This window comes from Limnobacter sp. 130, from assembly GCF_902506325.1.
Lineage (GTDB): Bacteria > Pseudomonadota > Gammaproteobacteria > Burkholderiales > Burkholderiaceae_B > Limnobacter.
Genome location: NZ_LR732328.1, coordinates 915830 through 1144266, shown reverse-complemented (window position 1 = coordinate 1144266; position 228437 = coordinate 915830). Strand labels below are relative to the sequence as shown.

The window sequence follows — 228437 nt, the reverse complement described above, 5'->3', positions numbered from 1 at the left end:
ATGAGTTCAACAGATACCGCACTGCGAGGTGGCTTGGGCCTGGGCGTTGGCACAAGCGCGGAAGTTTCAAAATGGCGTTTCAGTGGTCAGGTGTTGCTGGCCCTGGTCTTTTTAAATTCCACGCTTTGTTTTTCAGCCATTTGGCCCACGGTCTATGTATTGCCCGACCTTGGTGTGTCTTCCGAGTTCGTGTGTTTGCTCATGCTGTTGTCGGCATGGGTGGCCGTGTTTGGCAAGCCCACCCTTCGGGCGTTGAGCATTGTTTCGGCAATTTACTTGTTGATGGCGGTGGGGCATTACGCCGATGTCGTGGTGCCCAATTTGTTGGGGCGTCCCGTCAACCTTTACTGGGATGTACCCCAGCTTCCCCGTTTTGTTTGGGTCACTGTTCAAGGTTTGCCCGTGTGGCTTACCGCCTTGGTTGTGCTGTTGACCTGCGCAGTTGTGTGGGCTTATTACCGTTTGTTGGTAATGGCGATGAACACAGTGAGCAAAGCGGTTCAGCCTGTGGCAAAAACCCCGTGGCTGTGGAGTGCGCTGTTGTTGGCTGGCGTCATTGTGATCGCCAATTACTCGGAAAACCCGGACGAACCCACATTTGTTTCCAAAGCAGTGGTGCCCGTGTACTGGAAAGAAGCCTTAAAGCTGCGCGATATTTTGATACCTTCCCGGGCAGCACAACTTTTGCCCGCCAGCACGGTGATTGACGAGGCCTTGGCCAAAACAGATGCACCCGTGTTGGGTGCATTGAACAAGCGCGATGTGCACATGATATTTCTTGAAACGTATGGCGCCGTGTTGTATGACCAAAAGGACTCGTCGGCCGCAGTCGCTCAAACCCGAGCACAGCTTGAAAAGTCCATACTGGCCAGTGGCCGAAATGTGGTGTCCGCGTTTTATGTGTCGCCAACTATTGGCGGTGCCAGTGACCTGGCTCATTTGTCGGTGTTGTCTGGTATCGATCTGAAAGATTCGCGCAAGCACGACGTACTTCTGACCACCGAACGCCCAACCTTACTGGACGTGTTCGAACGTGAAGGTTATGAAACATTTGGTTTGTACCATTCAGTGGGGTGGGAATGGGTTGAGCGCGCCTTTTACAGCTTTGATCAATACATTGATGGCCCAGCCTTGAACTACGAAGGCCCTGCATTTGGTTTCTGGAAAATTCCTGACCAGTTTGCTGCAGCCCGGGTTGATCAGCTGTACCCGCGCAATGAATCGGCCAAGCCCCGTTTCACTTTCTTTCCGACTATTTCCAGTCATTTCCCGTTTCACCAAGTGCCGCCCTACCAGTCCGACTGGAAAAAATTACTGGGCCCACAACCGTTTGATGCCGCCGAAGCTGCACGCGCGCAAGCCGAGCCCGTGAACTGGGAGTACATGAAGCCGGATTACCTGCGCACGATTAACTACACCAACACGTGGCTGGCGGGTTACTTCAGTCAGCCCGAGCCCAGAGAAACCGTGTATGTCATGATCGGAGATCACCAGCCCACAGGCAGCGTGTCCCGAGAGCCCACGCCCTGGGATGTACCTGTTTTTATCGTGTCGAAAGACAGTCGCTTGCTGGATCGTTTCAGGGCGATGGGTTTCACCAATGGATTGACGCCTCAGAAACGAGTACCCTTGGGGACATTGAATGAGCTGACTGCCGTCTTGCTGAAAGGCTTCGGCAGTTGAATTCGTGAAATGCCTCAACAAGGAGAAAGCAATGGGATTAAGAATCAATGACGTGGTGCCTAACCTAAGCCTGGAAACAGATCAGGGAAAATTCATGCTGCACGATTTCATCGGCGACAGCTGGACCATTTTGTTTAGTCACCCCAAAGACTTCACGCCTGTGTGCACTACAGAATTTGGTGCAGTGGCCCAGTTGGCAGAGGAATGGAAAAAGCGCGGAACCAAAGTCATCGGTCTTTCGGTGGATGGCGTGGAGGAGCACACGCAGTGGAAAGGTGATATCGAGAAGTTTTCTGGCGCAAAAGCTTCATTTCCGATCATTGCGGACAAGTCGCTTGAAGTATCCAAAGCACTGGACATGCTGCCTGCCAATGCATATTTGCCCGATGGTCGCACTGCTGCAGACTCTGCCAGCGTGCGCGTGGTGTTTATTTTCAGCCCAGACAAGAAAATGCAGTTGTCCATGACTTACCCCATGTCGGTGGGCCGAAATTTTGCGGAAGTGTTGCGTGCACTGGATGCACTCCAGACTACTTATGGCAAGCCAATTGCCACACCGGCCAACTGGCTGCAAGGGCAAGATGTGATCGTGGCCTTGTCGCTGAACAACGAGCAGGCCACTGAGAAATTTGGCGAAATTGACATTAAGCTGCCGTACCTGCGCACCACGAAAATGCCGGCGCAGTGATCTAACCCTGCAGCGGCTGCGCCAGAATCCAAAGCCCCACGCTGGTGAACACCACCATCAAAACCAGCATGGGCAGTTGGCTTAATGTGGCGCGCCCGTTGCTGCGTTCAAGTTGCAACGCCTGCTGGTGTGCTAACCACACAGCGGCCACATGCCCCGCCAGAATCAGCGCCACCTGGCTGGTCCAGATGTTGGCCATGTCGGGCAACCAGGGCAGGCGGCCCGTTATGGCATTGCCGAAAATATTCCAGCCCCAACCGAATGGATCGGACACCAAACCCCGAATTTTCAAACCCTGACTAAACAGCAGGGTGTAGTAATGCGTGAAGTGGTACACCACTGCAATGGGTACCAGGCTGGGCAAGTAACGGCGCAACAGCAAGCCGATGGGTTGTTGCCCGCCAGTCAACACTCGCCCCAAGGCTAGAAATGCGATGAACAGCAGCAGGTAGAACAGCGGGGAAACCAACAACAAAATAATTTCCCAGGCCACAAACCACGGGCGCACTGTGGGGTAAATTTTCATGGGGTGATCGCCAAATGCAGCGGTCAACAGCCCCAGTGGGTCTTGCCAAAACAGGTTGAAGTACACCGCGGTTTCCCGCAGCCCGTCGTAGGCAGTGGAAGACAGCAGAAACAATACAAACAGGCATTGCGCGGGGTGCCACAGCCGTGCGTGGCGAAGGTCAGAGAAAGGCAGCGTGAATCGCCAGCGGTATTTTCCGTCGGTACCACGTGTTCTGCGCAGTGGTGCACAGGCGGCGAACAAGCGAAACAGTACGGCAAATAACTCGCCGCGCTGCAGCCAGCGCCGCGTTCCCCACAACAGCATGCCTGCATAGTTGAACGCGCCAAATGCGATCAGCAGCAAGGCCAATTTGCGTGGCGTGCTGTGAAAAAACAATTCGATCGACACCAGGGTGACCAACTGAACAAACGCGGGCCAGTGCCCAAGCCATTTTGGATAGTTGTAAAAACCTTTCCAGCGGGCGGGCAACAAAAAACGCCATGGGTGTTGGTACTTGTACCAGTCGCCAATCAACAGGGCTGCGTAGGAACCACCCAACACAAACAGGATCCAGAAGAAAGTCATGTTGATATTGCGGTGGCTGTCGTTGCTGCCCACAAGGCCGGTCACGATACAAAACGCCAACGCGCTCAACCAGAATAGTGAACCCGCTGCCCGCGCAGCGTGAACCCACTTCGCAGGCCACGCCACCAAGGCCAGTTGTACTTTGAATTGCCTGTTCGAGGAATAGCGACCGGCCAGGGCCAGTAACAGAAATGACAACACAAGCGCCAGCACCGAGCCCGCAATATAAAGCCCGTAGGGCATGGGCAACTGCACTGGTTCACCAAATGCATGTGCCCACACGCTACCCGGTGCTGCCAGCAGCACCGCAGTGAACCAGCGTGCAATCATTTCGGATTGTTGCGGTAGTACACGTTTTCCCACATGCGCACGTAAGTCTCGGCGCTGTTGTACAGCGCGTCGATGGCCTCGCCGCCACCTTCAAGTCGAACTTCTTCAACAAAGTCGGCCACCATGCCGTAGTGCGCCATGCCCACTTCGTCGATGTGCCAGAACTTGCCACTCTCAGGTATGGTCAGCAAATTGACTTTCATGGCAGGCAGTGACTGGTAACGTGAGCCCCAACCTTCACCACGGAACAGGGTGAAGGGGTATTGAACGGGCACACTGTTGCCACCGCGCGGACCAGGGTGTCCACCAAAGCCGTTGCCATCTGCGCCATAACCCAGGCCCAGCAAGGTGTTATTCAACCCTGCCTTGTTGCGCCAGAATTTCAGCTTTTCCAGAAACTCCACATGCTTGATGCCGTTGCCTTTATAGGGGTAAATCACACCGCCACTTTTCAGCATGCGCACTGCCTGGTCGCTGGTTAAACCACCATGGGCGTCGTGGGATGAGGCCATGGGGTAGGGCGGATTCATGGTTTCTGCCAAATCCAGCATTACATCTTTGCTGTGGTACGCAGCATGGTCAATGTCGATTACAAAGCCACGATTCATCAGGGCGGTCAGTGCATACTTGCCAAGGTCAGTTACCGTTCGGGCATTACAACGTTTGCCGTCTGGGTATAGCGGTGTAATACCGCCCACTGCCTCCAGCAGCATAGTGGTCAGTGCATTGCTGCCAGTACCAGGAACTGCAGTAGTCATATTGGTACCCGGTTCGCGCACCGAGGGCTCGTTCTTGGGGAAGTCGCGGCATTCGGTGGTTTTCCAGAAGGCGCCCGTGTCCAGGAAATTCAGAAAGTTGATGACGTCGCCACTGAAAATACCAGCGCCGCCCAGCGAACTGTCAATGTCATGGAAGGGGTACACGTGGCGCGCGCCCAGTGCCCACAGTTTTTCGATTTCCGCGTCAATTTGCGTTTGGTCGCACTTCCGGATTTCTGTGCCGCCCGGCAGCATGGTAACGCCACAGTTGAATACTTGCGCCACTTCGACACCCAGCACCACGGCCAGTTTGCCTTCGTTGGCCACTTGGCGGGCCTCGGCCGGTGTTTTTACAATTCGGTACCAGCCTTTGCCTGGCCCTCCAAACTGGGCGTCGATGTAGTCTTGCACGTCATACAGGTATTCCACCTGTTTTGTAGCTACGCCCATGTCGTCGCAATCCGCCTCGGGTTTGCCTGAGTAAGTTTGGCCGATACGGCACAGTGCCGCAATATTGGTGCCGTGGTTCACCATCACGCGCAAGCCTGCGCGCCATGCACGTTCAACCCAGGCGTGGTACATCACCTGGTGGGTCAGGAAATTGCGGCGGGGCCAGTCCACAAAGGTTGGCCAGCCTTGCGTATCGTGTTGTGCGCCCGGCGTGGTTTCCAGAATGTTGTTGGCATCCCGAATACCATTGGGACCATGGAATCCCTCGCAACTGCCCAGCGCATGGGGAATGCCAAAACGGTGCACCACTTCGCCGTACAGCACGCCACCTGCGGATGGGCCTACACTGCCATCCAATGACATTTCGCTGGACATGCCCATGTGGGTGTGGGTGTCGGCAAAACCAACAATGGGCTGATTTTCGCCGCGACCTTTGTAGGGCGTGCCTTCCATGGCGGTGGGCATTTCAGGGTAGGCGGCACAATCACTGGCTGGTGCCAGCTTGAAGGCGGTGCGCTCGCTGGCGGCATTGGCCAGGGTCAAGCCGGAAGTCTCGTCCAAGGCCAAAAACCGGCCTGTTGAATCGGTGAAGCTGAACTGGCTTTTAGCCCGGTCAAAACTGGCTTGCCACACCGCTGCGTTGGTGGGTTCTGCGCTGGCCACCAAGGTGTTGCCTTGCACGGTTACCATTTGACGGTCGCTACCGTAAATCAGGTATTTGCCCAATTCTGTGGGCCGCATGGTGAAGTTTTCCGCTTCTGTGGCGGGTCCCGCGGCGTAGCGGGCTGCGGCGGGTTGCACAAACTGGCGACTAAACGCCGATTGCAATCCAAAGCAGCCATTGGCCACCGAGAATTCAGACAGCTGCAGTGGGGTTTCACTGGGCATGACCGGCTGGCTAGCGCCGCTGGTGGTTGTGGTGGTTGATTCGCCGCTTGAAAGACAGGCGGAAAGGAGTGCTGCTGTTGCGCTCAAGGCGAGAAGTGACTTCACATTCATCAGGCAAACCCCGTTCAAAATTTGGTGGTGATTTACTCTTACTGAAGGTGCGGAAGTTTTAGATGTGTTTGTGGCATGAAGAATGCCAGTAATGTAAAAAGGGCGACACTTCGGTCACGGGGACAGGAATGAAAAAAGCCTGAGTTTTTACACTCAGGCTTTTTGTATTTTGTGGTGGGTCGTGCGAGATTCGAACTCACGACCAAAGGATTAAAAGTCCTCTGCTCTACCAGCTGAGCTAACGACCCACATTTCGCTTTGGGCGTTGGCCCTCAACCGAAGACCGCGATTATGGCCAAGTTTTTAAAAGTGGTCAAGCCCTATGGCGGCAAAAAGCTACTATTTTTTGCCTGATATCACGTAAGGGTTTGAAATCTTGAAACGTTTTAGAATTTCGATTTCGCGGTTTTCCATCAACTCAGCCTGATTATCGCTTTCATGCACATAGCCTTGGGCATGCAGGCAGCCGTGAACAATCAAATGGGCCAAGTGATCAATTGGGTTTTTACCCTGTTCAGCCGCCTCGCGTTCTACCACGGCAGGGCATATCACAATGTCTGCCATGAACACGGGCAGGCCCGAATCCGGGCCCAGGTCGGGCATGTCCATGGGAAAGGTCAGCACATTGGTGGCGTAGTCTTTGCCGCGAAAATCGTGGTTCAGTTGTCGACCTTCTTCTTCGCCCACCAGGCGAATGGTGATTTCAGCCCTGTCCATGAAGCAGGCTTTCGCCCAGCGGCGAATGCGGCTGTTGTCCAAGTCTGAAAATGGTGGGTGGTCTGCATGTACAGCCCATTGAATGGCTACGCCAACCGGTGTGGTGGTTTTACTCGTCATTGATTTCGTCAGTTGGGTTGGTTCGTTCGGGGTTGTGGAAACGTTCGTAGGCCTCAACAATGCGGGCCACCAGTGGGTGGCGCACCACATCCGCGCTGGTGAAGTAGGTCATTGCAATGCCTTTGACGTTGCGCAGCACGTGCTGGGTTTGAACCAGGCCACTTTGTTGGCCGCGTGGCAGGTCAATTTGGGTCACGTCGCCAGTAATCACTGCCTTGCTCCCAAAACCGATTCGGGTCAAAAACATTTTCATTTGCTCGGGCGTGGTGTTTTGGGCTTCGTCCAGAATCACGAAAGCATGGCTTAAAGTGCGGCCACGCATGTAGGCCAGCGGTGCAATTTCAATCACATTGCGTTCAAACCATTTTTGCACGCGGTCAAAGCCCGCCAAGTCGTACAGCGCATCGTACAAGGGGCGCAGGTAGGGGTCTACTTTCTGGTTCAGGTCACCTGGCAAAAAGCCCAGCCGTTCGCCAGCCTCCACCGCTGGGCGGGTCAAAATGATTCGTTTCACGCTGTCGCGCTCAAGTGCATCCACTGCGCAGGCCACAGCCAAATAAGTTTTGCCGGTACCGGCAGGGCCAATGCCAAAGGTCAGGTCGTGTTCAAGCACGGCCTTTAAATAATCCTTCTGGCGGGCGGTGCGGGGTTGCAGGTCACCCTTCTTGGTTTTAAGGATCACGGGTTCGTCTTCACCGGCAATCAGCGGAATTTCTTTTTTGGCGCTGGCCACGGCGTTGGTGTTCTTCAGTTCGACCAATGCCAATTGAATTTCATCGGCGGTCACTGGCTTGTCACTTTTCTCAAAAAAGTGATTGATCAGAATAAAAGCCTGTTTGGCATTTTCTTTGTCGCCTGCCACATTCAAGGTGCCGTTGCGGCGCGCAATTTTTACGTTCAATGCGGCCTCAATTTGACGAAGGTTGGCATCCACGGGGCCACACAGATTGGCCAGTTTGTGGTTGTCGTCTTCAGGGGCGTGCCATTCACTGCCTTTTGCTCTCATCGGGTGCTTCTAAAAAAGTTGAATTTGTATTTTAAGCAATCAATCTTCCATTTGCCGGTAGCGCGGCGGGAAACTGACACGCATTACGGTGCCCGATCGATCTGGGTGGTTTGATTTTGGATTGTCATGAATGGTTACATTGGCGTCGTGCTGGAATGCGGTTTCCTGCACAATGGCCAGCCCAAGGCCTGAGCCGTCCTCGCTGGTGCCCAGCACGCGGTAGAAACGGTCAAACACCAGGTTGCGTTCACTTTCAGGAATGCCGGGGCCGTCGTCCTCCACCTCGAGCACGATCGCTTCGCGCTGTGGGCTGTCATCGACACGCACAGTGACGCAACCTTCTTCGGGGGTGTAACGCAAGGCGTTTTCCACCAGGTTTTTCATCATCTCGGTCAGCATCAGGGTTTGGCCGTTCACGTACACGGGGTGATCGGGTACTTCCACACCCAGGTCGATGTGCTTGTTCATGGCTTCGGGCACAAAGTCCCTGGTCACCGTACGCGCAATGTGAGTTAAATCAAGTTTTTCAAATTGCAGCACCGATGGTGCTTCAGTGCGGGCCAGTGCCAGCAACTGGTTCACCAGGCGGGTGGACCGTTCAGTACCCACCTTCAGCCTGCGCAGGCTGCGCAGCCGGGCTGCCTCGTCAGTTTCATCGCTCAGCAATTCCACTTGCATTCGCAAGCCAGCCAGGGGTGTTTTCAACTGGTGGGCGGCATCGGCCACAAAGCGTTTTTGCGTGTCGATGGTTTGTTCCAATCGCTCCAGTTGTTCGTTCAACGCAGTAATAACAGGCAACAATTCCTCGGGTGTGTCTTTGGTTTGCAGCGCACTCAGGTCATCAGGTTTGCGGGCGCGAATAATATCCAGCAAGCTGTTCAATGGTGCAATTCCGCGCGACAGACCAAACCACACCAGCAACACGGCCAGGGGCAGAATGACAAACTGCGGCAGAATCACGCCCTTGATGATTTCGTTGGCCAAGCCGTCGCGTTTGCCCAGCGTTTCCGCAACCTGAATCAGCATGAAACGGTTTTCGCCCACGGTGGGCAGTTCAATCCAAAGGTGGCCTGCGCGGAAGTCTTCGCCATTGACCACAATGTCCCGAAAATTAACCACGCCAATTTGTCGGGCTTCGCGCTGTGGTATTGGCAAGGTGCGCTCATCGCCCAGCAAAAACTCGCCAGTTTTTCCCAATACTTGTGCACGCAGTTGGTCGGTACCATCGGCCAGTAAAATTTCCATGGCCTCTTTGGGAATACTGAATTGGTTGCTTGGTGCCTGAGCGGCCACCTCTTGGGCCAAGGCTGTTATTTTGTCGTCGAGAATGTGATCGAAGGGATCGTTGGCGATGGATTTGGCCACAAGGTAGGTGACCCCAATGCTCATTGGCCACAAAATCAACAGCGGGGCCAGCATCCAGTCCAGAATTTCACCGAACAGTGAGCGCCGTTGCTGTTGACCCGAGGCCAGCGGATTGCGTTTGTACCAGGCCAATCAGGCACCTGCTTTATGTATTGGCATCGGCATTCGGTGCTGCTTCTTTCTCGGTGTATTTTTCAAGGCAGTAACCCAAGCCGCGCACGGTGGCAATTCGCACACCGTTGACTTCAATTTTTTTGCGAAGACGGTGAATGTAAACCTCAATGGCGTTGTTGCTGACTTCTTCGCCCCATTCACACAGGTGGTCGACGAATTGTTCTTTGCTGACCAGGCGGCCTACCCGCTGAAGCAGAACTTCGAGCAGGCCCACCTCACGCGCTGACAAGTCGAGCATGTCGTCGTTGATGTAGGCAATGCGCCCCACCTGATCGAAGGTCAAAGGGCCATGTTTCCAAATGCTGGCTCCGCCACCGGTGCCACGGCGTGCCAGGGCTCGCACACGGGCTTCAAGTTCTTTCAGGTCGAAAGGTTTGGCCATGTAATCGTCGGCACCGGCATCGAGGCCTTGCACGCGTTGCTCCACGCTATCGGCAGCTGTCAGTATCAGTACTGGCATGTTGTTGCTGCGTGCCCGCAGGCGGCGCAACACTTCAAGACCACTCATCTTGGGCAAGCCCAAATCGAGTATCAAAATGTCGTAGTTCATGGTGGTTAGCGCCGTGTCGGCGTCGCTGCCTTTGAACATGCAATCCACGGCATAACCTGCCTGACGCAACGATTGCGACAAACCTTCAGACAACAAGCTGTCGTCTTCGGCCAGAAGTATTTTCATCCCTGTCTCCTCAGTGCAGGCCGGCCAGTGTGGCTCTTTTTACCTGAACTCGAATGGTGTGTGTTGTGTTGATTTTAGCCTGAAAGTGCCGCAGCTTTCGCGGCTTGTATGGCGTCACGGGTGTTTCGGGCTTCAAGTGCAGCGGCACTGGCGAAATCGGTCTTTTGACTGGCGTACAAGATGGCGCGAGAGGAATTGATCAACAAGCCCCAGCCTTGGCTGCACAAACCGTTTTTCACGGTGTTCAGCAAGTCGCCGCCCTGTGCGCCAATGCCAGGCACCAGCAGTGGTGCGTCGCCCACAATGCCGCGCACGGTTTTAATTTCTTCAGGGTAGGTGGCGCCCACAACCAGGCCCACTTGTTGGTGCGGGTTCCAGGTGGTGGTCGCCAGTTTGGCAACGGTTTGATAAAGCGGTTCGCTGTGTTCCGTGTTTAAAAATTGCAGGTCGTTGCCACCGGGGTTGGATGTGCGGCACAGCAGGAAAAGACCGCGATCAGCATAGGCATGGTAAGGCTCAACTGAATCGCTGCCCATGTAGGGGCTCAGGGTTACGCTGTCGGCTTTGTAGCGCTCGAACGCCTCAATGGCGTATTGCTTGGCGGTGGCCCCAATGTCGCCGCGTTTGGCGTCCAGAATGGTGGTGGCGTGCGGTGCAACTTCATTGGCGTAGGCCAGAATGTTTTCCAGCGCTACTTCGGCGCGGTTGGCCGCAAAGTAAGCAATTTGGGGTTTGAACGCGCAGGCAAATTCAGCCGTGGCCTTCACAATTTCCATGCAAAAGCGCTCGATTTCAGAAGGGCTTGTGCCGTAGCCCTGAGGCATGCGGGTTATGTCGGGGTCAAGGCCCACGCACAACATTGAATTGCTGTGCTGCCAACTGTGCGCAAGGCGTTCTGGAAAGGTGTTGAACTCGGAAAAACGATTGCTGGCCATTGCGCATGTGTACAGTTGAAAGATGTCACCATTGTACAGGATCAGGGCAAGCCCCTAGGGGCAAGCAAGGGCTGATGCACTACACTGGGGCACCTTACTGAATGATCGTTCACTTTCGTGCCTGCAGCAAAACTATCCCTACCGCAAATCCAGTTACTCCTTGGCATTACTGCCATTTGGGGAATGAACTGGCCCGTGATGAAATATGCGGTGACCCAGTATCCACCCTTGCATTTTCGTGCCCTGTGCATGGTGTTTGGCATGGTGGCCATGTGGTTTGTTGCCCGGCAAATGAAGGTGTCGCTGAAGGTACCGCGAGAAATGTGGGGCAGGCTGGCCTTGCTGTGCATTCCCAATATGATTGGTTGGCACCTGTTTTGTATTTTGGCCGTGAAGGAACTGAGCTCGGGGCGCGCTGCCATTTTGGGCTACACCATGCCGGTGTGGGTGGTGTTGACCGGTTTGATGTTTGCGCACCCCGTAGGAAGGCGAGGCTGGATCGGTTTAAGCCTGGCCATGGTGGCCGCCATGTTGCTGTTGTCGTCTGAATTTGCTGCAATTGCAGGCAGCCCGTTGGGCGTTGTTCTTATGTTGATTGCAGCCGCCAGTTGGGGCTTGGGTACCACCTTGATTCGGCATTACCCCACCGGTTTGCATGCACTTACCTTCACGCACGCCATGATGCCTCCCACCATTGTGGCCATGGGTTTGGCCGGGTTTTGGTTTGAGGGAACCGATGTGGGCGCGCCGCAGGGTTGGTCGCAGTGGTGGCCAATTTTCTACAACGCGTTTGGTGTATTCGCATTTTGCCAAGTGGCTTGGTTTAGCCTGGCCAAATCATTGCCGCCAATCGTGTCGAGCTTGTCCATCATGATCATTCCGGTGGTGGGTGTAATGGCTGGCAGCTTCTTTTTGGGCGAAGTGCCGCACTGGCCCGACTTCGTTGCGCTGGTGTTGATTCTTGGTGCGATGGCTGTGATTTTGGTGCCAGGGCGGAAGAAGGTGGTAGTCGGCTGAAGCGCGGGTTTATTGCCAACTCGGCGTGAGTTACTTGTGCAGCACTTGAATGGCGACTTTTGATCTGAACTTGAAGGGTCACCGCTGCCCGAAAACTTGGCATATCGGCTTGTCTGCTTGAGCCTGCACTAAGCCAAGTCCTCCAAAAGTAACGGTCGGGTCTTGGCTTTCGCGCCAGGGCGCGATCGTTTGTCTCGGCGCGCCAAGCCGGCAAGTTTTCTGACTGGTCATCGTGCGACCACTTGCAAGTTCAGCCCCCCGTCACCGGCGGCTGAATTTACAGCCCAATCGGCGGCGGTGTTTCGATCGCCTCGCCTTCAAGAAAACCTGCCCGTTTGAATTCACCCGCCACGGTCGGCCAAAGGTCGGCACCGAGACTCGGCCCGCCTTTTTGCCGAGCGAGGTGAGTCAGGGTGAATCTCAAAAAGGGAAGTACAGGTTTTCAGGCGAGAGCTCGGAACCCAAGCTGGTTGGGCTAAATAAACCAGCTGTCGAGCAAGCAAGAATTTGATCAGTTCCGGAAGTACTTCCTCGACCGATACACCAAGGCCTCACCTTCCCGGAAATCGCAACGCAACACCTCACCCACCATAATGAAATGGTCGCCTTCGTCATGGCGATTGCGTACCTTGCATTCAAAGTGAGCCAATGCATTGGGAATCAGCGGTGCGCCACCCAACCCCTCGATCACTTCAAGCCCGGCAAAGCGATCGCCTTTGAAGGTAGAAAAGTGATGCGACAGTTCTTCCTGATCTGCCGATAGCACGCTGACACCGTAGTGCGTGGCCACAGCAAATGCGTCGTGGCTGCTGGCCTTTTTGGACAAACTCCACAGCACCAGAGGTGGGTGCAAAGAAACGGAATTGAAAGAATTTGCAGTGACCCCCACGTATTTGCCTTCGGCATTTTTGGTGGTGATGATAGTGATGCCAGTGGCGAACTGGGCCAGCGCTTGCCGAAACAGATGCGCGTCCAGTTCGGCGTCGCCTTCGCGTTTCTCGGCGCGAATGAATTCGGGTTTTGCAGGTGATTGCATGGGGTACTTCTTTTGTATCGAATGGCCCCATTGTGCCAAACAAGTGCTTGAATTGCTGGAATCGGCACTCAAATCGTCGTTTTCAGACCCATGTGCTTGAAATGATTTAAAATACGGCCAATTCTAAAAAGGCATTTTCCTTGAGCGCACTGTCCTTCAAACTCAAAACCACCTCGGGCAAGGCCCGACGCGGTGAAATCACCACAGCCCATGGCGTCATTCAAACGCCGATCTTCATGCCAGTGGGTACCTATGGCACCGTGAAGGGCATGACCCCGCGCGACCTCACCGAGATCAATGCGCAAATTATTCTGGGTAACACCTTTCATTTGTGGATGCGGCCGGGCCTGGACATCATGGAAAAATTTGGAGGCCTTCACCAGTTCATGGGCTGGAAAGGCCCAATTTTGACCGATTCTGGCGGCTTTCAAGTGTTCAGCCTTGGTGCCATGCGCAAAATCAAGGAAGAGGGTGTTCATTTTCGCAGCCCCGTGAACGGCGACAAATTATTCCTTACGCCTGAAGAAAGCATGCGAATTCAAACGGTGTTGAATTCCGACATCGTCATGATTTTTGACGAATGCACGCCATACCCCGCCACCCACACCGAGGCAAGGCTGTCCATGGAAATGTCCATGCGCTGGGCGCGCCGTTCGCGCGATTCATTCGATGCACTGGATAACAACAACGGTTTGTTCGGTATTGTGCAGGGCGGTATGTACGAGGACTTGCGCGACATTTCGCTACAAGGTCTGGAAGAAATCGGCTTTGATGGTTATGCAATTGGTGGCTTGTCTGTTGGCGAACCCAAAGACGACATGCAGCGTATTTTGGCGCACACCGCGCCGAAGCTGCCCCAAAACAAGCCCCGTTATTTAATGGGTGTTGGCACACCAGAGGATTTGGTGAATGCCGTGGGGCAGGGCATTGACATGTTTGATTGCGTGATGCCCACCCGCAACGCGCGCAATGGTTGGCTATTTACACGCACGGGCGACATTCGTATTCGCAACGCAAAATTTCGCAACGATGACAACCCGCTCGATTCGACCTGTACTTGTTACACCTGCAAAAATTTCTCACGGGCGTACTTGCATCACCTCGATCGCAGCAAAGAAATTCTCGGTGCGCAGCTTAACACCATGCACAACCTGCACTACTACCTGGAATTGATGCGGGAAATGCGCGAAGCGATCGAGCAAGACCGCTTTGACGAGTTTGTACGTGAATTTAATGTGCTGCGTGCACAGAATGCCCAACAACTTCCACAGCCACTTCAGGCGGCACCGTAGGCGCCAGTCCAAACTGGTCGAGAATCAGTAACACCTGCTGGTGCAGGTCGATTACCTCGACCATTCGTTGATGATCGGTTTCACCAATTTGCGCAAGCCGCTGGGTGGTTTTCAATTGACCATGCATTAGTTGCCGTTGCTCACCCAACACCGGCACGTTGGGTTCCCACTGCGCATTTTCAATTGCTGTCAGCGACGTAACCGCAAAGCCCACGCTTGCGCCATGCACATTCACCACCAGAATACTTGATTCATGATTCAGGCTTTGACGTGCTGCACCCAGCCATTGAGCCAGGTCAAATACGGGAATGGATTCATCGCGGTGAGTCAGCATGCCGAGCATGGGGTTGCTTCGCTCAAAAATTTCGATGTCAGCCCGGTAGGGAAGTACTTCCCGCACTTGCTCAATTGGCGTAGAAAATTCGGTGTCCAAACGGTACACCATCAACCGGTCTAAACCGTGGGCAGGCCTGCCTTGCTGACTCGCTGCGTCTTGTTGGGCCGACGCGCTGGCCTTGGCCAAAATACCGGCCAGTTCAATCAGTTCCTGGTCTTCGCTGATTCGAGGGCAAGACAGCACAAAGTACTGCGGGCCACGTTGTGAATGCGGGTCTTCTTTTGAAAACACCGTACAGGGCAAGGCTCCCTCAAGTTGTGCCGCTTTGGGCAGGCCAAAGCCAGGCAATCCAATCACTGAATTGTGCGGCACATGAACAATGTCCAGAACTTTGTCGATCAGCAAGGCAAGCGGGTTACCCGCTACCCGAATCACAAACGCCTGTTGTGCCGGGCATTGCGTTTTACCGGCATTGCCCAAGCCCAAATAGCTTGCCAGGTTCACTGCGGGAATGGTTTGCTCCCGGTAATCCAGATTGCCTTTGTAAAATCCACCGGAGTATTCACTGGGCAGCAACACGGGGTTGACCACCGTGGTTTCGATGTCTTTGGGATTCACCGCAAACAGCGTTGACATGCTTTGCATCAACATCAGCGGTGTTCGCGTGTTCAACGCGGTGTCTTCATTCGATGTTTGCAGTTCAAGCGATTGACGATGCGGTTCAGGATCTTTGGCTTTGGGTAAACCTGGCAAGTCGAACAAGGCTTGCGTAGAAAGCACCTGAACCAGTTGATTCAATTCGCTGTTCATCAGGCTGCCAGCAAAAATGCTGCCAATACAATCGGCGGAATTGACCGTGTGCATATTGGCTGGGTTTGCAAAAAACAGGGCCTTGACCTCGTCGGCAATCAAACCGAGCAAATTGTTTTCGTGGGCGATCAGCAAAATACAGCCCGGTGCATAGGCATGGCCAGGGCGGTTCAAAAGGCATTCCAGATCGAGTACGGGAATGCTGACGCCGCGCAAGTTCAAGCCACCTTTGATCCAGGGCTGTGGGCAAGGCAAGGCCATGAGTGGGTGAAAGGGCACCACTTCCCTGACCGACTTCATGGGCAAGGCCAAGGTCATTTCACCAATTCGAAATGAACCAAAGCCCTGTTCGTATTGGCTCAAATCACTCATGCAGCTTTACTGCCAGTGTGTTTCTCAAGTCCGCCAGTCAGTTCTTCAATCAGCCGGTTCACGGCAATGGCCAACTCGCGTTGCTGTTCTGCTGAACTGGTAATTTGCTTCACGCTTTCACCGGTCTCGGTCACGCTGCTCAAAATGCCATCAAAGCTTTGTGCTGCGTTCTGGCTTACCTCTACGCCTTCCTCAACCTGCGCAACCGATTCTTCAATCAGCGTGGCGATTTCGCGTGCAGCGCTTGAGCTGCTTTCAGCCAGCTTGCGCACTTCGGCGGCCACCACTGAAAACCCAACGCCGTGTTGCCCGGCGCGTGCCGCTTCAATGGCTGCATTGAATGCGAGCAAGTTGGTTTGGTTCGCAATGTCGCCAATGACCCGCACAATTTCTGAAACCTTGCTGGAGCTGTTCTGAATGGCATGGATTGCAGCAATGGATCTTTTCAATTCCCTGCTGCCCAGGTTCGCCGCGTCAAGGCCCTTTTGTGCCAGTTGAGTGGCCGTGGCCGAGTTGCCGGAAATGTCGGTAATGCTGTCGACCAGTTTGGAAACCCGTTCCCGCATTTCGCCCGACTTTTTGTTGATACCCTGTTCCAACATCACTTCTTTCGTTACGTCGTAAGCGTACTTCACTACTTTGACCACGTTGCCATTCAAATCCAGAATGGGGTTGTAGGTGGCTTGAATCCACACATCCCGATTGAACTTGCCCACGCGGTGAAAGCGACCGCTGACGAATTTTCCTTCGTTCAGTTTCAACCAGAAGTCGCGGTACTCTTCGCTTTGTGTGTATTCCAGCGTACAGAAAATGCTGTGGTGCTGGCCTTGAATTTCTCGCGAGGTATAGCCCATCGCGTTCAGGAAGTTGCGGTTGGCATTGAGCACATGGCCGTCCAGGTCAAATTCAATCACGGCTTGACCCAAATTGATCGCTTCTACCTTGGCTTCAAATTCCGAGTTTTTCAGTTTGCTGTTGGTCACGTCGCTGGCAAACTTCACCACTTTTACCAGGTTGCCGCGTGGGTCGTAAATCGGGTTGTAGGTGGCTTGAATCCACACCTCACGCTCACCCTTGGCCACACGTTTGTATTCTCCCGATTCAAACTGACCGCGGCCCAGGCTTTCCCAAAAGGCCTGGTACTGCGGTGTGGCTGCATGGGCGGCATCCACAAACATGCGGTGGTGGCGGCCTGTGATTTCTTCAGCCGAGTAACCCATCAGATTCAGGAAGTTGGCATTGGCTGACAGCACCTTGCCCTGCATGTCGAATTCAATCACGGCCTGCGAACGATCAATTGCGCCCAGTTTGCCTTCTGCATCCAGTCGCGACAGTTTGGATTCGGTGATGTCGTGGAGCATCAGCACCACTTTGATCAATTGCCCGTCCAGGCCAATCACCGGGCTGCGGGTACCTGAAAGCCAAATCTCTTTTCCACCCACGCCCTTGTACCTGAATTCGCCAGCCAGGTTCTTGCCTTCCCGCAGGTCATTCCAGATCTTGAAGTGGCTACTGTCGTTGCGCTCTTCATCGAACATCAAAAAGCCTTCCGACTTGTCGGCCAGGTCTGTTTGGCTGTAACCCAGTGATTTCTGCATCAACTCATTGCTGCTAAGAATTTTCCCTTCGGCATTTAATTCAAGAATGCAACTGGTGCTGGACACAGAGTCCATGCGTGCCTGGGTTTCAATTGCGTGCAATTTGGATTCGGTGATGTCGCTGCAAAACTTGACGATTCTGACGGGGTTGCCTTCCAGGTCAAGAATCGGGTTGTAGCTGGCTTGAATCCAGATTCTTTTGCCATGGTTGCCCACGCGCAGGTATTCTCCCGAATCGAATTCGCCTTGCCCCAGCTTGCGCCAAAAAGCGCGGTAGGCGCCGCCACTGCTTTCTTCTTTGTCGACAAACATGCTGTGGTGTTGCCCCACAATGTCGTCTAGCGAATAGCCGGTCAAGCTCAGGAAATTCTCGTTGGCATTCAAAATGTTGCCACCCAGGTCAAATTCAATAATGCCTTGTGAACGGTTCATGGCGCTGACTTTGCCATCGTCTTCAATGGCCTTGATTTTTGCGGCCGTGATATCGCTTGCAAATTTAACCACTTTCACTGGCTTGCCATTCACACCCAGAATCGGGGTGTAGGTGGCTTGCAACCACACTGGGCGACCATGCCGGTTTACGCGCATGAATTCGCCAGACTTGAACTCGCCCGCAGCCAGGTCTTTCCAGAAATTGCTGTATTCCTCCGATTCTGCATAATTTTTTTCGCAAAACTGACGGTGGTGTTGCCCCACAATTTCCTGCATGCGATAGCCCATGGTGTTCAGGAAATTGTCGTTGGCCGCCAGAATGCGGCCGCTGGTGTCAAATTCGATCACCGCCTGGGTTTTGTCGATGGCAGCCACTTTTCCTTCATTTTCAAGTGACTTGCTCTTGGCTTCTGTAATGTTGCTTGCAATCTTGATCACCGACACCAAATTGCCGTCGTCGTCCCGTACCGGGTTGTAGCTGGCCTGGATATACACCTCCTGGCCCTGTGAATCCAGTCGCAAAAACTCGCCGCTTTGAAACTCGCCCTCGCGCAATTTATCCCAAAATTGTCGGTATTCGTCCGATTCTGCGGTGTCGGCAGTGCAAAACAGGCTGTGGTGCTTGCCCAGTACATCCTCTTGCGCGTAGCCAAAAACATTCAGAAAGTTCTCGTTGGCATACAGAACATTGCCGTCCAGGTCGAATTCAATGCAGGCTTGACTCTTGGCCAAAGCATTGAACAGATGAGTACGGTGATTGTGCGTCTGCTCTGTATTGTGGGTCATGGTTTGCCTTGCTGATCAGAATGGGTTGGCTCGATTGGGGTAAACACCATTGTGTGGGGCCTTGGCTGGGTCAATCACCCGATAAAACAGGTAATCACAGTTCAATTGAAGTTTTTCCGCTGTTGTGAATCGCACATTTGGGTAGGGGGGTAATGCAGGGGGATGGGTTTGATTGCCTATCTGACAGGCTTTCAGTTTGGCGTAAGTTTTCGCTTTGATACTCGTTCGCAAGCCTAGGCTCGGGAGGGATGTGACTTCGTATTCCGTGCCTGCGGTTAACAACAACCTTAAAAAGGAGACAAGCGATGAGCAACCCAAAGGGCGGTGATGCCTACTGGAAAGCGACAATCGGCCTGTTGACCAAAATCATGATCGTGTGGTTTTTGGTCTCTTACGGCGCCGGCATTCTGTTTGTTGAGCAACTCAATCAATTCAGCATTGGTGGTTACCCACTGGGCTTCTGGTTTGCACAACAAGGTTCTATCTACACGTTCATCATTCTCATTTTCTACTACGCGAAGAAAATGGGTCAGATTGACCGCGAACACGACGTTCACGAAAACTAAGGAGATTGCTAATGGATTTGCAAACAATCACCTACGTGATCGTGGGTTTGAGTTTTGCGCTGTACCTCGGTATTGCGTTTTGGGCCCGTGCTGGCAGCACGGGTGAATTTTATGTGGCCGGTGGTGGTGTACACCCCGTAGCCAACGGTATGGCGACTGCAGCGGACTGGATGTCAGCTGCTTCGTTCATTTCCATGGCCGGTTTGATTGCCAACATGGGTTACGGTGGTTCCGTATTCCTGATGGGCTGGACCGGTGGTTATGTGTTGCTGGCGATGTTGCTGGCTCCGTACCTGCGCAAGTTCGGCAAGTTCACGGTGCCTCAGTTCATCGGTGATCGTTACTACTCCAACACAGCACGCACAGTGGCTGTGATCTGTTTGCTGGTTGCTTCCATTACATACGTAATTGGACAGATGACCGGTGTGGGTGTGGCTTTCTCCCGATTCCTGGGTGTATCCGCTGAAGTGGGTATTTATGTAGGTATGGGTATTGTGTTCATGTACGCTGTGTTTGGCGGCATGAAGGGCATTACCTACACGCAGATCGCACAGTATTGCGTGTTGATCATGGCCTACACCATTCCCGCCATCTTCATTTCCTTGAACCTGACAGGCAATCCATTGCCTCAACTGGGTCTGGGTTCTGACATGTTGGCAAATGGTCAACCCATGCTGGCCACCCTGGACAAAGTAGTGACTGACCTTGGGTTTAACCAGTACACCACAACACCCGCAGGCGGCAGCTACCTGAACACGTTCTTCTACACAGTCAGCTTGATGATTGGTACCGCGGGTCTGCCCCACGTGATCATTCGCTTCTTCACTGTACCTACAGTGGCCGATGCGCGTTCATCTGCTGGTTGGGCATTGGTGTTCATCGCAATTTTGTACACCACTGCACCTGCTGTTGGCGCAATGGCCCGTTACAACTTGCATGCAACGGTCAACGCCAATGTGGCAACAGGCGGCGACTTGTTTGCACCTGAAGCAGCTTTGGAAAACGACAAGAAACCAGCCTGGATGGGCCGTTGGGAAACCACTGGCTTGTTGAAGTTCGAAGACAAAAACGGTGATGGTCGAGTTCAGTACTACAACGACAAGTCCAAAAACGAAGCATTCCTGGCCAAAGCAGAAGCTGCGGGTTGGAAAGGCAGTGAAATGACAGTGAACGCCGACATTATGGTGTTGGCCAACCCTGAAATTGCACTGTTGCCCAACTGGGTGATCGCCTTGGTGGCTGCCGGTGGTTTGGCTGCTGCGTTGTCGACTGCTGCTGGTTTGTTGCTGGCGATTGCGTCTGCTGTGTCTCACGACTTGATCAAGGGCGTGTTCAATCCAAGTATTTCTGAAAAGAACGAATTGCTGGCCGGTAAAATTTCCATGGCCTTCGCGATTGTTCTGGCCGGTTATTTGGGCTTGAACCCACCGGGCTTCGCGGCGGGTACTGTGGCTTTGGCCTTCGGTATTGCAGCATCAAGCTTGTTCCCTGTGATCATGATGGGTATTTTCTCCAAGACCATGAACTCCGCGGGCGCAATCGTGGGTATGTTGAGTGGCTTGGCGGTAACCCTGTTCTACGTGTTTGCACACAAGGGTATTTTGTTTGTCAACGGTACTGAGTACCTGCACTTGGTGGGCGGCGCCAACGGCTTCTTCGGCATTACGCCTGAAGCCTTCGGTACCGTGGGCGCGATTGTTAACTTTATCGTGGCCTACCTGGTCAGCAAGGTAACAGCACCACCCCCAGAGCACATTCAGCACTTGGTTGAAGACGTACGTACCCCGCGTGGTGCAGGCGTTGCAACTGGTCACTGATTGACTGTTCAACAATAATCACTGCCTTCATTGAAAGGCAGGGCTTGAGAAGCTTGAAAGCCCGGTGAGAAATCACCGGGCTTTTTTATTGTTCTAGAGTAAAACTGTTACTTCCACTCTCAAAAAAATGCTCCAATGCTTCCAAGCTGCGCATGTACCCAAGGGTGGCTGGCCAAAGCGGCAATGAGTAAACCCAGCAGCAGAATAATTCCGAAAGGCTTCAGTGGGCTTGTTTTAGCGGGTGTCGCAGGCAAATTAGTGGATGCTTTCGCGGTGTTTTGTTGCGTAGGCTGCGTCTTGCTTTGTTCTACAGGCATGCTGTTTTTGACCTTTTCCGGGACCACTTTGCCTAAAAACCACATGGCTGCGCTAATCACGATCAAATCGTCGGTGATGCCAAAGAGCACCAGAAAATCGGGAATCATGTCGATTGGACTGAACAGGTATACCACCACAGCCAGCATGAAACCCTTGATCCATTTGGGCGTGTCGGCATGCCGAAAAGCATGCCACAACATGCGGCTATGGGTCTTAAGCGCTTTGAGCTTGGTAAGAACTGGAAAAAAACGAGTAAAAAACATACACAGCACTCAACTATAAAAGAGGAAACATTGTGACCCAAGCACCCTTGATGATCCAGCGTTCATGCCGAATCCCTGTGCCTTTGGCGGACTGTTTTGCTTTGTACACCCGTTTGAAAGCGGATGAATATATTCACAGTGACGCATTAATTGCGCCCATTACCCGAATAGAAATGATTCTGGGCAAATCGTTCAATGAAGTGGGTGATATTCAGCGAATTACCTTCAAGGGTGGCGCTGTGATTGACGAAGAAGTGTTGGCCTTTGTTCCGAATCGGCAGTTTGTTTACAAAGGAACCGGTTTTAGCCAGCCTTTGCTGAACTGGCTCGACCATGCAAAAGGCTCATTTGAATTTGAGAAGGACGGCGACGGCACCCTGGTGACCTGGCGCTATCTGTTTTATTTAAAACCCGGCTTGGGCATTGGGCCCAAGCGACTCGTATTCAAGGCAGTGATAGTCGACTTGATTTGGCACCGGATGATGAGCAAAACACTGATCAATCTGACGCAAATCATTACGCTTCGCACCTTGCAGGCAGGAAAAAAATGATGAATCCATGTTTTAAGAACGGTCTGCGCATTGCGGCCGTTTTCAGTTTGATGATGCTGGTTTTTTTGGGCTTTCAAACCACTGCGCGCGCGCAAACAGTAAGTGGCCACGAACCCAGCATTTGCGTATTTGATCTGTTGGGTGCCAAAGGACCCATATTTAATTTGGCGCAAGAATATGCACTGGAAGGCCGAAAAAACGGCTACGGCTTCAAGCCCGTGGTGTACACGAATGAGTCGATTGCAACGAAAGATTTTGAAATTGGTGTGTGCGATGGCTTGGTAGCAACCGGAATTCGCACGCGCAAATACAACAGCTTCACAGGTAGCCTGGATGCCGTGGGTGGTTTGCCAAATTATGATGCCGTGCTGTTGGCCTTAAAGTCGATGGGTAGCCCACAGTTGCAACCCGTAATGCAGCAAAGTGATTTTGAAGTGGGCGGGGTATTGCCCTTTGGTACGGCGTATGTGTTTGTGCGCGACCGTGAAATTAATTCATTGGCCAAAGCGGCAGGCAAGCGTGTGGCGGCTTTGTCGCATGACGAATCGCAACGCCGGCTAATAGAGCAGGTGGGCGCGCAGCCCATTGCTGCGGATGTATCCAATTATGGGTCGATGTTCAACAACGGTGCCGTGGACATTATCGTGGCGCCTTCCATTGCCTATTCCCCCTTGGAGCTGTACAAAGGCCTGGGCAAGAAGGGTGCAATCATTCAGTTGCCCGTGGCCATGGTGACTTACCAAATCATTTTGCGTAAGTCCAAGTTTCAGCCGGGTTCAGGCCAAAAGTTACGTGCCTTTGTGGCCCAGGAAATGCCCAAGGCATTGAATGCTGTTAAAAAAATCGATCGGCAGATTCCTGACAAAGCCTGGTTGAAAATGACGGATGCCGACAAGCTGGAATACACCACCATGATGCGCGAAGCCCGCATCAGCTTGAGCAAAGACGGCGTGTACGATGGATGCGCCTTGCGTTTGCTCAAAAAAGTGCGTTGCGCACTGGATGGCAAGGCCTCGGAATGCAGTTTGCCTGAGGGCTACACCGTGCCCAAGAGTTGCCCCATACAGCCCATGTAATCGGGTGTTGTATTAGCCAATTACCACCGGGGTGTCGGGAAGCTCGTTCTTGCCACCCCCTTCGTGTGGAAAGTGTTCAATCAATTTCTCGCTCACGGCTTGAATGCCGCGCAGTGCGCCTTCCGCGTAATGCCCTTGGGCGAATTCAGATTGAATCGCGCGGCACAATTCTTCCCAGTACTGGGTACCCACTTGGGTATGAATACCCCGGTCCGCCACAATTTCAATGGCATGGTCCGCCAGCAACACGTATATCAGTACGCCGTTGTTGAGTTCCGTATCCCACACGTGCAATTCACTGAACACCTCGATTGCGCGTTGGCGAGGTGTTTGCCCTTGTAACAGTGGTTGAAGTTCTATCGAACTTTCCACTGCAAATCGAATTTCCCCAGAGTGCCGCGTTTCACTGGCCTTGATGGTTTGTGCAATGCGCTCCAGGTGCATGGGCGAGAAAATTTGCCGCACATGGCGCTCGGCTGTCATCAGGTGTTTCAGAATGCGTTGAATGCCCATGCTTACCACCTTCCCGAGGCACCACCGCCTCCAAAACCGCCGCCACCACCACCGAAGGATACACACGAACGGGACGTTTCGGGGTAGTTTGAAGTGCACTCATGGTGTCCACCAAGAAATGGAGTGGACACTATGGTCGCCGTTCAGAACCAGTCATTTCAAGATGGGTTTGCTGGGGGCTTACATCTCATCATCCCCATAGGCACAACCAGGGCACAACTTAGGCACATCCTAGTAATAGTCAAAATCCGTCCTGAAGGTCACGGATTTTCGAAAATCTCGCACAAAAATTCACTTCACAAACTCGAAAATCCACGACCTTCAGGTTGATTTCCCAAACGGTCATTGGACACAAAAATGTGAACCAGAAAATTCGAGAAATTTTTACAGATGTGCCCTGTTGACCGTTATTGGATTTGACTGAAGGTCATAAATGGGAAGACGGGCTAAATCGGGGTTGGGCACCAGTTGGGCACATTTTGGGCACACGCTGTGGGTGGCCCAGAAAACAAAAAAACCAACCACCGCTAAGTGATTGGTTTTAATGATAAAAATTTGGTTGCGGGGGCAGGATTTGAACCTACGACCGGTTATGAGTATTTTCTCGTTTAGCGATCATAAGCGGTGAAACTCGATAAGTAGCGGGATTAATTGGGGCGTTCGCTCGGCCAGTGCTGGCTTTCCAGTAATTCTCAGGGGTGCCCCTTTAAATCGCTTTAGATCTATCGCGTTGAAGTGCACCCTTGGGCACACGCACTCAATTTCTATGGCTTAGTAATTCCTATGCGATTGGGTTGACCTTCAGGCTCTGAAAATCCACTGCATCATCACCAATGAATTTCTGCAATTCTGGGGTGAACATTTGCCTATATTTGCTCGACTTTTTCAGGCCACGTTTTTGGGGCTGTTTTTTTCATCCAAATCAGATAAATTGGATCGAGCGTATACTCATCTTATGGAGTCACTGTTGCTCGAACCGTCGATTCAAACCGTTGGCTTTTCCAGTTATCTCAAGTCTGTTTATAAATCCACTCTGTTAGAGCGAGTGGGCTTTCCGTCCAAATGATGCCCTTGGTGGAGTGCGTCCGGCGGATTACTTCGACGCTTTAGTTGGTCAAGGGATTGTGGCGGATTTGTTAGCAGTAATTCGCTACGGTAGTTAACAGTAGCCAACGGTGAGTCAGTTCATCGGAATCCATAAAAAGTTCTGAATTTTCAACTCCATTGGTCCGGTTGGCGAGTTAGTGAGCTTTGATTCAACGTCGATGCGTCATAAAAGCTCCCACACGGATAACGTCGACCTGTTTTGTGAGCATAAAGAATTTCTCAGGAAAGCGGGACGGTTACCGGGCAGATCACCAGGGAGGTGGGTCTCGATTTCAGTTAGCCAGAAATTGGGATATCTATGGCTAAAAGCAGGTAACTACCGTCATTGCTTTGTCCAGCGTCACAAGTTTCGAAGCCTATTCTTTTGTAAAAGGCCAAAGCGCCATGATTGGAAACAAGGCACTTGAGTTTCATAGAGGGACCGTATTCTCCCTGTAAATATTTTAAAAATCGAGTGCCGACTTTATTGAGTCTCGAATCGGGTCGCACGTAAAAATGATGTAAAAAGTTATCGGGTGGGTAGTAAGAGACGAACCCAAGTATCTCATCAAGGTCGTCTATTGCAATCCATAATTCTTCATCTTTACTATCCTCAGAAAGTGTCTTGGTACTTTCCAGTTTCAGCTCATTTAAGAATGCCTTATACATTTCTTGAAGCTTTGAATTTGCAATAGATCGGCGTATTTCAATCATCTTTGTCTATCGGATAGGCTACTCTGTCGTTAACCAAGTTATCTGGCAGGAGCGAGTACAATGCCGCGTCATATGGCTTGCCTTTATATATCAATCGATTGCGGGCGTTACATTCAAACTGTGCTCCAATTTTTTCTGCCACACGCCGGCTAGCAAGGTTTTCCTGACGAACAACAATTTCTAGCCTAACAAGTTCTAAGTTCTCAATGGCGAATCGGGCAGCCAATCGGGCCATCGCAGATGCTAAACCTGCGTTTTTTCGAGTGGATCTTACCCAATAACCAAGGTTGGCGAATCGATTGACATGGTTGATTTGATTGATTCCTACGCAACCAACTAACCCGAAATCCGTCATGTCGAAAACTGCAAATTCACGGTCACCTTTTTCGAGCGCCCAGTTTTCTTGGCAACAACTGATCCATTCGTCTGCATCCTGAATGGAATAGTTGTCATGACACCAACTCATCCATGGACTAATGTCATTTTTAGATTCGGAAACTGCGCAGAATAGCCGATCCCGGTCATCTCGTCGTAGAGGGCGGATAATCAGATTTGATTGTTTGTCAGCAATTATCATGGATACGAATAAGTTGTGCTCAAAAAGGTGTACGGATCAGTAGCTGATTCGGCCAGACTGTCTCAATCGCCTAACCATTTGTACATCACCAAGGCGTCCAAGTAGCCTTTCTCCGGATGATCAAAAGCTTTGGGTAATCTGCCAACCGTAGAGAAGCCGAGCTTATGCCACAGTCGCACTGCGCCCTCATTGCTTGAAGCAACGAAGTTGAATTGCATTGCTTTGTATCCTAGCTGCATGGCTATTTCCTGAGAGTGCTCACACAAGAGAGTAGCGACACCACGACCTCTTGCTGCAGATGAGACCATGTAACCGCAATTACACACATGCGAGCCTGGGCCCGCCTGATTTGTTTTGATGTAGTAGGTGCCCAATATCTCGCCGTTTTCCTCAAGCACAAAGGTCTTCCTTGGGCTATCAAGCCAAATTACCTGAGCCTCAGCCTTGGTGATGTCTCGCGACAAGGCGTAGGTTTCCCCGGCAGCCGCTATTTCGCTAAATATGGGCCAAATTTTGTCAAAATCATTACGGGTCGCTTCACGTATTTTCATAACATTCATACGTTGGTTTATTCACACAAGTTTCTTCTGCCAGAAAAGAGCCTTGCCCATTTGTGGATCCAGCTCGTATCCCTCAAAGCCGAATGATCGATAGGCATTCCGGGCAACCATGTTTCCCTCCAGAACCTCCAACGTCAGTTTGCAACAATTGCGTTGTTTCGCAACTTCTTCGGCTTTAGCAAGTAGTTTTTGTGAGTATTTTTGACCCCGAAATTGGGGGAGAACTACCATGTCATGAATATTCAGCAGCGGTTTGCAGGCAAAGCTCGAAAAGCCTTCTATGCATATCGCGAGGCCCGCAGGCGATTCTTCGCAAAAAGCGAGGACTGCGAACGCGTAGGCGCGTTTCTTGAGTTCACTCACCAAATTGAGTTTGGTGTAGTCCGACAGTTCCTGGCCTCCGCCCATCTCATCCTTTGCATAGGCATTCAAAAGGGAGATGATCGCTTCGGCGTGAAGCGGATCATCAAGGTCTGCAATGACAATTTTCTCCATGCTCTTCTCACAATGATAGGTTTGACTGTCAGTCTCTGAGCGTTCGTGACCAGTTCGTTTTCCGAGGATTGCAGAAAACATTCCAGATTGTTATCATTATTGATAATAATTTAACCCTACAAGTAAATCAATGGCAAATTTGGAAGTGGCGCTGCATCCTGTGCGGATGAAAATCCTCTCGTATCTGTTCTCAGAGCCTTCGACCCCTCAGCAAATCCACAAGGACTTACCCGAAATTGCGCCGGCTACCTTGTATCGGCATATCAAAGCATTGTTGGACGCCGGTTTGATTGAAGTAGAACAGGAAAATCAGAAGCGTGGTGCCATCGAGGTGACGTACCGTTTATCTCGTGCAACTTCTCAACCGGAACCCTCTCCGGACGAACTCAAAAAGCTTTTCAATGTTTACCTGGCTGGGGTCTTGAACAGCTTTGACAGGTTTCTAGATTCGAACCGGGAAAAGGAGAGTTATCGACATGGGTTCAGCAAAGCGATTTTCTACGCCACCCCAAATCAACTGGATGAATTTCAGAAAAAGGTGCTGGAGGCCATTAAGCCACTTCTGAAGCCGTCAGGAGAGACACAACAAATGGCTTATGAGCTGTCCACAATTTTGCTACCGGTGGTTGAGGAATAATGGTGATCGTTCTCAATTTATTAGCGATGTTGGCACTGTGTGCAGTCGGTCTTTATTTGCTTGCTCAGCTCAATCGTCGGTCGCCGTCCGGATCCAAACCCTATTGGTTTGGTGCAATGGCCTTTGTTTTGTTTGCCAGGGTATTGGAGCCTGTTTTTCTCGGTTTTGCAGGGTTTGCTTTACCCGGGCAGTCCGCAAGTATCAAGGTGGCGGTATTGGGACTAATCATGGCTTGTCTCACTGCGGGGCTTTTTGATGAAACCGGAAAATATATCTGTCTAAAAGCTAAAAGCGTGAGTGGCCATTTGGACCTTCTGTGGTTGGCCAAGTTCGCTGTTGGCTATGCTCTGTGTGAGGCAGTGCTTCTGGGGGTGATCAGCCATGCTCAGCTGCTTTATTTTTACACCAGTCCGGACGTACTTCAGACACTGGAGCTTGATTCCTCCGCGCAGATTGTTATCAAGAAGCAAGTGGCAGGCTTGAGTGAGTGGACCGCCTTGTTTTTATTGGTTGAACGCAGTTTTGCCATCGTAGTGCAAGTTGGTTTGACTGTGCTGGGTGCTTTAGCCATCCCGAGAAGGCAGCTTGCCTGGCTTATGGCGGCCATATTGATTCACGCCTTGATCAACATTCCTGCTGCAAGTTATCAGTACGGATTCCTTGACTTACTACATGGCGAGGTGATTTATGCAATCCTGCTCGCTACTACGATCGTTCTGCTTCGGCTTAGAGCAGCGTCTCTATTGAAGTTCATCAAATTGAATTTCACAGATCAATGTTCTAGTGTTAGTGACAGAAAAATTGAATCGCTCCGAAATTGCTAGACACTGGTCACTCTCGCTAGGAGTACCCCTTTGGTAACTCAAATTCCACGTCATGCGCTTCGTTGGAACTGTCGATTAGAATTTAAATTTTGACTGGGTTCGAAAATGAAAATCAGCGCAAACAAATTACTCCAACAGATTCCTGGGGCTATCACTGAAAACTGGCCCATGGGAGAGCGTTTTGCAAGGGGCCTCAATCACGGAAGCATGAGCGTTGAGCTATATGCCCCACAAAATGAGGACCCTCAGAAGCCTCACGATCAAGACGAGCTGTATTTCATCATTGAGGGATCATCCCTGTTATTGATTGAGGACTCTGAGTTTGAGTGTGCACCAGGCGATGCATTCTTTGTTAAGGCCGGACAGGCGCATCACTTCTTTAAATTCTCAGAAGATTTCAAAACCTGGGTTGTATTTTGGGGGCCGATGGGTGGAGAAGCCGATCTTCCATGAATTAAATCGATTCATAGATTAATCAAATTCATAGCCTTTTAAGTCTCTACAGAGATCTTCGGCCTTACACTTTTCGTTGTGAACAATAGCAGCTTCTATTGAGTATGAGCACTAACCCTTTGATCGCTATTCGAGCAGCCGAAGCTCCTCTGCGTGCCAAACCTTCAGCGTATCCGTCTGAGCTGCAAGCGCGGGTTAAAGGTCGAGAAAAGCGTCCTTTGGGTGATCTGTTTGGCTTATCCAATTTCGGCGTAAATTTGACTCGACTGCCGCCCGGCGCGGCATCCTCATTTCGCCATGCGCATTCGAAACAAGATGAATTCATCTATATTCTTCAGGGGTATCCCAGCTTATACACCGATGAAGGGCGATCGCTGTTATCGCCAGGAATGTGTGCAGGTTTTAAGGCTGGTACCGGCAACGCGCACTCTTTGATCAACGAAAGCGAAGAGGATGTAGTCTATCTGGAGGTAGGTGACCGAACGGAGCACGATAATGTGACCTATCCTGATGATGATTTGTGTGCCAAATTTGTCAGTGGCAGCTGGGTCTTTACCAGAAAAGACGGCACTCCTTTATAGATTGCCTTTCGTGACGAATAGACAGAGAGTTGTGGATGAACGCACGTACACCCAAGTATTCGGCGAGTCAGGTTCCAAGTGTCCCAGAGCTGATTGCCTTTGAGGCAATCGCCAGGCATAAGAATTTTTCCAAAGCAGCCGATGAACTTTCGGTTACTCAAAGTGCAATCAGTCATCGAATTCAACAGCTTGAGGCAAGGCTTGGTACTACGCTTTTTCACCGACAAACATCACAAACGGAACTGACCGAGGCAGGCGAGGTGTTCTTGCCAAAAGTTCAAGAGATCCTGTCAGCACTGGAAAATGCGATCTCGGTGCTACAAGCAAAAGCTGTCAAACGGGTTCGTCTGAGTCTGCCACCACTGGTTGGTTCACATCTGGTCAGTCACTATTTGACCGCTTTTCAGCGCGATAATCCGGATATCGATCTTGAAATTACCATTTCCGCGACCTTCGCCAATTTGAAGGGTGGGGAAGCGGATATTGGTGTGCGCAGGGGGAGTGATGATGATTGGCCAAGCCTCGTGAAATCTAGATTATTTCAAATTGACTTGGTTTCAGTGTGCAGCCCCGCCTATTTGAAAGCGAATCCTTGGATTGTTTGTCCAGAGAGTATGTTGAAAGCGACACTACTTCGGCAAAGTATTTTTAGCTGGAAAGAGTGGTTTTCAGCCCAGGGCCTCGAGTGTGATGAACCACAACGAGGTCCCTTTTATAGCGATGTCAATCTGATGCTTCAGGCTTGCGAGTTGTCACAAGGAATAGCCCTTTTGCCCAAGGCCTTTGTTGAGCACAAAATTCATGATCGCAAGCTTATCTCGCCAATCAACTATGAGTTAAGAACTGGTCGAAGCATCTTCATTTGTTCTTCTCCTCACGCATTAGAACAAACCCAAGTAAGGCGCTTGTATGACTGGCTTGTTGCGCAGGCATCATGACGCTCCCGCAATTCAATGATTGGCCACGTAATAAATAGTGGATGTGGCATTCGCCAGTAGTGATTCTTTTGAGAACATCTCGGCCGACAGGTAAATCAGTCTTTCTGTTTTTCTAAGCAGGCTGACACGAATGCTTAGCGTGTCTCCCAAGAAAGCCGCTCGAATTAATGAGACGTTGAGGTTGACAGTGGCAATTTTTTTGATAGTGTCGATTGAATCAGTGGCGGTGCTGCCCATCGCAATGTCAAACACGGTGCAATAAAAGCCACCATGAAAGGTGCCTGCCTTGTTTAAGTGCTGTTCGGTCACGAGTAATTCATAATAGTCCTTGCCATCTCGGCTACTTTTTTGAATGGGTGAAAACAGCTTTACAACCGGGCTAAGATCCTCGCTAAGCACCACAGAGTTTTCCGCTACATTCCCCATCAAATTTCTCCTCTTAAATAGAATTCGATCGCATCTTCCAGTCGATCGTCCCCCCAAAAAAGTTGATCATGAACAATGAAAGATGGAGCACCAAAAATTTGAAGACCGTCAGCCTGCTCTGTAATCAGCTTGAGTCGATCCTTGGTTTCCTGGCTACTGGCATGGGGAAGAATCTCCTGAGGATCAAGGTCCATTTGCTTGAGAATTCGCTCGATCGTATCTGTGGTGGAGATGTCCTTGTTCAGCGCAAAGTAGGATCTAAATACATTGACGCAAAACGCATGAATCCACGGTGCATCAGAAAAGGCTGTTGCTATTCGAGCGGGCAAAATACTTCCAATTGGAAACTGGGTTGGTTGTTCAAACTCCAGTGAATATTTATTGGCTTGGCGTTTGACGTCTTGCCACATGTAAGCAAGTTTTCTGGGTTGGGCAAGAAAAGGACTTGATTGCCAGCCAAGGCGATTAAAAATTGCACCGAGTACTACAGGAACTAGTCGAATCTTGATTCCACGGGCTGCTGCCAACTTATCGATCCTCGCAACGGCCAAATACGAGTAAGGACTAGAGAAGTCGAAGTACAGATCAATTTGCTTGTTCAATGGACAGGCTCCGAAAAGTTAGCTATCAATATTTTGCCTTTCCTGATTGCCTCCACCAACAAATTATTTGATGGCCCTATTCAATAAATTCAACTGCTAATCAACTACCTCCCGCTAATGTTGGGTTGTTACATCAGCGAGGATAATCATGACAAATGCCATATATCGACCTACTTTTGCACGCCTGTTCATAATGTTCTTCGTGATGTCAATTACTCTTCTCGTGGGTGCTTGCGGTTCAGATAAAGTGACATCGGAATATGTTTACTCCACCAATGGCGTGAAACTTTCGTTGGGTGAATACGGAAACCCGAATGGTCAACCGGTGCTATTCATTCATGGTTGGTCTCAAAGCAAAGAGATGTGGAACCAGCAATTAACAGCACCTGAACTGCAGGGTTATCGCTTGATCGCCTATGATTTGAGGGGTCATGGCCAATCAACCAAGACCATGAATCCTGCAGAATACGTGTCGGCGAATAATTGGGCCGATGACCTGAATGCCGTGATTCGTAAATTGGGCCTGCGCAATGTCACCGTCGTTGCCCACTCCTACGGGGCAATTGCGTTGATGGATTATCTGAGCCTTTATGGTGACAATAATCTCATGGCGATCAACTTCGTAGGTGCTTTGGCCGGGATGGGTAATCAGTCTGTGACAGCCTACATTGGCCCCGACTTTGGGCGTATCAAGCTGGCAACCAGTGAACGCTTCAACGATCAAATCGACGGGGTTATGGCGCTTGCTAATGCGAATTTTGGCAACACAGTCGATCGTGATATCTATGCTCGTGGCCTCGCTGCAAGCATGTTGACGCCGTACTACGTCCGCCGCTATATCTTTGCTCGACAAGTTGATCACACTGACACGCTAAGATCTATCCGAGTGCCAGTGATTTTTAGCCATGGTCAACTGGACCAAGCCGTGTTAGCGCGTTCCTCAGTCGATATGGCTTCCAAAGTGCAAGGTTCAAAAGTGGCAATTTACGAGGCATCACATCATGCGCCTTTCGTTACAGAGGCGGTAAAGTTTAACGCTGATCTTTTAGCGTTGCTGAAGAATATTGAAACGGGGGCTAGTCGTGACCAATGACGTTACGGAGTGTAAGAGTCTTGAATTGTTCCAAATTTATGCATCCTACAATTCGGTGATGAATAGCCGACTTCTTGAGTGCTGCGAGACTCTTGAGGAGTCGGTGCTTCATGAAAACTTGGGAGCCTATTTCGGTTCAATACTTGGTACCTTGAATCATTTAATCAATGCTGACGAGTTGTGGTTGAGTCGCTTTACAGGTGAGCCGCATCAAATCAGGGCACTTGATCAGATCCGTTTTGACTATCTTGAGAAAGTTCGACATCGCCGAACAGAAATGGACAAGGCCATATCCCAATTTGTGGGTTCCTTAGACGCAGCAAAACTTCAACGCACGCTGAGTTACGTAAGTTTTGTCTCGCCTCAAAGGCGAGAAGTGGTGTTGGGTAAGGCTCTACTTCATTTCTTTAATCACCAGACTCATCATCGCGGACAAATCACCACGCTTCTTTTTCAAAAAGGTAGAGATCCTGGTCTCACGGATCTCATTTCCTTGGTTTGAGGTGTCAATTCAACTCGACGGCGCATCGCAACTCGATACTTTGGCGTAGAGGTTGATTTGGGTCTATTTCAGTCCAAAAGGCGCTGTGGGGCGTGCTAATCCAACTCGATTCACCTGGTGCACTGTCAAATGTTTTGAATATTAATGCCTCGTCAAGATTCAGCGCACTCACATAATTCCATTGAAGCGCAGATGAGTCTTTAACCAAGTTCATTAGACCTGTGCGTTCTGCATAAATCAGCTGACACTCGCCGATGTGGAAGTCATTCTGGTTAAACGGTACGCCGATTGCCAGTGGGGGGTTAGTCACGGCATGGGACAAAGGAATCCAGACATTCACAATCAAAAATCGCCTCTCGCCGAGATTCCAGTCAGTATTTCTCTCAAGGCATGCGCAGCCGGAGGAACTTGTGTAATCACAGTGCGCAAGCTGAACTGCTTGCGGCGTTTTCAAGGCGCTGTCTCTGCCAATGTCAGGTGTTTGATCAACTTTCTCCACACGCCTTACCGCTGAATCAAATACTTGAACCCGTTTGGCATGTGTCAAATATTGAACCATCTCCTCAATCGACTTCACACTTGAATGAGAAGGGCGATCATCACTCTCGAGCTTGATGGGTTCAATGTTATTCCAGGTCCATCCATTCGACTCAAAATTAGGCTTGTGGGAATCGGTTCTGCAGTCCCGGATATGCTCAACTGTGGAGACGAATGGGTTGACATTCTCATCTTCGAGCTTTCCGGTGATCATCGACACCCTCGCACCGTCTGCATCTGCTCTTAGATAGTTAATTCTTGCTTGAACTGTAGCGCTCATGAGGAAATCCTTTGCGTGGAAAACCTCATTCTCGATGCCCAACGATACGCGCTCAAATCGTCTTTTCTATGAAGCTATCACTTTTTCCGATGATTCATTTTGAACCCTCGTTTACAGGCCTCCCGCCACATTCATTACGCTTGCGGTGACGTAGCTCGACTCGTCAGAAAGCATCCATGCCACTGCATTGGCGATTTCCTCCGGTTGCCCAGGGCGTCCCAAGGGGATTCGAGACGCGACTCGCATGGCGCGACCTGGCTCACCAGCGCGAGCATGAATTGTTGTGTCAATCGTTCCCGGCGACACTGCGTTGACCAGTACGCCGACACTTGCAAGTTCTTTGGCAAGTCCGATACTCAATGTCTCCACAGCCGCTTTTGTTGCTGCATAGGCAACATATTCTCCTGGTGATCCGGTGCGGGCAGCCACTGAGGAAATGTTGACGATTGAACGTCTTATTCCGTTTGAGTTGTTGCTCCAACGAATTGCTGCTTCGCGGCAAAGTCGTATCGTAGATGTGAGGTTCACCTCGACTACATTGCTCAGATCTGCGTCCGTTAGCTGGGTCATGGGCCCAAGTTTTCCGGTGATGCCTGCGTTGTTGACCAGTCCAACCACCTCACCCAGTTTTTCAGCCTCGCAAAAGATTCGCGATGCGGCATCAAGGTCGGTCACGTTACAGTGAAGTCCTTTGATCCGCTTTGTCTTCGTCGTGTTCAAAGTATTCTGTAATTCTTGCGCATCATTTTCAGAGTTTGAGTGAGTAAAAAGCACATTGAAGCCGTCTTTGTGCAGGCGCTCTACGCACGAACGCCCAATGCCTCGAGTGCCTCCAGTTACTATCACCACAGATTTCTCTTTGACCACGATTCTCTCCTTATTTAGCTATTGAATTAAATTTCAGTTTCTTAGAGCCACAATTGCTGCAAAAAATGTCAATGCAGCAAATAACAGCGTTGCGTATTGATAGCTTCCCAGTGCCTTTGCGGTGATTTCGCCTAGAAATGGACTGCAGGCAATACCTGTAGCAATTGGCAAATTGAATTTGCCGTAGATGGTTGCGTAGGCTTCTGTGCCCCATCGCTCTGATACTGTCGATGCAATCGCAAGTGTTTGGGCGCCTCGCACTGATCCTGCTGCCAAGGCTCCGCACAGAATCCAGATCATCGATTCATTTGTGAGTCCGAGAACAAGGAGCGACAACATGCTGCAAAAGAGCAGGGCGCTTAACCTCTGCGTTGATGTTCCAAGGCTTCCCAATGGGATAAATGCGATTCTTCCTAGCAATTGCGCCGCTCCGACGAGCCCAAATATAAATGCGGCATCCTGGTAGTCCAGATTGAGCTCTTGAAGCAGGGGAATTAGATTCAGGGTTGTTCCGTAAAGGCCGATTGAGGCCACAGTGAGTGCAACTTGGGAGTAGGTGAACCCACGCTCACTGGTAATGGATCGCAAGTGATTTTTTGAATCATTCGCTGTCTTGTTTGACTTCCTCCACGGCATTTTTAATAGGAAGGCGATGCATAGCCAACCAAGAGCACCGTATGCGATGGCTAAAAGCATAAAGGTCATCTCGAATCCCCGGCTATCTATTAAATGCGCGGTGAGCGGAGCGAATCCAGTGGATGACAATCCACCTGCAAAAGTAATTGCCAGCAGTTGCCACTTGTTATTAGAGCCAAACCACTGACTAGCCGCTGCGAAAGCCGGGGGATAAAGAGTAGCGGCTTGTGAAACTCCTACTAACACCCAAGCGATTGTAAAGATCAGGACTGAGTTCGTTTGACTCGACAAGAAAATTGATATGGCTCCAAGGATTACCCCCCAAAGCATGACCTTCTGGGGGCCATGATTGTCTATTTGACGTCCCACCCACGGCCCGGCGAATGCGGCGCTAAGCAATGACAATGTATAGGCGGTGGGGACCACTGAAGTAGTCCATCCCATCGCAGTGCTCAGTCGAGTTGAGGCAATTGGCAGGGTGTAGAAGAGAATCCCCCAACTTAAGAATTCAAGCAAACACAGTCCCACCAGGGCTTTTGATTTTTGGGCACTCATGCGACTTCAGACCACTGTGGGTTGGCGTTCTGCTTGTTGAAATATTGCATGCAAGTGTGCTCTTGACACTTGTAATCACCTATTGGAAGTTTTGATAAGCCGATCAACTGAATTGATGTTCCAGATGTTGACTTTTTACACCTCTGGCTCATACAAAAGATCTCGTTGCCAGTTCAATCCCCAGCAGCATGAGAAACATCAAGAACAGGAATCGAAAGGTACTCGGTTTTAGCAAGGTTCTTATCCTCTGACCAATCCACATCCCCACTAGCGCTGGTACAAGCGCTGCCATTGATGTCCCCAATTGCTCTAACTCCATTGCGTCTTGAATCAGCAAACCCGCTGCTAGTGAAAGTGTTGAGACTGTGAATGAGAGTCCAAGGGCTTGCACTAGATCGTCCTTACTCAGGTTCAGTGCTTGAAAAAACGGGACTGCGGGAACTACAAATATTCCGGTGAGTCCCGTTATGGCGCCAGTAATTAACCCAACGATCAACGATATACGGTGTTCAAGTGATTTTGAGATTACCAAGGCTGGGCCGAGCAGGGCATACATCGAATAGACAACCAGTGTCATACCAATGAATGTTCGCGACCAGTCAGGGTTGATTCTTGACAGCAGCATTGTGAACAACACAGTTGCTAATACGATGCCTGTCATCATGGGCCAGAACCTGCGAATTGACCCCTGCAGTGAGGGCCCGGTTAATAGTTGCCAAAGATTGGTAACCAGCGAAGGGATGATCAGGATAGCGGCCGCGGTCACGGGTGACATGAAGCTTCCCAGTAAGCCCATGGCCACGGTAGGCAGTCCCATTCCGGTAACACCTTTGACCAGGCCAGCAGAAAGGAAAATGGCGATTAACGCCAAAGCGAGTGGAAGTGGTTCGTTCATGCCCATATTGAATCGCAGCTATTTCGCATGCACAATCAGGCTTTTATACCCTTAGCCTTCGGCTGAAACGAAGGCTTGGCAAAATGAACCTCGACCTTGTGGATTTAAATCTGTTTCTGAAAGTTGTTGAGTCCGGCAGCATTACCCAAGGGGCCTATCTTTCGAATTTGGCTTTGGCATCTGCCAGTGAGCGGATCAGAAAACTGGAGCAGGACCTGGGGGTCGTTCTGCTGATCAGAAAGGCGCGGGGTGTGGTACCAACGGAGGCAGGTGAAGCCCTGGCCCACCATGCCCGTCTAATATTGCAACAACGCAATTTAATGGAAGATGAGTTACAGGATTTTGCGACAGGCGCAAGAGGATCTATCACTTTGTATGCGAACACAGCGGCTTTGATGGAATTCTTACCCGCCAAATTGGCAATGTGGCTCGAAGGGTGGCCGAATTTAAAGGTGGTGCTCAAAGAGCGGACAAGCGAGGAAATTGTCAAGGCCGTTCAGCTTGGACTGGCGGAGGCGGGCATTGTTTCGAGTTCTGTGCCTGCCGCCGGATTGATCACACGCGCTTTAACGGACGACAACTTGGTGTTAATTGTTTCACCGAAGCACAAGTTTTGGACTGAAAAAGAAATCAGCTTTGAACGTGTTCTCTTTGAGCCGATGGTGGGTCTCACTCACGGAGATGCGCTTCAAGCGCATATCGAAGCGCACGCAAGAAATCTCAACCGGAACTTAAATGTACGCGTTCGGTTGAAAACATTTGAGTCAGTTTGTCAGTTCGTTGGTCACGGGGTTGGAGTTGCAATTATTCCCGAGCGTACCGCGAGAAGATTTCGTCGTAAGTTTGGTTTTGGTGTCGTTCGATTAAGCGATTCATGGGCCACGCGTCAGCTTATGGTTTGTTACAAAGAATTAACTAGGCTATCCCCGGTCATGAAAAGTTTTTTGGACTATTTGGAAGCAAATACAAATTTGAGTTTTGACTAAACTACATCTTGAATATTTTGCATTTCGCTTTGTACTTATTGTTCTGATAAAGAACAGCTGCAGCACACGGTACAGTGCAGTTTTATAAATGGTTTTGTTTTAATGCAGAGGGATTTCATGGATATTCTTTACCATTACTGTAATCCGGCGGCATTTTTATCAATTATCGGTAACCGCTGTATTTGGTTGTCATCCTTGTCGCTCTCCAATGACGCGATGGAGGGGAAATTGGTTGGCTCTACTTTTAGGACACTATTTGACCGCAATAAACTGAATGAAAAACAGGCGTCTATGGTGATTGATGCAATCAAGTCGCTTGAGGAAGTGATCGACGGCTTGGGTTTTTGTTTGTCAGAAAAAGGTGATCTACTCAGTCAGTGGCGTGGTTACTCAGGAGATGGACAAGGTTTTTCGATTGGATTCTCAAAGGAATACTTGGAGTCGCTAAATAATAGCCGGGATAAAAATACACCAGGCTTTAGCACTGAACGAGTAATTTATGAGTTGGCTGAGCACGAGAGTGCGTTGCAGCCGATTTTTGAGAGAATCTTACAAGACATATTGATAGGCAAGTTGAATCCACCTAGCCCTCCCTCAATGTTGATGGGGCTTGATCATGAAGCTGGCCAAAAAATATACGAATTAGCAAGAGAGGAATACGGTAAAGCGGTGCACAACATGATGAGCAAGGTCTTTATGGTTTTGTCTCATTTATTTAGATTGAAGAATCCTGCATTCAGGGAAGAGGCGGAATGGCGACTTATTTCTCATCTCTTCAACGAACTTGAAGATGAGTGTGAGTTCCGTATCTCAGCTGAACGCCTTATACCTTTCCGTTCAATTGCATTGAAGAACCTTGACATACCGGCGATAAGGGAGGTGATTTTAGGTCCTAAGAACATCACGCCAGAATTCGTAGTCAGCAAATTTCTTGAGAAGAATGGATTTGTCGGCGTCACTGTCAAAAGATCTAGTGCCACTTATCGTTAGGATGATTCGACTAGGGCAAATTTCCCACTTTTCTTGGTCAGTTTGTTACTTGATATCCGACACGCCTACGTTGCAATGTTATCGCAGGTAAATAGGTACTGAAAGTGCCATAAAATGGCCGTTTCGCTGAAAACTCTTTTTCATGACTTTGAAAAAATTACCTTATGGCGACTTTTGGGCTGTTGGGGATTCCCTGTTGCTATGGTGAATCGCTCAGCCTGTACTCGGCACTTTCCATCCTTCAAGAATCTCTTGATGGCTTACTGCTAACTAGACTTCACTACTGAAAGTGCCAAAAAAAGGCACTTTCAACCAAAACACGATTTCCAAATCTGTGAAAACATTTCCCCATGACCTTCGGGTAATCAGGGGATGCAAATGGAAAATTCAAGAGTTTTCACAGACGAATCAATCGAGCAAATCATAGCTGATCATGACCTCTCGAGGTTCATCAAAGTGTTTGGTTTGGCGCATTGCGCGGCAGATCTTCACTGCGCAGTTCAAAACTTAATCGATGCCCTCGAGCGAGTGGCGAAGGAACGTATCGACTTTCCAAAGCTGCTTGAGGCAAGCTTTGTTCTCACCAAAATCAAGCATCGTCTCGAATGCCTTCCGTCGAAGGACTGGGGAGTCAAACTGGTTCCAGAGCAAGGGCCGTTGTCATGCCTGATGGCATATCGCCGGGTAAATGATTCACAGAAGTTAGATCTCGCGCTGGTGTTAACAGCGATGTACCTTGGGGACTATCACCCTAGAACGCTGATTCAAATTCTAAGCAAACATGTAAAGCGCGACCCTCTCGAAGATCTTTCGTTTCGCCCTGATATTCAGGTTAAGCATGCATTAGAGCGAGCCAAGTCTCAATCTGAGAAGGTGTTGGACTGTTTGATTGAAGGCTCCGTGCGATCATCGCTCGATCGCTTGCAGGCTTATCACATGCGTTTACATGGCGAGCACGACTTGCAGAAAAAGAGAGTTTTACTCACCCACGCGCGCTTTTCGCAAGAGACCTTGATTGCAGCCAGTACGCAGATTCAGGAAGGTGCGAAGCAGGGCGATGGCCCATCAATTTGTGAGCTTCTATCGCTACATATCAATTGTCCTCCAAGTTTCACCGTGGCTTTACCTTGTTGGCCAGAGCCCGGCGCTTTTCATTGGCTGTCCGTTCGAGAGTCACGCATCTATACGAATCGGTCATTGTTCATGCCCAAAGGACGCGTGGATGGTGACTCAAATCAGCAAGCAGATCAGTGGTATTTGGCAAGGCCGATTGCACAAGCACTAAAGAATCCGCTTCAGTATGCTTTGACCCAAAACCCTGATGCAAAGAATCTGGGTGCGTTGATAGGGGTTTCTGAGAAAGACATCAATCGAGAGAACCCTGAAATTACAGATCTGCGCAATCGATTGTCGATTGAAGGTGTGAATCAGTGTGGTGATGATGTACTGGCTGCTTTCGCATTTTCTGATCCGCGCTTGCTGTCTCGTGGGCCTGCATATTATAGAAATATAAAACAGAAAGATGCCGCGAAATTATTTTGTTCGGTCTTAGAGTCGTTTGGAATACCAACAGTATCGATTGATATGAGCTCTGAGCGGGGGTTTGGCGCGCTTGCCCAAGTTCGGAAAGAGTACATAGCTAGAGCTTGGACTGAATTAAAAACACAAGTTGATTCGCTAAGACCTACGAAAAACAGCAAGTGGTCAGAGCTTGCGACGTTTCACAACGCATTTGCAATTGCGACTGCATTCATGTGTTCAATCGCATTGGCCTTGCGTCCCACGCAAAGTTTTCCCCTCAAGCGTTGCTCAATTGGAGCTGATTTCGTGGTGTTTAACGACAAAGACAGCCATCAGGTGACCGAGTTCGTCGAGGTCCCATTTGGTCAGATTGTAAAAGCCCAGCTGGATCTTTATATCGAACACCTTGAGCAACTTTGGGGGAAATCTCGAGAACTGGAATGCGCTGAGAAGATACCTAACAACATCACAAAAATTCTAGAGCTAGGCTCTTCTGAGCCACTGTTATTCCGCCTAACCCGAAATGGTCTGAGTCGACTGGGATCAGATCATTTGTCTGATGCGCTTAATCTGCACGGCTTTAATTTGCCACCGAACTTCGGTCGTCATTTCGTTCAGTCTCATCTTTGTGGTTTAAAGCGGGTGGAGATCAATCGAATTTCAAGACACGGATCGATCTTTCAATCAAGCAATAACATGGGAGTTGACCTTTCACCGGAAGAATCCGCAACGAATGTAGTTCGGAGCACTGAGGATCTATTGAAACAGATAGGCGTACTTCCATTGCCCGGTCTTCAAGGCTGAGGCCTGTGATGACGCAAGTGGCTCTTTTCAGCAAGCGCGACAACAGTACTAAGTTGGTTGACAGCTATTTTTACGCAGCTCAAAACGACTTTCGTGACGTAGTCGTAAGCATTAGGCCCAATAAAGCCTTTGTTGAAAAATTATTTATTGAAAGATGGAAACGCGTTCGGACCGAGGAACTTCAGCGCCTAGGGATTGCTGAGCGTTTGCTACTTAGCCTAATGATTAATGACCTGGTTTTGCGTCTAGATTTGCTCGAGGAGGTGGTTTGTACGATTTTGGCTAGTTCTCAGAAAGAACTCACTATCGAAAGCCGTGTGTCGGTAGTGCTGGAGAACGGGGCAGTGATTAACGTTTTGATAAGCGCTGCGACGATTCGTTTAATCACCAAACACCATGCTGACCTTGGCAATGTTGAACTCGATGTTAAGAAAACACTGACCCGGATTGATAAATGGTTCTGGGGTCAGGATCGAACTGAAAGTTTCGTGGGTGGGTTTGCGCTCGTGTTAAAGCAATATTTACTCCCGATTGTTTTTGCATCAGTTGCCGGGTTTTTGGAGTACGCATCCTTAGAAGAACGAGTGTTTAAACGGGCCAATGGTGTTCAATGTAGATCTAAAGCTGACGCAGATGAAATCAATGAATCCTTGGCTTTAGGAATTCAAAACCGTCAGGTGGAGGATTCTGACTGGTGGTTTGCCAAGCAGGTTCAAGATTGGCTTAAAAACCATGTGAAGGGTTCCATGTCTAGGAACTCAATTCTGATTCGAATCGACTCAGGTGTTACACGGCTTTTGGAACCAGACACTATTGGTTATATATATCTCGACTGGGTTCGCTACTTGATTGTCTGCGGTTCGCGATACAAATCAAAGCTAAAGCCAAGCACTATCGAACAGTATGCACGGCTTGTCTTTCGCCATTTGTTCGAAAGCCTAAACCCCCATTTATCTGTCTTCGACTTCATCACCCAGCACTTAAAGGCGTCCGAGCTCCAAGTCTCTTCGAGTGTTGCTGGTTCATCAGCCCCACAACTTAATGCCGGTTTAGATGTGTTCAAAGTGTACTTGGCGGATGTTTATTCTATTGAGACGGACATAGCCAAGATGCGAAGCCACAGAGGGATTATTGAGGCGGAACTCATTTGGCCAAGTGAAATTCTAGATGCGATCCAGGAAGCCCGAGCAATCCTTGATCGGACCCTTGCGGTGAACTGTTCAGTAGCCCTTATTTTAGCGACATTGGTGAGACTGCGTATCGGTGAGCTATTGCGACTCGAGATTGGGGATTTTCAGCTATCGAAACTTGAGCAATCATTGTTGGTGACCATCCGGCACAGTAAATCTGACGCTGGCGAGCGCACCGTGCGCATTCCCATAGATCGAGCACGCCTGCTGGAGCAGTTTCTGACCTATCGCATCACCATTGATCAGGCAGGCCCTAAATCATCTCTATGGGGAAACTACGAGACTGAAGACGTTTATCGTAGCGCAACGTTCCGAGCCACTCTGAACGGAATTCTGAAAGTGGTAACAGGTGAACCAGGCGCGCGTTTTCATTGGCTGTCCCACTCGAAAGTAACCTCCGAGTTTTGGCAACTCTTCAACGGCCATTCCCGATATTCTCAGCAACACAATCCAGTTTTCGCGATCGTGGCAGATCTGGGTCATTTGAGTTTTTCCACGTCATGGACCACTTACACACACTGTGTAGATTATTTGATCGCCTTGGCTGCGAGAAACCTCTGGAGTTCGATCCCGAGCGAATACCTGCCATCGTGGGACTTCAGGATTTGGTTAGGTTTTGGGAGCGCAAATACCTACAAATCGACTGTTAGACGGGGAAATTCTCGAGGTGTTTCCATCGGTCGATCGCATGCCAGGCTGATCTACGGGGATAGAGAAAAAGAAATATCTCCACCTTTTGACCAATCCTTGATCCAGTTTCCAAGTCTTGAGGAAATCTGGCCTGAGAGCAAAACAGCTACGGATTTGACCCCTTTGGATGTTTTTAAGCTGGTGAATCAGTTGACCAGCGCTGAAGGGATTGATAAAGCCAAGCTGATTCAGCAGTTTGGTATCGATCGAGAAATCTTTGATCGACTTTATTGGACGCTTGGACAGTACGGTCGATTCGAATCGGCATCTGTGTGGAACCCAGACGTTCTGCGTTATTGCTCGCAGTTGGAAAAAGCATTTAGTCATGGTTTTGCTCGCACGACTGAAGCCATGTTACTTGCTTTGATATCTGGTCCTTTTAACCAGGGGCAAGACTATTTCTATCTCCGTGAAATATTTACATCAAGACACCTTGTTGTTCCGCTAAATGATCCACGTTTCAAAAAGATCATCGCGCTTCTAAAAGCGTCAGGGGTTCAGGCCGAGCAATGCAGTTTTGAGGTCGGAGTACGTGTAAATCAAAGTGACAGTGATCAGCTAATCAATCTATTCAAATATTCATATCTTCATGCACCACTAGTGAGTTACTGCAGGGGCAATGGAAGAAAGCATGTGCGGCTGCATCTTTTCAAGCCGAATTCAGGATCAACTTCAAAAGCGTTCAACAGCGAAAAGAATGCGCTGATTAGCATTTTGACACCAAGAAGATCAAGACCTGGCAACAGGGCTTCGATTGGGGTTTGCTTGCAAGCGGCTCTTTTTTGTCAGGTAGTTATTTGGGATATTCACCAGAGGGGGAAGTTATGAAGCGCTCGATTGAAAAAGTGGCAATTCCGTTAGATTGGCTCTGGCCAATGAAGATAAGCAAGTTCATTCATGAGCTACATAGTCGTGATTTTGAGGAAATTGATCGAAAAGTCCGCGCTGTGCTATCGCCTGTTTTTGCACTCATACCTGAGCTTACAATTTCCGGTGCCCTGGAAAATCGAATAAATCCTAGTACGCATCGTGAGGAGGTTTTTTACCAACCAGTTCTTATTGCCTCTCGGCAGCTTCAGTTGCAATTCGACGTTGATCGAGCTGCAAAAATCGAGGTAATTTTAAAAAGCTGTCTTGAAGAATTCGCTAGGCTTCCGATGATGCTTGAAACGCTGCTACAGGCCCAGCAACTCAAGCCTCTCAAATCCCTATCGCCGCAAGAATATCAAGCGTTTTCTATTTTGCGCTCTTTGCTTGATTCACATTGGACGACGGAGTCCTGGGCAAATAATCACCACTTGAAAACCATTGAGCAAAATGGCCCAGATACAGAACATCGGTTGAGTTTTCAGGCCACAGTTAGATTCAAAGGACGTCAATCTGTAGTCCTTGAGTCGGTACGCTGGCACAAAACTAATCCGGTGATTGTGAATCAAAAGACATTTCCGGTGAGGTTTCGGCCATCATATCTTTTCGATGAAGAAAATAATTATCTGGATCGATTCGAAAAGCTGTTACGCAGCGGTCAGCCTGCGAACTTCATTTGTCGCATTAGTCTTAAGAAACGAAAAGGAATGCAAAGGGTAAACAGTGCAACCATTGAGCAGCTAATTGATGAATGAGACAGTTTAAGCATCCATCAACCGCTGGGTGTGATGCGTCGACATCTCTTCATTTCTCACGACATGCCAGGTTGAAGACACTTTCGATGGTGTCAATTTCCATTCTTGAACATAGGCTCGCCCCTCCACCGTTTCGAATCCGAGGAACACAATTTCATCAGCATTGAATTTCATCAATTTTGCTTCATAAAGGCCTGGTGCTCGACTCACCCCGCCGTAGTAGGAATTCACGCTTAAAGACATGAATTTGCCATCCTGGTTACTTTTGATGACCGCATCATCGTGGATTACGCTTGGAGCATCCAGGCGTTTGCCGCGTTCGCGAAGCAGAGTGAGGTTAAAGAGCATAATTAAGTGCTGTATATAAAAACAGTATTTATATTATGCGATCTGTTTCGCAGCGTCCATCAGAAAATTACTGAGCCCGCCCTAACGGTGCTTTTTTAACCTATCCCCAATTTCGTTTCCGCAAAGAAAAAATCCACACAGGAAAGTCTTTCCTGCATGGAAAATCAAGCGCTGATAACCTACTGTCTTGGCTGTTTAGCATTCCCTGTATCGCTCAAGAGCGGCCATTAGAAAGTACTTTTCATTGACTCTAATGAAATCCGGAGCCTTCTGAAAACCGTGCTCCTCGAGGATCTGTCCAACCGAGTGCAGCAGCTCCTGCGCGTTCGCTAACAATCTCTCATCGCCAGGCCGCAGGTTGCTGAACTGCCAAAACCCCGAAAATGAAACCCGCACGCCCTGAGGCCACCCGGTACAAAAGTTTCGGTTGGCTTTGCAAAACATCTGCAAAAAAGCCGCGATTGGTGCGAAGTGCATTGGCTGCGATTCCATTGAAACCTCGTCATCTTCCGATGCCATACGCAAGGGAACCCGTTTTGAGTGTTTTTCACTGGTTTCGCTGATTATCTGAAGCAGGCCTGGAGTTGCGAGAGACGATACAAAAAGATCCGGTCTTAATTGAATGACCCGTAGGACGACCTCTTTCAACTCGGCTTGAAGATGGGAGTAAGACCAAACCAACACTCCCTTGGACTTTTGCTGCTCCTTGGTCCTTGCTGGCAAGAAATCAAATGGATTGTGCTCGATACCAAAGCTGGTTTCATTGAAGATCGCTTCGGTGTCGAATATTGGATCAGCCTGTCGTTTCTTGCCCAAAGGATGAATCAGAACAAATCGTCCCACTTCTATCCTTTTTGCCGGTACCAAGGTGTACACATGAAAATAATGAACGTGCCAAGAATCGTAGACCTCGGTCTGTAAGCAATAGCTCACCTGGCCATCGTGTTCAAATTCACTGACCCATGATCCAGTGACAATCCCTTGCACTGCGGTGGTTGTTTCACCAAAAAAGCTGGACTTACCCATTTTTCACCTCCAGTTGCAAAGCGTTGCCCAGTTCACCAATGTTGGTGTTGGTGGCCAGCAATCGATCAAAAGCCGAGCCATCAAGGCGTGTCAGGTTGGGAACAAATCTGCCGTACACTTTGTAGAGCATCTCGGTTGAGCTGTGCCCCAGCTGTCTGGCAATCCAAAGTGGGTTTTCACCGGCAGCAAGCCACAAGGTGGCCGCTGTGTGGCGGGTTATGTAAGGGCGCCTGCGTGCAAGCCCAAGGTGGCGAAGTAGGGGATACCAAACCCTTTTGGTGACGTTGTTGTGGTCCAGAGGTTGGCCCACGCTGTTGCAAAACACATAGTCACTTTTGCGATAAGTCACAAGCCGCTGCCGTTTCAAGGCTTGGCAGACGACTTCTGAGATTTCAATGTCCCGTATGGAGTCGTAGGTCTTGCCGTCTTCTTCCTCGATCCCAGCGACAATGGTCGAGCGGATCAGAATTTGGCGGCGTTCCAAATCAACGTACTTCCATTTCAGCCCATCAATTTCGCCCGTCCGCATGCCCGTGAAAAACCGCACAATGTAGTAATTGCGCATGTCTTCACGAACCGTGTTCAGAATCAGGTTCACCTCTTGCAAGGTAAAAGGCTCCACATCGGGTTTACGTAAGCGAAGAGACTTGATGTTTTGGTACGGATTGGTAAAGTGGTACCGGTCGGAGGCTTCACTCATGACCTGACTTAACAGTGCCATGACGGCGTTCACTCGCTTGGGAGACATCGTTAAACCTTTACGCCCCGGTGCTTTGGCGAGGACTGAGCGAAAGGTTAAAAGGTCTTCCCGTCGAATGTCTCCGACCCTCGTATTCCCAAACTTGGGCACCAAGTGGGCCTTGAAGATGTCTTCTACAGTTCTTTGGTAACTCTTTCGAAACTGCACGAAGTTTTCATTTCGCCAGATATCCAAGAACTCCGAGAAAGTGGGTGTCTGCACCGCAGGGGCATTCACTTGACTGGCTACCTCTACGCCAGAGTTACGATGATGGCCACCAGGTCTCGGATACGCATCAGAGGCCTTTACGCGGGGTTCCTTGGCAGGTTTGCCAAAGAACTCGGCGTAGTTGAATTTGCCTCGGGCAATTTCCCGCTCAAGTTTGTCAGCAAGTTTACCGAGCTTGGTGCGGTTCTCTGGTGTGTCGGGCAGGGCGGTTTGCTCCCTGTAACGCGCGCCATCGAAGTAAAAGTCCAGGTACAGTTTTCCGGTCTGCTTCCGGGTGCGAATACTAGCCATGGAGAACACCTCCGTTGGCCATGGGCACGGAGAATTTTGGGCCCTTGCTCAAATCCTCTTCAATGGCTTGCCAGATGAAAAGAATCTTGCGACGCCCAAACGGACGCAGATAATGCACCCCTTCAAGCAACACTGAATCCATGAGTTTTTCACGGATGGTTCGCTCATCGTATTTGAGCCGCCCGGCGAGTTCGGCGGTGGTTAGATACTCTGTACTCATACTTTTCCTCTCTTGAAAAATCCCGCAAAAGATCAGCGGGGTAAATTCAAGTTAGCAAAAGTCTTCATTTGCGCAAGTGCCAAAATCGAAGAAATTTTGGACTTTTTGCAGGCTTTTTACTTGTTGATGAAAGTGAAACTGATCAGTCCTAAACGGACAGACAACTTTTGACAAGGGAGGGTGAGGGACTCAAGGCGGAATGCTTTGAACTTGAGATGATCAGAAATTCGAGGAATCATCCAGATCAAATCGCGCTGTAATTTATATTGCAGCAGCGATCTTAGGCTTTTAAATGTTCCGAACGTCTCGTTGGAAAAGAAATCTTATTTTCATAGCTAACCAGTTCAAAAGTTGCTTTGAAGATTGCGAGGTTAGATTTTCGATGTCCTTCATCAGCAGTGAATTAAGCTTCAGTATTCTTGGGAATAATGGATATTTATTGTTGATTGCTAATATTTCGGAATTCCTTCTGCGTTATCGTGATGCCAAAGGAGACTGTATGGAAACGCTTGGTGAGAATAAGTCACTGCGCTTGTTGTTCGTGGGTGCTGGGGGCGTGGGCGCTTACTATGCAGCACGCTTGATCGAGGGCGGAAACTCAGTGGTGTTAGTGGCAAGGGGGAATCACCTTGAAGCAATGCAAAGACACGGGTTACAGGTTGAGCACGATCAGTTTTCATTCAAGCAGCCAGTGTGTGCAGTCGATGAAATCACGATGCAGCGCCATTACCGATGCAGTGATTTCGATGTACTTGTACTGTGTGTGAAATCTCAGGATACGGCGAGTTGGCTCGATTCAAATTCAATTTGGCTGGCCGCAGGCGCTACACCAGTTCTGTCTTTGCAAAATGGTGTCGAGAATGAAGCAGTACTCAGCAAGGTGTTGGGTGTTGATCGTGTGGTTGGTGGATTGGCTGTAAGAATTGGCGCACATATAGTTTCGCCAGGATGTATCGAGGCGCAGGGTTTGGGACAAATTGTGTTGGGTGCATGGCCCAATTCGGTCGTAAATGAAGGCTCGCAAAGCGCAGTGGAAATGCTAGCGGATACATTCAATGCGTCAGGAATTCCCACCCGGACCGCTGTCGATATTCGACATGAGTTGTGGAAAAAACTGTTGGTGAACAATGGTGTGAATCCCCTGTCCGCTCTGATTCGAAAGGATACTGGTTTTCTAACAAATCACCCACATTACAGGCGGGTGATTTACGCAGCAATGCAAGAGGTTGCTGTAGTTGCGAAGGCTGACGAGGTTGTGTTAAGTCAGTCTGATGTGGATGAGATGTTCAAATTGATCTGTGAGTTTGATTCGATCAAAACCTCGATGTTGGTAGACCTTGAAAAGGGCCGTCCTTTAGAGCTAGATGCGATCAGTGGCAGTGTGCTTCGACGAGCTGAACGCTTGGGGATCGATACACCCGTAACAGCATTAATTCATTCAATGCTCAGCAGCTGATTACTTTCCAAATCGTTCTTTGGGTAGTTTCTGTACCGCTACCAATGATCGGTTGATGTGATCAGCCAAAATTTGCGTGGCCAGCTCGCTGTTTCGATTCAGTGTTGCCGTCAAAATTTCTTCGTGTTCGGAGTGCACATCGCGGGGAATGGGTTTTTCAGAAAGAATCAGCCTGCGATAACGCTCGGATTGCATGTACAGCAAATGTTGAAACTGTTTTAGCCAGCGAGAAGGACAGGCGGAAATGAGTGTGTCGTGAAACAGGCGGTTCTTCCGTTCCCACTCGCTGCGGGTTTCAACTGTTTCCTCGCCAAGACGTGATTCTGCCCGGCTTAGCATATGGAACGCACCCATCACTTCAGCTTCCCACTGGTCATCGCCCAGTGCAATGGCTTGCCGCAGTGCTTCAGTTTCAATCATGACGCGGGTGCGGGTAATGTCTTGAAAATCTTCCGCAGACATGGGGGCCACGGTAAAGCCTCGGTGTCCTTGCGCCACCACCAGTCCGTCGTTCAGCAGCAGTTGCAAGGCTTCCCGCAAGGTGCCCGCGCCCACTTCGTAATCGTCTTTAAGGTGTTCTACCCGTAGCTTGGTGCCCGGCTTGTGCACGCCTTCAATGATGTCATTGCGCAGTTTGCGGTAGGCAGTTTCTGCCAGGGTCAGGCTTTCCCCGCTGGTGACGCTGCCAGGCAATGAGACCACTTCATTCATACACACTCCAAAAAATTCTCTCTGTTTCGTCATTGTAGTCGAGTTGCGACGCTAATCAACATTATCGATTAAAAATAATATTCTCGAGAAAATATATTGACGTCGAGAAAAAATAGTTTTATCGTTTGTTCATGGTTTAATCGATTGGCAAGGAAGAGTGCAATGAAAGAAGTTTTAAACTTCATCAACGGGGAGTTTGTTGCGGCGGGAAACACATTTCCCAAATATTCACCCGTGAACAACGCCGTGATTGCGCAGGTGCATGAAGCAAGTCGCGCACAGGTAAATGATGCGGTGGCTGCAGCCAAGGCTGCCTTGAAAGGCCCGTGGGGCAAATTGACTGTGGCCGACCGGGTGCAAATGCTGTACGCCGTGGCTGATGAAATCAATCGCCGCTTCGACGACTTTTTGCAGGCTGAGGTCGCCGACACTGGCAAGCCAGTTAGCCTGGCCAGTCATATTGACATTCCCCGTGGTGCTGCCAACTTCAAAGTGTTTGCGGACACCATCAAGAACGTACCCACCGAATGCTTCGAGATGTCTACCCCCGATGGACGCGGTGCGCTGAACTATTCCATTCGTCGCCCGGTGGGTGTGGTAGGCGTGATTTGCCCCTGGAACCTGCCTTTGCTGTTAATGACATGGAAAGTCGGCCCTGCACTGGCCTGTGGCAACACCGTGGTGGTGAAGCCTTCCGAGGAAACGCCGCAGACTGCCGCCTTGTTGGGTGAGGTCATGAACAAAGTGGGTGTGCCACCGGGTGTGTACAACGTGGTGCACGGCTTTGGCCCTGATTCAGCGGGTGAATTTGTAACGACTCACCCCGATGTGAACGCAATTACCTTCACTGGCGAAACACGCACCGGTGCCGCCATCATGAAAGCAGCTGCGCAAGGCGCACGCCCCGTGAGCCTGGAAATGGGTGGCAAGAATGCAGCCATTGTGTTTGCAGACTGCGATTTTGAGGCGGCCATTGAGGGCACCATGCGCTCGGTGTTTGCCAATAGCGGACAGGTGTGTTTGGGCACCGAGCGGGTGTATGTAGAGCGCCCGATTTTCGACAAATTTGTGGCCGCCATGAAGAAGGGTGCAGAAAGCCTGAAACCTGGCTTGCCCGAAAACAAAGACACAGGCATTGGCCCTGTGATTTCTCAAGAACACCGTGAAAAAGTATTGGGCTATTACCGCAAGGCAGTAGAGCAGGGTGCCACCGTGGTGACGGGTGGCGGTGTAATCGAGATGCCTGGTGATTTGAATAATGGTGCCTGGGTGCAGCCCACCATCTGGACCGGTCTGGATGACGATGCAGCTGTGTGTGTGGAGGAAATTTTTGGACCTTGCTGCCACATCGCGCCATTTGATTCGGAAGACGAGGTAATTGCTCGCGTCAACAACAATGTGTATGGCCTTTCCACCGCTGTGTGGACACAAAGCCTTGCCAAAGCGCACCGCGTGGCCGCTTCAATCGAAGTGGGTTTGGCTTGGGTCAACAGCTGGTTCTTACGTGATTTGCGTACGCCGTTTGGTGGTGCCAAGCAATCGGGCATTGGCCGGGAAGGGGGTGTGCACTCGCTGGAGTTTTACACCGAACTGAAAAATATTTGCGTGAAGCTGTGAGGAAAACACGATGAATGCACCTGCTTCACCCGAAATTGGATTGAGTATCGAGGCCAATGGCCTTCACACGAATTATCACGATCAAGGCCAGGGCACGAACCTGATGTTGATTCATGGTTCTGGACCCGGCGTGTCGGCTTGGGCGAACTGGCGCTTGGTGATACCCGGTTTTGCAAAACAATTCCGCGTAGTGGCCCCAGACATGGTGGGCTTCGGTTTCACTGAGCGCCGCCAAGGCTACCAATACAACCTGGACAGCTGGGTGGCCCACGCTGTGGGCGTGATGGACGCATTGAACATTGAGCAAACAGACCTGATAGGTAACTCTTTTGGTGGTGCGGTTGCACTGGCATTGGCCATTCGCCACCCCGAGCGTGTGCGCAAACTGGTGCTGATGGGCAGTGTGGGCGTGCCATTCCCCATCACTGAAGGGTTGGATGCAGTGTGGGGTTATCAGCCTTCGTTTGAAAACATGCGCCGCATCATGGACTACTTTGCCTATGACCGCAGCCTGGTCAATGACGAGCTGGCCCAACTGCGTTATCAGGCCAGCGTTCGCCCCGGCTTTCAGGAGAGTTTCTCAGCCATGTTTCCCGCACCCCGCCAACGCTGGGTAGACGCCATGGCCAGCCATGAAACCGACATTCGTGCATTGAAGAAAAGCACCTTGATTGTGCATGGCCGAGATGACCAGGTGATCCCCTTGAGCACCTCGCTGTGCCTGCACGAAATGATTGTGGATTCGCAACTGCATGTGTATGGCAAGTGCGGCCACTGGACCCAGATTGAACACGCCGCGCGCTTTGAGCGTTTGGTGACCGACTTCCTGCAAGAGGCATAAAGCAAATGGACGCAACTCAAATTCGCGATTTGGGCGATGAACTTTACAACGCACTGACGCAACGCCACACCATTGCACCGCTGACCAGCCGTGGTTTCGATATCACGATTGAAGATGCGTACCACATTCAGCAACGCATGATTGCGCGGCGCCTGGACAATGGCGAGCATGTGATTGGTAAAAAAATTGGTGTCACTAGCGCAGCAGTGATGAACATGCTCAATGTGCACCAACCTGACTTTGGCTATTTGCTCAACGGCATGGTTTACAACGAGGGCGAGGCCATTGAAGCGGCCAGCCTGATTCAACCACGTGCCGAAGGCGAAATTGCTTTTTTGATGAAGCGCGACCTGATGGGACCCGGTGTAACGGCTGCGGATGTGCTGGCTGCAACCGAAGGCGTGATGGCCTGCTTCGAGATTGTGGACTCGCGCATTGCCGACTGGAAAATCAAGATTCAGGACACCGTGGCGGACAACGCCTCGTGTGGCGCCATTGTGTTGGGCGATCGTGTGGTCGACCCCCGCAAAGTAGACCTGTTTACCTGCGGCATGGTGTTGCAAAAGAATGGTGACATTGTGGGCACTGGTGCAGGCGCCGCTGCATTGGGTCACCCCGTCAATGCCATCGTGTGGCTGACCAACACACTGGGCCGTTTGGGCATTGGCCTGAAGACTGGCGAAATCATTCTGTCAGGTTCACTGGCAGCACTTATTCCCGTGAAGGCAGGCGATTCGCTGCAGATGTCGATTGGCGGGATTGGCAACTGCTCTGTTCGCTTCGCTTAAGTTACAAGGCAAAAGGAATTCGATCATGAAAAAAATCAAATGCGCATTGATTGGTCCCGGCAATATCGGCACTGATCTCTTGATGAAACTGAAACGCAGCAGAGTGCTGGAGCCGGTGTGGATGGTGGGCATTGACCCTGAATCCGATGGCTTGAAACGTGCGCGTGAAATGGGCATTAAAACCACCTCAGAAGGTGTGGATGGTTTACTGCCCCACGTTGAAGCCGACGGTGTGCAAATTGCATTCGATGCGACCAGTGCGTATGTGCATGCCGAGAACAGCCGCAAGCTGAATGAGCTGGGTGTGTTGATGATCGACTTGACGCCTGCGGCTGTTGGGCCTTTCTGCGTGCCCCCGGTGAATTTGAAAGAACACTTGGGCAAGCGTGAAATGAATGTGAACATGGTGACGTGCGGTGGCCAAGCCACCATTCCCATGGTGTATGCCGTGTCGCGCGTTCAGCCCGTGAGTTACGGTGAAATTGTGGCCACGGTGTCATCAAAATCCGTTGGTCCCGGTACCCGCAAAAACATTGATGAATTTACACGCACCACAGCCGGTGCTGTGGAAAAAGTGGGCGGTGCAAAAAAGGGCAAAGCCATCATCATCATCAACCCGGCCGAACCACCTTTGATCATGCGCGACACCGTGCATTGTCTGGTCGAAGGCACGCCCGATCAGGAAGCAATTACCAAGTCGGTTCAGGACATGATCAAGGAGGTGCAGAAGTATGTGCCTGGCTACACGCTGGTCAATGGCCCGGTGTTTGATGGAAACCGTGTTTCGGTGTTCATGCAGGTGGAAGGCCTGGGGGATTACCTGCCCAAGTACGCCGGCAACCTGGACATTATGACCGCTGCAGCGGCCCGCACTGCCGAGATGTTTGCCGAAGAAATTCTCAGCGGCAAGCTGACCCTTGAACCCACCGTGAGCGCCTAAGGAGAACCCCCATGAACTTGAAAGGAATTGAAATCAAAGTGCATGACATGACGCTTCGCGATGGCATGCACCCCAAGCGCCATTTGATGAGCTTGGAACAAATGCTGAGTATTTCCAAAGGTTTGGATGAAGCGGGTGTGCCACTGATTGAAGTAACCCATGGCGATGGCTTGGGTGGTTCATCGGTGAACTACGGCTTTCCTGCCCACAGTGATGAAGAATATTTGAGCACCGTGATTCCTGCGATGAAGCAGGCCAAGGTGTCAGCCTTGTTGTTGCCCGGCATTGGCACGGTGGACCATTTGAAAATGGCGAAAGATTTGGGCGTGCACACCATACGTGTTGCCACGCACTGTACCGAAGCCGATGTGAGTGAACAGCACATTACCCATGCCCGCAAACTGGATATGGACACGGTGGGTTTTTTGATGATGGCCCACATGGCCAGCGCCGAGAAGTTGATCGAGCAGGCCAGGTTGATGGAAGGCTATGGTGCGAATTGTATTTATGTGACGGATTCCGCAGGCTACATGTTGCCTGATGAGGTGTACGCAAAAATCAGCGCGGTGCGCAACGCACTAAAGCCTGAAACTGAAATTGGTTTTCATGGCCACCACAATTTGTCGATGGGTGTGTCCAACTCGATTGAGGCCATTCGTGGCGGTGCTCGCCGCATTGATGCAGCCGCCGCAGGTTTGGGCGCTGGCGCTGGCAACACCCCCATGGAAGTACTGGTAGCGGTGTGCGAGCGCATGGGCATCCAAACCGGTGTGGACGTATTCAAGATTTCCGATGTGGCCGAAGACCTGGTGGTGCCCATCATGGACCACCCCATTCGAATTGATCGCGACTCCATGACCCTGGGTTATGCCGGTGTGTATTCCAGCTTCCTGTTGTTCGCCAAACGCGCCGAGAAAAAGTACGGCATCAGCGCCCGTGAAATTCTGGTGGAGCTGGGCCGACGCGGCATGGTGGGTGGCCAGGAAGACATGATTGAAGACACCGCCATCACCATGGCCCGTGCAAGGAGCGCCGCATGAAACTGGACAAGAAAACAATTTCTGCACTGGCCGAGCATTTGGAAAGTGCCGAACTGAATGCACGCGATGTGGTGAAGATTACTGATGATCACCCCGACATGGACTGGGATGATGCCTATGCCATTCAGGATGAAATTCGTGCCCGCAAAGAACGCCGCGGTGTGCGCATTGTGGGTTTGAAAGCAGGTTTGACTTCGCACTCGAAGATGAAACAGATGGGTGTGGACACGCCGGTGTTTGGTTTTTTGGCCGATTACTTCAGCGTGCCTGAAGGGTCAGCCGTGAAAGTGAACGAGCTGATTCACCCCAAGGTTGAACCTGAAATTGCATTCGTGACCAAGGCTGATTTGCGCGGCCCGGGTTGCAACATTGCCACTGTGTTGGCGGCCACTGATTTTGTGATGCCCGCCATTGAAGTGATTGACTCGCGTTACCGCGATTTCAAATTCGATTTGAAAAGTGTGATTGCCGACAACACGTCTGCTTCACGTTTTGTAGTGGGCGGCACCATGAAACCAGTCGATGGGATGGACCTCAAAACCACCGGCATTGTGCTGGAAAAAAATGGTGTGCCTGTGGCTTTTGGCGCAGGCGCCGCCGTGGTGGGGCACCCTGCTGCAGCCATTGCCATGTTGGCCAACGAGCTGGCAAAGCGCGATCAGTTTGTGCCCGCAGGTTCGCTGATTTTGTCGGGTGGCATTACCGAGGCTGTTGCCGTGGAATCCGGCGATAACGTGACCTTGCATGTGCAGGGCCTGGGCCAGGTTGGCCTGCGTTTTGAGTAAGGGAGCAAACCATGCCATTTGCACAAATCAATTTGATTGAAGGCCGCACGGAAGACCAAAAACGCGCGGTGATTGAGAAGGTAACCCAGGCCCTTGTAGAGGCGGTGGGTGCACCCGTTGAAACAGTTCGGGTCCAGATCATTGAAGTGCCCAGCACCAACTGGGGAATTGCAGGCGTGTCGGCAAAAGACCGGGGACGCTAATTAAAAGCCGCACATAAAAACCAGGCGGCTTTCATTTGCCAAACAGAGAAGGCAGGAGACATTGTGAATATTCAGTATTCAGGGGCGCCTTTGCGCCTGAAAAAATCAACACTTGGCTTGGCACTGCTTGCAGTTACAGGTGCAGCGCTATTGAATGCCTGCGCCGAAAGTGCAGAGCAGGTCTCGGTTGATACCGTGCAGCAAGTCACCAAAACAGTTGAGCGTTACGAGGTCATTCAAACCCTGAGTGCTCAAGGCAGAACAGTGCTGGGTGGTACGCAAACAGGCGTGGTGACTGTGTCAACAGACGGGGGTAGTTCGTGGCTCCGCCAGCGGGTATCCAGCACGGCATCTTTCATTGATTCTGCATTCTGCCAGGATGGCAGTGCAGCCATGCTGGATGTTTACAACACCGTGTGGACATCCTCTGGTGATTTCAAAGACTGGTTACCCAGCAAGTTCGACAAACCTTCCAGCCCGGTTGCCATTGAATGCCACAGCAGTGGTCTGTGGGTTGTTGGCTCAGGCTCTAATTTGATCAATTCCACCGATCAGGGCAAAACCTGGCGCGTGGTCAGCTTTGACGAAGATGCGCAGTTCACCGCACTGGCTTTCACCAGCGACACAACCGGCATTGCCTTTGGCGAGTTCGGCATGTTGACCTTCACCAATGATGGCGGGCAAACCTGGCAACGTGGCGAACCGATTGCAGGTGACTTTTACACCTACGACGCTTTATTTACCAGTGCTGAAACAGGCTATGCAAGCGGGCTCGCTGGGCAAGTGTTGAAAACCACGGATAGTGGCATCAGCTGGGTTCGTATGGACAATACGACCGAGGCACCTTTGTACCGCCTGTTCATGCATGCCGGTGCTCCGCATGGTGTGGGTGCCAACGGTACGCTCGCCCGCCTTGAGGGCGATCAGTGGGTGCGCGTTGCTTACGACAGCCCGGTGTTGTCTTTCCTGGGTGCTGCGGTATCGGGTAGCCAATCTATTGTGGTGGGTGGCCCTGGTGGCTTGCTTCGCACCCTTCAAAGTTCCAATTTAAGTCAGGCGGACCCATCATGATCAAGTCATTCGCCGATCGTATGATCGCTCAAATTATTCGCGCTGAAGAGTGGTTGTTCGCGAATCCGAAAATTGTGCTCAGTATGATCATGCTGGTCACCGTGGGATTTGCTGCCGCCATTCCACAGCTCAAGGTGTATTCCGATTTCTCGGACCTGCTGCCACAAAACCACCCTTACATCAAAACCTACAACCAGCTGAAAGAAAATTTTGGTGGGGCCAATATGGTGGTGATGGCCGTGGAGGTGAAAGAGGGCACGATTTTCAACAACGACACATTGAAGTTGATTGAAAAAGCCACGCAAGGTGTGGACAACCTGCCCAGTGTGAATCACAACCTGGTGAGCAGCCTGACCCATCGTTCTTCTCGAAAAATTTACCTGGATGAAACGGGTGCCTTCCTGTCAGACACCTTCTACGACAGTAATAACGGCGAGCTGAGTGAAGCACAGTTAAAGCAGTTGCAAAAGGATGTGACTGCAAACCCTACGATTTACGGTTTGCTCGTGTCGCCAGACATGAAAGCCGCCTTGATCAAGGCGCAGTTGAACGAAGGCGACATTGATTACGAAAAAACATTCGGTGCGCTGATTCAATTGCGCGCTGAATTGACTGATGAAAAACACAACATTTACACCACTGGCAACCCGGTGTTGACAGGCTGGGTGTACACCTACCTTGATCAACTTGTGGCCATTATGGCTTACACGCTAGCTTTGCTCACCTTGTTGTTGATCGTGTACTTCCGCCGTTTCTATGGTGTTGCTTTGCCGCTGTTGGGCATTGCCTTGTCATCCATTTGGGGCTTGGGTTTCATGGCCATGGTGGGCATCAACCTTGAGCCTCTGTCATTGCCGATTCCTTTTCTGATTGCGGCGCGTGCCACCTCGCACGGTGTGCAGCTGGTGGTGCGTTATTACGAAGAACTGGCGATTGTAAAGAATGGCAAGAAGGCTGCGCGCAATGCGTTGGAGGCCTTGTTCCGCCCCGGTTCGCTGGCCATTATTGTGGACGCATTGGGTATTGCTGTATTGGTGTTGGGCGCTGCTCCATTCAATTACAAGTTGGGTATTGCAGCCGGTTTTTGGGGTTTCTCGGTAATCTTCACTGTGCACTTCATGGTGCCGCTGGCACTGACTGTGTTGCCACAGCCCAAGAATACCAAGAACGAAAATCAGGGGATTCGCGACGCACTGGGCGGCATCACCAGCAAAACCGTCGCGCGTTTTAATGGCGCACTCACGGTATTGGTTGCCACGGTGGCTCTGTCAGCTGTGGGGTTTTATTACGTGAAAGATGTGCAGATGGGTGAATCGGAACCCGGTTCGCCAATTCTGAACCGCGACCATGATTACAACCTGGGCACCAAAGCAATCAATGATCTGTTCCCAGGTTCTGAGGAATTGCATGTGCTGGCGCGTACGGCAGAGAAGGGCGGTATCAAGCGCCCTGAGGTGATGGCCGCCATTGAAAAGTTTCAGGCACATATGTTGAGTGACCCTGAGCTGGGTGGCACCAAGGCGATTCCCGGTGTAGTGCGTGTGGTAAACAGATTGCTGCACAACGACGATCCCCGTTGGGCACAGTTGCCCGACAACGAATCGGAGGTGGGTGGCTTGATGTTCGCCTACCAGGTGTCCAGCCCGATTCCTGGTGCGCTGAAAGAGTTTGTAACACCCGATGAAAACGAAGCCAACATGGTCTTTTATTACAAAGACCACAAGGCCAGCACCATTAACCGAGTGGTGGCTTTGGCTGAAGAAGGTAAGCGCATTGCCGAAGCTGAAGTACCCGGCCTGACCATTGAATTGGGTGGCGGCATCATCGGTGTAACAGCTGCGGCCAATCAGGCTTTGCACACCGATCACATGATCATTATTCCTGCAGTCATGTTGATGGCCTTCACTTTGGTGATGCTGTATTACCGCTCGGTGCATGCGGGTTGGTTGATGATCATGCCCATGTTGTTCGCCACCTTGATGACGTATGCCTACATGGGTGCATTCGGTATCGGTATCAGCGTGAACACCGTGCCTGTCATCGCAGTGGGTGTCGGCGTGGGCATCGACTACGCCGTGTATTTCATGGACCGCATTCGTGAAGAAATGCACACCGTCAAGAACATCAAGCAAGCCGTGATCAATGCGGTGGCCTCCACTGGATATGCCGTCAGTTTCACGGCCGCCACTTTGATTGCCGGTGTGGTGTTGTGGATTTTCATGTCCGATCTCCGATTCCAGTCGGATGCAGCCGTGTTGCTAAGTTTCATGCTGATTGTGAATGCCATTGCCGCCATGTTGATTGTGCCGGCGTGGTGTGTGGTGTTCAAACCGAAGTTTGTAATGGGTGAAGTGCTGGGAGATAAAGCACAAGCCCCTGATTTGAAACTGGCGAAAGCCGCCTGAAAAATTATCAAGCAGTACAACAGCAACAAAGGAGAAGGGGCAACATGAAAAAGATGAGACATAAACCCGTGCTGCATTCAGCGGTGTTGGCAGCTGCCTTGCTTGGTGCACTACCAGGCATTGCAGAGGCCGCAACGTTTGAAGGCGAGGATTACGAAGTCGATTTATTCTATGAAAACCACACCGCATTTCGAGGAAAAGACAACACCGATCAAACTGTTGGTATTGCGAAATTTCGTAACACGCTGATCGCTGAGGGGGAACGCACTGGAAAGAACGGCTGGCGTTTCAATGGCATTTTTCGCGGTACATATGACGGTGTTTACCACCTTAATCCAGATCAGTTTGGTAAAACTGCGGGTGGTCCAATCATGTTGGAGAGTACTGCGATTGGCGGATCAGTTCCCCAAGGAGGAGGCCTCGGTTTCACTGCTGTGAACGGCGCTTTTGGTTTACCAAACAACCAGTTTGTTGACAATTACCCCAATAATCCAAACGAAGGCCTGCGTGTCAGTGGCGACCGCTGGCACGGTACCAATGGCGGTGCGGCATTCGGTGTGCCTGTTCGTCCTTGCGATGTTGATCCCCGTGGTTGCGTCGACTTTGGCGGTTACGGTGATTTGACCTTCAACGAACTGGCTGCACCTGAATTTAACAGTCGCCTTGATTTTATTCGAGAGGCGTATGCCACCAATACCTTTGCACTGAAGGATGGCACTGATCTGTTTGTTAAAGTCGGTAAACAGCAAGTAGTGTGGGGTCGAACAGATTTATTCCGTGTACTGGATGTAATCAACCCGGTTGATTTTTCACGCAACAATATCTACGACGAGCTGGAAGATATTCGTATTCCAATGTGGATTGCTCAGGCTGAGTGGCGCCTGGGTCCTTCGGAGACCATGCAAGACCGTAACCTACAAGTGGTGTGGAACTTCGATCAGTTTCGCCCCAATAACCTTGGTCAGTGTGGTCAACCCAACGTAATTCTGGATGCTGGTTGTTTGTTCCGTGGTTTGAAAAATTTGTGGGACAACGGTGGTACGGTGGCTAACTTCGCATCCAATGGTACTGGTCAACACTTCGCAACCAACTTTGGTCCCAATCAGATTGGTATTCGAAATGTTGAGTTACCAGACTGGAAACTGGACAACACACAGCTTGGTTTGAAATATGAGGGCATTACCCAGGAAGGTTTGAGCTTCTCGGTGAATGCATTAACCTACCGTTCTCAGTTGCCGTCGCTTCGGGGTATTCAAACTGGCGCTGTGAACCCTTTCACAGGCACACCTCAAACCACTTCGAATACTCACCTAATCGCGTTTGATTTCGTATACCCACGGGTTAACCTGATTGGTGGCTCACTCGACTTCCAGCTGGAGTCAGCCGGAGCTGCTGTTCGCGTTGAAGCCGCAATGACAGAAGGCGAAGAATTTGCCAATACGCTGCGTCCCCAGTTGTATTCGGAGAACAATGTATTCCGAGCCGTGGTGGGCGTGGATCGTCCAACATTCATCGACTGGATCAACCCACGTCGTACTACTCTGATTTCCGGTCAGTTATTCTTGCAGCACATTCTCGACCATGAAGTAGAGCAAAAGCCGCTTGGTCTTGCCGGTATGCCTGATTGGGAAACCAATGCAATTGGTACGCTTCTGATCAAAGCTTTCCTAGCCAATGATCGAGTCAGCCCTACACTGATAATGGCGCACGACGTACGAGCCAAAGCCACTGCGATTGCGCCTTCGGTGGAATGGCTGGTGACTGACAACTTGAAGTTAGTATTCGGTGCAAATTTTAAGGTGGCAGACAATTCCAAGTACCAATTCGACGACTGTCGTTCTTGTAACCCGTATGCGCCATTTACCCAATACGCAGGTGATGGGCAAGGTGCAGCACCAGGCTCATTTGGTTTGGGTGGATTCGAACCCTTGGGTCGATTCCGCGCTGGACCAATTGGGGCTGCATTTAAAGAAGACGATCTGTTTGTTCAGATGCGTTACAACTTTTAATCATACAAAAACATAAGACACAACCTTCAAAGGAGAAGAAAGTGAAACCACGCTACCTCGCATTGGCGCTCTCGATTTTAGGAATGACAGGTACGGCATATGCTGCAACAGAAGCCGATTTGCAACGTTCGTTTTTTCCGTACAAAGACGGTGTTCCGAAATTCAACGGGCTTAATCCTGGGAGCGTGGTCTCCAAGGCAAACGTCGAACAATTCAAAGATGTGCTTGATCCCGGTATGTATATGGTGCTCAAGAATGGTTGGTACGACATTAAGGTTGGTGGAACCACCAGTTTTGATGTGGATAAGTATTATGTTGAAGCGAGCCGCAAGAATTTGGGTAAAACGAAGTTGGGTGCCAATAATGGCGACCTGACCGGGTTTGCTGGCGGCCGTCCTTTTTTGGAGGAACCGGACCTAAAGGATCCACGTGCAGGCGAAAAACTGGCGTGGAATTACAAATATGGTATTAACTGGGGTGATGGCGCGGCTATTTATCCCTTCTATTGGAAATTCAGAAACCTGGAAACCGGCCAGTTGGAGCGTACGATCAAGTACAACTTCCATTTTTTGAATTTGAAGCATCGTGTGCAGCATGCACCGACACCTGAAATTTCTCCTAACCCGTCCAATTTGTTTCGGGCCATTTATGTGAAAGTGCTCGAACCGCAAGACTTAAAAGACACTCAGTTGCTGATTCAACGTTATGACGATGATCAGAAGCTGGACGAGGCTAACCTGTACCTCGGTTTTCAGCGTCGTGTACGCCGCTTGGCCACTGGCCAAACCACAGATTCGTTCCTGGGCTCTGACCTGATGATCGAAGATTTCGAGGGGTACAACGGTCGTGTTTCAGATATGACCTGGACCTTCAAAGGTACTAAAAATATCTTGATGCCTTTCTACAATCACAATGAAATGAAGCTCACAGATGAATTCAAGGAATCTGACGGGTTCAAGTTCATTAATTTTGGCGGTCAGGGCCAGTGTTTTCCCGACATTACCTGGCAGCTACGTAAGGTACATGTTCTCGAGGCCAAGCCTGTAAGCTCGTCTCACCCGATTGGCAAACGTGTCATGCATGTGGATGCTCAAACCTTTGCCGTGTCGAGAACTCTGGTGTACGACCGCAAGAATGAGTTATGGAAAAGCTGGACAATTGGCAAGAGCCATCCTGATCATCATCATCCCATCAACAAGGGTACAGGTATTGCCATTGACGATAGTTTCAGCATGGTGGATGTGCAAAGTAAACACTGCACCACAGGTCAGTTCAAGGGCTTGGTAGATCCCAAACTGACTCCTCCAGAAATGATGCGTGTTCAGTACATGCGTGGAGGCAATTAATCACCCCAGTGCTATCCAGATTCCGGTAACGTCTCCCGGATAGACACCTCCACCCGGAGGTTTACAACCCCTGCTTCAGCAGGGGTTTTTTTAAGCCTTGATATAATTGAAGCTGTGATAAGCAACGGATATAAAAAAACCCTGACCTATTTGAATGGTCAGGGTAAAAGCGGATACAAACTTTGGTGTAACTCTTAACCTTAGTTTGTACCCCCTCGCATTTGCTGCACTGTAAATAGTCTTGGGTCGGGTTGTTTCACTTCCCCTCGGATCAAACCCACGGTGCAGTGCTTACTTTGCACGTCGACCATGCTGAACGAATCAAATAGGGGAACACCGGTACCCTTATTGACAGGGAGGTGTTGATCGGGGTGGCTCAAGCCGATTGTCCATATTTTCCACAATTCACCCTTACGGTCGTAAATGTTGGTCTGTGGAATTGTGAATGTTTGTGCGTCGATATAAAACACTCGCTTACTTACCGGATGATTGTCTTTCACGGGCGAACCCTCAACTACGTAAACCTTCCGGGGTTGCCATGTGACATCCACAAAACAGTTACCCTGCCCAGTGGAGGCTACGTATTTGTATCCGTCCGACTCCTTGCCTTCTTCAGCCAGAGGTAACTCATTGTGGTTGTACATAGGCAGCAGGATCGTGGTTGTCTCCTTATACTTCCAGTGGGTGTCTGAAACCCGTGCATTGTAGCCCTCGAAATCTTCGATCATCAGGTCTGTACCTAGGAAGGGATCGGTTGTTTGCCCTGTGGCCAGTCGGCGAACTCGACGCTGAAAACCTAAGTATAGGTAGGCATCATCCAGTTTTTTGTCATCGAGGTAGCGTTGAATCAGCAGCTGTGTGTCCTTGACGTCTTGAGGTTCTGATACCTTGATATAGAAGCTTCGAAAGAGTTCTGACGGGTTGGGCAGCATCTCGCCAATTGGTTCCTGGCGAACTCGGAACTTGTGTTTCTGCACGTTGTAGCTAAATTTGATTACACGTTCCAGTTTGCCATCATTCATGTTTCGGAACTGGTAGAAGAATGGATCGTATTTGCTGCCGTCACCTGCGCCAAAGTTATATTTAAAGTTCCAAGCCAGTTTCTCGCCAGCACGTGGATCGTTCGACTTTGGTTCTTCCGGAAAGGGCAGGCCACCTGCATAGCCTTCAATGTCGCCCAGTTTCGCTCCTAGCTTTGTTTTGTTCAGATTTTTCTTTGTTTCTGCAATATAGCTTGCGTGTGGTAGAAAGTTGCTGTGTTTTCCAACTTTAATTTCGTACCAGCCATTTTTGATAGCGAATGCATTACCCTTGTCGATATACTTTTCAAACTGGGCTAGGTTTGCTTTGTTGATGACTGTACCGGGTGTAAGCATTTGTATGCTTGGGGCCCCATTCTTGTAGGGATTGAACGCCTGATCTACATCAGCCTCGGTTGCTGCATGACTTACAAAAGTTGTTCCCATTAATGTGATGGCAATCGCGATTTTTCTTTGCTTCATTTCATCTCCTCCTTGGTGATATTGGTCTAGTTGTTCAGTGCTGCCTTTAGTTTTTCATTGACCAGTTTGAAAGCTGATCCACTCTTATTGATCACGCCCTTCATCCAGAAAAAGCCATGAACCATGCCGGGAAACATGTAATAGTTCACACCCACGCCAGCTTTGCGAAGTGCAGAGGCATAGGCCTCTCCCTCGTCAGTCAGTGGATCGTATTCGGCAGTGATGATGGTGGTCGAGGGTAGGTCTTTCAAGTTGGCCTTCAGCGGAGTCATGTAGGGGTGCTGTACTTCCTCACCTGGGTTGTTCAGGTAATGCCCAGCAAACCAGCCCAATGCCGCACTGGTCAGCAGGTATCCCTCGCTATATTTAGTTTTTGAGGGGTAATCGCCTGCCGGGTCAACGAGTGGATACACCAGAGCTTGATGTTTCAGTGCAGGTCCATGGTGGTCGCGAGCCATGTGTGCTACTGCAGTGGCGATGTTGCCTCCCGCACTGTCGCCCATCACAGCTATTCGGGATTGATCTACATTCAAATCAAAAGCGTTGTCATATACCCAGAGCAAAGCGGCATAGGCATCCTCGTGTGCAGTTGGAAACTTGTGTTCAGGCGCTTTCCTGTATCCCACCGAGACCACCGCTGCTCCTGTGTCTTTTGCAATACATCGAGCGACCTTGTCGACCACATCGAGATCACCGAAGACAAATCCGCCGCCATGGTAATAAACGACGACTGGAAGGTTGTTGGCCGCGGTGGGGTAGTAGACACGTACTGGAATCTGACCATTGTTGACGATGATTGAATAATCCTTAGTCCGATGTATTTCCTCGACAGGACCTTCCATTTCAATGAATACGGCTGCAACTGCACGGCATTCGTCGACGCTCATCTGTTCAAAGCTTTTAACACCTTGAGCAACCATGTTCGCGAGCAGTTGCTCGACCTGTGGATCGACTGGCATTGGTATCTCCTTTTCTTGTGGTCAGTTGTTAAGCGAGAATGCAACCTGTGTAGCCATTTGCGGCTTCTTGTTCACAGCGTTGGGAGTAGCCTTGAAATCCGCCCAAATAAAGCAGAATGACGCGAGGTTTTCCAGGAACATTGGCGCCGACATACCAAGAGTTCGCCTTTGGGAACAAAGTCTGGTTACCGACTTCGGTCACATGTGTGCTCCATTCGTCTTCAGACTCCACCTTGGCTTCAATCGTTAGGCTTCCTTTGGAACGGACATCGTCAATTGCGCGTGATATCCAGTTCACGTGATATTCATTGCCGAGTACCATGTTGAAAAGTACCGAGGGACTTCCCGGGCCGGTGGTCATGAACATATTTGGAAAGCCAGCAATCATGATTCCTAGGTAAGTACGAGGACCGTCTTTCCACTTATTCTTCAACACTTCACCATTACGGCCTGTGATCTCAATATTGTTCAGCGTGCCAGTCAGGGCATCGAATCCAGTCGCCGTAATCAGCACATCCAGTTCGTGAAACTCACTAGTGGTTTGCAAGCCAAGCGGTGTGAATTTTACAAATGGTGTTGCGTTGACATCCACCAGCTTCACGTGTGGAAGGTTGTAGGTTTCGTAATAATTGGTATCTGCGCAAAGGCGCTTTGCACCAAACGGATAACCCCTTGGTATTAGTATTTCAGCTAGTTTTGGGTCGTTGATTTTCTGACGGATCTTATTGCGAACAAATTCCGCAACCAGTTTGTTGGACTCTTCGTTCATCAGCAGGTCAGGAAATGACGAATAAAAGCTGATCCCACCAAAATTCCAGCGAGCTTCAAATTCTTTCAGGCGTTCTTCTTCGCTGACCTCTAATGCACTTTCTGTTCGGGGGGGCAAGCGAACAATGCCAATTTGAGATTTCCATTCGTTCTGGCGCAACTGTTTATAGTCCTTTTTTAATTTCTGACGCTCTTCGTCACTCAATTCATAGTTCCAGGCAGGAATACTGAAGTTAGGGGTACGCTGAAAAACGGTCAGGTGTTTCGCCTGTTTGGCGATAATTGGGATAGCTTGAATTGCCGTAGAGCCAGTACCGATGATGCCAACGCGTTTACCTGCAAAGTCATAGCCCTTTTCTGGCCAGTAGGCGGTGTGCAGTTGATCGCCTTTGAAGTTGTCAAGGCCCTCAATATCCAGCTTCTTGGGAGTGGACAGAGACCCTGTCGCCATGATGACGAACTGGCAGTTCACCTTATCGCCAGTGTTGGTCGTAATATCCCAGCGAGAAGTGGATTCATCGAATTTAGTGCTGACAACACGAGTTTCCAGTTGGATATTTTTTCTCAGATCGAATTTGTCGGCCACATGATTCATGTATGCAAGAATTTCAGGCTGTGTTGCGTAGCGCGCCGACCAATTCCATTCCTGTTGAAGTTCGTCTGAGAACGAGTAAGAGTACTCGATACTTTCGATGTCACAACGCGCTCCCGGGTACCTGTTCCAGTACCAAGTGCCGCCGATACCTGCTCCAGCCTCGTATACCTGTACGGAATAACCTTTGTTGCGCAGTGTGTGCAGGGCATACAAGCCCGCGAAACCTGCACCTACCACTACTACATCCACTTTGCGTTCATAACCTGTGTTCATTTGGTCTCCTCCAATTTGTTTGAGTTTCTTGAGCCATGTCCGGACTCTTGATGTTTTCGCCAAATTAAAGGTTGGCGAGGTGGCTTGTCCCCGTTCAAAAGGATGGTTTTTTATCCTGAAGGCTAGGTTGAAAAGTGTTAGTGGCTAGGTGTTATTTCCCCGCCCAGGGGCTAGAATCAATCAAAAGACCTAAAAATTGAGGAGACTGGTGTGATGGATTCAAGTCCGCGTAGCAGGTTGTTTGAATTAAAAATTGTCACGCCCAAGCCCAATCGCCTAGCGATTGAGCGCAGTGCATTATTAGGGCGAATTTTCCGTGATAACGACCCGGCATCCGTGGTTATTTTTCAGGCACCCGCTGGACATGGCAAAACAAGCTTGATGCTTCAAGTCGAGCAACTATGCCGAGAACAAGACTTTTTTACTTGCTGGATTTCGCTGGACGAAAGTGACAATGAAGTTCGACGCCTGATGAGTTACTTTCAGTCGCGTTTAAACTCACATTTCCAATCACTACCCAGAAATTCGCCAGATTCAAACGAGACCGATTTCTTGCGTGAAGCTGAGAACGGCACGGATTGGGTGATTGAGCAATTTCTGGCCGTGGGAAAGCCTGTGGGGGTTTTTTTAGATGACCTACACACCATTAACAACCCAGCTACGCTTCGGTTTATCAAGGATTTGATTCGCAGTTCCCCAGATCGCATCCGATGGTTCGTTTCAAGCCGTGTGTTACCAGATTTAAATTTGTCTAAGTTGTTGTTGGGCGAGCATATTCTTATCATCAATGCGGATGAATTGAGATTCTCAAAAGAGGAGACCCGCAAGGTATTTGAGGTGAATAACGATCTTGATATGTCGCATCAAGACGTGGAAGCAATTTACAGGGACACTGAAGGGTGGCCCGCCGTGGTTCAGTTTTATCGGCTTGCGCTTCAGTCCGAAACATTCAGAAGTTCATTCAGTCGGCAAAACAGATTTTATCCTCGGGGCGTAACAGACTACCTAGCAGAACACGTGTTATCCCAGCAAGATGAAATCTTACGCAGTTTCTTGTTGAGAACTTCCATTCTCTCAACTATGTGTTCTCATCTGTGCGACGCTGTACTTGAGCGTAATGACTCTTGTGATGTGCTGGCTAAGTTAGAGCGCGAAGGATTTTTCGTTAGAAGGCTGGAGTCTGCACAAGATTGGTTTAGCTACCATGCATTGTTCTCAGAATTCCTTAGAGGGCAATTTTATAGGTTTCCTCACGACGAAACCACCCGGATTCATTTGCGAGCCGCCAATTGGTATCGCGACAATGGTCACCTGGAAGAGGCTCTTCATCATTTCGTTGCGGCTCGGTCTTTTGAGGATGCTGTTGATGTATTCGACCAATGGACTGAAACATTGGTCCCCGATGGACACTTGATTACAGTGGACAACTGGTTCGACCGCTTGCCACTCGAGGAGATGTTGAAAAGACCAGGTGTGGTGGTGAAGCTTGCCTGGGTATTTATGTTTTTGAGTCGCCACGAAAAGCTTGCGAAAACGTTATCCAGCCTGCGGGCGAACCTGTTTCAGGATCTGAAAGTTGGTGACCCAGCGGTGGCACTTGCTTTGATTTCGATACTGCAGGATGAACCAGAGAATGCTATGGATTATTTAATGACGGTTGATTTACACGAGCCGTCGAACCATCGTTTCAGGATTTTCGAATTAAGCGCGGTTTACAACATACGTGGTTACATCTCCATGGCAAAAGGTCAGTTCGAAGCTGCACTTGCCTGTTTTGCCTACAGCCGAACGCTAAGCGAGCAAGCGGATGCAACGTTTACTCTGGCATATTCGTTGGCCAAGTCCGGGCTAAGCCTGATGTTTCAGGGATATTTGCAGGATGCATTGGTGCACCTCGAGTCATCGATGCGTGAACCGGTGTTACACCTAGAAGAATCGGTGTCCAAAGCTTGCCTGGCTTGTAGCTACATCGCAGTGCTTTACGAATATGATGAGCTTGATGAAGCGTTGGCGCAGTTCGAACAGTTTGAGGAAATTATCGAGAATGCGGCTATTCACGATTACCTGATCATTTGTTATAGGGCTGTGTCAAGAATCTATCAGCGCATGGGACAGTATGAAAAGGCCTTAAAAATATTGACCGATGGCGAACATCTTGCACTGTCGGGGCGTTGGCCAAGAGCTGCTGTGATGATGGGGCATGAACGGGTTCGGTTTGAGTTGCTGCATGGTAGTTTGACCAACGCGCAACTTATTTTTACCCGTCTAAACCACTCCAAGGTGAGCGATAAGGCGGGGTGGGTACGTTTTTCGGAAGAAATTGATGGGGCGAGAATCAGTCAGATTCGCTTGCGATATCACGAAGGAAAGCTAGAGGAGGCAATGGACTTGGCGGAGCAGGCTTTGTTGCAAGCCGAACAGGAGTCTCGCGTGCTACGCCAGATAAAGCTTCACACATTGGTGGCTTTGTGTCATGCAAGCTTGGGTCATTTTGAGCATGCGCATACAAGCTTGCACAATGCTCTGACTCTTGCTACGCCTGGCCAATTTATGGGTATTTTCCTCGACGAGGGCGAGCCATTGGATTCGCTGATTTGTGCCCATCTGCAGTGGGTGCAATCAAAACCTCACCTTGTTGCTCATCACCATTTGTTGAATTACCTCGAACGATTGATCTCGAAACTGCCTTCTTCTTTAAGTTTTGTTTTGACAAGGGACAAGAGCTTGCTGGATCGTAAGACGGCAAGCCAGCCGGGCCCCGAGATGCTGGATGCGCTAACGAGTCGCGAACAAGAGGTATTGAGGTTATTGTTAATGTACAAAACTAACGATCAAATTGCACAAGATCTTTACGTAAGCAGGGCGACGGTGAAATACCACTTGCGCAATATTTTCTCGAAAATGGGAGTTAAATCCCGCCTCGAAGCAATCAGGCTCGGACAGGATCACTCCAGCGGAATGCCTTCCTTTTTCAAACGATAGGCCAGTTGAGGGCGTGTAATGCCCAACACGCGTGCAGCCTGAGACAAGTTGCCCTTGGCCTGCTTTAAGGCGGTCTGCATCAGGCGGCGTTCAAGTTTGTCTAGCCCAACATTCTTGGTCAAGATTTCATGACACAGATCGTCGATAGGCCGGCTTTCGACTGGGGCCAATTCTCCTTGGGAGTTCAGCTGCGATTTTTCCTTGCAGGGCTCGATACGGTCATCAAACAGGTGGCAGGCTTCTACATAGCCGCTATCAGGCGCCAGCACCACGGCACGTTCAATCAGGTTTTCCAGCTCGCGAATGTTCCCGGGCCACTCGTAGCTCATCACCTCTTGCATGGCCTTGTCGGTTAGCCCCAAAAGCTTCTTGTTGTAGCTTGCGCTGTACTTGGTCATAAAGCGATTGATCAGGGGGGGAATGTCGGCCTGTCGTTCACGCAGTGGCGGAATTTTGATGGGGAAGGTATTCAAGCGATAATACAAATCGATACGGAACTTGTTGTCGCGAATTGCTTGTTGCAACTCCACATTGGTGGCCGCCACGATTCGCACATTCACTTTTTGAACCCGCTCGGAACCCAAGCGTTCAAACTCGCCAGTTTGTAGCACACGCAACAATTTGACCTGCGTGGACAGTGGCAGATCGCCCACTTCGTCTAGAAACAGGGTGCCGTGATCCGCGCGCTCGAATCGGCCTGCACGTGGCGTATGCGCACCGGTGTAGGCGCCTTTTTCCACACCAAACAATTCAGCTTCAATTAGTTCATGCGGAATGGCTGCGCAGTTCACTGCCAAGAAGGGGCCTTTGGCGCGTGGACTGTTGTCGTGCAGCCAGCGGGCAAACATTTCCTTGCCCACGCCGGTTTCGCCCAACAGCAGCACGGTGATGCTGCCCTGTGCTGCGCGTTGCAGCAATTCAAAAGCTTGCATAAAGGCAGGCGACACACCCACCAAGTCGTCGTTGCTGCGGCGGCGAATCAGCGCACTGTCGAGCTTCTCCGCAGCCATGTGATATTCAATCAATTCTTCTGCAAACGCCTGAGCCTTGAAATAATCCTCGTAGTCAGGGTCGTTCCAAGCTTCCGCGCTTTGTCCGATGATCAGGCACTGCGAATCTCCCTGGCTCATACATTCCATTTCACGGAACAGTACCAGCTTGCCCATGAAGGCACTGGTGTAACCCGAGGCATAGCCAATCATGGTCCAGCAAGCTGGTTCATCGCCTTGGCCGTAGTCGGCAACATGGGCTTCGTCTTCCCAGGAGTTCTTCCACACAAATTCACCGTAGAAGTGTTTGGTGGGCAGGTTGATTTCTATGCTGAGCTTTTCAACCTGCACCATGCCTTCAAGCGTATGCAGTTGGGGGCCCAGCATAAAGGCTTCTTCGATCGAACTTCCAGGGCGACGGTGTTTCTGTGCCAGTTGTCCATCCCGAATGCCAGATGCAAAGCCAAGGCGAACAAGAAGCCCCCTCGCACGTTTCAAGCCTAGGGTTTCAAACAGTTCTTTGCGCAGGGCGCCCAGTGCGCGTGCGTGCATGAGCAACATACGTTGCTCATCCAGCCAAATGTGACCAGATGGCAAGTTGAATTTCAACAGGGATTGCAGGTCGGTCACAGTATTCATGTCTCCAATGTGCCTTTTGGTATCTTTGTAATGGCCGATCTAGAGTCAACCTATGTCATTTAATTATGCCTTGTTTTTCCGAAAAATAAACTGTAAAAAGCCCAAGCAGATTTACTACCCGCTTGGGCTAAATAGGGCCTTTGAAAAAAAGGTTCGCGGGCTAAACGTTGCTGCTTAGGTGAATACGCCCAGAAAGTTCTCGTTGAGCTTTCTGTCGTGGTAGAAAATCGCCCGGCCCAGATCGTCGCTGGTCCAGGTAATTATTGGCTTGTCGGGGTAGTGAATATACCCGCCAGCAAACACCTCGTTGCGGTTGCCCGAGGGGTCAAAGAAGTAAATGGTTTCACCGCGGGTAATGCCGTGGCGTGTGGGGCCCAAATCCAGCGACACTTTCTTTTTGGAAATAATATCGGCTGCTTTCAGTACTTCACCCCAGTTGTCCAGAATAAAGGATGCGTGGTGGAACGCACCTTTCATGGGCTGTCGAATGAAGGCCACATCGTGCGGTTTTGTGGAGCAACTTAAAAACACACTAATGCGAAAGTCGTGGTTGTCCTCAGCCACCACTTGTTCAGTGATGTCGAAGCCAAGCACTTCGGTGAAAAGTTTCACCACGCCATCCAGATCATCGCCGTACAGCAGGCAATGGTCAAAGCGGGAGGGGCCCATGCCCTTCAGGCCATCGGGCCAGGGGTCTGGGTTCACCAGAGGAAGGCAGTTACCCACTTTGTTTTTCTCGGCCAGCAACTCCATCGTGTGGCCAGTGGTTGTGGTGAAGCGAAAGCGTTCACCAGTTTCCAGATGCTCGCCAGCAGGTATCCAGCAGCAATCGGTGGCAAGGCCACTTTCTTCAACCTTTCTGGACAAGTCTTTCATAGTTTGAATGCTGTCCACGCGCCAGCCCATGTAGTCCATACCTGCAGCGTCGGCCTCACGCAGCACCACACTGTGGTGATCGTGTTCATCCCATGCCTTCAGGTACACGCGACCTTGTTTGTCGCGCCCGGTTTCCAGCAGGCCCAGCACATCGGTGTAATGCTTCACGGCTGGTTCCAAATCCAGTACCCGAAGCGCCACGTGGCTTGGCCTTAATACGCCTGTCATTGCCATGTTGATCTCCTTATCCCTATGGTTTTATAGCTATGTGTGCATGGGTTGCTTGGCGAAATGCTTTGCAATGCACTTTTCCATTTTTCCGATTGCCGACAGTTCAAGGTCGGTTAGCGGAAAACATCTGCAGGCCAGCACCACACCCTGGGCTTGTTCTTCAGCAGTAACATGCTGTCGACTCATTTTCAGGGTGTAGTATTCGCCCGATTCAATCCGGATACGGCATACGCCGCATCCACCTCCACGGCACCCCACCGGGATGCCTTTGCGGTTCAGTTGCTCCATGCCTTTCAGCAGGTTGTCCTCTGAGCTGCAGGTGTACTCTTCCTTTGTGTTTTGAATGGCCACGCGGTGCATGTGTGCGGCCCTCCATTACACGTGTTTAAACAGCGGACTTTTCTTCGCCAATCCCTCTGCATCTGCTGAGGTCAGGAACCGTTCGGTGTAAATGTCTCGTTCAAATAATTGCCCTTGCATCAGCGTGGAAATACATGCTTCGATCATGGGTGGTGGTCCGCACATGTAAGCCTTGTGGCCCCGAAAATCATTATTGAAGTGCGTCTTCAATGCCTCGTGAACAAAACCTTTTGCGCCGGTCCAACTTGCACTCACGTCTGTATCCGAGAGGGCAGGAATGTAGGTGAAGTTGGCGTGTTTGGCTGCCAGTCCAGTGAAGTAGTTGTGGTAATAAAGCTCAGCCTCATTGCGAGCGCCTTGCACAAGAGTGATGGGCAGTGTGCAGCCTTCATTGAACAGTTCTTCAATCATGGCTTTGGGGCTTGATAGGCCTGAACCACCAGCCAGAAAGATCATGGGTAGATTTGCCGATTTACGCGTGAAGAACCGTCCCAATGGGGCTGTGAACTCAAGCGTATCGCCTAGGTTCAGCTCATCGTGCAGCCAGGTGGTTGCTGCGCCACCTGGTACTTTTCGAATGTGCAATTCAACCAGGTTTGTGCCTGGGGCATTGCCAATTGAAAACGCACGTTCGCCCTGTACGCCCGGTACTTTCAGCATGACGTATTGCCCAGCTTGAAAGTGAACTGGTTCGTCGACTTCAAGCCAGATGCCCCGAATGGTGGGGGTGAGCATGTCAGCTTTAACCACACGCCCGGAAAAATCCTGAAGTCCGATGAATTGCGCATCCGGATCTTCATCCACCTCAGCCTCAATTACGGTGTCGCATTCAACGGTTGCGCAGCACGCCAGAATTTTTCGTTCATCGCGTTCAAAGTCCATCAGCGCAAACGGTGAGGCTTCGCCATGTTCAAATTCACCTTCCACCACTTGTACCTTGCAAGTGGCGCACAGACCATGACCACAGGCGTGGGGCAGCCAGACACCCGCCCGCAAGCAGGCGTCCAGCACAGTTTGACCTTCTTCAATGTCCACCGTGGCGCCAATGGGCTCGATGGTGAGTTGATAGCTCATGCGGGATCTCCCTTCTACTTAAGCGCAAGAGCCGGAAAGGCCCGTCAAACCGGGGGTCGTGAAACGCAGCACTGACTTGTGGGCTAGGCCGTTTTCATCCAGCGATTTGCTCAGATCTGGTGTGAAATCGTCACAACCGTGTTGCCACTCAACTTTGCTCCATTCAATTTTTGCAAAGTCGGGGTGGCTGCTATACAGCGATGGCAGCACCTCGTTCACCAAAGCCTCGAAAGGCATGGTGGGTGGCAGCGGCAGGGCCATGGGTGCGCAGAACATGAGGTGGTGCTCCCAATTCACAAACAGCAAACGGTTGCCGTGAAAATTTTCCTCAAGATCGCGCACTTGCCCGGTGTAGCCTGGGTGCAATGAAACTAGTGCCATGTTGTTCTCCTCTTTACTTGTTGTTGTGGTGAGTCAGTTGGCGGGGGCGTCTTTGTGGTTGCGCCCCGTCCATTGCTCCCAGTTGCCCTGGTCCTGACTGCCCATGTATTCGCCGTTGTCCTGGCCGGGCACTAGGTTGTAGTACTTGAGAACGTTGTCCAAGCCTTCGCCACCGCAGTTGCCCTGGAAAATCTGGTGCACGGGCAACCAGCTTTGAACGTACTTCTCCGGCTCGTTGTCAAAAATGTCCTTGCAGCCATCGGAGCAGAAGTTGTACTTCATGCCGTGGTAGGTGGAATCTCGCAGACAGGTTTTTGTGGGGTCATCGGGTTCTGTGAAAATAGTGGGAACCTGACACACCTGGCACAGCATGGGCAGGCCGGGGTTACTCCAGCGGTTTCCTTCTTTTTGAAGGGCATCCCAGTGCTCAAAACGTGGGCGATAGTGCTTGTCGAATGTATCGGGGTACTTCTCGCTCAGCCACTTCAATTCGCTTTCTTCGGGCACCCAGGTGTGAAATGCGGCAGCGTGGCTGAAGTTGTAGAAGGTGGCCCACACTTCATGGCTCAGACGGCTTTTTTCTTTGCTGGCCACTTCGTGGTACTTGGGCATGCGAATGCCATAGCGGCTCAGGTCTTCAAACAGTGCGCCACCGTTTTTCTCGAAGTAGGTTTCCCAGGCTTCTTGCCAGCTCATCACGCGCTTGGGCAGCATGTAGTCCATCATCATCGACACCAGCGCCAGCAGGCGGTAACCGCGCCAGAACCATTTGTCGATCCACTTCTGGACAATCTCGCGGTTGCCCGGGTCTTGTTCCAGCATGAACTTAACCACTTCCAGGCCTAGCGTCATGTGGCGCGATTCATCCGACTGCGCCGAGAAACCAAAAGTAACGGTGGCCATGTCACCGTTGTAAGCCGCACCACTCATGAAGGGCATGAACAGCAGGTTGGTTAATACATACTCAAAAGAAAACGAGATCGCTGTAATGAATTCGAACGGGCCCGCTGATTGCGCGTCTTCAAAGTAGCTTTTCGGCACGCTGAGGTACCACACACGGTCGTGCATGTGACGGAAGTCGTGCAAGCCGTTGAAGAACTTGTTGTAGTGGCTGATGGTGTGCACTTGTGTTTGAGCGTGGCGCAATTCATCAATCGCCTGCATTTGTGATGCAATTCGTGCACTGACGCCTCGGAATGAACGGCCCACGTGGGCGTAACCACGGTGCGCTGCATATTCCAGTGGTGAAACACCTGTGAGGAATAGCTTCAGCGTGTTGATGTAACGGGCGTCTGTCACATTGAACTGGCCATTGTTTTGTGCAAATGCATCAATAATGGCGTACAGCTTTTTCTCTTTTTCGCCCTGGAATTTCCAGTAGGCATCCATGGTTAAGCGGAACGGGTCCTCCCACTTGTCCCAGTCATGAATTTTGATGCCTTCAAACTGATCGTACGGGAACACATCGTCCATGGCCTGGTAAGTGGTGTCCCATCCAAGGCCGCGTGTCATCATGCCGTATTTCTCTTTCAGGCCCAATTTTTTGTTGCCTGTGTTCTTGGGTACTGCGCTCATGTCTCTACTCCTTCAAGTTGAAAATTTCCAGGGTTGGCTTTAAGCCGCATGGCCCCAGTACAGTTCAAATTCATCCTCTGTTTCATTGATGCTGCCCGACAGTGAAATCAGGTTCAGGTGGATTTCCTGAAGATTCCAATCCCGTCCCATCAGGTCGGCAACACTTTGACGCTTCACCACCAAACGACCCGGTGACTCAATCTTCACCATGGCGGGGAATTCCTCCACGGTTGCCTGCGGGTTGTCTTCACGAATGGCCTCGACGATGCTTCGTGTGTCGTCATTGGTCACAAACGCGATAAACACGGGTGTTGAAGTTCTTTCAGTCATGCTGTGGCTCCGGGAGTTTTCAAACCAATTTTCTTGGCACGCACCAACAGCTCTTCCTTGATCTGCATGAAGGTGCTGGCGGCTTCTTCCGCAAACAACGCGGTCATGAGGGGTAGCAAGGCGCGGGTGGTTTCTACCATCCAGATTTCAAACCATCGGCTCAGAATTTCCTTGTTTTCTGGTGATTCATCGACAGCGGTTTTTACTGTTGAATCAACCCAGCGCTGGGTTTCTGTAAACCACTCCTGCATGAAGTTGGTGCACATGGAAAAGGTTTGACCCGCGATCGGATTCAGTCGTGTTTCCAAGTGCTTGTAGAACATGGGGTAAAGCAACCCATCCATCACCAGGTTCTGGGCGAGGAATACTTCGAACCAGTCTTTGGTGACAAACAGGTTTTCCATGCTTCGGCGCAATTCTTGCCATTCCGGGGTGTGCAGCCAGTGTTGCTTACCCACTTCCAGCGAGTCGCCAGTGTTGCCATCGAGTAGCAAACCGAGGCGGCTGACGTATTGCGCCAGGCCCAAGCGGTCCATGGTGTTGTACATGGTGGCTTGTGTAATTGCAGCGCCGTAACCGAAGCTGGTGCAGAAGCAGTTGTTCATGTTTGCGCCCCACTCGTAGTGGCGAAGCGGCAGCACGGCGAAGATCAGATGTTCCTTGTCTTTTTCCGAGAGGTTGAAAAACACACCACGCTTTTCTGCAAACTCAAACTGCTTTTCGGCTGCATCTTGTTGCTTGGCACGGTTCATGGTGTACACGCCGTAGTAATACTGGCGTGGATCTTTGAAGCTGTACCAATCGGCCATCTTGATGGCTGTGCGGGCAGTGTCGTACAGTTCGAACTGGGGGTCCCAAATAGGGCGGTAGTGGAAGTTGGTGTCCGACTGCATGTCGAATGTGGCTTCCTGATACCGCGATGCAGGTTTGTCTGCGCCTAGCCTGCGGGCCACATGTGAGAACGTGTTGCGCAGTTGTTTGATATTCGACGTTTTGATGTCGACTTGCATAATGTCTTCTCCTTCCTTTATTTAGTTTTTATTCACTGATGCCGGCTTGACCGAACTGCCATTTCAAGCGTTCGTAGTCCAGCCATGCGCATTGCTCGGCAGTTAATTCCACGGCTTTGTGCAGCTTGCAAAATTCCCGAAACTGGTCGAATTGCATGACCAGCTCTACACACAATTCGGGATCACCAATCGAAAATTCGAATTCGATAAAGCGATCATTCAAGGTGCCGGTAACGCGCACATAACGTGGAATCGATGCCTCCAGAATTCCGTTCATCTCCGGTGGCGGGGTGTCGCTTTTGGATAATTTGACTTCTTTGATCATTTGGAACCCTCTTGCTTGATTTCCTTGTAATAGGGGGCAAGGGGTGTGCCATGTAGGCTAAGTGATTGAAAGAATAAGGGTTTGAAAAAATAGAGGGACTATTCTAAGAAATTTACGGGTACTCAAAAGATGAATTGCTGCGGTGCAAGTTGATCAAATGGTGAAGTGGGAGATAGCCGTTTTGAAAAGGTGGTGTTGACGGGTGACTGTTAGTCGGCCGAAGCAGACATTAGGACTAAGCGCTTAAACGTCTGTGTTATTGGCGAAAGCAGACTCCGACATCGGGGGGTAGTTGATGATGGCGCTGACCTTCGGAATCGAGTTCCAGTCTCACTGTTTGGGGGCGAATAACCAGATTTTGTTTTTAATCCCGTTCATGCAATGCTTAGTTAGCATTTGAAATAAATAAGTTAAAGAAATAACTTACGCTGTTCGAATAAATGGATATCGCCGTTATTGTTCGTTAAGTCAAGTTAGGCCTCACAACACTCGTCATTTGGAGAATCTGTGCAAGAAGTTAAGAAGATTGACATGGCCCTTCAGCAGTTGGAGGATGCACTCGCAGCCTACTTCGGCGGTCGATACTACTCTGCACTAGTTCTGGCCGCTGCTGCGGAACAGTTGTTCGGTGGATACCTGCATCTGCATGGTATCAATCCAGCGTTCTCAAGACTACGGACTAGCATTGTCAAAATCGCGAATGCCCTCAAGGAAAAGTCAGGTTCCGACGCCAAGCCGACGACGGAGAGGGACATTGGCGACCTCCTCAACAACGCCTACAACCAATCTCATCACGCTGGCAAAACGGGACTTGAGCTATTAATGAACCCCAGGTTCGAAGCCAGAGAAACGCTTGATCGAGCTATTTCAAACTTCAACTCGCTTCTCTCGGGGTATGAGCTTCCCGATCTGCCGCTGGTGGAACGCTTTCTTGAGGAAGCGGCCGACGAAATTACAATTGAAAAAGAAGTTCAGGATGTCCTTTCGCCAGTCTGCAAAACAAGTGAGACCTAACCGGTCTGCTCAAACTTTAGCTTTCTCGGAGATCTCAACGTGTGGAAATTTTCAGGATCCATCCAATACACGTGCACCACTTGCGGTGACGGTGCAGAAATCCCTGTTGATGATTTTCACATCGAATGCATCGGTGGCTCCGAACGCTCGATGGGGTCTGAAAACATTTATGAAATAACCTACGAGTTCGACTGCCCAAAGTGCAACCGACCGATCTCATTAGCTTTTGAAGCCTCAGAATATCCTGTTGAGTTCCTAAATTTCGTCTTAAACAACTCTACAGGCGCGCAGACGGACGATGAGCCAGTATTTGAATTCTTGCGCGAAATTTACAGTGCAAAAGATGTATTCCAGCTTTACGAGTCAATCTCGGAACTGGTTTCTGCCCTAAAGGGCAATCCATGTCTACTCCGCGATATTTCCTCAAGGGAGTTTGAAGAGGTGGTCGCGGAGATATTTAGAGCAAAAGGATTCATAGTCGATTTAACGAAGAAAACCCGCGACGGCGGAAAAGATATCATCGCTGTTTACACCGATGGACTAGGCATTCGAAGTAAGTATTTTATTGAATGCAAGCACTACGCTGAGGATAATAAAGTGGGCGTTGATATTGTCCGAGCGCTACATGGAGTAATGAATACTAAGGATGGGCCAAACAAGACAATTTTGGCTACAACGTCAACTTTCACATCAGGAGCTAAGGAGTTTGTGGAAAACGAAGCCGCTAGCAAATGGGATATGGCGCTCGCCGATTACAACGAAATCGTAAGGTGGTTGGATGACTACCAAGAAAGCTAACCCATCTTTCAACTAAGAGGCCTAACGGCGCCCCTTAATTCAAACATTAGGTTTTTACAATGAACGATCTTCGATCTGATGCAGAAAAAGCTGAATATCTCCAGAATATGCTTATTGCTGTTTCGACCGGCGGAGCTGGGGAGGATCGTGACTACAAATCATTACGACAATATTTCAACGAAAATCCAACCACTTGCGAGTTTTTACCTAAATTCGTTCGTACAAACCGAGATCTCTCCCAGTTCTGGAGCTTCATAAAATATGAATATGCTAAATACCAAGAACGCCGCGACTTTATATATTCAGAGTTCTCGCTCCTACTAGATTTCCTTGAAGGGAAAAATAAAAAGCCCGCTGACCCTACGATATCAGAAGGACTAAAAAGCTTTGATGCGGAAGGCGTCCACTCCGTCTGGGCAAAAGCATTAGACCGCAGGAGCATTGATCCAGAAGGGGCAATTACAGCTAGTAGGACGCTACTGGAGTCTGTGTGCAAGCACATCCTGGACAGTAAACGCATTGAATACGATAAACAAAAGATTGAGCTTCCTGAACTATATAGGATCACTGCGAAAGAACTTAATATTTCTCCCAGCCAACACACAGAAGAAATTTTCAAACAAATTCTTGGCGGCGTTACCTCGGTGGTTATTGGGCTTGGCTCGTTGAGAAATAGGCTTGGCGACGCACACGGCCAAGGCAAAGCACCTGTAAAACCAGCCCCCAGGCATGCTCAATTAGCAGTTAACCTGGCTGGCGCCACAACGCTATTTCTTATCGAAACTTGGGAATCGCGCAATGATAAAATCTAAGCATGCGCTCAACGCTGCTCTCTTCGTTCGCCGGACTTCCCAAGGTTTGTATTTTTGGCGGCCGGTTAGCTTAATCGTAAGCAAGAAAAATCATGTTCGACTTAATCGAAAAAGCCTATATCAAACAGCGAACCAGTAATTATTAATATGTCTCTTCCGCGATTAGATGATAAACGGGGATTGATATGTTAACCTTTATAAAATGAATCGTTTTTCAGTTTTGGGAGTCTTCACACGACATCCGATTCCACTCAGCATGACACACCTTGTTCTACCCGCGTGAACTCGATGGGTTGGCAAGAAGATGTGCCCATTAAGTCAGATAGAGCAGCCCAAAACAACAAATGTCGACAAAGAGCCCAAAAGCCGGACCGAAACCTAATCAGTATGTTGTCAAGCGTGGAGCCGTACCACCTGCCGTCTATCTTTTGCACATCTCCGATAAGCAGTGGGAAGAATTTATTGAGGCTGCCTGCCGGCATCGTGAGGTTAATGGCGCAAAGTATGCTTCTGTAAAGGTGCTTGGCAACGCTGGAGACAAAGGGCGAGATGTGGAGGCTCGACTCGAGCCTGCGCTGGTGGCCGACCGGTGGGATCTATATCAGGCCAAGCACTACGAAAAGCGTCTTACGCCCGGAAATGCATATCCTGAGCTAGTGAAGCTTTTTGGCCACCTAATGGCCAACAGTTTTCCAGTTCCTCGTAAGTACTATTTCTGCGCGCCTCGGAATTTAGGACCGGACCTCCACGACTTGATTGCGAAACCTGAGGAGTTCCGCAAGGCATTTTTAGTAGCATGGAAGAGTGGCAGCCATGGTCTTAAGGATGACGTTTCTAAGCTTACTTCTACTATGGAGGCCTATGTAAAAGCCTTCGACTTTTCACGTTTCGAGGAATGCCAAGTCCATGATCTGCTTACTTGGCACGAGAAGGATACTAAGGCTCACTACAAGCTTTTTGGTATCGAACCCGAGCGAGGCGACGACCCTGTAGTTCCTCAACAAGCTGAGACTCTGGAACTTATATATATCGAAGAGCTTGTCAAAGCTTATGCTGAGCACTGCGGTTCAGAGATGTCTTTAGCAAACGTCGTTGCGTCTGAAGAGTACGGAGAGCACCTTGCCTCTGCACGAGAAGCCTTTTATTCGGCCGAGGGTCTTAAGCGGTTCAGCCGAGATATCTATACGGAAGATGAATTCGCTACCCTTTTGGGTATGGTGTTGAAGGGTGTGCGCCTCGTAGTAAGGAGTCCACTGCACAAGACGGGACTAGAACGACATGAGGCCGCGATAATGGCGGCTACTACCTTAAGTGTGACGGACAGCGTTCTATATACCCGACTCAGAGGGGGCGACCTACCTGGCGCATGCCATCACCTGGTGAACGAAAAGCAACTCAAATGGGTTCGATAAAAATACGCAAGCAACCGGAGCTGTTTAACACACCATTCGAGCTCGGACTGCGAATGGTCTACCTTCTTTTCGCGCTGCGACCTGGCGGCGCTGACCTACAGAAACTGGTTCTCCTCGACTATGCAATAGTCTATTCGCAAGACGTCGGTGGACCTGCGAGCTTGCATACCCCTGTTCCATACCGTAACGCTGAGTTGTTTAGTCGCCGGGAGCGCATCGAGCAAGGCCTGTATCTCATGAGTACGCGAGGTCTTGTTGATATTGTGCTTGACGACAGAGGCATGACATATTTGGCGGGACCAAGTAGCTTTACTATGGTCGGATCACTTTCGTCACGGTACTGGAGGGAACTAGAAAAGCGGTGCGCCTGGGCCGCTGAACGCTTTGGAGCTACAGATTCAACAGAACTCCTCAAGATATTCTCCGACGCAGGACACCTTTGGGGTGCTGAGGTCGAATCGGCAGATCAAAGGCGGCTTTTATGACGATTAAACTCATTTCACTCGTAGCAACTGGACCTGACAAGCCAGAGGCTCGGGTTAATTTCCGTATCCCTGCGACGTTAGTACGCGGGCCTAGTGAGACAGGAAAGTCATATATCCGAGATTGTCTTTGGTACTTGCTTGGTGGCGATAAACCGACAAAAAAGTTTCGAGAGTCTGCTGGTTATGATTCTCTCGCCCTAACAATTAAAGCAGAAGAGGACACATATGAGCTACGCCGTGCCCATGCTGGTGGTGACACCGAAGTGGCATGTCTCACTACCTCAGTTGATGGAGAGGTTGGACGTGAGGTTATAGACGAAGAAGTCAGTGCTCTTCTTGTCCGTAACGCGGGGGCCAAAGGCATGCAGCTATTGCGTTCTCGCTCCAAACGAGGAGGCGTAACAGGTGGTGACCTGCGCCACTGGTTCCTGCTGTCTCAGCCAAACATGATCAGCGAGGACCCTACCGCCGGGGTCGGTACCAATGCGACACAACGCGTTGCGGCCTTTCACATGTTTCTTACTGGCACAGACGATTCAGCTATCGCGCTCATCAAGACTAGCAAAGAACTTGATCATATTGCGGGGCAGATCACCGGGGCAGAACAATCTCTATCCCGGGTACGAGCAGACTTGCCGACCAATACGACCCGTGAAGAGGTCGCATCTGCACTGGAACGCGTCGATGAAGCTTTAAATGCGATGACTAGCCACTATGAGGCGCGAGCAAGTCTGCTTAAGTCAGTTCGGGACGAAATTCTGGTCGAGAGTGAACAACTCAAGAGAGCTGAAGGTGAGCTTACACATAGCTTGGCGATGGTTAAACGTTTCCAGCTTCTAGACGAGAAGTACAAGAGCGACAGCGAGCGGTTGGGGGCAACGTGGGAAGGGGTCTCGATGTTTCAGGCCTTGGAGGAAGTGTCTTGTCCTTTATGTGGAACAGCTTCGGATGTACAGCCCGATCCTCGTCAACTGAGACAGGGTGCGCAGGATAACTATCGTCGAGCGTTAAAGGCCGAAATAGAAAAGATCGTTGTTCTCCGAAAAGGTCTTGCAGAGGCGCTCGAGCACGAGCAATTCCGTGTTGCACGACTGAGGGTGGTTTCCCAGGGACATCGGCAGAAGCTTGCTGATTTGGAGCAGATCGAGAAAAGTAGGGTCAATACTGCGAAATATGAATTTTCGGGTGATCCTAAGTCGCTTGCTTTTCGCCGGAGTGAACTATCTGAGCAACTTGCCAGGTTTGATGATGAAGCTCGTCTCCTTGCCGAAATCGAGAAACTCAAACAGGGCAAAAAACGCCCAAAAACAATGTTGAGCCGCGATGTTGGAGATGCTTCTATCAAAGTGGCCGATTATGCTAAGGCGTACTTACATGCTTGGGGGTTCACTGGAATCCAATCTATTTTGTTGAATTCGGAAGCTTGCGATCTCATCATCGACGGTCAAGCTCGGCTAGATTTCGGTGCAGGGAAAAGAGCAATATTCTTGGCCGCGCTAACAATTGCTGTGATGGCACACGCTGTTAGTAATGGATATCCACACCTGGGCTTTGTGGTCATTGACTCGCCACTCAAGTCCTACGCTGATCCGAAAAGCAAAGAAAATAGAGACGTCGCATTATCCACTGTCACGGACCGTTTCTACAAATGGCTTGCGCAGTGGGAGGGGCCGGGGCAAATCATCATATTGGAGAATCAAGAAATCCAGGAAGAAGTGAAAGCACTTTTGGAGCCACTGGAGTTCGTAGGGGACGGAGGTGACGAAGGCAGAAGGGGCTTCTACCCGATTGACTAAAATTCGGCAGCTCAGACCTGACCTTTTCATTAATCTAATAGCCTTCCTCTACACCTTGAATTCGGCGTTGATATCCTAAGATCGCGAATTATTTGTTTAACTCAGCCATTGCAATTGATTGTTAAACATTGCTTGAACAGGATAAAAAATAATCCCTGGTTATTCGCCCCCAAACAGTGAGACTGGGACTCGATTCCGAAGGTCAACCTCATCATCGACTACTGCCTAAATATAGAAGTCTGCTTTCGCCAATAACTCTGACATTCCGGCAGTAAGTCCTAATGTCCGCTCCGGCCCAAGACCAGCCCGTTTGTCCATGTGCCTCGAATGTCAGGTAAGGCCGATTATCGGCCAGTGCGACAGCTATCTCTAACCCAAGGGCGCCCGCACAGCTTCCCGAAGGTCAGCACAGCACTTTTAGTCATCTCCAATAGTTACTGCCAAATAACGTATCTTTGTGCCCATAAAATACGATTTTAATTGAGCTAAACAAAAAAACTGCGCTCGTTATCCGGTCGTTCCCTCAATTCAGTTAATGATCTCGGCGTCCCATAGGGCACAACTAGGGCACAACTTAGGCACATCCTATTAATAGTCAAATTCCATCCTGAAGGTCACGAATTTTCGAAAATTCCGCACAAAAATTCTCTTCAAAAATACAAAAATTGGCGACCTTCGGGTTGATTTCCCAAACGGTCATTGGGCACAACAATGTGAACCGGAAAATTTAAGAAATGTTTACAGATGTGCCCTGTTGACCGTTATTGGGTTTGACCGAAGGTCATGAAAGTGAAGGCGGGCTAAATCGGGGTTGGGCACCAGTTGGGCACATTTTGGGCACACGCTGTGGGTGGCCCAGAAAACAAAAAAACCAACCACCGCTAAGTGATTGGTTTTAATGATAAAAATTTGGTTGCGGGGGCAGGATTTGAACCTACGACCTTCGGGTTATGAGCCCGACGAGCTGCCAGACTGCTCCACCCCGCGTCTGGTAAGAACGAAACTATAGCGGGTTTCCGCCTTGTGTGCAAGTGCACAAACGCAGTTCAACCCACAAACATCCCCTCAAAAACCTTTATCCTACTGAAACCACAAGAAAAATTCGCAGCAAAAAATGTTTAAAAAATTTCTGAGAAACCTTTCAAACAAGCCCGAGTTCATGCGCAGGGCCATGAATTTTTATGCACCACTGCGCGGTGCGGGCATTCATGTTCATCACATCAGCGCCAATTTCGACGAAGTTGAAGTGCACATGCCACTCACGCGCCGCAATAAAAACATCATGGGAACTCAGTTCGGCGGCTCACTGTATGCCATGGCCGATCCATTCTTCATGCTTGTGCTCATGAAGCGTTTGGGCAGTCACTACCATGTGTGGGACCAAGAGGCGAACATTCGTTTTATTGCGCCAGGCAATTCACTGGTCAAGGGCGTGTATCAAGTCAATGATCAAACGCTCAGTGAAATCAAGTCCAAAGCAGCCACGGGCGAAAAGGTATTGCACACATTCGAGGTCGACATTACCCACGCCGATGGCTCGGTTGTCGCACACGTCACCAAAGTGCTCTATATTCGCCTGAAGAAGCAACACCGTCCCAACTCCAATTAAAGTAGCAACATGTCAAAGCCTGAATACGCCAACCTGCCCGTGTGGCCCGAAGCCGATACCCCCTGTGTGGGATTTTGTTCAACCAACCTTGGCGACGACGTTTGCATGGGTTGCGGTCGTACGCTCGACGAGGTTGATGGGTGGTTGTTCAAAAGCGATGAGGAAAAAGAGGCCGTCTGGAAGCGCATCCGCCAAGCGGGTGTTGGCTATCGTTGGGAAAGCTGAAATAGCAAGCGCGGTTGCTCTCTAGAGCGCATGCTCAGTTTTTAATCAAACAACCAAAAACTGCACAAAATCAACGGGCTGAAAATTTTATCCACAGCGAATCGGGAAGGTTTTCCCCGCCCAGTGTGGATAAGTTCCACAAGCCTCGGGGTAAGCCACAGTGGGGATGTTCAGCGCACCGAATCGGGGCACACTGTAAACGTCTCCGACCCTCCATGGGTTACTTTCAGATACGGCTCGCCCAGGTGAGCCGTTTTTTTTGAAATTAATTGTGTGATCAAGTGGTTGCTGATCGGTGGATAACGTGGTTACAATGCGCCATCGGTTTATAAAATGCCCGTCGCGCAACTCGTTTCACGCTGCGCCCCTGCACCCCGCTGGCAACAGCCACCTCGGCCTGCAGGACCAATCGGCACTATTTCCCTATCAACACCTGAATTTCTTAAAGTGAGTCCGCCTGGATGGATCCCCAGCGCGCTAAAAACATATTAGAAGCAGCTCTGCTGTGTTCGGTTGAGCCCATTGCGGTCAAAGAATTGATGCGTCTGTTCGACGATGCCATCGACGCCTCAGTGGTTACAACGCTATTGGAAGACATCCGCCGCGACTGGACCCACAAGGGTTTGGAGCTGGTGCAGGTTAAAACCGGATGGCGCTTTCAAACCCGAGATGACGTCAAACGTTACCTTGAGCAAATGAATCCTGAAAAGCCCCCGAAATACTCAAGGGCTACCATGGAAACCTTGGCAATTATTGCCTACAAGCAGCCGGTTACCCGGGGCGACATCGAATCCATTCGTGGTGTCACTGTGTCTACCCAGGTCATGAAAGCACTTGAAGATCGCGGCTGGATCGAGTCAATCGGTCACCGCGATGCACCGGGGCGCCCAGCACTTTGGGCCACAACGCCCCAGTTTTTAGCCGACCTTAATTTGGTCAGCCTAAGCGATTTGCCTGCACTGGACGATGAAAAAGACCAGCAGCTGGCTGATGAGTTACAAAAAGTCATTCCATTTGATGTGGATGACAGTGATACAGCGGAAAACGATGAGAACCAACAAGCGCAAAGCAACTGAAACACTCGATACCAACCCGATTCCTGAGCAAGTCATTGTCAGTGTCGACAGCGAAAGCCACGACATGGAGTGGGGCGAAGTACTGAATCAGGTTGAAGGGCTGAAGTCTGAAGAAAATGGTGGCGCAGGCAAGAATCGCAGCAAATTGAATGTGCGGCTTGATCCCGAGTTGGCGCCCAAGTTGCACAAGGTGCTGGCCGATTCCGGCATGGGTTCCCGCCGTGAAATGGAAGAACTGATTGTTGCTGGCCGGGTTTCGGTCAATGCTGAGCCTGCCCATTTGGGTCAGCGGGTGTTGCCCACCGATCAGGTCCGTGTAAACGGCAAGCTGATCCAGCGTAAAAACAAATCCAAGCCTCCACGCGTGCTCATTTATCACAAGCCCGCAGGCGAAATTGTCTCAATGGACGATCCCCAGGGTCGAGCCACCGTATTTCAGAAGTTACCCAAAATATCCAATGGCAAGTGGATTGCGGTAGGCCGTCTCGACTTCAACACCGAAGGCCTGTTGTTGTTCACGTCCTCGGGCGAGTTGGCCAACCGTTTAATGCACCCCCGCTATGAAGTTCAGCGTGAATATGCAGTGCGTATTCTTGGCGAACTGACCGAAGAACAGCGCCAGCAATTGCTGACAGGTATTCAACTTGACGACGGCCCTGCCAAGTTTCTCTACGTCGATGCCGCAGGCGGCGAGGGCGCCAATCGCTGGTACAAGGTCGGTTTGAAAGAAGGGCGCAACCGAGAGGTTCGCCGAATGTTCGAGGCCTGCAAACTTACCGTGAGCCGTCTGATCCGAACCCGGTTTGGCGACATTTTGATGCCTTCCACGCTCAAGCGTGGTCGTCACATGGAAATGGAAGCGCTTGAAGCCATGTCGTACATGCAGTCCCTGGGCTTGAAGGTGGATGAGTCCGCCCAAGAAGGGGCCATTCGCCGTGACAAAAAGAACATTGGTTCGAAAAACAACAAACGCCGCAATGGTCAGCCATTGATTGATCCAGGCCTTGCCTTCACTACACCCACGCAAACCTACCTCACGGTTTCCGGTGCGACAGCGGCGGCGGCTTTGAGCAATCAGAACAATTTGTCATCTGCCGGCGGCTCTGCTCGCCGTGGAAATGGTGGTGACCGCAATGGCAACAGGGCGGGTGCCAATGGCAACGCCAGTGCGCCTGCCGGTAAATTTGCAGGTGCGGGAAAGCGACCCGCCGGGCCGCGTGGCGCAGGTGCCCGCACTGGTGGGCCTTCAGCAGGGCGTGGTCCAGGTCGAGGCAACGAAGCCGGAAACGGGGCGCCCCAGAAACCGCAGCAGCGCAGACGCAGGAAAGCCCCCACCATGTAGTTCCCCAAGCTGGAAATTACTTGAAAATAAAGGCGGTTTCGGTTATTCTCTGAGGCTGCCTGAGCGCCCACTCCAAAAAGGGTGTCTCAAATGAAGTGGGCTTACAGGCCCATTTTTTTTTGGTGAGGCGGTTTTGAAGCAAATTAAAAGACGAAGCAAGCGAATTAGTAAAGGCGAAGAAGCGAAGTGATCAATCCTGAAGAGTTTGTTGGCAATTCATGGTCTGGCGTGTGGTCAGAGTCCTGGGTAACGGAAGCCGACGCCGTGATTGTCTCGCTGGGTTTAGAGGTTGCGGATATCGAGCGTGAGGGCAATGGCCTGTTGCGTATCATGATTGATTCGCCAGCAGGTGTCACCGTTGAAGACTGCGAAAAAGTCAGTCACCAGCTCACCCACCTGTTTACCGTCGAAAATGTCAACTACGAGCGGCTCGAGATCTCCTCGCCGGGCGTGGATCGCGTGTTACGTCGCAAAAAAGATTTCGAACGGTTTTTGGATCAAGAGGTGTCCCTGAAGTTTAAGCGGGCCATCAACAATCAAAAACAGTTCAAAGGCGTATTGCAAAAAGGCAAAGAGCAAACCTGGGGAGTGTTGGTCACTCCCGACGGAAAAAATGCCGAGCCGTACTTGCTTGATTTTGAAATAACTGATTTGGCGGGTGCCCGTCTGGTCCCCCATCTAAAGTTTTAGGAGCCCTGGAATGAGCCGTGAGTTGCTTTTATTAGTTGATGCGTTGGCGCGCGAAAAAAATGTGGACAAAGACATCGTCTTTGGTGCGCTCGAATTGGCATTGGCTTCCGCAACCAAGAAGCGCTTCGATGAAGAAGTGGATGTTCGCGTGTCCATCGATCGCGACACAGGCGACTACGACACTTTCCGTCGCTGGGAAGTGGTCACAGAAGAAGACTTCTACGACCCCGCCTATCAAATGGTGTTAGACCAAGCCTTGAAGCATGACGAAGAAGCCGAAATGGGCGACTTCATCGAAGAAGAACTTGAGCCCGTTGAATTTGGTCGAATTGGCGCCCAGGCCGCCAAGCAGGTAATTCTGCAGCGCGTTCGCGACGCTGAGCGTGAGCAAATCCTGCAAGACTTCCTTGATCGTGGCGACAAAATTGTCATTGGTCAGGTCAAGCGCATGGAACGCGGCGATGCCATCGTTGAAAGCGGTCGTATCGAAGCCCGTTTGCCGCGCGATCAAATGATTCCCCGTGAAAGCCTGCGCCCAGGCGACCGTGTACGTGCCTACCTCTGGAAGGTAGATCGCTTGGCGCGCGGTCAACAAGTTATTTTGTCGCGCACATCACCTGAGTTCATCAAAGCATTGTTCGCCATGGAAGTCCCGGAAATCGAGCAAGGTCACCTGGAAATTAAAGGTGCTGCACGCGACCCCGGCATGCGAGCCAAAATTGCAGTATTGGCCCATGACCGCCGCATCGACCCGATTGGTACTTGCGTGGGTGTTCGTGGCTCTCGTGTTCAGGCTGTTACCCAAGAGTTGGGCGGTGAACGCGTAGACATCGTATTGTGGTCCGAAGACCCAGCCCAGTTCGTCATTGGTGCTTTGTCGCCAGCAACCGTTCAATCCATTGTTGTTGATGAAGACCAGCACGTGATGGAAGTGGTGGTTGACGAAGCCGAGCTGGCGCAAGCCATCGGCCGCAGCGGTCAAAACGTGCGTTTGGCCTCTGATCTCACCGGTTGGCAAATCAATATCATGACCCCCGAAGAATCGGCCAAGCGTTCCGAAGAAGAAATCGGCAAGTTGCGTGAGTTGTTCACCAGCAAGCTGGATGTGGACGAAGAAGTGGCCAACATTCTGATCGAGGAAGGTTTCACAGGCCTTGAAGAAGTAGCCTACGTGCCAATCGCTGAAATGCAGGAAATTGAAGCATTTGACGCCGATACTGTCGAAGCACTTCGCACCCGCGCCCGCAATGCTTTGTTGACCGAGGCCATTGCGCGCGAGGAAATAGTAGAAGGTGCAGGCGACCTGATGTCCATCGAAGGCGTTGATGGCGACCTGGTTGGCAAGCTGGCTACTGCTGATATTTCAGACCGCGAAGGTTTGGCCGAGTTGGCCGTCGATGAATTGGTTGAAATTGCAGGAATTGAAGAAGACCGTGCTCGCGACATCATTATGAAAGCGCGCGCACACTGGTTTGAGTAATCCAAACCGTATTGAGTAGAGTCGAATCGGGCCACTCGGTCCGGTCAGTAAGGGAATTTGAAGGAATAGTAGATGACCAGTACCACAGTCGCACAGTTTGCAGCAGAGTTGAAAATGCCCGCCGATGTTCTTTTGGAGCAGCTGAAGTCTGCTGGCGTAAGCAAAACTTCTGAGGCAGATGCAGTTACTGAAGCGGACAAGGGAAAGCTTTTGGAAAGCCTGAGAAAGGCGCACGGATCTGAAAGCGGTCAAAAGAAAATTACCCTCACCCGCAAGCAGACCAGTGAAATCAAGCAAGCAGGCCCTGGTGGCCGTGCACGCACAGTTCAGGTTGAAGTGCGTAAAAAGCGCGTATTCGTGCAGCGCGCTGAAAAAGCAGGTGAAAGCGAGCCCGTTATGGAAGCTCAACTGGATCCGGCTGAACAGGCCCGCCGTGATGCTGAAACACAACGCCAGGCTGAATTGAAAGCGCGTCAGGAAGCGGAGCTGAAAGAAAAACAAGCCAAGCTTGAGCAAGAGCGTGAGCGCGAACTGAAGCTTCAGGAAGAAGCACGCCAGCGCGCCGAAGAAGAGCGCCTTGCCCATGAAGCGGTTGAACAGGCCAAGGCTGAAAACGCCAAACCTGCCAAAGCCGAAGAAGAAACTGATACCAAAGACGAAGCAGCCCAGGCAGCGCGTGCCGAGGAAGCCAAGGCCCGCGAACAACGCGCAGCCGATGCGCTGAAAGCAGAGCAAAAAGCCAAGAAAGCAGCCGAAGATGCGGCCAAGGCCAGTGCGAACCAAGAACGCGCTCGCAAGGCCGCGGAAGCTGAAGTTGCAGCAATTAACCGCATGATGTCCCAGCCCGCCAAGGTCATGAAGGCTGAAGAGCCTGTTGAGCCTCCCAAGGCTGCGGCAACCATTAAAAAGCCTGAGAAGTTGGCCACTGCTGCAGAGGATGACTCTGCAGGGCGTGCTCGCAAAGGTGTTCGCGCACCGGGTGCCAAGGAAGAACCGGGCCGCCGTCGTGGTGGTTTGAAAACCCGAGGCGAAACTGGAGTTGGCCGCACTGGTGCGGGTGGCTGGAAAGGCCCGAAGGGCAAAAACAGTCGCCACAACCAGGAACAAAGCAACTTCAATCAACCCACCGAACCAGTGATCCGTGACGTTCATGTGCCGGAAACCATCACGGTGGCTGAACTTGCGCACAAAATGTCCGTGAAGGCCGCAGAGGTGATCAAGTGCCTGATGAAAATGGGCCAAATGGTCACCATTAACCAGGTGCTAGATCAAGACACGGCCATGATTGTGACCGAGGAATTGGGCCACAAGGCAATTGCTGCCAAGCTAGATGATCCAGAGGCCATGATCGAACAAGCTGGTGTGGCGCATTCTGAAGCGCCGTCAGTGGCTCGCGCACCGGTGGTTACCGTGATGGGTCACGTTGACCACGGTAAAACATCGCTGCTTGATTACATTCGTAGCGCAAAAGTGGCGTCTGGCGAAGCCGGCGGCATTACACAGCACATTGGTGCTTACCACGTAGAAACCGAACGCGGCATGATCACCTTCCTGGATACTCCGGGTCACGAGGCGTTTACTGCCATGCGTGCACGCGGTGCCAAGGCAACCGACATCGTTATTCTGGTGGTATCGGCCGATGACGGCGTGATGCCACAAACCATTGAAGCCATTCACCATGCCAAGGCAGCCAATGTGCCCCTTGTGGTTGCAATCAACAAGATTGACAAGCCTGATGCAAATCCTGAGCGAGTCAAGCAAGAATTGATTTCTCACTCGGTTGTACCAGAGGAATACGGCGGCGATTCGCCCATGGTTCCTGTGTCTGCGAAAACAGGCCTGGGCATTGACGACCTTCTGGAGCAAGTGCTGCTGCAGGCGGAAGTGCTCGAGCTGAAGGCTCAGATCGAAGCCCCAGCCAAAGGCCTGGTTGTTGAGTCCCGCCTGGACAAAGGCCGTGGCCCAGTGGCCACCGTGCTGGTACAAAGCGGTACCTTGAAGAAAGGCGATGTGGTGTTGGCTGGTTCTGCATTTGGTCGCGTACGCGCCATGGTGGACGAAAACGGTCGTTCAATCGAATCCGCTGGTCCTTCAATTCCTGTTGAAATTCAGGGTTTGAGCGATGTGCCGGCCGCTGGTGAAGAAGTGATTGTGTTGCCAGATGAGCGCAAAGCCCGTGAAATTGCCTTGTTCCGTCAAGGCAAGTTCCGCGACGTGAAGCTGGCCAAGCAACAGGCCGCCAAGCTGGAGAACATGTTTGAACAAATGGCTGAAGGCGAAGTTAAACACCTGCCAGTTATTCTGAAAGCCGACGTACAGGGTTCACAAGAAGCCTTGTCACATGCCTTGCAGAAGTTGTCTACCGACGAAGTGAAAGTGCAGGTTGTGCACGCTGCTGTGGGTGGTATCAGTGAATCTGATGTCAACCTGGCGGTGGCCTCCAAAGCGGTGATCATCGGCTTTAACGTGCGTGCTGACCAAGGCGCCCGTAAAACAGCCGAGAACAACGGCGTGGATATTCGCTACTACAACATCATTTACGATGCCGTAGACGAGATCAAAGCCGCGATGACCGGCATGCTGACGCCTGACAAGAAAGAGGAAATCATCGGCAACGTTGAAATCCGCGAAGTGTACAAGATCTCCAAAGTGGGTTCTGTTGCAGGTTGTATGGTGACCGACGGCTTGATTCGTCGTGGTGCAGGTGTACGCTTGCTGCGTGACAACGTGGTGGTGTGGACTGGCCAGCTGGCCTCGCTCAAGCGCTTCAAAGACGACGCCAAAGAAGTGCGCCAGAACTTTGAGTGTGGCTTGCAGCTGCACAACTACGACGACATCCAGGTTGGCGACATTCTGGAAGCATTTGAAGTGAAGGAAGTGGCCCGTACGCAGCTGTAATTGCTGCGTGGGTTTGAAAAGGAAAGTATGCGTTACAAGAAAAAAGCACCAGCCAGAGGAATTCGGGTTGCCGAGCAAATCCAGAAAGACCTGGCTGAGCTGATCCCCCGTGAGTTGAGAGACCCACGGCTTGGGTTTGTCACAATCACAGATGTGGAACTGACACCCGACTACGCCTATGCAACCGTGTATTTCTCGGTATTGACTGGTTCGGCGGAGACCACTGAAGAGGCATTGAATGACTCCTCAGGTTATTTGCGCAATTTGATTTTTAAAAAGTTGCACATTCACACTGTGCCTACCTTGCGTTTCAAACACGACCAATCGGTAGAGCGTGGGGCTGAAATGTCCCAGATCATTGACCGGGCGCTGAAAGGCGAGGGTGGTGGTGCCACAGATTCGGATGGTGGTGGCGACGGTGGCGGTGACTAAAAAGCAAAAACGTGCCTTGTCTGGTGTGTTGTTGTTCGACAAATCGACTGGTTATTCGTCCAATCAAGCCCTGCAAATCGTCAAGCGCCTGTACCGTGCTGAAAAAACCGGCCACACAGGTACGCTGGACCCATTGGCAAGCGGCTTGTTACCATTGATGTTCGGTGAGGCGACCAAGTTTGCGGCAGATTTGATCGACGCAAGCAAATCCTACAGAACCAAAGTGCGGCTGGGTTTTTCAAGCAACACCGGCGATGCCGAGGGTGAATTGACGAAAGTCAGCACCCGCGCGCTTGAAAGCATCACCGAGATTGAGGTAAAACAGGTGTGTGCGCAGTTTGTTGGGGAAATTCAACAGACGCCACCGATGTTTTCTGCATTAAAGAAAGACGGCAAGCCTTTGTACGAGTATGCTCGCGAAGGCATTGAATTGGACAGACCTGCTCGAACCCTTTTGATCCATCAATTGGATGTCATTAAAGTCGAGCACAATCAGCAAGATGGTGAACTTGGTTGCACCATTGAGCTGGAAGTAAATTGCAGCAAAGGCACCTACGTGCGCACCCTGGGCGAAGACATCGCCAAGGCATTGGGCACGGCAGGCTACCTCACCGAACTGCGGAGAACCGCGATTGGTGACTTGAAAGTGGAACGCGCGTACACCCTGGATGCACTCAAAGTGCTCGGTGAATCGGAAACCCCCTTTGACGCTTTGGATGCTGTGCTTTTCCCGGTGGATTCGCTTTTGGGCAGCCTGGGGAAAGTTGAATTGAACAATGAGTTTGCGCGGCGGTTTTCGCACGGGCAACGGTTGCCACTGGACTTGGTCAACGCCAAACCAGGGCGAGTGCGGGTGTACGGAGAAGCCCCCGCGCAGGATGTGAACACCGATGTAAGCAATACGGCCTTCAAAGGCAATTCCCTATTTATGGGAACAGGCATTTTAGAAACGGATGGGAAGGGCGCCTTGCTTCGACCCGACAGATTGATTCAGGTAAATTTATGACACGCGCATTACGTAACGTTGCAATTATCGCCCACGTGGACCACGGCAAAACCACGCTGGTTGACCAACTCCTTCGCCAGTCTGGCACCTTCCGCGAGAACGAAAAGCTCGAAGAACGTGTGATGGACAGCAACGACATTGAAAAAGAACGTGGTATCACGATTCTTTCCAAGAACTGCGCAGTTGAATATGAAGGCACCCACATCAACATCGTCGACACCCCAGGACACGCCGACTTTGGCGGTGAAGTGGAGCGCGTGTTGTCGATGGTTGATTCGGTTTTGTTGTTGGTAGATGCCGTAGAAGGCCCAATGCCACAAACACGTTTTGTAACCCGCAAGGCATTGGCCTTGGGTTTGAAGCCCATCGTGGTAGTGAACAAAGTAGACCGCCCTGGCGCCCGCATTGACTGGGTAATCGATCAAACCTTTGACTTGTTCGACAAGTTGGGTGCAACCGATGAACAGCTGGACTTCCCGATTGTTTACGCTTCTGGTTTGAACGGTTTTGCTGGCGATACACCCGATGTGCGCGAAGGCACCATGCGCCCCTTGTTCGAAGCCATTTTGAAGTATGTGCCTGTGCGTGATGATGACCCCAATGGTCCCCTGCAATTCCAGATCACATCGCTCGATTACAACAGCTACGTGGGCAAGATCGGTATTGGCCGTATCAAGCGCGGTACGGTACGGGTTGGCCAGCAGGTAACCTGTATCAACGGCCCAGACGGCACACCATTTAATGGTCGAATCAACCAGGTGCTGAAGTTCCGTGGTCTGGAGCGTATTCAGGAAGAAGAAGCCCAAGCTGGCGACATTTGCCTGATCAATGGTATTGAGGAAATCGGCATTGGAACCACCATCTGCTCACCTGAAGCAGTAGAAGGTCTGGAAATTCCAGCGATTGATGAGCCAACATTGACCATGAACTTCATGGTCAACACATCGCCACTGGCTGGCCGTGAAGGCAAGTTTGTAACCAGTCGCCAGTTGCGTGACCGTTTGCAGCGTGAATTGAAAGCCAACGTGGCCCTGCGCGTTAAAGACACCGACGACGACACCGTATTTGAAGTGTCAGGCCGTGGTGAATTGCACCTGACCATCTTGCTGGAAAACATGCGTCGTGAAGGCTATGAATTGGCCGTGTCACGCCCACGCGTGGTGTTCAAGGAAGTTGACGGCGTGAAGTGCGAGCCCTACGAAATGTTGACCGTGGATGTGGAAGACTCACACCAGGGTGGCGTGATGGAAGAATTGGGTCGCCGCAAAGGTGATTTGCTTGATATGTCACCCGATGGCAAAGGCCGTGTTCGTCTGGAATACAAAATTCCAGCACGTGGCTTGATTGGTTTCCAGGGTGATTTCATGACCCTGACACGCGGTACTGGCTTGATCAGTCACGTGTTTGATCAATACGCACCGATTCGCGAAGGTGGTTCTGCCGAGCGTCACAATGGCGTGCTGATTTCTCAAGACGATGGCGATGCAGTTGCTTACGCCTTGTGGAAGTTGCAAGACCGTGGTCGCATGTTTGTGTCACCCGGTGAAGCCTTGTACGAAGGCATGGTGATTGGTATTCACAGCCGTGACAACGACCTGGTCGTAAACCCCATCAAGGGCAAGCAACTGACCAACGTTCGTTCATCGGGCACTGACGAAGCTGTTCGCCTGGTTCCTCCAATTCAAATGAATCTGGAATACGCTGTTGAATTTATTGCTGAAGACGAATTGGTGGAAATTACGCCGAAGAATATTCGCATTCGCAAGCGTTTCCTGAAGGAACACGAGCGCAAGCGCGCCAGCCGCGACGCAGCGTAAGCCGCAAGGTTGAATCTTAAAGGGGGCGTGGCTTTGGCCTCGCCCTTTTTATTTGTAAAATTCAAACCATGACTTTCAAACCCAGAACACTTTCTGTTGCCCCAATGATCGACTGGACCGACCGGCATTGCCGCAGGTTCCATCGAGCCATTAGCCAGCACACCTGGTTGTATACCGAGATGATCACCACAGGTGCTCTGGTGTACGGCGACCGCAATCGTTTTTTGGCATTCAACGAGGAAGAGCATCCTGTCGCCTTTCAAATTGGGGGTAGCGACCCGGAACATCTGGCAGCGTGCGCAAAGTGGATCGAACAAGCGGGTTACGACGAATTGAACCTGAATGTGGGCTGTCCATCGGAGCGCGTGCAAAAGGGGTCTTTTGGTGCCTGCCTGATGGCTGAGCCTGATTTGGTAGCCGACTGCGTCAAAGCCATGCGGGATGCCTGCTCAATCGACGTAACGGTGAAGCATCGAATCGGGCTCGATTACGATGAAAGCGAAACCATGCTGTACGAATTTGTCGGCAAGGTGAGTGAAGCCGGTTGCAACACTTTCATTGTGCATGCACGCAATGCGGTGTTGAAGGGTTTGTCGCCAAAAGAAAACCGTGACATTCCACCCTTGCGTTATGAGGTTGTAAAGCGGTTGAAGCAGCATTTTCCGCATCTTCAAATTATCTTGAACGGCGGAATCACTACCGTGGACGCTATTAAAAGCCACTTGGATTGGGCAGACGGTTGCATGATTGGTCGAGAGGCGTATTCCAATCCCTGGCTACTGGCCCAGTTTGACGAAGTCATTGGCCAACCCACGGATACAAGAACTCGTTTCAACGTGATTGATGAATTACGCGCCTACGCTGACCAGGAATTGCGCAAAGGCGAGAGCATTCGGAATATTACGAAATCCTGGCTGGGCTTGTTTCACGGGCAGCCGGGCGGCAGGCTTTACCGCCAGGTGTTGTCCGATTCAACCTTGCTGAAAGCTAATAATTGGCAGGTGGTTGAAGACGCTTTGGCGAAAATGCTCAAGCATGCTGCTTGAGTAGGCACTAAAGCAACACCAACTTGCCAGGGTTCAGAAGATTCTTTGGATCCAAAGCCTGTTTAATTGTTTTGAATGCCGCGTAGTTGCTTTTGCTGGTAATGTCCCGCAACAGTTCAGCCTTGAGTTGACCAATGCCGTGTTCGGCCGATACGGTGCCACCGCACTGCAAAATCGCGTTATGCACCAAGGTGTTTAACAAGCTTTGGTGTTGCTTCAGAAATTCCGCAGAGTCACTGCCTTTGGGTGCTGACAAGTTGAAATGCAGGTTGCCATCGCCAAGGTGGCCAAACAACACCGGCCGAACATCAACCCCATGTTCTGCGATTTCATTTAATGCAATATCGTGAAATACAGGCAATTGTGACACCGCACACGCCACATCGTGTTTCACGTTCAAGCCCTCTTTGGCCTGTGCTTCGGATATGTTCTCTCTCAAGGCCCAAAAGGTGTCAATTTCCCGCCCGCTTTGCGCAATTGCAATGTTGCGCACGCCTGGGAGTTCCTCGAGCAAGGCTTCCAGCGTTTTGGTGACCTGCTCGCGCAATGCGGTTTCCGGGCCCAAAGAGGTAAATTCCGCCAGTACATGGTCCTCCGCGCCCGGGCCAGTGGGTGCACGGCCTGGAAAATGGGTTTGAACCACCTCAATTGCATTGGCGTTCATCCACTCGTAGCTGCTGAGTTCGCCAAACAGATGGCTTTGAACAAACCCCAGCGCATCGACTGCAACTTGAATGTTGTCCACATTCAGCCAGGCCACACAACGGCTTTTGGGGGCAGGGTACACCTTCATGCACGCCGTGGTCACTATGCCCAGTGTGCCCTCTGAGCCAATCAACAAATGGCGCAAGTCGTAGCCGGTGTTGTTTTTGCGAAGTCCTCGCAAGTCACCACACAACTCGCCCTGTGCATTCACATATTCAAGACCCAGGCACAATTCTCGGGTATTGCCATAGCGCAGCACAGCCACACCACCGGCGTTGCTGGCCAAGTTACCACCTAAGGTGCAAGTGCCTTCCGAGGCCAAACTCAAGGGGAACAGGAATCCGTGGGCACTTGCATATTCCTGAATTTCATACAAGGTGTAGCCCGCGCTGGCGGTCAGTGTCAGGTTGCTTTCATCCAGCTTCAACACATCGCGAATTCGACCAGTTTTAAGCACCACATGCGGGCGCTTTGATGCATCGCCCTCTGCTGTGGGTACGGCACCACCCACCAACCCCGTGTTGCCGCCCTGGGTGGAAATGGCGACGTCGAATTGGTCGCACACCTTCACAATGCCCTGAATCTGCGCAGCGTTCAGGGGTTCAAGCAGGGCCAGTGCGGTGGTTTGGTAGCGTTTGCGCCAATCGGTGCATGCGTGGGCAATGTCCGTGGTGTCGGTCTTGACCATCAAGCCCGGCACCTGTTTGCGCAACTGGTCAAGAAATTCGTTCATGCCCTCAGGCTACCTTGGTTTTTGGCACTTTGTAAGTGCGCGCAAACACGCTGACGCTGGCAAAAAGTGCGATGGTCAGAAACACCTCGAGCCCGGCCATTAACTGAGAGGCAAGGGCGGGGTCGGAACTGGCCCGTGTTGCGCCTTCTGCAAAGTACAACCACACCAACAGAGAAGTAGCCTGATAGGTGCGTACGCGTTGTTTGAATATGCCGGGCACCACCAATAGCAAGGGCAATACCTTCAGCACCAGCCAGCTGCCACCCGGGCGAATCGGCGCAATAAACAGTTCCCAGGCCACGCACAAGGCGATCAGGGCCAACAGGCTGGTTACGGTCGCCCAGTAGGCTTTGCTGCGGGTTGAATTCATGTCGGGGGTGCTGCTCATCAGGGTTTATCCATGTGTTGTAGTGCCAGTGCTGCTTTTGCCAAACGCACGCCTTGCGCTCTGGCCAGTGCTTTTTCGTGTTCGGAAAGCGGGTTGTGTCCTTTTGTCCCGGCCCAATGGGTCACGCCGTAGGGTGTGCCGCCGGTGGTGGTGTCGTGCAAGGCCTGTTCGGAATAGGGAATGCCCAGCCACAACATGCCATGGTGAATCAGGGGCAAGGCCATGCTGGTTAACGTGGTTTCCTGGCCGCCATGCAAACTGCTGGTGCTGGTGAATACGCAAAACGGTTTGTTGATCAGGTCGCCTGCAAGCCAGTTTCCCACTGTGCCATCGATAAAATACTTCATCGCGGCCGCCATATTGCCAAACCGGGTCGGGGAGCCAAGTGCCAGGCCTGCGCATTCTTTCAAGTCTGCCGGTTCTGCGTAAGGTGGGCCATCCGCGGGGATGTCTGGTTCTGTGGACTCGCTGTTGGCAGACACCCCGGGTACTGTGCGAAGCCGCGCTGAAACGCCCTTGACTGAATCGACGCCCAAAGCAATTTCACGTGCCAATTGTGCGGTGGTACCGTGGCGGGTGTAATACAAGACCAATACTTCAATCATGCTTAAGGGTTATCATGGGGGCTGTTGGAACCCCTATTGTATCGAAGCGCATGAGTTCAGCCGCACCTTCCGAAACAACTGAGACCAAGAGTTTCAAAACCGTCGGCAAACCCGTTGAGGAAAGCCAAACCCGCCGGGCCCGTTTTATGCGGGGTGCCCGTCGTGCATTCAGTGTGGCCGATGTGGAATTGTCCCCGCTGAATTTGCGCTGGTGGATTGCATTTACCCGCCTGGTCAGTCAGCGCATTAGCGAGCAACGTCTGCCCCAGGTGGCGGCCAGCTTAACCTTCACCACTGTGCTTTCGCTGGTACCCCTGGCCACTGTGGTATTGGCCATATTCACTGCATTTCCAATGTTTGACCGTTTGCAGTCTTCTTTGCAGGGTTATCTGATCGAGAGTTTTTTTCCGGAAACCTTGTCAGAAACCATTCTGACCTATGTCACACAGTTTTCTGACAAAGCCAAAGGGCTGACTGCCATTGGTATCGTGTTCTTGGTTATTACCGCATTGACCACCATGTTCACTGTGGATCGGGTGTTCAATCAGATCTGGAACGTGAAGCGTCAACGCTCGACTATCAACAAAGTGCTGTTGTACTGGGCTGTTCTGTCTTTGGCGCCAGTATTGATCGCTTTGAGTATCAGCGTATCGACTGCCTTGATTGGCGAGTCCATGAGTGGCATCAATCCAGTTCTTGGTGGTATGTTCCCGGCGCTGAATCTGATACCCCTTACCCTGACCGTGTTGGCGTTTGCATTCATCTATCGCGCAGTGCCCAATCGCGCAGTACATTGGAAAGATGCCTTGGTGGGCGGTGCGCTGGCAGCCATTCTGTTTGAAATTTCAAAGCGGGCCTTCGCGGCCTACATCACGCATTTCCCAAGTTACACCGCTTTATATGGCGCTTTGGCGGCGTTTCCAATCTTTTTGCTTTGGATTTACGTGAGCTGGATTATTGTGCTGCTGGGTGCTAGCACCGTGGCGGCGTTGCCAGTGGCCCGAACCGGCTACTGGAACCCCAGCAACCGCCCCGGTGAACGGTGGTTGCAAGGTTTGAGCGTGTTGGTTGAACTGGAAAAATCGCGCCAACAGGAAAAACCCGGCATGACCATGGAAGAGTTGAGGGTGTTTGCCAAAGTGCCACCTGATCAACTGGACGAGATCCTGAGCTTGCTGATAGACCATGGAGTGATTGGACTCTTGGCGATTGTAAGGGGTGATGATCGATTTGCCCTGATCTGCGACCCGGCCAATATCAGTGCAGAAGTGGTGGCAAAAGCATTGTGGTACGACCCTTCCTTGACGGCGGAATGGGCAGCCCGATTGCCACAATCTACGGCGAGACTTTCCGAGTTTCAGGAAGAATTTATTCGTCGGCCCCGCCTGTCTCAATGGCTTGAACTCGCGCCTTGCTAGGTGGGTGATGTCAACGTGAATCAATCTTCGGCGTTGGATTTGAACTTATTGTGAAAAAAGAGTGTCCATATCTACAAAAGAAGAGCTTACGTTTGGCACCCATAGGTGCTTTCTGTAAACTAAGCGTGACGAGCCAAAAGCTCTGACATTTAATAATATCAACACAGTCTGGAGCTGTTATGAGTAACAAAGGGCAATTACTACAAGACCCCTTCCTCAATTTGCTGCGCAAAGAGCATGTACCCGTGTCCATTTACCTGGTCAACGGTATCAAGCTTCAGGGCCAAATCGAGTCTTTTGATCAATACGTGGTTTTGCTACGTAATACGGTAACCCAAATGGTCTACAAGCACGCAATTTCAACGGTTGTGCCTGGCCGTTCAGTTACATTCACCCCCGAGGTGAAGGAGTAAACTTATCTTCACTTTCCAATTTTTCCGCGGTTTGCAATGACGCGTAGTTCCCTGGTTGCACTTGACCTTGGTCAACACGAGTTCCGCGAAAGTGTCGATGAGCTGGCTCTACTGGCCACCTCTGCTGGTGCAGAGGTGATCGGCGTTTTCGTGTCCAAACGGCGTTCCCCCGACTCCGCAACATTCATTGGCTCTGGCAAGGTGCAGGAAATACTTGCGCATTGCGATGCAGAAGAGGTCGAGCTGGTGATATTCAATCACAGCTTGAGTCCTGCCCAGCAACGAAATCTTGAAAATGCCCTAGGGCGCCGCGTGATCGACCGCACCGGGCTGATTCTCGATATTTTTGCCATTCGCGCGCGCAGTTTCGAAGGCAAGTTGCAGGTCGAACTGGCTCAACTGCAGTACATGGCTTCGCGACTGGTTCGCGGCAACGCCAATTTGTATGGTCAGCAAGGTGGTATCGGCATGCGCGGGCCGGGTGAAACCCAACTTGAAACAGACCGTCGCCTGATCGGGGTGAAGGTCAAACAGTTGAAAACCCGTCTTGAAAAGCTGCAGAAGCAGCGCCAAACCCAACGCAGGCAGCGTGAACGCAGAGGGCAGTTCACGGTCGCAATTGTGGGCTACACCAATGCGGGCAAAAGTACGCTGTTCAATTCAATTACAAGCGACAAAGCCTATGCCGCCGATCAGCTCTTTGCCACTTTGGACACCACCACACGTCGCGTTTGGCTGGCGCCCAAGATAGACATGGCACTTTCCGATACCGTCGGGTTTATTCGCGATCTGTCACATTCTCTTGTCGATGCGTTCAAGGCGACGCTTGAAAGTGCAGTACACGCCGATGTGCTGCTGCATGTTGTCGATGTGAGTTCGCAGGTTCGGCACAGTCAAATCGATGAAGTCAACAAAGTGTTGCACGAGATCGAAGCAGGAGATGTTCCGCAGGTGATCATCTGGAACAAAATAGACGCCTGCGAGCGTTCTGTGGAAGTCGAGCGCGACGGCAATGGTAAGATTTTGTCCGTGGCGGTGAGTGCACGCTATGGGCTTGGCATTCCTGAATTGAGGGAATGTTTGACTGAACTTGCAGGCAACTTCTATGCTCAAAGCAGGGGTGCAGACACGCAGTCAGATCAATTGCAGTGGGCCTGAACGTCAACAATTATTTTTTCAGCAGTAGGAACAAGCATGTCAATGAATGATCCGGATTGGGGCAGAAATTCATCGGGTAATCAAAATAACGATGAACCCACAAAGCCTCAAGATCAAGACAACCGCCGTCCCGGAGGCCGTCAAGACGGCCCACCTGACCTGGATGAGCTGTGGCGCGACTTCAACAGCAGGCTGAATCGCCTGTTCGGCAAGAAGGGTGGCAATGGTGGTGGCCCGCGTGGCCCGGTTGGTGGCGGCAACGGTGGCCCCAGCATGGAAAATGCCGGCAAAGGGTTCACAGCCGTTGTTGTGGTTGCTGTGCTCGTTTGGCTAGCCAGCGGCTTTTACATCGTGCAAGAAGGTCGCGAAGGCGTGGTGCTGCAGTTCGGCAAATATCACCACACCTCAATGCCCGGTTTTCAATGGCGTTTGCCCTATCCAATTCAGTCGCATGAGGTGGTGAACTCCTCTCAGGTGCGCATTGTTGAAGTCGGGTATCGCAACGACGTGAAAAGCAAGGTATTGCGTGAAGCCCTGATGCTGACTGAAGACGAAAACATTATCGACATTCAGTTCGCGGTTCAGTATCGCCTTAAGGATGCTGGCGATTATCTGTTCAACACCATTGATCCGGATGAGTCCGTGAAAATGGCTGCTGAAACAGCCATTCGCGAGGTGGTTGGCCGAAGCAAGATGGACTTTGTGTTGTACGAGGGCCGAGAGCAAATTGCCCTGAATACAGCCGAGGTAATACAGGAAATTCTCGACAAGTACGGCACGGGTATTTTGGTCTCTAGCGTGACCGTTCAGGGTGTTCAACCACCAGAGCAGGTTCAGGCGGCATTTGACGACGCAGTGAAAGCCGGGCAAGACCGTGAGCGCTTGAAAAACGACGGTGAAGCATATGCCAACGATGTCATTCCACGTGCGCGAGGCAATGCAGCCCGTCTGCGGGAAGAGGCCGATGGTTACCGTGCACGCGTGGTTGCTCAGTCCGAGGGTGATTCAGCTCGCTTTAAAGCCATTCTGACTGAGTACGAAAAAGCACCCAAAGTCACAAAAGACCGCCTGTACATTGATGCAATGCAAGAAATTTACACCAATGTAACGAAGGTCATTGTTGACTCCAAGGGGAACAGCCAGTTGCTGTACCTGCCTTTGGATAAATTGATCGAAAAAACTGGCGCATCAGGGTCGGAAGGCAATAGCGCAGCATCTGCTGCAGCTGCAGCCAAGGCCGCTGAGACCAGTCCATCCGCACCTCGTGGTGCAAACGATGGATTTGATACTAGTATTCGCGATGCCATGCGCAATCGTGACCGGGGAGCTCGCTAATCATGCCTAAAATATTTGTTGTTGTAGCGGCTGCGCTGGTTGGCTTTTTTGTGGCCAACACCTGCCTTTATGTTGTAGACCAGCGCCAGTACGCCATTGTGTTTGCTTTGGGTCAGGTCGAGGAAGTGCGCCAGGAGCCTGGCTTGTATTTCAAGCTGCCAGCCCCCTTCCAGAACGTGATTTTTCTCGACAAACGGCTTCAAACCATTGATACACCAGAGCCAGAGCGTTTTATTACGTCTGAAAAGAAAAATCTGTTGATCGACTCTTACATCAAGTGGCGTATTGTTGATCCCCGCTTGTACTTCGTTCGTTTGAGCGGAGATTCTCGTTTGGCACAAAGCCGCATGTCGCAGGTGGTCAAGTCGGCCTTGAACGAGGAAATCACCAAGCGCACAGTACCTCAAATGGTTTCTGGTGAGCGCACCACCGTGATGGACACCGTGGTGGAAAAAGTGAAAGACGAAGCCACCGAGATTGGTGTGGAAATCGTTGACGTGCGCTTAAAGCGGGTCGATCTGTTGCCGGAAGTCAGTGAATCTGTTTTCCGTCGTATGGAAGCTGAACGCAAGCGGGTTGCCAACGATCTGCGAGCGACTGGTGCTGCAGAAGCCGAGCAAATTCGTGCCGATGCCGATCGCCAGGTGGTCGTAATTTTGGCCGAAGCATACAGAGAAGCACAAACAATCAAGGGGGAGGGTGATGCAAAGGCCGGTTCGATTTATAATGCCGCTTTTGGTCGCAATCCCGAGTTCTATTCCTTTTACCGCAGCCTGGATGCCTACAAGCAGTCTTTGACGTCCAAGTCTGATGTAATGGTGGTTGATCCGCAGTCCGATTTCTTCAAGTTTTTGCAAAAAACGCAGTAACTTGGGCTTTCGTGCGCTTGCGTGGGTTAATCACCTTCGCTTGAAAGGTCTGGCTCAGGGAAAACTGATATGAGCGAGACCTTTTGGCTGGCTTTGGCCCTCGTGTTTATTCTCGAGGGTTTCATGCCTTTTCTTTTTCCGAAACAATGGAAAGAGACCTTTCTCAAGATTGCCTCGCTCACAGAAGGACAAATACGGTTTGTGGGGCTGGTGGCGATTCTCATCGGTATCACGCTTTTTTTGTTTTAAAACACTCGTTTAAGAGTTGGAATAGTCATGTCTGCTTGGCTTCTGCCAGAGTCTGTCGCCGATGTTTTGCCTTCCGAGGCTCGGCGTATTGAAGAATTGCGTCGGTCCTTGCTGGACCGTTTTCGCGTATACGGCTATGAGCTGGTGATGCCTCCCATGCTGGAGTACACCGAGTCTTTGCTCGGCAATGCGGATGCCTCGCTGAACCTGCAAACTTTCAAGTTGCTGGACCAGGCCAGTGGGCGCATGTTGGGCTTGCGGGCCGACACAACACCGCAAGTTGCCCGTATCGACGCTCATATTTTGAATCGCAAGGGCGTTACCCGCCTGTGCTACTGCGGACCCGTGTTGCACACGCAGGCTTTGGGCTTGCACAACACCCGTGAGCCGCTTCAATGCGGTGCTGAGCTCTATGGTTGCGGCGGCATTGAGGCCGACCTGGAAATATTGAATTTGGCTGTTGATACCCTGAATTTGTCCGGGTTGAAGGGTTATCGCCTTGCCTTGTCACACGCCGGCTTATTGGCCGCAGTGGTGGATGGAGAAGGTTTAAGCGACAACTTGATTCACAGTTTGCATGATTGCCTGGCTCAGAAAGATCGCCCGGCACTAGAGGCTTTGTTGAATGGCGTGTCCGCGACGTGTAAAGCCAATGTGCTGGCTTTGCTTAACCTGTATGGTTCGGTGGGTGGCGGCAATTGTGTATTGAATCGGGCTGCCGATAAGCTGCCACGGAACCCGAAAGTGGGTGCGGTATTGAATGAACTGCGCACCCTGATTGCCCGTTTGCAGGAAACTGTGTCGGCCATGCCTGCGTTAATTCTTGATCTGGCAGATTTGGCCAGTTTTGATTACCACAGCGGCCTTATTTTTTCTGCTTACGTAGAAGGGTGTCCCAACGCGATTTTGCGTGGTGGTCGTTATGACGATGTGGGTGCGGTGTACGGCCGTGCTCGTCCAGCCACTGGTTTTTCAGTGGATCTGCGTGAACTGGTGTCGTTGCAGGCAGTGCATTCCAAGCCCAAAACCGCCATTCGTGCGCCTTGGGTGTATGACACTGATTTGATGGCTGTCATTCGTGAATTGCGCAGTCAGGGTGAAGTAGTGCTGCAGTCGCTGCCCAACACCGCCCAAGAGGAAGAAGAGTTTGTATGTGATCGGCAGCTTGTACAGGCCAACGCCGTGTGGAAAGTGGTGCCGATTGGCATGAATCAGGAGAAATAGGAAATGAGTTTTCGAAACGTGGTTGTGATTGGTACCCAGTGGGGTGACGAAGGCAAGGGTAAGGTTGTGGACTGGTTGACAGACCATGCCCAAGGCGTTGTCCGTTTTCAGGGTGGCCACAATGCTGGCCACACGCTGGTGATTGGTGGCAAGAAAACCATTTTGCGCCTGATTCCTTCCGGCATTTTGCGCCCAGAAGTGCAGGTTTACATTGGTAACGGCGTTGTGCTGTCACCCGAGGCCTTGTTAAGCGAGATTGATGAGTTGCAAGCTGGTGGCATTTCAGTTGAAAGTCGCCTGAAAATCAGCGAAACCTGTCCCTTGATTCTGGATCACCACGTGGCGTTGGACAAAGCCCGCGAAGCCAAGCGTGGCGATGCGAAAATTGGCACCACCGGCCGCGGCATTGGCCCAGCTTATGAAGACAAGGCTGCCCGCCGTGCCCTGCGCGTTCAGGATTTGTTCAATCCCGAAAAATTCCGGGCCAAGCTGGATGAAGTGCTTCATTACCACAACTTTGTGCTGACGCAGTACCTGGGTGCTGAGCCCGTGGATGCCCAAGTGGTGTTCGACAAAGCGATGGCCCTGGCGCCCCGCATCAAGAACATGGTGGCTGATGTACCTACCTTGCTGCAAAAGGCCAATGACGAAGGTCAAAACCTGTTGTTTGAGGGCGCGCAAGGTGCATTGCTGGACATCGATCACGGTACTTTCCCGTTCGTAACCAGTTCCAACTGTATCGCCGGAGCAGCCTCTCCTGGCGCCGGGGTGGGTCCACAGCGCTTGCAGTATGTGTTGGGTATTACCAAGGCCTACGCCACGCGTGTGGGCTCAGGTCCGTTTCCCACCGAGCTGTTTTGCGACAAAGGCATGTACCTGGCCAAAAAAGGCAACGAATTTGGTTCAGTGACGGGTCGCCCGCGTCGCTGCGGCTGGTTCGATGCAGCAGCCTTGCGCCGTACCATTCAATTGAATGGTGTTTCTGGCCTGTGTATTACCAAGCTTGATGTGCTTGATGGCATGGAAACCATTCAAATGTGTGTGGGCTACGAATTGGCCGATGGCACCACAACCGATATTCTGCCGTTCGGCAGCGACAAGGTTGAAGGTTGCAAGCCGATATTCGAAACCTTCCCGGGTTGGAAGGGCACCACCTTTGGCGTGAAGAAGTTTGACGATTTGCCGGAAGAGGCAAAGGTTTACCTAAAGCGCATGGAAGCAGTGTGTGGTGTACCAGTCGATATGATTTCTACTGGCCCCGACCGCGACGAAACCATCGTGTTGCGCCACCCTTACAAAGCTTAAGCCGGCCACTCACGAGAATGAGCGGCAAGCTGCACATTGATTATGCGCAGTACCACCATCTGATTGATCAGGTGGTGAACGCTGTTCAAAATTCAGGCTTTCGCCCAGATTGTATTTTGGGTGTTTCCCGTGGGGGTCTGTTTCTGGCTGACGGCTTGTCCCGTTCACTGCGTAAACCCATGGCTGTGATTGCTGCATCCTCTTACCGTGATGAAGATGGAACCGCGCAGGGCGAGTTGCGTCTTTCAGCCAGTATTGCGTCCGTTTCACCAGTAAGTGGCAAGGTGCTTTTGGTCGACGATCTTGCTGACACCGGGCACACTTTGCAGGCCTTGTGTGGGCATTTGCGTACACATTGCCCCGGCATTGATGAGCTTAAAACCGCGGTGGTTTGGGTAAAGCCCGGGTCGGTTTTCAAGCCTGATTTTGCAGCCGAGTATCTCGATTCCGATATCTGGATCGTGCAGCCATTTGAAACTCGCGATTTCCACTGAATATCTGGTATTAACTCCCGTCAACAATGCCTTATTTATGGCCTAAAAAGACCTAAAATCCGATGTGTTATCCTATGGGTCCAATTACCTGCCAAGGAGATCTCGGGACAATGTCTGTTTTACAAGAAGTAGCCGTGAAAAATCCCCCCTGTTTTTTCAAATTAGCACCAGCTTGCGCACTCGCAATTTCCCTGTTCAGTAGTCCGGTTAATGCCGCAAATGTGGTGTTGACGAATGGTGATCGCCTGACCGGCGAAGTCATCAAGCTCAGCGACAACATTCTCACCTTCAAGTCGCCCATGATTGGCGTCGTTGAATTGCCCTGGAAGCAGGTGCAGGAGTTGCAGTCCGACGAAGGTGTCACTGTAAAGCTCAAAAATGGTAGCGCTGCGAAGGGCAAGGTGACCTTAAGCCAGCAAGGCGAGTTGATCATTGATCAAGGCGATTTGGGACGCTCCAAGCCGCTACAGAAGGCTGACGTTGCCATGTTTAACCCACCTGTGGTTGATAACTCTGTGAAATACAGTGGACGGGCCAATTTGGGGGGTGTTTTTAACCGAGGCAATTCCGAAGATGAGGCCTTGAACTTTGATGCGGAATTTATCGCCCGCACACCTGAGAACAGATACACCCTGGCTGCAGAAGTCAACGAGGCTGAGTCTGCCGGCGTGACCACGACGTCGAACCGTTATTTGTTGACCCAGTACGATGCATTTTTAAGCGAGAAAGATTACTTGTTTGTGAATGCAAAGGGAGAGCAAGACAAGCTGGCTGATTTGAATTTGAGAACCTCACTTGGTGCAGGTTATGGTTACCAGTTTTTTGAAACCGAACGTGCGAAGTTGTCCACTGAATATGGTTTGGCTTACATCAATGAAGATTACATTGTTGCACCCGATGAGTCTTTTCCCTCGCTAAGCCTCGGTTTGAATTACGAGCGCAAATTTTGGGACAAGCGCTTGGTGTTTTTCAACAACAATGATTTGTCGATCAGCCTGGAAGACACGGCTGATGCACTTTTCAAAACAAAAATCGGTTTGCGGGTTCCCATTGTTGAAAACGTGAACGTGGCCACGCAGCTGAATGTGGACTACGACAACATGCCGCCGCCTGGGGTTAAGAAAACCGACAGCAGCCTGATTTTCAGCGTGGGCTATGGTTTCTAAGTGAAATTATTAGCGAATTTGTGTTGCAGGCACCAGCGGCAATGCAAATTCGCAAAGCGCTTTGGAAATTCAGAATTAAAGCTGGGAAAGTGCTGTACACTGCGTTGAAACGCATAGGGAAGAAAATTGCTGGTGCCCAGGAGAGGACTCGAACCTCCACAGTGTTACCACCACTAGGACCTGAACCTAGCGCGTCTACCAATTCCGCCACCTGGGCACAGGTGCGAGCCGTGAATTCTAATGAAATAAATAAATTTGTCAATGCATAAAACAGAAATAAAAATCCCAAGTCGTGAAGACATCCTGGCTGTATTGCGCCAAGCGCAAGCCCCCTTAACCCGCGAACAGGTTTACGAGCACCTTAAACTCACCGAAGATCAAATCCCCATTATTGAAAAACGCCTGAATGCCATGGAGCGTGATGGCCAATTAATGCCCAACAGAAAAGGCATGTTGTTGCTTTCTACCAAACTGGATTTTGTGGCTGGCCGCGTGGCGGGGCATCGTGATGGTTTCGGTTTTCTGGTTCGGGACGATCGCGGGCCCGACGCATTCCTTTCCCCGCGTGAAATGCAAAAAGTGTTGCATGGCGACCGTGTGCTGGTGCGAATTACCGGCACTGATCACCGCGGCAAGCCCGAGGGCACCATTGTTGAAGTGACCGAACGCAAAACCAACCGCTTGGTTGGGCGCCTTGTTTCCGAGCGCGGTATTTTGCTGGTCATACCCGAAGACCAACGCATTAAACACGACATTCTGGTGTCGCCCAAAGACGTGGGCAATGCCACGCCTGGCAAGGTGGTCACGGTTGAAATCATCGAGCAGCCCACACGTCATTCACAGCCCATTGGCAAGGTGGCTGAAGTACTGGGTGAGTTAGACGACCCCGGCATGGAGATCGAGATTGCTGTGCGCAAATTCGACGTGCCGCATGAATTCAATTTGCTCACCATGAATCAGGCGGAAAGCATTCCGAATGAGGTGGAGCACAAAGACCTGAAAGGCCGCGTGGATTTGCGCGATGTGCCTTTTGTCACCATCGACGGCGAAGACGCACGAGATTTTGACGATGCAGTGTATTGCACCCCATCGAACGACACCAAGGGCGGCTGGCGTTTGCTGGTGGCCATCGCCGATGTAAGCCATTATGTGTTGCCCGGCACACCGATTGACCAAGAGGCCACCAAGCGCGGTACTTCCGTTTATTTTCCGCGGCGGGTTATTCCCATGCTGCCCGAAAAGCTCTCCAACGGACTGTGTTCGCTAAACCCTGGCGTGGACCGCCTGGTGCTGGTGTGCGACATGATCATTGGCCCCAAAGGTGCGATCAAGGCCTATCAGTTTTACAACGCCGTGATCCATTCCTCAGCCCGCTTAACCTACAACCAGGTTTGGGATGCACTAACCGATCCGCAAAGCATGGCTGCCAAGGCCATGGGCTCAGGGTATGGCGACATTGAAAACCTGTACACGCTTTTCAAGGTGCTGTTTGAATCGCGTCAGCGCCGTGGCGCAATGGAAATTGACACGGTTGAAACGCAGGTGATGCTCGATCCCGATGGCAAAATTGACAAGATTGTGCCCAAGCGTCGCAACGATGCGCACCGCTTGATTGAAGAATGCATGTTGGCGGCCAACGTGTGTGCGGCGGATTTCCTGGAACGCAGCAAACACCCCAGTTTGTACCGCGTGCACGAAGGGCCAACCGTTGAGAAATTGCAAAACCTGCGCGCCTTTTTGCGCTCGGTGGGTTTGACGCTGGACGGTGGCGACGACCCCACCAGCATGGACTATGCGAACCTGATGAAGAAAATTCAGGGTCGCCCCGATCAAGCTTTGTTGCAAACCATGATGTTGCGTTCCATGCAGCAGGCCATTTACACACCGCACAACAGTGGTCACTTTGGCCTGGCTTATCCGGCTTATGCGCACTTTACATCGCCCATTCGCCGCTATCCTGATTTAATGGTTCATCGAAGCATTAAAGCCCTGTTGGCTGGCAAGCGTTACGTGCCGCTGCCACTGGACGAGCGCGAGTTCGAAGATTTCGACCCCAAGCGCCGTGTGGACAAGGCCGAGGAACTGGCTCGCTGGGATCAATCCGGTAACTGGTTTTCCTCCACAGAACGACGCGCAGACGAAGCTTCTCGCGATGTGATGTCCTGGCTGAAGTGTTTCTTCATGAAAGAACGCGTGGGCGATACCTTCCAGGGCCATGTATCGGGCGTAACAAGCTTTGGCTTGTTTATTACGCTTGATGCCCTTTATGTTGAGGGCTTGGTGCACGTGTCTGAACTGGGTACCGAGTACTTTCAGTACAGCGACAGCCTGCATGAATTGCGCGGCGAGCGCAGTGGAATTCGTTATCGCCTGACCGACCCAATCAACGTTCAGGTTTCGCGGGTTGATCTGGATGCCCGCCGAATTGAATTCCGTCTGGTTCAGGGCGTGAAGTTCGAGAGCCTGATGCGAGATCCCGGTTCAGCCAAGCCGAATGGCAAGTCTGGCAACCGGCCCCAGCGGCAGCAGGGTCGCCGTACCAACCCGACTCAGCTACAGAATGCGGTGCAAGATGCGGGCAAAACAGCGCCTGTGCTGCCACCCGAGGAAAGCACCAGTTCACGGGGTGTTAATAAAAAACGCGCGGCCGATGAATCGCGCAGCAAAGCGGCTGCCGAGAAAAAACGCAAGGAAGAAATTCAAAAAGCCAAGCGTGTTGCTCGTCCCAAGCCCGCCACTGGGTCTAAAATGCGCACTGCAGCGAAAAAACCTAGATAAGCGGAGCGTATCAATTGGCCATTTTGTATGGTTTTCATGCCGTGTCGGCCCGGGTTAAAACAGCCCCGGCCAGCGTAGACGAGGTGTTGGTTGACCAACACCGCAAAGACAAGCGCATGCAGCAGTTCATCGACAAGGTGAAGGCCGCAGGCGTGAAGGTCAGTGCAGCTGATTCTGATCGTTTGGAAAAAGCAGCAGGTCACAAACAGCACCAAGGTGTGGTGGCATTTGCCAAAGAATTGGTGAAAAGCAACGACCTGTTTGAAATCATTGATACCCACGGCAAGAACACCTTGCTGCTGGTGCTTGATGGCGTGACCGACCCACACAACCTGGGTGCTTGCCTTCGCAGTGCCGATGCCGCCGGTGTGCATGCTGTGGTGTTGCCCAAAGACAAATCGGTGGGTATTACCCCGGTGGTCTCGAAGGTGGCTTGTGGCGCAGCAGAAACAATCCCTGTGATCACCGTGACCAACCTGGCTCGCACGCTGGAAGAAATTCAGGATGCGGGCGTTTGGTGTATCGGCACGGCGGGTGAGGCCACAGATACACTTTACGATGCGGACTTGAACGGCCCCATTGCCTGGGTGCTTGGTGCAGAAGGCGATGGCATGCGCCGCCTGACCCGTGAAAAATGCGATCAACTGGTGCAAATTCCGATGATCGGCAGTGTTGAAAGCCTGAATGTGTCAGTGGCCAGCTCGGTCTGCCTGTTTGAAACCCTTCGTCAACGTCAATTTTCAAAATAAGAAACCTCGAAGCACCGCATGGAACAACTAACCCTGGATGCAACGCCACCTTCTGGCGACGACTCTGAAACGATTACGCTGGGCCTTTACGCCGAACGTGCCTACCTGGACTATGCCATTTCCGTGGTCAAGGGCAGGGCGTTGCCCGAGTGTGCTGATGGCCAAAAACCCGTGCAGCGGCGAATTTTGTATGCCATGAATGAAATGGGTTTGGCCAACAATGCCAAGCCTGTGAAGTCGGCCCGCGTGGTCGGTGACGTATTGGGTAAATATCACCCGCATGGCGACCAGGCGGCCTACGATGCACTGGTGCGCATGGCGCAAAACTTCACCTTGCGCTACCCGTTAATCGATGGCCAGGGCAACTTTGGTAGCCGCGATGGCGACGGTGCTGCCGCCATGCGATACACCGAAGCCCGTTTGACACCCATCGCCAAGCTGCTGCTTGACGAAGTGGACATGGGCACTGTCGATTTCATACCGAACTACGATGGTAGTTTTCAGGAACCGAAGCTGTTGCCTGCGCGCCTGCCGTTTGTGTTGTTGAATGGCGCGTCTGGCATTGCAGTGGGTATGGCCACTGACATTCCACCGCATAACATTCGGGAAGTGGCCGCAGCCACGATCCACTTGATCAAGCACCCGAATGCCGACCTGGATACCATCATGGGCCATTTGCCTGCCCCCGACTTTCCGGGTGGTGCGCAAATTATTTCGCCTGCCAGTGCGATGAAAGAAATTTATGCGGGCGGCCGGGGTTCAATCAAGGTGCGTGCCCGTTGGGACATTGAAGAAATGGCCCGTGGCCAATGGCAGTTGGTGGTCAAGGAACTGCCACCGAACACCAGCACGGCCAAAGTGCTTGAAGAAATTGAAGAACTGACCAACCCCAAAGTGAAGGCTGGAAAAAAAGGCCTGAGTACCGAGCAGCAAAACCTGAAAGCACAGGTATTGGCCATGCTGGATGCTGTACGGGATGAATCAGGCAAGGAAAATGCGGTGCGTTTGGTGTTCGAGCCGAAAAGCCGGAATGTGTCTGTTGAAGAGTTTTCAAACCTGCTGTTGAGCCACACCAGCCTGGAAACCAATACATCGATCAACCTGGTGAGTATCGACAATGCCGGTCGTCCCGGTCAGCGCGGCTTGATCGCCATGCTGCTGGACTGGATTGAATTCCGAAAAGTGTGCGTGACTCGCCGCAGCCAGCACCGCTTGGCACAGGTAAATGACCGAATCCACGTGCTGGAAGGTCGCCTGATCGCGTGGCTGAACATTGATGCAGTGATCAAGGTGATTCGTGAAAGCGATGAACCCAAGCCCGCGCTGATCGAGGCGTTCAAGCTGAGCGATCGCCAGGCCGAAGACATTCTTGAAATTCGACTGCGCCAATTGGCTCGTCTTGAAAAAATCAAGATTGAGCAGGAACTGGCCAAGCTGGGCGAAGAAAAAGCCGACCTGGAAGCCTTGCTGGCCGATGATGGCAAACTGAAAACCCGAATTATTGGTGAAATTCGCAAAGACACGGACACCTATGGCGATGACCGCCGAACGTTGATTGAAGAGGCCACCAAAGCCAGCATTGAGGTGAAAGTGGTTGAAGAACCCACTACGGTGATTGTTTCCCAAAAATTCTGGATTCGAAACCGCCAGGGCCACGGTCACGACGCCGCCCAATTCACCTTCAAGGTGGGCGACGCCCTGTACGCAGCCTTTGAATGCAAAACCACCGACAATACCTACTTGTTTGGCGCAGGCAACGCGCTGGGCAAGGTGTTCAGTGTGCCGGTTGCAGCCTGGCCGGGTGGCAGGGGCGATGGCATACCGGCGCAAAGCCTTGTTGAGCTTAATGGCGGTACTCTCAGCCACGCGTTGGCTGCACAGGCTACCCAGCCAGTGTTTCTTGCTTGCAGTGCAGCCTACGGCTTCTTGGCCACTGCTGGCAACATGGAAAGCCGCATGAAGGCGGGAAAGCAGTTCATCAGCCTGAACCCTGGTGAAAAGCTGTTGCCACCTGTGTTGTTGATGCCTACAGACGACCGTGTGGCGGTGCTTTCTGAGGTCGGGCGTTTTCATGTGTTCATGCTGGAGGAGTTGAAGCAGCTTTCCGGTGGCGGGCGCGGTGTGCAGTTGTTGCCGCTTGATGACAAAGACTCCTTGGTGGCCGCAATTGCCTTTGGATCTGCGGATAGCCTGGTGGTTGCCGGTGTGGGCCGTGGCGGCAAAGATCGCGAGGAAGTGCTAAAGCCTGCTTTGCTGGCTGAACGCCTGGGTAAACGTGGGCGCAAGGGCAAAGAACTCGACATCAAGTTCAAAGCCGATACGCTGCGCAAAGCTGGTTAAAAAAAGCCCTTCGGGGCTTTTTTTTCGCCTTGAAATCTCTTGTGGAATCCCCATATATCGTCATCCGAAAATAGAACATGAAGGGAGCAAACAACATGGGTGCAATGAAGGAAACAATGGGTTTTCAAACAGAGGTCAAGCAACTTCTGCATTTGATGATTCATTCCCTGTATTCCAACAAGGAAATTTTTCTTCGCGAGCTGGTCTCCAACTCCTCCGACGCTTGCGACAAACTGCGCTTTGAAGCCATCAACAATGCCGGTCTGTTTGAAAATGACAGCGAGTTGAAAATTCGGGTGACCTTTGACAAAGAGGCCCGCACCATCTCGATCGACGACAACGGCATTGGCTTAAGTCGCGAGGACGCCATTGAACACTTGGGCACCATTGCAAAAAGCGGAACCAAAGAGTTTTTCGGGAAATTAAGTGGCGACCAGCAAAAAGACGCCGCCCTGATTGGCCAGTTTGGTGTGGGTTTTTATTCCGCGTTTATCGTGGCCGACAAAGTCACCGTGCGCTCCCGCAGGGCAGGTTTGCCGGCCGCTGAGGGCGTTGAATGGGAATCCAAAGGCGATGGCGAATTCAGCGTGGAAGCCATCGAAAAAGCGGATCGCGGCACACAAATCATTTTGCACTTGAAAGCGGATGAAGATGAATTGCTTTCCGGCTGGAAATTGAAGAGCATTCTGACCAAGTACTCAGACCACATTTCCTTGCCCATTCAAATGCTGAAAGAGGAATGGGACGAAGCAGCCGGAGGCATGAAAGCCACGGCTGAATGGGAAAATGTAAACAAGGCCAATGCCTTGTGGGCGCGGTCCAAATCAGATATTTCGGCTGAGCAGTACAACGAGTTTTACAAAACAATCAGCTTCGATTTTGCCGACCCCTTGGCGCACACGCACAACCGCGTGGAAGGTGGCCGTTCGGAATACACCTCGCTGTTGTACATTCCCGCCAAGGCGCCTTATGACTTGTGGGATCGCAATCAGCAAAAGGGCATCAAGTTGTACGTGAAGCGTGTGTTCATCATGGACGATGCTGAGCAACTGATGCCACCCTACATGCGTTTTGTAAAGGGTGTGATCGATTCTTCCGACTTGCCCTTGAACGTATCACGCGAAATTTTGCAGGAAAGCCGCGATGTAAAAGCCATTCGCGAAGGTTCAGTGAAAAAGGTGCTGGGCTTGCTTGAGGACATGGCCGCTAACGAAGCTGAAAAGTACGCCACATTTTGGAAGGAATTCGGCCAGGTTCTGAAAGAGGGCATGGGCGACGACCCAGCCAACAAAGAGCGCATTGCCAAGCTGCTGCGTTTTGCCACTACGCAAAGTGAGGGCGACGCGCAAACAGTTTCCCTGGCTGACTATGTGGGCCGCATGAAGGAAGGGCAGGACAAAATCTACTACGTGACCGCTGACACCTACGCTGCAGCCAAGTACAGCCCGCACCTGGAAGTGTTCAAGAAAAAGGGTGTTGAAGTGTTGTTGTTGAGTGACCGGGTTGATGAATGGATGCTTTCCTATTTGCAGGAATTTGAAGGCAAGGAATTGCAAAGCTGTGCCAAAGGTGGCTTGGACTTGGGGGCCCTTGAAGATGAAAAAGACAAGGAAACCAAAAAGAAAGTTGAAGACGAGTTCAAGGATGTGCTGAAGAAGGTTGAAGACCTGCTGAAAGATCGAATCAAGGAAGCCCGTGTTACCTTGCGCCTCACCGACAGCCCTGCCTGTATCGTGGCAGACGAGGCTGGTATGAGCGAGCATTTAAAACGCATGTTGAAGCAGGCAGGTCAAAACGCGCCTGATACCAAGCCAATTCTGGAGCTAAATCCCGAGCATCCGTTCATTCAGCGTTTGAAAATTGAGAACAATCATTTCGATGAATGGGTGAATGTGTTGTTTGACCAAGCGGTGCTGGCTGAGGGTGGCCAGTTGGAAGACCCTGCAGGTTTTGTTCGTCGCTTGAACATGCTGTTGTTGACGGTTAAAGCCTGACGGGTTTGGCTGCTTGATTCTGTTTTAATGGCTCAGTGGCTGGGGCTGACTATTCAGTGCCCAGCCCAGCCTGCTTTGCAGGGCATTGGCCAGGTACAGTGATTGTTCAAAAAATCGCTGAACATACTTCAAATCAGCCTGTGTGACCAAAGTTTCTTGCCACCTTAGCTGAAATTCAGCCTTGTGCCGGTCTTCCCACATGTAAGCGGGAAGGCGGACACGTTCCATCAGCGCATTGAACTGGCTGCATTCCTTTCGGATCCCCTCCAGATCGCAGTGTTCATCCTGTTCCATCACTCTGTGAATACAGGTAATTTCCATCATGCCTTGTTCGATCTGCTTGATTTCAAGCCAGGCATTGGGCGAACTGGACATGAGCTTCACGGGGTAGTTGTTCACTTGCTTGTCCTCATGATAGGGGCTTTTAAGTTGTCCCACCCAGGCGGCCAGGGCCTTGATTAAATCGGGGTCATGCAGTGCTGTCATGTAGAGGTTCCATTCAAGGGGGAATTTGAATTGAGTGCCTCAGAGTTTCAACTGGTTCCACAACAGACTATTGAAACGAAAAAGGTCACCCATCGCTGGGTGACCAAACAAATCCTGTAAACAGATGAGCGGGTTTACAGGCTAGAGGTGATCTGACCGTTCACAACTTTCACACGGTCACCAGACTGCCAGTTGGGAGCGCTGCTAAAGCTGAATACGTCTGAACCGCCAGCGTCGTACTGAACCACTACATCGTATTGCGTAGTCGAATTACGGTCTTTTTCAATTTTGTTACCCAGTACAGCACCGCCGACTACACCAGCCGCTGTGGCCACTTTTTTGCCGCTACCGCCGCCAATTTGATTGCCCAGCAGGCCGCCCACCACACCGCCTGCTACAGCACCGATACCGGAGCCTTCACCTTGAACGGTACGCTGGCGAATTTCAACAACCCGACCACACGTGTTACAAGTGGCGGCTGCTTTTGTTGGGGCTGGTTTGGATGCTGCTTTCTTGGCAGCCGCCTCTTGCTTGGCTTTCGCTTCTTCTTCCAGACGTGCTTTTTCTTCCATCTGGGCTATTTCCTGATCGCTCATGTTGGCGTTGCTGTTGGGGAGCAGGCCGGTCATGGAGGCAATTGCGATACCGGCGGCCAAAATAATGGCAACGGCGGCAGTAATGATCAGGGGGTGAGTACGTTTGATTTCCATTTTCTTTCTCCACACGAAATGTGTATGTGCTGCTAATAACGGGGAGGGTCAGAAAAAGGAATACAAGGATTACTTACTAAGGTATCGCATTGCAGTTTCAAGCCCACCGACCGTGAGGGGGTGCATGCGGTGTTCTATGATATTTTGAATGATTTCAACGCTTTGGCGATATTGCCAAAGCCCTTCGGGTTCCGGATTAAGCCAGACGGCTTTCGGAAATCGATCAAGAAAACGACGCAACCACACTGCGCCAGCTTCCTTGTTATTGTACTCCACCGAACCCCCCGGTTGCAGGATTTCGTATGGGCTCATTGTGGCGTCGCCCACGAATATCAGGCGGTAATCGCTGTTGTAGGTGCGCAGTATGTCGTGGGTCTGAAAGCGTTCGCTGTGGCGGCGGTGGTTCTTTTTCCACAAAAAGTCATAGACACAATTGTGGAAGTAATAAAACTCCAGGTGCTTGAATTCGCTTTTTGCTGCGCTGAATAATTCTTCTGTGCGTCGAATGTGGTCGTCCATCGATCCGCCCACGTCGAGCAGCATCAGTACTTTCACAGAATTGTGTCGCTCGGGGCGCATTTTTAAATCCAGCCAGCCCGCGTTTCGCGCAGTGGATTCAATGGTTTTGTCCAGATCCAGTTCTTCTTGTGCACCTTCACGCGCAAATCTGCGCAGTCGGCGAAGCGCTATTTTGATATTGCGGGTGCCAATTTCCAGTTCATCGTCGTAATCCTGGTACAGGCGCTGATCCCAAACTTTCACGGCACGGCGGTTGCGGCTCTCATCTTGTCCAATTCGAACACCCTCAGGATTAAAGCCGTTGTTGCCGAAAGGCGAGGTGCCGCCAGAACCAATCCACTTGCTACCGCCTTCATGGCGTTCCTTTTGCTCTTTCAGCAGCTCTTTCAAGCGCTCCATCAGCTTGTCCAGCCCGCCCATGGATTCAATGGCTGCCATTTCTTCGGGCGTGAACTCGCGATTGAACCGCTTTTCAAGCCAGTCCTTGGGCAATTGAGCGAACAAATCCATGTTCTTTTCAAGCCCTTTGAAATAGCTGCCAAACACTTGATCAAACCGATCGAAAAAGCGTTCATCTTTTACTAGCGTGAGGCGGGACAAATGGTAGAAGTTGTCCAGGCTGGGCGTCATAAACTGCGCCTTCATCCCTTCAAGCAGGGTGAGGTATTCCCGCACGGTGACGGGAATCTTGGCGTCGCGAAGTTGAAAGAAAAAATCCAGTAACACAGCAAAAGCCTTAATTAGCGACCCTGGCGGGCCATGAACACCAAGCGGTTGAACAGTTCAACGTCTTGCTCGTTTTTCAGCAATGCGCCGTGCATGGGGGGTATGGCTTCTTTGCCGTCTTTGGCTTGCAAGGCACTGGCAGGAATGTCTTCGGCCAGTAGAAGGCGCAGCCAATCAATCAACTCGGATGTGGTGGGTTTTTTCTTCAAGCCGGGCAGGGCACGAATGCCAAAGAAGCTGGCCATGGCCGCATCCAGCAACTCTTTCTTCAAATTCTTGAAGTGAACCGCCACAATGCTTTCCATGGTGGCTTTGTCCGGAAACTGAATGTAATGGAAAAAGCAGCGGCGCAGGAAAGCGTCTGGCAACTCTTTTTCGTTGTTCGATGTGATGATCACGATGGGGCGGTGCTTGGCCTTGATCAACTGCTTGGTTTCGTAGCAAAAGAATTCCATGCGGTCAATTTCACGCAGCAAGTCGTTTGGAAACTCAATGTCGGCCTTGTCAATTTCATCAATCAACAGCACCACAGGTTTGTCACTCTCGAAGGCTTGCCACAACACGCCTTTCACAATGTAGTTTGCGATGTCTTTGACACGTTCTTCGCCCAGTTGCGAATCGCGCAGGCGACTAACCGCGTCGTATTCATACAAGCCTTGTTGTGCTTTCGTGGTGGATTTAATGTGCCACTGCATCAACTCCAGGCCCAGTGATTCAGCCACTTCCTCGGCCAACAGGGTTTTGCCAGTGCCGGGCTCACCCTTGATCAGCAAGGGGCGCTGCAAAGTAATTGCCGCATTGACTGCCAGTTTCAAATCGTCGGTTGCGACGTAGGTTTTGCTACCTTCAAAACGCATTTTTGTAATTCCTTGTAATTCAATATCGCCAGTGTAAGTGCTTTTTGGGGCTTATTTGCTGAATTTTTCATCCAATTTGGTGCTTTCGACTCGCTGTTCGTAGACTAAGCGCCCGATCAACCGTAAAATGGCAAGGTTTTTGCCCAGCGCCACCTATTACACAATATGGCGCGGCTGACCACCAATTACATTTGTTGACGAGAGAGCGAGATGAAACGTATCGGTTTGACTGTTCGCGCAATGAGCGCAATGAGCGCAATCGGCGCAACCGGCCTGTTGGCTGCGGTGGCTTTTGCTACCCCCGCAATGGCTGTCGAAGGCAACGCCGAGGCAGCGGCATCGAAGAAGTCCATGTGCATTGGCTGCCATGGTATTCCCGGTTACAAAGCCAGCTTCCCCGAGGTGTACAGCGTGCCCTATATTGCAGGCCAGAACGCCAAGTACATTGAAGCCGCGTTGATCGCCTACAAAAAAGGCGACCGCAAGCACCCCACCATGCGCGGGATTGCTGAAACGTTGACCGAACAAGACATCGCTGACCTGGCTGCGTACTACGCACAAGCCAAGTGATTTGCAACAAGGACCACTCAATATGAAAACTACATTCGCTATCGCTGCAGCCTTGTTTGCAGCATCATTTTCAGTTCAGGCTGCAGACATTGCCGCTGGCAAGGCCAAGGCCGAAGCACAGTGCGCGGCTTGTCACGCTGTTGAAGGCAACTGGAACAAAACCATGGATCCTTCTTACCCCAAGCTTGCTGGTCAGCACGCGGACTACATTGCAAACACCTTGAAGCAGTATCAGAAGGGCGGACGCAATAATGCAATTATGGTGGGTATGGCTGCTGGTCTGAGCCAGCAAGACATCAATGATCTGTCAGCTTTCTTTGCCTCGGTTGAAGGTGATTTGTACCTGAAAAAATAAATTGGTCTTTCGGGTTTCACCAAACCTGAAACATCATGAAACCCGCTTCAAGCTTCTCGGCTTAGGCGGGTTTTTTATTGGGTAGTTCGATTGGGCGGTTAAACTCCGCTGTGCTCAAGAATGCACTGAATGTAGTTTTCGCTGCTGAATGCGACGCCGTTTTTTTGCTGCTGATAAATTTGTTCAGCCAAACACTCAAACACCTGGTGGGCCGCTTTGTGGTCATCGCCCATTTTCTCGCACAATTTGACGAAGGCTGCCCGAATACCAGGCGGTTGATCAATACTGACTTGCTCGGCCACTGCCAGGTGCATGGACAGGTGCAGAAACGGATTGCTTTGGCCTGCCTCTACCGAGAAGTCCGCAGCAAGAATAGCCTCGGGCTCAGTGTCAAAAATTTCAAAGTATTCGGGGTGTTTGGTCATCCATTGCAAAGCCAGGCTTTCCGCCTCACTCAATGGTTCTTCCTTGTGGTATTTCTTCCAGCTGTTCAAGAAAAACAGTCGTGCTTGGTCGCGTGTGGGGTTGAACATGAAAGGGGCACCTCGTTTTATTGCATCTGTGGGCTATTAAACAGGCACAGACTGAGTCGATTGTTTCTTGGGGGCGTAACTACCGTGCCACCCTGGTTTAGCCATGCTGCTTGACCAAAAACACCAATCCATTCGGTAATCGGGAAATGGGTCAATACTGTGGCAATGTCGTTGTCGTCAGCGTGGCACATTTGGCTGCGCTCAAAACCAGCGAAAAGAATACCCACCTGCGGTGCCTGGTTGTCGAAATGCGCATTGACCGTGGGCATCCATTCGTGAATTTCCCGGTCAATCGCCTTGGGCGTTCTGTGGGCCAAGCGCACTTTTTGCCCTTTTAGTACGGGTGCAGCCAGTCCCAAAGTGCCGTCAGCATGAATTTCCATCACGGGTATCCAGCTTTCGCCTTTTTCGTGAACTACTTGCAAGCGCATACCCACGGGGCGGGGTTGTTCGTTTGGGCATTGAAGCGCTGTGGCAGCCTTTTCATTGCCCACACGAATCAGGAAAAGACCATTGCTTTCCGTCACCGTTTGATAGGGCCCCAGAAAGGTGAGTCCTTCTGAATTCAGAACCAAGGGGTTTTGTACCAATAACTGCGTTGCGCATATGGCTTCGCCGCTAAGGCGACCATGTTCAACACGCGGCATTTTCGCGTAATTTGCGCCGTACGACAACAAACCCAGGGTGTCGGCCTGTACTACGCTTGATTCTGGTTCGAAATCGGCCAGTGTCCAGTGGTCGGTCAGCACTTGCTCGTGCTCAACCATACACAGGTTCAATGCCGCATGCCCGGTCGGAATGTTGTCTTGCGGGGTTTCAAATTCTTTCCCAAACACTGCAACCAGAACGGTGGGTTCGTTGCTGTATACGCGGCCTTGACCCAACAAACCGGAGGCACAGCCACCCCAAACATTCATACAGTTGGTTTTGCTGACACACAGTTGTGCAAGATCTTGTAACAGAGGGGCGAAATGGGGTGTGCACAAAAGAATAACCCGGCTGATATAGTCGGAGTGCCGGCGTAAGCCCGCCTTTTCCACTGCGTCTTCAATCAGCGTAGCCGCGTCCTCAAGCCTGACCTCGGTAAACACTTGAACGCAAATTGCGTGGCTCATGTTGTTTTCTTTTTGAATTCGCACAAGTCCACGATACTACAACGAGTGCATTCCGGTTTGCGTGCTTTGCACACATAGCGTCCATGCAAAATCAGCCAGTGGTGTGCATTTAGCATGAATTCTTGTGGCACCAGCTTTAGCAGGCGTTTTTCAACTTCAAGTACGTCTTTTCCGGGGGCAATTCCAGTGCGGTTGCTGATCCTGAAAATATGCGTATCGACCGCCATGGTGGGTTGTCCAAATGCGGTATTGAGCACCACGTTGGCGGTTTTTCGACCCACACCAGGCAATCTTTCAAGTGCTTCCCGGTCCGCAGGTACCTCGCCATTGTGCTCGTCTCGCAAAATTTCGGCTGTTTGCACAAGGTGCTTGGCTTTTGATCGAAAAAGACCAATGGTCTTAATGTAATCCTCTACGCCCGCAACACCCAACGCTGCAATCGCCGCTGGTGTGTTGGCGACCGCAAACAGCTTGCGCGTAGCAATGTTCACACCTTTGTCCGTGGCTTGTGCACTCAGTAAAACCGCAGCAAGTAATTCAAACGCGGTTGAATATTCAAGCTCGGTTTTTGGTTCCGGGTTGGTCTGCTGAAAACGTTTAAAAATCTCGGTGCGTTTTTCTTTGTTCATGATGATTGTGTCTGTCGCCGTGCCCGCGCCCTGGCCAGCGCGGCCTGTACTACCGCTTTCTTCGCAGCAGCATCAGGGCTGGGGATGTCATCGAGTTCGTCCAGTTTGTGAATTGCCTTGGCTTCGAGTCTTTCCGACTGCTCGTCTTTTTGACGTATCAAGCGTATTTCCCTGGTCTGCATTCGCGCACGGGCCGCATGCGCCTGGGTTTGATCCCAAGCGCTGAATTCCGGTATGAACACCATGTCGATGCAGTCAACCGGACAGGGAGGAATGCACAGCTCACAGCCCGTGCAGAGTTCAGCCAAGACCGCATGTCTGCGTTTGCTGCTGCCAACGATGGCATCAACTGGGCACGCCTTGATGCACAAGGTGCAGCCAATGCAATGCTGGGGGTTGATGCTCGCAATGTGTCGCTCAATGGTTGAGCCGCAGTTGGGGTCTACAGGTTTTTCTGGAAGATTGAGAAGTGCAGACAATGCCGCAATGGTGGTCTCGCCGCCTGGGGGGCAACGGTTCAGGTCAGCCTCTTGTCGGGCCAAGGCATTGGCATAAGGCAAGCAGCCCTCAAACCCGCATTGTGTGCATTGGGTTTGAGGAAGTAGATCGTCTATCTGTTGTACAAGTTGCTCATGCATTCTTGGCTATGAATTCGCGGATTTTCGGGTAAACCTTTTCACGCCAACGGCGACCGCTGAAGATACCATAGTGTCCGCACTCCATGGCTTCGTAATGCTCTTTCTTGTCCGCAGGCAGGTTTTTACACAGCTTGAGTGCGGCTTTGGTTTGGCCTGGGCCTGAAATGTCATCGAGCTCGCCTTCAATGGTCAGCAGGGCAACGGTTTTTACATCTTCCGGTTTTACGTGGTGACCTCGAACTTCCCAGGTGCCCAGCGGCAAAGCATGGTCCTGGAATACGGTTTTGATGGTGTCCAGGTAGTATTCAGCCGGCATGTCCAGCACGGCATTGTATTCATCATAAAACTGGCGGTGGCTCTCAGCGCTTTCGCCATCACCCTCAACCAGGTGCATGTAAAAGTCGTAATGACTTTGCGTGTGTTTGTCGGGGTTCATGCTGACAAAGCCCAAGTGCTGTAAAAAGCCGGGGTACACGCGGCGCAGGTAGCCAGGGTAGGTGTGTGGCACGCTGTAAATCACATTGTTTTCAAACCAGGAGTAGGGCTTTTTCATGGCCAGGTTGTTCACTTCCGTGGGGCTTTCGCGGGTGTCAATCGGGCCGCCCATCATGGTCATGCTTTTGGCTTGTTTGGGGTCTTTGTTCGACGCCATCAGCGAGACCGCAGCCATAACCGGCACGGTGGGTTGGCACACTGAAATCAAATGTACATCGGGACCCAGCAACTGAATGAATTCGATGCAGTAATGTACATAGTCATCGAGGTGGAACTCACCTTCGGACAGGGGCACCATGCGGGCATCTACCCAATCGGTGATGAATACATCGTGGTCTTGCAACAGGGTTTTGACTGTGTCGCGCAGCAAGGTGGAGTGGTGGCCCGACAACGGCGCAAACACCAAAACCTTGGGCTGGGCTTTGAGGGGTTTGGATTCAGCAGGGATCATTTTCCGGAAATGGATCAGCTTGCAGAAAGGTTTGGTTTCAACGATTTCCTGGGCAATCGACACTTCACGGTCGCCGCATTTGACAGTGGTGATTCCGAAGTCGGGTTTTTCGTACTCTTTGCCCAAACGGTACATCAGCTCGAAACCAGCGGAAATTCGACGTGCCATCGGCAAATGGGCCAATGGGCTGAACGGGTTGCTGTACAGCTTGGAGCCAGCTTCGGCCCAGATGGTCATTGGGTTGAGTAGTGCGCGCTGGAATTCGTGCATTTGATACAGCATGGGGTGCCTCCGGCTTTATTAGGCGATTGTCATGGTTTGACAATGATGTGTCAGGGTACTAAAGATTATCGTGCAAACATTGTTGCATTGCAACATGTTTGAGTGATTCTTCGATTACCAGTAGTTTTCAACGGCAATTTCACCAGGGCTGTTTCGGCGTGCAGGGGAATAGCCTTTTGATTTCAATACTTTACGAATATCGGTGACCATCTCGGGGTTGCCACAAATCATGAAACGGCTGCGTTCAATGTTGATGGGTAAACCAGTATATTCGGTCAAGGCACCTTGTTCCAGTAGCGTGGTAATTCGCTCGCTCAAACAGTTGTGGACTTTTTCACGGGTAACCACCGGCACATAAACAAAGCGTTTTTTGACGTTGTCAATCAGTTCACTGAGCACTGGGTGTTCAACAAAACCATTGATCATCTCTTGATAGACCAGTTCTTCGGCTGTGCGGGCGCTGTGAACCAGCACAATGTTTTCAAACTGTTCCCAAGTGTGTGGGTCGTGAAGAATCGAAAGAAATGGTGCCAGGCCAGTACCTGATCCCAACAGCCAAAGGTCGTTGCCGGTTTCGAATCGTGCCGTGGTGAGGAAACCAAAGTTGGTTTTGTCGATGTAGATAGGAGATCCCACCTGAAGCTGGCTTAGGTGGCTTGTGAAAGCACCGTCGGGAACGACAATTGAGAAAAACTCGAGATGTTCATCAAACGGGCCTGACACCATGGAGTAGGCTCGCCAGATGATTTCAGGTTCGCCCGGCAATTGCAGGGTGTTGTCTACGCCCAGCCTTGCGAATTGCCCCGCTGTGAAGCGAAAGCCCGCTGGCCGGCTACAAGTGAAGGAAAACAATTTGCCCGGCACCCAGACACGTACGCTGGTAATTGTTTCCCGGGTGTATTTGTCTTCAACTTCACTCATTGAACTACTCGATTGGAACTGCCTCGAGGTTGATTATTTCTCAAGGTATTGCAACTTGTCTTGGACGTCTTTCCAGTCATCGGCATCGGGCAGGTGCGCTTTCATGCGTGTGATACTTGGCCAGTCTTTGGCCAGCTCCACGTTCATGTCAATGAACTTGACCTGAGCAGCGGGTACGTCTTCTTCGGCATAAATTGCATTGACAGGGCATTCAGGAATGCAAACAGCACAATCGATGCATTCGTCGGGATCGATCACCAAAAAATTGGGACCTTCGCGGAAACAGTCGACTGGGCAAACATCCACACAATCGGTGTATTTGCATTTAATGCAAGACTCGGTAACTACGTGTGTCATGGTGAAAATGATTGGTTAAGCAAGATAACAAGTCATTGTAATCGATTGGGCTGCATTGCACCTGAACCTCCGCTCGAATTTACCAATTGGCATGGGGCATACCCTAGGGGCGATTGCGGCGTGCTTTTTCTATAATGATTGTTACGAATACCTGTGTTGGGTAATAACTACTCGCGGCTTCGAGCCGCACTTAAAGGTGTACTTTGAGCCAATCTTTCAATGACGATGATCTGGATACCTCCGCGGCGCGGTCAGAAATTCTGAATCGGATTCGCAGCCTTCAATCCCGGCCTGAAACGATGCACGACAATGAAATGACTCTGGCCAAGAGTTATATGACCCGAAAAACCCGAGGCCCGGCCCCCAGCCCGGTTGAACACGTGGTTGCCCTGTTTGAGGAAAAATCCAGGGCGATGCTGTGTACGGTGCAACGGGTAAAGTCTCTTGGCGAGGTGACTCAAGCTTGCGCTTCTTACCTTGCCGAGAATGAATTAGCCGGTACCGTTGCCATTTGGCCAGCATTGAATGAACTTGACTGGTCGGTTTTGCCGCATGAGAAGCGCCTTGGCGCACCCACCGGTGACGACTTGATTGGTATCAGCGCAGTGGCCTGTGCGGTGGCTGAAACCGGTACGCTGGTGTTTGCCAGCAAAGTAGATGAACCCGCAAGTACACACCTTTTGCCTGAAACACACATTGCAATTGTTCGCGATGACCAAGTGGTGCACACCATGGAAGATGCATTTGAGCTTTTGCGAAAAGAAGGGCGTGTCATGCCACGTGCGCTGAATTTTGTGTCTGGCCCATCGCGCACGGCAGACATTGAGCAAACAATTGTTTTGGGTGCCCATGGCCCCTATCGAGTGCATCTTATTCTGGTCGGTAAATAAGTATGCGCGACGATTCCCGGCGACGTTTTGTACAAAAGGCTTTGGTGGCAGGCGCTGCAGGAGCCATGGCGGCCCCTGTGCTTGCCCAGTCAGCTGCTTCGGTCAAAACAGCAAAGCCAATTGTGTTCAAGTTTCAGAGCACCTGGCCCACCAAAGACATTTTCAATGAGTTTGCCCAAGACTTTGCCAAAAAGGTGAACGACATGTCGGGCGGCGAGCTGCGTATCGATGTGTACCCCACCAACAGCATCGTCAAAGCGTTCGGTATTCAAAATGCCGTGCACAAGGGGCAGCTCGACGGCGGTCACGGAGTCCCCACCTATTGGCACGATCGCCATGCGGCGTTTTCCCTGTTTGGAAGTGGCCCGAGCTTCGGTATGAGTTCGAACCAGATCCTGGCCTGGTTTCAGTACGGTGGCGGTCAACAGCTCTACGACGAGTTGGTTCAAAAAGAAATGAACCTGAACATTCAGGGCTTTATGTACGGGCCTTTGACACCACAACCTTTGGGGTGGTTTAAAAATCGCATCGAGAGCATCAAGGATCTCGACAAAATGCGTTTTCGGGCTGTGGGGCTTGCAGCTGAGGTATTCAAAGAACTTGGCTTGATCACCACGGCCTTGCAACCTGCAGACATTGTGCCCTGGCTGGACAAAGGTTTGATTGATGCCGCGGAGTTCAACAACCCCAGTTCAGACCGCGCCCTGGGTTTTCCCAGCGTGTCTTCGGTGTGCATGATTCGAAGCTTTCATCAAAGCAGTGAAGTGTTTGAGGTTATTTTCAACAAACAACGTTTTGACAGCTTGCCCTTTGCCATGCGTTCCATTATTCGGTACGCCTTGCAGGCCTCGTCAGCCGATTTAAGCTGGAAGGCCTCCGACCGGTTTTCAACTGACTACGAGGAAATGCGCCGCAAGCAGGGTGTTCGGTATTACGTCACACCCGATGATATTTTGAAGGCGCAGCTGACCGCGTGGCGTAAAATTATCGCCAGGGAATCGGCCAACAGTCGAATTTTCAAACGAATTATTGATTCTCAAATGCGCTTTGCCAAGCGAGTTGTGGGCTTTGAGAATGATCTGACACCTTCATCTAAAATGGCGTTCGATTTTTGGTTCTCTACCGTGTGAACTCGCGCTGGGTTAATATGCGGCTATAACACCTTCAAGAGTGAGCCGATATGTCTGATATTCATGCCCGCAAAGCACACAATTTAACCCTGGAAGAAGCCAGGCAAACTGCCCAAAAATTGGCTGATCAACTGCAAAAAGAATTCCAGCTGGATAGTCAATGGCAGGGCAACACCCTGAATTTCACGCGCTCTGGTGTGAAAGGCAAGCTTGATGTCACTGACAAAGACGTGACCGTTGATATTTCCCTGGGCTTTATGTTGAAAGCATTCAAGGGGAAAATTCAGGCTGAAATCGACAAAAATATCGACAAAATGTTTGCCTGAAAAAGCAGTTGACGTTCACTCAGGATTTCACGGCGAGAAAGTCGGCCACGCTGGGATAGCGCAGGCGGAATCCCAGTTTTCTCTGGTTCATTGATTCAATACGCCGTGATTCCGACATGAAGCTCCACATCATGGGGCTGACCATTTGTTTCACTTCCGCTCTTGAATAGCGGGGTGGGCGTGGCAGTTGAAATGCGTCGGCCACCAAGTCAAAGTAGTCTCCCATTTTGCTGGGTTTGGAATCGCAAGCGTTCAGTACCTCAAATACACCACCCTTGTAGTTTACCCAGCGGCTTAAACGGCCCAAATCCAGTTCGTGAATGTGGTTGGACCATGCGTCTTCATCGGGCAGCAAGGCGGGTGTGCCATTTTTAATTCGATCGATTGGCAAGCGGTTGTCACCATAAATACCCGGGGCACGAAGCAGGTGAACATGTACGCCAAGTTTTAAACCCATTCGCAGTTGTTGCTCTGCATGGACTCGCCGTTTGGCCCTGTCCGATTGTGCATTCAACGGTGTGTATTCGTTGATCCATTGCCCTTGCGCATTACCGTAAACGCCGGTTGTTGATACATAGCTAATGCGCGGTGCAGGTTTGTTGTGCACCTTTGCGCGCGTGGCGGCCCACAAAATCAGTTTCTTCAGTGTGTTGTCTGTTTGTATAGTCGAGTTGGGTGGTGCCATCCAGATAATTCGGTGCCCCAGCGCGATCAAACGCAGCAGCGAGCTTTTTGAATTCAGGTCAATGGCCAGTGGGCGAGCCTTGTGTGCCAAGATGGCGGCACGCTTTGCCTCAGTCTCCGCCCCAGGGCGATAAGTCGCTGTAAAATGTTGATCTGGAAAGGTTTGCAACAAGACCAAGCCCACTTGCCCGCAGCCTGCAACGCTCACATTGCTTTGCCTGAAGCGACGGGGCAAACTGCGTTTGAAAAATAGCCCGTCGGGTTTGTCGATGTCACGGAAAGTAGTTTGATGATTCACAACGTAGAAATTCTTCCCAGTCAAAAACAGTATGAATGCGAGTCTGATGACACTTTGTTGTCGGCAGCACTGCGCGCAAATGTCATTTTGCCATATGGCTGCAAAGACGGCGCATGTGGATCGTGCAAGGCTGATTTGATTGAAGGTCAGGTGGATTACGGCACCTACCAGTCGCGTGCGTTAAGCGAAGAAGAGCGCGTGCGCGGAAAAGTACTCACCTGCTGTGCAAAGCCCTTGAGCCCGGTGAAGTTGAAGGTACGAGAACTTTCCGGTTTGGGTGATATACCCATTAAAAAAATGCCTTGCCGTTTGCAAAGTATCGAGAAACCCGCGACCGATGTGGCTGTTCTCAAATTGCAATTGCCCGCCAATGAAGTGCTGCAATTCAATGCGGGGCAGTACATTGAGTTCATGTTGCGTGACGGGTCTCGCCGCAGCTATTCCTTGGCCAATGCGCCGTATCAAGAGGGTGGCATCGAGCTGCACATTCGACACATGCCAGGCGGTTTGTTCACTGATCGTGTATTCAGCACGATGAAAGAACGAGAGATTTTGCGTTTTGAAGGACCATTCGGTACATTTTTCTTGCGTGATGATTCTACAAAACCAGTGGTTCTGCTTGCCAGCGGTACTGGCTTTGCCCCCATTAAATCATTGCTTGAACAGGCTTTCTTTAAAAACAATACGCGCGACTTCGTATTGTATTGGGGGGCGCGAACCAAGGCAGATTTGTACATGCTGGATTTGCCAATGCAATGGACTGCCGAGTATTCAAATTTCAAATTTGTTCCTGTGCTTTCCGATGCCACTGCCGATTGCAACTGGACAGGAAGAACCGGGTTTGTGCACCAGGCCGTGATTCAAGACTTTCCTGATTTGAGTGGGCACCAGGTATATGCCTGCGGCGCACCCATTGTGATCGAGTCGGCCCAGCGTGATTTCACTGCGCAATGTGGCTTGCCCGACGATGAGTTTTACGCCGACTCATTTACGTCCATGGCCGATGCACAATAAATTCACTTCGATTTATTGCGACACTTGTCCCAGATAAGTTTCACGAATTCTGGGGTCATTGATCAACTCACTGGCCAGGCCCTCGTACTCGATCAAGCCTGAGTCCATCACGTAAGCGCGGTTGGCAAGTTGCAAGGCAATGTGCGCATTCTGCTCCACCAGCAAAATTGTCATGCCTTCACGGTGCACCTGTTCAATGACTTCAAAAATTTTCTCGACCATCAAGGGGGCCAGGCCCATGCTGGGCTCGTCCAGTAACAGTAACTTGGGTTTTCCCATTAAGGCGCGGGCCACCGCCAGCATTTGTTGCTCTCCGCCGCTCAAGGTTCCAGCGGATTGTTTCAGTCGTTCCTTGATGCGTGGGAACAGAGTCAGCATTTTCTCGAGATCAGCAAGAATTTGTGCCTTGGGTACACCGGCCTGAAGGCGTATGTTGGCGCCCAGTTCAAGATTCTCAAGTACTGTCATTCGGGTAAAAATTCCTCGACCCTCGGGTACCAAGGCCAATCCGTTGGGCAGCCTTTGGTGCGCAGGCAGGGTTGTCAGGTCGATCGTTTCATTGAACCTGGCAGTGTGGGCTTGAAATGGCAGAAGGCCTGCAATGGCTTTCATGGTCGAGGTTTTGCCTGCTCCATTGCAACCGATCAGGCACACCAGTTCCCCCTGCTGTACCTGAAAACTTAAACCTTTGACCGCTTGAATGCCGCCATAGGCCACTGTAAGGCCTTGAATGTGGAGCATGGCTTCAGCCATGGTGAAGCCCTCCCAAATAGGCTTCAATCACGGCAGGGTTCTGCTGGACTTGTACTGGTGTACCTTGGGCGATGACTTTGCCGTAGTCGAGCACAGTCACCTGATCACAAATGCCCATGACCAGTTTGACATCGTGTTCGATCAGCAATATCGATTTTCCGTCCTCTCGAATTTGAAGCAATAGCTCACGCAGTTTCAATTTCTCGCTGGCATTCATGCCCGCGGCTGGTTCATCCAGAGCAAGCAGTGCGGGTTCGCTGGCCAAGGCCCGTGCTATTTCCAGGCGTCGCTGATCGCCGTAGGACAATTGCCCCGCAAGGTGATTGCCGTAAGCGCCAATGCCAACGTAATTTAACCAATGCTCGGCCCGTTGTTGAATGTGTTGTTCCTCACGGCGCTGCGCCGGGGTGCGAAGCACCGCACCCAATACACCTTGACGTGTTTTGCCGTGCATCCCTACCGCTATATTTTCAAGCGCCGTCATGCTTTTGAACAAACGGATGTTTTGAAAGGTCCGTGCCAACCCCATACGCGCAATCACATGGGGTGAAGCTGGTTTGTAGACTTTTCCCTTAAATGCCAGCTGGCCGCCATCGGGCATATACAACCCTGTGATCAAGTTAAAACAGGTGGTTTTGCCAGCGCCGTTCGGACCGATCAGTCCGACAACTTCCCCTGCCTGAATGCTCAAGCTGACATCATCGACAGCTGCAATGCCGCCGAAACTTTTCTTAAGGTGAGTGGCGCTAAACAAAGTTGTGCTCATTTGCGTTGTGGCCAAAGCCCCTCTGGGCGATACAGCATTACCAAGACCATGGTGAGGCCGTAAATTAGAGAGCGCAGAATTTCTGCATCCAACAGCACGGTGCCAAATAAAAACTCTTGAACAGGGGTAACCACTTGCCGAAGAATTTCAGGGAAACCAGCCAGCAACAATGCGCCTAAAACTACACCTGGAATGTGGCCCATGCCACCCAGTACCACCATGCAAAGCACAATGATCGATTCCATCAAACCAAAAGATTCCGGGCTGACAAAGCCCTGGAAGGCAGAGAACATGGCACCCGCAACACCACCAAACGAGGCCCCCAGCGCAAAGGCCAACAGCTTCATGTTGCGGGTGTTGATACCCATGGATTTTGCTGCGGTTTCGTCGTCTCGAATCGCTGTCCACGCGCGGCCAATTCGACTGTGTTGCAGGCGCATGCACACCACGATGATGATCAGCGTGAGTGCCAGAAACAAGTAGTAGTAAAGGTGAAGTGCTGGCACATCGATGCCGAAAATATCGACCGTGCGTGAAAAGCGAACACCTGCTATTTGAACAGGCTCAATCATGTTGATGCCCTGCGGACCATTGGTAATGTTGACAGGTGCATTCAGGTTGTTCAAAAAGAGTCGAACGATTTCGCCAAACCCCAAGGTAACAATTGCCAGGTAGTCGCCCCGCAGTCGAAGCGTGGGGGCGCCGAGCAGCACACCGAAAATTGCAGCGATCAATGCACCCAAGGGAATCATCAGCCAGATCGAAAGATGCAGGCCTTCTGGAAACAGCGCGGCAACGGTTTCGAAGTTATCCGTTAAATGGGGAGAGGCGAGCAAACCGTAAACGTAAGCGCCTACTGCATAAAAAGCGATGTAACCCAGATCGAGTAACCCGGCAAAGCCAACCACGATATTCAGGCCCAAGGCCAGCATCACATATAGCAATGCTATGTTCAGGATGCGAACCCAGCTGTTACCAATTAAACCTGCTACCCAAGGCAAAGCAGCCAGTGCAATTGCAACCAGCAAAAATCCGATGATTTGTTGATGGCGGTTGGACAATTTGCTCATGCGCGATCCGACACCCTTTCGCCCAACAGACCGGATGGTCGAAGGGTGAGCACCAAAATCAACACGGCAAAGGCAAAAATATCCTGATAGTGAGAACCCAGAAAGCCGCCGGTTAATTGGCCTAAGTAACCGGCACCAAGGCTTTCGACAATTCCCAAAAGCAGACCACCCAACATGGCGCCGTAGATGTTGCCAATACCGCCAAGTACTGCAGCCGTGAAGGCTTTTAGCCCAGGTAAAAAGCCCATGTAAAAATGGGCCACTGAATAATTGGCTGCCACCATGACACCGGCCACACCCGCCAAAGCTGCACCAATGACGAATGTTGCGGCGATCACTGAATTTGCGTTGATTCCCATAAGCCCGGCCAGTTGCGGATTCTCGGATGTGGCACGCATGGCCTTGCCCAGACGGGTTTTGTTCACTGTGTAGGTAAGGCCAAACATAAGCGCAGCCGACACCACAACGATAAGAAGTTGCACGGGGGTGATGGAAACAATCCTTTCATAATCGCTTTCTGCGATTGGTGCAAAGGTGTGTAAAACGATGGGGTCTGTGGGTAAGGTGGCTGGAAATATCAGGTAATTGCGCCCCCAAATAATCATGGCGAGAGTTTGCAAAATAATTGATACGCCGATTGCAGAAATTAAAGGGGCAAGGCGTGGTGCATTTCTTAAGGGACGGTACGCAAAGCGTTCAATTGAGAAGCTGACCAACATGCACACGGGCACTGCGCACAGTACGCCTACCAGGAAAAGTATCCAGCCAGGCGTTTCTGGAAATATGCCGACAAACACAGTAATGGCGCTGAAAGCGACCATGGCGCCGATCATGACGACTTCGCCATGTGCAAAATTGATCAAGCCCAATACGCCGTAAACCATGGTGTATCCGAGTGCCACCAAGGCATAAATACTGCCCAGCACCAAGCCGTTGATCAGTTGTTGCGCAAAAATATCCATGTACGCCAAAGCAGTTGAAATAAGGTGTGTCGGAAAAAGAATAGAGCAATTCGCGCGAAAGTACTGCGAAATTTTTCAGAAAGAAGTCAGTTAATTGACAGGCAAACCAATTACCGGTTTAGATGCTACATTGCATAAATCAATCATAAAAATAAGTTGGAGGTGGTCATGAACCTTTCCCGTTCCCGGCATTTGAAACATGCCGTGTTGCTTGCACCCTTGTTACTGACGTTTACAGGTGGTATGGCCAGCGCCAAGGAAGTGTTGGTCAAAATTGGGCACATTGCACCGCTTTCCGGTCCACAGGCGCACTATGGCAAAGACAACGAATCGGGCGCAAGGTTGGCAATTGACGATTTGAACAAAATGAAAATTCAGTTGGATGGCGGTACTGCCAAATTTCAGCTGATTGCAGAAGATGATGCCGCCGACCCGAAAACCGGTGCAATTGTGGCGCAAAAATTGTGCGACATGAAGGTCAATGGAATTGTCGGGCATTTAAACAGTGGCACTACAATTCCGGCTTCCCGTATTTACTACGATTGCGGCATTCCGCAAATTACTCCTTCTGCGACCACGCCAAAAATCACAAAACAGGGTTTTGAGTCTGTATTCAGGGTAATTGCGCACGATGGCGTATTGGGGGTTGCCTTGGCGAAATACGCGGTTGACGAGATGAAGGCAAAGCGCGTGGTGGTGATCGATGACCGCACGGGTTACGGGCAACCTTTGGCTGATATTTTCACCAAGCAACTGGAGGCCAAAGGCATCAAAGTACTTGAGCGGCATTACACCAATGACAGGGCCACTGACTTTGCAGCCATTCTTACTTCGGTCAAACGCGTGAATCCTGACGTGATCTTTTATGGTGGTATGGATGCGCAGGCAGGGCCCATGCTGCGCCAAATGAAGCAACTGTCCATCAAGGCCAAGTTAATTGGTGGCGACGGTATTTGCACGGCTGAATTGATGCGTTTGGGCGGAGACAACGTGGGCTCCAATGTATTGTGCGCCGAGGGCGGTATGGCCTTGAGCAAAATGCCGGGTGGCCCTGCATTTGAAAAGCGATTCAAGGCCCAATTCAAGACTGACATTCAGGTGTATGCGCCGTTTGTCTACGATGCAGTAATGACCATGGGCATGGCCATGAAAAATGCAAAGTCAGCAGATCCGAAAAAATATTTACCGAAGCTGAAAGACATACGTTACGACGGTGTAATTGGTACCATTGCCTTTGACGAAGTGGGCGATGTGCTGAACGCTGCGGTCACCTTGAATTCGTATGGTCCTCAAGGCAAGTTTCCTGTGAAAGTGGTGAACTGATTCGTGCACGCCAAATAAAAAAAGCCAAGGCGCAACACCTTGGCTTTTTTAAGATACACCGGAGAACTTCTTACAGAGTCAGTACCCAGGCCGCCAATTTCTTGGCTTCTTCTTCAGTTACGTTTTGAGCGGGCATGGGAACTGGACCCCAGGCACCCTTGGTACCATTTTTAATTTTACCGGCCAGCATTGCTTCTGCACCTGCTTGACCTTTGTACTTGGCAGCCACGTCTTTAAACGCTGGGCCAACTACTTTTTTCTGAACTTGGTGGCAGGCCAAGCAGGCTTTGCTCTTGGCCAATGCTTCATCGGCGCTGGCAGACAACGGTAGAGCAACCATGGTGGCTGCAATTGCCAAGACACCCATTTGCTTGATCATACTGAACTCCTCACTTTGTTACAGTTATCACATTAATAACGTCTCGGGCGTCATTTTGGCAGACAACACGGTTGTTTGTCATGTGAAACAGCATGGTTTTTATCCTTCTGGGCATCCTTTTGCTCACAATGAAACTTGGCGGTGTACATCCTGTTAGCAATTGGGAATGGTTTTCTATTGCGGTGCCTTTTCTCATGGCAATTTGTTGGTTTGAGTTTTTTGAGCCTTGGCTTGGTTTGGATGTTCGTCGACAACAATTCAGGATGCGCCAGTTGGAGGCAAGAATAAGGCATTTTCAAAACAAAAAACCCCGACGCCAGCGCCGGGGTTTTCCGTTTAGATAAAGCACAGCAGTGTTTTACAAATCCAGGTCGCCATCGGTTACAGCGCCCTTGCTGGCACTGCTGGCCAAGGCTGCAAATTTTGCCAGTACACCGGTTGTGTAGCGTGGCTTCGGCTTCACCCAGCTTTCGCGGCGCTTCGCCAATTCTTCATCGCTTACATTGATTTGTAGCAGCTTTTGGTGCGCATCCATGGTAATGGAGTCACCTTCATGGATCAGTGCAATTGGGCCGCCCACATAGGCTTCGGGTGCAACGTGACCCACCACCATGCCCCATGTGCCGCCTGAAAAACGACCGTCGGTGATCAAGCCCACTGTTTCGCCCAAACCCTTGCCGATAATGGCTGAGGTGGGTGCCAGCATTTCAGGCATGCCAGGACCGCCTTTGGGGCCCAGATAGCGAAGAATAATCACATCGCCGTCTTTGATTTTGTCACCCAGAATTGCGTCCATCGCGCTTTGTTCGTCGTCGAACACTTTGGCTGGACCAGTAATTACAGGGTTTTTCAAACCAGTGATTTTCGCCACGGCGCCTTCAGGCGCCAGGTTGCCCTTCAGAATGGCCAGGTGGCCTTGCTTGTACAGGGCTTTTTCAATCGGCATGATTACGTTTTGATCGGCGCGTGGCACTGAAGGAATGTCAGCCAGTGTTTCCGCAATGGTTTTGCCGGTAATGGTGATGCAATCGCCATGGAGCAGGCCAGCGTCCAGCAGAACTTTCATAACCTGTGGAATGCCGCCTGCATCGTGCAGGTCAGTGGCCACATATTGGCCAGACGGCTTCAGGTTACAAATTACAGGCGTACGCAGGCGAACACGTTCGAAGTCTTCGTAACTCCATGCCACATCGGCGGCTTTGGCAATTGCCAAAAAGTGCAGTACCGCGTTGGTGGAACCGCCGGTTGCCATCAAAACAGCCACGGCGTTTTCGATCGATTTTTTGGTGATAATGTCGCGGGGCTTCAAGTCGTTGCGCACAGCCTCGATCAGCACCCGGGCGGATTCGGTGGTGGAAGTCACCTTTTCAGCATCAATATTGGACATGGTGCTGGAATAGGGCAGGCTCATACCCAGCGCCTCGAATGCCGAGCTCATGGTGTTGGCGGTGTACATGCCACCACAAGAACCCGAACTTGGGCAGGCGTTTTTCTCAATGCCCTTGAAGTCTTCTTCGCTCATGCGGCCTGCAGTGAACTCACCCACAGCCTCGAAAGCCGACACGATGGTCAAATCCTTACCCTTGTAGCGCCCGGGCTTGATGGTGCCGCCGTACACATAAATGCCAGGCACGTTCATGCGGGCCATGCCGATCATGCCGCCGGGCATGTTTTTGTCGCAGCCACCGATTACCAGCACGCCGTCCATCCATTGTCCCTGTACTGCGGTTTCAATGCAGTCGGCAATGACTTCACGGCTTACCAGGGAGTACTTCATGCCTTCGGTGCCCATGCTCATGCCATCGGAAATGGTGGGGGTACCGAAAATTTGTGGATTGCCACCAGCTTCCTTGACGGCTTTCACCGCGGCATCGGCCAGGGGCTGCAATCCGCTATTACAAGGTGTAATGGTGGAGTGGCCGTTGGCAATGCCAATCATGGGGTTGTTGAAGTCTTCGTCTTTGTAACCCATGGCGAAGTACATGGCGCGGTTGGGCGAACGGGCCACGCCCTGGGTGATGTTCTTGGAACGTCGATTGATGCTCATTGCAAAAGCTCGCAGGTGGATTTGGATTCAAAACGAGAATTTACCATTTTATGATGCTCCGCTGGGTACAGGAAGGTGCTCATTCATCAAAGGGTAGTCCCTAGGGCAGTACAATTGAACGGTTTTTTACATTCCGGGCATTCCATGTTTGTACATCCTGAATTCGATCCCATTGCGCTCTCGATCGGCCCTGTGGCCATTCGCTGGTACGGTTTGATGTATTTATTGGCCTTTGTGGCCTTCATCATGCTGGCCAAGCGACGGTTACACCTGTTTCCAGCCATCAAAATGGCTGATGTAGACAATATGCTGACCTGGGCAGTGTTGGGGGTTATTTTGGGTGGCCGGTTGGGCTATGTATTTTTCTACAAGCCCGACTATTACATGGCCAACCCAGGCGAAATTCTCGCAATTTGGGAAGGCGGCATGTCGTTTCACGGTGGCTTTCTAGGCGTGTTGCTGGTTTGCTTTTTGTATGGCACCTACAAAGGCTGGAAGTTTTTCGATGTCATGGATTTCGTTGCGCCGGCCGTACCCATTGGCTTGGCCCTTGGCCGCTTGGGCAACTTTATTAATGGTGAGTTGTGGGGTCGCCCTACAGACGGTTGGTGGGGTGTGGTGTTTCCCCAAGCCGGCGACGCCATTGCACGTCACCCTTCGCAGTTGTACCAAATGAGCCTGGAGGGCATTGCCCTGTTCATCGGGCTGTGGTGGTTTGCAAGCAAGCCACGTCCGCGTGCGGCTGTATCGGCCTGGTTCTTGATCGGTTATGGCGCCGCCCGCTTTGTTGTTGAATACGCCCGGGAGCCAGACCGCTTTTTGGGTATTTTGTCCTTGGGCTTGTCGATGGGGCAGTGGTTGTGTGTACCCATGATTTTGAGCGGTTTTGCCTTGTTGGCCTGGTCAAGAAACAAACCGACAGGGCTTGAGACCATGACTGCACTTGAAGCTGCCCAAGCCAAGGTGGGCAAGGGCAGTAAGCGAAGCAAGTAAGAGCGGGGCTGCTTAAAAGCCGGTAACGGCTTTGTAAATCATGGACAAGGCAATAAAGGCCAGTAGCAAGGCGAAAATGCGTTTGATCTTTTTAACCGGCAGCGTGTGTGTCAGTTTTGCACCATAGGGTGCAAACAGCACACTCATGGCAGCTACGCAGGCCACCGCGGGCAAATACACATACCCCAACGAACCGGCGGGCATGTCTTGCAAATGTTGACCATTGATTACATAGGCAATACTTGAAAATACTGCGATGGGAAAGCCCAATGCCGCAGAGGTGGCAACCGCATTGCGCAGGTTGATGTTGCTCCACACCATGAATGGCACTGACAAGAAACCGCCACCTGCACCCACGATGGCCGATGCCGCACCAATAACGCCACCAACAGCAGCCAGCCCGGGCTTGCCCGGTAAAGTGCGTGTGGGTTTGGGTTTCTTGTCCGCGTACATTTGATAAGCGGAAAAAATGACAAACGCACCAAACACCAGGGCCAGTTCTTTGGTGGGCAAATATGACACCACCTTGGAACCTACGAATCCGCCAACCAGAATACCTGGTGTGAGGAATTTCACGATGTCCCACCGTACCGCACCTGCCTTGTGGTGCGCGCGCATGCTGGAAATGCTGGTGAACATGATAATGGCCAGCGATGTGGCGATTGAGGAGTGCACCACATGGTCTACGGGTACACCTTGGCTAACCATGAGGAAGGTGAGGAAAGGTACCAGCAGCATGCCGCCACCAATGCCCAGCAAGCCAGCCAGCACGCCGCTGACTACCCCTAATACAAGCAGTGAAACTATAAAAACCGGATCGAACATGGTGATTGGAATACTTTGTTAAGCTGAAATGAATAAAAAAAGAGGCGATTGAACGTGGGTTCAATCGCCCCGGTGTGGGGTCTCTGCCGATGCCATACTGGCCCGATCCCTGAACCTAAGGTTCAAGTGGGTCGCAGTATTAGGGTCTTTAGGTTTCCCTGACTAAGAGGGAATCACACCGACCCTGAAAAATCCGCAACCGGGATCACAAATATTGGTTCACGGAATGCTGGCCAATACAGACACGGCAGAGATAAAGCAAAATTCTCTACTCGAACAAATCAACGTTCTTCGGCTTGTTTGGGTTTGTGCTGTTCAAACTGCCGTCGACCACTTGCTCGATAGCCTCGATTTTACGCTCAATCGTCTCAATGTCCAGTCCTAAAACCGGGTTAGAAGGATTACTTCCTACGAGCGATTCATGCGCGATCTGTAAAGCGGCCATGACTGCGATTTTATCGAGTCCCACCACCTTGCCGGTGTTGCGAATGCTCGACATTTTGGTTTCTACAATATTTACGGCTTGCTGCAAGGCAGCTCGCTCTTCGGGTTTGCAGGCAATGCGAAATTCCCTGCCCATGATCTTGACGTCAAGTGCTTCCAATTATTCCTCCGAATTCAATTCAAGTTCAGGGAACCATTGGTTCAGCATTTGGTTGATTTGACCCTGTGCGTGATTCACTTTCTTTTGGAGCTGTTCATTTTCCCGGCGCAGGGCTTCAATTTGGTCCTTGCCCGATTTTTCTTCATGCCGGCTTTGCTCGAGAGCTTTGGCCAGGCTGGATACTTTGACTTGAAGTTCGTCGAGTTTCGCAAGCAGTGATTGCGTCATTGGCTGGCTCCGTCTTCGGGTAATAAGTCCCGAGGGTTGCTGTTATTGGTATTTTAACTTGACTATACAGTTGCTTACAGCAATCTACTACAGTTTCGCTTTAGGTTAAAACAAAGTTTTCAAGCCCAACACGTCTTGCATGTCAAACAATCCTTTCTCATGCCCAATCAAAAACTGGGCTGCACGAATTGAGCCTTGTGCATAGGTCATGCGGCTTGATGACTTGTGGGTAATTTCAATGCGTTCACCAATGCCGGCAAACAACACAGTGTGATCGCCCACAATGTCACCACCACGGATCGTCGAAAAGCCTATGGTGCCAGCCTTGCGCTCACCGGTAATGCCTTCGCGGGCAAACACACCCACGTCTTGCAGGTCCACGCCCAAGCCTTTGGCAACAACTTCACCCATGCGCAGTGCCGTGCCGGAAGGCGCATCGACTTTTTTGCTGTGGTGGGCTTCTATCACCTCAATGTCGTAACCTTGAGCCAATATTTTTGCAGCCACTTCAAGAAGTTTGAATGTCGCGTTTACCCCAACCGCCATGTTGGGCGACCACACCATGGCCACTTTTTCTGCAGCCTTTTTAAGTGCTTCCAGCTGTTTGGGTTCAAACCCGGTGGTGCCGATGACCGCTTTCACATTGTGTTTTTCACAAAGTGCCAAGTGTTCAAGCGTGCCTTCCGGGCGTGTGAAATCAATCAAGATCTCGGCATTCGACAAAGCGGTGTCAGGATTGTCGGTCACCAGTACGCCTGATGAAATACCCATAAAGTCACCGGCATCACGACCAATGCCGGGTGAGCCAGCCTGGTCAAATGCGCCGGCGAGCTCGCAGCCGGGGTGGTTCAGAATGGCTTCGATCAGTGTTTTGCCCATGCGCCCGCTGGCGCCGGCAATTGCAATTTGAATTGGCTTGGTCATGGCTTTTTATTTAAGTACGGGTGCGCGGTCTGTGCCACCCACTGCGGATTCCGAATCTTTAATGTCCTCGGCTGGTTTTTCAGAGGGCAAGGGTTCTGTTGGTACTTTGGTATTGGCGTCGGGCCCCAACAGGTCAGTTGGACTTGCGGGCAGATTTTCACCGCCGTGGCGTGCCACGCGCTCGTTCTCGAAAATCACGGTGTAGCGGGATTGAGTGGACTGCCCGTCGGCGCGCAACAATCGGTAAATATAGTCCCATCGATTCGAATGAAACGCGTCATTTAACAAAGGCGTGCCGAGAATAAAGCGTACCTGCTCTTTGGTCATTCCCACTTGCAGCTTTGCAACGTCTTGTTGGGTAACGAAGTTGCCTTGTTGAATATCAAACTTGTAGGGTTTGACAAAAGAGGGCACGTAGTTGTCCGGAATGAATGAACACGCGGAAACCCCTAGGGCCAAGGTCGAGCAAAGAATCAAATTCAGTCGTAAAATACGCATTGTTTTGTGAATTCGCATGTGAAGTGGGAACAGAGTACCTTATTCGGTGCGCTAACATGTCCTGCAAAGGCGTTATCATAAGCTACTTGAACTCGATTAAGCCTCAGAATGGTACCAAACTCATGACTACAGCAACGGATCTAAAAAGCATTGGTTTAAAGGCAACGCTGCCGCGGATGAAAATTCTGGAATTGTTCCAGAGCGGGCAACATCGCCACCTGAGCGCTGAAGACGTTTACAAGCTATTGCTACAAGAAGACCTGGACATTGGCTTGGCCACTGTTTACCGTGTTCTAACGCAGTTTGAACAGGCCGGTTTACTGGCTCGCCAACATTTTGAGACTGGCAAGTCGGTGTTTGAGCTCAATGAAGGTGCTCACCATGACCATTTGGTGTGCGTGCAATGCGGCAAGGTGGTTGAGTTTTTTGACGAAGAAATCGAGCGTCGCCAAAATATGATTGCCAAGGACCGTGGGTTCGAGTTACATGACCACGCACTTTCCCTGTACGGCTCCTGCACCAAAAAAGACTGCGAGAACCGACGCAAGTAAGGTTTTTCCAAATTAAATCAATTGTTGGCCGAGGCGATCATTTCATGCGCAGCAGTGCGCGTGGCCTCGGTGATTATCTGCCCACCCAGCATTCTTGCAATTTCCTCTACCCGTGCCTTGGCTTCCAGTTGCACAATTTTCGAGCGTGTTGTTTGCGCTGAAATGTCTTTGCTGACCTGGAAGTGATTGTGGCCTTGTGCGGCCACCTGGGGCAAATGTGTAACACACAGCACCTGTTTGTTTTTGGCCAAAAGGCGCAGGTAGCGCCCCACGGTTTCAGCCACCGCACCACCAATGCCGCTGTCCACTTCATCAAAAATCAAAGTAGGAACGGGGGTACTTTCAACAGTGTTGACGGTGATCGCCAGGCTGATTCGCGCCAGTTCACCACCCGATGCGACTTTTTGGATGGCTTGGGGTGTCACGCCAGGGTGCCCGGCCACGCGGAACTCGATTTGGTCACTGCCCTTGGGGGAGGGTTCGCCCTTGGCGACATCCACCACAAAAACACCCCCTTGCATACTCAGTGTTTGCATCGATTCTGTAACCCGTGTGGACAGGGTCTGCGCTGCATTTTTGCGTGCTTTACTTAATTCGTTGGCTAGTTTTTCATAGGCTTGGCGGGCTGCATTGAGTTCTTTCTGAAGCTTTTCAAGATCGAAACCTTCTTCGAGTCCTTTGATCTCTGCTTGAACACTTTCCATTTCAGTGTGCAGTGTTTCCGGTTGAATGCGTAGTTTCCTTGCCGTTTCATGCCAAAGCGACATGCGTGCTTCGACTTCGGCCAAGGTGTCTGGATCAAGATCGCTGTGTTTCAAGTAGTGGCCCAAATCGTAGCTGGCCTCTCGAACCAGTATTTCGCCTTCCGAAAGCGTTTTCACTACGCCCTCAAGAGCCGGGTCGCGGGTACTTAAGTGGCTTAGTTTTTCGATTATGTGGGTAAGTTGGTCGAGCAGGGCATTTTCATTTTGTGACAGCACGTCACTTGCATGTTGGGTGCCCTCGATCAATTCTGCGCCATGGCTTAAACGGTCAAAATCGTTGCTTAGAACTTCCCATTCACCTGCTTTTGGGGCTACTTTGCTTAACGAGTCTAGTTTCCATTGCAGGTTTTCGATGCGTGCGGCCCTGTCTTCTTGACTACTCTGAGCTTGCTTCAGCGCCTTTTCCGCATTTTTCAACACAGAATAAGTTTGCGCGGTGGCTTGAACCAAGGCGCTGTGCTGACCGAAGTCATCGAGCAGGCGAAGTTGCTCACCCGGCTTAGCCAGCGTTTGAAAAGCATGTTGACCATGAATGTCGATCAAGGTTTCGGACAACTCTTTCAGTGTGCTGGCAGGCACGGGTGTGCCATTGATATAAGCCTTGGATCGGCCATTCGATTCAATGGCACGTCGCAAGTGCATTTCGCCCTCGCTGCAGTCAATCGATTGCTCATCGAGAATGGCTTTGGCGGCGGGGTTAATCTCGAACACCGCAGTGATATTGGCGCGTTCACAACCTTCGCGAACCTGTGATGCATCAGCACGCGCGCCCAGGCAAAGCGACAGGGCATCAATCAAAATTGATTTGCCAGCGCCGGTTTCACCAGACAGCACAGACATGCCTGGTTCAAAGTGCAAGTCGAGTTTGTCGACGATAACGAAATCCTGAATGGTCAAACTACTTAGCATGGCCGCTGTCTCTAAGTCCTCGAGTTTTGTGGGGGGCTTCTGTGGGGCTTGCACTCCAGTGCAGTTTTTGCCTCAACATTGCAAAATAATCATAGCGTGCCGGGTGCAAAAGCCGGATGGGGTGTGGTGACACCTTAATCCGAATTTGGTCACCTACTTTTGCTCGACCGTTGAACTGCATGTCAAAGTGCACGCCGGTTTGCTTGCCGCCCGTCACAATGATGTCAATGGTGCTGTGTTGGGGCAGGGCAATGGGGCGATTGGTCAGCGCATGCGGAGCCACCGGCACAATCAGCAGGCCAGCGAGGCTAGGGTGAAGTATGGGGCCATCGGCTGAAAGTGCATACGCAGTTGAGCCTGTTGGCGTCGAGATAATCAGTCCGTCTGCGCGCAAGTCGTACATAAACGTGCCGTCTACCTCTACACGCAGCTCAACCATGCCGCCCACAATGCCACGGCTGATCACAATGTCGTTCAGGGCAATGTGATTCTCAACGACTTTGCCTTGCCTTAAAATTTGACCCTCAAGGTAGGCGCGGTTTTCTGACACAGACTGCCCGTTGATGGTGTCAATCAATGTGGGGTCGATATCGTCCAGGCGAATGTCAGTGAGAAAACCCAGGCGTCCTTGATTAATTCCAATCAAGGGAATATTGGAATCGGCCAGTTCTCGGGCCGTGCCCAAAAAAGTGCCGTCACCGCCAATAATGACTGCAATTTTTGCTTTTTTCTTGATCAGGGACAAATTCGCAAATTCGAAATTGGCTTGATCATATTCAGGCTTCGAGTTTTTTGACGAACTTCCACTTAACATGGAATCGCAAACCAGTACGTGGAATGCATTGGCGGCCAGCAAGTCAACAACGCTTCGCCAAATGGCCTGTTTTGGGGAGGCGCCATGTTTGGCAAACACAGCAATGCACATCCCTTTCTGTTTCGGCATTCTTGATTCCCTGTTTTTGTCGTAAAGTGAAGCCTGAGACCCAATCGTATCGCAACACGCATTTGAAGTGACATTGATGATAGACGAACGCGCCCGTTCCATATTGAAAACATTGGTTGAAAGGTACATCACAGAGGGCATCCCGGTGGGTTCAAGGGCTTTGTCCAAGTACTCCACACTGGATTTGAGTCCTGCAACTATTCGCAATGTGATGGCGGATCTCGAGGAATTGCGCCTGGTGGTCTCGCCACACACTTCGGCAGGCCGAATGCCCACGCCGCAGGGTTACCGTATGTTTGTGGATTCTTTACTCACGGTAAAACCCTTGGCGATCGATGTTCAAACCGCTTTGAGTGGTGGTATCCAGCGTGAGGACCCCAACCGCGTTCTGAACAAGGCGGTGAATTTGCTGTCCAGCCTTTCGTCGTTTGCCGGGGTTATTACCGCACCGAGAAAAGCGGCACTGTTTCGTCATGTTGAATTTTTGAGTTTGTCTGATCGAAAGGTGTTGCTAATTATCGTGACGCCCGATGGGGATGTGCAAAACCGTATCCTGATTGTTGAAAAGCCTTACACCCAAAGCGAATTGACCATGGCTGCGAACTTTTTCAACCAGCATTTCGCGGGTTTGAGTTTCCAGCAGGCCAAACAAAGGTTGTCGGAAGAGTTGCATCAAATTAGCCAGGACATCAGCAAGTTGATGCAGGCTGCGGTGAATGCAGGCACGGAAGCTGAGGAAAGTCAGTCTGACGGGGTCTTGCTTTCTGGCGAACGCAAGTTGTTGGACGTGTCAGATTTATCGACCAACATGGAAAGGCTGAAAAAGATGTTCGGTGTGTTTGAACAGCGAACAGCCTTGCTGCGTCTACTTGAAAGTTCAAATCGCGCCGAGGGAGTGCAAATTTTCATCGGTGGCGATTCAAGCCTGGTGCCGATGGAGGAAATGAGTGTGATTTCAGCGCCTTACCATGTCAATGGTGAGGTGGTGGGCACCTTGGGGGTGATCGGCCCGACACGCATGGCCTACGAACGATTGATTCCGATTGTGGACATCACATCGAAGCTGGTGTCATCGGCTTTGTCGGATCCAGAGTAGGGCGAGCCACCCCGACAGCCAGCTTTGGGTATACTTTCAGGCTTGATGTTCAATAGGTAGTACCCATGCGCACCGAAGCCCCATTTCGTCACGGCACGCCCCAGAAAACCGCGGTTTTACTCGTCAACCTAGGCACCCCGGACAACGCAGACACGCCGTCCCTGCGTCGCTACTTAAAAGAGTTTTTATCAGACCCGCGCGTGGTTGAGATTCCCAGGTTGATCTGGTGGATTATTTTGAACTGCATTATTTTGCAGCTTCGCCCCAAGAAATCAGCGGCCAAATACGCCACCGTGTGGACCGATGAAGGTTCGCCACTGCTGGCGATCGGCAAGCGCCAAGTGAAAGTTCTGAGCGAGGCATTCAAGGCTCGACGCTGGGACGTTCGGGTTGATTTGGCCATGCGTTATGGCAATCCCTCTGTGGCAAGCCGAATGGATCAGCTTCGCAAAGACGGCTACGACCGGGTGCTGGTGTTTCCTTTGTATCCTCAGTATGCGGCGGCCACCACAGCTTCGGTATTCGACGCCGTATTCGATTGGGCCAGGCCCGTGCGCAATATCCCCGAATTGCGATTGGTAAAGCACTACCATGACCACCCCGCTTATATTCATGCCCTTGCTGAAAGCGTGCGCAAACACTGGCTAGCCAATGGCAAACCCAATTTTGATCAGGGCGATGTGTTGCTGTTCAGCTTTCATGGTGTGCCAGAAATGACTTTGCTGAAAGGCGACCCCTATCACTGCGAATGTTATAAAACCGCACGGTTGCTCGGTGAGGAATTGGGGCTGGAAAAAGGCAATTACCGGGTTACCTTTCAAAGCCGGTTTGGCAAAGCCAAGTGGCTTGAGCCCTACACCGACAAAACTTTGCAAGCCTTGGGGCAGGCCGGTACCAAGCGAATCGATGTAATGTGCCCCGGCTTCATGGCCGATTGCCTTGAAACACTTGAGGAAATTAACCAGGAAGGCCGCGAAGACTTTCAGCATGCTGGTGGTGGCGAGTTTCATTACATCACCTGCCTGAACGACAGTGATCTGTCTGCAGCCATGTTGTCGGAAATCACTGCGCAACACATGCAAGGCTGGCCCGTGGACATGGGTTACGAAGAATCCATGGCGCAGGAGCTTGCCGAGAGCCGCAAACTGGCTTTGGAGATGGGTGCTCAATAATCCCTATTGGGAAAATGGTAAATATTGCTGCTTGGGGGCTTGAAATTCGCGTTCAAGTCCCCATTTGTCGAACAGAGTAGGGGTGACAGGTAAAGACTTGTCGCCTCTTTTGAATTTTAATGGAGGAAAAGACATGTCAGAGCCCACTGGAAAGCCGACCACAGACGAGCAAGCGTCTGCCCAGGCCCCAGAAGGTCAGCAGCACGGCGCGCAGACCCAAAATGAAACCGAGCAGGTGGTACAACAAGAAGCGCCACAAGACGAAATATCAGTTTTGAAGGCTGCTTTGGAGAATGCGCACCTTGAAGTTGAGAAGTCCAAAGAGGTTTACCTTCGCTTGGCCGCTGACATGGAAAACCTTCGTCGCCGCACGCAAGAAGACGTCGCCAAAGCGCACAAGTACGCTATCGAGTCGTTTGCAGAATCATTGGTGCCAGTTCGCGACAGTCTCGAAATGGCCTTGGCTGTTGAAAATCAAACCCCCGAAGCGCTGAAAGATGGCGTGGCCGCAACTTTGCGCCAACTCGAGGCTGCTTTTGAGCGCGGCAAAATCGTGGCGTTGAACCCAATCGGCGAAAAATTCAACCCCAATCAGCACCAGGCAGTGGCCATGGTTCCGGGCAGTTCAGTTGAGCCGGCCGTGGAGCCTAACCATGTGGTTGCGGTGTTGCAAAAGGGCTATTTGATTAATGACCGCGTGCTGCGCCCGGCCTTGGTCTCAGTTGCACAATAAGTTGCGCAATAAATTTTACAAAGTGGGTTGAAAAACCCCTTGAACTGAAGGGCTTTAGCCCCATATCAGGCTTAACAGAACATTACTGAATTTAGAAATCACGGAGAAATTCATGGGAAAGATTATTGGCATTGACTTGGGTACCACCAATTCTTGCGTAGCAGTATTTGAAGGCGGTGGCTACAAAGTCATCGAAAACTCGGAAGGTGCGCGTACAACCCCTTCCATTATTGCTTACATGGAAGACGGCGAAATTTTGGTGGGTGCGCCTGCTAAGCGTCAAGCTGTGACCAACCCCAAGAACACCCTGTATGCAGTCAAGCGTTTGATTGGCCGCAAGTTTCAAGATGCTGAAGTACAGAAAGACATTGACATGATGCCTTTCACCATCATGAAAGCCGACAATGGCGATGCATGGGTTGGTGTACGCGACCAAAAACTGGCACCCCCACAAGTGTCTGCCGAAGTGCTACGCAAAATGAAGAAAACTGCGGAAGACTACCTGGGTGAAGAAGTCACCGAGGCGGTAATTACCGTGCCTGCTTACTTCAATGACAGCCAGCGCCAAGCTACCAAAGACGCGGGCCGTATTGCTGGCCTGGATGTGAAGCGCATTATCAACGAGCCCACTGCTGCAGCCTTGGCTTTCGGTATGGACAAGGCAGAGAAGGGCGATCGCAAGATTGCCGTGTATGACTTGGGCGGCGGTACATTCGACGTGTCCATTATCGAAATTGCTGACATCGATGGTGAAAAGCAATTTGAAGTGTTGTCGACCAACGGTGACACATTCCTGGGCGGTGAAGACTTCGACCAACGCATTATTGACCACATCATCGACGAGTTCAAAAAGAACAACGGCGTTGATTTGTCCAAAGACCCAATCGCTTTGCAGCGCATCAAGGCTGCGGCCGAGCGCGCGAAGATCGAGCTTTCTTCTTCACAGCAAACCGAGATCAACGAGCCCTATATTGCGATGGCCAATGGCGCCCCTGTGCACCTGACCACCAAGTTGAGCCGCTCCAAGCTGGAAGCGCTGGTTGAAGACCTGATTACCCGCACTGTTGAGCCCATGAAAATGGCCTTGAAAGATGCCGGTTTATCTACTTCACAAATCGATGACATTATTTTGGTTGGCGGTATGACCCGCATGCCCAAAGTTCAAGAAGCCGTGAAAAACTTCTTCGGTAAAGACCCCCGCAAGGATGTGAACCCCGATGAAGCCGTGGCTGCTGGTGCCGCCATTCAAGGTTCTGTGTTGAGTGGCGATCGCAAAGATGTATTGCTGCTTGACGTGTCACCGTTGTCTCTGGGTATTGAAACCATGGGCGGTGTGATGACCAAGATGATCGAGAAAAACACGACCATCCCGACCAAGTTCAGCCAAGTGTTTTCAACTGCCGATGACAATCAGCCTGCAGTCACCATCAAGGTGTTTCAGGGTGAGCGCCAAATGGCGAACGACAACAAGAGCCTGGGTGAATTCAACCTGGAAGGCATTCCACCCGCACCGCGTGGCGTGCCACAAATTGAAGTGACCTTCGACATTGATGCAAACGGCATTTTGCACGTGTCTGCAAAAGACAAAGGCACTGGCAAAGAAAACAAGATTGTGATCAAGGCCAACTCGGGTTTGTCTGAGGACGAAATCCAGAAAATGGTGAAAGATGCCGAAGCCAATGCGGCCGACGATGCCAAGCGCCGTGAACTGGCTGAAGCCAAGAACCAGGCCGATGCGCTGGTGCACAGCACCCGCAAGAGCCTGGGTGAGTATGGCGACAAGCTGGAAGCGGGCGAGAAGGAAAAAATTGAAGCTGCATGCAAGGCTTTGGAAGAGGCAGCCAAGGGCGAAGACAAAGACGCCATTGATGCCCGTACCAAAGAGTTGGCCGAATCAGCCCAGAAACTGGGTGAGAAAATGTACGCCGACATGCAAGCCCAGCAAGCTGCAGAAGGTGCCGCTGCCGGTGCCAACCCAGGTGATGCTGAGCAGCAGTCTTCTTCCAAGAAAGATGATGCAGACGATGTAGTGGATGCTGACTTCAAGGAAGTGAAAGACAAGTAATGTGGGTTGCGGGGCGCCTTGCGGGGCCTCGCTTGAAACCAAGGGCACACTGGCTGGCTGCAAATTTTGCAGTTTTTCAGTGAAGCCCTTTTTGTACGAATAAAAGCAGTGTTTAACAAACCGCTGCATGAATTGAGACTGACATGGCAAAACGGGACTTCTACGAGATTTTGGGTGTACAAAAAAATGCCACAGACGATGAGCTGAAAAAAGCCTATCGGAAAATGGCCATGAAGTATCACCCTGACCGCAACCCCGATAGCAAGGATGCTGAGGCCAAATTCAAAGAAGCCAAAGAAGCCTATGAAATGTTGACTGATTCCAAGAAGCGTGCGGCTTACGATCGCCACGGCCATGCGGGTGTTGACCCCAACATGGGTGGCGCTGGTGCTGGAGGTTTCTCGGATTTCTCAGACGCTTTTGGCGATATTTTTGGTGATATTTTTGGTGGCCGTGCTGGTGGAGGCGGCTCTCGCCAGTCGCAGATGTACCGCGGTTCAGACCTGAAGTACAACATGGAAATTACGCTGGAGCAGGCAGCCAAGGGTTTCGATACGCAAATTCGTGTGCCGGTGTGGGACAACTGCGGTACCTGTTCCGGCAGTGGTGCAAAGCCCGGTACCAAGCCTGAAACCTGTTCCACCTGCGGTGGGTCGGGTGCGGTGCGCATGACGCAAGGCTTTTTCAGTGTTCAGCAAACCTGCCCGAAGTGCCACGGCACGGGCAAAATGATTCCGCACCCCTGTCACGATTGTGAAGGTTTGGGTCGCAAGAAAACCAACAAAACACTGGAAGTGAAAGTACCTGCCGGTATCGACGATGGCATGCGAATCCGTTTGAGCGGCAAGGGTGAGCCTGGTGTGAACGGTGGCCCAGCGGGTGATTTGTATGTGGAAGTACACCTGAAAGAACATGCTGTTTTTCAGCGTGATGGTGACGACTTGCATTGCGAAATGCCGGTTTCATTTGCCGCTGCTGCGCTGGGCGGCACCATTGAAGTGCCCACCCTGGGTGGCAAGGCGTCATTTGATATTCCTGAAGGAACACAGACCGGAAAAACATTCCGTTTGCGTGGCAAGGGCATCAAGGGTGTGCGTTCTTCATATCCAGGCGATTTGTTCTGCCACATTGTGGTGGAAACCCCGGTGCGTTTGTCTGAACGTCAGAAAGAATTGCTCAAGGAGTTTGAGCAGTCTTGCACCGCTGATGGAGACAAGCATTCACCGCGGGCGAAGGGCTGGATGGACAAGGTGAAGGACTTCTTTGGCTAACTGGCAGCATTGCAGTTAGTGCGTGGCTGCTCGCTAGTTTCGAGTGCCACATCACCTTGCCTAAGCAATGCTTCTTTATCCGGCTTGATGCTTCTTGCTCGGGGCATGCGAAACGCTTTGGCGTCTTCGCATCGATTCCTGGCGGAACCGCCCCTCGCTGTGAATCCGCCGGGAAGCCTTGCAAAGCCGGCAAGGCGGTGTAGCACTCAAATCTAACATCGCGCGCAGTAATCTGGCTGTGCATGCTACTGAGTAAGCGCTGCGAATAAGTGTGCGCTTTAGGCTGGAATGATGCTGTCTGCCCCACTGCCACCCGTGGCCTCATAGCCAAGCCGCACATAGATGGGCGCAAACGGCTCAGCTTGGGTTACCTTCACCAAGCCCTCGCGGGTCAATTCAAGCATCGCAATGAAGTTGACCACCACCACGGGCACGCCGCGTTCGATATCAAACATGTCAAAGAACTCAACGAATTTTTGAGTTTGAAGGCGACGCAGAATCATGGTCATGTGCTCACGCACCGACAATTCTTCACGTGAAATGGTGTGGGCTTTCACCAGCGAGGCCCTGCGCAATATGGCTTGCCAGGCGTCGCGCAATTCGTCAGGGTTTACATCGGGAAAGCGCTCAACCGTGTTGGGGTCATGAAAGGCGTGCGCAATCCAGAAATCTCGGCCAACCAGCGGCACTTTGTCGAGGTCTTGGGCCGCCAGTTTCATTTGTTCATATTCAATCAGGCGGCGGGCCAGTTCGGCACGCGGATCTTCGGCTTCTTCTTCACCATCCTTGGGTATGACTGGCAATAGCATGCGCGATTTGATTTCAATCAGCATGGCAGCCATCAGTAAATACTCTGCAGCCAGTTCCAGGTTACGCGTGCGAATTTCTTCAACGTATGTAAGGTACTGGCGGGTCAGTTCCGCCATGGGAATGTCGAGAATATTGAAGTTCTGTTTGCGAATCAGGTACAGCAACAAGTCCAGTGGGCCTTCAAATGCCTCGAGGAATACCTCCAGCGCATCGGGCGGAATGTACAAGTCCTTCGGCATGTTGAACAGCGGAGCACCATACAAGCGAGCAAGTCCAACACCGTCTACCGTGTCCGGTGTGCTGTCGTTGGGGTTCAGTACGCTGATGTCGGCGAGTTCGCTGCTCAAAGTGGCTGCACTTTATTTGCTTTGATACACGTAGGGTTTCTGAGCCACTTTGGCTTCTTTGAAGCCTTCTTGAAGCTTGCGATCCAGTTGTTTGTCCCAAAGCAGGGCCCGGCCTTTTTGCTGTTCGTTTTCCAGGTGGGGGCGTTCATTTTTAAGCTGGCTTAAAAATTGGGTCGCTTCAGATTCGTATTGCATGCTGGTGTGCCAAATAAATGGTTTAAAAGGATTTTCTTATTTTATCAGGCGCCAGCCTGATCCTCGAAAGAAATTGCATGCGCATGTGCCATGGCAGCAGAAAAGTCGTCTTGAACTTGCCCGGCCTGCAATTGGGCCATAAAACCGCTGCGTTTGAATAGGGACAAAGCCTGGCTGTTCAGGCCACAAAATATCAGGGTATGCCCGGCACGCTGCAACTCGGCATTCAGTTCTTCCAGGCATTCAAGGGCGGTGGTGTCAATTGAAATGGTCTGGTGAAGGTCCAGAATCAGGGTCTTGGTGGATTTGCCCGTGTGCAGTATCAGGTTTTCAATTTTCCCAACCACAGCGAAGAACAGGGAACCATAGATTTTATAAGCGGTGATTCCTTTGGCCCGGTCTTCGTCTTTCAGGTAAACCGGGATGAACTCGGTCAGTGTAGACACTCGATAAATAAAGAACACGCCAGCCAAAACAAGTCCAACCTGAACCGCAACGGTCAGATCGACAATCACCGTGAGCAAGAAGGTGGCCAGCATGATCACTTTGTATACGGTGGTGTATTGCTTCAGCTTTGGGAATTCTCGCCATTCGCCCATGTTGTAAGCCACGAACATGAGTACGGCCGACAGCACGGCCAGCGGAATGTGAAATGCAAGCGGGGCGGCAATCAACATGATCAGCAGCAAGGTGAATGCGTGAACAATGCCTGCGACCGGTGAGTTACCGCCCGAGCGGATATTGGTGACTGTACGTGCAATGGTGCCGGTGGCGGGCATGCCGCCAAACAAGGGTGAGGCAATGTTGGCCAGACCCTGGGCCATTAATTCCTGGTTGGGGTCGTGCTTTTCGTGAGTAATGCCATCGGCCACGCGGGCGCACAGCAGGGATTCGATGGCGCACAAAAATGCAATGGTCAATGTGGGACCAATTAACGTTTGAATGCTGGCCAGTTCAATGGAGGGCAGGGCCAATGTGGGAAGACTCCGGGGGATTTCTCCAAACTTGCTGCCGATGGTTTCTATATCGAGTCCAAGACTGAATGAAATCAGTGTGCCCGCTACCAAGAGTATGACTGAGCCAGGAACACTTTGAAGAATTTTGGGAAATGTGCCCTGTGTGCGACCTTTGCCAAGCATTGCAAACAATTTGGGCCACATAAACAGAAATACGAGGCTTGAACTGGCCAGGATGAATGCCGACCAGTTCAGGCCAGGTATGGCTTGTAACAGTGCCCAGTTTTTTTCAAAAAAATTGCCTTGTGTCACATCAATGTTCAAACCAAAAAAGTCTTTGATTTGTGACAGCGCGATAAGCACGGCAATGCCGTTGGTGAAGCCAATCACAATGCTGACTGGAATTAGTCGAACAAGGCTTCCGAGTCCGGTTAAGCCCATGAGAAACAGCAGCGCGCCAGCCATGAGTGTGCAGGCAATCAAATTGGCCACGCCATATTGATTGACGATGCCAAGCACCACCACAATGAAGGCGCCCGCCGGGCCGCCGATTTGAACGCTGGAACCACCAAACGCCGAGACGATGAAACCTGCCACGATTGCGGTGAACAGGCCTGTTTGTGGTTCAAGCCCGCTGGCGATTGCAAAGGCCATGGCCAAGGGCAGGGCAACCACACCCACGGTGATGCCGGCACCCAGGTCTTTCAGAAAACGTTGGGAGTTGTATCCCCTCAAGCTGTCCCCGATTCGTGGCTTGAATGGCTTGAGCGTTTTCAGAAACTGGGGTGCGGCCATGTTTTCCTTTTAGCTGATTTTCATTCCCGGGGTGAGCTTGCCCAGGGCCGTCAGGGTGCTTAATGCATTGTCGTCATCTGATGCGGCACACAAAACCATGCCTTCAGATACACCAAACTTCATTTTGCGTGGTGCCAGGTTGGCGACCACGACCACGTATTGTCCGTTGAGTTGCTCGGGCTGGTAGTGCGCGGCAATACCGGAAAAGATATTGCGTGGCTTTTCCTCGCCCAAATCGACGGTGAGTTGTAATAGCTTGGTAGAGCCTTCAACTGCCTTGCATTCTTTGACCAATCCAATTCGCAGATCGATTTTGGTGAAATCATCAATACTGATGAATTCGCCTGAGGTGGTCTTTGTCTCAGTTTTCGCTTGGGCGGGTGCAGCAGGTGCGGCGGGTGCCAACGATTGTTTGTTGGCCTCAATCAAGGCGTCAATTTGCTTTTGATCCACACGTTGCATCAAGTGTTTGAAGGCCTGTACAGGTATTGTGCTGTTCAACGGTGTGTTCACGCTGGCCCAAGTCATCGGGGCCACGCCCAATATGTTCTCGGCATTGCCGGCCAACACGGGTAACACAGGTTTTAAATACAGGGTCAGCAGGCGAAATGCTTCAAGGCAAATGGAGCAGGCGGTTTGCAGTTCTGTCTGTTTGTCAGCGTTCTTGGCCAATTCCCAAGGCTTTTCCTGATCCACATAGGCATTCACCTTGTCGGCGCATGCCATCACCTCGCGAATGGCTTTGCCGTATTCCCGCTCGTCGTAATGGGTGGCGATTGCGGCCGCTTGCGCACGAATGTCCACAAGCAGTGGGTGCTGCATGGCTGAATCCAGAACACGACCTTCAAAGTTTTTGACCAGAAAGCCTGCGCTGCGACTGGCAATGTTGATGTACTTGCCCACCAGGTCGCTGTTTACGCGGGCGGTGAAGTCCGCAAAACTCAGGTCCAGGTCTTCCATGGTTGAATTCAGCTTGGCAGCAAAGTAATAGCGCAGCCATTCCGGGTTCAAACCCTGCTTGATAAAGCTTTCCGCGGTAATAAACGTACCTCGGCTTTTGCTCATTTTTGCGCCATCGACAGTCAGGAAACCGTGCGCATTCACTTTGCTTGGGGTGCGCAGGCCTGCAAATTCAAGCATGGCCGGCCAGAACAGGGCGTGGAAGTAAAGAATGTCTTTGCCGATGAAGTGAATCATCTCGGTTTTGGTGTCGGCTTTCAGGAATTCCTGATAGTCCACGCCGATTCGTTCGCACAGATTCTGGAAGCTTGCAAAGTACCCGACAGGCGCATCTAGCCACACATAGAAATATTTGCCCGGTGCATCGGGAATCTCAAAGCCGAAGTAGGGCGCATCGCGTGAAATATCCCAGTCTGCAAGTTTGCCACTGCCTTCTTCACCCAGCCATTCCTGCATTTTGCGGCTGGCTTCTACTTGCAATCGCCCTGGGGTTTGAGTCCACTGACGCAGAAAATTCTCGCAGCGCGGGTCAGACAGCTTGAAGAAATAGTGGTCGGAGCTTTTGCGAATGGGCGCCGCTCCCGACACTGTGGAGTAAGCGTTTTTCAGTTCCGTGGGCTGGTAGGTGGCACCGCACACTTCACAGGAGTCGCCGTATTGGTCTTTCGCGCCGCATTTTGGGCATTCGCCCTTGATGAAGCGGTCGGGCAAAAACATTTCTTTGACTGGGTCGTAGAACTGTTCTACAGAGCGGGTTTGAATCAGCCCCGCATCGCGCAAGCGTGTGTAGATGGTTTCGCAATGGGCCTTGTTCTCGGGCGCATTGGTAGAATAGTAATTGTCGAAGCCCACATGGAAGCTGGCGAAGTCGCGCTGGTGTTCAGTGCTGACCCTGGCAATCAATTCCTCGGGGCTAATGCCCTCGGCCTGCGCACGCAGCATGACGGGCGTGCCGTGTGTGTCATCGGCGCACACGTAGTACACCTCGTTGCTTTGCATTTTTTGAAAGCGAACCCAGATGTCGGTTTGAATGTATTCAACCAGATGGCCAAGGTGAATGGCGCCGTTTGCATACGGCAAGGCAGAGGTAACAAGAATTCGGCGAGTCACGGTGTGGTTCTTTGAGATTGTTCTAGACGCAATGCACTATTGTACGCGCGATTGAATGTGTGAAGAGTGTTGCCTGTGGTGCCCGGGACCGGAATCGAACCGGTACGCCCCTTTTACGGTAAGCGACGGATTTTAAGTCCGTTGTGTCTACCAATTTCACCACCCGGGCTGATGGCTTGAAAACTTGGAGGCGGGGGTCGGAATCGAACCGGCGTACACGGAGTTGCAGTCCGCTGCATGACCACTCTGCCACCCCGCCAAGGGTGTTCCACCAAAATATGGCGGGCAAAGAAAAGGGGAAGTGTATCACTTCCCCTTAGGAATTTGGAGCGGGAAACGAGACTCGAACTCGCGACCTATACCTTGGCAAGGTATCGCTCTACCAACTGAGCTATTCCCGCATTTCAACAACGTGACGTCGTTGAGAGAACGAAATTATAGCAAGAAAAATTTTTGTGTCAAACGTTTTTGCAAAATAATTTCATTTATTTTTCTGCTGCTTAAAAATTGGGCAAAACCAAGCCAGTCAAGGGTTTCCGGTGTGTTTGCTTTTTTACTTTCAAGCTATTGATTCTGTTGTGAAATGTAGTTTTTCCACCCGCGTTTGCGCAAGTCGCAGGCTGGGCATTCTCCGCAGCCGAAACCCCAGTCGTGTTCATGGGTTCGATCGCCTGTGTAGCAGGTGTGTGTGTCGCGAAGGATGATTTCGAGTAGTTTCTTGCCACCCAACTGTTCGCCAAGTTGAAAAGTCTCGGTTTTATCAATCCACATGAGCGGTGTTTCAAACCGGAAGGTGCTGGCCATACCCAGATTGGTGGCAACTTGTAGCGCTTTTAGCGTGTCTTCACGACAATCGGGATAGCCTGAAAAATCGGTTTGGCACATGCCACCCACCAAGGTAGACAAACCCCTGCGGTAGGCTACGGCTGAGGAGATCAAAAAGAACACCAAATTACGTCCAGGCACAAACGTGTTGGGTAAACCGGTTTCATTCAACTCAATTTCGCGCTCTTCGGTCAGTGCGCAATCGGAAATTTGCCCTAGCCAGCTCAGGTCAATCACCCGGTCTTCACCCAGCTTGTGGGACCACTCGGGAAACTGTTCGCGCATTCTCTCAAGTACGGTAAGCCTGCATTCCAGTTCGATCCTGTGGCGCTGTCCGTAGTCAAAGCCGATGGTTTCTACGTGCGCAAATTTAGACAGTGCCCAGGCCAGGCACACCGTGCTGTCCTGTCCGCCGGAGAAAAGTACCAGGGCTTTTTTATTCATGGGTGATTTAAAGGATCTGCATTAATACGGTATTTTAGCCGCACAAACAAAAAACCCCGCTGCTCAGCGGGGTTTCTGGTCTTAACTGTTGCAGATTACCTTAAGTGGCCATGCCTGCAGAAATTGCATATTTCACCAGTTGAACGCTGGAATCCAGATTCAGCTTTTGCAGCAAACGAGCGCGGTACGCGTCGATGGTGCGGGGTGAAACCTTCAGCAATTCCGCGATTTCGCGGCGTGGACGGCCTTGGGCGATCAACGTAAGCACTTGTCGTTCACGACGAGTCAGTTGTGCGCCTTCGTCCTGGTCTGCCAATGGATTGATTTGATTTCCCAGGCCTTGCTGCTCGCCAGATCCATATGGTGAGGATGTTTTGTTACTCACCAGTTCGGGTGCCACGTAACGTGCGCCCGCAGCCACCGTGTCAATCGCTTCGCGAAGGGTTTCTACGGATGATTGACGGCCAACGCAAGCCCATACGCCTGGTTTGAACGCCATGGCCAAAATGTCTTGAGCGTTGCCTTCGCATACGAGAACCACGCGAACGTCGGAATAGGTTGCGCCGATGTGGCTAACTACGGCCTCTCCGTGTCGGTTGCCTTTTTCAATTGTAATCACGACTATTCGCGTTTCTGCGTTGGCCAGGTGATTGTCAATTTCTTCCAGGGTTGTTCGATTGGTTACGAACATCGGCTGAAGGCTGATTGTTCTGCCTGGGGTGGTGCTTTGTATGCCCGTTTCCCGAGGCGTTAGTGGTCGACCTGCCAAGCCCTTGTCATTCTTCATAGTCCCACCCATGTGTGGCTGGCTTGGCCAGCTCGGTATTAAGGTCATTGTTCGCCCCGCTATTGGAATTTGTTTTGGTTGCCACTCATTCGATTTGTACTTCGGGCAATAAATTTTGGATTCAAGCGTCTGTAGGTAATTTCAGTCGGGTTAATTAGTTTGGGGGGGATTGCATTTCGGTAGACTATGTAAGCAAATAGACAGTGCAAGTACTGTTCTGGAATCAGAACTTTTGCTAGTATCCCTTAGCTAGGGGATACTTAAGAGTTACATCCCCCAAGTTGGGTGGCCCTATTCAGTGGTTTGAGCAGTAAAACTTGGCCTTTTTGACGAATCCAAAGTCCGGCCCGACTGTAAATTAACAGTATCAGGACGTATCAAACACACAAATGACTTCATCTCGGGGACAGCCAGGTTGAGAGAAGAACTCGCTTCTTTAATTGAACGAATTGCAAATCGCGATCGAAAGGCGTTTGAGGAGCTGTATCAACTCACGTCTAGAAAGATGTTTGCAGTCGCGTTGCGCATTGTTCGGGAGCCTGGGCTAGCTCAAGATGTACTCCAGGACGCCTACATTCGCCTTTGGCGATACGCGCACACGTTCAACAACAAGCTGTCTGCGCCAGAAACCTGGTTGCACCAAGTGGTCAGGAACAGGGCGCTGGACCTGCTGGCGCAACAAAGCCATACCGTGAATTCAATTTCTCTTGACCAGTTTTCTGATCAGGACGACAAACCCAATGAATTGGTTTTTGAAGCACACTCCACCAGCACGGATGACAAAGAAACCAGCCGAGTGATGCAGGCGTGTGTGCAACGCCTTGAGGGCAAGTACAGGCAAGTGCTCACTTTGGCCTACACGCATGGCATGAGCCATGCAGAGATCTCTGAGCACCTGAATGTGCCTTTGGGTACCGTTAAAACATGGGTGCGTAGGGGTTTGATCGAATTGAAAACTGTATACGACGAATTTCAGTCCGAAGGTTTGGCAACGCTGGCTGCGGGCAATTCACGCCGCCAGGATGCTGAGCAATCCGGATATCTGGCATAGGGGGTTTCCATGACGGACGATGACAAAAACTGGTTGGCCGCTGATTATGTACTCGGTGTAATGCGCGGCGCAGAACGCACCGCGTTTGAAGGGCAGTTGCGACTGGACCCGACACTGGCAAAGTCTGTGTTGGGTTGGCAGGAGCGCTTGAGTTTGATTGATACCAAGCCGCAGGTGCTGTATTCAGCCATGTCCGAGGCAGAGGTCGATGCTGCGCTCAGCCACGTATTTGAGCGTGTGTGCCGTGCCATTGATGCGCAACCCGATGCCAAGACCCGATTGGAAAACCCGCTTGCCAAATTGACTCGCGAACAACTGGCGGGCATGCGCCCTGCAGTCGTTCGTCTGATTGCCTCCTATTTGGTATTGCTCGAACGACTCAAGGCGCAACAGTTGCGCATGGCTGGTTCAGCGGGCGCTGCATAACCTAGGAACTCGCAATGTCGGTTAAATATTTGTTCAAAGAAAGGCTTGAAGCGCTCTGGAATTTCGGGCTGAAGGCTGAGAAGTCTGGCGACGCCAACGCAGATGAAGGCGTCGTTGAGGCATCGAGCTCCAAAACCGTTGAGGGCGTTATACGCACTGCTTTGCCTTTGTTAAAGCGTGCGGCGTTGCTGTCTATTTTCGTGAATCTGGTGGCCCTGTTTCCAGCGGTCTTTGCTTTACAGGTTTACGATCGGGTGATCTATCGCTCTGGTCTTAATACTCTGACCGCTCTGTTGATCGGTATGGGTATTTTGCTGGCGGCCGACCTTATTTTACGCTCGTTCCGCGCTCGCGTTTTACGCGTGGCTGCGGTCAAAATCGACGGGCAAATTGCCAGCAAATTGATGAATAAAATTCTGTCGATTCCATTGCGGCAGCTTGAGGCGCGTTCAACTGCCGCTTGGTACTCCCTGTTTAAAGATGTGGACACCGTGCGTGTTGTGTGGAGTGGCGCGGTTGCCATGACCATTTTGGATTTGCCGTTTGCGATTTTGGCCATCGGTTTGATTGCGACCATTGCATTGCCTGTCTTGCCTGTTGTGCTGATTGGTTTGGCGTGCTTGGCAGCACTTTCGTGGTATAGCTCGGGTGAGTTCAGAAAGCGCAGGGTGGAAGAGTTCTCGCGCGCCCGTCGACGCGATGAGGTGCTGGCCGAGGTTTGTCGCGGCCGCGAAGCCATCAAAAGCCTGGTTCAGGACGATTCTGCCAAACGCGCATGGGTCTCGAGCTACAACTCTTGGGTTCAAGAGTCATTCCAGAAAAATGGCGAAATGGAAGACCAGCGCGAGCTGTCCGTTTCCATCATGCTGTGTGTGAACGTGGCCATTACCGCGGTAGGCGCTTATGCCGTGATCAACCAGTGGATGACCGTCGGTGGTTTGATTGCATCCAATATGTTGGCTGCAAAGGCCATTGGTCCTTTGGCTGCGTTGACGGGACATTGGCGTTCAATTGCACATTCCCGCGAAGCCACTGACCGCCTGAATAAGGTGTTTGCGTCGGATGAAGAAAAACAGCACACCGGGTTGAACTTGCCTATGCCTTCGGGTGCCTTGCGTTTGGAAAACGTAAGCTACCAGCACGTGGGTGCACAAAAGGAAGTGGTGAAATCGGTGTCAGCCCAGATTGGCCCCCGAGGTATTTACGGTTTGGCCGGTGACAACGGTGCCGGCAAATCAACCTTGCTCAAATTGCTGCGCGGTTTGTATGAACCGCAAGGTGGCCGAGTACTGCTCGACGAATACGATTTGTCGCAGTTCTCCCGCCAAGAGCTTGCCAAGTGGATCGGCTTTTTGCCCCAAACTTCACAGCTATTCGAAGGCACCATTGTTGAGAACCTGCGCCGGTCCAACCCCGACGCGAGCGACGAGCAAATTTTGCTGGCCGCCAAACGTTCAGGTGCACATGAGTTTATTGCGAAGATGCCTGATGGCTACATGACACAGGTGGGCGAGGGTGGTAACCGCTTGTCGGGTGGGCAACGCCGGCGGGTTGCGATTACCCAGGCTTTCTTGTCTGACGCACCAGTGTTGTTGCTCGATGAGCCAACAAACGATCTGGATTTTGCCGCTGAAACCCACTTGATGGCCGTATTCAAAAGTTTGGCCACTGTTAAAACCATCATCATGGTGACGCATTCGGTTCGCTTGATGTCCATCTGCGACAAGATTATTTATCTGGACAAGGCCTCCAAGTTGCATGTGGGTGCCACACCCGAAATGTTGAAGCTGTTGTACGGTATTTCTGTACCGAAACCAGTGCCAGCGGCCCCCAAGGCGGCGTCGCAGGTTTCTTCCGATGCCACAAAGCAGACTTTGGGAGCCAGTGGACAAGCAGGGCAAGCGAATACTGATGCGGGCGGTAAGGCCGCTCAAGCCTAATGAGCGAAGGTCGAGAAATTATGAAGTCCAACAATGCTTTGGCCGAAGTCGGCAAAAATGATCTGAAGCCTTATGAAGTGCCAGCCTTGTACAAGCCCAACGGCGGCGGTTTTGACACCAAAAGCAGGTTTGCACTGGGTTTGATCGCCCTGTCTTTGTTTGCCTCCTTGTTTATTCGTGTTGATCAGGTGGTTACCGCGCCTGGTAAGGTTATCCCCTCAAGTCGCGTCAAAAGTATTCAACACCTGGAAGGCGGTATTGTTCAGGAATTGGCTGTCAAAGAAGGCGACGTGATCAAAGAAGGTGCAATGTTGGTTCAACTGAACCTGGCGACTTCGGGTATCAATATTGAAGAGTTGAAAAGCCGCCGGGCCGCGCTTGAGATGAGTCGTGCGCGTTTGCTGGGCGAGGCCTCAGGCAAAGCGCCAGAGTATCCGGCAGAAATTATTGCGGATTATCCCGATTTGTACCGCACTGAGCAGGCGACCTATCTTGCGCGAATCACCGAGTTGAATGGTATTTTGGGCGTTAATGACAGCCAAATGCTGGGTAATCAAGGCAAAGTAGGCGAATTGCAGGCCAAACTTGAAGGCTTGGAGAACCGTTCGGTGACTACCTTGCGCGAGTTGGAGATTACCCGCGAACTGGTGCGTGAGCGCTTGGTGTCGCAGTTGGAGTATCTAACCAAGAAACGCGATTATGACAGCCTGACTGCCGAAATTGCATCGATGCGCCAAACCATTGCGTCGGCGCAGGCCTCGGTTGGGCAAAGCCGTGCCCGCCGCGTGGAAGAAGATGGGAAGTTCCGCCGCAGGGCTGCAGATGAATTAACCACGCTTGAACGCCAGCTTGCCAGTTTGAAAGATGAAATTGATCGTGCCAGTGATCAGCGTGACCGTGCGGTAATCCGCTCACCGATTGACGGTGTCGTTAAAAACCTGAAATTGCAGGCCGTGGGTAACGTAGTACGCCAGGGCGAACCGATTATGGAAGTGGTTCCCGTAGACGAGGTATTGGTGGTAGAAACCAGACTTTCTCCTGCCGATCGCGGTTATGTCACGATGGATCAGGCTTCAGAAGTGAAGGTTTCTGCATACGATTTCTTGCGTTATGGCACGTTGCCGGGCAAGGTCACCCAGATTGCCGCAGATACTGACCCAGGAACCGAGGAAACCGGCCCACATTACCGTTTGATCGTGAGCACCGATAAAGCGTTTTTTGGAACCCCCGATGCGCCATTGCGCATTTCTCCGGGTATGACTGCCGAAGTAGACATTAATGTGGGTTCACAACCCTTTATTTATTATTTGTTAAAACCTGTATTGAAGCTGAAGCAAGAAGCCTTCAGAGAACCATAAAGCAACACATGACAAAACAATTGGACATGACCCAGGGGGGCGTATGGGCTCGCAAAGCACTGTGTGTGCTGATTGCGGGCCTTCTTGCATTTCCAGTGGGTGCGCAAGACCTGCCCGAGCGTGAAGCACCTTCCGCCAATGTGGGCAACGACAACAATGAGTTTCGTGCCCGCCGAATTGCCCCTGCCGAAGCCGCAAAGATGAGCAAGGAAGAGCTCACCAAAATTCGCTTTCTGAACATGTTGCGAACCAACCCTGAAATTGTTACCTCTCGCATTAATGTGAATGCATCGCAGTTTATTGAGGATGGCGCCAGAGCGGCCTATTACCCAAAAATTACTGTGGGGGCAAATGCAAGCTCCAGCTCAACTGTAACCAACCGGCAATCGACCGATATCACGGTTACCCAACCCATTTACACCGCAGGTCGAATTACCGCGAGGGTGAAAGCAGCCGAGACGGACGGAACAATTGCCGATGGGCAATTCGTACGAACGATTCAAGATGTGGTGCTTGAAAGCTTTCTGGCCAGCAGCACCCTGTCTCGCAATGCCTTGTTGGTTGAGGCTTCACGTGCGGCAGAGGCGGCAGTTGCGCAGTTGTTGGCCTTGGAAGAACGCCGGGTTGAATTGGGCGGCAGCGGTGTCACCGATGCGCAGTTCGCAAAGGCACGTTTGGCCGTGACCCGAGACCGTTTGGTGAACTTTGAGGGGCAGTTTGAAGAGGCGCGCGCCACTTACTTCCGTTACTTCGGTGTGTATCCGGAAGGGTACAACGTGCCAGAATTGGAGATTCAGCGCAATATGTTGCCGCAGTTGGTGGATGAGGCCGTTACCAAAGCCTTGTTTTCCAATCCGGAAATTCGTGTCGCTGAAAGTCAGATTGTGAAAGCCCGGCACAACTACACGGCCGAAGATGCGAGCTTGTATCCCTCTTTAAACCTGGTCGGTATTCAGCAATTTTTTGGTGAGCCTGACCCGTTTACTGGTGATAGAACCGACAGTTCGGTGAATTTGCGTTTGCAATACAGCGCGTTCTCTGGCGGCGAGCAGGTGGCCCGTGTTAACCAGGCCGCCGCCACAATTGATACACGACGCGCCCAGCTTGCTGCTGCCCGGTTGCGGGTTGAGGAAAGTGTCCGTTTTCAATGGGGCAAGTGGAACGCAGGTCAATCGCGTTCGGTTACTTTGCGTGGCGCCTATGCAGATTCCTTGCAGGTATTCAAGAATCGTAAACGCCTTCGTGATTTTGGTCGCGAAACCGTGATCGTGATGCTGGATGCGCAAGTTGAATATTTCAACGTGTTGATCGCGTACATCAATGCAGTATTTGATGCGAGAGATGCAGGTTTCCGCTTGATGCATGCCATGGGTTTGTTGATGCCGACTGCAGGTGCAGAGGGTGACTGGTTCGAGTTGTTTTTCTCAAAAACCCCCGAGCGTGAGCGATTGGAAAGCAGCTTGAAAGACACGGCTGATATTGCAAGCAGCCCAGCGGATCAAAAAATTGCCGAGAAGCTTGGTTTGGATGTCAGCCAAACCGAGGTGGAAAAGGCCGCTGGCTTTGTTCTCACCCCGGCGCAACGGCTGGAAATCGAAAAAAGTTCGGAGCGTAGCCGTGTGCAGGGTAGCGCAGCAGAAAAAGAGTTGCGTCCGAGCTTGAAGCCAGCACCCGTTCTAGACCCTCGGTTTTATCGGTAAAGTCTTGATTTTTGTAGGTAAAGTGCCCACACTGTGAAAACAGGGGCACTTTACTGCCTTAATTCATCCATTCGCAGGGTTCAAACCCTGAGAAACTGGCGTGAACGGGGCGATTCCCAGAGGAACGACAAAAATGGGCGACGACATTCAAAACACCAAGAGTACAGCTGAGGATTTGGCTGTTGAGCGCGCTGAACAGCAGCTCGCCGATCCCTCTGCGCTGAACATGCAGTTTCTCCAATCGACTCTTAATACATCTGATTTCGAAGGTTTGGGTGCCAATACTGGTTTTTCCGGTAATGCTGCAAAGAACCAGTTTTCCACTTCGCCCGGCGCGGGCAGCGGATTTTCGGGTTTATCGCCTGCCTATTCAGGTGCGGGCTTGTTGGGCGCCGTTGCGGCGGCTGATACAAGTGGTGCGTCAAGTGCAATGGGTATGGCTGCACAAGTGGCCAGTGCTGCCCCGGTTACCTTTGGTAAAGCATCGGTGGGTGAATCGGCAACTTTGGCGGGCTTGGGTGACAAGGCTTTCGCGCAGATGTCGGGTACTTCAAACGTTTCAGATCTGCCTCTGCTAAAGCCTGTTGGCAATTCCGACGGTTCGATGGTGCCTGTTTCAGCCGAATTCGCGCAACTGATGGCCATGCTGGAAGGCGGTGGTGGAATAAATCCGGATGATGCATTGAACAGCCTGATCGCTGGTCTGGATCAAAACCCCGGCCCAGAGAATCTGCAAGCAGCCATTGATTCTGTATTGGATCAAATCAATCTGTTGAACAGTACTTTCGATTCTGTGTTCGATAACCTGAGTGGTGATGTTCAAAGCCAGGTCTCTTCACAAACCGGGTTGCCAAGCGGCGATTTGGGTTTGAATATTTTCCAAGATGCCGGGGAAGTTTCAACTGTTTTGACCGATCTGTTGGGAACAATCAATGTTGGCGCCAACCCTCAGCTCGACAGCTTGTTGAATCTTGATTCGACATTCGATGAGATCGTGTCCTTGGTGGGTTCCCTGCCAGACCTGGATTTGTCTCCGATCACTGATCCGGTGACAGGAATCATTGACACGATTACCGACATTACCGATCCGGTTGTTGATCCAATCATCGACACGATTACCGACATTACCGATCCGGTTGTTGATCCAATTGTCGATACCATCACCGACATCACCGATCCGGTTGTTGATCCAATTGTCGATACCATCACCGACATCACCGACCCGGTTGTTGATCCAATTGTCGATACCATCACCGATATCACCGACCCGGTTGTTGATCCAATTGTCGATACCATCACCGATATCACCGACCCGGTCACCGACATCACCGATCCCTTGCTGGATCCCATACTGGAGCCGATCACTGATGGCGGAGGCCTGCTGTCTGGGTTGAGTAGCTCTTCAAGTGAATCTGATTCTGGCTTGCTGGATTCACTCAGCAGTGGAATATCTTCCAGCGCTGGCACCGAGGGCGGTGCTTTGGACGGATTGCTGGGTTCTCTGGATCAAAATAAATAAAACTCTCCCCCTTTTTTGATGGGGGGTAGTTTTGAATCCAATTTGAGTGGCCTATCGTATAAAATGATAGAACGTCACCAAAAAAATTGGGTTTATGTCAAATTCCGTCATTCAATTGTCAGTGCAGACCGATCTCAGCTACTCCGCTGGAGAATTGCGCGACCCTGTCAGTCGAGCGACGATTGAGTTTTTTGACAGTTACGAACCATCTGCTGCGTCGTCCAGAATTGCTTTTTCCTCGGCTGATGGTCTGGATCCCAAAGAGTTTTCCAGCGCACCGTCTCTCGGATTTGGCGAACTGCGAAGCATTTCTCAGGCTTGTGTCAGTGATGTCAGCGTATTTGAAAGTTCGTCAAGTCTGGCCAGCGTAGACCCGGCCTTGCTTGCCAACGCAGATTCTGCAGGAATTCTGAACACCATGAATGAACAAGTGTCCTTTGAAGCCTTGAACTCTGAACTTTTAGATGTCATGCCGCGCGTGAAGCATGCTTTGGATGGCGAACTCAGTCACTCGGAGTTGACTCAGCTTATCGCCGATATTCAAGCACAGGTGCTTGACTTGAACACTTTGAGCCAAGACGTGTTTGGTGAGTTGTCCAATGAGGTAAACAATGCGGTACAAGAGGTGTCCGCATTTGATGTTGACTCATTGCTAACCTCCATGCAAATAGATTCAGGTTTGTTTGCTCAGCCCGAATTGGCTGGAAGCTCTCATTCCCTGGCTTTTGCGGCCACGCTGGACGCGCTGTTTACCTCCCCTGAAGCCTTCCCGCTCACACTGGATTTCTCCAGCCCCAATAGCATTCAAGAAGCCTCCGAGCTTTTTGCGTCTGCGGGTGGTGCCTCGTCGATCAGTTCTACAGCCAGCAATGCCGACGTAGATGGCGGCCTGCCCACCAGTGGCCCAGGATCGTCCGACCTGGGATAATTAAATCCTGTCAAAAGTGATCACGTGATCAAGCTCCAGCTTGATCCCGATGGGTTCGCCTATTGCATGGTTGTGGTGGCTTGGCACCAAGGCCAACACATGCACACCGCTTTCCAGCTCAAGGGTGTATAGAAAATCCGCACCACGAAAAGACTTGCGGACCACTTTGGCCAGCATCGGGCTGGCGTCATCGTGAATAATGTCATCCGGACGAATCAACACATCAAACTCGTCGCTTTCGGGAAGCTGGTCTTCAGTCAAACGAAGATGAGCCAATTCAATTTGCAAACCTTGTTCAGTTTTCTTGCCAGGTAAAAACACACCTTGACCGATAAAATCAGCCACCATGCGTGAGTTGGGTTGGTGATAGAGGCTGTAAGACGATCCCCATTGCTGCAACTCACCGGCGTGCATCACGCCGATGCGATCTGCCATGCTGAAGGCTTCATGTTGGTCGTGGGTTACCAAAATGGCGCTCATGTTCTCCGCTTTCAATATTTCCCGAACTTCAAATGTCAGGCGCTCTTTCAGCTCGACGTCAAGGTTGGAAAAAGGCTCGTCGAGCAAAATCAATGTGGGCTTGGGTGCAAGGGCGCGTGCCAACGCAACGCGTTGTTGCTGACCGCCCGAAAGTTCGTGGGGGTATCTGTCGGCCAAGGCTTCCAGACCGATCAATGCCAGCAGTTCACCACTTCGATTGCGCTTATCCTGCTCACTTCGTTTGTGCAGCCCAAACTCAATATTCTTTCGAACGCTAAGGTGGGGAAACAGGGCATAGTCCTGAAAAACGACGCCCACATTGCGGTTCTCAGGGCTGCGTACTTTACCTGGTTGGCTGGCTTTTTCACCTTTCAGCAAAATATTGCCTTGGGTGGGCATCAAAAACCCCGCGATCGCGCGAAGCAGGGTGGTTTTCCCGCAACCGGAGGGGCCGAGCAAACAAGCAATTTCACCTTGAGCCAGTTCAAAACTGACATTTCGAACGGCAGGGGCACTGCCCCCTGGGTACAGAATGCTCAATTCATTGATGCTCAGGGCTGTGGATTGTTTCATTTTTTCTGTGGCGCCGTGGTCTGATTACCACGCAGTTCACCTTGGGTTCCGGTGATCTGCATGAACTTAAAGTAAAATCATTCTCACTTCTATTTTGCCATGTCTGGGCGGTTGGTTTGTTTACTCTGGGGTTAAGAAGTCGCATTTCTATAGCGCTACTGGCTTTGCTGCTGTTGCTGCCGTTCGTCTATTTATTTGGCTTGGCCGGCTTTAGTCTGTTTCAAGCTCCTCAGGTGCTTACGCATTTGGCCAGTACCATTCTTCCCGACCTTATTGGGCAAACAATCTACCTGTGTATAGGTGTTGTTATTTTGACCAGTACCATGGGTGTCTTGCCCGCCTGGTGGGTGTCTGCACATGAGTTTCCAGGGCGTAAATGGCTTGAATGGTTGTTGTTGCTGCCCATGGCCATGCCTTCGTATGTGATTGCGTATGCCTATACGGACGCACTTCAGTATTCTGGCTGGCTGGCCAGCAGTCTGCGGGAAGTTTTGGGTAGTGAATTCAGAATTCCCGAGATTCGATCCACCACTGGCGCAATTTTGGTGCTCAGTTTTGTCTTGTATCCGTATGTTTACATCATGGCACGTACTGCATTTCTGGGGCGCAGCCCCTCGATGCTGGATGCAGCCCGCTCCTTGGGCCACAGCGCAACCAGCGCGTTCCTGAAGGTTGGTTTGCCCGTGGCGCGACCGGCTTGGGTGGTTGGCCTTACTTTGGTGCTTATGGAGACCTTGGCGGAGTACGGTGCATTGTCCTACTTCGGCGTGCGCACCTTCACCACGGCAATTTTCAATACTTGGCTGAATCTGGGTGATCGTGAAAGCGCGGCCCTGTTGGCTGTGATGTTGCTGGCGGTCATGCTGGCACTGATTGTGTTCGAGTCAAAAGCACGGGGCCGTGCGCAGTTTTACACGCAGTCGGGCAAGGGCAGCGTAATAGAGCGCAAACGGTTGAAGGGCGCTCAAGCAGCGTGGGTTGTATTTTTATCGGTCATGCCTTTTATATTGGGTTTTGTGTTGCCAGTTCTGATACTTCTGGCACTGGTGGTGGATGTAGACACATCAATCGATTGGTCCAATAGTTTGAAGTGGGCTTATCATTCCGCCTTGCTGGGCGGTATGGCAGCCATGGTGGCTGTGGTGCTTGCAGTATTTTTGGCTTATGTAAAACGGCAGGCACAAGTGTGGTGGGTCACTGCCATTTACCGTTTGATTTCACTTGGATACGGTGTGCCCGGAGCAATTTTGGCCATTGCCATTTTGTTGCCTTTGGCCACTGTGGATCGCTTTACCTACGACATGGGTTGGCAGGTGCCAGCTTTGACGGGCAGCGTTCTGGCATTGGTTTATGCCTACAACGTGCGGTTTACGTCGGCTGCTTTGCAATCGGTTGATTCTGGCTTGCAGCAAATTACCAAACACATTGATGAGTCGGCCCGCATCTTGGGTAGAACGCCAAGGCAGGTGCTTTGGCACGTACATTTGCCGGTGCTCAAGGGATCGGTCGCCACCGGTATGTTGCTGGTGATCGTCGATGTCATCAAAGAGTTGCCAGCCACTTTGGTGTTGCGGCCGTTTGATTTCGATACCCTGGCTGTGCGGTCGTATCAGTTCGCCTCGGATGAACGTTTGACAGAAGCAGCGGTACCAGCGCTGATGATTGTGATGATCGCGCTGGTACCTATCTTTTTGTTGATTCGTCAGGGTGCGAAGCAGGCGAGAAGTAACAAGGGCTAAATACCGCTTTACGCCCCCAGCAACTCCCGCAATACAAACGGCAGAATGCCGCTGTGTTTGTAATATTCGACCTCGATGGGCGTGTCAATTCGGCTTAGCACTTTTACATCTTGCACCTTGCCGTCAGCTCGGGTAATTCGCAGCACCAGTTCGGCTTGCGGTGCTGTGTTCTCGCCCAACCCAATCACATCATAGGTTTCGCTGCCGTCCAGCTTCAAACTTTGAATGGAGTCCTCGTCCAAAAACTGCAAGGGCAACACACCCATACCCACCAGGTTACTGCGGTGAATGCGCTCGTAGCTTCTGGCCACCACCACTTTCACGCCCAATAATTGGGTGCCTTTGGCAGCCCAGTCACGGGACGAGCCTGTGCCGTATTCTTCGCCGGCCAGCACAATGGTGGGTGTGCCTTGCGCGATGTATTCCATGGCTGCGTCGTACACGGTGGTTTGTTTGCCGTCTTTGACCGTAAAGCCACCCTCGATCCGGTTGCCGTTTGCATCGGGCGGAATCATCAGGTTTTTCACACGCACATTGGCAAAAGTGCCGCGAATCATGACATCGTGATTGCCCCTTCGTGAGCCGTAGCTGTTGAAGTCTTTTTGCGCCACTTCGTGTTCTTGCAAGTATTGGCCTGCAGGGGTTGTGGGCTTGAACGAACCGGCAGGTGAAATGTGATCGGTGGTCACTGAATCACCGAGAATCAACAAGGGTTTTGCGCCGCGAATCGCTTCCACCTTAGAGGGTTGCATGCCAAATTCATCGAAGAACGGAGGCTTGGCAATGTAGGTGGACTGTGGCCAAGGGTACACCTGCCCCTCGGGGGCGGGTACGTTGTTCCACAGGTCGTGGCCCTCGGTGAAATTGCTGTACAGGCGCACGAATGTGGGTGCATCCAGTGCAGTGGGCAACAATTCATTCACTTCCGCGTTGCTGGGCCAAATGTCCCGCAGGTAGACGGGGTTTCCGTCACTTCCTGTGCCAATTGGCTCAGAGGTCATGTCCATATTGGTTTTGCCGCTGAGTGCGTACGCAACAACCAAAGGGGGTGAAGCCAAAAAGTTGGCTTTTAAGTTGGGGTGAATACGCGCTTCGAAGTTGCGGTTGCCCGACAACACGGAACAACCGATCACATCGTTTTTCAAAATGGTGTAGTTGATTTCAGGAAGCAGGTCGCCCGCATTGCCAATGCAGGTAGTGCAACCATAAGCAGCCACGTTGAATCCCAGTTTGTCCAGGTAAGGTTGCAGGCCTGTTTTTTCCAGATAATCGCTTACCACGCGCGAGCCTGGACCCAGCGAGGTTTTGATGTGTGGTTGAATTTTCAGACCTTTTTCGACCGCTTTCTTGGCCAGCAAGCCCGCTGCCAACATAACCCCTGGGTTGGAGGTGTTGGTGCAACTGGTGATCGCTGCAAGCAGTACATCGCCGTGTCCAATTTCCAGTTTGTTCAGCCCGGTAGGGTAGCGTGTATTCAGTGTTGCTGAGTCTTTGCCGAAACCATTGGCGGTCATGGGCTCTGAAAACAGCGTGTTGAATTGCTGTTTCATGTTTTTCAACAACACCCGGTCTTGTGGACGCTTTGGCCCCGCAAGTGAGGGTTCTATGCTGTCGAGATCAAGTGTCACCACTTCGGAATAATCAATCGCGCCGGGTTCGGGCATACCCAACAGGCCTTGCGCCTTGAAGTAAGCTTCAAAGCGGTCTGCTTCTGCGGCTGTGCGACCTGTTTTCCGCATGAATTCCACAGTTTTTGCATCAGGCGGGAAGAAGCCCATGGTGGCACCGTATTCAGGTGCCATATTGGCCAGTGTCGCGCGGTCTGTAACGGAAAGGCTGGCTGCACCAGGACCGTAAAATTCAACAAATTTACCCACCACTTTTCTCTTGCGCAGCAACTCGGTAATGGCCAGCACAAGGTCGGTGGCAGTAATTCCTTCACGCAGGGCGTTGGTCAATTCAACACCCACCACATCGGGTGTCAAAAAGTACACGGGTTGGCCCAACATGCCTGCTTCGGCTTCAATGCCGCCCACGCCCCAGCCTACAACGCCAACACCGTTAATCATGGTGGTGTGGCTGTCGGTGCCCACCAGGGTGTCGGGGTAGTACACGGTGTTTTCGTTTTCCTCGCCAGACCTTACCGCGCTGCGCACGCCACGGAATAAATATTCAAGATTGACCTGGTGAACAATACCAATGCCGGGGGGCACCACCTTGAAGGTATCAAAGGCCTGCATACCCCATTTCATGAACTGATAACGCTCGCCATTGCGCTGGAATTCAATTTCCATGTTCTGGCGCAGTGAATCGGCTGTACCAAAGTGGTCAATCATCACGGAGTGGTCGACCACCAAATCGACAGGCACCAAGGGTTCAATTTTTTTCGGGTTTTGACCCATGTTGTGTGCCACATTGCGCATTGCTGCAAGGTCGGCCAGCAACGGGACACCGGTGAAGTCTTGAAGAACCACACGCGCTACGATGAAGGGAATTTCATCGGTGCGTTTGGCTTGTGGCTGCCAGTTGGCCAGTTGCTGAATATGTTCTTCAGATACTTTCTTGCCATCGCAGTTGCGCAATACCGATTCAAGCACGATGCGAATTGATACGGGCAGGCGCTGCAGGTTGGGAAAGCCCGATTCAGCCAGTTTGGGAAGGCTGTAAAACTGGCCATTCAGGCCGGTTTGGGTGCTGAACGTATCAAGTGTTGAATGCTTCAGGGTTGACATACCTGTTTCTCCCTTTCGTGAGGTGCCGAAAAATTTCGACACCGAATTACAAAACTTTTAATTTCAATGCAGGTGCATGCTGTTGGGCAATTCCGAGTCCTCGGGCAGTTCCGCATGCAGCAATTCGCCTTCCGGATTGGGGTACAAAGGCGATCCGCAATCTTCACAGTACTCCAGCGGGAAACGTTCTTCCAGCACCTTGATTTGCCGAATACCCACTTCCTTCAGAAGGGCTTCAATTTTGGAGCGAATGACTGGGTTGTCGGGTTCACTTTCAATGTCTTTTTCATACACGGGATCGGGTTCGTTGCCATACTCTTCGCCAATCAATGGCCAAACCACGCCGTGCACAATGTCGCTGTTGCCTTCGACAGAAAAACCAATTCGGTATTCTTCAATTTCTCCACGGTCAACGAACGCACCCACGCTGGCGTGAATTTTTTGAGTGGGTACATCCAGCGCACTTTCAAGAAAAGCTGCAGAGGCGCGAACGGAATAGGCGCGTGCTTCTTTTTCAGCCTCCCGGCAAGCGTTGTAAAGACCGTTGGGCAACATCAGTTCAAGCAGGCAGCCAGGCATGATTTTTTGCAAGGCTTGGCCGCCGGTCAAGCGCCAGTTCACCAGTACTTCTTCTTTGCTAAGAAGGGTGCCATTGCTGTGTGCTTCCACCTGCCATTTGAATGCAGGTTGGCCGGCTGGCACCGAGATTGCACCAATTAAATACCGAACATCACTCAAAAAACTTTGCGTGGCGGGCAGGTTTTCAGTGTCGATTCGCACTTTGACACGGTCAATTGCAGCTTGTCCCAATTGCCGAGCCAGTTCGGCCGCCGCCGTGTAACTTTCCGGCAGTTGATCGGGGCTGAACAGCATGTTGGTGAGCACCAAATGCGCGTGATCAGACAATACATTTTTCTGCAGCAGGGCAGTGAATTCAGCCACTGTGGCTTCTTCAATTTTTCCTGAAGGAATGTTGTAGGTTGACCAAGCCAGCACTGGAGCTGCCAGCAAAAGAATGTCTTCTTCCTGACCAAGTTCCGGGCTTTCCACGGTGTTTTCAATGGCAAAAGCCAGTTCGTCGTACGCCCGGTAGTTGGTGTTGTACAGGTGGTCCAGCGTTTGCATCAACGTGGTGTCACTTCTGCCTTCCAGCATTGGGGCCAACGCAGCAAACAGCTTTTTTTTCCAGAAACGCCGCTCAAGGCGACTGCCTGCATCGGCAAGCAGAATGGCCAGGCTCGCCAAGGGTTTGGCGTACTTGGACAGTTTGGATCGGGAAGCGGTATTTAGTGGTTTTCTGCGCATGGGTAGTCCTTCTTAGGTTCTACCCATTGTAGTACGAGAAGATTGCTTAAATGGTTTTGTCGCGCAGGTTGGACTGATCGCTCAGGCCAGGTCGTTCCCACTCGGGTGGGGCCCAGATGTGTTTGACGCGTTGCCACAATGGGCCTGGCTTGAGTGCATCTGAAAACATGTCACGCCATTCGTGTGTGTTCAGTGTCCAGATGTTGTTTGTTTTGGGCTGGCGGACAATGCCGTAGTCCACTGACGCAATTTCGGGTTCAAAGGTACCAAAAATACGATCCCAAATAATGAGTACGCCACCGTAGTTCTTGTCGATGTATTCGGCGTTGCGCCCATGGTGCACGCGGTGGTGGCTGGGTGTATTGAAAATGAACTCAAACCACTTTGGAAACTTGTTCACAGCCTGAGTGTGCACAAAGTATTGGTAACCCAGGTTGATGCCATAGGCCAGCAATACAGCCCACACGGGGAAGCCTATGATCAGCATGGGAGCCCAGAAAATTTGGTGCAGGTTCACCGCATAAAACAGGCTTTGACGCATGGCGGTGGTGGTGGTCATGTTCTCGCCACTGTGGTGAACCACATGGGCACACCAGAACCAGCGCACGCGGTGGCTGCCACGGTGAAACCAGTAATAACAAAACTCGATGCCGAAGACCAGGGCAGCGAAGCTAAGGGGGGTGACCTCGATGGTGGCAATTCGGAACGTGTAGATCCATTCCATGAAAGCCGATACAAACAGTGCAAACCACACCAGTTCCATGGCCTGGTAGCTACCACCTAACAGCATGTTGGTGATCACCTCATTTTTCTTGAAGAAAAATGATTTGCCGACCCTTTTCAGATACAGGTATTCAACAAGCGTGGCCCCTAAAAACAAAGGTGTAAGCAGCGTTAAAAAAACCTGCTTCCAGTCGGGGTTGGGGCCGAACAGCAAATTGAATGTGGGCATTGCCTGGCTGATCAACTGTTCCATGCGTTTGTCTCCGCGTTTTGGTTTTTTGATGTTTTGAATTGTGCGCGGAGTTTGGCAAGAAATATTGTGAGATCAAGCCTTATTTTTGTGAATTCGCGCCAACAATCGACTCTCGCCACTTCACGTAGTCTGCTGCCACCTGTTCAGGCTTTTCCATCATCGGTACATGGCCAACCTTGTCCATCAGCGTCACATCAAATCCGGGCATTGCAGTTTTTAGTTCTGCGGCTCCATCCACATGCAACACGCGGTCTTCCTTGCCCCAAACAATCAGGCCTGGGCCTTTGTAACTGGATGAAGACAAGGCCGTCGCCAGGTCAGAGGGCACCGATTTGAAATCCTTGTAAATTCGTTGGTGCAAAGGCTGGTCGGCTGCGGCGCGGGCGGCCATGGCATCCACCACAAAGCCTGGTGCAAAAGCAGGGCGCTCGTACATCACAATGTCCACAATCTTCTCGAACTCTTCCCGGTTGCTGGCGGTCAGCACGATTTCACCTGTTTGCTCAAACTTCTGAATCACTTCCGATTTTCGCGACTCGAGCAAACCGGCGGGGGCCAAGAACCACACTGAGGCCACGTTGTCGGGGTACTTGGCAGCATAAGCGCCACTGATCCACCCGCCCATGGAATTGCCACCGATGTGTGTTTTTTGCAAACCCAGCTTTTCGATAATTTCATGTACCCGGTCTATTTGCGTGTTGATCACATAATCGGCGTTCATGTCTCGTGTCGAGGCACCGAAACCGGGTACGTCGATGGAATACACCGTGTAGTGATTGGTCAGGTAGTAGGCCACGCGGTTGAAGTTGTCTTTCGATCCGCCAAAACCGTGAATCAATACCAAGGGTTCACCTTGACCGCCTTGCAAGTAAGGCACCACAAAGCCGTCGATTTGAAGTACTTTGCGTTCCAGTCCTGAAATGGCACGTTCTGCGGCAATGGCCAGGCCTGCTGCGCCCTGAATTTCACCTTCAGGCGCCTGAACGCTACAGGCACCCAAGCCAAGAAGTGCGGTGCTTGCCAAAAGGGTTGTGAGTCGCTTGATTGCAGTGGCGTGTTTTTTCATGGCGTGGTGTCTGATTATTGAGGTTGTTGTGTTGAATACGCGCTAGCATAGAACAGGTAAAACTCTTCTGACAATACTTATTGTCAAATAATGAACCGAAACTCTAATCTCGGACACATCTCGGCAAGCTACGTCAACCTGCTGTTTGACTGGTTGGCCAGCGCTCACCCTGCGGTGGCTGAGCGCATGCCGTTTGCACGCCCGCTGGCGGGTGAGTTGAATCGCATTTCGGTGTCTGAATGGCAAGCCATGTTGCAGTGGACCCATGAACAAGTTCAAGACCCCGCAATGCCGCTTAAGATCGCCGCCCATGTACGCCCGGCCAATATGGGCTTGTTGGGCTACGTGGCCAGTTGTTGCAACAATTTGGGGGAGGCCTTTGCTCGCTTGCAGCAATTTGAAAACCTGGTGTACAGCGTCAATGCCTTGGCTGTGACCTTTCAGAATGATGAAATTATTTTGCGTTGGGGTGCCGAGCGTGGGCGCCCGGGCCATTGGGTGGATTCGGTGGCCATCGGGGTTTTGCTCGCATTCACCAACCATTTGATTGCACAGCCCGTGCATCCGCGCCGTGTCCAGTTTATTAATCCTGAGCCAGTCAACAAAGTGGATTTTGATGCTTTCTTCAATTGCCCTGTGGCTTTTGGCGGCAAGTACACCGAGGTGGTTTGGCCCGCCAGTTTGCTTGAAACGCCCTTGAAGTCGCCGGACCATGTCATGCGAAGCATGTTGGACCAGCAGGCTCAATTGTTGTTGAAGCAGGTGAAAGCGGGTGATGAATCCATTGCAGGTCTGCAAAAGGCCATTCAGGAATCGGTCAGCGCCGGTTTGCCCTCGCTGGACGAGGTTGCACGCCGCTTGTTCATGAGCACGCGCACGTTACAAAGGCGCCTGCAGGAGCAGGGCAGCAGTTTTCGGGACGAACTTGAACAAGTGCGTGTGGAAATGGCCAGGAACTGCCTCGAGGCAGGCGAACTAAGCCTGGCAGATGTCGCCAATTTCCTGGCTTACAACGACCAAAGTGCCTTTACACACGCCTTTAAGCGGGTCACTGGCCTTAGCCCTGCGAAATATCAGCGTGCAAAGCGACAATAGGCTCTAAAAGCAACGGGAATCGGCCCAGGCCCCTTCAAAAACAAGGGAAAGTCCTATATCATATATAAGACTTAAGAGGCATTGAACCCCCGCCACTTTTGCATCGCAATACTTGTGTGCGCGTGCGAACTGCCTCAAAATTACACAGTTTCTATTGACCCCCACCCAATCTAGGGAGATCTCATGCTTGAGTCCTATCGCCAACACGTTGCCGAACGCGCAGCGTTGGGCATTCCTCCACTGCCTTTGTCTGCCCAGCAAACCGCTGATCTGGTTCAGCTGCTGAAAAACCCACCCGCAGGCGAAGAAGAATTTCTGCTGGACCTGGTTACCAACCGTGTTCCCGCTGGTGTGGACGATGCCGCCAAGGTGAAGTCCGCATTCCTGGCCGCCATTGTGGCTGGTTCTGACACCTGCAAGTTGATTGACCGCAAGAAAGCCACTTTCCTGCTGGGCACCATGCTGGGTGGTTTCAACATCAAACCCCTGATCGACGCGCTGAACGACGCTGAAGTGGGTGAAATTGCTGGCCAAGCCTTGTCCAAAACCCTGTTGATGTTCGATTACTTCCACGATGTGAAGGATCTGGCTGACAAGGGCAGCGCAACTGCCAAGAAAGTGATTCAAAGCTGGGCCGACGCCGAGTGGTTCACAAGCCGCCCCGAAGTGCCACAAAGCATCAAGCTGACCGTGTTCAAAGTAACCGGCGAAACCAACACCGATGATTTGTCACCCGCCCCAGACGCCTGGAGCCGCCCCGACATTCCATTGCATGCATTGGCCATGTTGAAGAACCCGCGCCCAGGTATTGAAGCGGATGAACCCGGCAAAGTGGGTCCCATCAAGCAGCTGCAAGCCTTGATCGCCAAAGGCAACCCAATCGCCTACGTGGGCGATGTGGTGGGTACAGGTTCCTCACGCAAGTCAGCCACCAACAGCGTGTTGTGGTTCACTGGCGATGACATTCCTTTCATCCCGAACAAGCGTTTCGGTGGTTACTGCCTGGGTAACAAAATTGCTCCGATTTTCTTCAATACCATGGAAGACGCTGGCGCATTGCCCATCGAGCTCGATGTTAGTCAAATGGACATGGGCGATGAAATTGAATTGCGTCCCTTCGACGGCAAGGCCCTGAAAAACGGTGCGGTGATTGCTGAATTCAGCATGAAAACCGATGTGCTGTTTGACGAAGTTCGCGCCGGTGGCCGTATTCCCCTGATTATTGGCCGTGGCCTGACAGACCGCGCGCGCGCGGCATTGGGTGAAGGTCCAAGCCCTGTGTTCCGTCGCCCCTCTTCACAGGCTGCTTCCAGCAAAGGTTATAGTCTGGCCCAGAAAATGGTTGGCAAGGCCTGCGGCGTTGACGGTGTTCGCCCCGGCACCTACTGCGAACCAAAAATGACCACTGTGGGTTCTCAGGACACCACAGGTCCAATGACTCGTGACGAGTTGAAAGACCTGGCCTGTTTGGGCTTCTCTGCTGACTTGGTCATGCAGTCGTTCTGCCACACAGCGGCTTACCCCAAGCCCGTGGATGTGAAAATGCACCACGAACTGCCCGACTTCATCGAAAACCGCGGTGGCGTTGCCCTGCGCCCAGGTGACGGTATTATTCACAGCTGGCTCAACCGCTTGTTGATGCCCGACACGGTCGGTACCGGTGGCGATTCACACACCCGTTTCCCGATCGGTATTTCTTTCCCCGCTGGGTCAGGCCTGGTGGCGTTTGCCGCAGCCACAGGTGTTATGCCTCTGGATATGCCCGAGTCTGTGTTGGTGCGCTTCAAGGGCGAAATGCAGCCTGGCGTTACGCTGCGCGATTTGGTTCATGCCATTCCTTTGTATGCCATCAAATCTGGCTTGCTGACCGTTGAAAAGAAAGGCAAGAAGAATATTTTCTCGGGCCGCATTCTGGAAATCGAAGGTCTGCCCCAGTTGAAGGTTGAGCAGGCGTTTGAATTGTCGGATGCTTCTGCCGAGCGTTCAGCAGCCGGTTGTACTATTCACCTGGACAAAGAACCAATCATCGAATACATGACATCGAACATTACTTTGATGAAGTGGATGATTGCTCAGGGCTACCAGGATGTTCGCACCCTGACTCGCCGTATCAAGGCGATGGAAGAGTGGATTGCCAACCCTGAATTGTTGAAAGCCGATCCAGATGCTGAATACGCGGCAGTGATCGAAATTGATTTGGCTGATATCAAAGAACCAATTCTTTGCTGCCCCAATGATCCCGATGATGCGAAGTTCTTGAGTGAAGTGGCTGGCGACAAGGTTGATGAAGTGTTCATCGGTTCTTGCATGACCAACATTGGTCACTTCCGTGCGGCTGGCAAGGTGCTGGAAGGCAAGAGCGACATTCCAACACGTTTGTGGATTGCACCACCCACGAAGATGGATCAGCACATTCTGACCGAAGAAGGCTACTACGGTATTTTGGGTCGCACAGGCGCACGCATGGAATTGCCAGGCTGTTCACTGTGCATGGGTAACCAGGCTCAAATTCGCAAGGGTTCAACGGGCGTGTCTACTTCGACACGTAACTTCCCGAACCGCTTGGGTATTGATACCCGGGTTTATCTGGCCTCGGCTGAACTTTCGGCGGTGTGCGCACTGATGGGCAAAATCCCGACTGTGGAAGAGTACATGGAACAGGTAAAAATGCTGGGCAATGTGTCTGGTGAAGTTTACCGTTACATGAACTTCGATCAAATTCCAGAGTTCGTGGAAATCGCCAACAAGGCGCAGCTGGCCGCTTAAAGTCAGTTGTTGCAGGGCATAAAAAAAGCCACCTTCGGGTGGCTTTTTTACGTTTGCTCCATTCGCTCTTTTCGGGGTCGTTGCGATTTCCTCGGTTTTCGGCTCACCTGTAAAAGAAGTTCTTTTAAAGTGGAATGAATCACATTGATTTCAGCAAGCTTGCCCAGCCTGCAAATATCTCTCTGGTTTGAGAATTTCACACGCATGTCGCAGTGGTCTTCTTCAAGAAACAGAATATTGGCCTTTGGAAAGTTTTGTTCGAGCATGCTGAGTGTTCGTTCCTCGATTTCCTCCATGATGTTCATGTCGCAGATCACCAGTTTTGCGTTTGAAATCTCGCTGATGTCAGAATCAAGGTTGCGCAACAAGTGAACATGTTCCTCCCCCAAGCCACTCAGAAAACGTTGGTAAGCCATTGTTTTTATAGGGTAGTCGCTAAATACAACGCAAGCGAGTGCGAGTGTTTTCATTGAATGCAGCCATAAAAATTAAAATTTCCAATGCCTTATTGTTCCCGTTTGTAGTCGGGGTGTGTATTACCTGAGTGGGGTAAGATATTTGCTTGGATTCATGGACACCCCAGTTTTCGGAGACACGATAAAAATGGCAGGTTTCAAAGAATACGATCAGTTTGATGCACTTGGCCTTGCTGAGTTGATCAAAAAAGGCGAGGTAAGTGCTGCCGAGTTGCTCGAAGAGAGCATTGCCCGCACAGAGAAGGTAAATCCACGTATTAATGCCGTTATTCGGCCCATGTACGACATTGCACGCGCTCGAGCGAAAGAGGCTGTGGAAGGACCTTTTGCAGGTGTTCCATTCCTGCTGAAGGACCTGATTGCCAGCTACGCAGGCGTAGAGATGAGTTGTGGAAGCCGCTTCTACAAAGGCTTTGTGCCTTCCGAAGACTCGGAGTATGTAAAGCGCTTTAAGCAGGCAGGTTTGAACATTTTTGGCAAAACCGCAACACCGGAATTTGGAATTACACCCTCGACCGAACCTGAGCTCACGGGTGCTTGCCGCAACCCCTGGGACCCACTTCGTAGCCCTGGCGGTTCCAGTGGAGGTTCATCTGCCGCAGTGGCGGCGGGAATCGTGCCCATGGCCAGTGCAAGTGACGGTGGTGGTTCAATTCGTGTGCCAGCTTCATGTACAGGTTTGTTTGGGTTAAAACCCACCCGTGGGCGTGTGCCTTCTGGCCCGGATCAAGCCGATGGCTGGTTTGGATTTATCGCGGAACATGTGGTGTCGCGCACGGTACGGGATTCAGCACACATGCTCGATTGCCTGCAAGGCAATTACCCTGGCCAGTTGTTGCGCATTGCACCGCCTGCAAAAACATACGCCGCCGCGATTGAAGCAAAAACCAAAAAGCTGAAAATTGCCTATTCACTTGACCCCGCGCTGGGCGAAACCTTGCACAGTGATTGCCAACAAGGTGTGCTTGAAACCGTCAAGCTGCTCGAAAGCCTGGGCCATGCTTGTGAAGAGGTTCGCCTGCCGATTAACAAAGAGGAATTTATTTACGCCTACACCGTGTTGGTGTGTTCTGAAATGGCAGCCACCTTGAAAGAAGGTGAGCGCGTGTTGGGGCGTAAAGGCAAGGCGGCTGATTTTGAGGCACGCACCTGGGCATTGATGAAGCTCGGCCGCAGTTTCAATGGTGGCGATGTGGCCAATGCAGTGTGGACCATGGCCCAGTTTTCACGGCAATGGATGACCTTCTTTGAGCCCTACGATGCATTGCTCACCAGCACACTGGGTGAGTTGCCTATTTCGGTGGGTGGACTACGCCCAACATCCCAGGAAATGCTCGAGTTAAAGGCACTCAGCTACTTGCCAATCGGCTTTATAGCCAAGCAAAAAGATTTTGTTCTGAAGGCAGGTCGTCGCTTGTATCAATATTGCTCGCAAACCATGCCCGCCAACGTAACAGGCCAACCCTCCATGAGTGTGCCTTTGCATTGGAACGCGCAAAACATTCCAGTGGGCATGATGTTCACCGGACGGTTTGGTGAAGAAAATGTATTGCTGAACCTGGCCGCCCAGTTAGAGCAGGCCAAGCCATGGGCAGGCCAACGCCCGCCCATTTATGCGGGCAATGCCGCTTAACCAAAACGGTTGGCACTGGCGATGGCCTGCATGGACATCACAATGGGCTCGACCAGTTTTTCCTGAATCTCGGGGCCTGCCTGTTGGTGGGCCTTGAGCAGACCAATTTGCATGGCATGCGCAGCTTGAGTCAGCGGTTTTTTCACAGCCATTATTTCTGCATCCACTGGGTTGTGGTCCATCAGGTTGGGCGTTTGCTTGATGGTTAGTATCAGGTTTTTTGTCAATTCATATTCATTCTTGATACTCTCGAAAACAGCTTGTGATTGAGTCGGTGCCAATTCCGCATAGCGTTGGGCAATTTGCATGTCCGCCTTTTGCATGGCGGTGGCGGTGCGGTCAACAAAACTTTTGAAGAATGGCCATTCCTTGTACATGGTTTGCAGTTGCTCTGTGCGTTGCGCTGTTGTGGTGCTGCCGTCCGCTTGGTCGATGAAGTTTTTCAGTGCGGTACCCGTCCCGAAAAATGCAGGCATTGCGCTTCCCGATTGATACCAGGCACCCACCCACGGTATGGCCCTGAGTTTGTCAAGTTTCAGCCCTCCATCTGCTGTGTTTGCACGTGAAGCAGGGCGGCTGCCCGCATTGGATTTGCCCACAAATTCAATGGGTGTGCTGCGTTGAAAAAAGTGGGGAAGCTCGGGGTTGGAGTACAGGCTTGCGTAACTGTTGCGTGCGTGGTCCGCAAGCTTTCCCATGGTGTCTGCATATTTTTCAATTTGCTGATCGGTGCCCGTTGCCATGGTTTCAAGCGTCGAGCTGACCATGTCTGCAAGGTTGGCCTGCGACATTGTTTTGGTGCCGAATTTCGCAGGCACCTCTTCACCTTGTTCTGTTTGCCGCATGCCGGTTAACAGGCTGGCCCCATTGGTGGATTTGATTTCCTGTGAATAAGAGTCACCTGAACCCCGGGCCTCGGTGCCGCCTCGGCCATGAAATACATGCAGATTCACGCCGGTTTGCCTGGCCACTTCAAGCATTTTGGCTGTTCCTTCATAGACTGCCCAACTGGAGGCCAAAGGGCCATCCAAGCGATTGCTGTCTGAGTAGCCCACCATGATTTGTTGCTGGTTTCCACTGGCTTGAAGCGCTTGTCGATACCAAGAGTGACTCAGCATGCTGTTCAAAATTGCAGGGCCGTTGTGCAGGTCGTCAACAGTTTCGATCAATGGCACCACGTTCATTTTGATGCCGTGATCATCAGCCAGGCCAGCATGTTTTAAAAGCAACATCACCTCAAGCATATCGCTCATGGTTTCAGTGTTTGCAGTGATGCAGTTTTTCAACGTCTGCGGTCCGTAACTGTCATGAATGGTTTTGTAGCTTTTAATCAATGCAATTTCACGATCGAATTCCGCATTGTCACTTTGACCGTCGATGGGCTTGTCACTTAAGGCAGCCTTGTTGGTGTTCATGAGCAGACTGCTCAGTAGCGCCTGTTTTTCATCTTCCCCCAAGGATTCATAATTGGCTGGTCCTCCCGATCTTCGCAACAATTCTCCGACCGTTTTTTCATTCATCGCACTGTTTTGCCGAATGTCAGTGCTGGCACCGTGAAAGCCAATGCTGTCGGTATCCAGTTGAAGTAAATCAAGTTTTCCGCGAACAGTGTTTTGTTCTTCCGCGCTTAACTGGTCAATATTCAAACTCGACAAGTCGTTCAGCAATTCATTTGCATTCAGATACAAGTCGCCGTGAATGGGCAACGGCCCGTCGCCTACCAAATGCTCTCGAGTTCGGGTCAGTTTTTCACGAATTTGAACAAGTGCCTCGGCATGTCCGGCTTTGCACAGCAGATTGCAAAGGCTGCCAGTTTGGGCATTTTTTTCTTTGCCTGTTTTTTGTTCAAAGTATTCAAATGCAGCCGTGCTGAGGGTTTTGACCACATCTTTGAGTACCTTGGCATCAATGTTTGGATTTCCATCCCGATCACCCCCAACCCAGTTTCCCGCTTCAACAAGAGGTTTTGACAATTTCAGTTTCTCGGGCAGTGCAGAAAGTTGTTGGTTGATCTGTTTGTGAATGGTGCGTCCTGAACTGTGCAGGTGCCTGATATTGGAGGAGAACTGGTTTGCTTCGTCCTGCACGGTGGGCTTTAATTCGCGAACGCCCTGAATGTCCCAAAGTTCACGACAAACTTTCGCGTTTCCCTGTGGGGTCGCAATGTCATCTAGCTGAGAAAGAACAATTTCGCTGGCCTGAGGTTTGTTGAAATTGGTCGGATGTGCAGTAAATACAGGTGAAATTTTCGTGTTCGATAGTCTTTGTACGATTGATTCTCCCCGGCTTGCCGTGTTTTTGATCAAGGAATTCAAGCCGTGCACCAGCGATTGTTTTACCGGTGCATCCTCAGCCTTTAGGTGTCTTTCCGCGGTACTCAGAATCATCAATTGGCTATTCAAATATTTCAATGCGCTGACAATCGCTTCAGGATCATTTTTATTGCCCTGAATGAATTCCTCGACTTGCGAATGCAGTTGCTCGAAATCGGGTTCAGTGGTTTCAATTTGCTCAGCCAATCCGCCAGCTTCTGAGAATTTGCTGGGAGACAAACTTTTTTGTAACTGCATCTTCAAGTTTGTATGCGTATTCTGGCGAATGTCTTTGAGCTTGCTGGCCAAGGGGCCCACGATCTTGGCCGATGCCGAGCCTGAGCCGCTTCTTCGCAAGGCGTTACTGGCTGTAGACATCGCGATTTGAGCGCCGCTGTGACTCGTGATTGCTCGAAACATGGTGAAGACTCCATTGAATTTTTTGGAGTCATGAGGATAATTAGAGTGAGGTTACGTAATCAGATAGAGGGGTAGGCGGAGGTAAGCGCTTGCTCACCATTTTGCGTATTGCTACTGTTGGAGAGATATTGAATTTGCACTTCAGTTTTCGACGCTGTAGCGAAAAAAACTGAAGTGCATTTCGTGGTCAACCTAAATGACTTGGTTCCAATTAATTAAAAAGTATCGCTGGGTACACGCACCCAACCTTCCATCAATACCCGTGCACTGCGGCTCATAATCGCTTTTTTCACAGCCCACTGACCGTTTTCAATCGCGGCCTGCGCACCCACGCGCAAAGTGCCGCTGGGGTGACCAAAGCGAACAGCTTCACGTTGGCTGCCACCTGCGGCAACGTTCACCAGTGTGCCGGGAATGGCTGCTGCAGTGCCAATGGCCACGGCAGCCGTACCCATCATGGCATGGTGAAGCTTGCCCATGCTCATGGCGCGCACCAGCAAATCAATGCCTTCTGCTTGAACCACTTTGCCGCTTGAGCTGGTGTAAGTTTTGGGCGGTGCTACAAAAGCCACTTTGGGTGTGTGCTGTCGCTTGGCTGCTTCATCCACGTGTTTGATCAATCCCATTTTTACAGCGCCGTGGGCACGAATGGTTTCGAACATGGCCAAGGCTTTTGGGTCGCTGTTGATGGCGTCTTGCAATTCGCAACCGGTGTAGCCAATGCTGTCGGCATTCACAAAAATGGTGGGAATGCCGGCATTGATCATGGTGGCTTTTAATGTGCCCACGCCGGGTACATCTAGTTCATCCACCAAATTGCCGGTGGGGAACATGCTGCTGCCAGCACCGTCTTCACCTTCATCTGCTGGATCCAGAAATTCAAGTTGAACTTCCGCTGCTGGAAAGGTAACGCCATCGAGCTCGAAGTTGCCAGTTTCTTGAACCAAGCCGTCGGTGATTGGTACATGCGCAATGATGGTTTTGCCGATATTGGCTTGCCAAATGCGCACCACGCAAGTGCCGTTGTGAGCCACGCGCGCGGAGTCAACCAAACCGCTGGCCACCGCGAATGAACCCACCGCGGAAGACAAATTGCCGCAGTTGCCGCTCCAGTCCACAAAGGCTTTGTCGATACTGACTTGGCCGAACAGGTAGTCCACATCGTGGTCGGCCTTGCTGCTTTTGCTCAAAATCACGGTTTTGCTGGTGCTTGAAGTAGCACCACCCATACCGTCGATCTGCTTGCCATAGGGGTCTGGGCTTCCAATGACACGTAACAGCAATTTGTCACGCGCTTCCCCTGGCTGTTGGCAGGCTGCAGGTAAATCTTGCAGCCTGAAAAACACGCCTTTGCTGGTGCCGCCACGCATGTAAGTGGCGGGTACCTTCAGTTGTTGGCTTGGCTTGTTTGTCATGCTGCGGTGCCTTCCAAAAAGTCTTGCGCGAAGCGTTGCAACACACCGCCAGCTTCGTAAATTGACACTTCCTCGGCAGTGTCCAAACGGCAGGTCACCGGGAATTCCACACGTTCGCCATTCTTGCGGGTCATCACCACAGTCAGGGTTGCACGTGGACTGCGCTCACCCACCACTTCAAACACTTCCGTGCCGTCGATGTTGTAGGTGTGGCGCGTGTCACCTGCCTTGAATTCCAGGGGCAGGGTGCCCATGCCAATCAGGTTGGTGCGGTGAATTCGCTCAAAGCCCTCAGCAATAATCGCTTCTACACCAGCCAGGCGAACGCCCTTGGCGGCCCAATCGCGTGAAGAACCCTGGCCGTAGTCGGCACCCGCAACAATAATCAGCGGTTGACCACGGTCCATGTAGGTTTCAATGGCTTCCCACATGCGTGTTACCTGACCTTCGGGTTCAATGCGGGCCAGCGAGCCTTGCACCGTGTTGCCCGCTTCATCTTTCACCATCTCGTTGTACAACTTGGGGTTTGCGAACGTCGCGCGCTGCGCTGTCAAGTGATCGCCGCGGTGCGTGGCATAGCTGTTGAAGTCTTCTTCGGGCAAACCCATTTTGTGCAGGTATTCACCTGCAGCGCTCTTCATCATGATCGCGTTTGAAGGGCTTAGGTGGTCAGTTGTAATGTTGTCACCCAGCACCGCCAGCGGGCGCATGTTTTTCAGCGTGCGTGGTCGTGCAGCCAAAGCGCCTTGGCCTTCGGTGTCCCAATAGGGTGGGCGGCGAATGTAGGTGCTCTGTGGGCGCCAGTCGTACAGTGGGCTTTCTGCCTCTTCAATTGCGCCCAAGTCAAACATGGGAATATAGATTTCACGGAACTGTGAAGGCTTGACGAATTGCTTCACGATGGCATCAATTTCTTCGTCTGAAGGCCACAGGTCGATCAGGCGAATTTCCTCGCCATCGACCACGCCGAGTACATCCTGCTCAATGTCAAAGCGGATGGTGCCTGCAATGGCATAAGCCACCACCAAAGGGGGCGAAGCCAAAAATGCCTGCTTCGCATATGGGTGAATGCGACCATCGAAGTTGCGGTTGCCACTCAATACAGCGGTGGCGTACAAATCGCGATCAATGATTTCCTGCTGAATCACGGGATCCAAAGCACCACTCATGCCGTTGCAGGTGGTGCAGGCAAACGCCACAATGCCAAAGCCCAACTTTTCAAGATCGCTTAAAAGCCCTGATTCTTTCAGATACAACTCGGCCACTTTCGAGCCGGGTGCAAATGAAGATTTAACCCAAGGCTTGCGTACCAGGCCCATTTCATTGGCTTTGCGTGCCAACAGCGCGGCTGCCACCACGTTGCGTGGGTTGCTGGTGTTGGTGCAGCTGGTAATGGCGGCGATAATCACAGCGCCATCGGGCATCAGGCCGTTTGCCTCTTCCTCGCGGGCCTTGTCCAGATTCACTGCAATGCCTTTGGCCGCCAAATCACTGGTGGCCACGCGCGCATGCGGGTTGGAAGGGCCAGCCATGCTGCGCACCACCTTGCTCAAATCAAAGCTCAGTACGCGTTCATATTCAGCGCCCACCATTTTGCTGGCCCACAGGCCGGTGTGCTTGGCGTATTGTTCCACCAGCTTCACTTGCTCGTCTTCACGGCCAGTCAACTTCAGGTAGTCAATGGTTTGCTCGTCGATGTAGAACATCGCCGCGGTGGCACCGTATTCTGGTGTCATGTTCGAAATCGTGGCGCGGTCGCCGATGCTTAGGCTATTCGCGCCTTCACCGAAAAACTCCAGGTAAGCACCCACCACGCGTTCTTTGCGCAGAAAAGCAGTCAGCTCCAGCACGATGTCGGTGGCGGTAATGCCTGGCTGGCGCTTGCCAGTCAGTTCCACACCCACGATGTCGGGCAGGCGCATCATCGACGCACGGCCCAGCATCACGGTTTCTGCTTCAAGACCACCCACGCCAATCGAGATCACGCCCAGCGCATCCACGTGTGGTGTGTGGCTGTCGGTGCCCACACAGGTGTCGGGGAAAGCAACGCCTTCGCGAACCTGCACCACCGGCGACATTTTTTCCAGATTGATCTGGTGCATGATGCCGTTGCCCGCTGGAATCACGTCCACATTCTTGAATGCGGTTTTGGTCCAGTTGATGAAGTGGAAACGGTCTTCGTTGCGGCGTTCTTCGATGTCGCGGTTTTTCTGAAATGCATCGGGGTCAAATCCGCCACATTCCACAGCCAGTGAATGGTCCACAATCAATTGCGTGGGCACCACTGGGTTGACCAAGGATGGGTCGCCACCTTGGTCGGCAATCGCATTGCGCAGGCCAGCCAGGTCCACCAAGGCAGTTTGGCCCAGAATGTCGTGGCACACCACGCGCGCTGGGTACCAGGGAAAGTCCAGGTCGCGCTTGCGGTAAATGAATTGTTTCAGGCTCTCGGTGAGTGCACTGGGTTCACAGCGGCGCACCAGTTGCTCGGCCAACACCTTGCTGGTGTAGGGCAGTTTGTCCCAAGCACCAGGCTCGATCGCATCAACAGCCGCTTGGGTGTCGAAGAAATCAAGCTGGGTGCCGGGCAGGTTCTTTCTGAATTGTGTGTTCATGCTTATTTGCGATCCTTGATGGCTACAAATTTCTGGTCTTCCGGGCCCGTGTAATTGGCGCTTGGGCGAATGATCTTGCCGTCAATGCGTTGTTCAATTACGTGGGCGCTCCAGCCGGAAGTGCGGGCAATTACAAACAGCGGGGTGAACATGGCAGTGGGCACGCCCATCATGTGGTAGCTCACCGCGCTGAACCAGTCCAGGTTCGGGAACATTTTTTTGATTTCCCACATTGTGCTTTCCAGGCGTTCGGCGATGTTGTACATCTTCATGTTGTTCTGTTCTTTGGACAAATCCTCTGCCACTTTCTTGATCACCACGTTGCGGGGGTCGCTCACGGTGTACACCGGGTGACCAAAACCAATCACCACTTCTTTGCGTTCAACACGGGCGCGAATGTCGGCCTCGGCTTCATCTGGATTGTCGTAGCGCTTCTGGATTTCGAAGGCCACCTCGTTGGCGCCACCGTGCTTGGGGCCACGCAGGGCACCAATGCCGCCACAAATGGCGGAATACATATCCGATCCTGTACCCGCCACCACGCGGCTGGTGAAGGTAGAGGCATTGAATTCGTGCTCTGCGTACAGAATCAGTGAGGTGTGCATGGCGCTAACCCAGCTGTCGCGCGGTTTTTCGCCGTGCAGCAGGTGCAGGAAGTGGCCGCCGATTGAATCATCGTCGGTTTCTACTTCAATGCGCTTGCCGTTGTGGCTGTAGTGGTACCAGTACAGCAGCATTGAACCCAGCGAAGCCATCAGCTTGTCGGCAATGTCACGCGCGCCAGGGTGGTTGTGGTCGTCTTTCTCGGGTTGCAGGCAACCCAGCACGGAAACACCTGTGCGCATCACGTCCATGGGGTGTGCTGAAGGGGGCAGGGCTTCCAAAGCCTGTTTCACGCCTGCAGGAATACCACGCAAGGCTTTCAGTTTCAGTTTGTAGCCAGCCAGTTCAGCTGTTGTAGGCAATTTGCCATGCACCAGCAGGTAAGCAATTTCTTCGAATTCGGTGGTGGTGGCCAGGTCCAGAATGTCGTAACCGCGGTAAGCCAAATCGTTACCTGTGCGGCCAACCGTACACAGGGCAGTGTTGCCAGCGGCGGTACCGGAAAGGGCTACAGATTTCTTCGGCTTGAAGCCAGGGGTTGTTGTTTGTTGCTCAGACATTGCTGTCTCCTGTCAAATTAAATGTTTTATAACAATTGTTTGTTGTGTTTTATTAAAGTTATTTCTGCTGAAATAAGGCGTCCAGTTTCTGCTCAAAATCGTGGTAGCCAATGCTGTCATACAGCTCCATGCGAGTTTGCATGGTGTCTAAAACATTCTTTTGCGTGCCGTCGCGGCGAACAGCCTCATACACATTCTGTGCGGCTTTGTTCATCGCGCGGAAAGCGCTCAAGGGGTACAGCACCAAGCCCACGCCCACACCTTTCAGTTCTTCGGTGGTAAACAGGGGGGTAGAACCAAACTCAGTGATATTGGCCAGCACGGGCACTTTCACGGCGTCGACAAACTGTTGGTACATGCTCAGTTCAGTCATGGCTTCGGGGAAAATCATGTCGGCACCGGCTTCAACGCAAGCGCAGGCCCGGTCGATTGCTGATTGCAATCCTTCAACGGCCAACGCATCGGTGCGGGCCATGATCACAAAATCATCTGAACCGCGAGCATCCACTGCCGCTTTAATGCGATCAACCATTTCAGCCTGGGTCACAATGGCTTTGCCTGGGCGGTGGCCACAGCGCTTGGCGCCCACTTGGTCTTCAATGTGCATGGCTGCTGCGCCAGCTTTCATCATTGCCTTGGTGGTACGGGCAATGTTGAAGGCCGATGATCCAAAACCAGTGTCGACGTCGACCAGCAGTGGGGTGTCGCACACATCAGTAATGCGGCGCACGTCGGTCAACACATCATCCAGGCCTGAAATGCCAAGGTCGGGCAGGCCGAGCGACCCAGCCGCCACACCACCACCACTCAGGTAAATGGCTTTGAAACCAGCACGTTTGGCCAGCAAGGCGTGGTTGGCGTTGATCGCGCCGATTACTTGCAACGGTTGTTCTTCTTTTACGGCCTGACGAAAACGGGCGCCAGCTGAATTTTGAGTCATGGTGTTCTCCTTGTTGTATGTTTTTTGTGGTGCAGGGTTCGTGCCAGTTTCAATAAAAATAAAAAATATCTTTTTTTAACAATTGTTTAAGAGATTAATCTAATCAATATTGTGAAAATTTGCCTATTCATTTGAAACACTTTTGTGTAAGATGAAACGCAAATATGTTTCAAATGGTACAGAAGGCGTTTTAAATGAAACCCAGAATCGTGGTGTTCAGCATCAGTGCCCTGGCAGGCACATTGCGCGAAATTGCGCGCGATTACACCAGTTCAGCCAATATTGAACTGGTGCCCAAAGCCTATGAAGACGCTTTGGCCTACGCCCGAAATCGCTATTACACCGACACGGCCGACGTGTTTATTGCGGCTGGTTCAAATGCAGCCTTCCTTCAGAATCAGCTCGAAGCGCCCTTGGTCATTATTCGTACCGATGGTTTTGATGTGATGCAAGCCTTGGCCTCAGCCAGAAAAGCGTCTTCGGCAGTCGGTTTGGTCAGCTATGAACATTCCTTCGACGAACTGGAGCAGTTTGCCCGAGCCTTTGATGTTCCCCTCAGCACACGCACCTATCGAACCCCCGAAGACGCCCGCCGCGCTGTGCGCGAACTGGCACAACTCGGCGTTCAGGTGGTGGTTGGGTCTGGCCTGGTGACTGAAATTGCCCAGGAAATGGGTATGGATGCCATTCTGATTTATTCTCGCCAAGGGGTGGTCAAGGCCTTTGATGAGGCCACTCGTTTGGCCAGCGCCAAAGCCACTGGCGGTGTGCGGCGCAATAGCCAGGCCTATACCTTTCACACCGAACAGGATTTGATTGGCAGCAGCGCAGCCGTGCAAAGGCTTCGAAGCACCATTCGCTTGTGTGGCAGCATTGATTTTTCTGTTCTTATTCAAGGTGAAACAGGGGTGGGCAAAGAACTGGTGGCCCAATCCATTCACACTGCCAGCCCCCGGGCGGGCAAGCCTTTTGTGGCCATTAACTGCGCATCGCTCACTGAAAGCTTGCTGGAAAGCGAGCTGTTTGGTTATGAGGAGGGCGCGTTTTCAGGGGCCGTGAAAGGTGGGCGTGCCGGCATGTTTGAAAGCGCGCAAGGCGGTACCGTGTTTCTCGATGAAATTGGCGACATGCCGTTGGCCTTTCAAACCCGCTTGTTGCGTATTCTGGAAGATGGCACAGTACGCCGAATCGGTTCAGCCTCTTCGCGAAAAGTCGATTTCAGACTGCTGGCTGCCAGCAATGTAAACTTGCAGCAAGCTGTTGAAGAAGGGCGCTTTCGTGAAGATTTGTATTTCCGCTTGAATGAAATGTTGATCCAGATCCCACCGCTGCGTGAGCGCACCGAGGACATTGGCGAATTGGCAGGTTACTTTCTGCGAACCACCCCTGTGCGGGTCAGCAAATCAAGATTTGATGAGTTTTTAAACGCAGCGTTGCCCGTACTTCAAACTTTGCCTTGGCCGGGCAATATTAGGCAGTTAAAAAATGTGTGCCGCAGGGCCGCCGTGTTAATGCTTCAAGAAAGTGATCTTTCATCCTGGCGAGCCTGGTTTCCGGACTTGATCACCGCGACCCCGACCCCGATATCAATACCGACATTGCCCGATATGCCTTCAGAATCTTTCGACAATATGAATGCGCTGGCCTTGGCCTACAGCAGGGCGCCCAAGCAGGAACGGGCGACTATCGTTCGCCAGGCATTGAACCTGGTGGGCGGCGAAGTCAATAAAGTGGTTGAAGGCTTGGGGATTAGCAGGTCAACCGTGTGGCGCCTGGGCAAGGGGGCTTAGCATATGTCGTACACGCCCCCCATCCTCTCGGAATCCGATGTTGAGTTCACTGCCATTCGCGCCCAGGGCGCGGGCGGTCAGAACGTCAACAAAGTGTCCAGTGCCGTTCATTTGCGTTTTGATATCCGCTCATCGTCTTTGCCCGAATTCATCAAGGAAAAGCTGCTTGCCCTGCAAGACCAGCGTGTAACCAAAGACGGTGTCATTGTCATCAAGGCTCAAACTACGCGCAGTCAGGAGCAAAATCGTGTGGACGCCCTTGCAAGGCTGAACGAGCTGATTGCCGAGGTCGCCAAACCAGTCAAGGCTCGCCGCGAAACTCGCCCAACCTTGGGTTCGAAGCGCCGCAGGCTGGAAGGCAAAAGCATTCGCGGCCAAGTGAAGGCATTGAGAGGAAAGATAAAAGAATAAATGCCATGTCCACGATCGATTTGATTTTGCGTTACTCTTTGAAGCGTCGCTTAACCCTGGCAGTAATTATTCAACCTTTTCTATTTTAAGGAGTTTAAATGGATCTCATCCGAATTCTTATCGCGATCTTGTTGCCGCCAGTGGGTGTATTTTTACAGGAAGGTTTGGGCAAGCATTTCTGGATCAACATTATCTTGACCCTGCTGGGCTATATTCCAGGCATTGTTCACGCCGTGTACATCATTGCTAAAAAGTAGTGTGGGCAGGGTCACCCAGCAAAGGGGTGATTCGCTTTACAAATTATTTTGTATGCCGTTCCCGTCCGAAGTCCGTTAATACCCACACATCGACAACAATTCAGGAAAACAAGATGCAAGCCACGAAACTGATTGGAATTCTATTGATTGTTGCAGGCACTTTGGGCTTGGCCTACGGAGGCTTTAGCTACACCGAAGAATCTACCGCAGCCAAAATCGGTTCACTCGAAATTACAGTGGATCAGGAAAAAGAAGTGAACGTCCCCATGTGGGCTGGCGTCGGCGCAATTGTCGCCGGGGCCTTCCTGCTGCTAGTGGGTGGCCGTCGCCGCTAATAGCTATGCAAAAGACCACGCCACAATGCGCGTGGTCTTGTTGCCTTGTTCCATTTCAACTTCAAGAATATCGCGCGCACCCACGTTGCGCATGTGCCATTTTGCTTGAGGCACATTTTCTGCCTTTGACACCAGCGTGGTAAACCACCTGCACTGTTTGCCAAATTGCGCACTCTCATTGATCATGGTTTGTAGAAAACCAATTTCCCCACCTTCGCACCACAATTCGTTTTTTTGTCCACCAAAGTTCAAACCTGCGGGCGCTTTCGAACCTGGTTTTTCGCCACGGTTGAAGGCAAGGCTATTTACTTTGCGTTGATTGCTTTTCATGGCCTCTTTTTGCGAGCCGTGAAATGGCGGGTTACACACACTCAGGTCGAATCGTTCCCCTGGCTTGATCACACCCTCAAATATTTTCCGCTTGTCGCGTTGCAGCCGCAAATCAATCAAACGTTTCAAGTCATCATTTTTGTCCAGCACCGCAGCAAGATTCTTTAAGCTCACCATGTCAATTTCGCTGCCGGTGCAGTGCCAGCCATATACCTTTGCCGCCAGCAAAGAATAAATTCCGTTAGCGCCTGTGCCAATATCCAGCATCTTCACCTGCCTTGAATCCGTTGCCTTGATTCCACAGCTCGAGAGCAAATCCGCCGCGTAGTGAATGTAATCCACCCGGCCTGGAATGGGCGGGCACAAATAACCCTCCGGTACGTTCCACCCAACGATATCGTAATGGTGGTTCAGCAGCGCACAATTGAGCGCTTTGACGGCGGCAGGCAATGCAAAATCAATGGAGTCTCGACCATGATTATTGGGCTTCACATGTTTTTTCAGGGCAGGGTAAGTCAACACCAGGGCGTCAAAATCGTACCCGTCTCTGTGCGCATTGTTGGGGTGAAGTGTTTTGGTCAATTTTTTTCTCGCTGAGCTTTGCTGCGTGCTGCCAAATCATAGCAACCTGTTTTGTTGGAATTCTCGACAGAATCCGGGGAGCCGGTATCCACAAAAGGAATCAATGCCGCAAATGGGTTTAGCAGCGACAGCAACACGGCACCCGCTACCTTGCCCGCTAGCGGTCCTTTCTCAAGAGACACATCGGGCGAACCCATGGTGCCAGTAATCAGCAAAGGCGTACGCAAGCTAACCGGGCTGAAGTCCTTTGGGGTGACAACAACCCTCAAATTCAAGGCTTCTGTTTTCATTGAAATGCTGCCATTCACCCACATCGCTGAGTCTTGTGTATCGATCACAAATACCTTGGGTTGTAGCACACCATTGTTTGCGTCCAGGTCAGCAAACGCACAGGTCATTTGCAACACATCATCGCCCCGAAACCAAACACCAAGCGCCTCGGCAGCATCCAGGCCAGCCGCTTCAACAATCAAATGCGACATGGTGCCGTTGCGCACCTGCGTTCGCACATTGCCAGCCAGGCTCCCCAGTATTTCTGCAGTCGAGCGGCCTTGTCCCTTCAATTTGGCCGCACCGTTCATGGTGCCCGTTACATAAGGCGGCTCATTTCCAGCTCTGGGTATATTCAGCCATTGCTCAAGCTGTACATCGGCCCATTTCAAGTCCACGTCCCAAACAGCGATATCTTCTCGCCCATCCAATTGCAACGCACCTGTAAGTTGGCCCTTTGCGGTTTTTGCTTCAATGTCTGAAATGGTCAAAACGCCCTCAGTCACCGCCAAATGTGCCCTCAATGGCCGAAGTGGCTTCAATATCTCGCTGCCCAAATCCAGATTGTCGATGTCAATTCGCACATCAGCATCCATCGCTCTCAGGGAAGGAAGATCGAAGGGTTTGTCCGGTAGCACTTTGCCACTGGGTGTGGCGGTCTTGCTCTGTTTTTCCGCAGTCGCCCCCACGGTTGGACCCAAGTCAGCCAGTACCAGCGAAGGCCCTTTGAGTTCTCCTGTCAGCAGGGGTTGTTTTTTATCGCCTTCATACAAAAAATTGCCGTTTAAGCGACTGTTGCCAATCGTTGCGTTGCTGACATTGACTTGCCAATTGCTTGCGTCACGAACCAGGCTGCCTTCCGTGCGAAAGGCCGGCGTGTTTGGCAAAGTCACTCCAAGTGCCTGGCCTGCGGCGGCCAATGAAGAGCCGCTCACGGCAAACTGGCCAGAAAGCTGCTGCATGCCCAGTGCATCGGCTGCTTTTCCCTTGAAGTCCAATCGGGCTCTGCCCAAAGACACATTCAATTCAACGGGTATAGGCTCTGCTTGTTTGGCAACCCAAGGCAACACACCTGTTGATTTCAGTTTGATGTCCAGCTTCTTGCCTTGATACAAACCCTGCGCTGCTACTGTCAGCGCATCGGCTCCCACATCTCCTTCCTGCAAATTCAAGGTCGCATCCACATCAAGATCAAAAAGTTCATCGCGATACTTCACAAGGCCTTGCTCAATTGCCAACAAACCAAACTCAGGGGCGAGGGCGGGTGTTGAGTCCGGTTCGTTTTTAGCGAACTGCCATGAGGCTCGCCCGTCTTTCAGACGCTCGAAATTGCCATCCAGCGATTTGGCTGTGAGCGATTTGATTCTCAGTGCGGATTCCGGTGCGTTGAGCCACTTGATGAGGTCCCGATAGCGCAGCCCAAGGGACACATTTTCCGCACGAATCATGAAAGGTGAATCGCTCCAGACAGGAGAGGCCACTTCAAAATGGTTCAGGTTCAGGCGAACACCACCAATCAGCCTGAGTTTAAATTGAGGGTTGTTTTCATCTTGCTGCGTCAGTTGAATATTTCTTTCAAGTGTCTTGCTCAGCCACTGCTCGGCAGGTTTGGCTAAAAATGGCCATCCCATCAGTTCAAATACGCCGACAGCCAAAACAAGCAAGGCAAGCGCAGCCCATGCCACCAGTCGAAAAGGCTTTTGCTGATAAAGCTGTTTGGTAATCGGAGTTTTTTTCAACTGTTGTCCCTGATTCTTTGGTGCAAGAATTGTGTTGCTGTTTCGTACTTCCTGCTGTGGTTAACGCATACTAACGAGAAGCAGTCAACTTAAGTGGGTTGTACCCGTTATACGGAATATCAAAATTCGATTGGTTTCTTTTATTCAGGAAGTATGAAACATGAAAACACTGTTTTCCATGATGGCATTGATGTTCGCTTTGAGCAGTTGTGCAGTGTACACCCCAGCCGGTTCAGTGGTGGTTGATCCAGGCGGTCATGGCGGTGGTGGTCATTGCCCTCCTGGTCAAGCCAAGAAAGGCAACTGTTAATAAGTGGTTGCCCAATGAGCGCTTACGTTGTGGGTCAAATCAAGATTCTTGATCCACTCAAGTGGCAGCAGTACCGGGACCAGGTGCCCGGTACTCTCGTTGCCTGGAATGCCGAATTGGTTTTTCGCGGGGTCAAGGCGTCTGATCTGGCCCTTCAAAATCCATACACCGATATTGTTGTTATTCGCTTTCCAGACCTCGACGCGGCGCATGGCTGGTTTCAGTCGGATGCCTATCATGCCCTGATTCCCCTGCGAGAGGCCGCTGCACAGGTGTTGTTGACTTCTTATGAGGCTTGAGTCAGTTGCTTGAAATGCAATTCACCGAAGTATTGAAGTTCTGGTTTGAAGACATCGAGCCCAAAGCTTGGTGGTCTGCCGATCCCTTGTTTGACGAACAAATTCGAATCAGGTTCGGGTCTCAACTTTCTAAAGCAGCCCAAGGGGAATGCTACACATGGCGCATTTCCGCGAAAGGTCGTCTTGCAGAAATCATTGTGCTGGATCAGTTTTCTCGCAATGTGCATCGCAACACCCCAATGGCTTTTGCTCAAGACCCCATGGCGCTTGCCCTGGCCCAAGAGGCGGTAGCCAAAGGCGTGTTAAACGAGTTTGATCCCACCGAAAGGGCATTTTTGTTGCTGCCTTACATGCACAGTGAATCAAAAGTCATTCACGTTCAGGCAGAGCATTTGTATCGGGAATGGGCACCTGAAAACAACTACAACTTCGAGCTTCGACACAAAGCAATTATCGATCGGTTTGGGCGTTATCCGCACCGAAACTACATTCTTGGTCGGAATTCCACAGATGAGGAACTGGAGTTCCTCACGCAGCCAGGGTCAAGTTTTTAACCGAACACGGGCGCGCTTTTCTAGCCTCCGCGATTTGATCTCGCATTCAACACCTCAAAGAAGTACCGGTAACTCGCCCTGTCGTGCAGTTCCCCTTTGATTTGAATTGGTCCCCAATCTGCTTTTTGCGCTTCAGTCAACACCAAAACTGCCTCTTCCACTTCGGAATCTGTGGGCAGCATGGCCGACACAATGTGCACAATTTGTTCAGGGTGAATGCTCCACATGCGCGTAAAGCCGAAATCTCGTTTCGCGCGCTGTGCATCTTCAGCAGCCATCTCAGGTTGGCGAATATTGCGGGTCACATTGTGTGAAGGCACCTTGCCGAATCGGTGGCAGGCAGCAGAAATTTCAAGCTTGGCGCGGCGCACCAAGGGGTTTTCAAACTGACCAGGCGAATTCAGTGCAGTTTTGGGAATTGCACTGCGATGACTTGAAATAAAGTCCATGATGCCAAATGAAAGCGATTCCACCTCCTCAAGTCCTGCAATATTGTGTACCGCGGCCAATGCGCCATGGGTTTCAATCAAGACGTGCAAGGGCGGGGGTTCAACACCCGCTTTGGCGCATTGTTCGCGAATGCGGATGATTGCCAGTTTCACGTCATTGAAGTTTTCAGGCTTTGGCAACATCAAGTAGGCGGGCAATGGGACACCTTCACGCAACACAATTGGCAATTCCAGCTCGAACGCGGGGTCCTGAACCGGGTGCAGTCGAAGGCCAGGCCTGCGCGTTTCGCTGCCATATCTCGCGGAGAAATCAACAAGGCTTTGTGCCGCCCAAGTTGCAATTTCTGTAACCTGACCAACAACCGCACCGTCCTCCAGATCAAGCGTGATATCGAAGCAGGCGCCAATTTCCGCACGAATTTGCAAGGCCTTCTCAAAGTATTTCGGTCGGCCTGCGTAGTGGTCGCACACTGGCAAGTTCACCCGTGCATGGTCTTCGCTGTACAAAATGGTGGAAATGTTCGCCAAATCCAGGTTGTGCTTTTTCACGCGATATTCCTCGGTTGCAAATAAAAAAAGCCAGCATCTCTGCTGGCCTTTTTATCACGAATTGCCTGTGAATTACTTGCCCAGCAAGTGCTTCACGCCTTCGCGTTCTTCCATCAGTTCGTTCAGGGTAATGTTGATGCGCTCTTGGCTGAATGCATCAATTTCCAGACCCTTCACAATTTCAAACTTGCCATTGGCGCAAGTCACAGGGAAGCCGAATTGTGTGCCTTCAGGAATTCCATAGGAACCATCAGAAGGGATACCCATGGTCACCCACTTGCCGTTGGTGCCCAATACCCAGTCGCGTACGTGGTCAATTGCAGCATTGGCAGCTGAAGCGGCTGACGACAAACCACGTGCTTCAATAATGGCCGCACCACGCTTGCCCACTGTTGGCAAGAAAGTGTTGGCGTTCCATTCCTGGTCGTTGATCATGTCTTTTACAGATGCACCGTCGATTGTTGCAAAACGGTAATCGGCGTACATCGTGGGCGAGTGGTTGCCCCACACAGCCAACTTCTCAATGGAGGCAACTGGCTTGCCGGTTTTGGCGGCAACCTGGCTCAAGGCGCGGTTGTGGTCCAGGCGCAGCATGGAAGTAAAGCAATTTGGGTCCAGATCGGGAGCAGATTGCTGTGCAATGTAGGCGTTGGTGTTGGCAGGGTTGCCTACAACAAGTACCTTCACTGTTGGCTTGGCGTTGTCGTTCAGTGCTTTGCCCTGAACGGTGAAAATTGCACCGTTGGCTTCCAGCAGGTCTTTGCGCTCCATGCCTTTGCTGCGTGGGCGTGCGCCAACCAGCAAAGCAACGTCAACGTCTTTGAACGCTGTCGCGGGGTCATCAGTGATCACCACACCTTGCAGCAATGGGAATGCACAGTCTTCCAGTTCCATGACCACACCTTTCACTGCGGGCAGGGCGGGGGTAATGTCCAGCAACTGCAAAATCACGGGCTGGTCTTTGCCCAGCATGTCGCCATTGGCGATACGGAACAACAAGCTGTAGCCAATTTGGCCGGCAGCGCCTGTAACGGCAACTCGCATTGCGGGTTTGGTCATGTCAAACACTCCAAAGGATTAAAAATCGAAGGCCATAGTTTAGCGCCAAACACTGACACCTTGTTGACTAACTTGGTGGATTAGAGGGGTTTAACTTTTAAAAGTCATCTATAAGATATAAGATACACAATAATCCGAAAAAACAAGATCGAGACACAATTTGCAATCCGTTAATCCTACGTTCAGCCCGCTTTATCAGCAAATTAAAGGTTTGCTGTTGAAAAGCCTTCAAGATGGCGAATGGAAGCCGGGTGAGCTCATTCCGTCCGAAACCGAGCTTGCCACACGCTACGGAGTAAGCCAGGGCACCGTGCGCAAAGCCATTGACGAGCTAGCCGCCGAGAATCTGGTTGACCGCAAGCAGGGTCGGGGTACTTTTGTTGCCACGCACAATGAAGCGAAATCCGAGTACCGTTTTTTGCGTCTTGCCGCCGACGAAGAACCCGGGGTCAAGCCCAAATCCACCTACTTGTCGGTAGAGCGTGTACGCGCCAGCTCACAAATTGCCAAATTGCTTGATATCAAACCCAGCGACTCCGTGTTTGTGGTCAAGCGTGTAATGCGTTTCGATGGCGTGCCCCGTATTTTTGATGAAATCTGGCTTCCTGCTTCTCAATACAAAGGTCTCACTCTCGAGCGCCTTCAGCAGTGGAATTCCACCCTCTATGGTTTTCTTGAAAGCAGCTTCAATGTGCGCATGTTGCGCGCCAACGAGCACATCAAGGCCGTGAGTGCGCAGCAGGAGCACGCCGATATTCTGCAGGTCGGGGTAGGCACCCCTTTGCTGCTGGTCGAGCGCCTTTCAATGACGTATGCTGACAAACCAGTGGAGCTTCGTCGAGGTTGGTATTTGACCGACAAGTTTTCATACAGGAATGAATTGTATTGAATTGATACAAGTCTTTTGCGGGCAAAAGAATGCATTTGGACCTCTTAGCGCTCAAAATCAAAAATATCCCGCTTTTAGCGTTTGCTGATTTGGTTCAAAATATATCGTTGTCCGATATTGGTTTTTCTAAAGGATTCAAGCCGAAAGGCTTTGGGTTTTGGCCCGTTTTCCAATCACTTTTATAAGAACACGAGCATGTCAAACACTGTTGCGAAGAAACGTCCGGAGTACCGGAACATACATGTCACACAAATTCTGAAGTACAGGCTGCCTTTGGCGGGCAAGCTGTCGATTTTGCACCGCGTCAGTGGCGCTGTGCTGTTTCTGGCACTTCCTGTCATTCTTCTGCCGCTTTTCGACAAAAGCATCACCTCTGAACTCACTTTCCTTGAAATGCAATCGCTGGTCAGCAGCCCATTGGTCAAAATTGTGTTGTTGGGCTTGATCTGGTCGTATTTGCATCACTTCGCTGCTGGTATCCGTTACCTGGCGCTTGATGTTCACATGGGCACTGAAAAATACGCCGCCAGCAAAAGCGCCGGTATCGTATTTGCAGTCAGCCTGAGCCTGACCGCCCTGTTTGGCCTGAAACTGTTCGGAGTGTTTTAATCATGGGTAACAATATTGGTTCAAAGCGCCTTGTGGTCGGCGCGCACTACGGTCTGAAAGAATGGGTGGCGCAGCGCATCACGGCGGTCATCATGGCGGTATACACCATTGGCCTGTTCCTGGCTGTGTTGTTCACCCCCGATCTTGATTACGTGAAGTGGGTTGGTTTCTTCAACTTCACCGTGCTGTCGTTCCCCTTGGGCAAAATTCTCGCACTGCTGGCCATCTTGTCCCTGTGCTACCACGCCTACATTGGTATTCGCGACATCTGGATGGACTACGTCAAGCCCACCGGTATTCGTCTCTCATTGCAAGTTTTTACAGCGTTGTGGTTGCTTGGTGCAGCCGGCTACGCTGCTGACATTCTCTGGAGGGTCTAAAAGTGACTGCAGTTAAAACTTCCCTTCCTCGTCGCAAATTCGACGCGGTGATTGTAGGTGCGGGTGGCGCGGGTATGCGCTGTTCGCTCCAGTTGGCAGAGGCTGGTCTGAATGTAGCCGTGCTGTCCAAGGTATTCCCCACACGCTCACACACTGTGGCAGCGCAGGGCGGTATCGGTGCATCGCTGGGCAATATGTCCGATGACAGCTGGTACTGGCACATGTTCGACACTGTAAAGGGTTCCGATTACCTGGGTGACCAGGACGCGATCGAATTCATGTGTCGTGAAGCCCCCAAGGTTGTTTACGAACTCGAACACTTTGGCATGCCTTTTGACCGCAACCCGGATGGCACTATTTACCAGCGCCCATTTGGCGGTCACACAGCCAACTTTGGTGAAAAGCCGGTTCAGCGCGCTTGTGCTGCAGCCGACCGCACAGGCCATGCCTTGTTGCACACCCTGTATCAGCGCAATGTACGCGCGCGCACCCAGTTTTTCGTCGAGTGGATGGCGCTTGACATCATTCGCGACGCCGACGGCGACGTGGTGGGCGTAACCGCGCTTGAAATGGAAACCGGCGAAATGATGGTTTTGGAAGCCAAAACCACGGTGTTCGCTACCGGTGGCGCAGGCCGTATCTGGGATGCATCCACCAACGCCTTCATTAACACAGGCGATGGCATGGGCATGGCAGCACGCGCTGGCATTCCCCTGGAAGACATGGAATTCTGGCAGTTCCACCCCACAGGTGTAGCCGGTGCCGGTGTTCTGGTAACAGAAGGCGTTCGCGGCGAAGGCGGTATTCTGTTGAACAGCGAAGGCGAGCGTTTCATGGAACGTTATGCGCCTACCTTGAAAGATTTGGCTCCACGCGACTTCGTGTCTCGCTCCATGGACCAGGAAATCAAGGAAGGTCGCGGCTGTGGCCCCAACAAAGATTATGTATTGCTGAAGCTCGATCACTTGGGCGCTGACACGATCATGAAGCGTTTGCCCTCGATTCGCGAGATCGCAATCAAGTTCGCCAACGTCGATCCAATCAAAGAGCCAATTCCTGTTGTGCCAACCATCCATTATCAAATGGGCGGTATTCCAACCAATGTGTATGGTCAGGTTGTTGCGCCCAAAGTACCGGGTGGCGCCAGCGAAATCATCAATGGCATGTACGCCATTGGCGAGTGTGCGTGCGTGTCCGTTCATGGCGCAAACCGCTTGGGCACCAACTCATTGCTCGACTTGATCGTCTTTGGCCGCGCTGCAGGCAATCACATTGTGAACAGCAATCTGAAAGCCCGCAGTCACAAAGAGTTGCCAGCCGATGGCACTGATTTGACCATGGCGCGTGTCGACAAACTGATGACCTCGACCAGCGGTGAAAACGTGCGTGTAGTGGCCGATTCGATCCGCAAGGGCATGCAGTACCACTGTGGCGTATTCCGTACCACCCAGCTGATGAACGAAGGCGTGACAAAAATTGTTGATCTGGCAGCACAAGCTGATCACATTCACTTGAAAGACAAATCCAAAGTGTTCAACACCGCGTTGGTTGAAGCGCTGGAACTGGCCAACCTGCAGGAAACAGCAAAGGCCACCATGGTTTCAGCAGCAGCCCGCGAAGAAAGCCGTGGTGCGCACGCACACAGCGATTTTCCTGAGCGCGATGATGACAAATGGATGCGTCACAGCCTGTGGTATTCCGAGGGCAACCGCCTGGACTACAAGCCAGTGAACTTGAAGCCAATGACAGTTGAAACCTTCCAGCCTAAAAAGCGGACGTTCTAATCAAGGTTACGAGGTACAGAAAATGAGTGAAAAAAGAATCGTACGTTTCGAAATTTATCGCTACGACCCCGACACCGGCGAAGCACCGAAAATGCAAAAGCTGGAAGTTGAGTTGGAGCCCACCGACAAAATGTTGCTCGATGCACTGATGCGCATCAAGAGCGATGTTGATGAATCACTGGCCTATCGCCGCTCATGCCGTGAAGGTGTGTGTGGGTCTGACGCCATGAACATCAACGGCAAAAATGGCTTGGCCTGTATCACGAACCTGCGCGACCTAAAGCAGCCGATCGTACTGAAACCGCTGCCAGGTCTTCCCGTGGTGCGCGACTTGATCGTGGACATGACCCAGTTTTTCAAGCAGTACCATTCCATCAAGCCATATTTGGTGAACGACACGCCTCCCCCTGAAAAGGAACGCCTGCAATCACCTGAAGAACGCGAAGAGCTGGATGGTCTGTACGAATGTATTTTGTGCGCCTGCTGTTCAACCAGCTGCCCGTCTTTCTGGTGGAATCCCGATAAATTCGTGGGGCCGGCCGGTTTGTTGCAAGCTTACCGTTTCATTGCTGACAGCCGCGATCAAACCACTGGCGAGCGTTTGGACAACCTGGAAGATCCTTACCGATTGTTCCGTTGCCACACCATCATGAACTGCGTGGACGTTTGTCCAAAGGGCTTGAACCCCACGAAAGCAATCGGCAAGATCAAGGAACTGATGGTGCGTCGCGCCGTCTAGAATCCTTGTTCGGATTTTTTTATTCAAATCGGGGTTGTGCACTGCAAAACCCCGTTTTCTTTGTTGTAGTTTATGGCTAATCAGAGTCATCAGGCGGATCCAACTCAACGTGCCCGTTTACGCTGGCGCGCCCGTAGAGGCCTATTGGAAAACGACCTGATAATCGAACGATTTTTCGACAAGCATGAAATGGAGTTAACCGATGACGACGTACAGGCTTTGACTGTGCTGTTTGAAGAGGTTGATAACGTGCTGCTTGACCTGTTCCTAGGCCGAAAAGAGCTGGAAGGTAGTCTGGATACGCCCGATGTGCGCAGGGTTGTCCAGATGATGCGAGAACTTTAATTTCAATCCATTAGAAGGAAATCCGATGAGCACAGAACACAAGGCCACGCTGTCTTTTTCAGACGGCACCCCTTCGGTAGAATTTCCCATTCACAAAGGTACCATTGGTCCTGATGTGATCGACATCCGCAAGCTGTACGGCTCGACCGGCAAATTCACCTACGACCCAGGTTTCCTGTCCACAGCATCCTGCAATTCGTCCATTACCTACATCGATGGTGACAAGGGCGAATTGCTGTACCGCGGCTACCCAATTGAGCAGTTGGCTCAAAACTGCGACTTCATGGACGTGTGTTACCTGCTGCTGAACGGTGAATTGCCGAATGTGTCTGAGAAAACGACATTCGACGAGCTGGTCACCAAGCACACCATGGTCAATGACCAGATGAACTTCTTCTTGCGCGGTTTCCGCCGCGACGCGCACCCCATGGCCGTGATGACTGGCTTGGTGGGTGGCATGTCTGCCTTCTACCCTGATTCGATGAACCTGCTGGACAAAAACCAGCGTGACATTTCCGCGATCCGTTTGATCGCGAAAATGCCGACCCTGGTGGCCATGGCCTACAAATACGGCATCGGTGCACCGAATATTTATCCCAAGAATGAACTGGGTTACACCGCCAATTTCATGCGCATGATGTTTGGCAATCCTTGTGAAGAATACAAAGTCAACGACGTGCTGGTGCGCGCCATGGACCGCATCTTCATTTTGCATGCGGATCACGAGCAAAACGCATCGACTTCAACTGTTCGTTTGTGCGCTTCCTCGGGAACCAACCCGTTTGCAGCGATTGCAGCCGGTGTGGCATGTTTGTGGGGTCCATCACATGGCGGCGCCAACGAGGCCTGCCTGAATATGCTGACCGAAATTCAAGCCAACGGCGGCGTAGAAAAGATTGGTGACTTCATCGCCAAGGTGAAAGACAAGGATTCAGGCGTGCGCCTGATGGGCTTTGGTCACCGCGTGTACAAAAACTACGACCCGCGTGCCAAGCTGATGCGTGAAACCTGCCACGAAGTGTTGAACGAACTTGGCTTGCACGACGACCCATTGTTCAAGATTGCCATGGCCTTGGAAAAAATTGCGCTGGAAGATGAATACTTCGTCAAGCGCAAGCTGTACCCGAACGTTGACTTTTATTCAGGCATTGTTCAAAAAGCCATTGGTATTCCTGTGCCACTGTTTACCGCCATCTTCGCGTTGGCCCGTACCGTTGGCTGGATCGCCCAGTTGAACGAAATGATTGCAGACCCCGAGTACAAAATCGGTCGTCCACGTCAGTTGTTCAATGGCGCAGCGCATCGCAACGTCAAGCCAATCGATCAACGTTAATTCGATGATCCATTAAAAATGAAAAGCCACCCTCGGGTGGCTTTTTTCATTTTCACCACATTTTTCACATTCATCCAAGACAACGCTTTAGTGCGCTTTCTCTAATCTGCTATCCTTTGGGCTTAACTCTTAAAACAGTCTTTTTGGCTGTTTTTTGCTATCTGGTTAGGGGCAGGGGCTCCACAAACCAGACGGGGAGTGCGGTTTAACCCACGTGTGTAGGGATTCGGTCCGATGGCAATAGCCAAGGTCGAGTCCGAACCCCACATCTTTGAAACGAGAAACTCGGAAAAAGGTGAAGCGCAAATGATGCGATCATTACAACAAAACTCGTACTTGTTCGGGGGCAATGCGCCCTATGTCGAAGAAATGTACGAGGCCTATCTGGATAACCCAGGTTCTGTGCCAGACAAATGGCGCGCCTATTTTGACCAAATGCAAATGGTACCTTCCGCTCACGGCGACGTGAACGAGAAAGACGTAGCCCATGCGCCGGTCGTTCAATCTTTTGCTCAACGCGCCAAAAAAGGCTTCTTGCAGCCGCAGATTCATTCTGCTGATCTGGAAGTGGCCAAGAAGCAGGTGCATGTGCAGTCTATTGTGGCTGCCTACCGTTTCTTGGGCTCGCGTTTTGCTGATCTTGACCCGCTCAAGCGTCAGGAACGCCCAAATATTCCAGAACTTGATCCGGCCTTCTACGGTTTGACCGAAGCGGATATGGACATCACGTTCTCTGCGACCAACACTTATTTTGGTCAAGACCAAATGACCCTTCGCGATATCGTGAAGGCGCTGCGTGACACTTATTGCCGCTCCATTGGTATTGAATACATGCACATCAGCGACCCCGCTCAAAAGCGCTGGTTGCAAGAACGCATGGAAACCAGCCTGGGCACCGCCCAACTGACTGCCGAAGAGAAATTGCACATTCTTGAGCGCCTTACCGCTGCCGAAGGTCTCGAACGTTATTTGCATACCCGTTATGTCGGCCAGAAACGTTTCTCACTGGAAGGTGGTGAATCGTTTATTGCTTCGCTTGATCAAGTGATTCAGCGTGGTGGTGCCAACGGTGTGCAAGAAACCATCATTGGTATGGCTCACCGCGGTCGCCTGAACGTATTGGTGAACATTTTGGGCAAAAGCCCAAGCCAGTTGTTTGAAGAATTTGAAGGAAAGCATGCAGATGATTTGCCAGCCGGTGACGTGAAGTATCACCAAGGCTTTTCATCGGATGTGACCACCCCCGGTGGCCCCATGCACTTGTCATTGGCGTTTAACCCATCGCACCTTGAAATCGTGAACCCGGTGGTCGAAGGTTCCGTGAAAGCTCGCCAGGAACGTCGCGGCGACAAAGAGGGTAAGCAGGTATTGCCAGTGCTGGTGCACGGCGATGCTGCCTTCGCCGGTCAGGGTGTCGTCATGGAAACCCTGAACCTGGTACACACCCGCGGCTACGGCACGGGCGGTACGGTTCACATTGTAATTAACAACCAGATCGGTTTCACCACCTCGGATCCTCGCGACAGTCGCTCGACTTTGTACTGTTCAGACGTCGTGAAGATGATTGAAGCACCCGTATTCCATGTGAATGGTGACGATCCCGAAGCCGTTATTTTCGTGACTCAATTGGCGCTTGATTTCCGCATGGAATTCCAGCAAGACGTGGTGATTGATATTGTGTGTTTCCGGAAATTGGGACACAACGAGCAAGACACGCCTGCAGTTACCCAACCCTTGATGTACAAGAAAATTGGTCAGCATCCAGGCACTCGTACTTTGTACGCTGAACGTTTGGTGATGCAGGGTATTTTGAAGGACGACGGCGCGGACAAGTTGGTTGCAGATTTCCGTGCTGCCATGGACGAGGGCAAGCACAACCGTGCTGACCCAGTGCTGACCAATTACAAGAGCAAATTCGCTGTTGATTGGTCACCTTACCTGAACAAGAAGTGGACTGACGCGGCTGATACGTCTGTGCCAATTTCTGAAATCAAGCGTTTGTCTGAACGTGTTACTACAGTGCCTGAAAACTTCAAGGTTCATCCCTTGGTGCAAAAGGTGATTGCAGACCGCGCCGCCATGGGACAAGGAGAAACCTTGCTCGACTGGGGCATGGGTGAGCACTTGGCTTACGCTTCCCTGGTTTCATCCGGTTATGCCGTTCGCATGACTGGTCAGGATTGCGGTCGCGGCACGTTCACTCACCGCCACGCTGTACTGCACCATCAGGGTCGCGAAAAGTGGAGTGAGGGCACTTACGTCCCTCTTGAAAATATCTCTGAAGGTCAGGCGCCATTCACAGTGATCGACTCGGTGTTGTCCGAAGAAGCTGTGCTTGGTTTTGAGTATGGGTACTCCACAGCTGAACCCAACACCTTGGTCATCTGGGAAGCCCAGTTCGGTGATTTCGCCAACGGCGCCCAAGTGGTGATCGACCAGTTCATTTCATCCGGTGAAGTGAAATGGGGGCGTGCCTCCGGTTTGGTGATGATGCTGCCGCACGGCTACGAAGGGCAGGGTCCCGAACATTCTTCCGCGCGCATCGAGCGTTATTTGCAGTTGTGCGCCGAGAACAACATGCAAGTGTGCCAGCCCACTACGCCGGCACAGATTTTCCACTTGTTGCGTCGCCAGATGATCCGCTTGTTCCGCAAGCCATTGATCATCATGACACCGAAGTCTTTGTTGCGTCACAAGGAAGCCACTTCTTCTTTGCAAGACCTGTCCAAAGGTCACTTTCAGACTGTCATCGGTGATCAGGGCGAACTGGATTCCAGCAAGGTCAAACGAGTGGTGCTTTGTTCTGGTCGTGTGTATTACGACCTTATCGCGGCTCGTCGTGAGCGCAATATCAAAGATGTTGCGATTGCGCGTGTTGAGCAGCTTTATCCATTCCCACACAAGTCACTTAGCGCTGAATTGCGTAAGTATCCGAACCTGACTGATGTGGTGTGGTGTCAGGACGAACCTCAAAACCAGGGTCCCTGGTTCCAGATCCAGCACAACGTGTTGGAAAACCTGTCCGAAGGACAGCGTCTGGGTTATGCAGGTCGTCCGGCTTCAGCTTCTCCGGCCGTGGGCTATTACGCCAAGCACAACGAACAGCAGAAAGCGCTGATCGATGCTGCATTCGGCAAGCTCAAGGGTTTCGTGGTAACTAAATAAACACAGGAAGCGGGCAGGTCATGGTGGCCGCCCGCACTTGAACAAAGAATTCAAAAGGAAAATATTCCATGGCAATCGTAGAAGTGGTCGTACCACAACTGTCCGAATCTGTCGCCGAAGCAACGCTGTTGAATTGGTACAAAAAACCGGGTGACGCTGTCAAGCGTGACGAAAATCTGATTGACGTAGAAACCGACAAGGTGGTGCTTGAAGTGCCTGCACCTTCAGGTGGCGTAATCGTTGAAATTCTGTGCGAAGACGGTGCAACTGTTGTAGCAGGTCAGGTTTTGGCAAAAATTGACACCGAAGCTAGTGCCTCCGCAAGCGCGCCTGCTGCAGAATCTGCACCTGCCGCCGCCGCTCCAGCGGCTGCCCCGGCAGCATCGGCTCCGGCTCCTTCTGCCAATGTAGATGGTTCAGTGGCCATGCCAGCTGCAGCCAAAATGATGGCTGAAAACAATCTGAGTGCTGGTCAAATCGCAGGTTCTGGCAAAGATGGCCGCATCACCAAAGGCGATGTGATTGGTACCTTGAATGCACCTGCAGCAGCGCCTGCACCTGCAGCCAAACCAGCAGCTGCACCGGCTGCTGCCAAGCCAGTTAGTCTCCTGCCCGAGGTAAAGGCTCCGCTTGATCCTGCTACCTTGATCGAAGGTCGCCCAGAGCAGCGCGTGCCCATGAGCCGTTTGCGAGCCCGTGTTGCTGAACGACTGGTGCAGTCTCAGCAAACCAACGCCATTCTGACCACGTTCAACGAAGTGAACATGAAGCCGGTGATGGACTTGCGCAACAAGTACAAAGACAAGTTCGAGAAAGAGCATGGTGCCAAGCTGGGCTTCATGGGCTTCTTCGTGAAAGCTGCAGTGGCAGCCTTGAAAAAGTACCCTGTGTTGAATGCTTCTGTAGATGGCAGCGACGTCGTGTACCACGGCTACTTTGATATCGGTATTGCAGTGGGTTCGCCACGCGGTTTGGTGGTGCCGATTATTCGCAACGCAGATCAAATGAGCATTGCCGACATCGAGATGAAAATTGCAGAATTCGGCCAGAAAGCCAAAGACGGCAAGTTGAGCCTTGATGACCTGACAGGCGGCACCTTCTCGATTTCCAACGGTGGTGTGTTTGGTTCCATGTTGTCCACCCCGATTATCAACCCACCCCAGTCAGCAATTTTGGGTATTCATGCCACCAAAGAACGTGCCGTGGTTGAAAACGGTGAAATCGTGATTCGCCCCATGAACTACCTGGCCATGAGCTACGATCACCGAATTATTGATGGTCGCGAGGCGGTACTTGGTTTGGTTGCAATGAAGGAAGCCCTGGAAGACCCAGCACGCTTGCTGCTGGAACTGTAAGGGGAATAGTCATGAGTACACAATACGACGTAGTAGTGATCGGTGCGGGCCCAGGCGGTTACATCGCCGCGATCCGTGCAGGTCAATTGGGCATGAAAGTGGCCTGTATTGAAGGCAATGCTTACGATGATCCCAAGGGCGAGCCGCGTTTGGGTGGTACCTGCCTGAACGTGGGTTGTATTCCATCGAAAGCTTTGCTGGCATCTTCTGAGGAATTCGAGAAGATTGCTCACCATGCGGAAGACCACGGTATCACTGTGACTGGCGCGACGATGGATGTGGCCAAGATGGTCAAGCGCAAGGATGATATCGTTGCCAAGATGACAGGTGGCATTCAGTACTTGTTCAAGAAAAACAAAGTCACGCCCATCAAGGGGTGGGCCAGTTTTTCCGGCAAGGTCGATGGCGGTTTTGAGCTGACAGTGAAAAGTGCCGCGGGTGAAGAGAAGGTGACTGCCAAGCAAGTGATTGTGGCCACTGGTTCCAAGGCCCGCCATTTGCCAGGTATTGCCGTTGACAACGAATTGGTATGCGACAACGAAGGTGCCTTGAAATTTGGCGCTGTGCCCAAGAAATTGGGCGTGATTGGTGCCGGTGTAATTGGTCTGGAGTTGGGTTCGGTTTGGCGCCGTTTGGGTGCTGACGTAACCGTGCTTGAAGCCATGCCTAATTTCCTGGCCGCTGCCGACGAAGGTGTTGCCAAGGAAATGCAGAAGATCTTCACCAAACAAGGCTTGAAGATGCACATGGGTGTCAAGATCTCCGATGTGAAGGCCAGCAAGAAGGGTGTTTCTGTGGCCTACACCGATGTAGATGGTGCAGCCCAGAAGCTCGATTGCGACAAGTTGATCGTGTCGGTAGGCCGTGTGCCCAATACCGATGGTTTGAACCTGGAAGCAGTTGGCCTGAAAACCAACGACCGCGGTCAAATCGATGTGGACGCACATTGCCAAACATTGGTTGCGGGCATTTATGCAGTTGGTGATGTAATTCGCGGTGCCATGCTGGCGCACAAAGCCGAGGAAGAGGGCGTAATGGTTGCTGAAATCATGGCGGGTCAGGCCGGCCACTGCAACTATGACACCATTCCATGGGTTATTTACACCTCACCTGAAGTGGCTTGGGTTGGTAAAACCGAGCAGCAGTTGAAGCAGGAAGGCCGCAAGTACAAGGCAGGTCAGTTCCCGTTCATGGCCAATGGCCGTGCGCTGGGGCAAGGCGATTCACAAGGCTTTGTGAAAGTGCTGGCCGACGCCACTACTGACGAAGTTCTGGGCGTTCATATCATCAACAGCCATGCATCCGATCTGATTGCAGAAGCGGTGATGGCGATGGAGTTCAAAGCTTCTTCTGAGGACATTGGCCGCATTTGCCATGCACACCCCAGTTTGTCTGAAGTAGTTAAGGAAGCGGCTTTGGCTTGCGACAAGCGTCAACTGAACGGTTAAACTCAGACTGACGTCGACCCCAAACGGCTGGTGAATTGCTTCATCGGCCGTTTTTAATTCTATTGATTCAAACTCATCATCGTGAACGTTCAGGAACATTACAAACAAACTTTGACCGAACGGGGTTACCAATCGGATGCTGCACAGCAAAAGGCCGTGGACCGCATGCAGCTTTTCTATGATGAGTTTGTGGAATACAAAAAGGCGCGCAGCAGTGTGATCAAGAAGTTTTTGAATCGCCCCGCTGTACCCAAAGGCTTGTACCTGTGGGGCGGAGTTGGCCGCGGTAAAAGTTTTTTGATGGATTGCTTTTACAACTCGGTCACTGTTCAGCGCAAAATACGTTTGCACTTTCATGAGTTCATGCGAGGGGTGCATGCAGAACTCGATGACCTGAAAGGTGTTCAAGATCCGCTCGACGAGGTGGCGGCACGCATCGCCAAACGTTATCGCCTGATTTGTTTTGATGAGTTTCACGTGTCGGACATTGCCGATGCCATGATTCTTTATCGCCTGCTCGATGGCTTGTTTGCCAATGGCGTTACGTTCTTGATGACTTCAAATTACAAACCCGACGATTTGTACCCGGACGGCCTGCACCGCGATCGTTTGCTGCCCGCAATTGCTTTGTTGAACAAGCAGCTTGATGTGATCAATGTGGATGTGGGGGTCGATTATCGCCGCCGCACATTGGCGCAATTGAACACCTACCTGATGCCGTTGACTGAAAGTGCAGACATTCAATTGACCGACGATTTTAATCGTTTGGCTGAAGTGGCCGACGAGGCTGCCGAGTTGCAAATCGAATCGCGCGTGATCAAGGCGGTGCGCCGTGCAGGTTCAGTGGTGTGGTTTGACTTCCCCACCTTGTGTGGTGGCCCACGCTCACAAAACGATTACCTGGAAATTGCCAGTCAGTTTCAAACCGTCATTCTAAGTGGCGTACCCAAGATGGGAGCTGGCATGGCGTCGGAGGCGCGCCGATTCACCTGGTTGATTGACGTGCTCTACGACCACAAAGTGAAGTTGATCATGTCGGCAGCAGTAGAGCCGGAAGAACTTTACACCGAAGGTGCCATGGCGCATGAGTTCTTCCGCACGGTGAGCCGCATTGTTGAAATGCAATCAAAAGAGTACCTGGACTCACCGAAGCGAAACGCCGTTCGCCTTTGATCTACGCTTATTTGCTTCCCTTCGCCTTTGCAAACGCGGCAGCAAATGCATTGTTCGCAAATCCGGAGCCCGGTTGTGGTGCGCCATTTCCACCACGCCGATCACCTCGAGAGTCACCTGCGCGGTTGGCTTGAACTTGGCGAGCGGTATTTTGCCCTGGTGCAGCTTTGGGCACATCGTCGCCCATTTTCATGGTCAATGAAATCCGCTTGCGTGGAATGTCGACCTCAAGCACTTTCACTTTGACAATTTGACCGGTCTTGACCACGCTGTGCGGGTCTTTCACAAAGGTATTCGACAAGGCAGACACGTGCACCAATCCATCCTGGTGCACACCAATGTCGACAAAAGCACCGAAGTTCGCCACGTTGGTGACCACACCCTCAAGTGTCATGCCCGGTTTTAAATCGGCCATGGTGTGTACCTTGTCGTCAAACTTGGCGGTCTTGAAGCTGGGGCGCGGGTCACGGCCCGGCTTTTCAAGTTCGATCAAAATATCCTGAACGGTGGGTAAACCGAACCGGTCATCCACAAACTCGGTGGGTTTCAGCTCTTTCAGCGCGTCTCGATTGCCGACCAGGCTGCCCACTGGCTTCTTAACCTTGGACGCCATTTTCTCCACCACAATGTAGGCCTCTGGGTGCACCGAGGATGCATCGAGAGGATTATCGGCACCGTGAATACGCAGGAAGCCCGCCGCTTGTTCGAATGTTTTGTCACCGAGCCGTGGCACTTTGCGAAGGTCTTCGCGGCTTTTAAATTTGCCGTTGCTGTTTCTGAACGAAACCAGTGCCTTGGCCACTGATGCGTTCAAGCCCGATACGCGCGACAGCAATTGCTCAGACGCCGTATTCACCTCTACACCCACCGCATTGACGCAATCTTCAACCACCGCGTCAAGGCGTCCACTCAACTGGCGCTGATCCACATCGTGCTGGTATTGACCCACACCAATTGATTTCGGATCAATTTTTACAAGCTCTGCCAAGGGGTCCTGAAGCCGGCGTGCAATTGAAACTGCACCGCGAATGCTGACATCGAGATCGGGCAATTCGGCTGATGCCAAGGCTGAAGCGGAGTAAATCGAGGCACCTGCTTCACTGACCATGACTCGGGTGGCTTTGAGGTCTTTGTGTTGGGCAAGCAAGTCGGCAGCAAGCTGATCAGTTTCCCGGCTGGCCGTTCCATTGCCGATCGCAATCAATTCGACATTGTGTTTCATGCAAAGCGCTGCCAGCAGCGCAATCGATTCATTCCATTGGCGGCGCGGCTCGTGTGGGTAAACAGTGGCGTGTTCAACCACCTGGCCTGTGCTGTCTATCACGGCCACTTTCACGCCAGTGCGAATACCCGGATCCAGGCCCATGGTGGCCTTGCCACCGGCTGGCGCCGACAACAGCAGGTCTTTCAGGTTTTTTCCAAACACGGTAATGGCCTCGGCTTGGGCTGCGTCACGCAGCGTACCGATCACCTCACTTTCCAGGGAGCTGGCTAATTTGATTTTCCAGGTCCAGCGGCATGTTTCATTGAGAAATTTACCTCGAGGACTGTCGTTGCGTTCAATGCCATGCAATCGCGCGATTTCTGATTCGAAGGGATGGGGCGCGCGCGGGCTCTCGGCTTCCCACACCTCTGGTAAATCCACTTTCAGCGTCAAGAATCCTTGCTCGCGACCACGAAGCATGGCCAACATGCGGTGCGACGCGGTGCTGCTCAAGGCTTCTTGATGTTCAAAGTAATCTTGAAACTTGATTGCTTCGCTGGCTTTTTCAGGCACTACAGCGGCGCGAATAGCGCCCTCGGCTTTCAAGCGACTTCTTAAAAGAGCCAACAAAGCTGCGTTCTCGGAAAACTGTTCAGCCAAAATGTCACGTGCACCGTCCAGCGCCGCCTTGGTGTCATTAATTTGATGTTCGGCATTCAAGTAAGCCGCAGCCAATTCTTCAGGCACTGCTTGCTTGTTTTCAAAGATTTCATCAGCCAGTGGCTGCAGGCCGGCTTCACGGGCAATTTGAGCACGTGTGCGGCGCTTGGGCTTGTAGGGCAGGTACAAGTCTTCCAGCGTTTGTTTGTTTTCTGCTTGTTCAATTGCAGCTTTGAGTTCAGGTGTCAGTTTGCCCTGGCTTTCAATGGATTCCAGAATACTGCCGCGTCGGTCTTCCAGTTCACGCAGGTACACCAATCGTTCTTGAAGGTCGCGAAGCAGTGCGTCGTCGAGCCCGCCCGTGGCCTCTTTTCGGTAACGGGCAATGAAGGGTACAGTTGAGCCTTCGTCCAACAAATCCACAGCTGCCTTGATTTGTGATTGCGCGGCACCCAATTCTTGGGCCAACTGGGCGATAATTCGATTTTGAACAAGCGACATGGATTCTGATCTATGAGTTTTCAAAGTAAGCAGGGCATTGTGCCACAGCTTGTGAAGTCCTTCGGGGTCAGGGTGCAAGGCCTGTTCACCCGCATTTTGCCAGCTTCGGCCTTGTTGCTGGCAGCTTGCAGCACGATCCAACTTCAGGCAAGTAAACCCCAAGCGCCAAATACGCTTGACCAAGCACGAGCCTACGTGGCTGAGCGTGAAAAACAACTTGAGTACCTGGAGTACGAGTTGAACGAACAGTCACGCGCCTGTTACAAAAAGTTTTTTGTATCCAGTTGCCTGGACGATGTGCGTTTACAAGGCGCTCAAATTCGCAGGGCACACCTGGAAGTTCAAGGTCAGGCCGAAGACATGATTCGTTTGAATGAGTATGCGAATCGACGCGCGAGAACACCAAACTAAAACAGGCCGCAGAACGGGTGATCCACTTCGGGTAGATTGTTTCCAGCCTTCGTTCACTTGCGGCTACAATGTTCACAACACCGAGCTGGTTCAACCTGAATGCCCATGGTCCACACTGAAGACATTGAATCGATCAAGCGACGAATCGTAGAACTGCAAGTCGAGCACCGCGACCTGGATCAAATAATTGCCATGCTCACGGCGCAGGCAGGTTTCGATCAGCTACAGGTTCGCAGGTTGAAAAAGCGAAAGTTGCAAATCAAAGACTCGATTACGCTGCTCCAAATTCAGCTTGAACCCGATATTCCCGCCTAACTTTTACACCTAAACGCACCTGTATCCTGCATGTTTGATTTTTCTGAACCCTTGAACGAGGCATTCGCCCCTGGTGGCGCTTTGGCTCGCCGTTTGCCTGGGTTCAGTGCACGCGAATCACAAATCGAGATGGCACAAGCCGTGGGGCAGGCCATTGAGAAACAAAGCGCTTTGGTTGTCGAGGCGGGCACAGGTACAGGCAAAACCTTTGCGTATGTCGTGCCTGCCTTGTTGTCGGGTCGCAGGGTATTGTTGTCCACGGCCACCAAAACTTTGCAAGATCAGTTGTTCAACAAAGACCTTCCGTTGGTTCGTGAAGCCTTGGGGGTGCCGGTTAATGTGGCTTTGCTGAAAGGCCGTCAAAATTATGTGTGCCATTTTCACCTTGAGCGGGCTTTAAAAGAGGCACGTTTGCCGTCGCCGCGTGAAGTGGATCATCTTCAAAAAGTGAAACTATTTGCAGGCCGCACTCACACGGGTGATCGCGCCGATTGTGCAGGCGTGCCCGAGGATTCCGCCGTGTGGAGCTGGGTAACTTCCAACAAAGACAACTGTTTGGGTGGCGAATGCCCCAATGCCTCGGAGTGTTTTGTGAACAAGGCGCGCCGGGATGCGCTGGACGCAGAGGTGGTTGTGGTGAATCACCATTTGTTTTTGGCCGACCTTGCGCTGAAAGAAGAGGGAATTGCAGAATTGCTGCCCGCCTGCGATGTAATCGTATTTGACGAAGCACACCAGTTGCCAGATATCGCGACAAGCCTGCTTGGACAGGCGATATCCACAGCCCAGTGTCAGGAGTTTTTGCGTGATGTACTCATTGAAGGCCGAACTTCCAGTGCGGATGCTGGCGATTGGGACACCGTGCTCCGCCCCATGGAGCTTGCCCTGAAGGAAATTCGCCGAATCGTAGGTACCGAGATTGATTCAGCGCGGTTCACGCATGCCCAGTTTTTGGCCTTGAATGGCGTGGCTGCCGTGTGCGCTGACTTTGAAAGTCGCCTGGAGGGCTTGATTGAAATGATCAGCCCATTGTCGGTGCGCAATGAGTCGTGGGTGAAACTGATGGGCCGGGCAAGCGAGCTGTGCCTGCGCTGGCAAGATTGGTTCTCGCCCGCAACCGCGCAAGCCGATGAACAATCTGTGCGATGGGTGAGTGTGTCTACCCATGTGGTTCAGTTCTGTGATTCACCACTGGATGTATCCAATGCATTTGCCAAGTTGTATGCCGAACAGCCCAAAGCGTGGGTGTTTACCAGTGCCACCTTGAGTATCAAGGAAAGCTTGCAGCACTTCACCTTGCAGGTGGGGCTGGATGATTGCCAACAGCTTTTGTTGCCCAGTCCTTTTGACTATGAGTCGCAGGCATTGCTGTGTGTACCCGACAATCTCCCGTTTCCAAACGAGCCCCAATTCAGCAAGAAGTTGTGCGAAACGGTGTGGCCGTTGCTGCAAGCCAGTGAGGGCGGCGTGTTTTTTCTGTGCACCAGCCATCGCGCGGTCAAGCAAGTGGGGGAATACCTGCGTGAACGCATTGAGAAGGACGAGCTTGATTGGAGCTTGTTGGTCCAGGGGGAAGCATCCAGGGCCGAGTTGCTTGAACAGTTCCGGGTGTTGAATAACCCGGTTTTGGTGGGGGCCGCCAGCTTTTGGGAAGGTGTGGACATTCGGGGTGAAGGGCTGCGCTTGGTCATCATCGACAAGTTGCCGTTTGCACCACCTGATGATCCTGTGTTTCAAGCCAAAAGTGAGTTGATTAAAAACCGCGGTGGCAATGCGTTTCAGGATCTGTCATTGCCCGATGCTGCCATTGCCTTGAAGCAGGGAGCAGGCCGCTTGATTCGTGACGAATCAGATTGGGGTGTATTGCTGATTGGCGACCGTCGCTTGGTAGAAAAAGGCTATGGCAAGCTGCTTTGGCGTAGTTTGCCGCCGTTCAAGCGCACACGAGAATTGAAAGTGGCTATTCAGTTCATGACTGACAAGCGCCAAAAATAAAAAAGGATCCACGAAGGATCCTTTTTTATAAAACCAGAAGAGTGTTTACTCTTTCCAGACCTGCCACCACTTGGCTTCAACCTTTTCCTTCTCTGGAAGATCCATATCCCAGTAAGGGCTGTCTTTGAAGTTCAGGTTGATCACACGCTTGGTGTCTGCCGCCAAGGCGGTCATATTCAATTTCTCGTAGCTTCTCAGGCTGATAAACAGGGCTTCCTCAATGGAGGGTGTCTGTTCGAATCGACGAACCACTTCCTGAGCCCGGTTAACGGCGGCCAGGTAGGCGCCACGCCTGTAATAGTAGCGGGCCACATGCAACTCGTTTTGCGCCAGTGCATTCACCAGGTATTGAAGGCGAGACTTGCTGTCGTCGTAATATTTGCTCTCAGGAAAGCGACTGACTACTTCCTTGAACGCATCAAATGCTGCGCGTGTTCCTTTCGGGTCGCGAGCACTTTGATCTTCGCCAGAAAGCAGTGCAAAAATGCCTTTGTCTTCGTTAAAGCTGATTAGACCACGCAGGTAATACACATAATCAAGGTTTTGGTGGTTGGGGTACAGCTTGATGAAGCGGTCGGTCGCTGCCAAAGCCTGGGCATTGTCGCCAGACTTGTAATAGGCAAATGCGGTGTCAATTTGAGCTTGCTGCGCAAAACGGCCGTAAGGGTAGCGCGCTTCCAGCTTTTCCAGCAATTCGATGCCGCGTTCGTAGTTGCCCACATCAATTTCTGCTTTGGCTTCCTCGTAAAGGCGGGCAGGGCTCCAACCCTCGGTTTCATCGAATTGTTTTGCCGAGCCGCAGGCAGCCAGTGCGAAAATCAACGCGGGGATCAGGAATAACTGCGATAATGTGCGCAGCCAAGTATTGCGCGGGGCCAATGTGGTTTTGTTCATGTGATTTCGAAACCCGAAGTGTCCCTGTTTGATCATCTATGGTTTTCCATTATATCGGGCAAAGCCCGTGCTGCCCACCGGCGGCATACTCAATTGAAAGATTCGATTTTAATTTATGACCTCCCAAATTCACGACGACGCAGAAAGCGCGCAACCCGATCAACCTTTGCAAGCCCGGGTGCCTATGGAACTGGGTGGTTCTCGCTTGGACAAAGTGATTGCCGAGTTGTTCCCGCAGTATTCCCGTTCCCGCCTGCAGGGCTGGTTAAAAGAGGAGCGGGTGCTGGTCAATGGCGTGGCCGCAGCCAAAGGCAACCAGAAAGTACAAGGCATGGACCGCATCGCGCTTAGTCCAGGGGTTCTTGCCCACATGCAGGCATTGATACCTGAGGACATGGGCCTGGACATTGTGGCGCGCACCCAGGAATACACAGTGGTCAACAAGCAGGCGGGTTTGGTGGTTCACCCTGCGCCTGGGCACTGGACGGGTACCTTGATGAATGGTTTGTATCACCTTGACCCCGAATTGATCCACGTGCCCCGTGCGGGTATTGTTCACCGTCTGGATGCCGACACCACCGGCCTGATGGTGGTGGCTCGAACTCAGGAAACCCAGGTGAAGCTGGTCCAGATGCTGCAAGCCCGAATTGTAAAACGTGTGTACTTGGCCATGGTGTGGGGGCGCATTGCCAACTCGCTAACTGTGAACAACCCCTTGGGCCGCGACCCGCGCAACCGCTTGCGCATGGCTGTGGTTGATCATGGCAAGCCCGCAGTCACTCACTTTACCCCGGTAGCCTTCGGTGAACTGCTTGAGGTGCCTGTCACTTTGATGGTGTGTCGCCTTGAAACGGGGCGTACCCATCAAATTCGCGTGCATGCACAGCATGCAGGTTTTGCCTTGGTGGCCGATCCTGTTTATAAAATCAGGGGGGCTGGCAGTCATTCGGCGTTAAGGCTGTCGTCCATCGAGCTTCCAAATGGAGAAAAGTTTGAGCGCCAGGCCTTGCATGCCACGCATCTCAGCTTTCCCGACCCGGCTCATTTTCATGTGCAGGGCACTGATGAAGCTGCAGAAGATTGGGATGAAAGCCTTGGTAACCATGAATGGCCTGAATATGTGGCCAAGGCCCCAGAGGACTTGCGTTTGCTGGGAGAAATGGCTGGCATAGACTTTCACAGCGACGAGGTCGAAGAGGCTGTGCTTGAGGAAGCACACCAACACAAGGCCTCGGTGCTGGTGCGATTTGATGACGATGATGACCTCGAAGAAATCGAATAAATTCCTGCCATTGGCCGAAATCGGCCCAAACTGGTTGGGGGTGAAGGTGTGTGTAACGCAAACCGGATTCGGCGATCCTGCCTTTGACACTGGCCCTTATGGTTTCAATTTGGGTACACATGTTGGAGATGAACTGGACGATGTCGAAAACAGGCGCAGCGTTGTTCAGCAGGAAATGGGTGCCCCGGTTCTTTGGCTGAATCAGGTGCATGGGTGCGATGTATTTGATGCCGGTCTGTTAACCAATTCACATGGCCTTGGTGCCATGCCACCAAGTGCTGATGCCTCTACATGCGTCAACAGCAATGTTGCTTTGGCCATCATGACCGCAGATTGCCTGCCTGCTGTATTTGCCGCCTTTGATTATTCCGGCAAAGCCATCGGTGTTGCCGCAGCACATGCGGGCTGGCGGGGTTTGCATGCTGGCGTACTACAGGCCACAGCCAAAGCGCTGGGTAGCGCGTGCAATGTGCCGATGGGTCAGATCAAGGTTTGGTTGGGACCGGCAATTGGACCGGAGTCGTTCGAGGTGGGTTCTGAGGTATTGAATGCCTTTGTCCAGAAAATCACCACATCCTCAATGTGTTTCAAACCCGCTGGGTCTGACGGAAAATTTCTGGCGAATATCTATGGTCTGGCTCGTTGTGTGCTTGACGACTTGGGTGTAGGCAAAGTTCAGGCTGGCGATTGGGACACTGTCACTGATTTACGCTGGTTTTCTCATCGACGGGGGCAACAGCAGGGTGTTCCTTCTGGGCGTTTTGCGACACTAATTCGGCTTCTTCCTGAGCAAGTCGTTTAAGCCGCCTCGACTTTGTTCCCATCAAATAAGCCAGCACTGCGCAGGGCAACGCCCCGTAAAACAGAAAAGTGACAATGCCTGCCACGAAGTTTGTTTCAGTGGCTGCCATCAAGGTAACCACATACATCCAGCCAATAATTACGATGTACATCTTTTGTGAACTCTAGGGTGAAACGAATACACTGGAGATGGTGCATGAAATCGGGCTCATCAGCAAACAGTAAGGGTCAGAGGCATACAATTATTTGACAAGTCAAAATGTTGCGGTGCACAATATACAAAAGGCCGACGAGCCAAGGGAGCGTATTGCGCCCGCAAAGGAGAGGAAGGTGAACAAACAAATACCAGACTTTAACGAAGTCTTCGGTCAGCTATTGCCTGTTGCAGAACAAATGCAGCAGCAGATGCAGGCCCAGTTTCAGCAGGCCATGGGTGCCTTCGGGCAACTGGGGCCAATCCCGGGATTGCAAGCCTCAGTGCCGTTACAAAATGCAACCATGGGAGCCATTCAGCCATTCATGAATTCGATCATGGGTGCTTGCCAGGCTGCACTGACCCAAATCCCGGTGCATTCACTGGGGCAAATTCAAACTGAATACGCTGCCGAGTTGTCCGCATTGCTGGCTTCGGCGTTTTCCAATTTACCCAATCCCGAGTCCAAGGCCACACAGCCTGTATCTCTTGACACCTGGATTCAGGGTGACAAGCGCTTTGCTTCACCCGATTGGCACGACCACGGTGTGTATGAGTTCACTGCGGCCATGTATTCGCTGAACGCACGGTTCACGAAACGTATTGTTGAACTGGTGCCCGACAGCAGTCCTGAAAAACGCAAGGTTGAGTACGCCGTTGAGCAGTTTGTCGATGCACTGAGCCCTTCCAATTTCTTTGTTACCAATCCGGAAGCGCAGAAAAAATTGCTGGAGAGCAAAGGTGAAAGCCTGACACAGGCCATTCAAAACCTGATGGCAGACATGCAAAAAGGTCGCATTTCACAAACCGATGAAGATGCATTTGAAGTGGGTGTGAATGTAGCCACTACACCTGGTGACGTGGTGTTTGAGTGCGATTATTTTCAACTGCTGCAGTACAAGCCCACCACTGAAAAAGTGGGTAAACAGCCCATGTTGTTTGTGCCGCCGTGCATCAATAAATTTTACATTCTCGACCTTCAACCCGCCAATTCACTGGTTAACTTCGTGGTTAGCCAAGGCCACACTTTGTTTCTGGTGTCCTGGAAAAACCCCACCGAGGCTGAAGGGCATTTCAGTTGGGATGGCTATGTTGAAGATGGCGTAATCAAGGCCATTGATGTTGTCAAAACCATCACCAAACAACCCAAGCTGAACGTGCTTGGTTTTTGTGTGGGCGGCACGCTTTTGGCAACGGCTTTGTCGACATTGGCCAATCGCGAAGACGACAGTGTCAACAGTGTCACGTTTTTGACCACCTTGCTCGACTTCACCGACACTGGTGCCTTGGGTGTATTTGTGGACGAGGAGCAGGTCAAGGCGCGGGAAGAAAGCATTGGTCAGGGTGGGGTTATGCCCGGCAAAGATTTATCGAGTGCTTTTTCCTCGCTGCGCCCAAATGATTTGATCTGGAATTACGTGGTGAACAATTACCTGAAAGGTGAAAAGCCACCCGTGTTCGATTTGTTGTACTGGAACAGTGACAGCACCAATTTACCGGGCCCCATGTTTGCTTGGTACCTGCGGAATACTTACCTGGAAAACAAGGTGTGCCAGCCGGGCAAAGCCATGGTTTGTGGCATGCCGGTTGATTTGGGTTTGATCGATGTACCTGTTTACATTTTGGCAACTCGTGAAGACCACATTGTGCCCTGGCGAAGTGCCTTTCAAACTAGCCATTTGGTGAGCGGTGAATCCAGGTTTGTGCTGGGTGCCAGTGGCCACATTGCCGGTGTTATCAACCCGGCCAATAAAAACAAACGCAATTACTGGGTGTGTGAAGGTGAAATTCCAGATACCCCTGAGCAATGGTTCAAGCAAGCCAAAGAAGTGCCTGGCAGTTGGTGGAATGATTGGGCGCAGTGGCTTGAGTCCATGAAAGGCGGAGAAGTGAAAGCGCCAGCAAAACCCGGCAATACAAAATTCAAATCCATTGAGCCCGCACCTGGACGATACGTCAAACAGCGAGCCGTATAAAAACCTGTAAGGAGAGTTGACATGACTGAAGTGGTAATTGTTGCTGCGGGCAGAACCGCACTGGGCAAGTTTGGTGGATCACTTGCCAAAATTTCTGCGCCAGAGTTGGGGGCGCACGTGATCAAAGGTTTGCTTGAGAAAACGGGCGTGAAGGGTGAGCAGATTTCAGAAGTGATTCTGGGACAGGTGCTCACCGCTGGTTCGGGTCAAAATCCGGCCCGTCAGTCTGTCATCAAAGCGGGATTGCCGAACACTGTGCCTGCTCTGACAATTAACAAAGTCTGCGGTTCTGGCCTGAAGGCAGTGATGCTGGGCGCACAAGCGATTGCCTGCGGCGACGCTGAAATCGTGATTGCCGGTGGTCAGGAAAACATGAGTGCAGCGCCCCATGTGATGATGGGCAGCCGCGATGGTTTTCGCATGGGAGACGCCAAGCTGGTAGACAGCATGATCGTGGATGGCCTGTGGGACGTGTACAACCAGTACCACATGGGCATTACCGCTGAAAACGTGGCGGACAAGTATGGTATTCAACGTGCGGAGCAAGATGAGTTTGCGGTGAAAAGCCAGAACAAAGCTGAAGCTGCAATTAAGGCTGGCCAGTTCAAGGATGAAATTTTCCCGTTGAGCATTCCTCAGCGCAAAGGCGACCCCTTGGTGTTTGACACCGATGAGTTTCCACGCCTGGGCGCCACGCTGGACAACATGACCGCGTTAAAGCCCGCATTCAAGAAAGACGGCAGTGTGACTGCTGCTAACGCATCTGGTTTGAATGATGGTGCAGCCGCTGTGATGTTGATGAGTGCTGCGAAAGCGAAAGAACTGGGTTTGCCCGTGTTGGCGACCATTGCTGCCTATGCCAGTGCTGGCCTGGATCCGACCATTATGGGTATGGGGCCGGTCCCTGCTTCGAAGAAGTGCCTGGAAAAAGCAGGCTGGACTGCTGCTGAGCTGGACTTGATGGAAATCAACGAAGCTTTTGCGGCACAAGCGTGTGCCGTGAACAAGGAAATGGGTTGGGATACATCAAAGATCAACGTGAACGGCGGCGCCATTGCCTTGGGGCATCCAATTGGTGCGTCAGGTTGCCGTGTGCTGGTAAGCTTGATTCATGAAATGAACAAGCGCGATGCCAAGAAAGGTTTGGCCTCATTGTGTATCGGCGGTGGCATGGGCGTGGCTTTGGCTGTCTCCAGATAGTATTCGGATAAATTCAAATCAATACAAATAAAGAAGGGATGTGAATCATGAATGAACCAAAAGTAGCGTATGTGACAGGTGGTATGGGTGGTATTGGAACGGCCATTTGCAAGAAGCTGTGTGAGTCGGGTTACCGTGTGATCGCAGGCTGTGGCCCCAATTCACCCCGCAAGGAAAAATGGCTGGGTGAAATGCGCAGCGCAGGATACGAGGTGTATGCCAGCGAAGGCAATGTGGCCGATTGGGACAGCACCGTGACTGCTTTCGAGAAAGTACGTGCCGAGCACGGCACGGTTTCCATTCTCGTGAACAATGCCGGTATTACCCGCGATGGTACTTTTGTCAAAATGAGTCGCGACGATTGGTCTGCCGTGATCGACACCAACTTGAACTCGTTGTTTAACGTGACCAAACAGGTTATCAGTGGCATGGTTGAGCAGGGCTTTGGTCGTGTTATCAATATTTCGTCGGTGAATGGTCAGAAAGGGCAGTTTGGGCAGACCAACTACTCCACAGCCAAAGCGGGTTTGCGTGGTTTCACCATGGCGTTGGCTCAAGAAGTCGCATCCAAGGGTGTCACTGTGAACACGGTTTCTCCGGGCTACATCGGTACGGACATGGTTCGTGCCATTCGCCCTGATGTACTGGAAAAAATTGTGAATACCATTCCGGTAAAGCGTTTGGGTACACCTGAAGAAATTGCATCCATTTGCGCCTGGTTGGCCTCTGAGGACTCTGGTTTCTCGACAGGCGCTGACTTTTCGCTGAATGGTGGTTTGCACATGGGTTAATCCTTGGTGCATTTTCGGCAACCAAGTGCCAAAAAGGCGGTATGATGTTGCACTGCACGTTGAAAAAGCGTGCAGTGCTTTGTTTTTTGTAAGTGCTTGTTTGTGCAAGGTAGTTTGACAAATTGATGCACCTGCAACCAGACCGTTCACCCACGCAGGTGCGGCGGCGTATAACACCACAAGAAAGAGATGAGAGGCATGGCTGACGCAACACGACTGATCAAGAAGTATCCAAACCGACGCTTGTACGACACTCAAACCAGCAGTTACATCACCTTGGGCGATGTAAAGCTATTGGTGCTGGAAAACGAAGGATTTCAAGTCGTGGATGCGAAAAGCGGTGAAGATTTAACCCGTAGCATTTTGCTCCAGATCATTCTGGAAGAAGAAACTGCAGGCGTGCCAATTTTCACTTCTCCCATGCTGTCGCAAATCATTCGGTTTTACGGCAATGCCATGCAGGGCATTATGGGTACATTCCTTGAGAAAAACCTGCAAGCGTTCATGGACATTCAGAACAGCTTCCAGGATCAAGGAAAAAATGTGGCGGATGGCAGTCAGTTTGCAAACCCGGAATTGTGGTCACAATTCATGAGTGTTCAAACGCCTGTGATTCAAAGCATGATGAGCAATTACATTGAACAAAGCAAAAACATGTTTGTGCAAATGCAGGATCAGTTTCAAAACCAGACCCGCAGCATGTTCACAAACTTTGGATTCCCAAACCCGGGCGAGTTTCCCGGCATGAGCGGAATGCCAGGCGCGCCTGGTATGCCCGGTGCCACCAAAGCAAAGCCGGACCCTACCAAAAAGTAACACCGAATATGCAAGACGAAACCTTCTCTGCCAAGCGCCCACCGAGTGTGGGCTTTGTTTCTTTGGGTTGCCCAAAGGCCCTTGTGGATTCCGAGCGAATTCTGACCCAACTGAAAGTAGAGGGGTACAACGTATCTGCCTCCTATGAAGGGGCAGACCTGATCGTTGTCAATACCTGCGGTTTTATCGACAGTGCCGTGCAGGAAAGCCTGGACGCCATTGGTGAAGCCATTCATGCGAACGGCAAGGTAATTGTAACGGGTTGCCTGGGTGCCAAAAACGGCAACGAGGGCAAGGAACTGATTACCAACTTGCACCCCAAGGTGTTGGCTGTTACTGGCCCACATGCCACTGAAGAAGTGATGCAGGCGGTGCACATTCACCTGCCCAAACCACACGACCCGTTCATTGATTTGGTGCCCGACCATGGCGTGAAGTTAACGCCCAAGCACTATGCCTATTTGAAAATTTCAGAAGGCTGTAACCACCGTTGCACCTTCTGCATTATTCCAAGCATGCGTGGCGATCTCGTCTCCCGTCCAATCGGTGAAGTAATTCGTGAAGCAGAAAGCCTGAAAAAAGCCGGCGTGAAAGAATTGCTGGTGGTGAGCCAGGATACTTCGGCCTATGGCGTGGATTTGAAGTACCGCACTGACTTTGTGAATGGCCGCCCCGTAAAAACACAGTTTCAGCAACTGGCCGAAGAACTCGGCGAACTGGGCATTTGGGTGCGCATGCACTATGTGTACCCATACCCCCACGTGGACCGTGTGGTGCCGTTGATGGCGGAAGGTAAAATTTTGCCTTACCTGGACATTCCATTCCAGCACTCACATCCCGATGTGCTCAAACGCATGAAGCGCCCCGCCAGTGGCGAGCGCAACATTGAACG

Annotated in this window: 209 protein-coding genes, 6 tRNA genes, 1 other RNA gene and 1 pseudogene (2 of these 217 running past the window's edge); 120 read left to right on the top strand and 97 right to left on the bottom strand. The window is 51.4% G+C overall.

The genetic code is table 11. From position 1 onward, the window contains the following. Window positions 1-4, top strand: the final stretch of a protein-coding gene (locus FRIGORI9N_RS05420; RefSeq protein ID WP_159568820.1) for a glycosyltransferase family 2 protein. The gene continues 2606 nt to the left of window position 1, outside the view; the window shows 4 of its 2610 coding nt (coding positions 2607-2610); its start codon lies beyond the left edge, outside the window; it ends in the stop codon at window positions 2-4. Beyond that, window positions 1-1683, top strand: a complete 1683-nt coding sequence (locus FRIGORI9N_RS05415; RefSeq protein WP_159568819.1) for a sulfatase-like hydrolase/transferase — start codon at window positions 1-3, stop codon at window positions 1681-1683. The genes FRIGORI9N_RS05420 and FRIGORI9N_RS05415 overlap by 4 nt, the downstream gene beginning before the upstream one ends. A gap of 31 nt (window positions 1684-1714) precedes the next feature. Further along, window positions 1715-2371: a peroxiredoxin gene (locus FRIGORI9N_RS05410; RefSeq protein ID WP_159568818.1), complete on the top strand. Its 657-nt coding sequence runs from the start codon at window positions 1715-1717 to the stop codon at window positions 2369-2371. 1 nt (window position 2372) lies between these two features. Here the strand turns inward: FRIGORI9N_RS05410 and FRIGORI9N_RS05405 are convergent, their stop codons facing one another. From FRIGORI9N_RS05405 to pyrF, 8 genes are all read right to left on the bottom strand, one after another. After that, the gene (locus FRIGORI9N_RS05405; RefSeq protein WP_159568817.1) at window positions 2373-3794 is read right to left on the bottom strand and encodes a hypothetical protein; all 1422 of its coding nucleotides are present in this window, start codon (window positions 3792-3794) and stop codon (window positions 2373-2375) included. Beyond that, complete coding sequence (locus FRIGORI9N_RS05400; protein ID WP_159568816.1) at window positions 3791-6001, bottom strand: peptidase M19; 2211 nt, start codon at window positions 5999-6001, stop codon at window positions 3791-3793. The genes FRIGORI9N_RS05405 and FRIGORI9N_RS05400 overlap by 4 nt, the downstream gene beginning before the upstream one ends. Window positions 6002-6173: 172 nt before the next feature. Next, window positions 6174-6249: transfer RNA gene (locus FRIGORI9N_RS05395), tRNA-Lys, on the bottom strand. 91 nt (window positions 6250-6340) lie between these two features. Continuing rightward, a complete protein-coding gene (gene ybeY, locus FRIGORI9N_RS05390; RefSeq protein ID WP_159568815.1) occupies window positions 6341-6838 on the bottom strand; it encodes an rRNA maturation RNase YbeY in 498 nt (165 codons plus the stop codon). Next, entirely contained in the window at window positions 6828-7844 is a 1017-nt protein-coding gene (locus tag FRIGORI9N_RS05385; RefSeq protein WP_159568814.1) for a PhoH family protein, read from the bottom strand. Before FRIGORI9N_RS05385 ends, ybeY begins: the two co-directional genes overlap by 11 nt. A 39-nt stretch (window positions 7845-7883) precedes the next feature. Continuing rightward, window positions 7884-9341, bottom strand: coding sequence for a sensor histidine kinase (locus FRIGORI9N_RS05380; RefSeq protein ID WP_159568813.1), 1458 nt, complete (start codon window positions 9339-9341; stop codon window positions 7884-7886). A gap of 13 nt (window positions 9342-9354) precedes the next feature. Continuing rightward, window positions 9355-10059 (bottom strand): response regulator transcription factor, encoded by a 705-nt coding sequence (locus FRIGORI9N_RS05375; protein WP_159568812.1) that lies wholly within the window; start codon window positions 10057-10059, stop codon window positions 9355-9357. A gap of 74 nt (window positions 10060-10133) precedes the next feature. After that, entirely contained in the window at window positions 10134-10994 is an 861-nt protein-coding gene (gene pyrF, locus FRIGORI9N_RS05370; RefSeq protein ID WP_159568811.1) for an orotidine-5'-phosphate decarboxylase, read from the bottom strand. A 117-nt stretch (window positions 10995-11111) separates the two neighbouring features. Here pyrF and FRIGORI9N_RS05365 point away from each other — a divergent pair, with 117 nt between their 5' ends. Beyond that, window positions 11112-12011 (top strand): DMT family transporter, encoded by a 900-nt coding sequence (locus FRIGORI9N_RS05365; protein ID WP_256366100.1) that lies wholly within the window; start codon window positions 11112-11114, stop codon window positions 12009-12011. 511 nt (window positions 12012-12522) lie between these two features. Here the strand turns inward: FRIGORI9N_RS05365 and FRIGORI9N_RS05360 are convergent. Beyond that, entirely contained in the window at window positions 12523-13047 is a 525-nt protein-coding gene (locus FRIGORI9N_RS05360) for a flavin reductase family protein (RefSeq protein WP_159568809.1), read from the bottom strand. 140 nt (window positions 13048-13187) lie between these two features. Here FRIGORI9N_RS05360 and tgt point away from each other — a divergent pair, with 140 nt between their 5' ends. Then, a complete protein-coding gene (tgt, locus tag FRIGORI9N_RS05355) occupies window positions 13188-14339 on the top strand; it encodes a tRNA guanosine(34) transglycosylase Tgt (protein ID WP_201301413.1) in 1152 nt (383 codons plus the stop codon). Here tgt and FRIGORI9N_RS05350 read toward each other — a convergent pair. Together FRIGORI9N_RS05350 and FRIGORI9N_RS05345 are read right to left on the bottom strand one after the other, a co-directional pair. Continuing rightward, on the bottom strand, window positions 14278-15858 hold the full coding sequence (locus FRIGORI9N_RS05350) for a chemotaxis protein CheW (RefSeq protein WP_159568808.1): 1581 nt from the start codon (window positions 15856-15858) through the stop codon (window positions 14278-14280). The genes tgt and FRIGORI9N_RS05350 overlap by 62 nt on opposite strands. Further along, a complete protein-coding gene (locus FRIGORI9N_RS05345; protein WP_159568807.1) occupies window positions 15855-18674 on the bottom strand; it encodes a PAS domain-containing methyl-accepting chemotaxis protein in 2820 nt (939 codons plus the stop codon). The genes FRIGORI9N_RS05350 and FRIGORI9N_RS05345 overlap by 4 nt, the downstream gene beginning before the upstream one ends. A 305-nt stretch (window positions 18675-18979) precedes the next feature. Here FRIGORI9N_RS05345 and FRIGORI9N_RS05340 point away from each other — a divergent pair, with 305 nt between their 5' ends. Then, window positions 18980-19240, top strand: a complete 261-nt coding sequence (locus tag FRIGORI9N_RS05340) for a DUF4212 domain-containing protein (protein ID WP_159568806.1) — start codon at window positions 18980-18982, stop codon at window positions 19238-19240. Between the two features lie 11 nt (window positions 19241-19251). After that, entirely contained in the window at window positions 19252-21057 is a 1806-nt protein-coding gene (locus tag FRIGORI9N_RS05335; RefSeq protein WP_159568805.1) for a sodium:solute symporter family protein, read from the top strand. A gap of 119 nt (window positions 21058-21176) precedes the next feature. On the opposite strand, the gene FRIGORI9N_RS05330 is transcribed toward FRIGORI9N_RS05335, so the two are convergent. Then, entirely contained in the window at window positions 21177-21575 is a 399-nt protein-coding gene (locus tag FRIGORI9N_RS05330) for a YkvA family protein (protein WP_159568804.1), read from the bottom strand. A 95-nt stretch (window positions 21576-21670) separates the two neighbouring features. Here FRIGORI9N_RS05330 and FRIGORI9N_RS05325 point away from each other — a divergent pair, with 95 nt between their 5' ends. Beyond that, window positions 21671-22189, top strand: coding sequence for an SRPBCC family protein (locus FRIGORI9N_RS05325; protein WP_159568803.1), 519 nt, complete (start codon window positions 21671-21673; stop codon window positions 22187-22189). Next, a complete protein-coding gene (locus tag FRIGORI9N_RS05320) occupies window positions 22189-23265 on the top strand; it encodes a putative solute-binding protein (RefSeq protein WP_159568802.1) in 1077 nt (358 codons plus the stop codon). The genes FRIGORI9N_RS05325 and FRIGORI9N_RS05320 overlap by 1 nt, the downstream gene beginning before the upstream one ends. 12 nt (window positions 23266-23277) lie before the next feature. Here FRIGORI9N_RS05320 and FRIGORI9N_RS05315 read toward each other — a convergent pair whose 3' ends face one another. After that, a complete protein-coding gene (locus FRIGORI9N_RS05315; RefSeq protein WP_159568801.1) occupies window positions 23278-23778 on the bottom strand; it encodes a TPM domain-containing protein in 501 nt (166 codons plus the stop codon). Between the two features lie 1058 nt (window positions 23779-24836). Between FRIGORI9N_RS05315 and FRIGORI9N_RS15580 the strand changes: the two are divergent. After that, window positions 24837-24941 (top strand): annotated as a pseudogene (locus tag FRIGORI9N_RS15580) (DUF2384 domain-containing protein); the annotation flags it as partial. A 220-nt stretch (window positions 24942-25161) separates the two neighbouring features. Here FRIGORI9N_RS15580 and FRIGORI9N_RS05305 read toward each other — a convergent pair. The 4 genes from FRIGORI9N_RS05305 to FRIGORI9N_RS05290 form a co-directional block, all read right to left on the bottom strand. Then, entirely contained in the window at window positions 25162-25578 is a 417-nt protein-coding gene (locus FRIGORI9N_RS05305) for a GNAT family N-acetyltransferase (protein ID WP_159568800.1), read from the bottom strand. Beyond that, window positions 25571-26155, bottom strand: a complete 585-nt coding sequence (locus FRIGORI9N_RS05300) for a GNAT family N-acetyltransferase (RefSeq protein ID WP_159568799.1) — start codon at window positions 26153-26155, stop codon at window positions 25571-25573. Before FRIGORI9N_RS05300 ends, FRIGORI9N_RS05305 begins: the two co-directional genes overlap by 8 nt. Before the next feature lie 62 nt (window positions 26156-26217). Further along, a complete protein-coding gene (locus FRIGORI9N_RS05295; RefSeq protein ID WP_201301412.1) occupies window positions 26218-26715 on the bottom strand; it encodes a GNAT family N-acetyltransferase in 498 nt (165 codons plus the stop codon). A 12-nt stretch (window positions 26716-26727) separates the two neighbouring features. Continuing rightward, a complete protein-coding gene (locus FRIGORI9N_RS05290) occupies window positions 26728-27210 on the bottom strand; it encodes a GNAT family N-acetyltransferase (RefSeq protein ID WP_159568797.1) in 483 nt (160 codons plus the stop codon). A gap of 130 nt (window positions 27211-27340) precedes the next feature. Here FRIGORI9N_RS05290 and FRIGORI9N_RS05285 point away from each other — a divergent pair, with 130 nt between their 5' ends. The 5 genes from FRIGORI9N_RS05285 (at window position 27341) to FRIGORI9N_RS05265 (ending at window position 30643) form a co-directional block, all read left to right on the top strand. Further along, window positions 27341-27847 carry a helix-turn-helix domain-containing protein gene (locus FRIGORI9N_RS05285; RefSeq protein WP_159568796.1) on the top strand — a complete coding sequence of 169 codons (507 nt, stop codon included), beginning with the start codon at window positions 27341-27343 and terminating at the stop codon, window positions 27845-27847. Then, on the top strand, window positions 27847-28671 hold the full coding sequence (locus tag FRIGORI9N_RS05280; RefSeq protein ID WP_159568795.1) for a YhfC family glutamic-type intramembrane protease: 825 nt from the start codon (window positions 27847-27849) through the stop codon (window positions 28669-28671). Before FRIGORI9N_RS05285 ends, FRIGORI9N_RS05280 begins: the two co-directional genes overlap by 1 nt. Before the next feature lie 105 nt (window positions 28672-28776). After that, window positions 28777-29124, top strand: a complete 348-nt coding sequence (locus FRIGORI9N_RS05275; protein WP_159568794.1) for a cupin domain-containing protein — start codon at window positions 28777-28779, stop codon at window positions 29122-29124. A 104-nt stretch (window positions 29125-29228) separates the two neighbouring features. Further along, a complete protein-coding gene (locus FRIGORI9N_RS05270; protein WP_201301411.1) occupies window positions 29229-29705 on the top strand; it encodes a cupin domain-containing protein in 477 nt (158 codons plus the stop codon). A 35-nt stretch (window positions 29706-29740) separates the two neighbouring features. Then, window positions 29741-30643, top strand: a complete 903-nt coding sequence (locus tag FRIGORI9N_RS05265) for a LysR substrate-binding domain-containing protein (protein ID WP_159568792.1) — start codon at window positions 29741-29743, stop codon at window positions 30641-30643. Between the two features lie 12 nt (window positions 30644-30655). Here the strand turns inward: FRIGORI9N_RS05265 and FRIGORI9N_RS05260 are convergent, their stop codons facing one another. Next, entirely contained in the window at window positions 30656-31069 is a 414-nt protein-coding gene (locus FRIGORI9N_RS05260) for a PaaI family thioesterase (protein ID WP_159568791.1), read from the bottom strand. Beyond that, the gene (locus FRIGORI9N_RS05255; protein ID WP_159568790.1) at window positions 31069-31671 is read right to left on the bottom strand and encodes a 2-hydroxychromene-2-carboxylate isomerase; all 603 of its coding nucleotides are present in this window, start codon (window positions 31669-31671) and stop codon (window positions 31069-31071) included. Before FRIGORI9N_RS05255 ends, FRIGORI9N_RS05260 begins: the two co-directional genes overlap by 1 nt. 148 nt (window positions 31672-31819) lie before the next feature. Here FRIGORI9N_RS05255 and FRIGORI9N_RS05250 point away from each other — a divergent pair, with 148 nt between their 5' ends. Next, window positions 31820-32764, top strand: coding sequence for an alpha/beta fold hydrolase (locus FRIGORI9N_RS05250; RefSeq protein WP_159568789.1), 945 nt, complete (start codon window positions 31820-31822; stop codon window positions 32762-32764). Continuing rightward, complete coding sequence (locus tag FRIGORI9N_RS05245) at window positions 32754-33266, top strand: DinB family protein (RefSeq protein WP_159568788.1); 513 nt, start codon at window positions 32754-32756, stop codon at window positions 33264-33266. The genes FRIGORI9N_RS05250 and FRIGORI9N_RS05245 overlap by 11 nt, the downstream gene beginning before the upstream one ends. A 4-nt stretch (window positions 33267-33270) precedes the next feature. Here the strand turns inward: FRIGORI9N_RS05245 and FRIGORI9N_RS05240 are convergent, their stop codons facing one another. From FRIGORI9N_RS05240 to FRIGORI9N_RS05225, 4 genes are all read right to left on the bottom strand, one after another. Next, complete coding sequence (locus FRIGORI9N_RS05240; protein ID WP_159568787.1) at window positions 33271-34083, bottom strand: CmcJ/NvfI family oxidoreductase; 813 nt, start codon at window positions 34081-34083, stop codon at window positions 33271-33273. 111 nt (window positions 34084-34194) lie between these two features. After that, window positions 34195-34950 (bottom strand): SDR family NAD(P)-dependent oxidoreductase, encoded by a 756-nt coding sequence (locus FRIGORI9N_RS05235; RefSeq protein WP_159568786.1) that lies wholly within the window; start codon window positions 34948-34950, stop codon window positions 34195-34197. Between the two features lie 33 nt (window positions 34951-34983). Beyond that, a complete protein-coding gene (locus tag FRIGORI9N_RS05230) occupies window positions 34984-36141 on the bottom strand; it encodes an MFS transporter (RefSeq protein WP_159568785.1) in 1158 nt (385 codons plus the stop codon). 148 nt (window positions 36142-36289) lie between these two features. Continuing rightward, window positions 36290-37042, bottom strand: a complete 753-nt coding sequence (locus tag FRIGORI9N_RS05225; RefSeq protein WP_236550805.1) for a sulfite exporter TauE/SafE family protein — start codon at window positions 37040-37042, stop codon at window positions 36290-36292. 77 nt (window positions 37043-37119) lie between these two features. Between FRIGORI9N_RS05225 and FRIGORI9N_RS05220 the strand changes: the two genes are divergently transcribed. The 5 genes from FRIGORI9N_RS05220 (at window position 37120) to FRIGORI9N_RS05200 (ending at window position 44839) form a co-directional block, all read left to right on the top strand. Beyond that, window positions 37120-38022, top strand: coding sequence for a LysR substrate-binding domain-containing protein (locus FRIGORI9N_RS05220; RefSeq protein ID WP_159568784.1), 903 nt, complete (start codon window positions 37120-37122; stop codon window positions 38020-38022). A 117-nt stretch (window positions 38023-38139) separates the two neighbouring features. Next, a complete protein-coding gene (locus FRIGORI9N_RS05215) occupies window positions 38140-39012 on the top strand; it encodes a DUF2971 domain-containing protein (RefSeq protein WP_159568783.1) in 873 nt (290 codons plus the stop codon). Window positions 39013-39390: 378 nt separating this feature from the next. Continuing rightward, on the top strand, window positions 39391-41337 hold the full coding sequence (locus tag FRIGORI9N_RS05210; RefSeq protein ID WP_159568782.1) for a hypothetical protein: 1947 nt from the start codon (window positions 39391-39393) through the stop codon (window positions 41335-41337). Window positions 41338-41345: 8 nt separating this feature from the next. Further along, window positions 41346-44045 carry a site-specific integrase gene (locus tag FRIGORI9N_RS05205; protein ID WP_159568781.1) on the top strand — a complete coding sequence of 900 codons (2700 nt, stop codon included), beginning with the start codon at window positions 41346-41348 and terminating at the stop codon, window positions 44043-44045. Further along, the gene (locus tag FRIGORI9N_RS05200) at window positions 44042-44839 is read left to right on the top strand and encodes a hypothetical protein (protein WP_159568780.1); all 798 of its coding nucleotides are present in this window, start codon (window positions 44042-44044) and stop codon (window positions 44837-44839) included. Before FRIGORI9N_RS05205 ends, FRIGORI9N_RS05200 begins: the two co-directional genes overlap by 4 nt. A gap of 6 nt (window positions 44840-44845) precedes the next feature. Here the strand turns inward: FRIGORI9N_RS05200 and FRIGORI9N_RS05195 are convergent, their stop codons facing one another. From FRIGORI9N_RS05195 to FRIGORI9N_RS05180, 4 genes are all read right to left on the bottom strand, one after another. After that, window positions 44846-45187 (bottom strand): hypothetical protein, encoded by a 342-nt coding sequence (locus FRIGORI9N_RS05195; RefSeq protein ID WP_159568779.1) that lies wholly within the window; start codon window positions 45185-45187, stop codon window positions 44846-44848. Between the two features lie 195 nt (window positions 45188-45382). Next, entirely contained in the window at window positions 45383-46213 is an 831-nt protein-coding gene (locus FRIGORI9N_RS05190) for a hypothetical protein (protein ID WP_159568778.1), read from the bottom strand. Further along, the gene (locus tag FRIGORI9N_RS05185; RefSeq protein WP_159568777.1) at window positions 46206-47471 is read right to left on the bottom strand and encodes a tyrosine-type recombinase/integrase; all 1266 of its coding nucleotides are present in this window, start codon (window positions 47469-47471) and stop codon (window positions 46206-46208) included. Before FRIGORI9N_RS05185 ends, FRIGORI9N_RS05190 begins: the two co-directional genes overlap by 8 nt. After that, window positions 47464-47691: a hypothetical protein gene (locus FRIGORI9N_RS05180; RefSeq protein ID WP_159568776.1), complete on the bottom strand. Its 228-nt coding sequence runs from the start codon at window positions 47689-47691 to the stop codon at window positions 47464-47466. The genes FRIGORI9N_RS05185 and FRIGORI9N_RS05180 overlap by 8 nt, the downstream gene beginning before the upstream one ends. Window positions 47692-48073: 382 nt before the next feature. On the opposite strand from FRIGORI9N_RS05180, the gene FRIGORI9N_RS05175 reads away from it, so the two are divergent. Further along, the gene (locus FRIGORI9N_RS05175; RefSeq protein WP_236550804.1) at window positions 48074-49147 is read left to right on the top strand and encodes a ketopantoate reductase family protein; all 1074 of its coding nucleotides are present in this window, start codon (window positions 48074-48076) and stop codon (window positions 49145-49147) included. Here FRIGORI9N_RS05175 and FRIGORI9N_RS05170 read toward each other — a convergent pair whose 3' ends face one another. After that, window positions 49148-49858: a GntR family transcriptional regulator gene (locus FRIGORI9N_RS05170; protein WP_159568775.1), complete on the bottom strand. Its 711-nt coding sequence runs from the start codon at window positions 49856-49858 to the stop codon at window positions 49148-49150. It lies immediately after the preceding gene. A gap of 162 nt (window positions 49859-50020) precedes the next feature. On the opposite strand from FRIGORI9N_RS05170, the gene FRIGORI9N_RS05165 reads away from it, so the two are divergent. The 11 genes from FRIGORI9N_RS05165 to FRIGORI9N_RS05115 all read left to right on the top strand — a co-directional run bounded on the left by FRIGORI9N_RS05165 (window position 50021) and on the right by FRIGORI9N_RS05115 (window position 62903). Then, the gene (locus tag FRIGORI9N_RS05165; RefSeq protein ID WP_159568774.1) at window positions 50021-51475 is read left to right on the top strand and encodes a 2-hydroxymuconic semialdehyde dehydrogenase; all 1455 of its coding nucleotides are present in this window, start codon (window positions 50021-50023) and stop codon (window positions 51473-51475) included. A gap of 10 nt (window positions 51476-51485) precedes the next feature. Then, complete coding sequence (locus FRIGORI9N_RS05160; RefSeq protein WP_159568773.1) at window positions 51486-52316, top strand: alpha/beta fold hydrolase; 831 nt, start codon at window positions 51486-51488, stop codon at window positions 52314-52316. Window positions 52317-52321: 5 nt separating this feature from the next. Then, window positions 52322-53104: a 2-oxopent-4-enoate hydratase gene (gene dmpE / locus FRIGORI9N_RS05155; protein WP_159568772.1), complete on the top strand. Its 783-nt coding sequence runs from the start codon at window positions 52322-52324 to the stop codon at window positions 53102-53104. A gap of 22 nt (window positions 53105-53126) precedes the next feature. Beyond that, complete coding sequence (locus FRIGORI9N_RS05150; RefSeq protein WP_159569662.1) at window positions 53127-54044, top strand: acetaldehyde dehydrogenase (acetylating); 918 nt, start codon at window positions 53127-53129, stop codon at window positions 54042-54044. A gap of 11 nt (window positions 54045-54055) precedes the next feature. After that, complete coding sequence (gene dmpG / locus FRIGORI9N_RS05145) at window positions 54056-55084, top strand: 4-hydroxy-2-oxovalerate aldolase (protein ID WP_159568771.1); 1029 nt, start codon at window positions 54056-54058, stop codon at window positions 55082-55084. Continuing rightward, on the top strand, window positions 55081-55869 hold the full coding sequence (dmpH, locus tag FRIGORI9N_RS05140; protein ID WP_159568770.1) for a 2-oxo-3-hexenedioate decarboxylase: 789 nt from the start codon (window positions 55081-55083) through the stop codon (window positions 55867-55869). Before dmpG ends, dmpH begins: the two co-directional genes overlap by 4 nt. Window positions 55870-55880: 11 nt before the next feature. Continuing rightward, window positions 55881-56072: a 2-hydroxymuconate tautomerase gene (locus FRIGORI9N_RS05135; RefSeq protein ID WP_159568769.1), complete on the top strand. Its 192-nt coding sequence runs from the start codon at window positions 55881-55883 to the stop codon at window positions 56070-56072. Window positions 56073-56135: 63 nt separating this feature from the next. Next, a complete protein-coding gene (locus FRIGORI9N_RS05130) occupies window positions 56136-57143 on the top strand; it encodes a YCF48-related protein (protein WP_159568768.1) in 1008 nt (335 codons plus the stop codon). Next, window positions 57140-59548, top strand: coding sequence for an RND family transporter (locus tag FRIGORI9N_RS05125; RefSeq protein ID WP_159568767.1), 2409 nt, complete (start codon window positions 57140-57142; stop codon window positions 59546-59548). Before FRIGORI9N_RS05130 ends, FRIGORI9N_RS05125 begins: the two co-directional genes overlap by 4 nt. 44 nt (window positions 59549-59592) lie before the next feature. Continuing rightward, window positions 59593-61557: a DUF1302 family protein gene (locus FRIGORI9N_RS05120; protein WP_159568766.1), complete on the top strand. Its 1965-nt coding sequence runs from the start codon at window positions 59593-59595 to the stop codon at window positions 61555-61557. 41 nt (window positions 61558-61598) lie between these two features. Beyond that, a complete protein-coding gene (locus FRIGORI9N_RS05115) occupies window positions 61599-62903 on the top strand; it encodes a DUF1329 domain-containing protein (RefSeq protein ID WP_236550803.1) in 1305 nt (434 codons plus the stop codon). Between the two features lie 200 nt (window positions 62904-63103). On the opposite strand, the gene FRIGORI9N_RS05110 is transcribed toward FRIGORI9N_RS05115, so the two are convergent. Genes FRIGORI9N_RS05110 through FRIGORI9N_RS05100 form a run of 3 tightly spaced genes read right to left on the bottom strand, consistent with a single transcriptional unit; the run spans window position 63104 to window position 67000 of the window. Next, window positions 63104-64405 carry a DUF1329 domain-containing protein gene (locus tag FRIGORI9N_RS05110; protein ID WP_159568765.1) on the bottom strand — a complete coding sequence of 434 codons (1302 nt, stop codon included), beginning with the start codon at window positions 64403-64405 and terminating at the stop codon, window positions 63104-63106. Window positions 64406-64431: 26 nt separating this feature from the next. Beyond that, on the bottom strand, window positions 64432-65364 hold the full coding sequence (locus FRIGORI9N_RS05105) for an alpha/beta hydrolase (RefSeq protein ID WP_159568764.1): 933 nt from the start codon (window positions 65362-65364) through the stop codon (window positions 64432-64434). 28 nt (window positions 65365-65392) lie between these two features. Next, on the bottom strand, window positions 65393-67000 hold the full coding sequence (locus tag FRIGORI9N_RS05100; protein ID WP_159568763.1) for an NAD(P)/FAD-dependent oxidoreductase: 1608 nt from the start codon (window positions 66998-67000) through the stop codon (window positions 65393-65395). 213 nt (window positions 67001-67213) lie between these two features. On the opposite strand from FRIGORI9N_RS05100, the gene FRIGORI9N_RS05095 reads away from it, so the two are divergent. Beyond that, on the top strand, window positions 67214-69982 hold the full coding sequence (locus tag FRIGORI9N_RS05095) for a LuxR C-terminal-related transcriptional regulator (RefSeq protein ID WP_159568762.1): 2769 nt from the start codon (window positions 67214-67216) through the stop codon (window positions 69980-69982). On the opposite strand, the gene FRIGORI9N_RS05090 is transcribed toward FRIGORI9N_RS05095, so the two are convergent. The 9 genes from FRIGORI9N_RS05090 to FRIGORI9N_RS05050 form a co-directional block, all read right to left on the bottom strand. Continuing rightward, complete coding sequence (locus tag FRIGORI9N_RS05090) at window positions 69946-71610, bottom strand: sigma-54-dependent Fis family transcriptional regulator (RefSeq protein ID WP_159568761.1); 1665 nt, start codon at window positions 71608-71610, stop codon at window positions 69946-69948. The two genes, FRIGORI9N_RS05095 and FRIGORI9N_RS05090, sit on opposite strands and share 37 nt — an antisense overlap. 174 nt (window positions 71611-71784) lie before the next feature. Next, window positions 71785-72720, bottom strand: a complete 936-nt coding sequence (locus FRIGORI9N_RS05085; RefSeq protein WP_159568760.1) for a catechol 2,3-dioxygenase — start codon at window positions 72718-72720, stop codon at window positions 71785-71787. Window positions 72721-72750: 30 nt separating this feature from the next. Beyond that, window positions 72751-73077 (bottom strand): 2Fe-2S iron-sulfur cluster-binding protein, encoded by a 327-nt coding sequence (locus FRIGORI9N_RS05080; protein WP_159568759.1) that lies wholly within the window; start codon window positions 73075-73077, stop codon window positions 72751-72753. A gap of 15 nt (window positions 73078-73092) precedes the next feature. Continuing rightward, entirely contained in the window at window positions 73093-74151 is a 1059-nt protein-coding gene (locus FRIGORI9N_RS05075) for an NADH:ubiquinone reductase (Na(+)-transporting) subunit F (RefSeq protein WP_159568758.1), read from the bottom strand. An 18-nt stretch (window positions 74152-74169) separates the two neighbouring features. Beyond that, on the bottom strand, window positions 74170-74532 hold the full coding sequence (locus FRIGORI9N_RS05070) for a phenol hydroxylase subunit P4 (protein ID WP_159568757.1): 363 nt from the start codon (window positions 74530-74532) through the stop codon (window positions 74170-74172). A 33-nt stretch (window positions 74533-74565) separates the two neighbouring features. Beyond that, window positions 74566-76107 carry an aromatic/alkene/methane monooxygenase hydroxylase/oxygenase subunit alpha gene (locus FRIGORI9N_RS05065; protein ID WP_159568756.1) on the bottom strand — a complete coding sequence of 514 codons (1542 nt, stop codon included), beginning with the start codon at window positions 76105-76107 and terminating at the stop codon, window positions 74566-74568. A 39-nt stretch (window positions 76108-76146) separates the two neighbouring features. Next, a complete protein-coding gene (locus tag FRIGORI9N_RS05060; protein WP_159568755.1) occupies window positions 76147-76437 on the bottom strand; it encodes an MmoB/DmpM family protein in 291 nt (96 codons plus the stop codon). Further along, window positions 76434-77447, bottom strand: a complete 1014-nt coding sequence (locus tag FRIGORI9N_RS05055; protein ID WP_159568754.1) for an aromatic/alkene monooxygenase hydroxylase subunit beta — start codon at window positions 77445-77447, stop codon at window positions 76434-76436. The genes FRIGORI9N_RS05060 and FRIGORI9N_RS05055 overlap by 4 nt, the downstream gene beginning before the upstream one ends. 28 nt (window positions 77448-77475) lie before the next feature. Further along, on the bottom strand, window positions 77476-77772 hold the full coding sequence (locus FRIGORI9N_RS05050; protein WP_201301410.1) for a phenol hydroxylase subunit: 297 nt from the start codon (window positions 77770-77772) through the stop codon (window positions 77476-77478). Between the two features lie 507 nt (window positions 77773-78279). Between FRIGORI9N_RS05050 and FRIGORI9N_RS05045 the strand changes: the two genes are divergently transcribed. The 6 genes from FRIGORI9N_RS05045 to FRIGORI9N_RS05025 all read left to right on the top strand — a co-directional run bounded on the left by FRIGORI9N_RS05045 (window position 78280) and on the right by FRIGORI9N_RS05025 (window position 84089). Continuing rightward, a complete protein-coding gene (locus tag FRIGORI9N_RS05045; RefSeq protein WP_159568753.1) occupies window positions 78280-78786 on the top strand; it encodes a hypothetical protein in 507 nt (168 codons plus the stop codon). Window positions 78787-78825: 39 nt separating this feature from the next. Then, window positions 78826-79584 (top strand): restriction endonuclease, encoded by a 759-nt coding sequence (locus FRIGORI9N_RS05040; RefSeq protein ID WP_159568752.1) that lies wholly within the window; start codon window positions 78826-78828, stop codon window positions 79582-79584. A gap of 59 nt (window positions 79585-79643) precedes the next feature. Further along, the gene (locus FRIGORI9N_RS05035; protein ID WP_159568751.1) at window positions 79644-80396 is read left to right on the top strand and encodes an abortive infection family protein; all 753 of its coding nucleotides are present in this window, start codon (window positions 79644-79646) and stop codon (window positions 80394-80396) included. Between the two features lie 344 nt (window positions 80397-80740). Further along, on the top strand, window positions 80741-81808 hold the full coding sequence (locus FRIGORI9N_RS05030) for an ABC-three component system protein (RefSeq protein WP_159568750.1): 1068 nt from the start codon (window positions 80741-80743) through the stop codon (window positions 81806-81808). After that, window positions 81763-82293 (top strand): ABC-three component system middle component 2, encoded by a 531-nt coding sequence (locus tag FRIGORI9N_RS15575; RefSeq protein WP_371717148.1) that lies wholly within the window; start codon window positions 81763-81765, stop codon window positions 82291-82293. The genes FRIGORI9N_RS05030 and FRIGORI9N_RS15575 overlap by 46 nt, the downstream gene beginning before the upstream one ends. Next, window positions 82290-84089 (top strand): hypothetical protein, encoded by a 1800-nt coding sequence (locus FRIGORI9N_RS05025; RefSeq protein WP_159568749.1) that lies wholly within the window; start codon window positions 82290-82292, stop codon window positions 84087-84089. Before FRIGORI9N_RS15575 ends, FRIGORI9N_RS05025 begins: the two co-directional genes overlap by 4 nt. A gap of 910 nt (window positions 84090-84999) precedes the next feature. On the opposite strand, the gene FRIGORI9N_RS05020 is transcribed toward FRIGORI9N_RS05025, so the two are convergent. Further along, window positions 85000-85076: transfer RNA gene (locus FRIGORI9N_RS05020), tRNA-Met, on the bottom strand. Window positions 85077-85203: 127 nt separating this feature from the next. On the opposite strand from FRIGORI9N_RS05020, the gene FRIGORI9N_RS05015 reads away from it, so the two are divergent. From FRIGORI9N_RS05015 to dusA, 11 genes are all read left to right on the top strand, one after another. Further along, window positions 85204-85698 carry a YiiD C-terminal domain-containing protein gene (locus FRIGORI9N_RS05015; protein WP_201301409.1) on the top strand — a complete coding sequence of 165 codons (495 nt, stop codon included), beginning with the start codon at window positions 85204-85206 and terminating at the stop codon, window positions 85696-85698. 9 nt (window positions 85699-85707) lie between these two features. Continuing rightward, window positions 85708-85923 carry a DUF1289 domain-containing protein gene (locus tag FRIGORI9N_RS05010; protein ID WP_159568748.1) on the top strand — a complete coding sequence of 72 codons (216 nt, stop codon included), beginning with the start codon at window positions 85708-85710 and terminating at the stop codon, window positions 85921-85923. Between the two features lie 461 nt (window positions 85924-86384). After that, window positions 86385-86999 (top strand): SMC-Scp complex subunit ScpB, encoded by a 615-nt coding sequence (gene scpB, locus FRIGORI9N_RS05005; RefSeq protein WP_159568747.1) that lies wholly within the window; start codon window positions 86385-86387, stop codon window positions 86997-86999. Continuing rightward, entirely contained in the window at window positions 86971-88341 is a 1371-nt protein-coding gene (rluB, locus tag FRIGORI9N_RS15570; protein ID WP_341237665.1) for a 23S rRNA pseudouridine(2605) synthase RluB, read from the top strand. The genes scpB and rluB overlap by 29 nt, the downstream gene beginning before the upstream one ends. A gap of 186 nt (window positions 88342-88527) precedes the next feature. Continuing rightward, the gene (gene rimP, locus FRIGORI9N_RS04995) at window positions 88528-89031 is read left to right on the top strand and encodes a ribosome maturation factor RimP (RefSeq protein ID WP_236550802.1); all 504 of its coding nucleotides are present in this window, start codon (window positions 88528-88530) and stop codon (window positions 89029-89031) included. Window positions 89032-89041: 10 nt separating this feature from the next. After that, entirely contained in the window at window positions 89042-90511 is a 1470-nt protein-coding gene (gene nusA, locus FRIGORI9N_RS04990) for a transcription termination factor NusA (protein ID WP_159568745.1), read from the top strand. Window positions 90512-90583: 72 nt separating this feature from the next. Continuing rightward, window positions 90584-93409: a translation initiation factor IF-2 gene (infB, locus tag FRIGORI9N_RS04985; protein ID WP_159568744.1), complete on the top strand. Its 2826-nt coding sequence runs from the start codon at window positions 90584-90586 to the stop codon at window positions 93407-93409. Between the two features lie 27 nt (window positions 93410-93436). Then, window positions 93437-93841 (top strand): 30S ribosome-binding factor RbfA, encoded by a 405-nt coding sequence (gene rbfA, locus FRIGORI9N_RS04980; protein WP_159568743.1) that lies wholly within the window; start codon window positions 93437-93439, stop codon window positions 93839-93841. Further along, a complete protein-coding gene (truB, locus tag FRIGORI9N_RS04975; protein WP_159569653.1) occupies window positions 93813-94847 on the top strand; it encodes a tRNA pseudouridine(55) synthase TruB in 1035 nt (344 codons plus the stop codon). Before rbfA ends, truB begins: the two co-directional genes overlap by 29 nt. Further along, on the top strand, window positions 94844-96664 hold the full coding sequence (typA, locus tag FRIGORI9N_RS04970) for a translational GTPase TypA (protein ID WP_159568742.1): 1821 nt from the start codon (window positions 94844-94846) through the stop codon (window positions 96662-96664). The genes truB and typA overlap by 4 nt, the downstream gene beginning before the upstream one ends. A 68-nt stretch (window positions 96665-96732) precedes the next feature. Continuing rightward, window positions 96733-97710 (top strand): tRNA dihydrouridine(20/20a) synthase DusA, encoded by a 978-nt coding sequence (gene dusA / locus FRIGORI9N_RS04965; RefSeq protein WP_159568741.1) that lies wholly within the window; start codon window positions 96733-96735, stop codon window positions 97708-97710. 7 nt (window positions 97711-97717) lie between these two features. Here dusA and FRIGORI9N_RS04960 read toward each other — a convergent pair whose 3' ends face one another. The 3 genes from FRIGORI9N_RS04960 to wrbA are packed head-to-tail and all read right to left on the bottom strand — an operon-like array spanning window position 97718 to window position 100141. Further along, a complete protein-coding gene (locus tag FRIGORI9N_RS04960) occupies window positions 97718-99148 on the bottom strand; it encodes an FAD-binding oxidoreductase (RefSeq protein WP_159568740.1) in 1431 nt (476 codons plus the stop codon). A 4-nt stretch (window positions 99149-99152) separates the two neighbouring features. Continuing rightward, a complete protein-coding gene (locus FRIGORI9N_RS04955; RefSeq protein ID WP_159568739.1) occupies window positions 99153-99536 on the bottom strand; it encodes a DUF2069 domain-containing protein in 384 nt (127 codons plus the stop codon). Then, on the bottom strand, window positions 99536-100141 hold the full coding sequence (gene wrbA, locus FRIGORI9N_RS04950) for an NAD(P)H:quinone oxidoreductase (protein WP_159568738.1): 606 nt from the start codon (window positions 100139-100141) through the stop codon (window positions 99536-99538). Before wrbA ends, FRIGORI9N_RS04955 begins: the two co-directional genes overlap by 1 nt. Before the next feature lie 50 nt (window positions 100142-100191). Here wrbA and FRIGORI9N_RS04945 point away from each other — a divergent pair, with 50 nt between their 5' ends. The 10 genes from FRIGORI9N_RS04945 (at window position 100192) to FRIGORI9N_RS04900 (ending at window position 109772) form a co-directional block, all read left to right on the top strand. Beyond that, on the top strand, window positions 100192-101559 hold the full coding sequence (locus tag FRIGORI9N_RS04945; protein ID WP_159568737.1) for a YihY family inner membrane protein: 1368 nt from the start codon (window positions 100192-100194) through the stop codon (window positions 101557-101559). Window positions 101560-101738: 179 nt separating this feature from the next. Next, on the top strand, window positions 101739-101972 hold the full coding sequence (gene hfq, locus FRIGORI9N_RS04940; protein ID WP_008248719.1) for an RNA chaperone Hfq: 234 nt from the start codon (window positions 101739-101741) through the stop codon (window positions 101970-101972). Between the two features lie 36 nt (window positions 101973-102008). Continuing rightward, entirely contained in the window at window positions 102009-103130 is a 1122-nt protein-coding gene (gene hflX / locus FRIGORI9N_RS04935; RefSeq protein WP_159568736.1) for a GTPase HflX, read from the top strand. A 36-nt stretch (window positions 103131-103166) separates the two neighbouring features. Then, window positions 103167-104465, top strand: a complete 1299-nt coding sequence (gene hflK / locus FRIGORI9N_RS04930; protein ID WP_159568735.1) for an FtsH protease activity modulator HflK — start codon at window positions 103167-103169, stop codon at window positions 104463-104465. A gap of 2 nt (window positions 104466-104467) precedes the next feature. Then, window positions 104468-105334: a protease modulator HflC gene (gene hflC / locus FRIGORI9N_RS04925; RefSeq protein ID WP_201301408.1), complete on the top strand. Its 867-nt coding sequence runs from the start codon at window positions 104468-104470 to the stop codon at window positions 105332-105334. A 69-nt stretch (window positions 105335-105403) separates the two neighbouring features. Further along, window positions 105404-105583 carry a DUF2065 family protein gene (locus FRIGORI9N_RS04920; protein ID WP_008248713.1) on the top strand — a complete coding sequence of 60 codons (180 nt, stop codon included), beginning with the start codon at window positions 105404-105406 and terminating at the stop codon, window positions 105581-105583. 27 nt (window positions 105584-105610) lie between these two features. Further along, window positions 105611-106807: an ATP phosphoribosyltransferase regulatory subunit gene (locus tag FRIGORI9N_RS04915; RefSeq protein WP_159568734.1), complete on the top strand. Its 1197-nt coding sequence runs from the start codon at window positions 105611-105613 to the stop codon at window positions 106805-106807. Between the two features lie 3 nt (window positions 106808-106810). Beyond that, on the top strand, window positions 106811-108112 hold the full coding sequence (locus tag FRIGORI9N_RS04910) for an adenylosuccinate synthase (protein WP_159568733.1): 1302 nt from the start codon (window positions 106811-106813) through the stop codon (window positions 108110-108112). 17 nt (window positions 108113-108129) lie between these two features. After that, window positions 108130-108606: a phosphoribosyltransferase gene (locus tag FRIGORI9N_RS04905; protein WP_159568732.1), complete on the top strand. Its 477-nt coding sequence runs from the start codon at window positions 108130-108132 to the stop codon at window positions 108604-108606. A gap of 110 nt (window positions 108607-108716) precedes the next feature. Further along, window positions 108717-109772, top strand: coding sequence for a YdiY family protein (locus FRIGORI9N_RS04900; RefSeq protein WP_159568731.1), 1056 nt, complete (start codon window positions 108717-108719; stop codon window positions 109770-109772). Between the two features lie 130 nt (window positions 109773-109902). On the opposite strand, the gene FRIGORI9N_RS04895 is transcribed toward FRIGORI9N_RS04900, so the two are convergent. Next, a tRNA-Leu gene (locus tag FRIGORI9N_RS04895) sits at window positions 109903-109989 on the bottom strand. 44 nt (window positions 109990-110033) lie between these two features. Between FRIGORI9N_RS04895 and rnr the strand changes: the two genes are divergently transcribed. The 4 genes from rnr (at window position 110034) to htpG (ending at window position 117633) form a co-directional block, all read left to right on the top strand. Beyond that, entirely contained in the window at window positions 110034-112550 is a 2517-nt protein-coding gene (rnr, locus tag FRIGORI9N_RS04890; RefSeq protein ID WP_159568730.1) for a ribonuclease R, read from the top strand. Between the two features lie 14 nt (window positions 112551-112564). Further along, window positions 112565-113299 carry a 23S rRNA (guanosine(2251)-2'-O)-methyltransferase RlmB gene (rlmB, locus tag FRIGORI9N_RS04885; protein ID WP_159568729.1) on the top strand — a complete coding sequence of 245 codons (735 nt, stop codon included), beginning with the start codon at window positions 112565-112567 and terminating at the stop codon, window positions 113297-113299. An 18-nt stretch (window positions 113300-113317) separates the two neighbouring features. Further along, window positions 113318-115639 (top strand): DNA topoisomerase IV subunit A, encoded by a 2322-nt coding sequence (gene parC, locus FRIGORI9N_RS04880; RefSeq protein WP_159568728.1) that lies wholly within the window; start codon window positions 113318-113320, stop codon window positions 115637-115639. Between the two features lie 95 nt (window positions 115640-115734). Continuing rightward, window positions 115735-117633: a molecular chaperone HtpG gene (gene htpG / locus FRIGORI9N_RS04875; RefSeq protein ID WP_159569649.1), complete on the top strand. Its 1899-nt coding sequence runs from the start codon at window positions 115735-115737 to the stop codon at window positions 117631-117633. Window positions 117634-117657: 24 nt separating this feature from the next. Here htpG and FRIGORI9N_RS04870 read toward each other — a convergent pair whose 3' ends face one another. The 4 genes from FRIGORI9N_RS04870 to FRIGORI9N_RS04855 all read right to left on the bottom strand — a co-directional run bounded on the left by FRIGORI9N_RS04870 (window position 117658) and on the right by FRIGORI9N_RS04855 (window position 120931). Next, window positions 117658-118119: a hypothetical protein gene (locus tag FRIGORI9N_RS04870; RefSeq protein WP_159568727.1), complete on the bottom strand. Its 462-nt coding sequence runs from the start codon at window positions 118117-118119 to the stop codon at window positions 117658-117660. 134 nt (window positions 118120-118253) lie between these two features. Beyond that, a complete protein-coding gene (locus FRIGORI9N_RS04865; protein ID WP_159568726.1) occupies window positions 118254-118829 on the bottom strand; it encodes a glycine zipper 2TM domain-containing protein in 576 nt (191 codons plus the stop codon). 69 nt (window positions 118830-118898) lie between these two features. Next, window positions 118899-120074, bottom strand: coding sequence for a VWA domain-containing protein (locus FRIGORI9N_RS04860; RefSeq protein ID WP_159568725.1), 1176 nt, complete (start codon window positions 120072-120074; stop codon window positions 118899-118901). A 14-nt stretch (window positions 120075-120088) separates the two neighbouring features. Next, window positions 120089-120931, bottom strand: a complete 843-nt coding sequence (locus FRIGORI9N_RS04855) for a MoxR family ATPase (protein ID WP_159568724.1) — start codon at window positions 120929-120931, stop codon at window positions 120089-120091. 306 nt (window positions 120932-121237) lie between these two features. Between FRIGORI9N_RS04855 and FRIGORI9N_RS04850 the strand changes: the two genes are divergently transcribed. Next, the gene (locus FRIGORI9N_RS04850) at window positions 121238-121501 is read left to right on the top strand and encodes a c-type cytochrome (protein WP_236550839.1); all 264 of its coding nucleotides are present in this window, start codon (window positions 121238-121240) and stop codon (window positions 121499-121501) included. A 22-nt stretch (window positions 121502-121523) separates the two neighbouring features. Next, window positions 121524-121856, top strand: coding sequence for a cytochrome c (locus tag FRIGORI9N_RS04845; RefSeq protein WP_159568723.1), 333 nt, complete (start codon window positions 121524-121526; stop codon window positions 121854-121856). Between the two features lie 98 nt (window positions 121857-121954). Here FRIGORI9N_RS04845 and FRIGORI9N_RS04840 read toward each other — a convergent pair whose 3' ends face one another. The 7 genes from FRIGORI9N_RS04840 to fdxA form a co-directional block, all read right to left on the bottom strand. Continuing rightward, entirely contained in the window at window positions 121955-122389 is a 435-nt protein-coding gene (locus FRIGORI9N_RS04840) for a DUF1841 family protein (protein ID WP_159568722.1), read from the bottom strand. 17 nt (window positions 122390-122406) lie between these two features. Continuing rightward, window positions 122407-123504, bottom strand: a complete 1098-nt coding sequence (locus tag FRIGORI9N_RS04835; protein ID WP_159568721.1) for a hypothetical protein — start codon at window positions 123502-123504, stop codon at window positions 122407-122409. After that, window positions 123501-124133 carry an endonuclease III gene (gene nth / locus FRIGORI9N_RS04830; protein WP_159568720.1) on the bottom strand — a complete coding sequence of 211 codons (633 nt, stop codon included), beginning with the start codon at window positions 124131-124133 and terminating at the stop codon, window positions 123501-123503. The genes FRIGORI9N_RS04835 and nth overlap by 4 nt, the downstream gene beginning before the upstream one ends. Next, the gene (locus FRIGORI9N_RS04825; protein WP_159568719.1) at window positions 124130-124771 is read right to left on the bottom strand and encodes an RnfABCDGE type electron transport complex subunit B; all 642 of its coding nucleotides are present in this window, start codon (window positions 124769-124771) and stop codon (window positions 124130-124132) included. The genes nth and FRIGORI9N_RS04825 overlap by 4 nt, the downstream gene beginning before the upstream one ends. Next, window positions 124764-125999, bottom strand: coding sequence for a polyhydroxyalkanoate depolymerase (locus FRIGORI9N_RS04820; protein ID WP_159568718.1), 1236 nt, complete (start codon window positions 125997-125999; stop codon window positions 124764-124766). The genes FRIGORI9N_RS04825 and FRIGORI9N_RS04820 overlap by 8 nt, the downstream gene beginning before the upstream one ends. A 114-nt stretch (window positions 126000-126113) precedes the next feature. Then, the gene (locus FRIGORI9N_RS04815) at window positions 126114-126920 is read right to left on the bottom strand and encodes a ferredoxin--NADP reductase (protein WP_159568717.1); all 807 of its coding nucleotides are present in this window, start codon (window positions 126918-126920) and stop codon (window positions 126114-126116) included. Between the two features lie 33 nt (window positions 126921-126953). Then, window positions 126954-127277 carry a ferredoxin FdxA gene (gene fdxA / locus FRIGORI9N_RS04810; RefSeq protein WP_159568716.1) on the bottom strand — a complete coding sequence of 108 codons (324 nt, stop codon included), beginning with the start codon at window positions 127275-127277 and terminating at the stop codon, window positions 126954-126956. Window positions 127278-127480: 203 nt separating this feature from the next. Here fdxA and FRIGORI9N_RS04805 point away from each other — a divergent pair, with 203 nt between their 5' ends. From FRIGORI9N_RS04805 to FRIGORI9N_RS04795, 3 genes are read left to right on the top strand one after another with little or no spacing between them, the layout of a single operon-like run. Beyond that, window positions 127481-128167, top strand: a complete 687-nt coding sequence (locus tag FRIGORI9N_RS04805) for a lactate utilization protein C (RefSeq protein WP_236550800.1) — start codon at window positions 127481-127483, stop codon at window positions 128165-128167. A gap of 2 nt (window positions 128168-128169) precedes the next feature. After that, on the top strand, window positions 128170-129297 hold the full coding sequence (locus tag FRIGORI9N_RS04800; protein WP_159568715.1) for a TRAP transporter substrate-binding protein: 1128 nt from the start codon (window positions 128170-128172) through the stop codon (window positions 129295-129297). A 50-nt stretch (window positions 129298-129347) separates the two neighbouring features. Further along, a complete protein-coding gene (locus tag FRIGORI9N_RS04795) occupies window positions 129348-129623 on the top strand; it encodes a polyhydroxyalkanoic acid system family protein (protein WP_159568714.1) in 276 nt (91 codons plus the stop codon). Window positions 129624-129642: 19 nt separating this feature from the next. Here the strand turns inward: FRIGORI9N_RS04795 and FRIGORI9N_RS04790 are convergent, their stop codons facing one another. After that, window positions 129643-130605: an SDR family NAD(P)-dependent oxidoreductase gene (locus tag FRIGORI9N_RS04790; protein WP_159568713.1), complete on the bottom strand. Its 963-nt coding sequence runs from the start codon at window positions 130603-130605 to the stop codon at window positions 129643-129645. On the opposite strand from FRIGORI9N_RS04790, the gene FRIGORI9N_RS04785 reads away from it, so the two are divergent. After that, window positions 130597-131619: a CDP-6-deoxy-delta-3,4-glucoseen reductase gene (locus tag FRIGORI9N_RS04785; RefSeq protein WP_159568712.1), complete on the top strand. Its 1023-nt coding sequence runs from the start codon at window positions 130597-130599 to the stop codon at window positions 131617-131619. The two genes, FRIGORI9N_RS04790 and FRIGORI9N_RS04785, sit on opposite strands and share 9 nt — an antisense overlap. A 12-nt stretch (window positions 131620-131631) precedes the next feature. Here FRIGORI9N_RS04785 and FRIGORI9N_RS04780 read toward each other — a convergent pair whose 3' ends face one another. From FRIGORI9N_RS04780 to FRIGORI9N_RS04765, 4 genes are read right to left on the bottom strand one after another with little or no spacing between them, the layout of a single operon-like run. Then, on the bottom strand, window positions 131632-132372 hold the full coding sequence (locus tag FRIGORI9N_RS04780) for an ABC transporter ATP-binding protein (RefSeq protein ID WP_159568711.1): 741 nt from the start codon (window positions 132370-132372) through the stop codon (window positions 131632-131634). Further along, complete coding sequence (locus FRIGORI9N_RS04775) at window positions 132365-133138, bottom strand: ABC transporter ATP-binding protein (protein ID WP_159568710.1); 774 nt, start codon at window positions 133136-133138, stop codon at window positions 132365-132367. Before FRIGORI9N_RS04775 ends, FRIGORI9N_RS04780 begins: the two co-directional genes overlap by 8 nt. Next, entirely contained in the window at window positions 133135-134208 is a 1074-nt protein-coding gene (locus FRIGORI9N_RS04770) for an ABC transporter ATP-binding protein (RefSeq protein ID WP_159568709.1), read from the bottom strand. Before FRIGORI9N_RS04770 ends, FRIGORI9N_RS04775 begins: the two co-directional genes overlap by 4 nt. After that, window positions 134205-135092 (bottom strand): branched-chain amino acid ABC transporter permease, encoded by an 888-nt coding sequence (locus FRIGORI9N_RS04765; RefSeq protein WP_371717159.1) that lies wholly within the window; start codon window positions 135090-135092, stop codon window positions 134205-134207. The genes FRIGORI9N_RS04770 and FRIGORI9N_RS04765 overlap by 4 nt, the downstream gene beginning before the upstream one ends. 321 nt (window positions 135093-135413) lie before the next feature. Between FRIGORI9N_RS04765 and FRIGORI9N_RS04760 the strand changes: the two genes are divergently transcribed. Further along, on the top strand, window positions 135414-136493 hold the full coding sequence (locus FRIGORI9N_RS04760) for a branched-chain amino acid ABC transporter substrate-binding protein (RefSeq protein ID WP_159569643.1): 1080 nt from the start codon (window positions 135414-135416) through the stop codon (window positions 136491-136493). Between the two features lie 70 nt (window positions 136494-136563). Here the strand turns inward: FRIGORI9N_RS04760 and FRIGORI9N_RS04755 are convergent, their stop codons facing one another. Next, window positions 136564-136872 (bottom strand): c-type cytochrome, encoded by a 309-nt coding sequence (locus FRIGORI9N_RS04755; RefSeq protein ID WP_159568707.1) that lies wholly within the window; start codon window positions 136870-136872, stop codon window positions 136564-136566. Window positions 136873-136964: 92 nt separating this feature from the next. Here FRIGORI9N_RS04755 and FRIGORI9N_RS15565 point away from each other — a divergent pair, with 92 nt between their 5' ends. Further along, entirely contained in the window at window positions 136965-137216 is a 252-nt protein-coding gene (locus FRIGORI9N_RS15565) for a TIGR04438 family Trp-rich protein (protein ID WP_159568706.1), read from the top strand. 14 nt (window positions 137217-137230) lie between these two features. Here FRIGORI9N_RS15565 and ilvD read toward each other — a convergent pair whose 3' ends face one another. Next, on the bottom strand, window positions 137231-138919 hold the full coding sequence (ilvD, locus tag FRIGORI9N_RS04745) for a dihydroxy-acid dehydratase (RefSeq protein ID WP_159568705.1): 1689 nt from the start codon (window positions 138917-138919) through the stop codon (window positions 137231-137233). 144 nt (window positions 138920-139063) lie between these two features. Between ilvD and lgt the strand changes: the two genes are divergently transcribed. Then, the gene (lgt, locus tag FRIGORI9N_RS04740; protein WP_159569640.1) at window positions 139064-139912 is read left to right on the top strand and encodes a prolipoprotein diacylglyceryl transferase; all 849 of its coding nucleotides are present in this window, start codon (window positions 139064-139066) and stop codon (window positions 139910-139912) included. Window positions 139913-139924: 12 nt separating this feature from the next. Here the strand turns inward: lgt and FRIGORI9N_RS04735 are convergent, their stop codons facing one another. From FRIGORI9N_RS04735 to FRIGORI9N_RS04710, 6 genes are all read right to left on the bottom strand, one after another. Continuing rightward, the gene (locus tag FRIGORI9N_RS04735) at window positions 139925-140737 is read right to left on the bottom strand and encodes a sulfite exporter TauE/SafE family protein (protein WP_159568704.1); all 813 of its coding nucleotides are present in this window, start codon (window positions 140735-140737) and stop codon (window positions 139925-139927) included. Window positions 140738-140813: 76 nt separating this feature from the next. Beyond that, window positions 140814-140994, bottom strand: a non-coding RNA gene (ssrS, locus tag FRIGORI9N_RS04730) — 6S RNA. Between the two features lie 11 nt (window positions 140995-141005). Then, the gene (locus FRIGORI9N_RS04725; protein ID WP_159568703.1) at window positions 141006-141341 is read right to left on the bottom strand and encodes a cell division protein ZapA; all 336 of its coding nucleotides are present in this window, start codon (window positions 141339-141341) and stop codon (window positions 141006-141008) included. After that, window positions 141342-141569, bottom strand: a complete 228-nt coding sequence (locus FRIGORI9N_RS04720) for a hypothetical protein (protein WP_159568702.1) — start codon at window positions 141567-141569, stop codon at window positions 141342-141344. It abuts the gene before it with no gap. 105 nt (window positions 141570-141674) lie between these two features. Continuing rightward, window positions 141675-142481, bottom strand: a complete 807-nt coding sequence (gene dapB / locus FRIGORI9N_RS04715) for a 4-hydroxy-tetrahydrodipicolinate reductase (protein WP_159569638.1) — start codon at window positions 142479-142481, stop codon at window positions 141675-141677. An 18-nt stretch (window positions 142482-142499) separates the two neighbouring features. Continuing rightward, a complete protein-coding gene (locus FRIGORI9N_RS04710) occupies window positions 142500-142907 on the bottom strand; it encodes an outer membrane protein assembly factor BamE (protein WP_201301407.1) in 408 nt (135 codons plus the stop codon). Between the two features lie 206 nt (window positions 142908-143113). Here FRIGORI9N_RS04710 and fur point away from each other — a divergent pair, with 206 nt between their 5' ends. After that, window positions 143114-143542, top strand: a complete 429-nt coding sequence (gene fur / locus FRIGORI9N_RS04705; RefSeq protein WP_159568700.1) for a ferric iron uptake transcriptional regulator — start codon at window positions 143114-143116, stop codon at window positions 143540-143542. 17 nt (window positions 143543-143559) lie between these two features. On the opposite strand, the gene recN is transcribed toward fur, so the two are convergent. After that, window positions 143560-145215 (bottom strand): DNA repair protein RecN, encoded by a 1656-nt coding sequence (gene recN, locus FRIGORI9N_RS04700; protein ID WP_159568699.1) that lies wholly within the window; start codon window positions 145213-145215, stop codon window positions 143560-143562. Further along, the gene (locus tag FRIGORI9N_RS04695) at window positions 145205-146158 is read right to left on the bottom strand and encodes an NAD(+)/NADH kinase (RefSeq protein WP_159568698.1); all 954 of its coding nucleotides are present in this window, start codon (window positions 146156-146158) and stop codon (window positions 145205-145207) included. The genes recN and FRIGORI9N_RS04695 overlap by 11 nt, the downstream gene beginning before the upstream one ends. A gap of 79 nt (window positions 146159-146237) precedes the next feature. On the opposite strand from FRIGORI9N_RS04695, the gene hrcA reads away from it, so the two are divergent. From hrcA to dnaJ, 5 genes are all read left to right on the top strand, one after another. Further along, a complete protein-coding gene (gene hrcA / locus FRIGORI9N_RS04690) occupies window positions 146238-147254 on the top strand; it encodes a heat-inducible transcriptional repressor HrcA (RefSeq protein WP_159569636.1) in 1017 nt (338 codons plus the stop codon). Window positions 147255-147319: 65 nt separating this feature from the next. After that, a complete protein-coding gene (gene hemH, locus FRIGORI9N_RS04685; protein ID WP_159568697.1) occupies window positions 147320-148426 on the top strand; it encodes a ferrochelatase in 1107 nt (368 codons plus the stop codon). A gap of 133 nt (window positions 148427-148559) precedes the next feature. Next, a complete protein-coding gene (gene grpE / locus FRIGORI9N_RS04680; RefSeq protein ID WP_159568696.1) occupies window positions 148560-149159 on the top strand; it encodes a nucleotide exchange factor GrpE in 600 nt (199 codons plus the stop codon). Between the two features lie 112 nt (window positions 149160-149271). Continuing rightward, complete coding sequence (dnaK, locus tag FRIGORI9N_RS04675) at window positions 149272-151224, top strand: molecular chaperone DnaK (RefSeq protein ID WP_159568695.1); 1953 nt, start codon at window positions 149272-149274, stop codon at window positions 151222-151224. Between the two features lie 143 nt (window positions 151225-151367). Continuing rightward, window positions 151368-152495, top strand: coding sequence for a molecular chaperone DnaJ (gene dnaJ / locus FRIGORI9N_RS04670; RefSeq protein ID WP_159568694.1), 1128 nt, complete (start codon window positions 151368-151370; stop codon window positions 152493-152495). Between the two features lie 278 nt (window positions 152496-152773). On the opposite strand, the gene FRIGORI9N_RS04665 is transcribed toward dnaJ, so the two are convergent. The 9 genes from FRIGORI9N_RS04665 to FRIGORI9N_RS04625 form a co-directional block, all read right to left on the bottom strand. Then, window positions 152774-153652, bottom strand: a complete 879-nt coding sequence (locus FRIGORI9N_RS04665) for a ScpA family protein (protein ID WP_159568693.1) — start codon at window positions 153650-153652, stop codon at window positions 152774-152776. 12 nt (window positions 153653-153664) lie between these two features. Then, window positions 153665-153847 carry a DUF3460 family protein gene (locus tag FRIGORI9N_RS04660; RefSeq protein ID WP_159568692.1) on the bottom strand — a complete coding sequence of 61 codons (183 nt, stop codon included), beginning with the start codon at window positions 153845-153847 and terminating at the stop codon, window positions 153665-153667. A 44-nt stretch (window positions 153848-153891) separates the two neighbouring features. Next, window positions 153892-155598, bottom strand: coding sequence for a SulP family inorganic anion transporter (locus FRIGORI9N_RS04655; protein WP_159568691.1), 1707 nt, complete (start codon window positions 155596-155598; stop codon window positions 153892-153894). Between the two features lie 9 nt (window positions 155599-155607). Beyond that, window positions 155608-157668: a methionine--tRNA ligase gene (metG, locus tag FRIGORI9N_RS04650; protein WP_159568690.1), complete on the bottom strand. Its 2061-nt coding sequence runs from the start codon at window positions 157666-157668 to the stop codon at window positions 155608-155610. A gap of 76 nt (window positions 157669-157744) precedes the next feature. Further along, window positions 157745-157837 (bottom strand) — tRNA-Leu (locus FRIGORI9N_RS04645). 16 nt (window positions 157838-157853) lie between these two features. Beyond that, window positions 157854-157927 (bottom strand) — tRNA-Cys (locus FRIGORI9N_RS04640). Between the two features lie 66 nt (window positions 157928-157993). Next, window positions 157994-158069: transfer RNA gene (locus FRIGORI9N_RS04635), tRNA-Gly, on the bottom strand. Window positions 158070-158232: 163 nt separating this feature from the next. Next, on the bottom strand, window positions 158233-158937 hold the full coding sequence (queC, locus tag FRIGORI9N_RS04630; RefSeq protein ID WP_159568689.1) for a 7-cyano-7-deazaguanine synthase QueC: 705 nt from the start codon (window positions 158935-158937) through the stop codon (window positions 158233-158235). A gap of 100 nt (window positions 158938-159037) precedes the next feature. Next, window positions 159038-159724 (bottom strand): response regulator transcription factor, encoded by a 687-nt coding sequence (locus FRIGORI9N_RS04625; RefSeq protein ID WP_159568688.1) that lies wholly within the window; start codon window positions 159722-159724, stop codon window positions 159038-159040. A 415-nt stretch (window positions 159725-160139) separates the two neighbouring features. Here FRIGORI9N_RS04625 and FRIGORI9N_RS04620 point away from each other — a divergent pair, with 415 nt between their 5' ends. The 7 genes from FRIGORI9N_RS04620 (at window position 160140) to FRIGORI9N_RS04590 (ending at window position 168646) form a co-directional block, all read left to right on the top strand. After that, window positions 160140-160775 carry an RNA polymerase sigma factor gene (locus FRIGORI9N_RS04620; RefSeq protein ID WP_256366099.1) on the top strand — a complete coding sequence of 212 codons (636 nt, stop codon included), beginning with the start codon at window positions 160140-160142 and terminating at the stop codon, window positions 160773-160775. 9 nt (window positions 160776-160784) lie between these two features. Further along, on the top strand, window positions 160785-161201 hold the full coding sequence (locus tag FRIGORI9N_RS04615; RefSeq protein ID WP_159568686.1) for a hypothetical protein: 417 nt from the start codon (window positions 160785-160787) through the stop codon (window positions 161199-161201). A 14-nt stretch (window positions 161202-161215) separates the two neighbouring features. Beyond that, on the top strand, window positions 161216-163141 hold the full coding sequence (locus FRIGORI9N_RS04610) for a peptidase domain-containing ABC transporter (RefSeq protein WP_159568685.1): 1926 nt from the start codon (window positions 161216-161218) through the stop codon (window positions 163139-163141). 20 nt (window positions 163142-163161) lie between these two features. Next, entirely contained in the window at window positions 163162-164499 is a 1338-nt protein-coding gene (locus FRIGORI9N_RS04605; protein ID WP_159568684.1) for an HlyD family type I secretion periplasmic adaptor subunit, read from the top strand. 8 nt (window positions 164500-164507) lie between these two features. After that, window positions 164508-166199, top strand: coding sequence for a TolC family protein (locus tag FRIGORI9N_RS04600; protein ID WP_159568683.1), 1692 nt, complete (start codon window positions 164508-164510; stop codon window positions 166197-166199). 133 nt (window positions 166200-166332) lie between these two features. Continuing rightward, the gene (locus FRIGORI9N_RS04595) at window positions 166333-167718 is read left to right on the top strand and encodes a hypothetical protein (RefSeq protein WP_159568682.1); all 1386 of its coding nucleotides are present in this window, start codon (window positions 166333-166335) and stop codon (window positions 167716-167718) included. Window positions 167719-167812: 94 nt separating this feature from the next. Next, window positions 167813-168646, top strand: a complete 834-nt coding sequence (locus tag FRIGORI9N_RS04590) for a hypothetical protein (protein WP_159568681.1) — start codon at window positions 167813-167815, stop codon at window positions 168644-168646. On the opposite strand, the gene FRIGORI9N_RS04585 is transcribed toward FRIGORI9N_RS04590, so the two are convergent. Next, the gene (locus tag FRIGORI9N_RS04585; protein ID WP_201301406.1) at window positions 168647-169699 is read right to left on the bottom strand and encodes an ABC transporter ATP-binding protein; all 1053 of its coding nucleotides are present in this window, start codon (window positions 169697-169699) and stop codon (window positions 168647-168649) included. It lies immediately after the preceding gene. A 311-nt stretch (window positions 169700-170010) separates the two neighbouring features. Here FRIGORI9N_RS04585 and FRIGORI9N_RS04580 point away from each other — a divergent pair, with 311 nt between their 5' ends. Beyond that, entirely contained in the window at window positions 170011-171438 is a 1428-nt protein-coding gene (locus FRIGORI9N_RS04580; protein WP_159568680.1) for an iron ABC transporter permease, read from the top strand. Window positions 171439-171446: 8 nt separating this feature from the next. Here the strand turns inward: FRIGORI9N_RS04580 and acnA are convergent, their stop codons facing one another. From acnA to FRIGORI9N_RS04560, 4 genes are all read right to left on the bottom strand, one after another. Further along, window positions 171447-174170 carry an aconitate hydratase AcnA gene (gene acnA, locus FRIGORI9N_RS04575; protein ID WP_159568679.1) on the bottom strand — a complete coding sequence of 908 codons (2724 nt, stop codon included), beginning with the start codon at window positions 174168-174170 and terminating at the stop codon, window positions 171447-171449. Window positions 174171-174233: 63 nt separating this feature from the next. Beyond that, a complete protein-coding gene (locus tag FRIGORI9N_RS04570; protein WP_159568678.1) occupies window positions 174234-175475 on the bottom strand; it encodes a DUF2863 family protein in 1242 nt (413 codons plus the stop codon). Window positions 175476-175521: 46 nt separating this feature from the next. Further along, complete coding sequence (locus tag FRIGORI9N_RS04565; RefSeq protein ID WP_159568677.1) at window positions 175522-176451, bottom strand: sterol desaturase family protein; 930 nt, start codon at window positions 176449-176451, stop codon at window positions 175522-175524. A gap of 79 nt (window positions 176452-176530) precedes the next feature. Beyond that, on the bottom strand, window positions 176531-177517 hold the full coding sequence (locus FRIGORI9N_RS04560) for an alpha/beta fold hydrolase (RefSeq protein WP_159568676.1): 987 nt from the start codon (window positions 177515-177517) through the stop codon (window positions 176531-176533). A 90-nt stretch (window positions 177518-177607) separates the two neighbouring features. Between FRIGORI9N_RS04560 and FRIGORI9N_RS04555 the strand changes: the two genes are divergently transcribed. Together FRIGORI9N_RS04555 and acnB are read left to right on the top strand one after the other, a co-directional pair. Then, window positions 177608-178612: an AraC family transcriptional regulator gene (locus tag FRIGORI9N_RS04555; protein WP_159568675.1), complete on the top strand. Its 1005-nt coding sequence runs from the start codon at window positions 177608-177610 to the stop codon at window positions 178610-178612. A gap of 183 nt (window positions 178613-178795) precedes the next feature. Then, on the top strand, window positions 178796-181378 hold the full coding sequence (gene acnB, locus FRIGORI9N_RS04550; protein ID WP_159568674.1) for a bifunctional aconitate hydratase 2/2-methylisocitrate dehydratase: 2583 nt from the start codon (window positions 178796-178798) through the stop codon (window positions 181376-181378). A 47-nt stretch (window positions 181379-181425) separates the two neighbouring features. Here acnB and FRIGORI9N_RS04545 read toward each other — a convergent pair whose 3' ends face one another. Beyond that, window positions 181426-181848, bottom strand: a complete 423-nt coding sequence (locus FRIGORI9N_RS04545) for a hypothetical protein (protein ID WP_159568673.1) — start codon at window positions 181846-181848, stop codon at window positions 181426-181428. Window positions 181849-181981: 133 nt separating this feature from the next. On the opposite strand from FRIGORI9N_RS04545, the gene FRIGORI9N_RS04540 reads away from it, so the two are divergent. After that, window positions 181982-183487 (top strand): amidase, encoded by a 1506-nt coding sequence (locus FRIGORI9N_RS04540; protein WP_159568672.1) that lies wholly within the window; start codon window positions 181982-181984, stop codon window positions 183485-183487. Here FRIGORI9N_RS04540 and FRIGORI9N_RS04535 read toward each other — a convergent pair. From FRIGORI9N_RS04535 to prpB, 5 genes are all read right to left on the bottom strand, one after another. Then, window positions 183484-186219: a phosphoenolpyruvate carboxylase gene (locus FRIGORI9N_RS04535; RefSeq protein ID WP_159568671.1), complete on the bottom strand. Its 2736-nt coding sequence runs from the start codon at window positions 186217-186219 to the stop codon at window positions 183484-183486. The genes FRIGORI9N_RS04540 and FRIGORI9N_RS04535 overlap by 4 nt on opposite strands. 215 nt (window positions 186220-186434) lie before the next feature. Then, the gene (gene prpF / locus FRIGORI9N_RS04530) at window positions 186435-187634 is read right to left on the bottom strand and encodes a 2-methylaconitate cis-trans isomerase PrpF (RefSeq protein ID WP_159568670.1); all 1200 of its coding nucleotides are present in this window, start codon (window positions 187632-187634) and stop codon (window positions 186435-186437) included. Then, window positions 187631-190249, bottom strand: a complete 2619-nt coding sequence (gene acnD, locus FRIGORI9N_RS04525; protein WP_159568669.1) for a Fe/S-dependent 2-methylisocitrate dehydratase AcnD — start codon at window positions 190247-190249, stop codon at window positions 187631-187633. Before acnD ends, prpF begins: the two co-directional genes overlap by 4 nt. A 2-nt stretch (window positions 190250-190251) precedes the next feature. Continuing rightward, window positions 190252-191412, bottom strand: a complete 1161-nt coding sequence (prpC, locus tag FRIGORI9N_RS04520; RefSeq protein ID WP_159568668.1) for a 2-methylcitrate synthase — start codon at window positions 191410-191412, stop codon at window positions 190252-190254. Between the two features lie 58 nt (window positions 191413-191470). After that, window positions 191471-192352 carry a methylisocitrate lyase gene (gene prpB / locus FRIGORI9N_RS04515; protein WP_138518084.1) on the bottom strand — a complete coding sequence of 294 codons (882 nt, stop codon included), beginning with the start codon at window positions 192350-192352 and terminating at the stop codon, window positions 191471-191473. A 194-nt stretch (window positions 192353-192546) separates the two neighbouring features. On the opposite strand from prpB, the gene prpR reads away from it, so the two are divergent. The 4 genes from prpR to FRIGORI9N_RS04495 all read left to right on the top strand — a co-directional run bounded on the left by prpR (window position 192547) and on the right by FRIGORI9N_RS04495 (window position 195145). Continuing rightward, complete coding sequence (gene prpR / locus FRIGORI9N_RS04510; protein ID WP_159568667.1) at window positions 192547-194142, top strand: propionate catabolism operon regulatory protein PrpR; 1596 nt, start codon at window positions 192547-192549, stop codon at window positions 194140-194142. A gap of 3 nt (window positions 194143-194145) precedes the next feature. Next, window positions 194146-194553: an alternative ribosome rescue aminoacyl-tRNA hydrolase ArfB gene (gene arfB, locus FRIGORI9N_RS04505; RefSeq protein ID WP_159568666.1), complete on the top strand. Its 408-nt coding sequence runs from the start codon at window positions 194146-194148 to the stop codon at window positions 194551-194553. Window positions 194554-194651: 98 nt separating this feature from the next. Further along, complete coding sequence (locus FRIGORI9N_RS04500; protein ID WP_159568665.1) at window positions 194652-194810, top strand: YqaE/Pmp3 family membrane protein; 159 nt, start codon at window positions 194652-194654, stop codon at window positions 194808-194810. Between the two features lie 113 nt (window positions 194811-194923). After that, the gene (locus FRIGORI9N_RS04495) at window positions 194924-195145 is read left to right on the top strand and encodes a hypothetical protein (RefSeq protein ID WP_138518080.1); all 222 of its coding nucleotides are present in this window, start codon (window positions 194924-194926) and stop codon (window positions 195143-195145) included. A 3-nt stretch (window positions 195146-195148) separates the two neighbouring features. Here FRIGORI9N_RS04495 and rlmF read toward each other — a convergent pair whose 3' ends face one another. Together rlmF and FRIGORI9N_RS04485 are read right to left on the bottom strand one after the other, a co-directional pair. Further along, window positions 195149-196057, bottom strand: coding sequence for a 23S rRNA (adenine(1618)-N(6))-methyltransferase RlmF (gene rlmF / locus FRIGORI9N_RS04490; protein WP_159568664.1), 909 nt, complete (start codon window positions 196055-196057; stop codon window positions 195149-195151). After that, the gene (locus FRIGORI9N_RS04485; protein WP_159568663.1) at window positions 196054-198066 is read right to left on the bottom strand and encodes an AsmA family protein; all 2013 of its coding nucleotides are present in this window, start codon (window positions 198064-198066) and stop codon (window positions 196054-196056) included. Before FRIGORI9N_RS04485 ends, rlmF begins: the two co-directional genes overlap by 4 nt. Before the next feature lie 160 nt (window positions 198067-198226). Between FRIGORI9N_RS04485 and FRIGORI9N_RS04480 the strand changes: the two genes are divergently transcribed. From FRIGORI9N_RS04480 to FRIGORI9N_RS04470, 3 genes are read left to right on the top strand one after another with little or no spacing between them, the layout of a single operon-like run. Further along, on the top strand, window positions 198227-198376 hold the full coding sequence (locus FRIGORI9N_RS04480) for a hypothetical protein (protein WP_201301405.1): 150 nt from the start codon (window positions 198227-198229) through the stop codon (window positions 198374-198376). A 14-nt stretch (window positions 198377-198390) separates the two neighbouring features. Further along, window positions 198391-198675: a DUF1330 domain-containing protein gene (locus tag FRIGORI9N_RS04475; protein WP_159568662.1), complete on the top strand. Its 285-nt coding sequence runs from the start codon at window positions 198391-198393 to the stop codon at window positions 198673-198675. Between the two features lie 14 nt (window positions 198676-198689). After that, entirely contained in the window at window positions 198690-199229 is a 540-nt protein-coding gene (locus FRIGORI9N_RS04470) for a DUF924 family protein (RefSeq protein ID WP_159569629.1), read from the top strand. 20 nt (window positions 199230-199249) lie between these two features. Here FRIGORI9N_RS04470 and FRIGORI9N_RS04465 read toward each other — a convergent pair whose 3' ends face one another. Further along, window positions 199250-200227, bottom strand: coding sequence for a CoA ester lyase (locus FRIGORI9N_RS04465; protein WP_159568661.1), 978 nt, complete (start codon window positions 200225-200227; stop codon window positions 199250-199252). A 72-nt stretch (window positions 200228-200299) separates the two neighbouring features. Beyond that, on the bottom strand, window positions 200300-201286 hold the full coding sequence (locus FRIGORI9N_RS04460; protein WP_008248504.1) for a malate dehydrogenase: 987 nt from the start codon (window positions 201284-201286) through the stop codon (window positions 200300-200302). Window positions 201287-201446: 160 nt separating this feature from the next. On the opposite strand from FRIGORI9N_RS04460, the gene FRIGORI9N_RS04455 reads away from it, so the two are divergent. From FRIGORI9N_RS04455 to zapE, 11 genes are all read left to right on the top strand, one after another. Next, window positions 201447-202175 (top strand): GntR family transcriptional regulator, encoded by a 729-nt coding sequence (locus tag FRIGORI9N_RS04455; protein ID WP_159568660.1) that lies wholly within the window; start codon window positions 201447-201449, stop codon window positions 202173-202175. Between the two features lie 195 nt (window positions 202176-202370). After that, a complete protein-coding gene (gene sdhC / locus FRIGORI9N_RS04450) occupies window positions 202371-202784 on the top strand; it encodes a succinate dehydrogenase, cytochrome b556 subunit (RefSeq protein ID WP_138518073.1) in 414 nt (137 codons plus the stop codon). Then, entirely contained in the window at window positions 202784-203164 is a 381-nt protein-coding gene (gene sdhD / locus FRIGORI9N_RS04445) for a succinate dehydrogenase, hydrophobic membrane anchor protein (protein ID WP_201301443.1), read from the top strand. The genes sdhC and sdhD overlap by 1 nt, the downstream gene beginning before the upstream one ends. Before the next feature lie 2 nt (window positions 203165-203166). Further along, window positions 203167-204948: a succinate dehydrogenase flavoprotein subunit gene (gene sdhA / locus FRIGORI9N_RS04440; protein ID WP_159568658.1), complete on the top strand. Its 1782-nt coding sequence runs from the start codon at window positions 203167-203169 to the stop codon at window positions 204946-204948. A 22-nt stretch (window positions 204949-204970) separates the two neighbouring features. Further along, complete coding sequence (locus tag FRIGORI9N_RS04435; RefSeq protein WP_105029332.1) at window positions 204971-205687, top strand: succinate dehydrogenase iron-sulfur subunit; 717 nt, start codon at window positions 204971-204973, stop codon at window positions 205685-205687. Between the two features lie 72 nt (window positions 205688-205759). Beyond that, window positions 205760-206032: a succinate dehydrogenase assembly factor 2 gene (locus tag FRIGORI9N_RS04430; protein WP_159568657.1), complete on the top strand. Its 273-nt coding sequence runs from the start codon at window positions 205760-205762 to the stop codon at window positions 206030-206032. Between the two features lie 25 nt (window positions 206033-206057). Further along, complete coding sequence (locus tag FRIGORI9N_RS04425) at window positions 206058-207365, top strand: citrate synthase (RefSeq protein WP_159568656.1); 1308 nt, start codon at window positions 206058-206060, stop codon at window positions 207363-207365. Window positions 207366-207671: 306 nt separating this feature from the next. Beyond that, on the top strand, window positions 207672-210530 hold the full coding sequence (locus FRIGORI9N_RS04420; RefSeq protein WP_159568655.1) for a 2-oxoglutarate dehydrogenase E1 component: 2859 nt from the start codon (window positions 207672-207674) through the stop codon (window positions 210528-210530). A gap of 68 nt (window positions 210531-210598) precedes the next feature. Continuing rightward, window positions 210599-211885, top strand: coding sequence for a 2-oxoglutarate dehydrogenase complex dihydrolipoyllysine-residue succinyltransferase (gene odhB / locus FRIGORI9N_RS04415; RefSeq protein ID WP_159568654.1), 1287 nt, complete (start codon window positions 210599-210601; stop codon window positions 211883-211885). 11 nt (window positions 211886-211896) lie between these two features. Beyond that, window positions 211897-213333 (top strand): dihydrolipoyl dehydrogenase, encoded by a 1437-nt coding sequence (gene lpdA / locus FRIGORI9N_RS04410; protein ID WP_159568653.1) that lies wholly within the window; start codon window positions 211897-211899, stop codon window positions 213331-213333. Window positions 213334-213414: 81 nt separating this feature from the next. Then, the gene (gene zapE, locus FRIGORI9N_RS04405; protein ID WP_159568652.1) at window positions 213415-214506 is read left to right on the top strand and encodes a cell division protein ZapE; all 1092 of its coding nucleotides are present in this window, start codon (window positions 213415-213417) and stop codon (window positions 214504-214506) included. 7 nt (window positions 214507-214513) lie between these two features. Here zapE and FRIGORI9N_RS04400 read toward each other — a convergent pair whose 3' ends face one another. Continuing rightward, window positions 214514-216871, bottom strand: coding sequence for a Tex family protein (locus FRIGORI9N_RS04400; protein ID WP_159568651.1), 2358 nt, complete (start codon window positions 216869-216871; stop codon window positions 214514-214516). A 12-nt stretch (window positions 216872-216883) separates the two neighbouring features. On the opposite strand from FRIGORI9N_RS04400, the gene FRIGORI9N_RS04395 reads away from it, so the two are divergent. The 3 genes from FRIGORI9N_RS04395 to FRIGORI9N_RS04385 all read left to right on the top strand — a co-directional run bounded on the left by FRIGORI9N_RS04395 (window position 216884) and on the right by FRIGORI9N_RS04385 (window position 219592). Beyond that, window positions 216884-217282, top strand: coding sequence for a hypothetical protein (locus tag FRIGORI9N_RS04395; protein ID WP_159568650.1), 399 nt, complete (start codon window positions 216884-216886; stop codon window positions 217280-217282). Window positions 217283-217381: 99 nt separating this feature from the next. Beyond that, on the top strand, window positions 217382-217597 hold the full coding sequence (locus FRIGORI9N_RS04390) for a YdcH family protein (protein ID WP_008248474.1): 216 nt from the start codon (window positions 217382-217384) through the stop codon (window positions 217595-217597). A 30-nt stretch (window positions 217598-217627) separates the two neighbouring features. Then, the gene (locus tag FRIGORI9N_RS04385; protein WP_159568649.1) at window positions 217628-219592 is read left to right on the top strand and encodes an ATP-dependent DNA helicase; all 1965 of its coding nucleotides are present in this window, start codon (window positions 217628-217630) and stop codon (window positions 219590-219592) included. 45 nt (window positions 219593-219637) lie between these two features. Here FRIGORI9N_RS04385 and FRIGORI9N_RS04380 read toward each other — a convergent pair whose 3' ends face one another. Then, window positions 219638-220486 carry an outer membrane protein assembly factor BamD gene (locus tag FRIGORI9N_RS04380; protein ID WP_159568648.1) on the bottom strand — a complete coding sequence of 283 codons (849 nt, stop codon included), beginning with the start codon at window positions 220484-220486 and terminating at the stop codon, window positions 219638-219640. 115 nt (window positions 220487-220601) lie between these two features. Between FRIGORI9N_RS04380 and FRIGORI9N_RS04375 the strand changes: the two genes are divergently transcribed. The 7 genes from FRIGORI9N_RS04375 to rimO all read left to right on the top strand — a co-directional run. Continuing rightward, window positions 220602-221768 carry an RluA family pseudouridine synthase gene (locus FRIGORI9N_RS04375; protein ID WP_159568647.1) on the top strand — a complete coding sequence of 389 codons (1167 nt, stop codon included), beginning with the start codon at window positions 220602-220604 and terminating at the stop codon, window positions 221766-221768. Beyond that, complete coding sequence (locus FRIGORI9N_RS04370) at window positions 221737-222570, top strand: polyphenol oxidase family protein (protein WP_201301404.1); 834 nt, start codon at window positions 221737-221739, stop codon at window positions 222568-222570. The genes FRIGORI9N_RS04375 and FRIGORI9N_RS04370 overlap by 32 nt, the downstream gene beginning before the upstream one ends. A gap of 329 nt (window positions 222571-222899) precedes the next feature. Next, window positions 222900-224738 carry an alpha/beta hydrolase gene (locus FRIGORI9N_RS04365; RefSeq protein ID WP_236550799.1) on the top strand — a complete coding sequence of 613 codons (1839 nt, stop codon included), beginning with the start codon at window positions 222900-222902 and terminating at the stop codon, window positions 224736-224738. A gap of 21 nt (window positions 224739-224759) precedes the next feature. Further along, a complete protein-coding gene (locus FRIGORI9N_RS04360; protein WP_159568646.1) occupies window positions 224760-225938 on the top strand; it encodes an acetyl-CoA C-acetyltransferase in 1179 nt (392 codons plus the stop codon). Between the two features lie 47 nt (window positions 225939-225985). Further along, entirely contained in the window at window positions 225986-226729 is a 744-nt protein-coding gene (phbB, locus tag FRIGORI9N_RS04355; protein WP_159568645.1) for an acetoacetyl-CoA reductase, read from the top strand. Between the two features lie 198 nt (window positions 226730-226927). Beyond that, window positions 226928-227545, top strand: coding sequence for a polyhydroxyalkanoate synthesis repressor PhaR (gene phaR / locus FRIGORI9N_RS04350; RefSeq protein WP_159568644.1), 618 nt, complete (start codon window positions 226928-226930; stop codon window positions 227543-227545). A gap of 8 nt (window positions 227546-227553) precedes the next feature. Further along, window positions 227554-228437 carry the 5' portion of a 30S ribosomal protein S12 methylthiotransferase RimO gene (gene rimO, locus FRIGORI9N_RS04345; RefSeq protein ID WP_159568643.1) on the top strand. 478 nt of this gene lie beyond the right edge of the window, so 884 of the gene's 1362 nt are visible here — the first part of the coding sequence; its start codon is at window positions 227554-227556; its stop codon lies beyond the right edge, outside the window.

What these genes read in the sequence shown, in the direction of transcription:
- FRIGORI9N_RS05415 (WP_159568819.1), top strand. Translation starts at nt 1, where the DNA reads ATGAGTTCAACAGATACCGCACTGCGAGGTGGCTTGGGCCTGGGCGTT.
- FRIGORI9N_RS05410 (WP_159568818.1), top strand. Translation starts at nt 1,715, where the DNA reads ATGGGATTAAGAATCAATGACGTGGTGCCTAACCTAAGCCTGGAAACA.
- FRIGORI9N_RS05405 (WP_159568817.1), bottom strand. Translation starts at nt 3,794, where the DNA reads ATGATTGCACGCTGGTTCACTGCGGTGCTGCTGGCAGCACCGGGTAGC.
- FRIGORI9N_RS05400 (WP_159568816.1), bottom strand. Translation starts at nt 6,001, where the DNA reads ATGAATGTGAAGTCACTTCTCGCCTTGAGCGCAACAGCAGCACTCCTT.
- ybeY (WP_159568815.1), bottom strand. Translation starts at nt 6,838, where the DNA reads ATGACGAGTAAAACCACCACACCGGTTGGCGTAGCCATTCAATGGGCT.
- FRIGORI9N_RS05385 (WP_159568814.1), bottom strand. Translation starts at nt 7,844, where the DNA reads ATGAGAGCAAAAGGCAGTGAATGGCACGCCCCTGAAGACGACAACCAC.
- FRIGORI9N_RS05375 (WP_159568812.1), bottom strand. Translation starts at nt 10,059, where the DNA reads ATGAAAATACTTCTGGCCGAAGACGACAGCTTGTTGTCTGAAGGTTTG.
- pyrF (WP_159568811.1), bottom strand. Translation starts at nt 10,994, where the DNA reads ATGGCCAGCAATCGTTTTTCCGAGTTCAACACCTTTCCAGAACGCCTT.
- FRIGORI9N_RS05360 (WP_159568809.1), bottom strand. Translation starts at nt 13,047, where the DNA reads ATGCAATCACCTGCAAAACCCGAATTCATTCGCGCCGAGAAACGCGAA.
- FRIGORI9N_RS05350 (WP_159568808.1), bottom strand. Translation starts at nt 15,858, where the DNA reads ATGAGTGATTTGAGCCAATACGAACAGGGCTTTGGTTCATTTCGAATT.
- FRIGORI9N_RS05345 (WP_159568807.1), bottom strand. Translation starts at nt 18,674, where the DNA reads ATGACCCACAATACAGAGCAGACGCACAATCACCGTACTCATCTGTTC.
- FRIGORI9N_RS05340 (WP_159568806.1), top strand. Translation starts at nt 18,980, where the DNA reads ATGAGCAACCCAAAGGGCGGTGATGCCTACTGGAAAGCGACAATCGGC.
- FRIGORI9N_RS05335 (WP_159568805.1), top strand. Translation starts at nt 19,252, where the DNA reads ATGGATTTGCAAACAATCACCTACGTGATCGTGGGTTTGAGTTTTGCG.
- FRIGORI9N_RS05330 (WP_159568804.1), bottom strand. Translation starts at nt 21,575, where the DNA reads ATGTTGTGGCATGCTTTTCGGCATGCCGACACGCCCAAATGGATCAAG.
- FRIGORI9N_RS05320 (WP_159568802.1), top strand. Translation starts at nt 22,189, where the DNA reads ATGAATCCATGTTTTAAGAACGGTCTGCGCATTGCGGCCGTTTTCAGT.
- FRIGORI9N_RS05315 (WP_159568801.1), bottom strand. Translation starts at nt 23,778, where the DNA reads ATGGGCATTCAACGCATTCTGAAACACCTGATGACAGCCGAGCGCCAT.
- FRIGORI9N_RS05305 (WP_159568800.1), bottom strand. Translation starts at nt 25,578, where the DNA reads ATGATTGAAATACGCCGATCTATTGCAAATTCAAAGCTTCAAGAAATG.
- FRIGORI9N_RS05300 (WP_159568799.1), bottom strand. Translation starts at nt 26,155, where the DNA reads ATGATAATTGCTGACAAACAATCAAATCTGATTATCCGCCCTCTACGA.
- FRIGORI9N_RS05295 (WP_201301412.1), bottom strand. Translation starts at nt 26,715, where the DNA reads ATGAATGTTATGAAAATACGTGAAGCGACCCGTAATGATTTTGACAAA.
- FRIGORI9N_RS05290 (WP_159568797.1), bottom strand. Translation starts at nt 27,210, where the DNA reads ATGGAGAAAATTGTCATTGCAGACCTTGATGATCCGCTTCACGCCGAA.
- FRIGORI9N_RS05285 (WP_159568796.1), top strand. Translation starts at nt 27,341, where the DNA reads ATGGCAAATTTGGAAGTGGCGCTGCATCCTGTGCGGATGAAAATCCTC.
- FRIGORI9N_RS05280 (WP_159568795.1), top strand. Translation starts at nt 27,847, where the DNA reads ATGGTGATCGTTCTCAATTTATTAGCGATGTTGGCACTGTGTGCAGTC.
- FRIGORI9N_RS05275 (WP_159568794.1), top strand. Translation starts at nt 28,777, where the DNA reads ATGAAAATCAGCGCAAACAAATTACTCCAACAGATTCCTGGGGCTATC.
- FRIGORI9N_RS05270 (WP_201301411.1), top strand. Translation starts at nt 29,229, where the DNA reads ATGAGCACTAACCCTTTGATCGCTATTCGAGCAGCCGAAGCTCCTCTG.
- FRIGORI9N_RS05265 (WP_159568792.1), top strand. Translation starts at nt 29,741, where the DNA reads ATGAACGCACGTACACCCAAGTATTCGGCGAGTCAGGTTCCAAGTGTC.
- FRIGORI9N_RS05260 (WP_159568791.1), bottom strand. Translation starts at nt 31,069, where the DNA reads ATGGGGAATGTAGCGGAAAACTCTGTGGTGCTTAGCGAGGATCTTAGC.
- FRIGORI9N_RS05250 (WP_159568789.1), top strand. Translation starts at nt 31,820, where the DNA reads ATGACAAATGCCATATATCGACCTACTTTTGCACGCCTGTTCATAATG.
- FRIGORI9N_RS05240 (WP_159568787.1), bottom strand. Translation starts at nt 34,083, where the DNA reads ATGAGCGCTACAGTTCAAGCAAGAATTAACTATCTAAGAGCAGATGCA.
- FRIGORI9N_RS05230 (WP_159568785.1), bottom strand. Translation starts at nt 36,141, where the DNA reads ATGAGTGCCCAAAAATCAAAAGCCCTGGTGGGACTGTGTTTGCTTGAA.
- FRIGORI9N_RS05225 (WP_236550805.1), bottom strand. Translation starts at nt 37,042, where the DNA reads ATGGGCATGAACGAACCACTTCCACTCGCTTTGGCGTTAATCGCCATT.
- FRIGORI9N_RS05220 (WP_159568784.1), top strand. Translation starts at nt 37,120, where the DNA reads ATGAACCTCGACCTTGTGGATTTAAATCTGTTTCTGAAAGTTGTTGAG.
- FRIGORI9N_RS05215 (WP_159568783.1), top strand. Translation starts at nt 38,140, where the DNA reads ATGGATATTCTTTACCATTACTGTAATCCGGCGGCATTTTTATCAATT.
- FRIGORI9N_RS05210 (WP_159568782.1), top strand. Translation starts at nt 39,391, where the DNA reads ATGGAAAATTCAAGAGTTTTCACAGACGAATCAATCGAGCAAATCATA.
- FRIGORI9N_RS05205 (WP_159568781.1), top strand. Translation starts at nt 41,346, where the DNA reads ATGACGCAAGTGGCTCTTTTCAGCAAGCGCGACAACAGTACTAAGTTG.
- FRIGORI9N_RS05200 (WP_159568780.1), top strand. Translation starts at nt 44,042, where the DNA reads ATGAAGCGCTCGATTGAAAAAGTGGCAATTCCGTTAGATTGGCTCTGG.
- FRIGORI9N_RS05195 (WP_159568779.1), bottom strand. Translation starts at nt 45,187, where the DNA reads ATGCTCTTTAACCTCACTCTGCTTCGCGAACGCGGCAAACGCCTGGAT.
- FRIGORI9N_RS05190 (WP_159568778.1), bottom strand. Translation starts at nt 46,213, where the DNA reads ATGGGTAAGTCCAGCTTTTTTGGTGAAACAACCACCGCAGTGCAAGGG.
- FRIGORI9N_RS05185 (WP_159568777.1), bottom strand. Translation starts at nt 47,471, where the DNA reads ATGGCTAGTATTCGCACCCGGAAGCAGACCGGAAAACTGTACCTGGAC.
- FRIGORI9N_RS05180 (WP_159568776.1), bottom strand. Translation starts at nt 47,691, where the DNA reads ATGAGTACAGAGTATCTAACCACCGCCGAACTCGCCGGGCGGCTCAAA.
- FRIGORI9N_RS05175 (WP_236550804.1), top strand. Translation starts at nt 48,074, where the DNA reads ATGTCCTTCATCAGCAGTGAATTAAGCTTCAGTATTCTTGGGAATAAT.
- FRIGORI9N_RS05170 (WP_159568775.1), bottom strand. Translation starts at nt 49,858, where the DNA reads ATGAATGAAGTGGTCTCATTGCCTGGCAGCGTCACCAGCGGGGAAAGC.
- FRIGORI9N_RS05165 (WP_159568774.1), top strand. Translation starts at nt 50,021, where the DNA reads ATGAAAGAAGTTTTAAACTTCATCAACGGGGAGTTTGTTGCGGCGGGA.
- FRIGORI9N_RS05160 (WP_159568773.1), top strand. Translation starts at nt 51,486, where the DNA reads ATGAATGCACCTGCTTCACCCGAAATTGGATTGAGTATCGAGGCCAAT.
- dmpE (WP_159568772.1), top strand. Translation starts at nt 52,322, where the DNA reads ATGGACGCAACTCAAATTCGCGATTTGGGCGATGAACTTTACAACGCA.
- dmpG (WP_159568771.1), top strand. Translation starts at nt 54,056, where the DNA reads ATGAACTTGAAAGGAATTGAAATCAAAGTGCATGACATGACGCTTCGC.
- dmpH (WP_159568770.1), top strand. Translation starts at nt 55,081, where the DNA reads ATGAAACTGGACAAGAAAACAATTTCTGCACTGGCCGAGCATTTGGAA.
- FRIGORI9N_RS05135 (WP_159568769.1), top strand. Translation starts at nt 55,881, where the DNA reads ATGCCATTTGCACAAATCAATTTGATTGAAGGCCGCACGGAAGACCAA.
- FRIGORI9N_RS05125 (WP_159568767.1), top strand. Translation starts at nt 57,140, where the DNA reads ATGATCAAGTCATTCGCCGATCGTATGATCGCTCAAATTATTCGCGCT.
- FRIGORI9N_RS05120 (WP_159568766.1), top strand. Translation starts at nt 59,593, where the DNA reads ATGAAAAAGATGAGACATAAACCCGTGCTGCATTCAGCGGTGTTGGCA.
- FRIGORI9N_RS05110 (WP_159568765.1), bottom strand. Translation starts at nt 64,405, where the DNA reads ATGAAGCAAAGAAAAATCGCGATTGCCATCACATTAATGGGAACAACT.
- FRIGORI9N_RS05105 (WP_159568764.1), bottom strand. Translation starts at nt 65,364, where the DNA reads ATGCCAGTCGATCCACAGGTCGAGCAACTGCTCGCGAACATGGTTGCT.
- FRIGORI9N_RS05100 (WP_159568763.1), bottom strand. Translation starts at nt 67,000, where the DNA reads ATGAACACAGGTTATGAACGCAAAGTGGATGTAGTAGTGGTAGGTGCA.
- FRIGORI9N_RS05095 (WP_159568762.1), top strand. Translation starts at nt 67,214, where the DNA reads ATGGATTCAAGTCCGCGTAGCAGGTTGTTTGAATTAAAAATTGTCACG.
- FRIGORI9N_RS05090 (WP_159568761.1), bottom strand. Translation starts at nt 71,610, where the DNA reads ATGAATACTGTGACCGACCTGCAATCCCTGTTGAAATTCAACTTGCCA.
- FRIGORI9N_RS05085 (WP_159568760.1), bottom strand. Translation starts at nt 72,720, where the DNA reads ATGGCAATGACAGGCGTATTAAGGCCAAGCCACGTGGCGCTTCGGGTA.
- FRIGORI9N_RS05080 (WP_159568759.1), bottom strand. Translation starts at nt 73,077, where the DNA reads ATGCACCGCGTGGCCATTCAAAACACAAAGGAAGAGTACACCTGCAGC.
- FRIGORI9N_RS05075 (WP_159568758.1), bottom strand. Translation starts at nt 74,151, where the DNA reads ATGAGCTATCAACTCACCATCGAGCCCATTGGCGCCACGGTGGACATT.
- FRIGORI9N_RS05070 (WP_159568757.1), bottom strand. Translation starts at nt 74,532, where the DNA reads ATGGCACTAGTTTCATTGCACCCAGGCTACACCGGGCAAGTGCGCGAT.
- FRIGORI9N_RS05065 (WP_159568756.1), bottom strand. Translation starts at nt 76,107, where the DNA reads ATGAGCGCAGTACCCAAGAACACAGGCAACAAAAAATTGGGCCTGAAA.
- FRIGORI9N_RS05060 (WP_159568755.1), bottom strand. Translation starts at nt 76,437, where the DNA reads ATGACTGAAAGAACTTCAACACCCGTGTTTATCGCGTTTGTGACCAAT.
- FRIGORI9N_RS05055 (WP_159568754.1), bottom strand. Translation starts at nt 77,447, where the DNA reads ATGCAAGTCGACATCAAAACGTCGAATATCAAACAACTGCGCAACACG.
- FRIGORI9N_RS05050 (WP_201301410.1), bottom strand. Translation starts at nt 77,772, where the DNA reads ATGATCAAAGAAGTCAAATTATCCAAAAGCGACACCCCGCCACCGGAG.
- FRIGORI9N_RS05035 (WP_159568751.1), top strand. Translation starts at nt 79,644, where the DNA reads ATGAACGATCTTCGATCTGATGCAGAAAAAGCTGAATATCTCCAGAAT.
- FRIGORI9N_RS05030 (WP_159568750.1), top strand. Translation starts at nt 80,741, where the DNA reads ATGTCGACAAAGAGCCCAAAAGCCGGACCGAAACCTAATCAGTATGTT.
- FRIGORI9N_RS15575 (WP_371717148.1), top strand. Translation starts at nt 81,763, where the DNA reads ATGCCATCACCTGGTGAACGAAAAGCAACTCAAATGGGTTCGATAAAA.
- FRIGORI9N_RS05025 (WP_159568749.1), top strand. Translation starts at nt 82,290, where the DNA reads ATGACGATTAAACTCATTTCACTCGTAGCAACTGGACCTGACAAGCCA.
- FRIGORI9N_RS05015 (WP_201301409.1), top strand. Translation starts at nt 85,204, where the DNA reads ATGTTTAAAAAATTTCTGAGAAACCTTTCAAACAAGCCCGAGTTCATG.
- FRIGORI9N_RS05010 (WP_159568748.1), top strand. Translation starts at nt 85,708, where the DNA reads ATGTCAAAGCCTGAATACGCCAACCTGCCCGTGTGGCCCGAAGCCGAT.
- scpB (WP_159568747.1), top strand. Translation starts at nt 86,385, where the DNA reads ATGGATCCCCAGCGCGCTAAAAACATATTAGAAGCAGCTCTGCTGTGT.
- rluB (WP_341237665.1), top strand. Translation starts at nt 86,971, where the DNA reads ATGAGAACCAACAAGCGCAAAGCAACTGAAACACTCGATACCAACCCG.
- nusA (WP_159568745.1), top strand. Translation starts at nt 89,042, where the DNA reads ATGAGCCGTGAGTTGCTTTTATTAGTTGATGCGTTGGCGCGCGAAAAA.
- infB (WP_159568744.1), top strand. Translation starts at nt 90,584, where the DNA reads ATGACCAGTACCACAGTCGCACAGTTTGCAGCAGAGTTGAAAATGCCC.
- rbfA (WP_159568743.1), top strand. Translation starts at nt 93,437, where the DNA reads ATGCGTTACAAGAAAAAAGCACCAGCCAGAGGAATTCGGGTTGCCGAG.
- truB (WP_159569653.1), top strand. Translation starts at nt 93,813, where the DNA reads ATGGTGGTGGCGACGGTGGCGGTGACTAAAAAGCAAAAACGTGCCTTG.
- typA (WP_159568742.1), top strand. Translation starts at nt 94,844, where the DNA reads ATGACACGCGCATTACGTAACGTTGCAATTATCGCCCACGTGGACCAC.
- dusA (WP_159568741.1), top strand. Translation starts at nt 96,733, where the DNA reads ATGACTTTCAAACCCAGAACACTTTCTGTTGCCCCAATGATCGACTGG.
- FRIGORI9N_RS04960 (WP_159568740.1), bottom strand. Translation starts at nt 99,148, where the DNA reads ATGAACGAATTTCTTGACCAGTTGCGCAAACAGGTGCCGGGCTTGATG.
- FRIGORI9N_RS04955 (WP_159568739.1), bottom strand. Translation starts at nt 99,536, where the DNA reads ATGAGCAGCACCCCCGACATGAATTCAACCCGCAGCAAAGCCTACTGG.
- wrbA (WP_159568738.1), bottom strand. Translation starts at nt 100,141, where the DNA reads ATGATTGAAGTATTGGTCTTGTATTACACCCGCCACGGTACCACCGCA.
- FRIGORI9N_RS04945 (WP_159568737.1), top strand. Translation starts at nt 100,192, where the DNA reads ATGAGTTCAGCCGCACCTTCCGAAACAACTGAGACCAAGAGTTTCAAA.
- hfq (WP_008248719.1), top strand. Translation starts at nt 101,739, where the DNA reads ATGAGTAACAAAGGGCAATTACTACAAGACCCCTTCCTCAATTTGCTG.
- hflX (WP_159568736.1), top strand. Translation starts at nt 102,009, where the DNA reads ATGACGCGTAGTTCCCTGGTTGCACTTGACCTTGGTCAACACGAGTTC.
- hflK (WP_159568735.1), top strand. Translation starts at nt 103,167, where the DNA reads ATGTCAATGAATGATCCGGATTGGGGCAGAAATTCATCGGGTAATCAA.
- hflC (WP_201301408.1), top strand. Translation starts at nt 104,468, where the DNA reads ATGCCTAAAATATTTGTTGTTGTAGCGGCTGCGCTGGTTGGCTTTTTT.
- FRIGORI9N_RS04920 (WP_008248713.1), top strand. Translation starts at nt 105,404, where the DNA reads ATGAGCGAGACCTTTTGGCTGGCTTTGGCCCTCGTGTTTATTCTCGAG.
- FRIGORI9N_RS04915 (WP_159568734.1), top strand. Translation starts at nt 105,611, where the DNA reads ATGTCTGCTTGGCTTCTGCCAGAGTCTGTCGCCGATGTTTTGCCTTCC.
- FRIGORI9N_RS04910 (WP_159568733.1), top strand. Translation starts at nt 106,811, where the DNA reads ATGAGTTTTCGAAACGTGGTTGTGATTGGTACCCAGTGGGGTGACGAA.
- FRIGORI9N_RS04905 (WP_159568732.1), top strand. Translation starts at nt 108,130, where the DNA reads ATGAGCGGCAAGCTGCACATTGATTATGCGCAGTACCACCATCTGATT.
- FRIGORI9N_RS04900 (WP_159568731.1), top strand. Translation starts at nt 108,717, where the DNA reads ATGTCTGTTTTACAAGAAGTAGCCGTGAAAAATCCCCCCTGTTTTTTC.
- rnr (WP_159568730.1), top strand. Translation starts at nt 110,034, where the DNA reads ATGCATAAAACAGAAATAAAAATCCCAAGTCGTGAAGACATCCTGGCT.
- parC (WP_159568728.1), top strand. Translation starts at nt 113,318, where the DNA reads ATGGAACAACTAACCCTGGATGCAACGCCACCTTCTGGCGACGACTCT.
- htpG (WP_159569649.1), top strand. Translation starts at nt 115,735, where the DNA reads ATGGGTGCAATGAAGGAAACAATGGGTTTTCAAACAGAGGTCAAGCAA.
- FRIGORI9N_RS04870 (WP_159568727.1), bottom strand. Translation starts at nt 118,119, where the DNA reads ATGACAGCACTGCATGACCCCGATTTAATCAAGGCCCTGGCCGCCTGG.
- FRIGORI9N_RS04865 (WP_159568726.1), bottom strand. Translation starts at nt 118,829, where the DNA reads ATGGAAATCAAACGTACTCACCCCCTGATCATTACTGCCGCCGTTGCC.
- FRIGORI9N_RS04855 (WP_159568724.1), bottom strand. Translation starts at nt 120,931, where the DNA reads ATGCGTTTTGAAGGTAGCAAAACCTACGTCGCAACCGACGATTTGAAA.
- FRIGORI9N_RS04850 (WP_236550839.1), top strand. Translation starts at nt 121,238, where the DNA reads ATGGCTGTCGAAGGCAACGCCGAGGCAGCGGCATCGAAGAAGTCCATG.
- FRIGORI9N_RS04845 (WP_159568723.1), top strand. Translation starts at nt 121,524, where the DNA reads ATGAAAACTACATTCGCTATCGCTGCAGCCTTGTTTGCAGCATCATTT.
- FRIGORI9N_RS04840 (WP_159568722.1), bottom strand. Translation starts at nt 122,389, where the DNA reads ATGTTCAACCCCACACGCGACCAAGCACGACTGTTTTTCTTGAACAGC.
- FRIGORI9N_RS04835 (WP_159568721.1), bottom strand. Translation starts at nt 123,504, where the DNA reads ATGAGCCACGCAATTTGCGTTCAAGTGTTTACCGAGGTCAGGCTTGAG.
- nth (WP_159568720.1), bottom strand. Translation starts at nt 124,133, where the DNA reads ATGAACAAAGAAAAACGCACCGAGATTTTTAAACGTTTTCAGCAGACC.
- FRIGORI9N_RS04825 (WP_159568719.1), bottom strand. Translation starts at nt 124,771, where the DNA reads ATGCATGAGCAACTTGTACAACAGATAGACGATCTACTTCCTCAAACC.
- FRIGORI9N_RS04820 (WP_159568718.1), bottom strand. Translation starts at nt 125,999, where the DNA reads ATGCTGTATCAAATGCACGAATTCCAGCGCGCACTACTCAACCCAATG.
- FRIGORI9N_RS04815 (WP_159568717.1), bottom strand. Translation starts at nt 126,920, where the DNA reads ATGAGTGAAGTTGAAGACAAATACACCCGGGAAACAATTACCAGCGTA.
- fdxA (WP_159568716.1), bottom strand. Translation starts at nt 127,277, where the DNA reads ATGACACACGTAGTTACCGAGTCTTGCATTAAATGCAAATACACCGAT.
- FRIGORI9N_RS04800 (WP_159568715.1), top strand. Translation starts at nt 128,170, where the DNA reads ATGCGCGACGATTCCCGGCGACGTTTTGTACAAAAGGCTTTGGTGGCA.
- FRIGORI9N_RS04795 (WP_159568714.1), top strand. Translation starts at nt 129,348, where the DNA reads ATGTCTGATATTCATGCCCGCAAAGCACACAATTTAACCCTGGAAGAA.
- FRIGORI9N_RS04785 (WP_159568712.1), top strand. Translation starts at nt 130,597, where the DNA reads ATGATTCACAACGTAGAAATTCTTCCCAGTCAAAAACAGTATGAATGC.
- FRIGORI9N_RS04780 (WP_159568711.1), bottom strand. Translation starts at nt 132,372, where the DNA reads ATGGCTGAAGCCATGCTCCACATTCAAGGCCTTACAGTGGCCTATGGC.
- FRIGORI9N_RS04775 (WP_159568710.1), bottom strand. Translation starts at nt 133,138, where the DNA reads ATGAGCACAACTTTGTTTAGCGCCACTCACCTTAAGAAAAGTTTCGGC.
- FRIGORI9N_RS04770 (WP_159568709.1), bottom strand. Translation starts at nt 134,208, where the DNA reads ATGAGCAAATTGTCCAACCGCCATCAACAAATCATCGGATTTTTGCTG.
- FRIGORI9N_RS04765 (WP_371717159.1), bottom strand. Translation starts at nt 135,092, where the DNA reads ATGGTTTACGGCGTATTGGGCTTGATCAATTTTGCACATGGCGAAGTC.
- FRIGORI9N_RS04760 (WP_159569643.1), top strand. Translation starts at nt 135,414, where the DNA reads ATGGCCAGCGCCAAGGAAGTGTTGGTCAAAATTGGGCACATTGCACCG.
- FRIGORI9N_RS04755 (WP_159568707.1), bottom strand. Translation starts at nt 136,872, where the DNA reads ATGATCAAGCAAATGGGTGTCTTGGCAATTGCAGCCACCATGGTTGCT.
- FRIGORI9N_RS15565 (WP_159568706.1), top strand. Translation starts at nt 136,965, where the DNA reads ATGGTTTTTATCCTTCTGGGCATCCTTTTGCTCACAATGAAACTTGGC.
- ilvD (WP_159568705.1), bottom strand. Translation starts at nt 138,919, where the DNA reads ATGAGCATCAATCGACGTTCCAAGAACATCACCCAGGGCGTGGCCCGT.
- lgt (WP_159569640.1), top strand. Translation starts at nt 139,064, where the DNA reads ATGTTTGTACATCCTGAATTCGATCCCATTGCGCTCTCGATCGGCCCT.
- FRIGORI9N_RS04735 (WP_159568704.1), bottom strand. Translation starts at nt 140,737, where the DNA reads ATGTTCGATCCGGTTTTTATAGTTTCACTGCTTGTATTAGGGGTAGTC.
- FRIGORI9N_RS04720 (WP_159568702.1), bottom strand. Translation starts at nt 141,569, where the DNA reads ATGACGCAATCACTGCTTGCGAAACTCGACGAACTTCAAGTCAAAGTA.
- fur (WP_159568700.1), top strand. Translation starts at nt 143,114, where the DNA reads ATGACTACAGCAACGGATCTAAAAAGCATTGGTTTAAAGGCAACGCTG.
- recN (WP_159568699.1), bottom strand. Translation starts at nt 145,215, where the DNA reads ATGCTAAGTAGTTTGACCATTCAGGATTTCGTTATCGTCGACAAACTC.
- FRIGORI9N_RS04695 (WP_159568698.1), bottom strand. Translation starts at nt 146,158, where the DNA reads ATGCCGAAACAGAAAGGGATGTGCATTGCTGTGTTTGCCAAACATGGC.
- hemH (WP_159568697.1), top strand. Translation starts at nt 147,320, where the DNA reads ATGCGCACCGAAGCCCCATTTCGTCACGGCACGCCCCAGAAAACCGCG.
- grpE (WP_159568696.1), top strand. Translation starts at nt 148,560, where the DNA reads ATGTCAGAGCCCACTGGAAAGCCGACCACAGACGAGCAAGCGTCTGCC.
- dnaK (WP_159568695.1), top strand. Translation starts at nt 149,272, where the DNA reads ATGGGAAAGATTATTGGCATTGACTTGGGTACCACCAATTCTTGCGTA.
- dnaJ (WP_159568694.1), top strand. Translation starts at nt 151,368, where the DNA reads ATGGCAAAACGGGACTTCTACGAGATTTTGGGTGTACAAAAAAATGCC.
- FRIGORI9N_RS04660 (WP_159568692.1), bottom strand. Translation starts at nt 153,847, where the DNA reads ATGCAATACGAATCTGAAGCGACCCAATTTTTAAGCCAGCTTAAAAAT.
- FRIGORI9N_RS04655 (WP_159568691.1), bottom strand. Translation starts at nt 155,598, where the DNA reads ATGGCCGCACCCCAGTTTCTGAAAACGCTCAAGCCATTCAAGCCACGA.
- queC (WP_159568689.1), bottom strand. Translation starts at nt 158,937, where the DNA reads ATGAATAAAAAAGCCCTGGTACTTTTCTCCGGCGGACAGGACAGCACG.
- FRIGORI9N_RS04625 (WP_159568688.1), bottom strand. Translation starts at nt 159,724, where the DNA reads ATGAAGAATGACAAGGGCTTGGCAGGTCGACCACTAACGCCTCGGGAA.
- FRIGORI9N_RS04615 (WP_159568686.1), top strand. Translation starts at nt 160,785, where the DNA reads ATGACGGACGATGACAAAAACTGGTTGGCCGCTGATTATGTACTCGGT.
- FRIGORI9N_RS04610 (WP_159568685.1), top strand. Translation starts at nt 161,216, where the DNA reads ATGTCGGTTAAATATTTGTTCAAAGAAAGGCTTGAAGCGCTCTGGAAT.
- FRIGORI9N_RS04605 (WP_159568684.1), top strand. Translation starts at nt 163,162, where the DNA reads ATGAAGTCCAACAATGCTTTGGCCGAAGTCGGCAAAAATGATCTGAAG.
- FRIGORI9N_RS04600 (WP_159568683.1), top strand. Translation starts at nt 164,508, where the DNA reads ATGACAAAACAATTGGACATGACCCAGGGGGGCGTATGGGCTCGCAAA.
- FRIGORI9N_RS04595 (WP_159568682.1), top strand. Translation starts at nt 166,333, where the DNA reads ATGGGCGACGACATTCAAAACACCAAGAGTACAGCTGAGGATTTGGCT.
- FRIGORI9N_RS04590 (WP_159568681.1), top strand. Translation starts at nt 167,813, where the DNA reads ATGTCAAATTCCGTCATTCAATTGTCAGTGCAGACCGATCTCAGCTAC.
- FRIGORI9N_RS04585 (WP_201301406.1), bottom strand. Translation starts at nt 169,699, where the DNA reads ATGAAACAATCCACAGCCCTGAGCATCAATGAATTGAGCATTCTGTAC.
- acnA (WP_159568679.1), bottom strand. Translation starts at nt 174,170, where the DNA reads ATGTCAACCCTGAAGCATTCAACACTTGATACGTTCAGCACCCAAACC.
- FRIGORI9N_RS04570 (WP_159568678.1), bottom strand. Translation starts at nt 175,475, where the DNA reads ATGCGCAGAAAACCACTAAATACCGCTTCCCGATCCAAACTGTCCAAG.
- FRIGORI9N_RS04565 (WP_159568677.1), bottom strand. Translation starts at nt 176,451, where the DNA reads ATGGAACAGTTGATCAGCCAGGCAATGCCCACATTCAATTTGCTGTTC.
- FRIGORI9N_RS04560 (WP_159568676.1), bottom strand. Translation starts at nt 177,517, where the DNA reads ATGAAAAAACACGCCACTGCAATCAAGCGACTCACAACCCTTTTGGCA.
- FRIGORI9N_RS04555 (WP_159568675.1), top strand. Translation starts at nt 177,608, where the DNA reads ATGAACCGAAACTCTAATCTCGGACACATCTCGGCAAGCTACGTCAAC.
- acnB (WP_159568674.1), top strand. Translation starts at nt 178,796, where the DNA reads ATGCTTGAGTCCTATCGCCAACACGTTGCCGAACGCGCAGCGTTGGGC.
- FRIGORI9N_RS04545 (WP_159568673.1), bottom strand. Translation starts at nt 181,848, where the DNA reads ATGAAAACACTCGCACTCGCTTGCGTTGTATTTAGCGACTACCCTATA.
- FRIGORI9N_RS04540 (WP_159568672.1), top strand. Translation starts at nt 181,982, where the DNA reads ATGGCAGGTTTCAAAGAATACGATCAGTTTGATGCACTTGGCCTTGCT.
- FRIGORI9N_RS04535 (WP_159568671.1), bottom strand. Translation starts at nt 186,219, where the DNA reads ATGTTTCGAGCAATCACGAGTCACAGCGGCGCTCAAATCGCGATGTCT.
- prpF (WP_159568670.1), bottom strand. Translation starts at nt 187,634, where the DNA reads ATGACAAACAAGCCAAGCCAACAACTGAAGGTACCCGCCACTTACATG.
- acnD (WP_159568669.1), bottom strand. Translation starts at nt 190,249, where the DNA reads ATGAACACACAATTCAGAAAGAACCTGCCCGGCACCCAGCTTGATTTC.
- prpC (WP_159568668.1), bottom strand. Translation starts at nt 191,412, where the DNA reads ATGTCTGAGCAACAAACAACAACCCCTGGCTTCAAGCCGAAGAAATCT.
- prpB (WP_138518084.1), bottom strand. Translation starts at nt 192,352, where the DNA reads ATGACTCAAAATTCAGCTGGCGCCCGTTTTCGTCAGGCCGTAAAAGAA.
- prpR (WP_159568667.1), top strand. Translation starts at nt 192,547, where the DNA reads ATGAAACCCAGAATCGTGGTGTTCAGCATCAGTGCCCTGGCAGGCACA.
- arfB (WP_159568666.1), top strand. Translation starts at nt 194,146, where the DNA reads ATGTCGTACACGCCCCCCATCCTCTCGGAATCCGATGTTGAGTTCACT.
- FRIGORI9N_RS04500 (WP_159568665.1), top strand. Translation starts at nt 194,652, where the DNA reads ATGGATCTCATCCGAATTCTTATCGCGATCTTGTTGCCGCCAGTGGGT.
- FRIGORI9N_RS04495 (WP_138518080.1), top strand. Translation starts at nt 194,924, where the DNA reads ATGCAAGCCACGAAACTGATTGGAATTCTATTGATTGTTGCAGGCACT.
- FRIGORI9N_RS04480 (WP_201301405.1), top strand. Translation starts at nt 198,227, where the DNA reads ATGAAAACACTGTTTTCCATGATGGCATTGATGTTCGCTTTGAGCAGT.
- FRIGORI9N_RS04475 (WP_159568662.1), top strand. Translation starts at nt 198,391, where the DNA reads ATGAGCGCTTACGTTGTGGGTCAAATCAAGATTCTTGATCCACTCAAG.
- FRIGORI9N_RS04470 (WP_159569629.1), top strand. Translation starts at nt 198,690, where the DNA reads ATGCAATTCACCGAAGTATTGAAGTTCTGGTTTGAAGACATCGAGCCC.
- FRIGORI9N_RS04460 (WP_008248504.1), bottom strand. Translation starts at nt 201,286, where the DNA reads ATGACCAAACCCGCAATGCGAGTTGCCGTTACAGGCGCTGCCGGCCAA.
- sdhC (WP_138518073.1), top strand. Translation starts at nt 202,371, where the DNA reads ATGTCAAACACTGTTGCGAAGAAACGTCCGGAGTACCGGAACATACAT.
- FRIGORI9N_RS04435 (WP_105029332.1), top strand. Translation starts at nt 204,971, where the DNA reads ATGAGTGAAAAAAGAATCGTACGTTTCGAAATTTATCGCTACGACCCC.
- FRIGORI9N_RS04430 (WP_159568657.1), top strand. Translation starts at nt 205,760, where the DNA reads ATGGCTAATCAGAGTCATCAGGCGGATCCAACTCAACGTGCCCGTTTA.
- FRIGORI9N_RS04425 (WP_159568656.1), top strand. Translation starts at nt 206,058, where the DNA reads ATGAGCACAGAACACAAGGCCACGCTGTCTTTTTCAGACGGCACCCCT.
- FRIGORI9N_RS04420 (WP_159568655.1), top strand. Translation starts at nt 207,672, where the DNA reads ATGATGCGATCATTACAACAAAACTCGTACTTGTTCGGGGGCAATGCG.
- odhB (WP_159568654.1), top strand. Translation starts at nt 210,599, where the DNA reads ATGGCAATCGTAGAAGTGGTCGTACCACAACTGTCCGAATCTGTCGCC.
- lpdA (WP_159568653.1), top strand. Translation starts at nt 211,897, where the DNA reads ATGAGTACACAATACGACGTAGTAGTGATCGGTGCGGGCCCAGGCGGT.
- FRIGORI9N_RS04400 (WP_159568651.1), bottom strand. Translation starts at nt 216,871, where the DNA reads ATGTCGCTTGTTCAAAATCGAATTATCGCCCAGTTGGCCCAAGAATTG.
- FRIGORI9N_RS04395 (WP_159568650.1), top strand. Translation starts at nt 216,884, where the DNA reads ATGAGTTTTCAAAGTAAGCAGGGCATTGTGCCACAGCTTGTGAAGTCC.
- FRIGORI9N_RS04390 (WP_008248474.1), top strand. Translation starts at nt 217,382, where the DNA reads ATGCCCATGGTCCACACTGAAGACATTGAATCGATCAAGCGACGAATC.
- FRIGORI9N_RS04385 (WP_159568649.1), top strand. Translation starts at nt 217,628, where the DNA reads ATGTTTGATTTTTCTGAACCCTTGAACGAGGCATTCGCCCCTGGTGGC.
- FRIGORI9N_RS04380 (WP_159568648.1), bottom strand. Translation starts at nt 220,486, where the DNA reads ATGAACAAAACCACATTGGCCCCGCGCAATACTTGGCTGCGCACATTA.
- FRIGORI9N_RS04375 (WP_159568647.1), top strand. Translation starts at nt 220,602, where the DNA reads ATGACCTCCCAAATTCACGACGACGCAGAAAGCGCGCAACCCGATCAA.
- FRIGORI9N_RS04370 (WP_201301404.1), top strand. Translation starts at nt 221,737, where the DNA reads ATGACGATGATGACCTCGAAGAAATCGAATAAATTCCTGCCATTGGCC.
- FRIGORI9N_RS04360 (WP_159568646.1), top strand. Translation starts at nt 224,760, where the DNA reads ATGACTGAAGTGGTAATTGTTGCTGCGGGCAGAACCGCACTGGGCAAG.
- phbB (WP_159568645.1), top strand. Translation starts at nt 225,986, where the DNA reads ATGAATGAACCAAAAGTAGCGTATGTGACAGGTGGTATGGGTGGTATT.
- phaR (WP_159568644.1), top strand. Translation starts at nt 226,928, where the DNA reads ATGGCTGACGCAACACGACTGATCAAGAAGTATCCAAACCGACGCTTG.